This is a genomic window from Nannocystis sp. RBIL2 (genome assembly GCF_026626745.1).
Lineage (GTDB): Bacteria > Myxococcota_A > Polyangia > Nannocystales > Nannocystaceae > Nannocystis.
In genome coordinates this window covers 2,445,686-2,676,371 of the sequence record NZ_JAPNJW010000001.1, presented here as the reverse complement: position 1 = coordinate 2,676,371, position 230,686 = coordinate 2,445,686, and the positions used below count along the sequence as shown (strand labels likewise).

The 230,686-nt window shown below is 71.7% G+C and carries 187 protein-coding genes and 1 pseudogene (2 of these 188 cut by a window edge); 92 read left to right on the top strand and 96 right to left on the bottom strand.

What is annotated here, in order from left to right:
- A protein-coding gene (locus OV090_RS10415) for a hypothetical protein (RefSeq protein ID WP_267703430.1) crosses the window boundary here: on the bottom strand, positions 1-731 show its 5' end (the start). It extends 4,465 nt beyond the left edge of the window; the window shows 731 of its 5,196 coding nt (coding positions 1-731); its start codon is at positions 729-731; its stop codon lies beyond the left edge, outside the window.
- Between the two features lie 576 nt (positions 732-1,307).
- Positions 1,308-2,816, bottom strand: a complete 1,509-nt coding sequence (locus tag OV090_RS10410; RefSeq protein WP_267703429.1) for a hypothetical protein — start codon at positions 2,814-2,816, stop codon at positions 1,308-1,310.
- Positions 2,817-3,522: 706 nt separating this feature from the next.
- On the opposite strand from OV090_RS10410, the gene OV090_RS10405 reads away from it, so the two are divergent.
- Together OV090_RS10405 and OV090_RS10400 are read left to right on the top strand one after the other, a co-directional pair.
- On the top strand, positions 3,523-4,545 hold the full coding sequence (locus OV090_RS10405; protein WP_267703428.1) for a PAAR domain-containing protein: 1,023 nt from the start codon (positions 3,523-3,525) through the stop codon (positions 4,543-4,545).
- Between the two features lie 10 nt (positions 4,546-4,555).
- Positions 4,556-5,671: an immunity protein Tsi6 family protein gene (locus OV090_RS10400; protein ID WP_267703427.1), complete on the top strand. Its 1,116-nt coding sequence runs from the start codon at positions 4,556-4,558 to the stop codon at positions 5,669-5,671.
- 10 nt (positions 5,672-5,681) lie between these two features.
- Here OV090_RS10400 and OV090_RS10395 read toward each other — a convergent pair whose 3' ends face one another.
- The 5 genes from OV090_RS10395 to OV090_RS10375 all read right to left on the bottom strand — a co-directional run bounded on the left by OV090_RS10395 (position 5,682) and on the right by OV090_RS10375 (position 11,648).
- Positions 5,682-6,482, bottom strand: coding sequence for a hypothetical protein (locus OV090_RS10395; protein WP_267703426.1), 801 nt, complete (start codon positions 6,480-6,482; stop codon positions 5,682-5,684).
- 2 nt (positions 6,483-6,484) lie between these two features.
- Positions 6,485-7,255: a hypothetical protein gene (locus OV090_RS10390; RefSeq protein WP_267703425.1), complete on the bottom strand. Its 771-nt coding sequence runs from the start codon at positions 7,253-7,255 to the stop codon at positions 6,485-6,487.
- A gap of 5 nt (positions 7,256-7,260) precedes the next feature.
- Positions 7,261-9,408, bottom strand: a complete 2,148-nt coding sequence (locus OV090_RS10385; protein WP_267703424.1) for a type VI secretion system tip protein VgrG — start codon at positions 9,406-9,408, stop codon at positions 7,261-7,263.
- A gap of 247 nt (positions 9,409-9,655) precedes the next feature.
- Positions 9,656-9,913: a hypothetical protein gene (locus OV090_RS10380; protein WP_267703423.1), complete on the bottom strand. Its 258-nt coding sequence runs from the start codon at positions 9,911-9,913 to the stop codon at positions 9,656-9,658.
- 142 nt (positions 9,914-10,055) lie between these two features.
- Positions 10,056-11,648: an IgGFc-binding protein gene (locus tag OV090_RS10375; RefSeq protein WP_267703422.1), complete on the bottom strand. Its 1,593-nt coding sequence runs from the start codon at positions 11,646-11,648 to the stop codon at positions 10,056-10,058.
- On the opposite strand from OV090_RS10375, the gene OV090_RS10370 reads away from it, so the two are divergent.
- Positions 11,614-11,910, top strand: a complete 297-nt coding sequence (locus tag OV090_RS10370) for a hypothetical protein (RefSeq protein WP_267703421.1) — start codon at positions 11,614-11,616, stop codon at positions 11,908-11,910. The genes OV090_RS10375 and OV090_RS10370 overlap by 35 nt on opposite strands.
- 335 nt (positions 11,911-12,245) lie before the next feature.
- On the opposite strand, the gene OV090_RS10365 is transcribed toward OV090_RS10370, so the two are convergent.
- Positions 12,246-14,714: a hypothetical protein gene (locus OV090_RS10365; RefSeq protein ID WP_267703420.1), complete on the bottom strand. Its 2,469-nt coding sequence runs from the start codon at positions 14,712-14,714 to the stop codon at positions 12,246-12,248.
- Positions 14,715-14,966: 252 nt separating this feature from the next.
- Between OV090_RS10365 and OV090_RS10360 the strand changes: the two genes are divergently transcribed.
- From OV090_RS10360 to OV090_RS10345, 4 genes are all read left to right on the top strand, one after another.
- The gene (locus OV090_RS10360) at positions 14,967-15,989 is read left to right on the top strand and encodes a PAAR domain-containing protein (RefSeq protein ID WP_267703419.1); all 1,023 of its coding nucleotides are present in this window, start codon (positions 14,967-14,969) and stop codon (positions 15,987-15,989) included.
- Positions 15,990-15,993: 4 nt separating this feature from the next.
- A complete protein-coding gene (locus OV090_RS10355) occupies positions 15,994-17,124 on the top strand; it encodes an immunity protein Tsi6 family protein (RefSeq protein ID WP_267703418.1) in 1,131 nt (376 codons plus the stop codon).
- A gap of 147 nt (positions 17,125-17,271) precedes the next feature.
- On the top strand, positions 17,272-18,405 hold the full coding sequence (locus tag OV090_RS10350; RefSeq protein ID WP_267703417.1) for a D-Ala-D-Ala carboxypeptidase family metallohydrolase: 1,134 nt from the start codon (positions 17,272-17,274) through the stop codon (positions 18,403-18,405).
- Entirely contained in the window at positions 18,405-18,773 is a 369-nt protein-coding gene (locus OV090_RS10345; RefSeq protein ID WP_267703416.1) for a hypothetical protein, read from the top strand. The genes OV090_RS10350 and OV090_RS10345 overlap by 1 nt, the downstream gene beginning before the upstream one ends.
- Before the next feature lie 106 nt (positions 18,774-18,879).
- On the opposite strand, the gene OV090_RS10340 is transcribed toward OV090_RS10345, so the two are convergent.
- From OV090_RS10340 to OV090_RS10330, 3 genes are all read right to left on the bottom strand, one after another.
- Complete coding sequence (locus OV090_RS10340; RefSeq protein ID WP_267703415.1) at positions 18,880-20,898, bottom strand: hypothetical protein; 2,019 nt, start codon at positions 20,896-20,898, stop codon at positions 18,880-18,882.
- A 272-nt stretch (positions 20,899-21,170) separates the two neighbouring features.
- Complete coding sequence (locus OV090_RS10335) at positions 21,171-21,557, bottom strand: hypothetical protein (protein ID WP_267703414.1); 387 nt, start codon at positions 21,555-21,557, stop codon at positions 21,171-21,173.
- Between the two features lie 30 nt (positions 21,558-21,587).
- Positions 21,588-22,130: a hypothetical protein gene (locus OV090_RS10330; RefSeq protein WP_267703413.1), complete on the bottom strand. Its 543-nt coding sequence runs from the start codon at positions 22,128-22,130 to the stop codon at positions 21,588-21,590.
- A gap of 439 nt (positions 22,131-22,569) precedes the next feature.
- Between OV090_RS10330 and OV090_RS10325 the strand changes: the two genes are divergently transcribed.
- Positions 22,570-23,040: a hypothetical protein gene (locus tag OV090_RS10325; protein WP_267703412.1), complete on the top strand. Its 471-nt coding sequence runs from the start codon at positions 22,570-22,572 to the stop codon at positions 23,038-23,040.
- A 281-nt stretch (positions 23,041-23,321) separates the two neighbouring features.
- Positions 23,322-23,963 carry a peroxiredoxin gene (locus tag OV090_RS10320; protein ID WP_267703411.1) on the top strand — a complete coding sequence of 214 codons (642 nt, stop codon included), beginning with the start codon at positions 23,322-23,324 and terminating at the stop codon, positions 23,961-23,963.
- 208 nt (positions 23,964-24,171) lie between these two features.
- Here OV090_RS10320 and OV090_RS10315 read toward each other — a convergent pair whose 3' ends face one another.
- Complete coding sequence (locus OV090_RS10315; RefSeq protein ID WP_267703410.1) at positions 24,172-24,756, bottom strand: TetR/AcrR family transcriptional regulator; 585 nt, start codon at positions 24,754-24,756, stop codon at positions 24,172-24,174.
- A 70-nt stretch (positions 24,757-24,826) separates the two neighbouring features.
- On the opposite strand from OV090_RS10315, the gene OV090_RS10310 reads away from it, so the two are divergent.
- The gene (locus OV090_RS10310; protein ID WP_267703409.1) at positions 24,827-25,162 is read left to right on the top strand and encodes a DUF6463 family protein; all 336 of its coding nucleotides are present in this window, start codon (positions 24,827-24,829) and stop codon (positions 25,160-25,162) included.
- A 240-nt stretch (positions 25,163-25,402) separates the two neighbouring features.
- Complete coding sequence (locus OV090_RS10305; RefSeq protein ID WP_267703408.1) at positions 25,403-25,747, top strand: thioredoxin family protein; 345 nt, start codon at positions 25,403-25,405, stop codon at positions 25,745-25,747.
- A gap of 847 nt (positions 25,748-26,594) precedes the next feature.
- On the opposite strand, the gene OV090_RS10300 is transcribed toward OV090_RS10305, so the two are convergent.
- Positions 26,595-27,146: a cysteine hydrolase family protein gene (locus OV090_RS10300; RefSeq protein ID WP_267703407.1), complete on the bottom strand. Its 552-nt coding sequence runs from the start codon at positions 27,144-27,146 to the stop codon at positions 26,595-26,597.
- 72 nt (positions 27,147-27,218) lie between these two features.
- Here OV090_RS10300 and OV090_RS50615 point away from each other — a divergent pair.
- From OV090_RS50615 to OV090_RS10270, 6 genes and pseudogenes are all read left to right on the top strand, one after another.
- Positions 27,219-27,662, top strand: a pseudogene (locus OV090_RS50615) (GlxA family transcriptional regulator); the annotation flags it as partial.
- 29 nt (positions 27,663-27,691) lie between these two features.
- Positions 27,692-28,171 (top strand): helix-turn-helix domain-containing protein, encoded by a 480-nt coding sequence (locus OV090_RS50610; protein ID WP_267703406.1) that lies wholly within the window; start codon positions 27,692-27,694, stop codon positions 28,169-28,171.
- A 210-nt stretch (positions 28,172-28,381) separates the two neighbouring features.
- Positions 28,382-29,443 (top strand): hypothetical protein, encoded by a 1,062-nt coding sequence (locus OV090_RS10285; protein WP_267703405.1) that lies wholly within the window; start codon positions 28,382-28,384, stop codon positions 29,441-29,443.
- The gene (locus tag OV090_RS10280; protein ID WP_267703404.1) at positions 29,440-31,770 is read left to right on the top strand and encodes a TonB-dependent receptor; all 2,331 of its coding nucleotides are present in this window, start codon (positions 29,440-29,442) and stop codon (positions 31,768-31,770) included. Before OV090_RS10285 ends, OV090_RS10280 begins: the two co-directional genes overlap by 4 nt.
- Before the next feature lie 83 nt (positions 31,771-31,853).
- Positions 31,854-32,321 carry a GNAT family N-acetyltransferase gene (locus tag OV090_RS10275; RefSeq protein WP_267703403.1) on the top strand — a complete coding sequence of 156 codons (468 nt, stop codon included), beginning with the start codon at positions 31,854-31,856 and terminating at the stop codon, positions 32,319-32,321.
- Between the two features lie 161 nt (positions 32,322-32,482).
- Complete coding sequence (locus OV090_RS10270) at positions 32,483-32,764, top strand: hypothetical protein (RefSeq protein WP_267703402.1); 282 nt, start codon at positions 32,483-32,485, stop codon at positions 32,762-32,764.
- 92 nt (positions 32,765-32,856) lie between these two features.
- Here OV090_RS10270 and OV090_RS10265 read toward each other — a convergent pair whose 3' ends face one another.
- The 5 genes from OV090_RS10265 to OV090_RS50605 all read right to left on the bottom strand — a co-directional run bounded on the left by OV090_RS10265 (position 32,857) and on the right by OV090_RS50605 (position 37,673).
- On the bottom strand, positions 32,857-33,174 hold the full coding sequence (locus OV090_RS10265; RefSeq protein ID WP_267703401.1) for a hypothetical protein: 318 nt from the start codon (positions 33,172-33,174) through the stop codon (positions 32,857-32,859).
- Positions 33,175-33,300: 126 nt separating this feature from the next.
- Complete coding sequence (locus OV090_RS10260) at positions 33,301-33,966, bottom strand: hypothetical protein (protein ID WP_267703400.1); 666 nt, start codon at positions 33,964-33,966, stop codon at positions 33,301-33,303.
- Positions 33,967-34,293: 327 nt separating this feature from the next.
- Entirely contained in the window at positions 34,294-36,771 is a 2,478-nt protein-coding gene (locus OV090_RS10255) for a bifunctional aminotransferase class I/II-fold pyridoxal phosphate-dependent enzyme/GNAT family N-acetyltransferase (protein WP_267703399.1), read from the bottom strand.
- Between the two features lie 256 nt (positions 36,772-37,027).
- Positions 37,028-37,312, bottom strand: coding sequence for a nitrogen fixation protein NifQ (locus OV090_RS10250; RefSeq protein ID WP_267703398.1), 285 nt, complete (start codon positions 37,310-37,312; stop codon positions 37,028-37,030).
- 61 nt (positions 37,313-37,373) lie between these two features.
- Positions 37,374-37,673 carry a hypothetical protein gene (locus OV090_RS50605; RefSeq protein WP_267703397.1) on the bottom strand — a complete coding sequence of 100 codons (300 nt, stop codon included), beginning with the start codon at positions 37,671-37,673 and terminating at the stop codon, positions 37,374-37,376.
- Positions 37,674-38,183: 510 nt separating this feature from the next.
- On the opposite strand from OV090_RS50605, the gene OV090_RS10240 reads away from it, so the two are divergent.
- Complete coding sequence (locus OV090_RS10240) at positions 38,184-39,569, top strand: hypothetical protein (protein WP_267703396.1); 1,386 nt, start codon at positions 38,184-38,186, stop codon at positions 39,567-39,569.
- A gap of 96 nt (positions 39,570-39,665) precedes the next feature.
- A complete protein-coding gene (locus OV090_RS10235) occupies positions 39,666-39,803 on the top strand; it encodes a hypothetical protein (RefSeq protein WP_267703395.1) in 138 nt (45 codons plus the stop codon).
- 365 nt (positions 39,804-40,168) lie between these two features.
- Here OV090_RS10235 and OV090_RS10230 read toward each other — a convergent pair whose 3' ends face one another.
- Entirely contained in the window at positions 40,169-42,313 is a 2,145-nt protein-coding gene (locus tag OV090_RS10230) for a G8 domain-containing protein (protein WP_267703394.1), read from the bottom strand.
- A gap of 25 nt (positions 42,314-42,338) precedes the next feature.
- Positions 42,339-44,120, bottom strand: coding sequence for a hypothetical protein (locus OV090_RS10225; protein ID WP_267703393.1), 1,782 nt, complete (start codon positions 44,118-44,120; stop codon positions 42,339-42,341).
- Positions 44,121-44,292: 172 nt separating this feature from the next.
- On the opposite strand from OV090_RS10225, the gene OV090_RS10220 reads away from it, so the two are divergent.
- Together OV090_RS10220 and OV090_RS10215 are read left to right on the top strand one after the other, a co-directional pair.
- Entirely contained in the window at positions 44,293-44,493 is a 201-nt protein-coding gene (locus OV090_RS10220; RefSeq protein WP_267703392.1) for a hypothetical protein, read from the top strand.
- Positions 44,494-44,886: 393 nt separating this feature from the next.
- Positions 44,887-46,065, top strand: coding sequence for a hypothetical protein (locus OV090_RS10215; protein ID WP_267703391.1), 1,179 nt, complete (start codon positions 44,887-44,889; stop codon positions 46,063-46,065).
- Positions 46,066-46,267: 202 nt separating this feature from the next.
- Here the strand turns inward: OV090_RS10215 and OV090_RS10210 are convergent, their stop codons facing one another.
- Positions 46,268-47,509 (bottom strand): sigma-70 family RNA polymerase sigma factor, encoded by a 1,242-nt coding sequence (locus OV090_RS10210; protein ID WP_267703390.1) that lies wholly within the window; start codon positions 47,507-47,509, stop codon positions 46,268-46,270.
- 557 nt (positions 47,510-48,066) lie between these two features.
- Between OV090_RS10210 and OV090_RS10205 the strand changes: the two genes are divergently transcribed.
- Genes OV090_RS10205 through OV090_RS10195 form a run of 3 tightly spaced genes read left to right on the top strand, consistent with a single transcriptional unit; the run spans position 48,067 to position 50,653 of the window.
- Complete coding sequence (locus OV090_RS10205; RefSeq protein ID WP_267703389.1) at positions 48,067-48,801, top strand: hypothetical protein; 735 nt, start codon at positions 48,067-48,069, stop codon at positions 48,799-48,801.
- A 41-nt stretch (positions 48,802-48,842) separates the two neighbouring features.
- Positions 48,843-49,949, top strand: a complete 1,107-nt coding sequence (locus OV090_RS10200) for a histidine kinase (RefSeq protein ID WP_267703388.1) — start codon at positions 48,843-48,845, stop codon at positions 49,947-49,949.
- Positions 49,946-50,653: a LytTR family DNA-binding domain-containing protein gene (locus OV090_RS10195; protein WP_267703387.1), complete on the top strand. Its 708-nt coding sequence runs from the start codon at positions 49,946-49,948 to the stop codon at positions 50,651-50,653. The genes OV090_RS10200 and OV090_RS10195 overlap by 4 nt, the downstream gene beginning before the upstream one ends.
- Positions 50,654-50,718: 65 nt before the next feature.
- Here the strand turns inward: OV090_RS10195 and OV090_RS10190 are convergent, their stop codons facing one another.
- A complete protein-coding gene (locus OV090_RS10190; protein WP_267703386.1) occupies positions 50,719-54,654 on the bottom strand; it encodes a serine/threonine-protein kinase in 3,936 nt (1,311 codons plus the stop codon).
- 479 nt (positions 54,655-55,133) lie between these two features.
- On the opposite strand from OV090_RS10190, the gene OV090_RS10185 reads away from it, so the two are divergent.
- Both OV090_RS10185 and OV090_RS10180 read left to right on the top strand, forming a co-directional pair.
- Entirely contained in the window at positions 55,134-56,072 is a 939-nt protein-coding gene (locus OV090_RS10185) for a hypothetical protein (RefSeq protein ID WP_267703385.1), read from the top strand.
- A 202-nt stretch (positions 56,073-56,274) separates the two neighbouring features.
- A complete protein-coding gene (locus tag OV090_RS10180) occupies positions 56,275-56,835 on the top strand; it encodes a hypothetical protein (protein ID WP_267703384.1) in 561 nt (186 codons plus the stop codon).
- A gap of 29 nt (positions 56,836-56,864) precedes the next feature.
- Here OV090_RS10180 and OV090_RS10175 read toward each other — a convergent pair whose 3' ends face one another.
- Positions 56,865-58,031 carry a PAS domain S-box protein gene (locus tag OV090_RS10175; RefSeq protein WP_267703383.1) on the bottom strand — a complete coding sequence of 389 codons (1,167 nt, stop codon included), beginning with the start codon at positions 58,029-58,031 and terminating at the stop codon, positions 56,865-56,867.
- Between the two features lie 731 nt (positions 58,032-58,762).
- On the opposite strand from OV090_RS10175, the gene OV090_RS10170 reads away from it, so the two are divergent.
- Complete coding sequence (locus OV090_RS10170; protein ID WP_267703382.1) at positions 58,763-59,518, top strand: hypothetical protein; 756 nt, start codon at positions 58,763-58,765, stop codon at positions 59,516-59,518.
- 12 nt (positions 59,519-59,530) lie between these two features.
- Here the strand turns inward: OV090_RS10170 and OV090_RS10165 are convergent, their stop codons facing one another.
- The 3 genes from OV090_RS10165 to OV090_RS50600 form a co-directional block, all read right to left on the bottom strand.
- Positions 59,531-59,968: a hypothetical protein gene (locus OV090_RS10165; protein ID WP_267703381.1), complete on the bottom strand. Its 438-nt coding sequence runs from the start codon at positions 59,966-59,968 to the stop codon at positions 59,531-59,533.
- Positions 59,969-60,171: 203 nt separating this feature from the next.
- On the bottom strand, positions 60,172-60,369 hold the full coding sequence (locus tag OV090_RS10160; RefSeq protein WP_267703380.1) for a ferredoxin: 198 nt from the start codon (positions 60,367-60,369) through the stop codon (positions 60,172-60,174).
- Positions 60,370-60,401: 32 nt separating this feature from the next.
- A complete protein-coding gene (locus OV090_RS50600; protein ID WP_346660361.1) occupies positions 60,402-61,601 on the bottom strand; it encodes a cytochrome P450 in 1,200 nt (399 codons plus the stop codon).
- A 146-nt stretch (positions 61,602-61,747) separates the two neighbouring features.
- Here OV090_RS50600 and OV090_RS10150 point away from each other — a divergent pair, with 146 nt between their 5' ends.
- From OV090_RS10150 to OV090_RS10140, 3 genes are all read left to right on the top strand, one after another.
- Positions 61,748-62,329, top strand: coding sequence for a TetR/AcrR family transcriptional regulator (locus OV090_RS10150; RefSeq protein WP_267703378.1), 582 nt, complete (start codon positions 61,748-61,750; stop codon positions 62,327-62,329).
- A gap of 53 nt (positions 62,330-62,382) precedes the next feature.
- The gene (locus tag OV090_RS10145) at positions 62,383-63,048 is read left to right on the top strand and encodes a DNA-binding protein (protein ID WP_267703377.1); all 666 of its coding nucleotides are present in this window, start codon (positions 62,383-62,385) and stop codon (positions 63,046-63,048) included.
- A gap of 172 nt (positions 63,049-63,220) precedes the next feature.
- Entirely contained in the window at positions 63,221-63,442 is a 222-nt protein-coding gene (locus OV090_RS10140) for a DUF1918 domain-containing protein (RefSeq protein WP_267703376.1), read from the top strand.
- On the opposite strand, the gene OV090_RS10135 is transcribed toward OV090_RS10140, so the two are convergent.
- Positions 63,417-63,884 carry an SRPBCC family protein gene (locus OV090_RS10135; RefSeq protein WP_267703375.1) on the bottom strand — a complete coding sequence of 156 codons (468 nt, stop codon included), beginning with the start codon at positions 63,882-63,884 and terminating at the stop codon, positions 63,417-63,419. The two genes, OV090_RS10140 and OV090_RS10135, sit on opposite strands and share 26 nt — an antisense overlap.
- Before the next feature lie 64 nt (positions 63,885-63,948).
- On the opposite strand from OV090_RS10135, the gene OV090_RS10130 reads away from it, so the two are divergent.
- Positions 63,949-65,430, top strand: a complete 1,482-nt coding sequence (locus tag OV090_RS10130; RefSeq protein ID WP_267703374.1) for an FAD-dependent oxidoreductase — start codon at positions 63,949-63,951, stop codon at positions 65,428-65,430.
- Between the two features lie 66 nt (positions 65,431-65,496).
- Here OV090_RS10130 and OV090_RS10125 read toward each other — a convergent pair whose 3' ends face one another.
- Positions 65,497-66,951, bottom strand: coding sequence for a carotenoid oxygenase family protein (locus OV090_RS10125; protein ID WP_267703373.1), 1,455 nt, complete (start codon positions 66,949-66,951; stop codon positions 65,497-65,499).
- A gap of 136 nt (positions 66,952-67,087) precedes the next feature.
- On the bottom strand, positions 67,088-68,560 hold the full coding sequence (locus OV090_RS10120) for an NAD(P)/FAD-dependent oxidoreductase (RefSeq protein ID WP_267703372.1): 1,473 nt from the start codon (positions 68,558-68,560) through the stop codon (positions 67,088-67,090).
- 80 nt (positions 68,561-68,640) lie between these two features.
- Between OV090_RS10120 and OV090_RS10115 the strand changes: the two genes are divergently transcribed.
- Together OV090_RS10115 and OV090_RS10110 are read left to right on the top strand one after the other, a co-directional pair.
- A complete protein-coding gene (locus tag OV090_RS10115) occupies positions 68,641-69,501 on the top strand; it encodes an SDR family NAD(P)-dependent oxidoreductase (protein WP_267703371.1) in 861 nt (286 codons plus the stop codon).
- Entirely contained in the window at positions 69,498-70,145 is a 648-nt protein-coding gene (locus tag OV090_RS10110; RefSeq protein ID WP_267703370.1) for a TetR/AcrR family transcriptional regulator, read from the top strand. The genes OV090_RS10115 and OV090_RS10110 overlap by 4 nt, the downstream gene beginning before the upstream one ends.
- 16 nt (positions 70,146-70,161) lie before the next feature.
- Here OV090_RS10110 and OV090_RS10105 read toward each other — a convergent pair whose 3' ends face one another.
- Both OV090_RS10105 and OV090_RS10100 read right to left on the bottom strand, forming a co-directional pair.
- Entirely contained in the window at positions 70,162-70,413 is a 252-nt protein-coding gene (locus OV090_RS10105) for a hypothetical protein (RefSeq protein WP_267703369.1), read from the bottom strand.
- Between the two features lie 81 nt (positions 70,414-70,494).
- Positions 70,495-70,707: a hypothetical protein gene (locus OV090_RS10100; RefSeq protein WP_267703368.1), complete on the bottom strand. Its 213-nt coding sequence runs from the start codon at positions 70,705-70,707 to the stop codon at positions 70,495-70,497.
- A gap of 221 nt (positions 70,708-70,928) precedes the next feature.
- On the opposite strand from OV090_RS10100, the gene OV090_RS10095 reads away from it, so the two are divergent.
- Positions 70,929-72,437, top strand: a complete 1,509-nt coding sequence (locus tag OV090_RS10095; protein ID WP_267703367.1) for a hypothetical protein — start codon at positions 70,929-70,931, stop codon at positions 72,435-72,437.
- 21 nt (positions 72,438-72,458) lie between these two features.
- Here the strand turns inward: OV090_RS10095 and OV090_RS10090 are convergent, their stop codons facing one another.
- The 3 genes from OV090_RS10090 to OV090_RS10080 form a co-directional block, all read right to left on the bottom strand.
- Positions 72,459-74,366: a thioester reductase domain-containing protein gene (locus tag OV090_RS10090; RefSeq protein ID WP_267703366.1), complete on the bottom strand. Its 1,908-nt coding sequence runs from the start codon at positions 74,364-74,366 to the stop codon at positions 72,459-72,461.
- Between the two features lie 626 nt (positions 74,367-74,992).
- Positions 74,993-76,357, bottom strand: a complete 1,365-nt coding sequence (locus OV090_RS10085; protein ID WP_267703365.1) for an amidase family protein — start codon at positions 76,355-76,357, stop codon at positions 74,993-74,995.
- 79 nt (positions 76,358-76,436) lie between these two features.
- Positions 76,437-77,408, bottom strand: coding sequence for a WYL domain-containing protein (locus tag OV090_RS10080; RefSeq protein WP_267703364.1), 972 nt, complete (start codon positions 77,406-77,408; stop codon positions 76,437-76,439).
- Positions 77,409-77,470: 62 nt separating this feature from the next.
- On the opposite strand from OV090_RS10080, the gene OV090_RS10075 reads away from it, so the two are divergent.
- On the top strand, positions 77,471-78,016 hold the full coding sequence (locus tag OV090_RS10075) for a dihydrofolate reductase family protein (RefSeq protein WP_267703363.1): 546 nt from the start codon (positions 77,471-77,473) through the stop codon (positions 78,014-78,016).
- Between the two features lie 91 nt (positions 78,017-78,107).
- Here the strand turns inward: OV090_RS10075 and OV090_RS10070 are convergent, their stop codons facing one another.
- Entirely contained in the window at positions 78,108-79,169 is a 1,062-nt protein-coding gene (locus tag OV090_RS10070) for an alpha/beta fold hydrolase (RefSeq protein ID WP_267703362.1), read from the bottom strand.
- A gap of 273 nt (positions 79,170-79,442) precedes the next feature.
- Between OV090_RS10070 and OV090_RS10065 the strand changes: the two genes are divergently transcribed.
- Positions 79,443-82,586, top strand: coding sequence for a response regulator (locus OV090_RS10065; protein WP_267703361.1), 3,144 nt, complete (start codon positions 79,443-79,445; stop codon positions 82,584-82,586).
- Between the two features lie 49 nt (positions 82,587-82,635).
- Here OV090_RS10065 and OV090_RS10060 read toward each other — a convergent pair whose 3' ends face one another.
- Positions 82,636-83,958 (bottom strand): hypothetical protein, encoded by a 1,323-nt coding sequence (locus tag OV090_RS10060; RefSeq protein WP_267703360.1) that lies wholly within the window; start codon positions 83,956-83,958, stop codon positions 82,636-82,638.
- A 125-nt stretch (positions 83,959-84,083) separates the two neighbouring features.
- Between OV090_RS10060 and OV090_RS10055 the strand changes: the two genes are divergently transcribed.
- The 3 genes from OV090_RS10055 (at position 84,084) to OV090_RS10045 (ending at position 86,723) form a co-directional block, all read left to right on the top strand.
- Positions 84,084-84,983: a LysR family transcriptional regulator gene (locus OV090_RS10055; RefSeq protein ID WP_267703359.1), complete on the top strand. Its 900-nt coding sequence runs from the start codon at positions 84,084-84,086 to the stop codon at positions 84,981-84,983.
- 452 nt (positions 84,984-85,435) lie between these two features.
- Positions 85,436-86,149 carry a hypothetical protein gene (locus OV090_RS10050; RefSeq protein WP_267703358.1) on the top strand — a complete coding sequence of 238 codons (714 nt, stop codon included), beginning with the start codon at positions 85,436-85,438 and terminating at the stop codon, positions 86,147-86,149.
- A gap of 349 nt (positions 86,150-86,498) precedes the next feature.
- The gene (locus OV090_RS10045; RefSeq protein ID WP_267703357.1) at positions 86,499-86,723 is read left to right on the top strand and encodes a hypothetical protein; all 225 of its coding nucleotides are present in this window, start codon (positions 86,499-86,501) and stop codon (positions 86,721-86,723) included.
- A gap of 6 nt (positions 86,724-86,729) precedes the next feature.
- On the opposite strand, the gene OV090_RS10040 is transcribed toward OV090_RS10045, so the two are convergent.
- The 3 genes from OV090_RS10040 to OV090_RS10030 all read right to left on the bottom strand — a co-directional run bounded on the left by OV090_RS10040 (position 86,730) and on the right by OV090_RS10030 (position 88,393).
- Positions 86,730-86,939: a hypothetical protein gene (locus tag OV090_RS10040; protein WP_267703356.1), complete on the bottom strand. Its 210-nt coding sequence runs from the start codon at positions 86,937-86,939 to the stop codon at positions 86,730-86,732.
- Between the two features lie 101 nt (positions 86,940-87,040).
- The gene (locus OV090_RS10035; RefSeq protein WP_267703355.1) at positions 87,041-87,289 is read right to left on the bottom strand and encodes a hypothetical protein; all 249 of its coding nucleotides are present in this window, start codon (positions 87,287-87,289) and stop codon (positions 87,041-87,043) included.
- Positions 87,290-87,523: 234 nt separating this feature from the next.
- Complete coding sequence (locus tag OV090_RS10030; protein WP_267703354.1) at positions 87,524-88,393, bottom strand: hypothetical protein; 870 nt, start codon at positions 88,391-88,393, stop codon at positions 87,524-87,526.
- Between the two features lie 489 nt (positions 88,394-88,882).
- Between OV090_RS10030 and OV090_RS10025 the strand changes: the two genes are divergently transcribed.
- Positions 88,883-90,202, top strand: a complete 1,320-nt coding sequence (locus OV090_RS10025) for a matrixin family metalloprotease (protein WP_267703353.1) — start codon at positions 88,883-88,885, stop codon at positions 90,200-90,202.
- Between the two features lie 109 nt (positions 90,203-90,311).
- Here the strand turns inward: OV090_RS10025 and OV090_RS10020 are convergent, their stop codons facing one another.
- Positions 90,312-92,741, bottom strand: coding sequence for a hypothetical protein (locus OV090_RS10020; RefSeq protein ID WP_267703352.1), 2,430 nt, complete (start codon positions 92,739-92,741; stop codon positions 90,312-90,314).
- A gap of 216 nt (positions 92,742-92,957) precedes the next feature.
- Here OV090_RS10020 and OV090_RS10015 point away from each other — a divergent pair, with 216 nt between their 5' ends.
- The 8 genes from OV090_RS10015 (at position 92,958) to OV090_RS09980 (ending at position 102,978) form a co-directional block, all read left to right on the top strand.
- Positions 92,958-93,230 carry a hypothetical protein gene (locus OV090_RS10015; protein WP_267703351.1) on the top strand — a complete coding sequence of 91 codons (273 nt, stop codon included), beginning with the start codon at positions 92,958-92,960 and terminating at the stop codon, positions 93,228-93,230.
- A 1,313-nt stretch (positions 93,231-94,543) separates the two neighbouring features.
- Positions 94,544-96,088, top strand: coding sequence for a prenyltransferase/squalene oxidase repeat-containing protein (locus OV090_RS10010; protein WP_267703350.1), 1,545 nt, complete (start codon positions 94,544-94,546; stop codon positions 96,086-96,088).
- 1 nt (position 96,089) lies between these two features.
- Positions 96,090-96,971, top strand: coding sequence for a terpene synthase family protein (locus OV090_RS10005; protein WP_267703349.1), 882 nt, complete (start codon positions 96,090-96,092; stop codon positions 96,969-96,971).
- Between the two features lies 1 nt (position 96,972).
- On the top strand, positions 96,973-98,364 hold the full coding sequence (locus OV090_RS10000; protein WP_267703348.1) for a cytochrome P450: 1,392 nt from the start codon (positions 96,973-96,975) through the stop codon (positions 98,362-98,364).
- Between the two features lie 154 nt (positions 98,365-98,518).
- Complete coding sequence (locus tag OV090_RS09995; RefSeq protein ID WP_267703347.1) at positions 98,519-100,015, top strand: ATP-binding protein; 1,497 nt, start codon at positions 98,519-98,521, stop codon at positions 100,013-100,015.
- A 2-nt stretch (positions 100,016-100,017) separates the two neighbouring features.
- Positions 100,018-100,455, top strand: a complete 438-nt coding sequence (locus tag OV090_RS09990) for a response regulator (RefSeq protein WP_276600388.1) — start codon at positions 100,018-100,020, stop codon at positions 100,453-100,455.
- Between the two features lie 117 nt (positions 100,456-100,572).
- Positions 100,573-101,751 carry a hybrid sensor histidine kinase/response regulator gene (locus tag OV090_RS09985; RefSeq protein ID WP_267703345.1) on the top strand — a complete coding sequence of 393 codons (1,179 nt, stop codon included), beginning with the start codon at positions 100,573-100,575 and terminating at the stop codon, positions 101,749-101,751.
- 21 nt (positions 101,752-101,772) lie between these two features.
- A complete protein-coding gene (locus OV090_RS09980; RefSeq protein WP_267703344.1) occupies positions 101,773-102,978 on the top strand; it encodes an ATP-binding protein in 1,206 nt (401 codons plus the stop codon).
- 136 nt (positions 102,979-103,114) lie between these two features.
- On the opposite strand, the gene OV090_RS09975 is transcribed toward OV090_RS09980, so the two are convergent.
- Together OV090_RS09975 and OV090_RS09970 are read right to left on the bottom strand one after the other, a co-directional pair.
- The gene (locus OV090_RS09975) at positions 103,115-103,693 is read right to left on the bottom strand and encodes an antibiotic biosynthesis monooxygenase (RefSeq protein WP_267703343.1); all 579 of its coding nucleotides are present in this window, start codon (positions 103,691-103,693) and stop codon (positions 103,115-103,117) included.
- Between the two features lie 16 nt (positions 103,694-103,709).
- Positions 103,710-104,087: a hypothetical protein gene (locus OV090_RS09970; RefSeq protein WP_267703342.1), complete on the bottom strand. Its 378-nt coding sequence runs from the start codon at positions 104,085-104,087 to the stop codon at positions 103,710-103,712.
- Positions 104,088-104,121: 34 nt separating this feature from the next.
- Here OV090_RS09970 and OV090_RS09965 point away from each other — a divergent pair, with 34 nt between their 5' ends.
- Positions 104,122-105,195, top strand: coding sequence for an AraC family transcriptional regulator (locus OV090_RS09965; protein ID WP_267703341.1), 1,074 nt, complete (start codon positions 104,122-104,124; stop codon positions 105,193-105,195).
- A 37-nt stretch (positions 105,196-105,232) separates the two neighbouring features.
- Here the strand turns inward: OV090_RS09965 and OV090_RS09960 are convergent, their stop codons facing one another.
- Entirely contained in the window at positions 105,233-106,171 is a 939-nt protein-coding gene (locus OV090_RS09960; protein ID WP_267703340.1) for a hypothetical protein, read from the bottom strand.
- A gap of 618 nt (positions 106,172-106,789) precedes the next feature.
- Between OV090_RS09960 and OV090_RS09955 the strand changes: the two genes are divergently transcribed.
- Together OV090_RS09955 and gntA are read left to right on the top strand one after the other, a co-directional pair.
- Positions 106,790-107,062, top strand: a complete 273-nt coding sequence (locus OV090_RS09955) for a hypothetical protein (protein ID WP_267703339.1) — start codon at positions 106,790-106,792, stop codon at positions 107,060-107,062.
- Positions 107,063-107,175: 113 nt separating this feature from the next.
- Entirely contained in the window at positions 107,176-108,681 is a 1,506-nt protein-coding gene (gene gntA / locus OV090_RS09950; RefSeq protein ID WP_267703338.1) for a guanitoxin biosynthesis heme-dependent pre-guanitoxin N-hydroxylase GntA, read from the top strand.
- Here the strand turns inward: gntA and OV090_RS09945 are convergent.
- From OV090_RS09945 to OV090_RS09925, 5 genes are all read right to left on the bottom strand, one after another.
- Positions 108,629-109,600: a hypothetical protein gene (locus OV090_RS09945; RefSeq protein ID WP_267703337.1), complete on the bottom strand. Its 972-nt coding sequence runs from the start codon at positions 109,598-109,600 to the stop codon at positions 108,629-108,631. The two genes, gntA and OV090_RS09945, sit on opposite strands and share 53 nt — an antisense overlap.
- 262 nt (positions 109,601-109,862) lie before the next feature.
- Positions 109,863-110,696 (bottom strand): aminoglycoside phosphotransferase family protein, encoded by an 834-nt coding sequence (locus OV090_RS09940; RefSeq protein ID WP_267703336.1) that lies wholly within the window; start codon positions 110,694-110,696, stop codon positions 109,863-109,865.
- 503 nt (positions 110,697-111,199) lie between these two features.
- On the bottom strand, positions 111,200-111,712 hold the full coding sequence (locus OV090_RS09935; protein ID WP_267703335.1) for a hypothetical protein: 513 nt from the start codon (positions 111,710-111,712) through the stop codon (positions 111,200-111,202).
- A 982-nt stretch (positions 111,713-112,694) separates the two neighbouring features.
- Positions 112,695-113,381, bottom strand: coding sequence for an HXXEE domain-containing protein (locus tag OV090_RS09930; protein WP_267703334.1), 687 nt, complete (start codon positions 113,379-113,381; stop codon positions 112,695-112,697).
- A gap of 271 nt (positions 113,382-113,652) precedes the next feature.
- Positions 113,653-117,594 carry a LamG-like jellyroll fold domain-containing protein gene (locus tag OV090_RS09925; protein ID WP_267703333.1) on the bottom strand — a complete coding sequence of 1,314 codons (3,942 nt, stop codon included), beginning with the start codon at positions 117,592-117,594 and terminating at the stop codon, positions 113,653-113,655.
- Between the two features lie 582 nt (positions 117,595-118,176).
- Here OV090_RS09925 and OV090_RS09920 point away from each other — a divergent pair.
- Together OV090_RS09920 and OV090_RS09915 are read left to right on the top strand one after the other, a co-directional pair.
- Positions 118,177-118,941 (top strand): hypothetical protein, encoded by a 765-nt coding sequence (locus tag OV090_RS09920; RefSeq protein WP_267703332.1) that lies wholly within the window; start codon positions 118,177-118,179, stop codon positions 118,939-118,941.
- A 51-nt stretch (positions 118,942-118,992) separates the two neighbouring features.
- On the top strand, positions 118,993-119,157 hold the full coding sequence (locus OV090_RS09915) for a hypothetical protein (RefSeq protein WP_267703331.1): 165 nt from the start codon (positions 118,993-118,995) through the stop codon (positions 119,155-119,157).
- A gap of 100 nt (positions 119,158-119,257) precedes the next feature.
- Here the strand turns inward: OV090_RS09915 and OV090_RS09910 are convergent, their stop codons facing one another.
- On the bottom strand, positions 119,258-121,120 hold the full coding sequence (locus OV090_RS09910) for an FG-GAP-like repeat-containing protein (protein ID WP_267703330.1): 1,863 nt from the start codon (positions 121,118-121,120) through the stop codon (positions 119,258-119,260).
- Between OV090_RS09910 and OV090_RS09905 the strand changes: the two genes are divergently transcribed.
- Positions 121,109-121,315: a hypothetical protein gene (locus OV090_RS09905; RefSeq protein WP_267703329.1), complete on the top strand. Its 207-nt coding sequence runs from the start codon at positions 121,109-121,111 to the stop codon at positions 121,313-121,315. The two genes, OV090_RS09910 and OV090_RS09905, sit on opposite strands and share 12 nt — an antisense overlap.
- Before the next feature lie 156 nt (positions 121,316-121,471).
- On the opposite strand, the gene OV090_RS09900 is transcribed toward OV090_RS09905, so the two are convergent.
- The gene (locus tag OV090_RS09900; RefSeq protein ID WP_267703328.1) at positions 121,472-123,310 is read right to left on the bottom strand and encodes a putative metal-binding motif-containing protein; all 1,839 of its coding nucleotides are present in this window, start codon (positions 123,308-123,310) and stop codon (positions 121,472-121,474) included.
- A gap of 295 nt (positions 123,311-123,605) precedes the next feature.
- On the opposite strand from OV090_RS09900, the gene OV090_RS09895 reads away from it, so the two are divergent.
- The 3 genes from OV090_RS09895 (at position 123,606) to OV090_RS09885 (ending at position 127,224) form a co-directional block, all read left to right on the top strand.
- On the top strand, positions 123,606-123,914 hold the full coding sequence (locus OV090_RS09895; RefSeq protein WP_267703327.1) for a hypothetical protein: 309 nt from the start codon (positions 123,606-123,608) through the stop codon (positions 123,912-123,914).
- A gap of 304 nt (positions 123,915-124,218) precedes the next feature.
- Positions 124,219-125,589, top strand: coding sequence for a hypothetical protein (locus tag OV090_RS09890; protein ID WP_267703326.1), 1,371 nt, complete (start codon positions 124,219-124,221; stop codon positions 125,587-125,589).
- A gap of 411 nt (positions 125,590-126,000) precedes the next feature.
- Positions 126,001-127,224 (top strand): BON domain-containing protein, encoded by a 1,224-nt coding sequence (locus OV090_RS09885; RefSeq protein ID WP_267703325.1) that lies wholly within the window; start codon positions 126,001-126,003, stop codon positions 127,222-127,224.
- A 314-nt stretch (positions 127,225-127,538) separates the two neighbouring features.
- Here the strand turns inward: OV090_RS09885 and OV090_RS09880 are convergent, their stop codons facing one another.
- On the bottom strand, positions 127,539-128,702 hold the full coding sequence (locus tag OV090_RS09880; protein WP_267703324.1) for a sigma-70 family RNA polymerase sigma factor: 1,164 nt from the start codon (positions 128,700-128,702) through the stop codon (positions 127,539-127,541).
- A 473-nt stretch (positions 128,703-129,175) separates the two neighbouring features.
- Between OV090_RS09880 and OV090_RS09875 the strand changes: the two genes are divergently transcribed.
- Positions 129,176-131,683, top strand: coding sequence for a hypothetical protein (locus tag OV090_RS09875; RefSeq protein ID WP_267703323.1), 2,508 nt, complete (start codon positions 129,176-129,178; stop codon positions 131,681-131,683).
- Positions 131,684-131,692: 9 nt separating this feature from the next.
- Here the strand turns inward: OV090_RS09875 and OV090_RS09870 are convergent, their stop codons facing one another.
- Complete coding sequence (locus OV090_RS09870; protein ID WP_267703322.1) at positions 131,693-132,472, bottom strand: hypothetical protein; 780 nt, start codon at positions 132,470-132,472, stop codon at positions 131,693-131,695.
- Positions 132,462-133,664 (bottom strand): hypothetical protein, encoded by a 1,203-nt coding sequence (locus tag OV090_RS09865; protein ID WP_267703321.1) that lies wholly within the window; start codon positions 133,662-133,664, stop codon positions 132,462-132,464. Before OV090_RS09865 ends, OV090_RS09870 begins: the two co-directional genes overlap by 11 nt.
- 197 nt (positions 133,665-133,861) lie before the next feature.
- Here OV090_RS09865 and OV090_RS09860 point away from each other — a divergent pair, with 197 nt between their 5' ends.
- Positions 133,862-134,416, top strand: coding sequence for a hypothetical protein (locus OV090_RS09860; RefSeq protein WP_267703320.1), 555 nt, complete (start codon positions 133,862-133,864; stop codon positions 134,414-134,416).
- Between the two features lie 76 nt (positions 134,417-134,492).
- Here OV090_RS09860 and OV090_RS09855 read toward each other — a convergent pair whose 3' ends face one another.
- The 7 genes from OV090_RS09855 to OV090_RS09825 form a co-directional block, all read right to left on the bottom strand.
- Positions 134,493-134,978, bottom strand: a complete 486-nt coding sequence (locus tag OV090_RS09855; protein ID WP_267703319.1) for a metallophosphoesterase family protein — start codon at positions 134,976-134,978, stop codon at positions 134,493-134,495.
- A gap of 342 nt (positions 134,979-135,320) precedes the next feature.
- Positions 135,321-135,875: a hypothetical protein gene (locus OV090_RS09850; RefSeq protein WP_267703318.1), complete on the bottom strand. Its 555-nt coding sequence runs from the start codon at positions 135,873-135,875 to the stop codon at positions 135,321-135,323.
- 33 nt (positions 135,876-135,908) lie between these two features.
- Positions 135,909-136,979, bottom strand: a complete 1,071-nt coding sequence (locus tag OV090_RS09845) for a sigma-70 family RNA polymerase sigma factor (protein ID WP_267703317.1) — start codon at positions 136,977-136,979, stop codon at positions 135,909-135,911.
- 39 nt (positions 136,980-137,018) lie between these two features.
- A complete protein-coding gene (locus OV090_RS09840) occupies positions 137,019-138,215 on the bottom strand; it encodes a hypothetical protein (protein WP_267703316.1) in 1,197 nt (398 codons plus the stop codon).
- Between the two features lie 126 nt (positions 138,216-138,341).
- Positions 138,342-138,818 (bottom strand): nuclear transport factor 2 family protein, encoded by a 477-nt coding sequence (locus tag OV090_RS09835; protein ID WP_267703315.1) that lies wholly within the window; start codon positions 138,816-138,818, stop codon positions 138,342-138,344.
- Positions 138,819-138,952: 134 nt separating this feature from the next.
- Positions 138,953-139,564, bottom strand: coding sequence for a hypothetical protein (locus tag OV090_RS09830; RefSeq protein WP_267703314.1), 612 nt, complete (start codon positions 139,562-139,564; stop codon positions 138,953-138,955).
- Complete coding sequence (locus tag OV090_RS09825; RefSeq protein WP_267703313.1) at positions 139,557-140,711, bottom strand: hypothetical protein; 1,155 nt, start codon at positions 140,709-140,711, stop codon at positions 139,557-139,559. Before OV090_RS09825 ends, OV090_RS09830 begins: the two co-directional genes overlap by 8 nt.
- Before the next feature lie 82 nt (positions 140,712-140,793).
- On the opposite strand from OV090_RS09825, the gene OV090_RS09820 reads away from it, so the two are divergent.
- Positions 140,794-141,330 (top strand): hypothetical protein, encoded by a 537-nt coding sequence (locus OV090_RS09820; RefSeq protein WP_267703312.1) that lies wholly within the window; start codon positions 140,794-140,796, stop codon positions 141,328-141,330.
- Between the two features lie 203 nt (positions 141,331-141,533).
- Positions 141,534-142,469, top strand: a complete 936-nt coding sequence (locus OV090_RS09815; protein WP_267703311.1) for an MBL fold metallo-hydrolase — start codon at positions 141,534-141,536, stop codon at positions 142,467-142,469.
- Between the two features lie 315 nt (positions 142,470-142,784).
- Here OV090_RS09815 and OV090_RS09810 read toward each other — a convergent pair whose 3' ends face one another.
- Complete coding sequence (locus tag OV090_RS09810) at positions 142,785-144,221, bottom strand: hypothetical protein (RefSeq protein WP_267703310.1); 1,437 nt, start codon at positions 144,219-144,221, stop codon at positions 142,785-142,787.
- Between the two features lie 1,198 nt (positions 144,222-145,419).
- On the bottom strand, positions 145,420-148,350 hold the full coding sequence (locus tag OV090_RS09805) for a serine/threonine-protein kinase (RefSeq protein ID WP_267703309.1): 2,931 nt from the start codon (positions 148,348-148,350) through the stop codon (positions 145,420-145,422).
- A gap of 164 nt (positions 148,351-148,514) precedes the next feature.
- Here OV090_RS09805 and OV090_RS09800 point away from each other — a divergent pair, with 164 nt between their 5' ends.
- Entirely contained in the window at positions 148,515-148,814 is a 300-nt protein-coding gene (locus OV090_RS09800; RefSeq protein ID WP_267703308.1) for a hypothetical protein, read from the top strand.
- A 219-nt stretch (positions 148,815-149,033) separates the two neighbouring features.
- The gene (locus tag OV090_RS09795) at positions 149,034-150,161 is read left to right on the top strand and encodes a PAS domain-containing protein (protein WP_267703307.1); all 1,128 of its coding nucleotides are present in this window, start codon (positions 149,034-149,036) and stop codon (positions 150,159-150,161) included.
- A gap of 95 nt (positions 150,162-150,256) precedes the next feature.
- Here the strand turns inward: OV090_RS09795 and OV090_RS09790 are convergent, their stop codons facing one another.
- Positions 150,257-151,315 carry a hypothetical protein gene (locus tag OV090_RS09790; protein WP_267703306.1) on the bottom strand — a complete coding sequence of 353 codons (1,059 nt, stop codon included), beginning with the start codon at positions 151,313-151,315 and terminating at the stop codon, positions 150,257-150,259.
- A 242-nt stretch (positions 151,316-151,557) separates the two neighbouring features.
- Between OV090_RS09790 and OV090_RS09785 the strand changes: the two genes are divergently transcribed.
- A complete protein-coding gene (locus OV090_RS09785) occupies positions 151,558-152,400 on the top strand; it encodes a hypothetical protein (RefSeq protein WP_267703305.1) in 843 nt (280 codons plus the stop codon).
- A gap of 19 nt (positions 152,401-152,419) precedes the next feature.
- The gene (locus OV090_RS09780) at positions 152,420-155,446 is read left to right on the top strand and encodes a tetratricopeptide repeat protein (protein ID WP_267703304.1); all 3,027 of its coding nucleotides are present in this window, start codon (positions 152,420-152,422) and stop codon (positions 155,444-155,446) included.
- Positions 155,447-155,638: 192 nt separating this feature from the next.
- Here the strand turns inward: OV090_RS09780 and OV090_RS09775 are convergent, their stop codons facing one another.
- From OV090_RS09775 to OV090_RS09755, 5 genes are all read right to left on the bottom strand, one after another.
- Complete coding sequence (locus OV090_RS09775) at positions 155,639-156,889, bottom strand: outer membrane beta-barrel protein (protein WP_267703303.1); 1,251 nt, start codon at positions 156,887-156,889, stop codon at positions 155,639-155,641.
- Between the two features lie 72 nt (positions 156,890-156,961).
- Positions 156,962-157,981 carry a glutamine synthetase GlnII gene (gene glnII, locus OV090_RS09770; protein WP_267703302.1) on the bottom strand — a complete coding sequence of 340 codons (1,020 nt, stop codon included), beginning with the start codon at positions 157,979-157,981 and terminating at the stop codon, positions 156,962-156,964.
- 46 nt (positions 157,982-158,027) lie between these two features.
- Positions 158,028-160,031 (bottom strand): glutaminase A, encoded by a 2,004-nt coding sequence (gene glsA, locus OV090_RS09765; protein ID WP_267703301.1) that lies wholly within the window; start codon positions 160,029-160,031, stop codon positions 158,028-158,030.
- Between the two features lie 23 nt (positions 160,032-160,054).
- The gene (locus OV090_RS09760; protein WP_267703300.1) at positions 160,055-160,387 is read right to left on the bottom strand and encodes a P-II family nitrogen regulator; all 333 of its coding nucleotides are present in this window, start codon (positions 160,385-160,387) and stop codon (positions 160,055-160,057) included.
- An 18-nt stretch (positions 160,388-160,405) separates the two neighbouring features.
- Positions 160,406-161,581 carry an ammonium transporter gene (locus tag OV090_RS09755; protein ID WP_346660387.1) on the bottom strand — a complete coding sequence of 392 codons (1,176 nt, stop codon included), beginning with the start codon at positions 161,579-161,581 and terminating at the stop codon, positions 160,406-160,408.
- A gap of 453 nt (positions 161,582-162,034) precedes the next feature.
- On the opposite strand from OV090_RS09755, the gene OV090_RS09750 reads away from it, so the two are divergent.
- Complete coding sequence (locus tag OV090_RS09750) at positions 162,035-163,744, top strand: ATP-binding protein (RefSeq protein WP_267703298.1); 1,710 nt, start codon at positions 162,035-162,037, stop codon at positions 163,742-163,744.
- 15 nt (positions 163,745-163,759) lie between these two features.
- The gene (locus tag OV090_RS09745; RefSeq protein WP_267703297.1) at positions 163,760-164,464 is read left to right on the top strand and encodes a response regulator transcription factor; all 705 of its coding nucleotides are present in this window, start codon (positions 163,760-163,762) and stop codon (positions 164,462-164,464) included.
- 151 nt (positions 164,465-164,615) lie between these two features.
- Here OV090_RS09745 and OV090_RS09740 read toward each other — a convergent pair whose 3' ends face one another.
- The 9 genes from OV090_RS09740 to OV090_RS09700 all read right to left on the bottom strand — a co-directional run bounded on the left by OV090_RS09740 (position 164,616) and on the right by OV090_RS09700 (position 170,690).
- The gene (locus OV090_RS09740; RefSeq protein ID WP_267703296.1) at positions 164,616-165,350 is read right to left on the bottom strand and encodes a hypothetical protein; all 735 of its coding nucleotides are present in this window, start codon (positions 165,348-165,350) and stop codon (positions 164,616-164,618) included.
- A gap of 357 nt (positions 165,351-165,707) precedes the next feature.
- Positions 165,708-166,085, bottom strand: a complete 378-nt coding sequence (locus tag OV090_RS09735; protein WP_267703295.1) for a VOC family protein — start codon at positions 166,083-166,085, stop codon at positions 165,708-165,710.
- Between the two features lie 70 nt (positions 166,086-166,155).
- The gene (locus OV090_RS09730; protein ID WP_267703294.1) at positions 166,156-166,380 is read right to left on the bottom strand and encodes a hypothetical protein; all 225 of its coding nucleotides are present in this window, start codon (positions 166,378-166,380) and stop codon (positions 166,156-166,158) included.
- Positions 166,381-166,787: 407 nt separating this feature from the next.
- Complete coding sequence (locus OV090_RS09725) at positions 166,788-167,324, bottom strand: hypothetical protein (protein ID WP_267703292.1); 537 nt, start codon at positions 167,322-167,324, stop codon at positions 166,788-166,790.
- Positions 167,321-168,607 carry an IS66 family transposase gene (locus tag OV090_RS50595; RefSeq protein WP_267703291.1) on the bottom strand — a complete coding sequence of 429 codons (1,287 nt, stop codon included), beginning with the start codon at positions 168,605-168,607 and terminating at the stop codon, positions 167,321-167,323. The genes OV090_RS09725 and OV090_RS50595 overlap by 4 nt, the downstream gene beginning before the upstream one ends.
- Positions 168,604-169,083, bottom strand: a complete 480-nt coding sequence (locus tag OV090_RS09715; RefSeq protein ID WP_267703290.1) for a hypothetical protein — start codon at positions 169,081-169,083, stop codon at positions 168,604-168,606. Before OV090_RS09715 ends, OV090_RS50595 begins: the two co-directional genes overlap by 4 nt.
- 30 nt (positions 169,084-169,113) lie before the next feature.
- Complete coding sequence (gene tnpB, locus OV090_RS09710) at positions 169,114-169,455, bottom strand: IS66 family insertion sequence element accessory protein TnpB (protein WP_267703289.1); 342 nt, start codon at positions 169,453-169,455, stop codon at positions 169,114-169,116.
- Positions 169,452-169,766, bottom strand: a complete 315-nt coding sequence (locus tag OV090_RS09705; RefSeq protein WP_267703288.1) for a hypothetical protein — start codon at positions 169,764-169,766, stop codon at positions 169,452-169,454. Before OV090_RS09705 ends, tnpB begins: the two co-directional genes overlap by 4 nt.
- A 90-nt stretch (positions 169,767-169,856) precedes the next feature.
- On the bottom strand, positions 169,857-170,690 hold the full coding sequence (locus OV090_RS09700; RefSeq protein WP_267703286.1) for an SDR family NAD(P)-dependent oxidoreductase: 834 nt from the start codon (positions 170,688-170,690) through the stop codon (positions 169,857-169,859).
- Positions 170,691-170,979: 289 nt separating this feature from the next.
- Between OV090_RS09700 and OV090_RS09695 the strand changes: the two genes are divergently transcribed.
- Together OV090_RS09695 and OV090_RS09690 are read left to right on the top strand one after the other, a co-directional pair.
- Complete coding sequence (locus OV090_RS09695) at positions 170,980-171,525, top strand: DUF2239 family protein (RefSeq protein ID WP_267703284.1); 546 nt, start codon at positions 170,980-170,982, stop codon at positions 171,523-171,525.
- On the top strand, positions 171,522-171,908 hold the full coding sequence (locus tag OV090_RS09690; protein WP_267703283.1) for a GIY-YIG nuclease family protein: 387 nt from the start codon (positions 171,522-171,524) through the stop codon (positions 171,906-171,908). Before OV090_RS09695 ends, OV090_RS09690 begins: the two co-directional genes overlap by 4 nt.
- Before the next feature lie 10 nt (positions 171,909-171,918).
- On the opposite strand, the gene OV090_RS09685 is transcribed toward OV090_RS09690, so the two are convergent.
- The 4 genes from OV090_RS09685 to OV090_RS50590 form a co-directional block, all read right to left on the bottom strand.
- Positions 171,919-172,284, bottom strand: coding sequence for a hypothetical protein (locus OV090_RS09685; protein WP_267703280.1), 366 nt, complete (start codon positions 172,282-172,284; stop codon positions 171,919-171,921).
- A gap of 128 nt (positions 172,285-172,412) precedes the next feature.
- On the bottom strand, positions 172,413-172,751 hold the full coding sequence (locus OV090_RS09680) for a hypothetical protein (protein ID WP_267703279.1): 339 nt from the start codon (positions 172,749-172,751) through the stop codon (positions 172,413-172,415).
- Between the two features lie 47 nt (positions 172,752-172,798).
- A complete protein-coding gene (locus OV090_RS09675) occupies positions 172,799-174,013 on the bottom strand; it encodes an FAD-dependent monooxygenase (protein ID WP_267703278.1) in 1,215 nt (404 codons plus the stop codon).
- Between the two features lie 87 nt (positions 174,014-174,100).
- Complete coding sequence (locus tag OV090_RS50590; RefSeq protein ID WP_267703277.1) at positions 174,101-175,003, bottom strand: AraC family transcriptional regulator; 903 nt, start codon at positions 175,001-175,003, stop codon at positions 174,101-174,103.
- 121 nt (positions 175,004-175,124) lie between these two features.
- Here OV090_RS50590 and OV090_RS09665 point away from each other — a divergent pair, with 121 nt between their 5' ends.
- Entirely contained in the window at positions 175,125-175,604 is a 480-nt protein-coding gene (locus OV090_RS09665; protein ID WP_267703276.1) for a GNAT family N-acetyltransferase, read from the top strand.
- Positions 175,605-175,630: 26 nt separating this feature from the next.
- On the opposite strand, the gene OV090_RS09660 is transcribed toward OV090_RS09665, so the two are convergent.
- Complete coding sequence (locus tag OV090_RS09660; RefSeq protein ID WP_267703275.1) at positions 175,631-176,305, bottom strand: hypothetical protein; 675 nt, start codon at positions 176,303-176,305, stop codon at positions 175,631-175,633.
- A 563-nt stretch (positions 176,306-176,868) separates the two neighbouring features.
- Between OV090_RS09660 and OV090_RS09655 the strand changes: the two genes are divergently transcribed.
- The 5 genes from OV090_RS09655 (at position 176,869) to OV090_RS09635 (ending at position 183,732) form a co-directional block, all read left to right on the top strand.
- Positions 176,869-177,579 (top strand): ABC transporter ATP-binding protein, encoded by a 711-nt coding sequence (locus OV090_RS09655; protein ID WP_267703273.1) that lies wholly within the window; start codon positions 176,869-176,871, stop codon positions 177,577-177,579.
- On the top strand, positions 177,560-180,007 hold the full coding sequence (locus OV090_RS09650) for an ABC transporter permease (protein WP_267703271.1): 2,448 nt from the start codon (positions 177,560-177,562) through the stop codon (positions 180,005-180,007). The genes OV090_RS09655 and OV090_RS09650 overlap by 20 nt, the downstream gene beginning before the upstream one ends.
- A 309-nt stretch (positions 180,008-180,316) precedes the next feature.
- On the top strand, positions 180,317-182,176 hold the full coding sequence (locus OV090_RS09645; RefSeq protein ID WP_267703268.1) for a hypothetical protein: 1,860 nt from the start codon (positions 180,317-180,319) through the stop codon (positions 182,174-182,176).
- Positions 182,177-182,318: 142 nt separating this feature from the next.
- Entirely contained in the window at positions 182,319-183,248 is a 930-nt protein-coding gene (locus OV090_RS09640; RefSeq protein ID WP_267703267.1) for a 2-hydroxyacid dehydrogenase, read from the top strand.
- A 4-nt stretch (positions 183,249-183,252) separates the two neighbouring features.
- Entirely contained in the window at positions 183,253-183,732 is a 480-nt protein-coding gene (locus OV090_RS09635) for an SRPBCC family protein (protein ID WP_267703266.1), read from the top strand.
- A gap of 25 nt (positions 183,733-183,757) precedes the next feature.
- Here OV090_RS09635 and OV090_RS09630 read toward each other — a convergent pair whose 3' ends face one another.
- Entirely contained in the window at positions 183,758-184,894 is a 1,137-nt protein-coding gene (locus tag OV090_RS09630; protein WP_267703265.1) for a DUF6183 family protein, read from the bottom strand.
- A 166-nt stretch (positions 184,895-185,060) separates the two neighbouring features.
- Here OV090_RS09630 and OV090_RS09625 point away from each other — a divergent pair, with 166 nt between their 5' ends.
- A complete protein-coding gene (locus OV090_RS09625; RefSeq protein ID WP_267703263.1) occupies positions 185,061-186,113 on the top strand; it encodes an ATP-binding protein in 1,053 nt (350 codons plus the stop codon).
- A 46-nt stretch (positions 186,114-186,159) separates the two neighbouring features.
- Here the strand turns inward: OV090_RS09625 and OV090_RS09620 are convergent, their stop codons facing one another.
- Positions 186,160-187,443 carry a cytochrome P450 gene (locus OV090_RS09620; protein ID WP_267703261.1) on the bottom strand — a complete coding sequence of 428 codons (1,284 nt, stop codon included), beginning with the start codon at positions 187,441-187,443 and terminating at the stop codon, positions 186,160-186,162.
- A 221-nt stretch (positions 187,444-187,664) separates the two neighbouring features.
- The gene (locus OV090_RS09615) at positions 187,665-188,921 is read right to left on the bottom strand and encodes a citrate synthase family protein (protein ID WP_267703260.1); all 1,257 of its coding nucleotides are present in this window, start codon (positions 188,919-188,921) and stop codon (positions 187,665-187,667) included.
- Positions 188,922-189,017: 96 nt separating this feature from the next.
- Between OV090_RS09615 and OV090_RS09610 the strand changes: the two genes are divergently transcribed.
- Positions 189,018-190,112 (top strand): citrate synthase, encoded by a 1,095-nt coding sequence (locus OV090_RS09610; RefSeq protein ID WP_267703259.1) that lies wholly within the window; start codon positions 189,018-189,020, stop codon positions 190,110-190,112.
- Between the two features lie 126 nt (positions 190,113-190,238).
- A complete protein-coding gene (locus OV090_RS09605) occupies positions 190,239-190,907 on the top strand; it encodes a hypothetical protein (protein WP_267703257.1) in 669 nt (222 codons plus the stop codon).
- 78 nt (positions 190,908-190,985) lie between these two features.
- Here the strand turns inward: OV090_RS09605 and OV090_RS09600 are convergent, their stop codons facing one another.
- The 3 genes from OV090_RS09600 to OV090_RS09590 all read right to left on the bottom strand — a co-directional run bounded on the left by OV090_RS09600 (position 190,986) and on the right by OV090_RS09590 (position 194,975).
- Positions 190,986-192,284 carry a hypothetical protein gene (locus OV090_RS09600; RefSeq protein ID WP_267703256.1) on the bottom strand — a complete coding sequence of 433 codons (1,299 nt, stop codon included), beginning with the start codon at positions 192,282-192,284 and terminating at the stop codon, positions 190,986-190,988.
- A gap of 66 nt (positions 192,285-192,350) precedes the next feature.
- The gene (locus tag OV090_RS09595; RefSeq protein WP_267703255.1) at positions 192,351-193,595 is read right to left on the bottom strand and encodes a hypothetical protein; all 1,245 of its coding nucleotides are present in this window, start codon (positions 193,593-193,595) and stop codon (positions 192,351-192,353) included.
- 264 nt (positions 193,596-193,859) lie between these two features.
- Positions 193,860-194,975: an ADYC domain-containing protein gene (locus OV090_RS09590; protein WP_267703254.1), complete on the bottom strand. Its 1,116-nt coding sequence runs from the start codon at positions 194,973-194,975 to the stop codon at positions 193,860-193,862.
- Positions 194,976-195,247: 272 nt separating this feature from the next.
- On the opposite strand from OV090_RS09590, the gene OV090_RS09585 reads away from it, so the two are divergent.
- Complete coding sequence (locus OV090_RS09585; protein WP_267703253.1) at positions 195,248-198,313, top strand: serine/threonine-protein kinase; 3,066 nt, start codon at positions 195,248-195,250, stop codon at positions 198,311-198,313.
- A 139-nt stretch (positions 198,314-198,452) separates the two neighbouring features.
- Here the strand turns inward: OV090_RS09585 and OV090_RS09580 are convergent, their stop codons facing one another.
- Both OV090_RS09580 and OV090_RS09575 read right to left on the bottom strand, forming a co-directional pair.
- On the bottom strand, positions 198,453-199,016 hold the full coding sequence (locus OV090_RS09580) for a hypothetical protein (RefSeq protein WP_267703252.1): 564 nt from the start codon (positions 199,014-199,016) through the stop codon (positions 198,453-198,455).
- Positions 199,013-199,540: a hypothetical protein gene (locus OV090_RS09575; protein WP_267703251.1), complete on the bottom strand. Its 528-nt coding sequence runs from the start codon at positions 199,538-199,540 to the stop codon at positions 199,013-199,015. Before OV090_RS09575 ends, OV090_RS09580 begins: the two co-directional genes overlap by 4 nt.
- Positions 199,541-199,668: 128 nt before the next feature.
- On the opposite strand from OV090_RS09575, the gene OV090_RS09570 reads away from it, so the two are divergent.
- The 4 genes from OV090_RS09570 to OV090_RS09555 all read left to right on the top strand — a co-directional run bounded on the left by OV090_RS09570 (position 199,669) and on the right by OV090_RS09555 (position 204,127).
- On the top strand, positions 199,669-200,928 hold the full coding sequence (locus OV090_RS09570) for a hypothetical protein (protein ID WP_267703250.1): 1,260 nt from the start codon (positions 199,669-199,671) through the stop codon (positions 200,926-200,928).
- A complete protein-coding gene (locus tag OV090_RS09565; protein ID WP_267703249.1) occupies positions 200,925-201,485 on the top strand; it encodes a sigma-70 family RNA polymerase sigma factor in 561 nt (186 codons plus the stop codon). The genes OV090_RS09570 and OV090_RS09565 overlap by 4 nt, the downstream gene beginning before the upstream one ends.
- The gene (locus OV090_RS09560) at positions 201,478-202,473 is read left to right on the top strand and encodes a FecR family protein (RefSeq protein WP_267703248.1); all 996 of its coding nucleotides are present in this window, start codon (positions 201,478-201,480) and stop codon (positions 202,471-202,473) included. Before OV090_RS09565 ends, OV090_RS09560 begins: the two co-directional genes overlap by 8 nt.
- Before the next feature lie 199 nt (positions 202,474-202,672).
- Complete coding sequence (locus OV090_RS09555; protein ID WP_267703247.1) at positions 202,673-204,127, top strand: VCBS repeat-containing protein; 1,455 nt, start codon at positions 202,673-202,675, stop codon at positions 204,125-204,127.
- Between the two features lie 12 nt (positions 204,128-204,139).
- Here the strand turns inward: OV090_RS09555 and OV090_RS09550 are convergent, their stop codons facing one another.
- Positions 204,140-205,141: a 2-oxoglutarate and iron-dependent oxygenase domain-containing protein gene (locus OV090_RS09550; RefSeq protein WP_267703246.1), complete on the bottom strand. Its 1,002-nt coding sequence runs from the start codon at positions 205,139-205,141 to the stop codon at positions 204,140-204,142.
- Positions 205,138-206,427: a PAS domain-containing protein gene (locus OV090_RS09545; RefSeq protein WP_267703245.1), complete on the bottom strand. Its 1,290-nt coding sequence runs from the start codon at positions 206,425-206,427 to the stop codon at positions 205,138-205,140. Before OV090_RS09545 ends, OV090_RS09550 begins: the two co-directional genes overlap by 4 nt.
- A gap of 749 nt (positions 206,428-207,176) precedes the next feature.
- On the opposite strand from OV090_RS09545, the gene OV090_RS09540 reads away from it, so the two are divergent.
- Both OV090_RS09540 and OV090_RS09535 read left to right on the top strand, forming a co-directional pair.
- Entirely contained in the window at positions 207,177-210,140 is a 2,964-nt protein-coding gene (locus OV090_RS09540) for a carboxypeptidase regulatory-like domain-containing protein (RefSeq protein ID WP_267703244.1), read from the top strand.
- Between the two features lie 154 nt (positions 210,141-210,294).
- Entirely contained in the window at positions 210,295-211,023 is a 729-nt protein-coding gene (locus tag OV090_RS09535; RefSeq protein WP_267703243.1) for a hypothetical protein, read from the top strand.
- A 21-nt stretch (positions 211,024-211,044) separates the two neighbouring features.
- On the opposite strand, the gene OV090_RS09530 is transcribed toward OV090_RS09535, so the two are convergent.
- The 3 genes from OV090_RS09530 to OV090_RS09520 form a co-directional block, all read right to left on the bottom strand.
- The gene (locus tag OV090_RS09530; protein WP_267703242.1) at positions 211,045-212,430 is read right to left on the bottom strand and encodes a DUF4157 domain-containing protein; all 1,386 of its coding nucleotides are present in this window, start codon (positions 212,428-212,430) and stop codon (positions 211,045-211,047) included.
- 591 nt (positions 212,431-213,021) lie between these two features.
- On the bottom strand, positions 213,022-213,936 hold the full coding sequence (locus OV090_RS09525; RefSeq protein ID WP_267703241.1) for a hypothetical protein: 915 nt from the start codon (positions 213,934-213,936) through the stop codon (positions 213,022-213,024).
- A 71-nt stretch (positions 213,937-214,007) separates the two neighbouring features.
- Positions 214,008-214,619: a hypothetical protein gene (locus tag OV090_RS09520; protein WP_267703240.1), complete on the bottom strand. Its 612-nt coding sequence runs from the start codon at positions 214,617-214,619 to the stop codon at positions 214,008-214,010.
- A 516-nt stretch (positions 214,620-215,135) separates the two neighbouring features.
- Between OV090_RS09520 and OV090_RS09515 the strand changes: the two genes are divergently transcribed.
- The 4 genes from OV090_RS09515 to OV090_RS09500 all read left to right on the top strand — a co-directional run bounded on the left by OV090_RS09515 (position 215,136) and on the right by OV090_RS09500 (position 226,568).
- On the top strand, positions 215,136-216,134 hold the full coding sequence (locus tag OV090_RS09515) for a hypothetical protein (RefSeq protein WP_267703239.1): 999 nt from the start codon (positions 215,136-215,138) through the stop codon (positions 216,132-216,134).
- Positions 216,135-217,209: 1,075 nt separating this feature from the next.
- On the top strand, positions 217,210-221,886 hold the full coding sequence (locus tag OV090_RS09510) for a type I polyketide synthase (protein WP_267703238.1): 4,677 nt from the start codon (positions 217,210-217,212) through the stop codon (positions 221,884-221,886).
- Between the two features lie 242 nt (positions 221,887-222,128).
- Positions 222,129-225,614, top strand: a complete 3,486-nt coding sequence (locus tag OV090_RS09505; protein ID WP_267703237.1) for an amino acid adenylation domain-containing protein — start codon at positions 222,129-222,131, stop codon at positions 225,612-225,614.
- Between the two features lie 18 nt (positions 225,615-225,632).
- Positions 225,633-226,568, top strand: a complete 936-nt coding sequence (locus tag OV090_RS09500) for a thioesterase domain-containing protein (RefSeq protein ID WP_267703236.1) — start codon at positions 225,633-225,635, stop codon at positions 226,566-226,568.
- A gap of 104 nt (positions 226,569-226,672) precedes the next feature.
- Here the strand turns inward: OV090_RS09500 and OV090_RS09495 are convergent, their stop codons facing one another.
- Complete coding sequence (locus tag OV090_RS09495) at positions 226,673-227,377, bottom strand: hypothetical protein (protein ID WP_267703235.1); 705 nt, start codon at positions 227,375-227,377, stop codon at positions 226,673-226,675.
- Between the two features lie 372 nt (positions 227,378-227,749).
- Here OV090_RS09495 and OV090_RS09490 point away from each other — a divergent pair, with 372 nt between their 5' ends.
- The 3 genes in view from OV090_RS09490 to OV090_RS09480 are tightly spaced (at most 8 nt apart) and all read left to right on the top strand, a layout consistent with a single transcriptional unit that may run on beyond the window.
- Positions 227,750-228,160 (top strand): hypothetical protein, encoded by a 411-nt coding sequence (locus OV090_RS09490; RefSeq protein WP_267703234.1) that lies wholly within the window; start codon positions 227,750-227,752, stop codon positions 228,158-228,160.
- An 8-nt stretch (positions 228,161-228,168) separates the two neighbouring features.
- Complete coding sequence (locus tag OV090_RS09485; RefSeq protein ID WP_267703233.1) at positions 228,169-229,299, top strand: hypothetical protein; 1,131 nt, start codon at positions 228,169-228,171, stop codon at positions 229,297-229,299.
- Positions 229,299-230,686, top strand: the 5' portion of a protein-coding gene (locus OV090_RS09480; protein WP_267703232.1) for an AAA family ATPase. It continues 325 nt past the right edge of the window; 1,388 of the gene's 1,713 nt are visible here — the first part of the coding sequence; the start codon lies at positions 229,299-229,301; its stop codon lies beyond the right edge, outside the window. Before OV090_RS09485 ends, OV090_RS09480 begins: the two co-directional genes overlap by 1 nt.

Here is a 230,686-nt window from a genome sequence, read left to right as displayed (position 1 = left end):
TAGTCGAGGGTCGCGGCGACGTGCGGCGCGCCGTTCCACTTGTACGAGATCGAGAGCTTGTCGATGTCGACGCTGCTCGGCGGGCTGCCGGTGTTGAGCAGCTCGCCGATCGTCGCGCCGGCGGCGATCATCGCCGCGGCGGCGACGAACTGGCCGACCTGATCGGGGATGACCTCGGCCGGGTCGACGATCGCGGTGAGCACCGGTCCGAACGCCAGGGCCCCGGCGAGCGCGTCGCTCTGCCAGGTCAAGGTGCCGTCCGGCAGGCTGAGGGCGCCGCTGGCCTCGGTCTGGCCGCTGCGCGCGTCGTAGACCCAGCGCAGCAAGATCTCCCAGTAATCGGGCCCGGTCGGCGGCGGCAGCGGCGGCCCGCCCGACGGCAGCTCGACGGCCGCGGCCTTCCAGGCGACCAGCGCCTCGGCCTCGGTCGGGATGGCGTCGGCGAGGCTCACCACCGTCGGGCTGTCCCACTTCACGCGCAGGCGCACGCGGTAGTCGGTCGGCGGCGGCTTGGTGGTGGTCGTCTCGCGGCCGGGGTCCGGCGCGCCGTCGGGGCCGGGCACGAGCAGCCGCGTGGACACGCCCGGGCCCGGTATCACCGGCCCGGGGGGCGGCGGCGCGGTGGTGTCGACCGCGTAGATCTCGGCGCAGCGGTACGGCGGCCGGTTGGGGTCGTTGATCGCTGCGTTGCGGCCCGTCTCGCTGTCCGGGCTCCACTTGCGGTTCCACACCGGCGCCTCGCCGGCCGCGAAGACCAGCGACTGCGGCCACGGCAGCGCCAGGCGGCGAGCGCCGACGAGCCGCGCCGGCGGGCTGCCCTCGGGCGGCGAGGTGAAGCCGACCGACTCGGCGAGCGGCCGGTGAACTCGAGCGCGAGCGGCCGCGCGTCGGGCTCGTGCAGGCCCTCGCCGACGGTCGAGCTGCCGGCGTAGGGGTAGAGCACGCGGATCGGGACGTTCTGATCCCACTCGTACTGGACCTGCACGACCCGCGGGGTCTCGTTCGCGACCTGCGGCTGCGGCGGCGGATCGTTGGCGCCGGTCGGCACCGGGACCTCGACCTCGGCGTCCGCGCCCTGCGGGACGGTGACGTCGGTGCCGGCGATGGTGGCGGGGTTCGGCGCCGCGGGTCGTTCGGCGTCCGCGTGGAACGGGGTGGCGAGGAAGGTCTCGACGACCGCGGTCGGCGTGGCGGGGCCGCTGCCGACCACGGTGACCCGCGCCGGCGAGGTGTTGACGTCGGTGCTCTGGTGCCCGATCGCGAGCGGTCCGTTCGGCACGACGTCGATCCGCACCCGCCGGACGCCGTCATTGTTCGAGGCGACGAGGTCGGTCGAGTTCTGGCCTTCGGCCAGGGGCGGCAAGTCGATCGACGCGACCCCGCTGCGGTGTGAACGGCGCGCCGCCGGTGCCGAGGCGCCAGTCCGCGGTGCCGCTGCGCAGCTGCAGGGAGACCGTCGCCAGCAGCGCCCGCGGGCCGCGGAGGTGCAGCACGTTGCGGAAGGTTTCGACGCCGATCGTCGCGTCGATCACCGGGCCGATGCCGGTCGGGCCGCCCGCCTGCAGCGGGAAGGTGACATAGACTTCGACGAGCTCGGTCTGATCGGCAGGCACGGCGCTCGGCGGGGTCGCGGTGTTGACCGCAGTGCTGGGATCGCCGACCCGTAATCGGTATTGCAACTGCTCCTCGGTCGGCGCATCGAACCACGGCGTGATCGGCTCGTTGCCCTCGTCGCCGTTCGGGAGCTTCCACCACACGCCGACCACCGCGAGGTCGGTGTGCCCGGGGATCAGCTCGCCGGCGCCGACGTCGAACTCGGCGCGGATGCGCCGCCTGGCCCCGCCGGGACCGAGCGTCATTGCGTATTCCCGCCGGGTCCCCGGCGGCGGGATCGTGGTCTCGGCGACTTCGACCTCGGTGCCGCCCGCCTGCTCCTCGCGGATCGTCAGCCGGCTGTTGTAGACGTCGTCGAAGTCCTGCCCGAACTCGATGCGGATCTCGCCCTGCAGGCCGCCCGGGTCGCCGATGATGAAGTCGCGGGCGCTGACCGAGAGGCTGTGGACGAGCGGGGTGCTGGGCGGGAAATAGAAGGTCGTCTCGCGGAACGCGAGGCCCTGCCACGTCTCGTCGTGGCCGCGAGCCTCGATCTCCGCCGGCGTGAAGGTGCTGCTGAGGTCGATGACGAACTGATCGAGCGTCATCCCGAAGTCGGAGTCGGCGATCAGGAAGCTCGTCGGCCGCGCGGTCAGACGAATGATGGCACCGGTCGGGGCGGTCGGATCGAGCGGGTCCGGTGAATCGACGACCTGGACCTGGGTGCCGCCGGGCCCGCCGCCGCTGATCCGCACGACCCCGCGCGCGACCAAATACACGCGATCCGCGGGCGCCGGGGGCGGAGGCTTGATCTCCTGGAGCGTGAGCGGCGTGACGCCGGTCCCGCCGACCGGCTGCGCCGGCTTCACGCCGGGGATCTGGACCTCGACGTCCCACACCTGGATGTCGATTGTCCACAGCGTCGGCTCGCCCTCCTGCTCGCCCGCCGGCGGGGCCCCAGGGCGCCGGATCGCCAGCCGGAACGGCAATCCGTGGGTGAGCCCCGGGAGCCGCAGCTTCCACTTGTCGGTGTCGAGGTCGAACACGTCCGCGAGCGCCTGCAGGGTGCCCTCGTGGAGGAAGTAGTCGTCGCTGGTGGTGGACCGGTGGTCCAAGATCGTGAGGACGCCGATCTGCTCGACGATACCATCGGGGATCTGCAACGCGACCCCCGTGGTTTGCGGCAACAGATCGAGGATGCTGATCCCACGACGGACGGCCATGCTGCGAGATTAGAGGCCATCGATTCGCCTCGTAATAGGGAATCCACGTACGTCGATATCGTCCGATTCGCTCGCGGACCGGCAAAACGCCGGCTCGATGGCCGAGAACGATCATCGATTCCAACATTAACGGACCGGCCCGAGGGCTTCGATCCGACCCGCGTTTAATTGTGAACACCGCGGATCCGCGCCCCGGAGATCTCTCGCCGTTCGCCGCCGCGCCGATCCGCGCAGTGTCGCTATTTTGTGGCACAAAGGACATGTTATTCGGTGCATGCACGAATGGACATAGGCTCGGTCCGGCGTCGCGTGAATCGGCGGAGCATCGGGCTGCTGCTCCTTCCGCGGGCGACAGGGAAGAGCGGAGCGGCGGCGATGACGTCGTCGACGAGGGCCTCCCGGTCTCGTCAGGGATCGCGCCGATGTCCGCCTGCCGCCGCGGAGCCGCCGGTCGCGCTCCGGTCGCTTCGCGGGCCGCGGCGCCGCGCGGTCGTGAACGCGCGCGGCCGGGCAGGGCCACACTGACGGCCATCCACGTCGCGCGCGCCGCGTCGGGCCCGCTCGCGCGCTCACCGAAGCGGACGTCGTGGACGCCCCGGCTCACGTCGCGCACCACGCCGGTTCTCCTGCGCCGGACCAGGCGCGCGCGTCTCTGCTAGAGTGCCTCCGCCGCCCGCGCGAGCGCGGGGAACGAGGATCGCGGAGCATGCCCGACGCCGCACGTATTGGTGATATGCACAGCTGTCCCAAGGTGGAGCCCGGGCCCGTGCCGCACGTCGGCGGGCCGATCCTCAGCGGCAGCGCCAACGTCATCATCGGCTTCTCGCCCGCGGCGCGGGTCGGAGACAGCATCGTCTGCTTCCCGGTCGGCCCGGCCGACAGCGTCCAGGACGGCTCGCCGACGGTGCTCATCAACTTCCGCGACGCCGCGCGCAAGACCGACCCGTCCTCGCACGGCGGCCAGATCACGGCCGGCTGCCCCTCCGTCATCGTCGGCGGCTCGCCGCAGAGCATGGCGATGTTCACGGCCGCCCAGCGCGCCACGCCCTTTTGCGAGGAGTGCGAGCGGCGGCGGCGGGAGATGGAGGACCGCGACGACTCGGCCGAAGTCGAGACCGACACGGTCACCCTCGTCGACGAGGAGCCGCCGGTGGGCGCGCTCATCGGCGCCGCGCTGACGTTGACGGACGGCCTGACGCCGCAGGAGCTGGCCAGTCAGCTCGACGAGGGCGACGGCCTCGACGACCTCCGCCACTCCGCCCGCTACGCCGTCGCCTATCAGTTCTACGCCGCGCACACCGGCGACAAGGTCAAGCCGAGCCGGATCTGGTCGCACATCGGCGGGATCGACATCTCGCAGCCGGTCGAGGTCGTCGACATCGCCGGCAGCACCCTCTACCAGCGCGGCCTGCCCGGCGCCGGGACCGGCCAGTACTTCTCGCTCGCGCCCGACGTCCCGCCCGAGGAGCTCGGCGTGTCGGAGCTGGTGTACGCGCTGCAGGACGGCAAGCCGACGCCGCCGCCTGTCCCGCGGGACAGGCGCGTGATCGCGTTCGACGACGACGCGCCCGCGCTCGGCCTCAAGAGCACCGCGGCGGCGATCACCGACACCTGGTCGATGCCGGCGCTTGTCGACGACCCCGGCCAGTTCGTCGCCTGCGAGGGCGGCGGGACCCAGCTCATGGTCCCCAAGGTCTTCCACGCCGGCGCCAGCCTCGTGCTGCCGTAGGAGGCTCGCCATGGCCGACACCATGCGGATCTTGTCGCGCGACGCCTTCGCCGAGGTGCTCCGCGAGGCCCGGCAGCGCACTAGCGAGCTCGACCCGTCGCGCTGGCCGCTGCTGCGCCACGTCGACGCGCAGCTCGAGTACATGGCGCGCACGACGGCCGACGGCCGCGTGCCGTACCCGGAGGAGCGCGCGCGCACGACCCTTGGCCCGCTCGCCGCCCGCGAGCTCGAGCAGGTCGACCCCGAGTACGCCGACCAGCTCGAGGAGCTCGACTACACCTTCCATCGTTACTCGCTGCTGCCGAAGGGCCCGCCGCTCGTGCGCCGCGGCATCTTGCAGGTGTGGACCGGCCGCGACGCGTTCCGCAAGCTGATCCTCGAGCACGGGGTGCCGCGCACCGTCGGCACCGCGGACGCCGACTTCGTGGTCCACGCCGACGCTTCCGGCTCGCCGCAATTCCAGATCGTGTGGGACGGGGTCTCGGCCCACGTGCGCGCCCACGATCCGCAGCAGATCACGATCGACGGCACGCCCGGGTGGTACGGCGAGCTGGCGAATCGCGGCTGGATCAAGGCCGGCGCGACCACCTTCCGCTTCCTCGTCGAGGACCGCACCCCGCCGCGCTCCCCGGTCACGCCCACGCCCGCGAGCTCGGCCGCCTTCGAAGCGCTGCGGCCCCGGCGCGACGCCGGCGACCTGTACGCGGTGATCGACGCCGCTCGCTCCGATCGCGCGATCGTCCTGCTCGAGGAGAGCGTCGACGCCCACGCGTCGCTGTACGACGGCGAGCCGGGCCGCGCCCTCGACGACGTCGCGCCGTACCTCGTCCAGTTCCGCCGCGACTCCGGGCTGCTGGAGCGCCTGGTCCACGAGGGCTGGGGCGACGCGTGGGGCATCTTCCTGCAGAGCGGCGCCGGCTTCGAGGCAGTGCGCCGGCACCTGCGCCGATTCCTCGTCGTCAAGGGCGAGGGCGAGCCGCGCCGGCTGTTCTTCCGCTTCTACGACCCGAGAGTCATGCGCACCACCGTCGAGGTCTTCACGCCCGAGCAGCGCGCCGAGCTGCTGCAGGACCTCGAGGTCCTCCTCTACGAGGGCGAGGACGGCCAGCTCCGCGAGCTGCGCTGACGCGCCGCGCTCACTTCGGCAGGTTCGTGCACTCGGGGACCTTGAACACCACCTTCGTGTTCTCGAAGTTGGTGCGGCGATTCTCGTACGTGTGCGTGTAGTAGTTGATGACCTGGGTGAGCGTGTCGACCACCGCCCCGGTGGCGCCCTTGTCGGCGCGATCGTTGAGCTTCTTGTGTCGCCAGTACCCCATCGCCGACAGCATCCCGCCCTTGGGCTCGAGCGTCTGCTCGACGTTCGCCACGATGTCGAGCCCGTTCCCGGGGTAGCGGGCGTTCATCTCGTTCTGGACGTCCCGATAGACGCCCTTGCCGGTGATCTGGATGTACCCGCGGCCGCGGTACTTGTAGCCGTCGCCGCTCTCGATGTTGCCGTTGCCGTTGCGGTCGGCGTAGGCTCGGTTGCCGATCGCCTCCGGATCGGCGCCGTGCTCGGCGGTCTTGCCGTACAGCGTCGCCTCCTCCGGGTTCTTGCGGAAGTACGAGAAGCTCTTCTTCAGCTGCGCCTCGCTGTAGTGCAGGTCCTCCGACAGGGCGTTGATCGAGGTCCCGACCTCCTGCAGGATCTGGGCGAAGAAGTGGGCCTTGCGCAGGCAGCGGTTGAGCTCGAACTTCTCGAACGCGCTGTTGAAGGCGTTCGTCACCCCGGTGATCTTGGTGGCGGAGGCGGTGGTGAAGATCGCCTTCATCTGCTCCTCCGTCACCTTCGCGCAGCAGCGCGGGCAGTCGCCCACGCACGCGCCGACCGCCGAATCGACGGAGCTCGCCCCGGACTTGGCGTTGAGATCGGTCAGTCCCTGGCGGTGCGCCATGCTCAGCTCCTCCTCGGCAGGTCACCCAGCACGTGTTTGAGCCAGGTGATCGCCTTCTTCTCGAGCCGGACCGGCCACCTCGCCGGCTCCGGGACCATGCCGTCGCGGATGGTGTTGGCGATCCACGGATAGAGCGGGTCGTCGGCGCAGCCGTGGCCGAAGGCGAACATCAGCACGCTCATCAGCGCCTCGCCGCGGGCGCTCGGCGACTTGAGGTTGCGGGCCGTCTCGACGCCCTCCTCGATCAGGTTCGTCAACGCCGGCTCGCCGACGTAGGCGGCCTTCTCCGGGTACACCGCCGCGAACTGGCGCGCCATCTCGGCGACGATCTGCGCCGGCGGGTACTCCAGCGGCTGCTCCGCGAATTGCAGGATCCGCCGCAGCGCCGCGAACGTGTAGTCGTCGTCCGGCCCGGCCACTTGCCGGCGGTAGTCCGTCACCCGCGCGTGGATTTGTTCGGCCCGCTGCATCTGCGGCGCGTCGGGATCGGCGGTCAGCAGCTCGTGGAACCACGGGTACTGCGGATCGCTGTCGAAGCGGCTGCCGAACAGCAGCATCAGCTCGAGGTACATGCGCACCGGGCCGCGCAGACTGAAGCCGTGGCGCTCGGCCGCGGCCATGCCCGTGCGCACGACCACGAGCATCTGCTCCTCGCCGAGCGTCTTGAACAGCGGCGGCGAGAAGGCGGCCAGGTGTTCGACCATCTCGGCCTCGAAGGCGCGGCGCGGCGGCTCGCGGAAGCGGGCCAGTTGGTCCTTGCCGATCGTCAGCATCGCGTCTACTTCGACCCGCGCTCGGACTCGATCGCGTGCTGGGGCTCGGCGTCCTTGGCGTCGGCCGCGGTCCGCGGATCGGCCGCGGCCGCGCGGACCGGCGAGCCGGCGCTGTTGATATAGACCATGCTGCCCTTGATGTAGATCCCGCCGGCGTCGATGGTGATGAACCCGCCCGGGCCCTGGATGGTCAGGGCGTCGCCGGCGTCGAGGACGATCTTGCTGGCCTTGAAGTGGATCTCGTCGCCGGCCTCGACTGCGAGGCGGCCGGCGATCCGGGCCTGCTCGTTGCCGCCGACGATCCGCGACACCGAATCGTCGACCTTCTCGAGCAGGCTCTTGCGCACGTGCGCGTGGCTGTCGCCGTCGATCAGCTCGAGCTTGTCGCTGCGGACGTGCATGTCGACGCGGCCGGGGGCGTCGATGCCGCCCACGAGCAGCTGGACGTCGCCGCCGAGGTGCGCCGTGGTGTGGCGGTGAACCTTGAGGTGGTGGTCGTGGTAGAGCTGGACGAAGCTGTCGCCGGCCTTGCCCTGCTCGTCGTTGCCGACGGTCACGTGCGAGTGGCGGAACACCGTCGAGAACGCGTCGTTGTTGACGCGCACGTCGATGTTGCGCTCCGCGTGCAGGAAGATCTGCTCGCCGTTCTTCTTGTCCTCGAAGCGCAGCTCGTTGTAGCCGCCGCCGCCGATCGAGCTGTCCGACTTGATCGTGCTGCGCGTCTTGTGCTCCGGCAGCGTGTACGGCGTCTCGTTCATGCCGTGGTAGATGCGCCCAGTGATGATCGGCCGGTCGGGGTCGCCCTCGATGAAGTCGACCAGCACCTCGTGGCCGATGCGCGGCAGGAACATCGCGCCCCAGCCGTGCCCGGCCCACGCCTGGCTGACGCGGACCCAGCAGGTGCTGCGCTCGTCGTGCTCGCCCTCGCGGTCCCAGTGGAACTGCACGCGGACGCGGCCGTGCTCGTCGGTGTGGATCTCCTCGCCCGCGGGGCCGACGACGGTCGCGGTCTGCACCCCGCGCACCGCCGGCCTCGGCGTGGTGCGGGCCGGCCGGAACGGCACCTTCAGCTCGGTCGCGGTGAAGCTGTTATGATAGGACATCTCCCCCGAGGCGTCCTCTTGCAGCGCCTGCGGCTGCTCGCCCTTGTGCTCGACGCGGACCAGGCGATATTCGCCGTTGAGCTCCTCGTGCGGATGACCGACCAGGGTCATCACCGCCCCGGCGAACAGGCGCGGGCAGTCGCTCGTGCCGACGGCCTGCCTGCGGGTGGCCTGGTGCGCCTCGAGGCGGATCCGCGCCATCGTCTGGCCCTGGTGCGGCCCGGCGCGGCCCGGGTCCTGATATTCGCCGGGGAAGTCGTATTGCTCGAGCTCGGGGCTGTACTTCGCGGCCTCCTTGACCTCCATCGATTGGTCGGGCCGGTGGAGGTTGAGGTCGCGCAGGGTGACCTTGCCGGTCCGCACGCGGCTGCCGATCTGCAGCTCCTTCACGTGCTCGCGGTCCTGGACGAGGTTGTTGGGCCGGTTGAACCACACCGTGGAGGTGCCGGGGATCGGGTCGTGCGCGCCGACGTGATCCGCCATCACCCACACGTGCCGGCTCTGCTCGTGCTCGTAGAAGTAGAAGATGCCGTCCTCTTCGAGCAGCCGGCTGACGAACGCGAGGTCGCTCTCGCGGTATTGCACGCAGTAGTTCCGCGGCGCGTACGTCCCGGTCAGCGAGAAGCGGAACCAGTCGCGCGGCAGGCCGGCCTTCGTCAGCACCTCGGTGACGATCTGCTGCGTCGTCTTGTCCTGGAAGATCCGGCAGTCGTGGCGGTGGTGCAGGCGGTGCGCCCAGGGCTCGACGATCAGCTCGTAGCGCTGCAGATAGCGGGTCGCGCCGATGTACTCCGCCTCGCATACGATGCCGTGGACCACGCGGTCGACGTCGAGGCCCTGGATCGTCAGCAGCGCCGGCTGGCCGACGAACGTCTCGGGATCGATCTCCGCCGCGCTGGCGACCTCGACGGCGAAGCGGAACTGCTCGGAGATGCCTTCCTGCCCGGTGAATCGCACAACGTGCAGCGGCAGGTCGGCCACGTCCAGGGTGAACACGGACAGGTCTCCGAGCGACCCGGAGCCGGAGGAGACGAGATCGGGCTGGTTCATGAGAATTGCCGAGTCGACCGTTTCCGACCATGCTTTGCACGCGGGTGGTGCTGCGTCAACGCGTCTTTGCGCGCATCGCAGATCGTGACGCGCGAGCGACGGAGCGGGTCGCGAACTCGAGTCGCAGCGACTGCGGCACGCACCGATGCGTGGGTACGGAGGGGCAATCGCGGGCGCTCGCGGGCCGCGCCGCGACGTGGACTTCGCACGAGGTCGCGGCGGCGACGGATGCGGCGTTGGCCGCCCGTCACGAGGAGCCGGGCGGCCGCAGCGCGAACAGCTCGACGCGGCCGCAGTCCGGGCAGCGATAGGCGTCGATCGCCAGCACTTCGTCGGCAGCGAAGCGGATCCCGCCGGGCGAGGCGAGGCGTTCGCTCCACGACTTCTTCACCGTGGTCGGCGCTCCCGGATGCCAGACGGAGACCATGACCTGACCGGAGAGCTCGGGCACGAAGCCGAGTTCCATCGCCACGTTGCAGCGGATGCAGGACGGCGGGCTGTTCATGCCGTGATTGGACCAGCGCCGCGTCCGCGTGTCGAGCGCGATCGCCGGCGCGGATCGGCGCGAGGCTGCGAGGTGGTGTCCGCTCCTCGCGGCGCAGACCGGGGCGCCACCGACGAGGCCCCGGCGCGCGCACGAGGGCCCGTCACTGCGGGTTGATCTGCTTCTGGTCGAGGCCGCCCGGGTAGGCGTACGAGTCGTACTGGTCGTAGCCGATCACGACCACGCCGAAGTCCTCGTCGCTCTCGAGCACGTGGACGCCGTCTTCGCTGGGCACGCGCGCGACCTCCCACTCGGACGGCATGTCGGCGGGGCCGACCTTGGTAAACAGGTTCTGCGCCACCGGCTGGCCGTCGAGCATGATGGTGGCACCTGCCTTTTTGGTCAGGACGATGCGGTCGTAGAGCCACGCGCTCGGGACCAGGATCACGTAGTTCTTGCGGAACTGGGCCACCGGCACGCCCTGCGCCATCGCCGGGTCGCCGGCCTGCTGCGCCGGGACGTTGGTGTTGAACGACGACGACATGTACTGCATCAAATAGATCGGCTTGTCGGCGGTCACCACGAAGTCGCCCGGGTTGGCGACCGTGCCGCCGACGGTCATCGTCATCAGCTGGCCCTTGGTCATCGTGAAGTCGTTGTTGGCGATGCCGGTGACCTCGGCGTGGCGGTCGATGTGGACCTTGGTGTTGTCCTCGGCGGCGAACAGGTGCCAGTACGACGGCTCGGGCGTGCCGTTGTTGCGGACCGGGAAGCGGCTGGCGACGTAGCTGGTGCCCCAGGTCTGCAGGCCGTACACCTGCTCCTCGAGGTGGTCGCAGCAGCACGAGCCGTCGTTGGGCACGTTGGCGCACCAGTGGGTCGAGAACACCGCGATCGGCTTGTCCGAGGTGATGAACGTGCCCGACAGCATGGCGACCGACGACTCGATCTGGATCACGTCGGCCTCGTTCATCACCGGCAAGGTGTAGTTCTGGTTGGCGACCATCGCCTGGATCGGGCCGCCGGCGACGGTGTTGACGGTCGGCGTGATCTGGACGGTGGTGGCGTCCTGGGCGGCGACGATGTTGAGCTGGGCGTTGCCGAAGCTGCTCTCGCCCCAGCCGATGACGTAGTAGTATTCGTCGTACACCGTCACGGGCAGCAGCAGCGAGGCGTCGCTGGTGAACGAGGTCTCGCCGTTGATCGGCTGGAACTGGTAGGCGATGATCGGCACGTCGCTGATGATCTTGTAGGCGCCGCGCGCGTTGAGGTTGGTGTAGTTGACGTGGCGATCGGGGAGGTTGAACTGGTAGAGGTTGTTCGGCCCGACCTGGGTCTGCTGGATCGTCATCCACGCGTTGCCGTTGTGGACCTGCACCTGAACGTCGGCGGTGAAGTCGGGGTCGACGTTCGAGACGACCACCGCGTAGGGCTGAGAGTCGAACGACTCGACCGGGTCGTTGTTGGCGTCGACCGCGTAGTACTCGCAGCCGACCGACGACAGGGCGTCCTGCGCCTTGGCACACAGCGACTTGCAGGCCCCGAACTCGCACACCTCCTTGGCGCCGCACGGCGTCGGTCCGTCCCACGCCTGGCCGTCGTCGGAGCAGGTCTGGTAGTTGGTGTTGTCGAGGCACTGCACGGCGCCCGGGTTACACAGCATGTTCGGCCCGGTGGTGGTGGTGGTCGTGGTGCTGCTGGTGCTCAGGGTCTCCGCGGCGGTGGTGCTGTCGGTCGTCGTCGTCGTCGAGGTCACCGGCGAGGTGTCGGTGGTCGCGGTGCTGGTCGTCGACGTCGGGGTGGTTTCGGTCCCGGTGTCGCTGTTGCTGTTGCTGCCCGAGCCGGTGTCGGTGGTCGTCGGCGCCGTGGTCGCCGTCGATGTGGTGGAGCTCGTCTGGGTGACGCCGCCGGTGAGCGTCACCGTGCCGGCGGTCGAACCATCGCTGGCAGTGACAGCGGTGCCGCTGTCGCCACACGCGAACGTGAACGCGAGAAGGCCAAGGAGACAGGAATTGTGACCACGATGCATGCTTTCGCCCCGATTCGCTCGACTGTACAGGAGAACGGCGAAGGCCGCGTGCCGAGGGCCCGCGGCCGCTCCGAGGGGATCCACTCGATTCGCCGATTCGGCTCAGGGGCCGGCGTCGGGACGCGTCCTAGAATGAGGGCGGTGGTTTTATGCGCTGCGGCGGGCCTGGACGAGGACGAGCTTCTCTGGCTCCTTCAGCTCGGGCGAGCCCGGAGGAGCGACGTGGGGCTCTGTTTGCGGACCCGGCCGCGAGGCCGTCGGCCAGAGCGCCGCCGCCCGGAGCCAGGGAAGACCTATTCATGGCAGGAGCTCGAGCTCCGCGGTTCAGCAGGCGACCGCTGCCAGCACGCCGAACAGGATGACGAGCGCGAGGCCGAGGTTGACGACGAGCAGCTTCTTTCGCAGCGACCACCCGCGGATGCTGGCCATCAGCGACATGGCCCGGGGGACAGGTGCTTGGTGATGGAACAGGACGGTCTCCCCGGTGGTGGGCAGCATCATCGTCGACTCGGGGGCCGGGCGCGCCGGTTCGACGATTTCGGACGGATCTGGCGGCCGGCGCCAGATCCGGGTGGCGTCGGGGTCGCTCGCCGGGGCCGGCAGCGGCAGATCGTCGGCGCGGAGCACCTGGGTCGCGTCGGCGAAGGCGGGCACGGGGATCCGGTCGGTCGGCGGATCGACGTGGCGGCCGCGGGCGTCGGCGAAGGCCGGCACCGGCAATTGCTCGGTCGGCGGATCGCCGGGGCCGCGCCGCGCGAAGGCGGGTACTGGCAATTCCTCGGTATGCTGATCGGTAGGGGCGCGGGCGATGACCGTCGAATCGCCGAGGTCCGATGAATGGAGAGAGCCGGCGTCGTCGCGCCGGCTCGCGCCGGGCAGACCTCGCACCGAGCGGCGCGGGGTGATCTCGGTCCTGTCGGCTGCGGGCACCGGCGGGACCGGCGGGTGCGCGCCGGTGCGGGCGCGCTCGGCTGCCACGATCGTGCTCTGCGCGAGTATCTCGGTGCGGTCGCCAGGCGCGGGAGACCCGGGCGGCGCGAGGGTCGGATAGGAGCGAGAGGGAGGGGCGCCGGGCGGTCGCGGGCGCGAGAGCGAGGACGCGGAGGCCTGGGCTTGCGCGGACGAGAGAGTGGGGTGCGAGCGGGAGGGCGAGGCCGAACCGGGGGTGCGCGCGCGGCTGAGGGAGGACGACGAGGCGGAAGCCTGAGCTTGCGCGGACGCGAGGGTGGGGTGCGAGCGGGAGGGCGAGGCCGAGCCGGGGAGGCGCTCGTGATTCGACGAGGACGACGCCGATGCGGGCGCCGGCGGAACGGTCGGATGAGAGCGCGAGGGAGAGGCCCCCGGGGCTCGCGGGCGCGAGGTCAGCGAGGAGGACGAGGGAGAGGCATCGACGGGAGGGACCGTCGGATGTGCGCGCGACGGCGAGGTCGAACCTCGCAGGCTCGAACCGGGCGACGAATCGCCGGCGAGGGTCGGGTAGGAGCGCGAGGGAGAGGACGAGCCTGCCAGGCGCGAGCCGGACGAGGCGGGCGATGCGAGCGACGAGGACGACGCGGCGGAGGACGAATCACCGGCGAGGGTCGGGTAGGAGCGCGAGGGAGAGGAGGAGCCTGCGAGGCGCGAGCCGGACGAGGCGGGCGATGCGAGCGACGAGGACGACGACGCGGAGGACGGATCGCCGGCGAGGGTGGGATAGGAGCGCGAGGGAGAGGAGGAGCCTGCCAGGCGCGAGCCGGACGAGGCGGGTGACGCGAGCGACGAGGACGACGCGGCGGAGAACGAGTCCGCGCCGGATGTCCCTGCGGACAGGTTCATGAGGCTCGCCGGGGGCGACGCCTGAGATGGCCTTTCGGACATGTCGGCGGCGCGCGCGAGGGGCGGCGTCGGCGGTCTGGATGTCCCCGAGGACAGGTTGATCCCGCCCGGGAGGAGCGGCGGCCCGTCCATCGCGGCGGCCTCGGCCTCGGCGGCGCGGCGGGCCGCGGCGGTCTCCGGGGCCTCGGGCGCCCGGACCCCGGCGGCCCCGGCCTCGGCCTCGGCGGCGGCGTGCGCCGCGGCTCGCTTCGCCGCGGTGGACTTGTCGTCGGCGTCGAGCAGCGCGCGCAGGGCGGCCCGCAGGGCGGCCGGATCGGCGTGGCGCTGGTCCGGGTCGGTGGCGGTGGCGCGAGCCACCAGCGCCTCGACCTCGCGGTTCGCGTCGGCCGGGGCGCTCCATCGCGGCAGCGGCCCGGCGGGGGCGCGCTGGCCTGCCAGCAATTCGTAGAGCATCACGCCGATTGCATAGACGTCGCAGCGCGGGCCGGCGGCCGCGGGCAGCTCGGGCGCGCGGTAGGGCGAATCGGCGGCGTGACCGGGGCCCAGCTCGGCGAGCCCGAAGTCCAGCACCTTCACGTCCCCGCGCGCAGTGATCACGCAGCGCGCCGGGGTCAGCGCCCGGTGGGCCGCGCCGGCGGCCGTGTGGGCGCGCTCGACGATCTCCGCGACCCGCTCGCACAGGGTCAGCGCGCGCCGCCACGGGGTCGGGCCCTGCTCGACCTGGCGATCGAAGCCGCGGGCCATCTGCAGGTCGGTCACGCAGTACGGCGGCGTCGGCGCGGTGCGAGTGACGCCGCGCGGTAGGACCAGGCCGGGGATCTTGGCCGCGGTCGCCGCGATGATCAGCCGGGCGAACGCGGCCCAGGGGTCGGCCTGGGCGAGCGACGGATCGAACAAGGTGAGCTCGACCTCGCGTCCGGCCTGGTGATCGACGGCCACGAACACCTGCGCAGGGCCCTCGGCGCGCAGCGGGGTCATGAGCTCATAGCGACCGCGGACACGGTCGCCCACGCGCGGCGAGAAGGGAGCGGTCACGGAGGAAGCTCGCATCATGCCCGCGGCGGTCCGCCTCTGTCCATTGTTATCCGGCGAAACCGCGCCGCGCGATATCGTCATTCACACATCTGCCGACCCATGGATCGCATGATGGCAATGACAGACGATCCGCCACGATAGCGCTGCGCGCCGCGCGTCGGCGGTTTTTGTTACCGTGCGGACGCTCCTGGACGTATGCCCGACGCCGCCCGCATCAGCGACTTTCACGTGTGCCCGAAGGTCGAGCCCGGTCCAGTGCCGCACGTCGGCGGCCCGATCTTCAGCGGCAGCGCCAACGTGATCGTCGGCTTCCTGCCGGCCGCGCGCAAGGGCGACAGCGTGGTGTGCTTCCCGGTGGGCCCGAGCGATCGCATCAAGCAGGGCTCGGCGACCGTCCTCATCAATCACCGTCAGGCGGCGCGCCGCACCGATCCGGCGGTCCACATCGGCGGCGACCGGATCGTCGGCGGCTGCCCCTCGGTGGTGATCGGCGACTCGACGCAGAGCTTCGTGTTCCGCGCGGCGGCGAAGATCGGCACGCCCTTTTGTGAGGAGTGCGAGCGCAAGCGGCTGGAGTACGACACCCACGACGACTCGGCGGTGCCCGACGAGCCCGACCTCGAGACCGCGACGCTCGACGACGAGGCGTCGCCGCCGGGCGGGCTCCCGGGGCGCGACGCCTTCGCCGACCTCGACCTGTCCAAGCACGAGCTCGCCGGCCAGCCGGACGAGGACGACGGCCTGGGCGAGGCGCGGGCGCAGGCCCGCTACGCCGTCGCCTATCAGTTCTACGCCGCCCACGCGACCGGACCGATCAAGCCGAGCGACATCCTCTCGCACATCAAGGGCATCGATCTCGGAAAGCCTGTCGTCGTGCGCTCGTTCGCCGGTCACACGATGCACCAGAGATCGATCCCCGGCGCCGGCGTCGGCCAGTACTTCACGCTCGACCCGTCGATCACGCCGGAGCAGGTCGGCTGCTCGCCGATCAGCTACGGCTTCGTCGACGGCAAGCCGGGCCCGCCGCCGCTGGTCCGCGAGCCGCGTGAGGTCGAGTTCGGCGACCCGGCGCTCGGCCTGCAGAGCACCGCGGCGCCGATCGTCGACGACTGGTCGCTCAAGGACCCGCGCAAGGACACGCTGCTGGCGGTGTACTGCGCGGGCGGGGCGACGCAGGTGATGATCCCGCGCAAGTTCCACCCGCCGGCGGAGGGCTGAGGGCGTGCCCGGCCTGATGCGCATCACGTCGCGCGACGCCTTCGCCGAGGTGCTCGCCGAGGCCCGCGCGCGCACCCGGGCCTACGATCCGTCGCGCTGGCCGGCGCTGCGGCAGATCGAGGGCCAGCTCGAGTTCATGGCCCGCGAGACGGCCCGCGGCCGCGTGCCGCACCCCGACGATCGCGGGCGCACCAACCTCGGCCCGCTCGCAGTCCGCGACTTCGCCGAGCTCGACCCCGAATACGCCGACTGGTTGGCGGAGCTCGACTACACGTTCGCCCGCTATCACGTGCTCGCGAGCGGCCCGCCGCGGCGACGTCGCGGCGTGTTGCAGGTGTGGTCGGGGCGCGAGAGCTTCCGCAAGATCGTGCTCGACCCCGGGATCGGGCGGACCGTCGGTACTGCCGACGCCGAGGTCGTGGTTCACCCCGATCGCGCCGGCAGCCCGCAGTTCCACGTCGTGTGGGACGGCGTCTGCGCGCACGTGCAGGCGATCGATCCGCACCGCATCGTCGTCGGCGGCGAGCCGTGCTGGATCGGCGAGATGGCCAATCGCGGGTGGATGCAGGCCGGTCGCACGATCTACCGCTTCCTCGTCGAGGACTTCACGCCGGCGCCGGCGCCGGTGCATCCCGGAGAGGCGGCGCTCGCCGCTCTCGCGCAGCTCCGCGGCCTGCGTGATGCCGGCACCCTGTACGCGATCGTCGACGCCGCCCGCGCCGATCGGCCGATCGAGCTGATCGAGGAGAGCGTCGACCCTTACGCCTCGCTCTACGACGGCGAGCAGGGGCGCGCCTTCGACGACGTCGCGCCGTACCTGATCCGCTTCGAGCGCGACTCCGGTCTGCTCGAGCGGATCGTCGGCGAGGGCTGGGGCGAGGCGTGGGGCATCTTCGTCGTCAGCGGGGCCGACTTCGAGGTCGTGCGTCGCCAGCTGCGCCGTTTCCTGAGGATCGACCTCGCGGGCGAGGCGCACCCGGTCTTCTTTCGCTTCTACGATCCGCGAGCGCTGCAAACGGTCGCGCCGGTGCTCACCGCCGACCAGCGGGCCGACCTGCTGCGCCACCTCGACGCCATGCTGTACGAGTCGCCGCACGAGTTGGTCGCGCTCACCCACGACCCGCGCGGCGGGTGAGGCAGGAGCGGGCCTGCGTCGGGCGATCCGCGGGCGCCGGATTGATCTCTCGCGGCGAGGACTGTTACGGTCGCGAGCGGAGCGGGTGGCAGGGCGATGAGCGGAACAGGGGACACAGGGCTGACCGCGCCGCGGTTCACACGGGCGATGCTGGACCCGAACCCCGCGGGGCCGCTCGGCAGCTTCACCGGCAAGGCAGTCTCGCCGGAGCCGATCCAGGGCGAGACGAACCGCTTCTCCAAGAAGATGGAGAACGCCGGTACGGCCGCGGATCAGCAGCTCGGCGACAAGCCGGCGGGCGGCGACTGTGCGACCTGTCCGCCGCGGCTCCGCCTCGAGCACCGCAGCCAGTACACGGCCAAGACCCGCTATTCGGAGAAGGAGTGGGTCGTCGCCGCCAAGTTCATCTTCCTCGTCGGCAAGGACGTGAGCACGAAGTTTCGCACCCTGAGCGTCCGCGTGGCCGAGCCCGAAGGCGCGTCGGCGACCTGGGAGGTCAAGCCGATCGGCGATCACAGCGGCAAGATCGCCAAGCCCACCGGCACCGGCAACCGCTTCGACTACACGCCCGAGGTCACCAATGCGCAGCGGCCGATCACTGCCTCGCGCAAGCCGAACCCGCCGGTCCAGTACAGCATCAAGGCCACGATCTCCCACGAGGGCAAGTCGCACGAGATCACGGAGATCGTGACGCAGGACGAGCGCGACATCATCCGCCAGGAGTACGTCGACCAGCGCATGTGGCGTCGCGGCTTCACGTTGCACGTCCCCTACCGCACGCGGATCAAGGAGACCACGCGCGCCGACCTGCGCGGCAACTACCAGCTGATCCTCGACTCGGCGATGACGGAGCTGCTGACCGCGACCGAGGCGGCGTACGGCGCGAGCGTCTACGTGTCGAGCGGCTGGCGCAACCCGCGGCGCAACCTCGCCGCCGGCAGCGAGGTGCCCAACAGCAACCACCAGCACGGCGGCGCGCTCGACATGCAGCCGGTGGGCGCGAAGCAGATGACGGGCGCGACCCGGCGGTCGGCCTACCTCCGCCTCTACAACGCGGCGCGCTCGGTGCGGTCCCGCGTGGTCCTGCTCGAGAAGGGCCCCAAGGCGGTCTACCCGTCGAGCGCGGCGGTGCCCGAGCCGACGCCGAAGACGCCGGACAACAACGAGGACGGCATCCCCGACGCGGCGACCTCGGGCGGCTCGAAGGTCGAGTCGCTGTTCGACATCGCCAGCCACGTGCACATCGACCGCGCAGCCCCCGACGAGGCGGACGACGACTGATGCTGAAGCTCGACCCGGATCAGCGCAGCGAGATCGGTGCCGCCGCCCGCGACGCGTCGGAGCGGCGGATCTTCGCCCTCCTGCGCGAGCACTATGGACCGACTCAGGTGTGGCCGGGCGATCCGCAGGGGCTCGAGGTCGTGCGCGCGGCGACGGTGAAAGCCGCCGGCTACGAGATGACCGCGGAGCGCGACATTTTTAAAATTGCCGCGCTCATGCTGAGCTTCAGCGACGACTTCGACACCCGCGAACTCTGGGCCCGCGAGATCGTGGCCGCGCGCGAGGGGAACGCGCCGATCGCCGAGCTGCTGTATCAGGCGGGCATCGCCGAGGTGCGGCGCTACGAGGACGCGGCGGGGCAATCGTAGCAGCGCGAGAGCGAATGATGCGCTGTGCTGCCGGGTCGATGCGCCCGTGACAATCGCGGCACCACGACCATAAATCGCAGGCGACGCGCTCGTGGCCCATCACGGCTCAGCGCTGGCGTGCGAACAGCGCGAGCTGCGGCCGGGCGGATAGCGGGGCCAGGAAGCCGTCGACGACGGCGAGCGTCGTCGTCGCTGCTCCGCCCTCGTCGTCGGTGTACTCGACCTCGAGCCGCTCGCCGGTGTCGTCCGTGACGAACCGACAGCGGGCGTCGCGGAGCTGTCCGGCCGCGGTCACCGTCTTGCACACCTCGCCGCGCATCAGCAGGACCTCGCGGCCCGGGGCCAGGCGGACGTCGAAGCGCTGTCGATCGACCAGCCGCGCCATGGGCGAATCGACGTCGTAGAAGTGGTCGGCGTCGAGGAAGGCGAGCTGCAGCCACAGCTCGCGCAGCGGGCGGCGGGCGATCCACGCGCCCTCCGGGGTCGGCGACAGCTCGTAGCTCCCCTCGTCCGGGCCGCCGTCGATCTGCAGCCGCCGTCCGCCGGACGAGAAGGTCCACTGCTCGGGCGGCATCCGCTCGTCCGCATGCACCCTCGACCACGTGCCCGTCAGCGCCGCGGTGCGGCGCTTCAGCTCGGCCGGGGGCATGGGCGTCGGTCTGGGAAACGGCTCGCGCACCACGTCCATCCAGTCGGGGAACCGCGCCAACCGGGACGGGCACGCGCGCGCGGCCTCGAAGAACTCCGGCGTGGTGAGGGCGCACAGGCGCTGCTCCAGCGGTTCCGCCGAGCACGACGCGATCACGTCGGAGCTGGCCTGCAGATAGTGGAGCCTGGCCACCAGCTCGGTCGGCGCCCCGGCGAACGCGAGCGCCGGGACGGTCTCCTCCCACGCCCGATCGGCGATGCGCTGGCACTGACCCTCGGGGGTGAACGGGCCGGCCCGGCGGTCCCGATGCACCGCCCTGCGCTCGGCGAGGTCGTCGGCGTACTGCTCGGCGACGATGAGCTCGCCCATCATGACCGCCTTGAAGCCGAAGGGATCCGTGATGCCCTTGCAGACCACCCGCGGCGGCACCAGCTCCGCGTGCACGTCGCACGTCGCGGGCTCGGGTTGCCAGCGCTGATCGTGCGTCGATCTCCAGCGCACTGCGGTCCCGTCGGCGTCGCGCACGAACGCGCTGTTGCCGTCGCACAGCAGCATCGAGCCGTCGGCGCGGCGCCAGCCGCCCGCGACCTGGTACACCTCGCCGCCGCGCACCACTGCGTTGAAAGACGACCAGCTGGAAGGTTTCTTGCCGGGCCCGCTCCGCAGCAGCAGGACGCACGGCGCGAGCAGCTCGAATGGTTCCCGCTCCCCGTCGAGGCGGATTCGCTCGGCGCCCTCCACGAGGCCGCCGTCGATCAGGTGACCCTGGAGCGCGGCGGCGATCTGCGCCAGATCTTCGCCGAGCGTCAGCGGCGAGGGGCGCGTCGCGGGCACGCGCAGCTCGGCGACAGGAGCCTCCGGGGGAATGTCCGCCCAGATCGGCGTCAGCGTCCCGGATTGAAAGCAGACGTCGACCCCGGGCCGCGCCGCGAACTGGGCGCACATCAGAAAGCCGACCGGTCCCCAGGTGTGTTCGGGCTCGCCGTAGATTGTTCGCACTTGTTGCAGGGCGGCGCCGACACCCACGCCCTCCGCAGTCTTCGGGACGGGGCCGACGATCCGCAGCGAGGTGACGCGCATCTCGACCGGATTGACGTCGGCCACGATCTGCGGCTGGCCGTCTTGTTCGAGCGTCCGGGTCCCGCCCATGCGGAAGGTGATCGGGCTGGGCTTGCCGTCCTGGACGAAGGAGGCGCTGCCCTGCGGGTGATCGCCGTGGAGGCCCAATTCGCCGAGCTGCTGGTCGCGCATGCCGAGGCGGAGCGGCCCCACGCCATGCTCGTCGATCTCGTGCGGCCCGCGCTCGCGCGCCGCAACTGGTGGGGGCTGCGAGTCCTTCGGCGGCGACGCGGGCGGCGGCGCGGGTTCCTGCGCGATCGCGGGCGGCGGCGCGACGGTCGACGGGCGCTCTTCGGACGGAGCAGGGCCGTCGCAAGCGGCGGACAGGAGGAGCGCGGAGAGAGCGACGCGAAGCATCGGGCCGCCCGAGCTTCGCCGATTTTCTCGCAAAAACCGAGAAGGCTCCCCGACACCGGCGCGGCCCCGCTGCGCGACGGCCGGGCCTCTATTTTGCCGACCCCGTGACGGGCGGGCGCGAGGGCCCGCGACGAGCGGAAGTTCGCGGCTGGCTGGCGCTCGCGCTGTCACCCATGCCGATCTCGTTCGCCCGCCCCACGCAGTCGGGCGCGGTCAGCCGTCGCCCTTGTTCGACGCCACTCGAGGTGAGCTCGGACGAGCAGCGTCTCGCCTCAACCGCCGCAAGTGTTGAAGTTCATGTCGACGTAGTAGAGGCAACAGCCCCATGCCGGTCCGAGGCACGTCTGGACGGACAGGCTCAGGGCCGCCGCGTAGGCGGCCTCCTCGTAGGTGTTGCCGCAACCGTCGGCGCAGAGGTTGTTCGAGAGGATCGAGGGCGTACCGTCGATCGCGTTGGTGCACAGGCCCGCGTGCGCCCGGGCCCAGAAGATGCAATCTCGGGTCGACGCGGATTCATGGGCCGGCTCGACTTCGGGTGAGCCGCTCTCGTTCGTCGCCTGAATCGTGGGAGGGCGGCCGGCGTCGCCGGGCGGTTCGGTTGCGGGCGCGCCCGTGAGGGTTTGGAGCGCCCCATAAAGGATCGACGGTGCGATGTTCATCGTCGTTCTCCGGTGCGCCGTGGGCGGGCGCTAGTAGCAAAGGCAGTAGTACGGCGTGATGCCCTCTTCGGCCCCACCCCAGCCGACGTAGCATTTGTCGGCCCAGTTGGGACGAAAGTTGTATCCGCCGCGGCGCCCGCCGCCGTGAGCGTCCGCGGCGCAGACGAAGAAGGCCTCGCCGTTGCCGCCGTATCCGGAGATCACCGCGGTCAGACCGGCCGCTTTGCAGGAGTTGTCGCAAGACGCGATCGTCGCCTGCACCCATTGGGGGGACTGAAGGCTCGGCTCGGGCGTTGCCGTGAGGTTCTGCGGGTTTGCGCCGCTCAGCGCGGTGTAGCTGAACGCCAGGGCTTGCAAGCATGAGATCGACATCGAGGCCCCATTTCTCTGCGGGTGAGGGCGGCGGATCGTCGCCGACGACGTTGCGAAATGCGCGGTGAGCATGATTGTGGCTCCGCATGCACGCAAGGCGATCAAACGATTTTTGATCTCGTGCGCCGCTCGCCCGCCCTCCCTGGTCGGCGTCGAGGTGACGGACGACGCGGCACGTCCGCCGGCGGCTTCGTCCCCCATGCGCGGGCGGGCGCGAGCGGCGGCGGACCGCGTGTTGCGAGGCGGAGGAGACGCGTCCGCGGCCGTCAGAGCGACGAATACGTCGATCGGGAATTCGAGTGCCGCTCGCTGGATTACGCCGCGGCTACTGCGCTGTCTTTCGTCCGGCGTGACGAATCGGAGCACCTCGGAGTCCCGCACGCGATAGACCGGACGTCGAAGCGCTGGCAGCAATGGTGTGACTCTGTTCGACAAGGCAGATGCCCGGAGGTGTCGGTCGCTTCCGCGTGGTGCTCGCAGCACATCCAGCTCCCCGGAGAGAGTCGCAGCCCTGCCCACAGCGGGGAGGAGGTCGCGCAGTCGAGGCGGCTTCGCTTGCCGGGGCGCGCGGTGAAATGCTTGCGAGAAGGCCAGGAATTTGCTTGAATCTCGAGATATGCGCCCGATTCACCTTACCTTGATGCTCGCGCTCACTCTCGCCTGCGGCAAAGACGACGACCCCGACGACCTCCCCGACGCTCTCGAGGGCTCGTTCCACGCCACGTGCAACTGGGACGGCACCTGCGATCCCGACATCCGCTACTTCCGCTTCGAGGGCGAGGACTACGACCTCCGGCTGGCGTTCGCCAGCGACATCCTCGTGGACGCCGACCTGGCCTCGCTGCGCCAGCACCTGCTGCTCGGCGAGGCAGAGTTCGCCGACGGCGTGATCCCGGAGTCGAGCGACGCGGTCGTGTGCGGCCAGGAGGTCCCGAGCGCCCACCTCGAAGACTTCAGCGACGGCCGTCTGCGCGGGAGCATCGAGGGGAGCGTGCGCCGCTGCCGCGTGGTGGAGGGCGACATCCTCGACGACACGGGCGTCGAGCCGTACCCGTTCGTGATCCACTTCGACCTCGGCTTCGACCCGAACGAGGAGCCGCCGAAGCCGTGACCCGACGCGCGGCGCGACTCGCCCGGGCGCCGCGCGGACGACGTGGAAACGCGGGCGGGTCGGACGACGATCGCGCGGGTGCTCTGCATCACCTGCGCGTCGTTCGAGGCGCTGGCAGCAGCCTCCATAAGGCTTGAAATTTCAAGGACCTCCGGCGAGACGCGACGCTCGCTTGGCGAGCGCGCGACTCGCAGCGCGCGCCGAGGCGATCGCGTCGGCGCGGCTTGACAGCGTGTCTACTTTGACGAAGTCTAGCGCAGCATAGTGAACGGAGAGACACCATGACACTTCGTCTCGGCGACACTGCCCCGAACTTCCAGGCGGACACCACCCACGGCCCGATCGACTTCTACGCGTGGAAGGGCGACAGCTGGGCCATCCTGTTCTCGCACCCGAAGGACTTCACGCCGGTGTGCACCACCGAGCTCGGCTACACCGCGAAGCTGAAGCCCGAGTTCGAGCGCCGCGGCGTGAAGGTGCTCGGCCTGTCGGTCGACCCGGTCGAGTCCCACCACCGCTGGGAGAAGGACATCGAGGAGACGCAGGGCACCGCGGTCAACTTCCCGGTGATCGGCGACGCCGACCGCAAGGTCAGCGAGCTGTACGGGCTCATCCACCCCAACGCGAGCGACACGCTGACGGTGCGCTCGGTGTACGTGATCGGCCCCGACAACAAGGTCAAGCTGTCGATCACCTACCCGGCGTCGACGGGCCGCAACTTCGACGAGATCTTGCGCGTCATCGATTCGCTGCAGCTGACGGCGCAGCACAAGGTGGCGACGCCGGTGAACTGGCGCGACGGCCAGGACGTGATCATCGTGCCGTCGGTCAGCGACGACGAGGCGCGCGAGCGGTTCCCCGACGGCTGGAAGACCGTGAAGCCGTACCTGCGCCTGGTTCCGCAGCCGGGCAACAAGGGCTGAGCCGGATTCGTTCGCCGCGCGCGGCAAGGCGTCGCCGCGGCGAACAGGTCGGCGGGTGCCGCGTGCATCCGGTCGAGCCAAAAATCGTGCGAGCGACTGTCCGTGAGTCGCTCGCGGCGAACAGGTCGGCGGGTGCCGCGTGCATCCGGTCGAGCCAAAAATCTTGCGAGCGACTCTTCGTGAGTCGCTCGCGGCGAGCCGTCGCGCGTCAGCGTGAGCTCGCGGGCAGCAGCGTCGCGGCGAAGTGCCGCACCAGGGCGCGGAAGGCCGCGTCGGTCGGCGCGACCTCGGGGGCGGCGCGCAGCAGCAGGCCCGTGCCGAGGTAGGTCGCCATCGCGGTGGCGGCCCACTGCCGCGCGCGCGCCGGGGGCTCGCCGAGCTCGCGGTAGGCCTGCACGAGGAACTCGAGGCGACGCGCGGTCACGCGGGCGACCACGCCGGCGATCTCCGGTTCGCTGGCGGCCGCGAGCGTCTGCTCGGCGCGCAGGTGCTCCGGCCGCTCCCAGGCGATCGCCACCAGCCGGCGCAGCCGCTCGGCCGGGTCGTCGACCCCCGCGAGCGCGGCGATCGGGTCGTCGACCGCGACCGCCTCCCAGCGGGCCAGCGCCGCCGCGACCAGCTCGCGCCGGTCCTTGAAGTGCCAGTAGAAGCTGCCCTTGGTGACCCCGAGCGCGCGCGCGAGCGGCTCGACGGCGACCCCGGCGAGGCCGCGCTCGCCCAGCGCCGCGAGCGCGGCGTCAGCCCAGTCCTCGCGGGTCACGAGACGGCGTCCCCGGGTGGCGCGCTTCGTCACGGCTTGACAATACGCCTGGGTATGGGACATACGCAAGCGTATGGGACATACGCGAGCGTATGGAGTCGGGGTGGGGACGCTGCTGTTGTGGAGCGGGATCCTCCACGAGGCAGTCGGGCTCGCGCTCGGCGGCGGGGTTGCCCTGGCGATCGTGCGCGACGGCTACGTCGGCGCGGTCGAGGTCGACCGCGACCGCGAGGTGGTGTTCTGGTTCCTGGTCGCCGGCGTCCTGATGATGATCGGCGGGCGGGCGCTGGCGTTCCTCGAGCGCGAGCGCCCGCTGCCGCGCGAGTTCGGCTGGTGGCTGCTCGCGCTGGCGCTGCTCGGCGGCCTGGCGATCCCCGTCTCGGGCTTCTGGCTGGTGCTGCCGATGGCCGCGCTGGTGTTCGCGCGGTCGCGCCGTTGACCTGTCCCGTGGGACAGCAGCGGAGCGGCCCGCTGCGCACCGATGGGCCCGCCGCGTCGGCTGCGCTGGCGCGCCGCGGGCGGCTCGGCCGGACCCGATGCGATTCGGGCCGCGCGGGCGGGCGTCGCGGAGCGGTCGGCAGCGGGGCCATGCGGCCGCCTCTCGTCCTCGCGGTCGATGCGCACTGGTATCCCGCGCCGTCGCGGCCACACTCCCGGCAGGACGGCTTTTTTAAGAAAAATGTCATTCGCGCCCGAGTACCTCGATCCCGATCACGCGCCCACGCGCGAGCAGCTGGACCAGCGGAAGGGCCTCGTGCTCGTCGAGTTCGGCACCGCCTGGTGCGGCTACTGCCAGGCCGCGGCGCCCGGCGTGAAGGCCTTGCTGGCGCGGCACCCCGAGGTCGAACACGTGAAGGTCGAAGACGGCCCGGGGCGGGCGCTGGGGCGCTCGTTCCGGGTCAAGTTGTGGCCGAACTTCGTGTGGATGCGCGACGGCGCGGTGGTTCGCCAGCTGGCGCGGCCCGCCAGAGCCGAGCTGGACGCCTCGTTTCACGAGCTCGTCGAGGCGGGTCCGGCTCGCTGACGGCGCGGCTCTGCGGCGCGACGACGAGCGAGAACTAGCGAGCGACGCGTGAGTGCTCGCGGCCGGCCACGAGACGCTCGCCGAGCTAGCAGGGGCTCGCGGCTTGACGCGTCATCGGCGATTGCGCACCGTTTCGCATGCATTACGGTCTTCGGCTTATCTTCGTACTGGCAATGGTGAATCTGGCGACCGCCTGCCCCGACCAGGGCGGCGATTGTCGCCGGGCTCGGCGTCGACGAGGCGCTGGCGCTGTTCTCGGGCCACCGCGGCGAGCTGGCGGTCGACGACGGTCGCAGCTACGCGATCGACGTCGAGCAATTCATCGACGACCCCGCGGTGCTCGACTACGACGCCGACGTCGCCCTGCTGCTGCGCCGCGTCCGGCCCGGTTGACGGGCGTCGCCCGGAAGAGGGCTCTGCATCGGCGATGGTCGTCGCAGGGTCCTCGATCGGCGGACGCGGACCTCGTCGTGGCGCAGCGAGAGGTCGTCTCGAGGACGTCGTCTGCGATTGCTGCTATCGCACGATCGTCGCGGTGGTGACGCCGCGGCTGGCGGCATCACCGCGGGCGCAAAATGCCAGGAAACATTGTACAGTCCGCCCGTGACCCCAGTTGAGCGAATTCGCCAGCAGTTCCAGGACGCGCTCGCAGACCTCGAGACGGGCGACGTCCTCGAGCGCTTGAAGCAGAAGCTTCCCTCTCTTTCGCTCCGGGAGCTCGGCGAGCTCCTCCAGAGCCCGATGGCCAGCTCAATCGCGAGTGTGCCGGCGCGCGAGCTCCTGGGCTCGCCCGCGAAACCGCGGGCCAAGGCGTGAACGAGCGCCGCGGGCGGGGCTCGCAGGGCGCTCAGCGCTCGGCCAGGAAGACGTCGGTGGCGACGAGGGTCGCGTAGGCGAAGCCGAGGGCGGACATGAAGGCGGCGTGGACGTGGGCCGCCGGGACGCGGACCCCGCCGAACTCGAGGTCGCGCGAGGCGCATGCGTCGTGGATCAGGGTCACGGCGTAGCCGTGGTCGGCCGCGGCGCGCGTGGCGGCGTCGATGCACATGTGGCTCATGGCGCCGGCGATCACGAGCTCGCGGACGTCGTGACGGTCGAGGATCTCCTTGAGGTTGGTCTCGCGGAAGGAGTTGATCTGGTGCTTGAGCACGACCTCTTCACCGGGCGCCGGATGGACGGAGGCGTGGAACTTGGCGCCGTCGCTGTTGGGGACGAAGAAGGGGGCGCCTGGGGCGGGGTTCTCGTGGCGGACGTGGACGACGAGGTCACCGGCAGCGCGAGCCGCAGCGAGGAGGCGCGCCGCGTTGGCGGCGGCCGCGTCGATGCCGACGAGGGTCCACTTGCCGCCGGGGAAGTAGTCGTTCTGGAGGTCGATGACGATCAGGGCGCGTCGAGGCATGGCGTGAGGCTAGGGGCCGCGCCACGGGTCCACGAGCGGCAAGAGTGACTTTCTTCGTGGCAAAACTGACACATGCCTGCCAGGCCGGAGTCGCAGCGCGTCGCCATCCTCGTGTACCCGGGCGCCCAGCTGTCGGCGGTGTACGGGCTGAGCGATCTGTTCGAGGTGGCGAACCGCTTCGCCGCGGAGCGCCCGGGCACCCGCGCCCGGGCCGAGGTCGTGCACTGGCGCCCGGAGGAGGGGCCGCCGCCGGCGCCGCCGCTCGCGGTCGTCATCGTCCCGCCGAGCCTCGAGGGCACGCCGGGCGAGAGCGCGGGCCCGACCTCGGCGTGGCTGGCCGCTCGCCACGGCGAGGGGACGCTGGTGTGCTCGGTGTGCGCGGGGGCGTTCTTGCTGGCGGAGGCCGGGCTGCTCGCGGAGCGGGTGGCGACGACCCACTGGGCGCTCGCGGGGCAGTTCGCGGCGCGCTTCCCCGAGATCGCGCTCGCCACGGACCGGCTGCTGGTCGAGGACGGCGACGTGATCACTGCAGGGGGGCTGATGGCGTGGACCGACCTCGGGCTGAAGCTGGTGGAGCGCCTGTTCGGCCCGGCGATCATGCTGACGGTCGCGCGTTACTCCTGGTCGACCCGGGCGGCCGCGAGCAGCGCTTCTACAGCGTGTTCTCGCCGGAGCTGGGCCACGGCGACGCTGCCATCCGCAAGGTCCAGCGCTGGCTGCAGGCGCGCAGCGCCGAGGCGATCGCGCTGCCGGCGATGGCGGCCTGCGCGGGGCTCGGCGAGCGGACGTTCCTGCGCCGCTTCGTCAAGGCGACGGGGCTGCGGCCGGCGCAGTACCTGCAACACCTCCGCGTCGGCAAGGCCCGCGACCTGCTGGAGCGCCTCGACCTGTCGATCGCAGAGGTGGCATGGAAGGTCGGCTACGGCGATCCCGGGGCGTTTCGCAAGATCTTCCAGCGGATCCTCGGCCTGTCGCCCGGTGAGTATCGCCGGCGCTTCGCGGTCGCATCGCGCCGGCGAGCTTGAGCGAAGCTTCCGTGCCGGCAGGAATCGATCGGCCCGGCGGCGGCCCCTCGACGTCTGGCCGGGCCGATGATCGAGGCTGTCCCATCGGACATGCCCCGAGCGCCAGGCGCGTCGCACACCACGCGACTGGACCTGACACACGCGCCCGCACGTCGCGCACGAGCACGCGCGCTGGCCTCGACCGGTCGCGTGCGCTACCTTGACGCCCGCATGCGGTCTGCCGGCTTCGGGGCCCTCACCGGTGTCCTTTCGTGCCTGGCGGGCGCCTGCATCCCCGTCGAGCCTGAATGGGTGGTCACCGACCCTCGCTTCCGCGGGGTCAAGGTCGAGGTCGTCGAGCCCGGCGGCTATGCGTCGCTGCTCCACGTCCCCGAGGGCAAGCGCCGCGCGACCCTGCTACCGCTCGACACCGTCGAGTTCACCTGGCACGTCACCGCCGCGGAGGACGAGCTGCCGCCGCCGATCTGGCTCGTCTGCGACAACAATTGCATCGACTCCGGCGTCAACAACGCCATCGCCCAGCTCGACTTCGTGGGGCTGAAAGACTGTCCCTCGCCGCTCCCGCTCTCGCCCCCCGAGACCTGTCGACTCGGCGAGGGCTGGCAGATCCGCGCCGGGCTGGCGGGGGCCTTCTCCTCCGGCGGCGACATCCCGTACCTCCTCCCGCTCATCGTCATCGGCAGCCGGCAGCCCGAGCTCGCGCCCGCGTCCTGCCTCGAACGCCTGAGCACGCAGCCGATCTCGCCGTCCGAATCGTGCCTGTTCAGCAGGACGCACGTGTACTTCGGCCCGGCCTGGGCCGTCCTCCCGTTCGGCGATCTGCCCGCGCTCCCGCAGGAGTTCCGCGAGCAGGAGGTCGACACCAACCCCGAGATCACCGCGTTCGCCGTCACCCGCGAGCGCAGCGGCACGCGCATCGAGCTCGTCGCCGACCCGGGCGCCGACGTCCCCGTGCGCCGCGGCGAGCGAATCTCCGTCGAGCCGATCTTCGCCGCCGGCTCCGCGCAATCGTATTACGTCATGACGAACGGGGAGGGGGGTGAGCCCGGGTCGGGCGAGCCGTCGCTGCGGAACGAGTCGCTCCAGTGGCGCGGCTGGTTCAGCGCCCCGATCGACGGTTACGAGCCGCACGCCGACGCCTGGCACACCGAGCTGCAGTGGACCGTCCCGCACGACGTCGTGCCGACCACGCTCTACGTGGATGTCAGGGACGGACGTGGCGGCGTCGACTTCGCCGAGCTGCGCTTCGTCGCCGACGGCTCCGCGCCATGATCTTCGGCCTGCTCGCCCCCCTCGCCGTCGCCGCCACGCTCGCGGCGCCCGCGGCCGTCGAACGGCCCGCTCGTGCCGTCGTACAGGGTCAGCTGCGCAGCGCCGGCGAGCGCGTCCCCCTCGCCGGCGCGCGCGTCGTCGCCAGCGCGCGCCGCGGCCGGCAGTGGCAGCGTTCGGCCGTCTCCGGCCCCGACGGTCGGTTCGTCCTCGCGGACCTTCCCAGCCAGGAATTCGACCTCGTCATCGTCGCCGCCGGTCACCAGCGCTTCGAGCAACCGACCTCCGCGAGCTTCTGGCGCCGTCGCAAGCCACCGGTGATCTACCTGCAACCCGCCGGCACCGGCGGCTATCGCACGATCGTCCAGCAGGAGCGCGTCACCCGGCCGAGCGCGACCAGCACGCGCCTCTCGCCCGAGGAGATCGGCAACCTCCCCGGCAGCCAGGGCGACCCATTGCGCGCCCTACAAAACCTGCCCGGCGTCGCCCGCGTCCCCGGCGGCCTCGGTCTGCTCATTCTCCGCGGCGCCGCCCCCAATCAATCGCAAGTCTTCTTCGGCGAGCACCCGCTGCCGCGCGCCTTCCACATCCCCGGCCTCGCCAGCGTCGTCCAGCCCGGCGTCCTCCAGGGCCTCGAATACGTGCCTGGCAACTTCTCCGCCCACTATGGCAACGCCGTCGGCGGCATCGTCCACCTGACCCCGCGCGTCGGCCGGCGCGACGGGGTGCACGGCCACGCCAAGCTCGACATCACCTCGGTCGGTGCCCTCGTCGAGGGGCCGTTCGGCAAGGGCGGCTCGATGCTCCTGGCCGCCCAGCGCGGCTACCTCGACCTCGCGCTCCAGGCATTGCCCAATGACGTCATCTCCGACTTCCTCGCTCCGCGCTACCACGATTACCAATTCATCATCGACCACCCGGCGGGCCGCGGCGGCACCATCACCGCCCGCCTGCTCGGCGCCCAGGACACCTTCAATGTCCCGGGCCTCGACGGCAAGTTCTTCCTGACGATGCAGAACAGCTTCCACCGCGTCGACCTCGCGTATCGCAAGCGCCTCGGCCGCTGGGACTTCCTGCTCGCGCCGGCCGTGCGCCTCGATCGCACCCTCTACGAGAGCGGCTCGCATCACCGCCGCGGCGACGTCGTCGGCCTTTTGCGCGCCGAGGCCAGCGTGCGCCCGGTGAGACCGCTCCACGTCACCCTCGGCCTCGACACCCAGCTCGATCGCTACACCACGCGTCTGCAATATTCCCCGTACATGCAGCCGCCGGTCGACGAGTCCGGCCGCGGCCTGTTGACCACCACCGGCCTGTACCTGTCCTCGCAGCTCGACGTCGGCCGCTTCGCGGTCATCGCCGGCGCGCGCCTCAACGCCTTCACCGGCGCCGAGAATCACGCGTTCGCGTTCGACCCGCGCGTGCTGCTGCGCTACACGCCGCACCCGCGCGTACGAATCCAGCTGGCCGCCGGCCTCTACTCGCAGCCGAGCCTGAACCGCTCCCTGATCTCCGCCGGCCTGGTGTCGAGCTGGGAGGGCACCCCGACCAGCAGCTTTTTGTACTCGGGGCTCATCCTCCCCGGGGCGACCCGGTTCCTCGATCCGCAGCTCGAGTTCGCGCCCACCGGCCGACTCGGCGCCATGCGAGCCACCCAGTACAGCGCCAACCTCCACCTCGACCTCACCGATTCGCTCGACCTCGAGGCGACTTTCTTCTATCGCCAGATCCGCGACAACCTCCCGCCCCCTTCGTACGACCCTGCGGCGGAGGACCCCGCCAACCCGTCCGTGACCGGGCCTCAAGTGTTCGCCAGCGGCTCGGCCACCCACGGCGTCGAGGTCATGCTGCGCCACGACCTCACCGCGCGGCTCTACGGCTGGCTGGCGTATACGTGGATGCACTCGACCGCCAGCACCACCTTCGCCGCTCGCATCGACCGCACCCCGGCCGACTTCGATCAGCGGCACAACCTCGTCATGCTCGTCGGCTACAGGCTCCCGCGCCGCTGGTCGATCGCCACTCGCTTCCGCCTCGTCACCGGGCTGCCCTACACTCCTTTCGTCGGCGGCGTGGAGGGAGCGGACGGCTCCGTGGTGCCCCTCACGGGCGCGACCAACAGCGCCCGCATGCCCGTGTTTCACCAGCTCGACCTGCGCGTCGATCGCACGTGGATCTTGCACCGCTGCATCGTCTCCGCCTACCTCGACGTGATGAACGTCTATAACCGCCAGAACGCCGAGGGCGTGCTCTACTCGGCCACCTACGCCGGCACGCGCGCGGTCGTCGGCCTGCCGATCTTGCCGGTCCTCGGCCTGAAGGTCGGCTTCTGATCGACCGCCGCGACGCGTCTTCGCTGGCGTGCAGAATCGTCCGCGGCGAGCCGCGAGGCTGGGCTATGTTCCTCGCGCCTGCCATGAACATTCGCCTTTACACTCCGGCCGACCGCGAAGCTTGTCTCGAGCTCCTGCGCAGCAACACCCCCGAGCACTTCTCGCCCGCCGAGGAGGCCGAGATGGGGCGCTTCCTCGACACGCTGCCGGGGCCGTATTTCGTGGTCGAGGACGGCGGACGAATCATCGCGTCCGGCGGGATCGCGGCCGAGCGGGACGGGATCACGGCGACGCTGTGCTGGGGCATGGTCGACGCGAGCCGCCAGCGGAGCGGGGTCGGCACGAAGCTGCTGGCCCACCGCCTCGAGTCGTTCCTCGCCGAGCACCCGCAGATCCGCCGCATCCAGACGCACACGTCGCAGAAGGTGCAGGCCTTCTACGCGAAGCACGGGTTTTCCGTCGTCGAGGTCAGGCCGCACGGGTTCGGGCCCGACCTCGATCACGTGCACATGATGCGCGACAGGGCCTCCTCGGGTGATTCAATAAAATGAACTCGTCGGCCCGGCGTGGCGCGTCCGGCGAAGCGGGCGGACGAAGGTCGTCCGCCCGCCCTCGTCCGTCCGCAGCCATCACGCCCGCATCGTCGCCCAGCTCGCGGTCGACGTCGGGGATGGCCCCGCGATCCCGGAGGTGCAGTGCCGGTCGGGGCCTGATGATCGCCGGCGGCGTGGCGCTCGCGTGCAGCCTCTCGCTCGCCGGTGTGGCCACCTATACGGGTGCCGGTCTGCTCGAGACACGCCGCGAAGCGCGTGCGCTTCACGACATGGTCGATGGCTATGCAACCGACCAGCAGCTCGCCCAGGACGCCGCGCTGTGGCGGGACTATCAGCGGCAGGAGGCGCAGACCCTCGGGTTCGCGGTCGCCAGCGGCACGATGATGGTGGTCGGCGCCGTGTTGCTGGGCGTCGGCGGTCGTCGGCATGCTTGGGCATGAGCGGCCCGGAACTGACCGACTCGGGCCAGCGGGTCGAGTTCCGGTGGGCGCTTAACCAAGTACGAGATCACGACTGTCCCGGATGCGATCCATTACCGCGTCCCCTGCAGGGCGATGATCTCCGGCATGGTCGTGGCCGACTTGCCGGACTGGTTGGCCTTGCGCCCGATGCAGTGCTCGCGCACGGCCTTGGCGCCGGCGTCGACCGAGGGGTAGTCGTGCTTGGCGGTGAGCGAGGCGAGCTGGTAGGCGGGCCGTCGCTGCGGCCCGATCCGCCCGCCCTGGCGCAGGGTCTTGAGGTAGACGGCGGTCGGTTGATCGACCGTGCCCGCCGGGCTGTCTCTGGCGGCCGATGTGACGAACGAGTGGGACGCGGCGCTGGCGCTCGCGTGGCTGGTCTCTTCGACCACGGTCGCTCGGTCCTGCAAAAAAAGGTAGGAGTCGGCAGCTCGCGCCGCTCCACGGCTGCGGAGCCCGTGGCTGCGGCGTCGAGGGCGGGGCGGGATAGCGGCGTGCGACTCGCTTCTGCGCAAGCTTTATGAGTCTGTCTCTTCGGACAGGTATCCGGCTCGCTGCGCCCACCGCCCGAGCGTGTGCGTCTGCTTGCGTGAGCGCCAGCCACGCTGGGCGCGGGTGTCTCGCAGGCGCTCGCGCAGCAGGGTGCGGGCGGGGGCTCCCGCGCACACCAGGGCGCACGCGATCGCGTCGTGGGCGTGGTACGGCCGACCGCGGGCGTAGGCGTCGCGGGCCGCCTGGAGCACCACGTCGGTCGGGTAGTCCCCCGCGGCGGCCAGGAGCAGCCGCGCCAGCTTGCTCGTGCGCGAGGGGAAGAGGCCGTGGTCGACTGGGTCGCCGGGGCGCCCGAGCGCGAGCGGACGGAGCCGGGGGCGCCACCCGTCGTCGAGCGGGCAGAGCGGGCGCACGGGAGGGAACGGGCCGGCGAGGAGCTCGCACAGGGCTCGCGCAGTGGCGTCGTCGCCGAGGCGCGCGGCGAGGGCTCGCTCGAGGTTCGGGCCGGCCGCGGCAGCGCCGAGCAAGCACTGCGTCGCCGGGACGGCCTCCAGCAGGGCGGTCCACGGCCCGCCCGGGTCGATCTCGAGGACGACGTAGTCGGCGTCGCGCGGGCGCAGCGTGGCGAGCCTGGCGAGCATCGAGATGCCCGTCAGCCGCGGGAGTCTGGCGCGCCATGCCTCGAAGGACATTTAATAAGCATATCGGCCGCCGGCGGGGCGGTCGAGGCCGTAGAGCTCGGGCGAGGTCGTGATCGGCCGGACGGGGAGCGAGAGCTGCGCGCGAGGACTGCGCCCGGGAATCATCGCGGTGATGGCGAGTGTCGAGATGCGGCACGTGGTGAGGACATCGGCGCGAGCCGAGGTCGTGAGGCCGGCGCCCGCGCGGTCGAGTCGCCGGAGTCGCGCGTCCGCTCTTCGCCTTGCTCGGGATCGCAGGTCTCACCCGGAAGCTGCAGTCGCAAAGGACATGTCCCTTTGAACATGTCCTTTGCGTCTACGACGTTTGCCGTGATCGGCCTACGAGCGGCCGGCGCTGCGCAGGGCCGTCTGCGTCACGAACTCCTGCAGGCGGGTCGCCGCGAAGGCGTCGTCCGCTCGCACGAGCGCGAGCGCGGGCGAGGCCGTGGCGCCGAAGCGCGTCTTCTCCCGGTCGGCTCCCATGCCGAGGTGCAGGCGCTCGCAGCCGAGCTGGCCGGCGCGGCGGACCAACTGCCACAGCAATTGGCGATAGGGGTTGACCTCGCCGGTGAGGAAATCGTCGTAGTCGACGCCGCAGTACAGGGCGCGGTACTCGCGACCGGCCGGGCGCGTGGCGGCCCACGCGACCACTGGGCCGCCGCCCCGGCGCCGCAGCAGCACGAACTCCCACGAGCCGCTCTCGAGCTGCGCCCGCAGCAGCTCCGGCGGGAGGGGGAAGATGTTGATCCGCAGGTTCTTCGCCGCCATCCTGCGGTAGAGCGCGTACAGGTGGCCGAGCTCGTCGTCCGACGCGGCGCTGCGGCTGTCCCACACCTCGACCTCGAACAGGGGCGACTGCTCGTGGACGGCGCGGACGTGTCGCCGCCGACGGTGGCTCGGCAACGCGGCGATGAAGGCTGCCTCGCCGCGCCAGTCGAGCGACACGAGGTAGCGCTCGAGCAGCGGGACGGGTACGAAGCCCTGGCCGGTCAGCACGCGCACGAGCTCGGGGTCGTCGGCGAGATCGCGGAGGACCAGGGTGCTGCAGCCCTGCGCCTTCATCTCGGCGACGCCGGCCTCGGCGAGGGCGATCAGCGCGGCGGCGCGGCCCGGGCCGCGGGCGAGGAACATGTGCTCGCCCTCGGACGCCATGTTGCCCATCACCACCGCGCGCGAGGTGAACAGGTACGGATCGGCGACGCGCTCGCGCTCGAGCGCCGCGCTGACGGTCGCGCTCATGAACGTGTCGTCCTTCATCCACACCGTGGTGAACGGGGCCGCGGCGACGACCTCGTCGCCCTTGCGGACGAACACGTAGCGGAACGACCAGCGGTGCTCGCGGAGCGCGTGCTCGCCGTGGAACACGCGCTCGGCCGCCCGCATCGAGCGCGCGTCGATGTATGAAAGATCTCCGACGAGTGCGTCCCAGAGCTTCGCGTCGAGCCGATCGACGCTCGCGTGGGTCTCGACGGTGAGCGCGTCGGCCGGCGCGGCGTGTCGCTCGGGCAGCTGCTCGACCGCGGGGGCCAGTGGACGCGCGGCGCGGAGGAACGACGGGAGCACGCCCTCGAACTGCTCCGCGACCTCGTCGCGCGTCACGCCGACGGCGGCCAGCACCGCTGGCAGGTGCTCGGCGATCGCGTGGAACAGGGCGTCGACCTGCGCCGCGCCGTGGATCGCGGTGATGGCGATCCGCAGCCCGCCGCGGCTCGCGGGCACGGCCGGGAAGCCGGACACGTTGACGTGGAAGCCCTGGTCGCGCAGGCGCTCGGCCATCAGGTACACCGCCTCGACGCGGCCCAGGGCGATGAAGAAGATCGGCGCCTCGTTGGCGATGACGAGCGGGATCGCCAGAGTCCGGCACAGCGCGTTGGCCTGGGCGATCCGGTCGCGCAGCGCGGCCTGGAGCGTCGCCAGTTCGGGGCTCAGGTGGATCCGCGCCGAGGCGATGCTCGCCCCGAGGTCGCCCGGGCGCAGCGGCCCCGAGAACGAGAACGGGCCGCCGACCAGGCGCGCGGTCTCGAGGAGGCGGCGGTCCTGGACGACGACGACGCCACCGCCGGTGGCGAACGCCTTGGCGAGCGAGGTGACCAGGACGACGCGGTCGCCCAGCGGGAAGCGCGACAGCAAGTGCCCGCACCCGCGCTCGCCGGCCCAGCTCATTCCGTGGGCGTCGTCGATGAACAGCCGCACGTTGGGCGCGACGGCCAGCAGGTCGTGCAGGAAGCCGGCGGGCAAGAAGTCGCCGTACATCGAATAGACGCCGTCGCACGCGAACCACACGTGGTGGTGGGTGCGCGCGAGCCGGCCGACGATGTCGAGCGCCCGCTCGAGCTCGCCGTGCTTCACGACCACCTTGGCCGCGCCGCTGCGCGCGCATTGCAGGGTGATCGCGTCGTCGACCGAGCGGTGGACCTGGTGGTCGCAGACGATCGCGTCGTTCTCGGCCAGCAGCGCCGGCATCACGACGTGGTGGGCGATGCTGGTGCTCGGTAGCAGCAGCACCTGCGGCACGCCGAAGATGCGCGGCAGCAGGTCCTCCTCGAGCTCCGGGTAGAGCGGGCAGGACAGGTAGCCGCGGCTGAACGACGTCTGGGTGCCGTAGCGGCGGTAGGCCTCGACCCCGCCGTCGATCAGCCGGGGGTCGAACTCCAGGCCCAGGTACGAGCAGCTGCCGAACGACAGCAACCGCTTGCCGGCGACGCTGATGTGGCGGTCGTCGAATCGCGGGTCCTCCGCCGCCAGGAAATAGTGGCCGCGGTCGCGACCGTGGCTGTGAACCTGGAATATTGCCTCTCGAAAGCTAGATGCGTCCATCGATGGTGGCGTGATAGCAGAGCGCGAGCGCGCCGCACGGGGCAGATTTCCCCTGCCGGCCGCTGATGATTGGCCCGAGTGGTGCTTGCGGACGCCTCGCGCAGGTTTGAAGATTCGCGTGCCCGACGTTTGCGTCATGTCGATGCAGCGAGTGGTTCGTCGCGTCGCCGAGGGGTCGTCAGAGAGATCCGCACCCGCTTGGGCCGCGGCCGCGAGCAGCGGGACTCGCAGTCGTCGCCGCCGCGTCCGTTCACGCTCACGCGAGGCCGTGGCGCTTCAGGAGGCGCTTGAGCTGATCGCGGCTGCGGAGGCCGAGCTCGCGCCAGGCTCGCTCGCGCACGCCGCCGCAGCGGGCCAGCACGTGCACGACCTGGTCGCGCGACAGCTTGCGCGGATCGGTGTGGGCGGGCGGGGGCGGCGGTGCCGGCGGCGTGACCAGGCCGGGCGGCGTGATCAGGTGCGAGGCGGAGCTCGCCGCCACTGCGCGCCACAGCAGCTCGCGCAGCTCGCGGGCCTCGGTGGTGTATTCGTGGCGGGTCAACGCGAGCACGAAGCGGGGTGACCTCGTCGGGACCGTCGGGGACGATGCGGAGCTGACGTCGCTACACGAGGCCTACCGGGTCGACCGCCGAGAGCGCAGCGCAGCGCCCAATGGCGATCTCGCGGGCCCCGAGTGCGATCAGAGGGCCGCCCGAGAGCGCCATGTACGGGACCACGGCGGTCGAACGCGGGAAGCGACCGAGGGCGTTGGCGATCATCACGCTCGACGTGGCGTAGCCACCGGGCGTAGGGAGCACCACCGTGACCTCGTCCCCGCGGATTCTTTCGAGACGCGCGAGGAGGTAGTCCGCGATGCGCAGGTCGATGCGGCGATGCGCTCGACCTTGAGCGTCCGACGCCACACCCTGGGGCCCCACGCTGTTGATACGGCCCCCCTCGTGCGTGCCGCTGGACCACACAGGCCAGGGCGACGAGTCTGGACATGGCCAGGGCGAGGCCGTCGCCACGGCCCCCCAATGGCTCGACTTTGCGGCCGGATCCGCCGTGTTCGGGCGGACTGTTCGCCTCAGGGTGGCCTTCAGCAAACGCTGGAGCCGCAAGGCGTCGGGCGGCGTGCTCCGACCTCGATCTCACACGCGCGATTGGCCCGTTGTCTGCACACCCCACCGGGACGAGCAACACTATTGCGCAAAGAGCAACACCACGACATCCTCGGCGCATACGCGCGCGCCGAGCAAGACGAATCGCCGATCGTTGATGCGCGCGAAAGCCACCATCACGCTCGTTCTTGGCGATTGACATGTCGTGGATATTTCGCTTAGCTCCCGCACGGTGAGCTCTCCGCTTACCCTCAGCACCATCCAATCTCAGCTAGACGACGGTCACCCGTCGTGGTCATCAACAGGAGCACCATGAACGAAGCTACATTTGCCACTGGCGAGAACACCCAAATTCCCAACGTCGGCCTGTCCTGCAGCCCTGCACCGGTCGTCTTCCAAGACACTCTCTACCTGTTCCATCAGGGTTCCCGCGAGAATGGCCAGATCTGGTACATCCAGAGCACCGACGGGGGGAATAACTGGAGCTCGGATCAACGCCTCTCCAACCATGGCATTTCGTACAGCCCGTGTGGTGTCGTCTTCAACGGCACGCTGTACGTTTTCCACCATGGTTCTGGCGAGAACGGCCAGCTTTGGTACACCAAATCCGATGGAGCAGGATGGTCCGCCGACACTCTGATCTCCAACATCGGCATCACCGATAGCCCTTCGGCCGTCGTCTTCAGGGACACGCTCTACGTATTCCACCAGGGTAAGGGCGGTAACGGCCAGATCTGGTACACCACCAGCACGAATGGCTCCACGTGGGCCTCCGATCGGCAGATCCCCAATGTCGGGATGTCCGCCAGCCCGTCGGCAGTCGTCTTCAAGGACAAGCTCTATCTCTTCTACCAGGGCAGAGGCGACAGCGGTGAGCTGTGGTGTCAGACCTTCGACGGCTCGACCTGGTCCTCCGCCGTCAAGATGGCGAGCGTCGGCGTGAGCGCGTCTCCCTCGGCAGTCGTGTTCGGCGCCACCACACTCTACGTCTTCCACCGTGGTCCCCGCCAGACCGGTGAGCTCTGGTACACCTTCACCCACGACGGGTCGAGCTGGTACACCGACCAGATGATCAGCGGCGTCAGCGTCAGTTGGAGCCCGGGGGCAGTCGAGACCATGGCGCAGCTGGCCGTCTTCTACCAGGGCGGAGGCAACAACGGCCAGCTCTGGAAGTATGTCCACGAGGCGATGGAGATCGTCGGCGTGACCTACGATCTGGAAAACGCCCAGAGCACCGACCCAGAGCTCACCGAGATCTATACAACTACCCTCCGCAACGAATACCCTAAGCCGCAACACTTCTCGTTTTCGAGGAGGGAGACTACGACCGAGACCTCCTATTTTGAGAACAGCGAGTCTTCCAGCGTCTCCCTGCAGGTAGGGAAGGAGTTCAAGGCGCCGATCCCCAAGGTGAAGCGCAAGGCCGGCGCCTCGCTCGAGCTGGGCCTCTCGACCGAGACGACCCGGACGTACGGCGAGGAACAGTCCTACGAAAACGAGTACTCCTTCACTGTTGATGTGGACGTCGACGCGTACTCCGCGGTAAAGGTCACCTGCACCGTCGAGAAATGCACCCTCAACGTCCCCTACACGATGACGTTGCGCTCGAAGACTGGGAGCGAGATGACGTGTTCGGGGATGTGGCAGGGGCTCACGAGCTGGGACATGCAGCTCCATTACAAAGAAGTGCCTCTCTAAGCAGCCCGTCGATTCACGTCGCAAGACCCAGCGCCGCGCCGTCATGCTCTCCGGGCTCGGCGCGGAGGCGCGGGCGCTCCGGGAGCCCAATTGCAAGTGCAGGCACGCGGTAGCTACTTCTCAACGCTCCTCCGTCACGTCGTCACTGGCGCCGCACTCGAGGTGCTGGCAACCGTCAGCGTGCTGGCGATCGGCGGCTGGCTCGTCATCTCCCGCGAGCTGACGCTGGGCTAGCTCGTGGCCGCGTCGGTGCTGGTGTCCCAGATCGGGGCTGGGGTCCGCGGCCTCGGGCAGCAGCTCGACCCGGTGTATGAGGGCGTGGCTGCAGTCGCTACCCAGGGCAGGACACTCGACGCGCTCCTCGAGCCCCTCGGCGGCGAGGTCGGCGCAGGCATGCCGGCACCAGGGTCAGCGAGGCCAGCAGGCAGAACGTCATACAGAGGACCGCCCCGACTTCGCCGCCCGCCTCGACGCGGACGTGGCGAGCGCGGCCGCTGGCGTCACGGCCCTGGTATGCACGAGTGCCAGAACGGGCTGTCGTGGGCGAGGTCCGGGTCGTGGGCGATGGCCGCGCGGCGGCGGTCGATGATTCCGAGGGCTCAGCGCGGGACGAGCCAGGCGTCGAAGGGGGCGTAGTAGCTGCCGCCTTCGACCTCGTTGTCGGCGCGGTGGAGGTCGAAGTCCGGCGGCAGGTCGGGGTAGTCGGGGCTGGAGAAGCCGCGGACCTCCCAGATCGAGTGGCGATTGAAGGTCTGGCCGAAGTCGAACGGCAGCACGCCGGCCGGGATCACCGGATCGATGAAGCGCAGCCACACGCGCAGGCACTTGGTGTCGGCCGGGTCGTCCTCGTCGCCCTCGGCGCAGCTCTCGTGCAGCTGCGTCACCGCGACGTCGCGGTCGCCGGTGAAGGTGACGTTTTCGAAGATCGCCGGGCCCTCCTGGATGAACACGTAGGCGAGGACGCGGATGTCGTCGACGAGGCCGCCCTTCAAGCGGGCGGTGTCGTCGAACGGGATCGCCTTGACGCCGATCGACGCCATGCCGTTGTCGACCGCGACCACGTCGGCGAGCAGGAACGGGTTCTGATAGGCGCCCCACAGCACGCCGTAGGCGCCGTTCGACCAGAACGCGTTGGTCGCGTAGGGCGCCTGGGCCAGCTCGGTGTTGTGCCAGATCATCGCCCCGTGGCCGCGGTTGTGGTGGGCGACGTTGTCGTCGAACACGAAGCTGGTCGGGCGCCCCGAGCCGCCCTCCTGCCAGCCGAAGCCCGAGATGTCTTCGCCGCTGCCATTGTAGCCGACGCCGACGGCGACCGAGTCGCGCGCGCCGGAGCCCTCGCCGCCGGAGACTGCGACGCCGACCATGCGGTGGTCGACGCGGATGCAGCCGTCGACCCGCTCGGGGACGCCGACGCGGGCGGCGAGCACGTGGTCGAACACCACGTCGGCCGACGCCTTCTCGCGGTCGTCGCAGAAGGTGCCGCACCCGCCGTTGTCGTAGAACAGGCCGAAGCCCATGCCCTGGGTGTCGTAGCCGACGACGTCGGCGATCTCGATGCCGTTCGACTGCTCGACCATGATGAAGTGAAGGTCGCCGCCCCAGATCGCGGCGTGGCGCACGAACGAGCCGGCGGAGGCGTCCTTCTGCTGGTGGAACCAGATCGGCGCGCGGCGCAGCGGGAAGGCGTGGCCCTCGGGCAGCCCGGTGCAGGGGACGATCGGCCCGAGCCAGCGCAGCTCGACGCTGTCGATCTCGACGTGGCCCTGCTCGGCCACGAGGATGTGCGCGTGGGCGCTGTCGTCGGCGGAGCGGATGACGACGTTGCGCGACAGGTTGGCCGCCTCGCCGCGCCGCATGCAATCGGCGCAGCCGTCGTGCGGGTACTTCGGCGCCTCGGCGAGGGTGATGTCGTCGCCGTTGACGGCGGCGATGGTGCCCTCGTCGAAGTGCTCGATGATGCCTTCGCCCTCGCTGAGCGGCGCGCTCGGGGTGAGCACCACGCGGTCGCCGGCCTTCCAGCCGTCGGCGCCGTCGAGGCTGAAGCCGGGGTCGCCCGCGGCCGCGCCGTCGACCAGCTTGCCCCACGAGCGCTTCGCCGCGCCCGCGGCCCGCAGCGTCCCGGCGCCCATCACCCACAGGCCGATGTCGCCGTCGACGACGGTCATCGGCGTGTCGACCGAGTGCATGCCGTCGCCGCCGCCCGCGCTGGGGGTGCCGACGTATTCGGCGTCGTTCATGCCGGCGAAGATGATCTCGGCGGTCACGCCGTCGGGCACGCGATCGTCGGGCGTGCCGTAGTCGAGGGTGCCCTCGACGAGCAGGTTGCCGTGGAGGGTGAGGGTGGTCGAGACCTCGCGCGAGACGAACAGGGTGCCGCCCGCCTCGATGCGGATCGTCCGCGCCTCGGCGGGGCAATCGACGACGATGGTCTTGCCCGCCGGGATCACGACGTCGGTCTCGGCGTTCGGCGCAGTGCCGCCCCAGGTGTCGGGGGCGCAGAACGAGCAGGTGCCGCCGTCCTCGCAGGCGGTGGGGGTGACTGGATCGCCGGTGGGCTGGTCGGAGTCGCTGGTGCCCTCGGTGTCGGTGGCGGTGGCGGTATCGGTGGTGCCGCCATTCGTGGCAGTGTCGCCGGTGGTGCCGCCATTCGTGTCGGTGCCGGTGGTGCCGCCATTGCCACCACATGCGGCGGGGACCGCCGCGAGAGACAGCGCGATGCAGAGCGTGACAGGTGACCTGGCCATGGGTTCCTCCGTTCGAGCAAGCTAGCTAAGGACAAGCCGCGAGGTCGGTCGCGGCCTCGACCGGCGCGAGCGCGCGCAGCTCGGCGCGCTGTTCGGACGTGAGACCGTCGCACCCGTCGCGCCAGGCGTTGCCCAGCACGACGTGGTGATCGGAGGTGAGCGCGCCGCCGCCGGCGAGGAACTCCGCCTCGCGGGTCAGGAAGCGACGCAGCAGCGCGGCGCGGACGGGACCGGCGACGCGACGGAGGGGCACCGCGAGCAGCCGCACCGGCCCGCGATCGGTGCCGAAGTCGTCGGCGAGCGCGCCCTGGGATTCTTCGAGGCTGCCGACGAGGTGAAGGTAGGTGAGGGTCCAGGGCCCGGCGCCCGCCGAGTCCGCGACCGTGAGGACGTCGCGCCAATTGAGCGGACGATCGCCGGTGGTGTGGCCGCGCCCCGGGTTCACCGCCGCCTGCGCCGTCCACCACGAGAAGGCCTGGTGCATCGCATCGGGCAGGCCGCCCGCGAACGCCGCCTCGAAGAAGGCGAAGCCGACCTCGTAAGGGAAGGCGGGCCCGCCGTCGGGGAAGCCGTGGTCGGGGCCGTCGAAGCCGCCGTGGCGCCGCTGCCAGTCCCACAGCTTCACCGCGGCGTAGCGCAGCAACTCGACGCGGCTCGCGTGGTCGCCGGTGGTGATCAAGATCTCCGTACCGAGGTGCACCGCGGCGCTCGAGAACGCCTGCGCCGCCTCGAGGCTGCCGCCCTCGGCGAGCGCGGCCTCGGCGATGGCGAGCATGCCGTCGCCGCGGGTGAACCATGTGGCGTCGATCTTGCGCGGCAGCCAGCGCGACCAGGACGGCGTGGCGACGGGCAGGGCGATCGTCGAGGTGTCGAACGAGGCGGCGATGTCCCAGGCCGGCGCGTCGGGGAAGCCGTCGGGGAAGAGGGCCGCAGCGAGCGCGTCGTCTTCGGGGAGCACCGCGCCGTGCCCGGCCCCGGCGGCGCCGACCTTGGCTTCGCCGGGCTGGAACGGCGGGTCGAACGGATGCCCGATCGCGGCGACGGGGAGCGAGCGGACGTAGCTGGCGATGTCGGCGGCCTCTTCGGCGGTGAACAGGTGATGCTCGGCGCGGGCGATCACGCTGTGGTTGGAGAAGGCGAAGTAGGCCAGGTCGGCGCCGTCGTCGGCGTGGCAGCGGGCGCACGGCGGGCCGCCGTCGCGGCTCTCGGCGGTGAAGAACCGCTGGCCGCGAGCGATCGCGTCGGCGTCGGTGGAGGGCGCGGTCCAGGTGGCGGGATCGTCGGCGGGCAGGTCGGTCTCGAGGCGCTTCCCATTGACGACGAGCGCCAGGTCGAGCACGCGGAAGCCCGAGACGTCGCGGATCTCCCGGTCATAGCGGAACACGATGCGGTTCGCGCCCGCGTGCAGCGTGCCGTCGGGGAGCGCGAGCGAGGCGGTCGCGTGACCCCCCGAAGCGCGGGCGAGGCGATGCGCGGGCGCCCCGAGATCGATCGGCTCGCCGTCGCCGACGATGACGAAGGCGGCGCCCGCCTCGAGGACGTTGTGCACGGTCAGCGCGAGCTCGGCCGCGGACGCGCCGGCGAGGTCGTCGGGGACTTCGATGCTGACGGCGACCGCGGTGCCGGCCGGGCCGAGGATCTCGAGCGGCAGGGCGGTCGCCTCCGGGGTGCCGTCGCCGCCGGTGTCGCTGTCGCCGTCGCTGTCGCTGTCGCTGCTGCCGACGCTGTCGTCACCACCGTCGACGTCACTCGCACATCCGAACGCCAGGAGCAGGAGCGCGAGCGCCGGGCGAGCGAGCTGAACCACGGCTGCAGTGTAACAGCGGCCGTGCTCGCCTCGATATGGACAGCTCCCCCCAATAGCGGCGACGAAGACACGGCCTCGCGCCCGACGGATCCGCTCGCCGAGGCTTCGGGTCCGCAGGGACATGTACCGCTCCCGAGGGACATGTCCGGCAGCGCGTGCGTGGCGAGAATCGGTGATCCGCAGTTACGGCGTCGTGGTGAAATGGCAGCGACGCGGGCGCGAGAGCGAATACGCGATGCCTGCCGTCGGGGACGTCGAGCGGTTCGCGGCGTATGGCGGCATCGGGCTCACGATGAGGGAGAGGCCCGCGCGTGGCGGATGGAAAAATAGCGACGAGGTGATGGCGAACGTGTCGCCGAAACTCCTCGCATAGCGACGGCGCACGGTGGCCGTCACCGTGGGCCATCGGTCATGCGTGTTTCTCGCAAGCCGTCTCGCTCGAGGTCGGGGCAGCTGGCGACGTCGTGGACGTGATGTCTCATGAGACATGTTCCTAATGTAATGTCTGTTTGGACATGCTATATATAAGACGTATCGAATGGAGCGCCGGAGCTCCAGCGCGACGCACGGCGCTGCGAGGTTGTCTCCGGACCCGCTCTCGGCGCCGCTCGCCGCGGGCTCGCTGCGCACGCCAGAAGGCGGCGGGCTCGACCGCGTCGTTCGGGCGCAGGGCGCGTAATTTCCCACGCAACGGCCGTCTGGTGCGCGAGTCGCGTTTTGCTGCGACGAGCGGCGAGCTCCGTGGACGTGGTGTATCCTCCCCGCGATGTCGCCGCGTCTCTCGCTCTCGCTCCTCTTCTCGCTCACCGTCGCGTCTTGCGGAGGCGACCCGAACTCGACGGACGGCGCGACCTCGACGGGCAGCACGGGCGAGCCCGGCACGACGACCGGCGCGAACGAGCTGACGGCCGGCACCACCGACGCGCCGACCAGCGGCACCACCGGCGAGGCGCACGTCGTCCCCGAGTTCGGCGGGACCTTCGTCGTCATCGGCACCGCCGACGACGGCCTGCACGCGGTCCGCGACCTCGAGTTCAACCCGGCCGCGCCCGAGCAGCTGTGGACCTTCAACATGCTGAGCCACGGCGTCGTCATCTACTTCGAGCCCGGCACCCCGCAGCAGACCTCGGAGGAGCGCATCGACGCGTACGGGCAGCACTTCATGGCCTACGTCTCATCGGCCGCGTTCACCGACGACAACACGTTCGCCACCTGTCAGGAGTCGCGCAACGAGTGGAACGTCGGGCCGCAGGACCCGGACGACTTCATGGGCCCGGCGCTGTGGCCGGCCGACCTGGACATCTTCGCCAAGGTCGGCCAGGCGTTCCCGCCCGAGGGGATCGAGGGCAGCCACCTCGACATGCTGCACCAGAGCCCGCTGTGCATGGGCATCGCCCACGAGGCCGGCAACGCGTTCTGGGCCTTCGACGGCATGCACGGCAACATCGTGCGCTACGACTTCCAGGCCGATCACGGACCCGGCGGCGGCGACCACTCCGACGGCATCATCACCCGCTACACCGACGTCACGGTGACCCGGCTGGGCAACATCCCCGGGCACATGGAGCTCGATCACGCGACGGGGATGCTGTACGTCGCCGACACCGGCGCCGGCCGGCTGCTGCGCCTCGACACCGCCACCGGCACGAACACCGGCAAGCTCCCCGGCGACTGGGACGGCGCCGAGTACACGGGCGTCGAGGGTGCCGACGTGCAGGTGCTCGTCGAGGGTCTCGACGAGCCCTCGGGCCTCGCGCTGCACGACGGCCGGCTGCTGGTGTCCGAGCACGGGACCGGCGACATCATCGCGTTCGATCTCGAGGGCAAGGAGATCGATCGCATGTCCACGCCGGCCAAGCGCATCATGGGGATCACGATCGGTCCGGAGGGCGACCTGTGGTACGCCGACGCGGGCGCCAACGAGGTCGTCCGCGTCGCTCCGTGATGCTGGGCCGCGGCGCCCGAGAGTGGGCCTCTACATCGCGGCGGAGGTCGAGGTCGCTCCCGCGACGAGGCCACCTGCTTCACGTTCGCCATGCCGGCGCAGGGCCGACGATTCGCGAATCAGCGCACCGACCAAAAGCCGCGAGCCGGGCGCCCCCCGGTGGGGGCGGCCGGCTCGTGGTCGGGCTGGTCCGAGGAACTTCTTACATCAGCTGGCGGCGCTCGAACTCCGAGCGGAGCTTGCGCAGCGCCTGCTCCTGCAGCTGACGGATGCGCTCGCGCGAGAGCGAGTAGTTGGCGCCGATCTCCTTGAGGGTGAGCTCGGGCTCGCCGTCCAGGCCGACGCGCTTGCGGAGGATGTCGGCCTCCATCGGCGACAGCTTCTCGAACACCTCGAGCAGGGCGTCCTGCAGGAGGGCGGAGTCCATCAGCTCGTAGGGGGTGGCCTGGCTGGCGTCGACGAGGGTGTCGGCGAGGCTGCTCTCGCCGTCGCGGGTGGCCGGCAGCGAGAGGCTGAGCGGCTGGTCGATGAGCGACCAGCTCATCCGCTGGATGCGCTCCATGCTGATGCCGGTGGCCGAGGACAGCTCCTCGTCGGTGGGGGTGCGGCCGTACATGACCTCGTACTCGCGGCGGGCGCGGTTGACCTTCTTGCAGGCATCGATCATGTGGAGGGGCAGGCGGACGCTGCGGTCGGTGTCGACGATGGCGCGGGTGATGGCGTAGCGGATCCACCAGGCCGCGTAGGTGGCGAAGCGGCAGCCGCGGGTGGGGTCGAAGCGGTCGACGGCCTTCATCAGGCCCATGTTGCCGTCCTGGATGAGGTCCTGCAGCGGGATCGAGCTGCGGGCGAAGCGGCGGGCGATGGCGACGACGAGGCGGAGGTTCGAGCGCACGAAGGCGTTCTTGGCCAGCATCACCGCGTTGTGGGACTTGCGGGCGGCGGCGACGTAGCGGACGAAGGGGGCGCTGTCGCGGTAGGGCGGCTTCACCTTCATGTTGGTGGCGACGCCGCGGTCACCCTCGAGGCCGGTGAGGTCGGCGAGGATGGAGTCGGCGACGACGCTGTCGACGTCGGCGAACACCAGGCGATCGATGAGGGCGTTGCGCGCGGCGTTGAAGGCCTCCTCGTGGCTCTTCAGGACGCGGTCGCGGAGGGCCCGCGAGGTCTTCTCGACGGCCTCGAGCACGGCCGGCGCCACGGCCTCGGCCGACAGGCGCTCGGCGATCAGGGCGCAGATGGCCGAGACGAACGGCGGGTAGCTCAGGAAGGCGGCCCACATGGCCTTCTTCAGCTCGATCAGACGCGTGGCCGCGGCCATCTCCTCGTCCTTCCCCATCACCGTGACATCGGCGAGTTCGCGGAAGTACCGCGCGGTCGTCGCACCAGCGATCGGCGCATTGAACGAGCAATCATTCCCGGAAGTGGTGATTCGATTCAGCATTGTGGACCCCTCGTCTGACCTCAACTAGTTTCCCGATCCTGAGATAAAGAGGACGTCAGGAGAGCGGCCGTTGACCTCAAGAAAGCGTAAATATCGGTGTAAAACGCGGCATGTGCGCGGATTTTCGTCGACTTTGACCGACTCTGACCGATCGACGCCTAGTTTTGTGGAAACGAGAAGCCAGGGGAAGTGCTAGTTTTGCACCATAGATAGGTCTTCTGATGTGGACAGAGGGTCGAGACGGCGCATCGGCGGCGATCGGGGCGAACGTAGATTTCGCGCTGCTCGGGGAGAAGCGAGCCGGCATTCGTCGGAGCGACGGCGAATGACGGGAGTCGCGGGCCGGCAAATGCTCGCGGCGTTTCGCTCGCTCGTGTGACCGCGCTCGTCGTGAGGCTCGCGCTCCCACGAGGGTGCGCTGTCACGACTGGCGGCGATGGTTCGCCGCGCCGTTCATCGCCCCGCACGCGCCGTTCGTCGGACGCCGGCCGCCGCCTGTCCGGACGCTGCGGCGCCGCGCGGGGGCAGGGGCCTATCCTCGCTGCGAGACCAAGCCGATGCGCGAACTCTACCTGCCCCTCCTCACTCTCCACATCGGCGCCGGCGTGACGAGCCTGCTGACCCTCGTCCCGCCGCTGGTCGCCCGCAAGGGCGGCGCGCTGCACCGCCGGGTCGGCATGATCTTCGTCGCGGCCATGGCCATCACTGCAGTCTCGGGGCTCGTGATCGCGGGCCTGTGGATCGCGGTCCCGCTGGCAGTCAAGCCGCCGTCGTCGCCGCAGAGCCCCGAACAGGCGGCGGCGCAGATCGCAGGGATGCGCCAGTTCGGCTGCTTCCTCGCGTACCTCGGGGTGCTCATCCTGCAGGCGGTGACGAGCGGCATGCGGGCGGTCGCGGTCGGGCGCCGGCGGGCGGTCCACGGCGCGCTCGTCGATCGAGCGATGGCGGTGTTCGTGCTCGGCACCGGGGCCGCGCTGGCGATCGCGGGGATCTGCCAGGGGAGCGCGTTGATGATCATCTTCGGCGCGATCGGAAGTCACGGCGGATGGCACGACCTGCGTTACCACTCGCGACCGCAGACCGAGCGCCGGGCCTGGCTCGTGCGCCACCTCGAGAGCATGCTCGGGGCCGCCGTCGCCGCCTTGACCGCCTTCAGCGTGTTCAACGTAAGTCGCCTGTTCGGGGCCGGATTGCCGGCCGACCTCGCGTTTTTGCCGTGGGTGCTGCCGACGCTGATCGGTGTGCCCGCGGCCAGGGCGTGGAAGGCTCGTTACACCCGGGACGGGGCGTGACGAGCGAGCGGCGCGAGCCCTCGCTTGCTACCCTCTCGTGCATGCCGGCAGCCGGAAGCTCGTCGCTGCGGACCCGCCTGCGCGCGTGGGCGGACGACCTGCGCGAGGACGCGTGGATCGTCGCGTTCGTGCCGGTGGCCCTGACTGCGATGCTCGCCGCACTCGGCCGCTCGAGCTTCGCCGAGCTCGCGCGCACGTTCGCCTTCAACGCGACGATCATGGTCCTCGTCCAGCTGCTCGCCAGCGGGCTGTTCAACCTGGTGCTCGCGCCGCTGCTCCCCGGTCGCGGTCGGCCGCTGCGGTGGGTCGCCCGCGCCGGGGCCGTCGGCGTCGCGGTGGTGGTCGCGGCCGAGCTCTCGGTGCGTCTCTACGCCGCGCTCGGGTGGGTCGCCGACGTCGATGCCAGCCGCACTCGGGTGCTGCGGATCGCCGTCGTCGTCTCCGTGACCCTGTTCGTCACCGCGGCCGCGCTCGAGCGCATCCACGACCGCCGCCGCGCGCTCGAGCGCCGCGAGGAGGAGCTCCGCCGCGAGGCGCTGCGCGCCCAGCTGTCCGCGCTGCAGGCCCGCACCAACCCGCACTTCCTGTTCAACGCCCTCAACACGGTCGCCAGCCTGATCGAGGACGACCCCGCGCTCGCCGAGCAGGCGGTCGAGCGCCTCGCCGGCCTGTTCCGCTACAGCCTCGACGGGTCGCGCACGCTCGAGGTGCCGCTCCGCGACGAGCTCGCGGCGGTCCGCGACTATGTCGAGGTCGAGCGGCTGCGCTTCGGCGAGCGCCTGCGGGTCGAGTTCGCCGTCGATCCTGCGACCGAGTCGCTGCTGGTCCCGCCGCTCGTGCTGCAGCCGCTGGTCGAGAACGCGGTCGGCCACGGGGTCGCCGCGAGCCGGGCCGGCGCGACCGTGCGGATCGTCGCCGCCCGCGTCGACGGGTCGCTCGAGCTGCGGGTCGAGGACGACGCGGCCCGGCCCGCCGCGCCGCGAACGACTCGCCCCGGCAGCGGCACGGCCCTCGCCGATCTGCGCGAGCGGCTGCGGCTCGCCTACGGCGCGGCGGCGGGGCTCGAGGCCGGCCCCGGGGCGAGCGGCGGGTTTTCGGCCCGCCTGCGCCTGCCGGTGGCGCCCGCGCGCGGGGAGGGCCCGGCGTGAAGGTGCTGGTGGTCGACGACGAGGCGCCGGCGCGCCGCCGGCTGGTGCGGATGCTCGAGCGGATCGCGGACGTCGAGGTCGTCGGCGAGGCGGACGACGGGGCCTCGGCCCTGCGCCAGATCGTCGCGCTGCGCCCGGACGTGGTGCTGCTCGACATTCACATGCCGGAGCTCGACGGCATGGAGCTGGCCGAGACCACGGCCGAGCTGCCGGCGCTCGTCTTCGTCACCGCGCACCCGGACTACGCGGTGCGGGCGTTCGCGGTCGCGGCCCACGACTATCTGCTCAAGCCGGTGCAGCAGGCGCGGCTCGAGCAGGCGCTCGCGCGCGTCGCGGCCCGGGCGCGCCCCGCCGGACCCGCCGCGCCGGTCCGGATCTCCGCGCGCGCCGGCGACTCGGTGCGGCTGTTCGACCCGCGGTCGATCACCCGCTTCCACGCCTCCGACAAGTACACCGTGTTCCGCGTCGGTCCCGAAGAACATGTCCTCGACGACAGTTTGAACATGCTCGAGGAGCGGCTCGCCGGCCTCGATTTCCTGCGGGTGCACCGGAGCGAGCTCGTCAACCTCCGCGAGGCGCGGGCGCTGCACCAGCGCGACGGCGCGGCGGTGCTCGAGCTGTCCGACGGCCAGCGCGCCCAGGTCAGTCGGCGGGCGATCGCCGAGCTCAAGCGCCGGCTGGGCCTCCGCGACGGCGAGGCCTGAGCGGGGCTCGCCGCGGGCCCGCGAGCGACGCCAGGGCGGACCGCGGTGGAGCGTCGGCGGGGTGTTCAGGACACGCCCCACGCGTCGGCGAGCGTGCGGGCGCGGAGGCAGTACGGATTGCGGGACAGGTAGCTGTGCCGCCACGAGGGGTCGGCGATGTCGTCGGCGCGCAGGTCGATCTGGCGCAGGGTCTCGCGCAGTTCGGCGCGGGCGCGCTCGACGTGCGCGGCGGCGTGGAAGGCCTCGCTGGCGGCGAGGCGGAGCTCGATCTCGGGGTGGCCGGCTCCGCCGAGGCCGGGGAGCACGCCGAGGACCCGCTCGGCGACCGCGACGGCCTCGTCGGCCCGGTCGAGGGCGAGCAGGGCGCGCACGTGGACGGACGCGGTGTGCAACAACCACAGCGGCATGTCCGAAAAGACAGCCATGGCCGCGCGCGCGTGGGCCTCGGCGTCGCCCGGCTGCCCGCGCAGGAGCGAGACGCGGGCCACGATGCCCTGGGCGAGGACGCGGAAGTGCATGATGCCGCCGGTGTGCGCGAGCATCGGCGCGACCAGCTCCTCGGCCTCGGCCCAGGCGCTCGCGGCCGGGAATTCGCAGAGCACGCGCGCCAGCCGGTTGCGCCACAGCGCCGTGGTCACGACGTCCTGGCTCGTGGCCATCGCCGGCGCGAGCGCTCGCAGGCGGTCGCGGGCCCCCTCCGCGTCGCCGAGCTCCAGCCAGCCCCACTCGCGCGAGCCGAGCAGGCTGAGCTCGAGCCTGCTGTCGCCGGCCTCGCGGCACAGCACTGCGCCGGCGCCCCACGCCGCGAGCATGGTCCACGGGCGGGGCTGGCGGAAGAAGGCCAGGCCGCCGCGCACGTCCTGCAGGTAGCGGCGGCTGGCCGGGTGCGCGGGCTCGGCGAGGCGGACGCTCGCCTCGAGCCGGTGCAGCAGCGCCGCGAGCAGCGAAGCCGGCGCGGCCGCGCCGAGCAGCGACGACGTGACTGTGGCGACGGCCTCGACGTCGGCGGCGCGGGCGTCCTCGTCCGGCTCGGTCGCCAGCAGGCGGGCCACGAGCTCGCCGACCCGGGCCTCGTCGGCGCGGCCCATGGCGGCCAGGATCGCCGGGAGGATGGCGCGGCAGTAGCCGCGGCTGCCGGGCCGGAGCCGCGCCATCGCCTCCTCCGCCGTCTCGGCCAGGCCCTCGTGGCGGTCGAGCCAGAAGGCGGCGTAGCTGCTGACGCTGCACAGCTGCCCACGCAGCTCGCCGTCAGGGGCGCAGGCGAGGCCGTGGGCGACGTGGCGCAGCGCGCCGGCGTGGTCGCCGCGATCGATGCAGCCCTCCGCGGCGCGCACGTAGGAGGCGGCCGCGCGCTCCGGGTCGCCTCCGAGCTCCCAGTGCTCGGCGACGACTGCGTCGTGCTCACCGGCGGCCTCGAGGAACCCGGCCGCGAGCCGGTGTCCGGTCGTCAGGTCCTCGGCCGTCAACAGGCCGTAGGCGGCGTCGCGCACGAGCGCGTGGCGGAAGGCGAACTCCTGCTCGTCCGCGAGGCGGCTGGTCGTCGTCGGCTGGACGAGCTCGGCGTCGACCAGCGCGGACAGCCAGCCCGCGAGCTCGTCGGACCCGCCGGGCAGCCCGAGGACCACGCCCACGCCTCCGCGCCAGAACCGCTCGCCGAACACCGCGGCCGCTCGCACCGCCCGCCGGGCCCCGGCCGCGAGAGCCCCGATCCGAGCCTGCAGCATCGCCAGCACCGTCGACGGCTGCTCGTCGGACTTGCCGGCGGCGATCGAGCGGATCAGCTCCTCGAGGTACAGCGCGTTGCCGGCCGACCGCTCGACCGCGCGGGCGATGACCTCCGCCGCCACGCCGGGCCCGAGCGCGTGCTGGATCAGCCGCTCGCACGCGCGCTTGCTCAGCGCCTTGAGCGGGACCCGCTGCAGCGCGCGCGCCTGCCACAGCCGCGGGAACGCCTCGTCCACCTCGGGCCGGGCGAACGCGAGGACCAGCAGCGGCGCCTCTTGCAGGTCGCGCAGCGCCTCGTCGACCGCCGCCACCGTGGCGCCGTCGCTCCACTGCAGATCGTCGAGCACGAGGACGACCGGGGCCGCTTCGCACTCGGCGGCGAGCCAGTCGAGGAAGGCGCGGCTCAGGCAGCCACGCATGAGCTTCGGCTCCTGTCGCGCCGCTCGCAGCATCGCCGCGCCGTCGTCGGGGAACGGCACGCCGCACATCTCGCCGAGGAACAGCACGACGCGCTCCCGCTCGCCCGCGGGGACGTGCGCGCCGATGCGGGCGCGGAGCCGCTGCTGCTGCTCGGCGAGCGGCCCGCTGCCCTCGAGGTCGCACAGCCGGCGCAGCGCGTCGACCAGGAGCCCGTGGGGCCCGCCGGAGCGCATCGGGTCGCCGCGCCCGAACAGGAGCGTGACCGGCCGACCGCGCTGCGCCACGCGGCGCACGAACTCGTGCCGCAGGCGCGACTTGCCGACCCCCGGCGGCGCCATGAACAGCACCGCGCGCGCCTGCGAGTCGTCCTCGACGCCGGCCAGCTGCGCCTCGAGGGCGGCGAGCTCGGGCTCGCGGCCGACGCACGGCGTGGGCCTGCCGAGCAGCGGCCGCCCGGTGTCGACCGCTCGCTCCTCCGCGAGCAGCAGCGCGCCGTCGGGGCGCGGCGTCTGGCTGAACCGCCCCGCCAGCAGATCGGCGCTCAGGGCGTCGAGCAGGACCCCGGGCCCGGTGTCGACGAGCCGCAGATCGGCGCGCTGCAGCGTGTTCGCGGCCCGCTCGACGACCTCGCCGACGGCGGTGCGGCCGTCGAGGGCGCCGCGTCCGGTCGCCATCGCCACGGTCGCCGTCGGCCAGCGCTCCTTGATCAGCAGGGCCGCGCGGGCGGCCCGGGTGGCCTGGTCGGTGGCGCTCTCGGTCGGCGGCGCCACCACCACCAGCGCGCCGTCGCCGAGGACGTCGGCGGAGACGCCGAGGCCGTGGAGCGTGCGCAGCAGCGCGTCGCGCTCGTCGTCGGCCGCCGCGAGCTCCTGCGGGAGCAAGGTGGCCCCGCGGCTGTGGTCGTCGGTCGCCTCGCCGCGTCGGGGCGCGGCGAGCACGACGCTGCACAGGTTCTGCTCGCGCAGCGCGAAGGCGTGGACCTGGCGCGTGGCGAGGGTGTCCCCGAGGATAGGTTCCCGCAGCTCGCCGAGCGCCGCCAGCTCGGCGCGCAGCGCTTCGGCGTCGGGCAGGCGCTGGGCCGGCTCCTTGGCCAGCAGCCGCTCGACGAGCCGGACCAGCGGCGCGGGCAGGCCGGGCCGCCGCTCGGCCAGGGACGCGGGCGCCTCGAACAGGATCCGCACCAGCACCGCGGCGAGGTGATCGGCGGCGAACGGCGAGTGGCCGGTCAGGCACTCGTAGAAGATGCACCCCAGCGCGAACAGGTCGGCGGCCGGCGTCAGGTCGCGGGCCCCGCGGGCCTGCTCCGGCGCCATGTACTCCGGCGTCCCGATCACCCGCCCCGTCGCCGTCAGGACGTGCGACGCGGACAGGCGGCGCGCGATCCCGAAGTCGAGCAGCGTGGCCCGGCCGATCTCCGCGCCCACCAGGAACACGTTGCTCGGCTTGAGGTCGCGGTGGACCACGCCGCTCCCGTGCGCGCACGCCAGGGCGTCCGCGATCCGATCGACCAGCGCGACGCAGTCGGCCAGCGGCAGCCGGCCGCGCGCCAGGCGACCGCTCAGGTCCTCGCCCTCCAGCCACTCCATCGCCAGGAATCGCTGGCCCTCCGGGGTCTGCCCGTGATCGACGTAGCCGACGATCCCCGGGTGGCGCAGCTCCGCCAGCAGCCGGGCCTCGCGGGTGAACCGGGCCGCGTCGTCCGGGCCACCCACGCCGATCTGGAGCAGCTTGAGCGCGACATGTTCGCCGCTGGCGCGGTCGCGCGCGCGATACACCACTCCCATGCCGCCGCTGCCGGCCAGGCGGTCGATCTCGAAGCGATTGGCGAATAGCGTTCCGGCGCCGAGCTCGGGCATCTTCGACCTGTCGGGCGCAGCCGCGGCCCTGGGCGCCGCAGTCTACAGCACATCGCGCCGGCCGCCGAGCCGGAACCGCGCCCGCCTCCCGCGCCGACGGGCGCTGCGACCCCGGCACGCCCCATATCGCGGTCGAACGCTGCGTCTCGCTGCGCCGACGCCCGCGCGCGCCGCCAGGCAGCCCTGACGCCGGGGCTCGGGCCCGCCGGCGAGCTCGGATCGTCTGCACGCATTCGCACCGCCCGGGCCGAAACAATGTCCTTTCCGGTGCTCCGGCGCTCCTATGAATGGGGGCAGCTTCGGCGAGGGCTCCGGGCGCGCACTCTCGGTATGTACATAGCACCTGCCGGCGGGCAGGTCCGGGTCTCGGCGCCGCTCGGTCTGGGCGCGCTGCGCACGACGGCGATATACTCGCCCGGGTGCCCCGCCGTACGCCTCCCATCGCGTCGTCTCGTACCTGTCCTCGGGGACATCTGATTGTGCCGCTCCTGCTCGCGCTCGCCTGCGGTCCGCAGGCGCCCCAGACCACCGACGATCCCTCGACCACGGGCGAGCCCGCGAGCGGCACCACGACGACCGGGACGACGACGACGGGCCCTGCCACCACCTCGACGACGTCGACCGCCGGCACGACCGCTGTGCCGACCACCACCGACCCCAGCGACGGCAGCACCAGCGAGGGCGCGCAGTTCATCGTCCCGCCCGACGCTTGCGGCCTCGTCTCCGGCGGCGAGCTCGGGCTGCGCTGCAGCCAGCTGCCTTGCAGCGTGTGGGACCAGGACTGCCCGCGCGGCGAGAAGTGCGTGCCGTACTCCGGCGACGGCGACGACAACTGGGAGAGCGAGCGCTGCGTCCCGATCTTCCCCGAGCCCGGTCAGCCCGGCGAGCCGTGCACCGTCGAGGGCAGCATCGCCAGCGGCGTCGACACCTGCGACCGCGGCGTGGTGTGCTGGCACGTCGACGAGGACACCTTGCAGGGCACCTGCGTCGCCATGTGCGAGGGGCACCCCGACGAGCCGATCTGCGACGATCCGGCGACCGCCTGCGCGATCGCCAACGACGGCGTCCTGAGCCTGTGCCTGCCGGCCTGCGATCCGCTGGCGCCGGTCTGCGCGGCCGACGAGCTCTGCGCCGCCGTCGGCGTCGAGTTCACGTGTGTTCCGGACGCATCGGGGGACGAGGGGCAGCTGTTCGACCCCTGCGAGTTCCTCAATGCCTGCGATCCCGGCCTGTTCTGCGCCGACTCTCTGTCGGCCAGCGAGTGCGATCCGCAGGTCGTCGGCTGCTGCCTCGCGTACTGCGATCTCGACCTGCCGCCGAGCTGCCCCGGCGCGCTGCAGCAGTGCCTCCCGTGGTACGGGCCCGGCGAGGCGCCGCCCGGCAACGAGGACCTCGGCGCCTGCGTCCTGCCGCAGTGATGGCGCACCGCGAGGGTATGCGCCGAGCGGATGGCGCTGGTGGCAGAGTCGCGCGAGCCGCAATGCTCGATCGCGTCGCTTCCTTCTCGGCCCGCGATCGGTCACCCTGGTGCGCGTGACGGCTCCGCCTCGCGCTCTCCTGCTGCTCGTGCTGTGCGCGTGTGCGGGTCCGCGACAGCGCGCGCGAGTCGAACAGGCGGGCGTGTCCGTCACGACGGCGACGGCGCCGTGCGAGGTCGTGGGCGAGGAGGAATTCGAGTCGGTGAGGCAGCGCTGCGGCGGTCTCCTCGTATCGACGGAGGAGCGGACGCCGGCGCCCTCGCTTCGCCTCGAGATCGTGCCGGACCCGCTGGTGGTCCGCTCGGGTGCGCTCGCACGCTTCGCAGTGCGGGTCACGAACGCGGAGCCGCGGCCGGTCCGCCTCGTCTTGAACTGCCCGCTGCGGACGCGCGTGCGCGCTGCCGACGGCACCTCGAACCTGCCGCCCGAGGAGGAGGGCGAGCTGCTCTGTGCGATGACCGGTCTCGCCGTCGATCTGCGGCCCGGCGCCACGCTCCGGTTCGACGCGGAGGTCGAGACGCGGACCTGGGTGCGCATGGATCCCGGGCCGGACGCGAACGGCTGGACTCTGGGGCCGGACCCCGCGTGGGAGCCCGGCCCTGCGTTGCCGCCGGGGTCGTATGCGCTCGAGGTCGACCTGCCGAGCGTCGCCACTCGCGACGGCGCATTCATGACGGTCGGGGGCGCGCTCCGTCTCGAGTGATCGCCCGCGAGCAGGGCCGCCGCGATGATTCAGGCGTGGAGCTGGCGCTTCCCGAGCGCGAAGGCGATGCCCCGCTGGAGCGTGCCGCAGGTGACGAGGCGCTCGAAGTTCGCCTCGATCTGCACCAGGGTCTGCGCGATCTCTGGGCGGATCCCGGTGATGATCACCTCGGTACCCAGCAACCGCGCCGCGTGAGCGGTGCGGAGGATTGCGCCCGCGACCGCCGTGTCGACGACGAGCACGCCGGTGATGTCGAGGATGACGAATCGTGCCCGTGATTCTGAAACGCCGCGGAGGATGGCCTCCGTGATCTGCGTGGCACGCGCCGTATCGACGGTCCCGATGATCGGCATCACGAGTATCTCGTCCGTGACCGGGATCAGCGGCGTCGACAGCTCCTGGATCGCCCGCGCCTGGGCGATGAGCAGCTGTTGCCGCTGCGCTTCCTCGGCCTGGGCCCGCTTGTGCGCAGTGATGTCGGTGTTGAGCTCGAGCACCTCCTCGGCTCGGCCGTCTTTCCCGCGCTTGAGCACCCAGCGGCTGGCGACGACGATCTCCCGGCCGTCGGCGTGGGCGTGGGCGAGCTCGCCGTTCCAGTAGCCGGCCGCCAGCATTTGGCGGTCGATCGTCTCGGGCTCGGCGGGGAAGCGGGTCCGCAACAACTCGTGCGAGGCGCGTCCCATCGCTGCCGCGCTCTCGTGGCCATAGAGCCGCTCGGCGCCGCGATTCCAATACGTGATGGTGCCACCGATGGTGCGGGTGATGATCGCGTCGTGGGTGAGGTCGAGCAGCTCGGCCAGTCTGCGCAATTCGTCGGTCTGGCGGGCCAGCTCCTGCCTCGCCAGCTCGCGCTCGGTCACGTCGGCGCTGAGCCCGGCGACGCCGAGCAGCTCGCCCGAGGTGCTGCGCATCGGCTTGAGTTGAGTCTCTATGATCCTCCCGTTCTCGCGGGAGAGGGAGGTGTGGGCCTCGCCGGCGAGCGCCAGCTTGAGGGGCCCGATGTTTTCGGGCCGGTCGCGGTACATGTCCATGACGTCGATGCCGACGAGCTGCCCGGGTTTCATCCCGATCGCGTGGAGCGCTCCGCCCTCCGAGAGCTTCACGATGCCTCGGGCGTCCGTCGCCCAGGCCATGACATCGAGATTGTCGAACACCATGCGCACGATATCTTCATATTCACTCATGATCGCACCCATACGGCAACGCCGCGGTGATAGAGTCAGTACATGGAGCCCTTCACGTCAGGGTCGCATGGATCGGGCCGGGCTGGAAGCGCAGCGTGTCGAGTGCCGCTCGCAGCGGAGTTCATATCGGCAGACTCGGCCCCTGGACCGACTTTGCTTCGGGGGCTTGCACCCTCTCGGGACGCCTCGCTTTTGCATTTTCAAAGCTCCTGGTTCGATTCAATGTTCCACCAGGATCGCAACGTGGTTCGGCGCGCTGGGCAGAGACAACGACTCGCGCCTGTTTTCGGAGCTTCGGGTCCGATTCAATGTTCCACCCGGCGCCGGGGCGCAATGTCAGATGAACGCCTCGCGCCGGTCTCCGGAGCATTCGGGTCCGATTCAATGTTCCATCGGCAATGGCGGGGCATGGTCAGTTGACACGAGCCAAAGTCGGAGCGCCTCGTTCACATCGGGGCGAACCTGTCGTTGCAGCGAGGGAGCGCCCGCAACAATGTCGCACCCGTCGCGCGAATGCGCGGATGCATGCTGGGTCGACAGCTTCGGGAGTGGCAGGTGAAGGTTCGCGGCCCCAGGTGGGTGTGGTCGTGGGCCTCGCGGGAAGACCCAGTTGACGAGGCCGCGATCACGAAGCCTCCGACCCGCACCGACCGCTCGAGCATCGCCAGCGTCCGACGCCGGCCGCCCGGAAGATGCACCCGGGGTGACCATCCGGCAGCGCGACCGGGTAGCATGGCGGCGCCGTGTCCCGCACCGAAGGCCCGATCGCCGCGCCCGAAGCGTTGCTCACCACCCTCGCCGAATACCGCCAGCTCCACGCGCTGTTCGCCGGCCTCGACCCGCGTCACGACTGGGCGCGGCGCGTGGCAGGGCCGCCCGAGCTCGACCTCGACGCGGTCGCCCGGGTCGAGCGCGACCTCGAGGCCGAGCTGACCGACGCCCTGCTGGCCGTGTTCGCGTGCCAGGTGCCGCACCTCGAGGACCACTACGACATGACCCTGTCCCAGGTCGCCGCGCACGCCGAGGCCGCGTGGTCGCGCGGCTGTCCCCGCGACCAGGTGGCTGTGGCGCGCACGCAGGGCGTGTTCTACTGCGTCCCGCGGCGGCTGCGGCCGTGGGCGTCGACGGCGATCGCCGCGTGGGCCGACGGCACGCTCCTGCTGCCGCGCAGCCTCGAGAAGTGGATCGCCGACGAGCCGATGGATGGCCTTTGGGACATGTTGTGCGAGCTCGACCTGGTCGACCCGGACGCTCACGAGCCCGTGCCGGCGCACGCGCGGCCCGACGCCGCCCCGGCGCTGGTGCCCCGGCTGGTGCGGCCGGTCGCGGCGGCGGTCGCGGCGGCGCGGCGGGCCCTGCACCCGAAGTTCGGCGCCGGCCGGGTGCTGCAGGAGATCGGTGACGGCGAGGCGCGCAAGCTGGTGATCGACTTCGGCGCGCCGCACGGGGTGCGCACGCTGCTGGCCCGCTTCGTCAGCGAGCTGCCGCCGGGCCCGTGAGCGGCAGCCGGCTCATTGCTGGCCCTCGACCATGTGGCAGTTGCTGCACGAGAAGCCGTCGGGGGCGGTCTTCGGGTCGTAGACCGGCACCCCGAGCAGCTCGGCCATGTCCGGCCAGACCTCTTCGCTCATGAACTGAGCCCACCGCGCGTGCTCCGGATCTTCGAGGTATTCGAAGAAAGCCTCCTCGGTGGCGGGGATCCGGGGGATCTGCGGGCTCGGCATCGCATACGTGCCGTCGCTCGCGCCGTCGCCGTGGCAGGTGGCGCAGCTCATGGCCTCGAACCCGGCGTCGAAGCGGACGAAGGCCTCCTTCATCTGCGGCAGGACGACCTCGCTCATGAACGCGTGGCGCTGCGCGAAATCCATGTCCTCGTAGGCGATGGGCCCGTCCGGCTCGCTCTCGCAGGCGGCGACGAACAGACACGCGGCGATCGAGATGTGCTTCATGACCATGACAGCACGTCGAACGAGGGCCGGCGGGATCGACACGGTCCGAAATTTTCTCGGCGAAATTTTTAAATGGGGCGCTGCGGGCCGGCGCGCGCCCCGTTCAGGGCCGGGGTTCGTTGTCGCGCCGGTCCGCCCAGGTCAAGACGCACGCGCCCGGTCGCGCGCCCGAACTTCAGTTCGCGCGCGGGGCGGCCCGGGGGTCACGCACCCTCGTCCAGCGCGATCGCGGCGCCGGGGCACACGCAGGCCGCCTCGCGCACGGCGGCGTGCAGCTCGGTCGGGGGGGCAGCGTCGAGCAGGATCACGATGCCGTCGTCCCGCTGATCGAACACCCTGGGCGCGATCATCACGCACTGGCCGGCGCCGCAGCACTTGCTCTCGTCGATGAGTACTCGCATGTTCGTAGCTCCTCTCTGTCGATTCGCGGCGGTCACCAGGTGACCGGGAACTCGCGGATGCCGTAGACGGTGGTCTCGTCCTTGAAGGGCAGCTCGTCCACCGGGACTGCGGGCCGCAGCCCGGGGATCCGCCGGAACAGGGTGTCGATGACGATCTGCAGCTCGAGGCGGGCGAGGTTCTGACCGAGGCACTGGTGCGGGCCGAAGCCGAACGCGAGGTGGTTGCGCGAGCCGCGTTCGAGGTCGAGCTCGTCGGCGTTGCCGAACACTGCAGGGTCGCGGTTGGCAGTGTTGGCCAGCAGGAGCACGCCCTCGCCGGCGGCGATGCGCACGCCGCCGAGCTCCACGTCCTCCTTGGCGACGCGGCCGAGCGCATGCTCCGCGATCGTGAAGTAGCGCAGCAGCTCCTCGACCGCCGCCAACGTCTTCGACGGATCGCGCTGGAGGGCGGCCAGCTTGTCCGGCTGCTGCAGCAGCACCAGGGTGCTGAGCGAGATCATGTTCGCCGTGGTCTCGTGCCCGGCGAGCAGCAGGAGGAACGCCATCGACACCAGGTCTTCGTAATTGACGCCGCCGCTCTCGCGCTGCTTGGCGATCTGGCGGCCCAGCAGGTCGTCGGTGGGGTTTTGGGCCTTGTCCGCGACCAACCGGCCCAAATACATCATGAGCTCGCCGACCGCCCGCGCGATCTCCTCGGCCGGGGTCTTCTGATTCACGAGCGCCGAGGAGCGCGTCTGGAAGAACTCGTGATCGGCGTAGGGCACCCCGAGCAATTCGCAGATCACAAGCGATGGCACCGGCAGCGAGAACGCCTGCACCAGATCGACGGGCTTCGGACCGGCCAGCATGGCGTCGATGTGCTGGTCGACGATCTGCTGGATGCGCGACCCGAGCGCTTGAGTCCGCTGGACCGTGAATTCGCCGAGCACGGCGCGCCGCGCCTGCCCGTGCTCGGGCGGGTCCATCTCGAGCAGCAGCGGCTTGAGGTCGCTCGCGGGCGGGGGCTCGTGGGACAGCGAGGGGAAGCCGGGATCACGCCGGTTCGAGCTGAACCGCGGGTCGGACAGGATGGCCCGGATGTGCTCGTGCCGGGTCACGGCCCAAGCGATCCTGCCATTGGGCAGCTGCACCTTGGCGATGGGCTGCTCCTCGCGCAGCCGGCGATGCTCGGCGGGCGGCGCGTAAGGGCAGGTTCGTTTGATGGGGAGCGGCGAAAGGAGCTCGGCTGACATTGATCACACCTCGATCGGGCACGTACGCGGGCGGCGCCGTCCGCGACGGGGCCCAAACTAGCCGATCGGCTAGTGCCCTGCAAGCCGATCGGCCAGTGCGGGCCTTGTCGCGCGCGCGCCGATGGCCGAGCATCCGGGGAGGGCCGATGACCGCCAGCAGCGCCGCCAACGACACCCGATCGCGCCTGCTCGGCACCGCGCTGAAGCTGTTCAGCGAGCACGGCGTGGAGGGCACGTCGCTGCAGATGATCGCCGACGCGCTCGGCGTGACGAAGGCGGCGGTGTACTACTACTTCAAGACCAAGGACGAGATCGCCGAGGCCGTCGCCGCGCCCACGTTGCACGCGCTCGAGCAGGTCATCGAGGCGGCGCGGACCCGGCCGAGCCGCGGCGCGCAGGTCGATCACGTGCTGCGCGGCTTCGTCGAGCTCATCATCGGTCAGCGCCTGCTGCTCGGCGTGTACAACAGCGACCCAGGGATGCAGCGGGTCGTGAATCGGACGTTCCAGGAGCCGCGCGGCGAGGATCTGCGGACTCGAATGCGAGCAGTCCTCGCCGGCGACAATCCCGAACTCGATGACGCGATCACGTTCCACGTGGTGTTCACGGGGCTGGCGATGGCGGGCGGCGCCCCCGAATACGCGAGCCTCGACGACGACACCCTGCGCCATCACCTCCTCGCCGTCGGTCGGCGCCTGCTCGGTCGTCCGCGCGCGAGAGATCGGTAGAGCGCAGGGGGCGCGCTCGCGGGCCCGGCCGCGGCGTTGTATGAATCATCGCCATGCCGCACGCACGCTCGCTCCGCTCCCTGTTCGTTGGCCTGTGCCTGATCACCAGCCTCACCGCGTGCCGCGAACCGGAGGCGACCGACGCGTCGATCGCCGCCGCCCGCCAGCAGGAGGACGGCGCCCAGGTGACCGTGCGGGGCCACGTCTCGGTGGCGCCCGGCACCTTCGAGTCCGCGACGTTCGAGCGCGGCTTCGCCATCGCCGACGAGGGCGCGGGCATCTACGTGAAGATGGACGAGGCCGCGTCGGTGGCGCTCGGCGACGAGGTCGAGGTGACCGGGGAGCTGGGACAGATGGCGAAGCTGCGGGTCGTGACCGCCGAGCCGGCGGCCGTCGTGTCCCTCGGCAACAACGCGGCGGTCACCCCGGCCCCGATCGCCACCGGCGAGGTCGACGAGGACGTCGAGGGCCGCCTGGTGCGAGTCACCGGCGCGGTGACGCAGACGTTCGTCGACGACGCTCCCTACGGCTACAAGGTGTGGGTGGACGACGGGTCGGGGGAGATCCAGCTGTTCTTCCACGTGTCGGCCGGGTTCGACGCGGCGGCCCTGATGGCGCTCACCGCCGGCCAGTCGCTCGCGGTGACGGGCCTCGCGTTTCAATATGAAGATACCTACGAGGTCGCCCCGCGCTCGCCGGCCGACCTGGTGATCCAGTAGCGGCACGACGGGCTCGGCGTGCGACAGTGGGTCGCGCGGCACCCGAAATGTCGCGCCAAGATCGAGCGGAGCGGGCAATCCTGCGAGGATTGCTCGTTTCGTGGGCAGCCGCGGTCCGTGGATTTACCCCGTTGCGCCGGACTGTCCCCCGACGCAAAGCTGCTGAGCCCGCTTGACACGCCCGGACGAAAAACGCACGAAGGGCTTCGTCATGAGAGCACAGGTCGGAGATCGAATCCACGTGAATGCTCTGAATGCGGAAATGATCGGCGAGATCGTCGAAGTCCTCGGCCTCGAGGAGGCGCCCGCGTACCGGGTGAAATTCTCGAACGGGCACGAGGTGGTGATGACGCCGACCGCGGACACGCTCATCGAGCCGAGGCAGGGCGAGTAGCTTCGAGCAGGGCGACGAGGCTGCGTCGGCCCTGCTCCATCACCCGGTGGTGGCTGCGGGCCATCGCTCGCTTCACCGGCGGCAGGCGGCTCAGGGCGCGCAGGACGGGGCGGCCCAGGTCGACCTCCCACAGCATGACGACGCGGGTGCCCCCGTCGTGGGCCGCGAGCGTCCAGGTGCCGCGACCGATGAGGTCGCCGTCGGCCAGGAACTCGAGCCGCCAGGGTGGCTCGCGCACCACGACGCGCTGAAGGAATTCGAGGGTGAGGCCGAAGTCGCCGCGCACCCGACAATGGACGACGTCGCCGATGTCGTCGAGCTGTCGAGCTCGCTCGAAGCCCGGCCACCAGCGCGGGTACTGCGGTGAATCGGCGAGCACCGGCCAGAGCCTCGCGGGCGGCGCGAGGAAGGTCCAGTCGCTCCGGAGGTGAAACGCCGGCATGATCGGAGGCTAGCAGACGCGGTCGGTTTGACGGGTGCGGGGGGCGGTGCGAGGCTTGGCGCCGGTGTCTTCGACGCTCGAGTTCGATGTGGTGATCCTCGGCGGCGGCATCGCGGGCTTGACCTGCGCGGTCGGCCTGCTCGACGCCGGCCTGCGCCTCGCGGTGGTCGAGCGCGACGAGCTGCTCGGCGGCCGCGCGCGCAGCTGGACCGACCCGACCACCGGCGATCCGGTGCACGTCGGGCCGCACATCGTCACCGACTGCTACCCGAATTTCTTCCGCCTGCTGGAGCGGCTGGGCACGGCGGACCGGGTGGTGTGGGAGCCCGAGTCGCTGCTCTACACCATGTTCGACGGGGCCCGGGCGATCGAGCTGCGCCGCTCGTCGCTGCCGCCGCCGGTGCAGATGCTGGCGACCCTGCGCGCCGACCCTGCGCTCGGCCTGCTCGACCTGGCCTCGAACGGCGCGCCGGCCCGGGTGGCCCTCGGGCTCGACGAGCAGGAGGTGCTCCGGCTCGACGGCCTCGACGGCGGCGCCGCGCTGGACGCCCTCGGGGTGCGACCGGCCATGCAGCGCCGCTACTGGCAGTTCTCGGCGATGTCGATCCTGAACACGACGCTCGAGCGCGTCTCGGCCGGCTCGCTGCTCCGCACCTTTCATCACGCGATCACCCGCGACGCGGTGCGGGTCGGCTTCCCCGGCGTCGGCCTGGGCGACCTGTTCGCGCCCGGGGCCCGGGCGGCGCTCGAGGCGGCGGGCCACCCGGTGTGGACGGGCACGACCGCGGCGGAGATCCTCGGCACCGAGGCGCGGGCGACCGGGGTCCGCCTCGCCGACGGACGGATCCTCCGCGCGCGTCACGTGGTCAGCACGTTGCCGCCGGGCGACCTGGCGCCGCTGCTGCCCGAATCGTGGCAGGCGCGGGCGGGGCTCGACTCATTGCGGTGGTTCTCGCCGGTGCCGTACATCAGCGTGTACTTGTGGTTCGACCGGCGAATCACCGCCCGGCAGTTCTGGGCCCGCTCCTATCACCCGGACGATCTGAACTGCGACTTTTATGATTACGCCAACATCTATCCCGACTGGGGCGCGCGGCCGTCGCTCGTCGGCAGCAACATCATCGACGCCGCGCGCGTGGCCCACTGGAGCGACGCGGCGATCGTCGAGCGGACCCGCGAGGAATTGATGGAGAACCTGCCCGCGGCCAGGGCGGCGACGCTGCGCCACGCGACGGTGCACCGCATCCCGCTGGCGGTGCAGGCCCCGTTGCCCGGCTTCGAGGCCCGCAGGCCGCCTGCGCGCTCTCCCGTGGAGGGGCTGCTGCTGGCGGGCGACTGGACGCGCACCGGCCTGCCGTCGTCGATGGAGAGCGCCGCGGCGTCGGGCTGGCGCGCGGCCGAGCTGGTGGGGGCCGACGCGGGTCACCCACAGAGGCTGGTGCAGCCGCTGCCGTCGCGCGGCCGCCTGGCGCGGGTGTTGATGGCCGCGTCACGCGTCGCCCCGTGGCCGCCGCGGCTGCGCCGGGCGACGGCGCAGGGGCGCTGATCCATTCATGGGAGGCAGGCGGGCCTCGCAGTTTCGTTCGCGGCGACGGATGACCTGTCCCAAGGGTCATGCATGGCTCCACGTCGCGTGCGTGCCGCTGGCGATCCGCTCGGGCAGGCGGACGCGGGCGATCGGGCCGGCGGCGACGTCGTGGGCGGCGAAGATCTGGCACTCCGAGAGGTCGTGGACGGTGTCGCTGACGAAGGTGACGATCCAGGCGTCGCCCTCGCCGGCGCCGCCGGGGCGGGGGACGACCGCGACCTCGCTGGCGTAGACGCCGGGGTCGAAGCCGAAGTGGCGCTCGCGGCCGGTGCCGAGGTCGGTGTGCAGGATGCCGTCGAACAAGAACCACCCCGGCTTGCCGGTCATCGACCACACGTGGCGGTGACGCACGCCGGCGGCGCGCGGGTCGATGGTCGGGAACTCGGTCAGGGTCGGCGAGAGGTCCTCTTCGCGGCAGGCGCCGGTGGCGAGGTTCATCCGCCAGCGGCGCAGCGACGGCCGCAGGCTGGCGAGGTCGACCTGGCGCATGAGCCAGGCGTATTCGCCGTGCAGCTCGGGCTGCGGGCGCGGCATCGGGTCGCGCTGGGCGTAGCCGTCGAGCACGAGCTCGTCGCCGTCCTCGAAGGCGTTGGTGAAGTGGAGGACGTAGGTGGCGGCGGCCTCGAACCACCGCACCTCGTCGGTCCGGCCGCGCCGCGGCAGCACCGCGAAGCGCGAGGGCAGCGACGGGTCGTAGCGCGGGCGGTGGATCCCGCGGGGCAGGAGCGCGGGGTCCCAGAAGATCGGGAAGTCGTTGAACACGACGAAGCGCTCCGACAGGGCCATGTCGTGCGGCAGGCGCGGGCCGGGCAGCGGGATCGCCACGTCGTGGACGCGCTCGCCGCGGGCATCGACGACGCCGTAATGCAAGTAGGGCGCGGCCTTGCCGTAGCGGAAGTAGTGCAGCTCGCCGGTGCGCGCGCAGACCTTCGGGTGGGCCGAGATGCCGGTGTCCTGCGGGACCCACGATTCGGGGCCGAGCGGCTCCATGGTCTCGGCGTCGAAGGCGTAGGCGTCACCGCACTGGTAATGCGTCGAGAGGACGCGGCCGCGGTGGACGATCACATCGGTGCTCGAGGCGTCCTTCATGCCGCCGCGCGCGCCCCAGCCGGGGTGCCGCGACAGGCGCGGGTCCTCGGCGATGCCGGCGTACTGCGGGCCGCCGGCGGCGAGCTCCTGGGCGAGGGCGCGGGTCGGGACGACGCGGTTGCGGTAGCGAGCGCGGCCGCCGGCGAAGCGGATGGCGTGCAGCATGCCGTCGCCGTCGAACGGGTGGTAGCGCTCGAACGCGGGGACCAGCGGGTTCTCGGTGTTGCGCACGTAGAGGCCGGCGAGGTCGTCCGGGATGGCGCCGGCGACGACGTCGAGGTCGTCGGCGTCCCACTCGTTCAACTGGGGCCGCCAGGCGCCGGTGCGATAAGGATGCGCGTCGGCCTCCGGGAGGAGTGAGGTCCAGGTGCGGTGGATCGTGGCTTTCATGCGGCGTCCGGGGACATGATGCGCCGCGAGCGGCGAGTCCGGGAAGCCCCCTCGTCGCCCATGAGCTCGCCGCGCCGCGCGGCCGTGTCCGCGCCCCCCGGAGGCCTCCTCCGCGGACCGCGTCGGCGCTCGCGGCTCAGGCGCTCGCGCGCGGCGGGCTCGAGAAGCGCATCGCCCTGTCGGTGACGGGCCCGAGGCGCAGGGCGACGAGGTCGGACGGGTAGTTCATCCGCAGGCGCCACGGCGCCCGCGAGCCCTGCTTCGGCAGCGTCGCCAGCGAGCGGAGCACGTAGCCGGCGCCGAAGTCGAGCAGCGGCCGCTCGCTCATGCTCGAGTCGTCGTTGATCGGCACGCACTGGCGGTGGCCGCGGGCGTCCATGTGTTTGATCAAGCGGCAGACGTACTCGCCGGTCAGGTCGGCCTTGAGGGTCCAGGAGGCGTTGGTGTAGCCGATCGCGAAGGCGAAGTTGGGCACGCCCTCGAGCATCAGGCCCTTGTAGGTCTTGCGGGCGGAGATCGGGACCTCCTCGTCGTCGACGAACATGCGGATCCCGCCGAACAGCAGCAGGTTGAGGCCGGTGGCGGTGACGATGACGTCGGCCGGGAGGTCGGTCCCCGACTTGAGGCGCAGGCCCGTCTCGGTGAAGGTCTCGATCTCGTCGGTGACCACCGAGGCCTTGCCGCGGCGGATGGCTTTGAAAAAGTCGCCGTCGGGCGCGAGGCAGAGCCGCTGGTCCCACGGGTCGTAGCGCGGGGTGAAGTGAGTGTCGATGTCGTAACCGGCGGGGAGCTGGCGCTCGAGCGCCCGCCGCAGGAGGCGCTTGATGACCTGCGGGCGCCGGCGCGAGGTCTGATAGATGCCGAGCTGGAACAGGATGTTCTTCCACCGCACCGCGGCGGCGGCGGCGGCCTCGGGCAGCCAGCGCCGCAGGGTGTGGGCGACGGGGTCCTTCGTCGGCAGGCTGGAGATCCACGTCGGCGAGCGCTGCAGCATCGTCACGTGGCCGGCGGTCTCGGCCATGGCCGGGATCAACGTGACCGCGGTCGCGCCGCTGCCGATGACGACGACCTGCTTGCCGGCGTAGTCGAGGTCGGCCGGCCAGTGCTGCGGGTGGACGATGCGGCCGCCGAAGCGCTCGGCGCCGGCGAATTTCGGGGTGTAGCCCTCGTCGTAGCGGTAGTAGCCGGTGCAGCCGAGCAGGAAGTCGCAGGTGAGCTGCAGCGCCTCGCCGGTGTCGCCGCGGACGACGTCGACGGTCCAGCGCGCGTCGGCGGAGGAGTAACGCGCAGCGACGACGCGGTGATGGAAGCGGATCTTGCGATCGATGCCGTAGGCGGTCGCGGTGTCCCGCAGGTAGCGCAAGATCGAGGGGCCGTCGGCGATCGCCCGCGCCTCGTTCCACGGGCGGAAGCTGTAGCCGAGAGTGTGCATGTCGGAGTCGCTGCGCACGCCGGGGTAACGGAACAGATCCCAGGTGCCGCCGAGGTCGGCCCGCCCCTCGAGCAGGGCGAAGCGCTTGCCAGGACACCCGTGCTGCAAGTGGAAGGCGGCGCCGATGCCGGACAGGCCAGCGCCGATGATGAGCACGTCGAGGTGTTCGGGCGTCATGTGCGAGGGATTGTTCAACACCATGTCGAGTGTGTCAACACAGTGTTGACTGGCAGCGCAGATCGGGTCAAATTGCGGCCATGAGCACGTTTCACGGGAAAGTGGCGGCGGTGACGGGGGCGGGGTCGGGGATCGGGCGCGCGCTGGCGCTGGGGCTGGCGCGGCGCGGGGCCCGGCTGGCGCTGTCGGACGTCGACGAGGTCGGCCTGGCAGAGACCGCCCGGGTGGCGCGCACTCTCGGGGCCGAGGTCGACGCGGCGAAGCTCGACGTCGCCGACCGCGAGGCGGTGAAGGCGTACGCGACCGCGGTGGCGGGCCGCTTCGGGGTCGTGCACCAGCTGTACAACAACGCCGGGATCGCGTTCTCGCGGTCGGTGCTCGACTCGAGCTACGAGGATTACGAGCGGGTGTTCGCGGTCAACCTGTGGGGCGTCATCCACGGCACGAAGGAATTCTTGCCGCACCTGATCGCGTCGGGCGACGGGCACGTGGTCAACATCTCGAGCCTCAACGGCTTCATGGCGCAGGGCCAGATGAGCCACTACTGCACCACGAAGTTCGCGGTGCGCGGGTTCACGGAGTCGCTGCGGATCGAGATGCTGGCGGCGAAGTCGCCGGTGCGCGTCACGGTCGTGCATCCTGGCGGCGTGAAGACCAACATCGCCAGCGCCGCGCTCGCGCGGGCCCGGGCGGCCGGGCTCGCGGTGACCGGCGAGGATGAGGTCCGCGAGCGCGTGTACAACGAGAAGTTGCTGAAGCTCAGCCCCGACCTGGCGGCCGAGACGATCCTCGAAGGGGTGGCGCGCGACCAGCCGCGCGTGCTGGTCGGCAACGACGCGCGGGTGGTCGACGTGCTGGTGCGCGCGTTCCCGGTGGCGTATCAGCGCGCCGCAGTGGCGCTCGGTCGCCGGCTGACCGCGGCGGTGCGAGGCCGGCCATGACCGAGGGCAAGGACCGGCCCACGCGCGCCCGCCGGGCCCGTCGCCCGAGCGGCGACGACCGCGAGCAGGCGATCCTGGCCAGCTTCGAGGCGCTGCTCGAGCGGCGCGCGCTGCCGGAGATCTCGATCGACGACATCGCCCGCGGCGCAGGCATCTCGCGGCCGACGTTCTATTTCTACTTCCCGTCGAAGGACGCGGTGCTGCTGTCGCTGCTCGACAAGATGGTCGAGCAGGCGCGAGCCGAACGCGACGCGGCGCTGGCGAGCGCGGCCGGCGATCCGGCCCGCGCGTGGCGAGCGGCGATCGAGACGTACTACCGGATCTTCCGCGCCCACCGGGCGGTCAGCGTGGCGGCCGCGGACGCGCGGGTGACGAACCCGGAGGTCCGCGCGCTGTGGTCGCAGGTGATGACGGGGCTGGTGGAGGAGACCGCGGCGGCCATCGAGGGCGAGCGAGCGCGCGGGGCGGCCCGCAGCGGCGTGCCGGCGCGCGACCTGGCGGTGGCGCTGAACTGGATGAACGAGCGAGTGCTGCACGCCGGCTTCGCCGGCCACGCGCCGACGATCGACGAGTCGCAGGTGGTGGACGTGCTGCTGGCGATCTGGCTGGCGGCGATCTACGGCGGCGGGGTGCCGACGAGTTAGGGGATCGCCGCGCGGCTCACATCATGGCGAAGTCGAGCAGCATGCCCTTGAGGGCCTCGTATTCGCCCATCTGCGACAGGTCGTGCTCGGTCAGGTTGAACACGCCGACGGGCGCGCCGTCGCGGTCGAGGATGACGACGTCGCGGTAGGTGACCTCCCACTGGGCCCAGGCGTCGACGTCGGCGGTGTCCTGCAACAGCGGGATGATCCGACCGGCGACGATCTGCGGCAGGCCGGACTCGTAGCCGACGCCGTTGACGCCGAGCAAAGCGATGCGCAGGTCGGGGTACTCGCCGTCGAGCTCGGTCTGCAGGTCGTTCAGGTAGCCGAACTGGCTACGGCAGTAACCTCAAGTCGCGTGGGCGAAGTACCAGCCGGACACCGACCCGGCGTAGTCGCTCGGGCCGCGCGGCTGCTCGTGCGTCGCCGAGTTCGGGTTGACGTCGACGAGCCGCCAGTCGGGCGCGAGGCCGTCGGGGCCGGCAGTGGCGGTGTTCGGGTCGTCGCCGGCGCAGCCCGTGAGCGCGAGGGCGAGGAGAGAGCGCGAGGTTCTCGGGTTCACGGCCCGAGGCTACCACTGTTCGTGGGCGCGGGGGGGGATGTACGGCCCGGGGCGCGCTCGGCGATGATGTGGCCTTTGGGACATGTCGTGAGGGACTCGTCGTGCTTTGCGATCGAGGCGATGGCCGCAGGCGTCCGCGCCTGCGGGCTCGCGCCGTTCGCTGCTGGCCGGGGCCGTCAAAGTGGAATTTCGCGGCGATTCCTGCGAGCGTGGTCGCTGACATGCCGAGGCGAGGCGCCAGCAAGCCGACAGGTGCGAGCGAGCTGCCGCTCGTCGAGCAGGCCATCGCGTGGGTCGCGCAGCATGGTTGGCCGTGGGACGCCCGCCAGCGCTTCGCCGGTGCAGGGCCGGCGCCCGTACCTGCGGCAGCGCTGGCGACGTTGAGCCTGCCGGGGGGTCGGCCGCTGCCGCCGTCGTTTCGCCGCTGGCTCGAGTGCGACGGGCGCTACGTGGGCGTGCTCGGGCGCGGTCGCAAGGCCCAGCTCGTCGCGCGGCCCTTCCGCGAATTCGTAAGCGAGTGGAAGCCGCGCCGCAGCAAGGCCTGGAACACTCTGGCCACGCTGCTGCCCGGAGACGTGGTGCCGCTGCTCGAGGAGGACGGCACGCTCGTGGCGCTCTACCTCGGCGTCGCCGATGAAAAGGGCGAGTTCCCGATCCTCGAGGTCTCTGCCGACTTCATGACGACGGTCTCGCTGTCGCACCCGAGCTTCGACGTCTGGATCGCCGAGCGCGTCGGCGCACGCGAGCGCAAGCTCGGCGCGTACGCGATGTTCGACGACCCGGTCCACGGCTCCGCGCTGCGGGCCCAGGCGTCGCGCAACCTCGGCGGCTGGAAGTGGCTGTCGTCGGAGCTCGACGGCGAGCGCGTCAGCGTGGAGGACGGGCGCGCGGCGATCGAGGCGCTGCCGGTCGATTCGCCGGCGCGTCGGCTGCTCGAACAGGCAGGGGCAGTGGCCGACCGCATCGAGGCGTCGCAGAGGCGGCCGAAGGAGGTCCTGACGGCCGAGGAGCGGGCGCGGTACGAATCGTGGCGCGGGGATTCCCACCCCGCGATCGCGCAGGAGATCGCCAGCCTGGACAAGTGCGAGCAGCTCGGCCTCGACGTGGTGTGGCAGATCCGCAGCTTCCTCGCCATGGCCGCGCGCGAGCGGGGCCAGCCGTCTGGTAGTTCGCCGAGCGTTTCTCCTGTGTCTCCTGTCGAGCGCGAGCAGGTCGCTGCGCCCCGGTTGTTCGCCGACTCCAACCTCCAGCTCGCGGTGCTCTCCGGCCTGCTCGCTGCCCGCCTGATCCCGCAGCTGGACGAGGAGCGCCTGCCAGTCGCCCGCGAGGAGGACGAGGCCGACTGGGATGACCCCGACGCCGAGCGCAGCATCTACGCGGTCAACCATGACGTCGTGGACGCGCTCCTCGCCGTCGAGCTGCCCGCGGCCGTGCTGGCGCGCGTCGAGGCGCTGACCTGGCCCGACGAGCACCTCTCGCGGTGGATCTTCCCGCAGTGGAGCGGCGAGGAGGACGATTTTAAAATTGGCGACCTGTCCGGCCTCGAGCAGTGCCCGGCGCTGCGCAGCCTCGACCTGAGCTGCAGTCGCAGCGTCGATCTGTCGCCGCTCCGCCGATTGCCGGATCTCGTCAAAGTCACGATCCTCTGGCGCGAGGGCGGGGCGCGGCACCGGCAGACTGCCGCGATTCTCCGCTCGCTGCGGGCGCGCGGGGTCGAGGTCGAGGCCTGATCGCCGACGGCGTCTTTGCGCTCAGCGGGCCGCGGCGGCGGCGCGGACCGAGGGCAGGCGATCGGCGGCGAGCCAGCGGCGGAGGTACTTCGCCATCAGCAGGCGATCGATCACCGGGAACTCGAGGTCGCTGCCGGCCAGCGCTGCCAGGGCATTGGACGTATCGTAGGTCGGCGTGTCCTCGTGGAGCTCCCAGCGGGTGAACTCACCCTTGTACACCCGCTCGGACAGCATCGGCAGCAGGGGGCACACGGGATTGTCGCGGGTGTGACAGTCGCGGAGCGTGTGCTCGAGCCATTGACGGTAGGGCAGGCGCGACAGGCGGTAGCCGAAGCTGGCGATCATCGAGAAAAAATCGTTCATGTCGATCGACAGCCCCGGGTCGGGCGGCACCAGGTGGTGGGCGCGATTCTGCTGATCGGCCTGGCTGGCGATATGCAAGATCGCCTGGCTGACGTAGTCCACCGGCACGAGCTCCATGCGCTGGCGCGGCAGGTCGGGGAATGCCCCGATCTGGATCGCCCCGCGGACCAGGCGGCCGATGAAGTCCTCGGGGTTGCCGGCCCCGGACCGGCTATGGCCCGCGAGGAAGCCGGGGCGGTACACCGTCACCGGCAGCCCGGCGCGCGCGGCCTCCCACACCATGGCCTCTGCGACCCACTTGCTCGCCGCGTAACCGAGGTCGAACGACAGGTACTGCAAATAGTCGTCGAGGTCGTCGCTCTCGTGGACCCGCGGGGCGCCGCCGAAGAACCCGCTCGGGCCGAACACGCGGATCGACGACACGTGATGGACCGGCTTCGGCACGCCGGTGGCCGCGAGGCGGAGCACGTCGGCGGTGCCGCCGACGTTGGTCGCCCGGTGGCTCAGGTATGGCTCGACGAAGTTGAGGTGATCGCCGGCGTGGAACACCGCGTCGATCGTGTAGGCCAGCGCTTCGAAGCTGGGGGCGTCGAGCCCGAAGCGCGGCCGCCCGAGGTCGCCGGGGACGACGTGGATCCGCCGCGCGAAGGATTCTTGCCACAGGCCGTAGCGGCTGAGCGCCTGGCGCAGGCGGAGCAGGCCGACCTGGCGGTTGGTCGTGCGCACCAGACAATGCACGCGGGCGGTGGTCGAGATGAGCAGCTCGCGCAGCAGGAAGGACCCGAGGAAGCCGGTCGCGCCGGTGAGGAACACTTCGCCGGAGCGCCACGCGTCGGCGGGCGGGCGCTCGCGCGCTGCAGTGCCGTCGATCAGGGTCAGGAGGTCCGCCGGCAGGCACGAGTCGGTCAGCCAGTGCTCCGGCCCCGTGCCGCTCAGGGCCTCTTCGCCGAGCTGCGCCCGCTGGACCACCATCGCGCAGGCGCGCAGCGTGCGGGCCTCGTAGAGCGCGTGGACGGGGAACTGCACGCGATAGGCGTCGGCGATTCGCAGCACCAGGTGGGCGGCCCGCGAGGAGTCACCGCCGAGGTCGAAGAAATCGTCGTCCGGCAGCACCACCGCGACCCCGAGGGTCTCGGCCCACAGCGCCGCCAGCTGGGCCGTGAGCGGGTCGTAGGTGGCGGCGATGAGCGGCGCCGAGCTGAACACGCCCGACTGCGGCTGGCCGTCGACGAGGGCGTCGCGGTCGACCTCGCCGCCCGGGCCCTGCGGCAAGGCGTCGAGGAGGACGAAGCGCGAGGGGATCGGGCAGCCGGGCAGCTTGTCGCGCAGCCGCTCGAGCAACGCGTCCGGGCGGAAATCGGCGGGGGCGCACGGCACCAGGTGGGCGACGAGGATCTTGTCGCCGTGGGCGCCCTCGTGGACGGTCACCGCCGCGTCGGAGAGCAAGCCGCTGGCCAGCAGCACCGCCTCGATCGCCGCCAGAGCGCCGTGGATGTCGTCGTCCTCGGCGCGGTCGGAGGGCGAACACCAGGCAGCATCGATGAGAGAATCGCTCGACCGCGTCATCCCGTCCTCCTGCTCCCCCGGAGCGCCAGGCCCGGATGGGCCGTGAGAGTTTGTGCAATGAACGTCCAGGCGCCGCGCGAGGCGGCGGTGGCGGCGCTGGCTTCAGCGCTGACTATGATTATACACAGCGGCACCCTTAAAGGTAGAGACAATTTTCGTCGCGAGCACAAAGGCATGGCCTGCCACCGCCGCCCCGGGTGTAGGTGCGCAGCTCGCGGGGCATGAATCGGGCGGAACAAACATAACGTCGTCCTTTTCGACATTGGCCACACCCGCGCACCAATCCTGTCACAGGCCGCGACCGAGACCTCGTACGCGGGAGGCGAGGCCGATGGACCCCATTTCTGAAGTCCAAGGGCGATCCATCATACCGGTGATTCTCGTCGAGGCGGGGCGGCCGCTGCGCATTGCGGCCTCGCCTCGCAGAACATGATTCGCCGGCGCTGCTCTCGCAGTCATCGTGACGTACCGAGGGCTACAGCGGAGGGCGCGCCGCGAATCGAGCGGGCGCTCGCGGCGCCGAACGTGAATCAGGCGCGCCCCGCGAACTCGGGGTTCGTCGGGGCGAACGTCGCCGTCATGTTTTTTTATCTTTTAATGAGATGTCCCGCGGGACATATGCACAATCAGCGCGGCACCGCGGCGAGGCCCGCTTGCTCGAGCAGGCCCGCGAAGGCGATCGTCGTCAGGTCGGCGAACAAGTCGCCGATCACCTGCGCGCCGGTCGGCAGGCCCTCGCGCGTGAGGCCCAGCGGGACCGCGGTGGCCGGCAAGCCGGGGAAGGTGGCGACGCCCGGCCACGCCATCTGCGGGCCGTACGGCGCCTCGGCCCCGTCGATGACGAGCCGGCGCGTCGCCCAGTCCGGCCGGTCGTCGTGGGGGAACGCGGCGACGCCGAACGGCGGGGTGAGCACGACGTCGACGGCGGTGAACAGCGCCCGCCAGCGCCGGACCAGCCGCACCTGGGCGTCCTTGAGCGCCATCCAGGCGTGCGCGTCGATCGGCGCGGCGTTCGGGGCCCCGCGCGACAGGATGGTCAGGAGCATGTCGCGGAAGTGGCCGTGCGCCTGGCCGAGGTCGGGCAGCGCGTCGTGGTGGCGCAGCACCGTGGCGCCGGCGCGGGCGAGCGCCTCGGCGAGCGCGCCGATCGGCTCGCGCACGCCGGCGTCGGTGCCCGCGGCCGGGTGCGTGTCGAGCACGAGCACCCGGTGCTCCGCGAGGGTGCGACGGCGCGGCGGCGGCAAGGCCAGGCGGTACGCCGAATCGTGGTCCGGCCCGGCGATCGCAGCGAGCGCGAGGGCGAGGTCGGCGGCGCTGCGCGCCAGCGGTCCGACCACCGCGAGCTCGGGCTCGGCCCCGTCGGTGCCCGGGAACGCGTGCCCGGCCATCGATACGAGGCCGTAGGTCGGCTTGTGGCCGAACACGCCGCACAGGTGCGCGGGCACGCGGATCGATCCGCCGATGTCGGACCCGAGCTCGAGCGGCACCATGCCGGCGGCCAGCGCCGCCGCGGCGCCGCCCGACGAGCCGCCCGGCGTGCGCGAGGGATCGCGGGGGTGGAGGGTGCGCCCGTAGACCGGATTGACTGCCTGCCAGTCGCCGAGGCCGACCGGCACATTGGTCTTGCCGAGGATGATCGCGCCGGCCGCCTTGAGCCGCGCCACCGCGACCGAGTCGGCCTCGATCGGCCGCTGCGCGAAGTCGGCGAAGCCCCATGTGGTCGGCAGCCCGGCGACGTCGTTGGACTCCTTGACCGTCATCGGCACGCCGGCGAGCGGCAGGCCCTGCTTCGCCGCGCCCGCGGCGTCGAACGCCCGCGCCGTCGCGCGCGCCCGATCGAAGTCGCGGACCACCACCGCGTGGATCGATCCGTCCCGCGCCTCGATGCGGGCGATCGCCGCCTCGCAGGCCGCGAGCGCCGTGATCGTGCCGTCGGCGACGGCCCGCGCAGTCTGTCCCGCGGTCGCCTGATCGATGTCGAAATTCTTCATGCGTGCTGACCTCCCGAAGGGCGGCGAGGGTATCAAGCCGCCCGCGCGCTCGCACGTCGGCGCAGCGAAGCGCGCCGCGTCAGGCGCAGGGCAGCGCGTTGCGGCGGGCCATCTCGAGGCCGACGAGGTGCATGCGCTGGCGCAGCTCCGGCGGCTCCAGCACCTCGACGCCGCCGCCTAAGCCGGTGAGCTGGTCGGCGGCGACCTCCTCGCTCTCGAGCAGCAGGTCGAGCGCGCGCCAGCCCTCGGCGTCGGGCGGGCCGGCCTCGGCGAGCATGCGGCGGACTGCGTCGTGCGGGACCACCCGCGGGAGCGACTTCTGGGCGTAGGGCGACAGGCGGACGCGGCAGCGATAGACGAGCAGCGACTGGTCGAACGCGGCCGACGACGCGGCCCACCACGCCGCGAGGTCGAAGTCGTCGGGCCGCGCGAAGGTCTCGGCGAGCGGCTCGGCGTGGTCGATGCGGCCGACGCGGTAGGTGCGGACATCGCCGCGCGAGCGCGCGATCAGGTACCAGGTGCCGGCCTTGAGCACGAGCCCGAGCGGGTCGACGCGGCGGCTGTGCGGGCGGCCGCCGTGGCGCAGCTCGAGCTTGCGGCCCTCCCACACCGCGGTGGCGACTGCGGGCAGCGCGGCGAGCGGCTCGGGCCTGGCGAACCACGCCGGCGCGTCGAGCAGGAAGCGCTGGCGGATCCGCCCGGCGCGGTCGCGCAGCTCCGCGGGCAGGGTGGCGTCGACCTTGGCGCGCGCCGACAGGGCGACCGCGCCGAGGCCGAGGTCGGCGACCGCCTGCGGGGCGCCCGACAGGAACAGCGCGCTCGCCTCCTCGGCCGTGAGGCCGTCGAGCCGCGTGCGCCAGCCCTCGACCAGGCGGATGCCGCCGTGCGGGCCCGGCTCGGTCCACAGCGGGAAGCCGGCGGCCACCAGCGCGGCGACGTCGCGGTAGAGGGTGCGTACCGAGACCTCGAGCGCCTCGGCGAGCTCCGCCGCGGTGGCCCGCTGGCGCCGCTGGAGCACGAGGAGCAACGCGAGGAGCCGGCTCGACCGCATGCGCGCATCATGCCGGAAAATTGCTGACAGGTCCTGTCAGGGTCTGCTGTCAGCCTCGACGCATGATCCGAACCCAATACTTCGTGGCGGCCAGCCTCGACGGCTTCATCGCCGACGCGGCCGGCGACCTGCAATGGCTGTTTCAGTTCAACGACGTGGAGGGCGTCGAGGCCCACTACAAGGCCTTCCTCGCCGGGGTCGGCGCGCTGGCGATGGGCGCGGCGACCTACGAGTTCATCCTCGGCGAGAAGCTCGCGGCGTGGCCGTACATCGGGATCCCGACCTGGGTGTTCACCCACCGCGAGCTGCCCGGCTTCGCCGGCGCCGACATCCGCTTCACCGCCGACGACGTCGGCGCTGTCCACGAGCAGATGGTCGGCGCCGCCGGGGGCAAGCACATCTGGCTGGTCGGCGGCGGCAACCTGGTGGCGCAGTTCGCCCGCCGCGACTTGCTCGACGAGATCTGGCTCGGCGTGATCCCGGTGGTGCTCGGCGCCGGCGCGCCGCTGCTGCCCGCGGCGCTGCCCGGGACGCTCGAGCTCACCGCGGTGACCCGCTTCCCGCGCGGGATGGTCGAGCTGCGCTACGCGGTGCCGAAGTCGCGCTGAAGACGCCTATGTACATAGGCCCGCCGCCCGGCGCGCGCGCTGCGATCGAAGTTCACGCGCGTGATTCGCCGGGCGGCTCGCCGCGCGCGGCCTAGTCGCCGAGCGTCGCTCTGAGCCAGGCGTCGATCTGGGCCCAGCCGGCCTCGCGGTTGAGGTGGAGGTTGAGGTCGTGGCCGATGTCGGGCAGGACCTCGACGGTGACGTCGGGCGAGCTGCTGTAGAAGGCGGCCTCCGCGGCGGCGACGTCGGCGGAGGCGAGGATGTCGTACTGGCCGAGCTGCGACAGCACGGGGACCTCGACCTGGTCGACGAGCGAGAGGCCGTTGATGCCCTCCGGGTCGCCGATGGCGAGGGCCGTCATCATGTCGAGGACGTCGAGCATCAGCCCGCGCGGCAGGCCCGACACCATGTTGGCATTGTCGTAGTCGATCACGTCCGGGTCGGAGGTCGGCGGGTAGTAGAACAGCAGCTCGCGGACCGGCGGCGGGATGACCACGTAGGGCTGCTGCAGTGGCTCGGCGAAGGCCGCGGGATCGATGGGGATGATGCGCGGGGCGTGGGCCCAGCCGGTCGCCACCAGCGCGTCGGCGACGGGGCCGTAGCTGCCGAGAGTGTAGACCGAGGTGATGGTGCCCATCGAGTGACCGACGAGGGCGATCTTGTCGAACACCGGGTCCCAACAGGGGCCGACGGAGCGCACTTGCGCGAGGACCTGGTCCAGAGCGCTGGCGCTCTCCGCGAGGTCGGCGAGATCGCCGGGCGGAGCGCTCGACGCGCCGGCTCCGAGCATGTCGAGAGCGAGGACCGCGTAGCAACGCTCGGTCATGTAGTCGGCGTATGAGTAACGCTCGCCGTTGATCTGTGGGCCGTCCCAGTACTCGTGGTCGTATGTCCCCCCGTGCAGGAGCACCTGCAGTGTCCTGGGCTCGAGCAGCCCGCACGCGCCACCGAGCTTCATGGACAAATGCCCGGCGACCGTGTAGTCCTGGTCATCGGACAGCGTGACCACGAAGTCGACACGCTTCTCGATCGTGATGCTGGGTGACAGCAATCCGGCTTCGGCAGAGGTGCTCCCCAGGAGACCCGTCGCCGCCGCCGCCACTGTCGCTACCGCTGCAATCTTGCGCGTCCACGTCCGCTTGCGATCTGTCATCACTCCGTCCCTCCGATCATTCGTCACGGCCGCGCGGGTCGGCGCCGACGCAGACGAGCGCCTGGTGCCGGAAACTCGCGCGTTCCGGCCGCAATACCGCCGGATCACCGTACCAAGCCGGCGGCGCCGCCGCCAAGACAATTCGTCGGTCTCTCGCCGCGACATTCACGCGTGCTGGGGTGAATGTGGGCACAGGGGGCAAGAGGGGTCCGCCCCGCGCCCCTGTGCCGGCATGTCGGATGCCTCGACATGAATGATCATACCCTCCGCGCCATGACGGCGCCGCGCGCCGAGGAGCTGCAGCGACGGATCGTGCAGAGCGCCCAGGTGCTCGTGGTCGCCTGCCTGGTCGCGGCCGTCGGCAACACGGGCATCACGATCTTCCTCGCCCACGTGTGGCAGCTCGACGGCATCATCGCGGTGCTGCTGAGCCTGGTCACCGCGTACGCGCGTGTGGTGATTCCTCGCGCGCGGGCGGGGGATCTCGAGGGCGCCGTCCGCATTGCCATTCGTGTGATGACCGTCGCGGTCATCGTGTGCTCGATGCTCATGGCCGGGACCGCGGGCAGCCTGGCGCTCACCGGCTTCATCACGGCGCTGGCGCTGGCCCCCGGGGTGCTGTCCTTCCGCGAGGTCAACCGGACGATGCTGGCGGTCACGCTGATCGGCATCGCGCTGATCGCCGCCGACGCGATGGCGCCGCCGTTCCAGGCCGTCTTCCCGCTGTTCCAGACGTGGCTGTACATCATGACGTCGGCCGGGATGGTCGGCCTGTTCCTGCTCGTCGTCCGCGACTTCGAGCAGTACCCGCTGACCACCAAGCTGCAGGTCGCGTTCCTGTTCGTGGCGCTCGGCGGGGTCGGGCTGCACGTCGGCCTCGGCGGGATGGGGATGCGCGAGGACCTCGAGGCCCGCACCGCGGCGCAGCTGGGGCACGTGGCGACCGCGGCGGCCGAGCTGGTCGACGACGCGCTCGCCGACGCGCGCGCGCTCGCGGCCAGCGACGCCCGCCAGGCCGACCTCGTGACCGCGGGTGCGGATGCGGACGGCCGTGGTCGCGCGGAGGCGGCCGTGGCCGCGCTCGTGGGGCGCGAGTTCAGCCCGGCTGTCGGCGCGGCGCTGGTGGGCGGCGACGGCGAGGTGTGGGCGTCTGCCGGCGACGTCGGCCCGGCCCGCTTCGAGCCCGGTGACGGCGTGCAGGCGTGGCTGGGCGCCGACGCGGTCGAGGTAGCGACGCCGGTGCTCGCGCGCGACGGCACGCGGGCGGCGACGCTGCGGGTCCGCTACGCCACCGGGGCCCTGGGCGAGGCCCTCGGCGAGGTCGCGGCGGTGGTCGGCGAGGATGTCGGCGTGCTGGTGTTCGGGGCCGACGGCGAGCCGCTGCTGCGGGCCGGGGCCGACGCGGCGACCCGCTCGGTGGCCAGCGCGCGCGAGCAGCCCGACGACCTGCAGATCCAGCTGCGACCGCCGGGGCCGGGCGGCCTCCAGGTCGCCGCGACGATCGAGACTGCGACCCTGCTGGCGCCGATCGCCGCGCGCGACCGCGACGCGACGCTGATCGCCATGTTGATCGCCGCGCTGGTCACCGGCGTGGCGTTCGGGGTCGGCAGCGTGCTGTCGCGGCCGATCCTCGGGCTCACCGCCGCGGTGACGCGGATGCGCGGCGGCGACCTGACCGCGCGCGCCGACGAGGGCTCCCACGACGAGATCGGCGAGCTGACGCGGGCCTTCAACGCGATGGTGGCCCAGCTCGGCGAGCTCATCGAGGGCCTGCACGCCCGCACCGCCGAGCTGCACGTCGAGATCTCGACCCGCAAGCAGCGCGAGCTGGAGCTGCAGCGGCTCAACGAGGAGCTGTCGTCCGCCCGCGACCGCGCGCTCGAGGCCAGCCGGGCCAAGAGCACGTTCCTGGCCAACATGAGCCACGAGCTGCGGACGCCGCTCAACGCGATCATCGGCTACACCGAGCTGCTGCAAGACGACGCGTCGGCGGCGGGCGAGCGCGAGGTGGTGCGCGACCTGGCGAAGATCCACGGGGCCGCGACGCACCTGCTGTCCGTCATCAGCGACATCCTCGACCTGTCGAAGATCGAGGCCGGCAAGATGGACGCGCACATCGAGCCGGTGGTGTTCGCCGAGCTGGCCGCCGAGGTGACCGTCGCGCTGGCACCGCTGGCCCACAAGAACGGCAGCGCGTTCGTCCTCGACGTCGACCCCGGCGTCGGCGTGCTGCAGACCGACCGCACCTGGCTGCGGCAGATCCTCTACAACCTCCTCAGCAACGCGGCCAAGTTCACCAGCCGCGGCCGGATCGACCTGCAGGCGGTGCGCACGGTCGACGTCGACGCGGGGCTCGACGAGCTCCGCGTCGTCGTCCGCGACACCGGCATCGGCATCCCCCCCGACAAGATCGGCGCGCTGTTCGAACCCTTCACCCAGGCCGACGACTCGACCACGCGGCGCTTCGGCGGCACCGGCCTCGGCCTGGCGATCACGCGCCGCTTCTGTCGCATGCTCGGCGGCGACATCACGGTCGAGAGCGTGCTGGGGCAGGGCTCGAGCTTCACGGTGACGCTGCCGGCCCGCCGGTTCGTGCCCGCGGTGTTCGAGCGGCCCGACGAATGGAGCGAGCTGGCCGAGGTCGGCCCGCCGCCCGAGGGCGCGTCGACGGTGCTTGTGGTCGACGACGAGGCGGTGGTCCAGGAGCTGATGGCCCGCTTCCTCGCGCGCGAGGGCTACCGCGTGATCGGGGCGCGCAGCGGCGCCGAGGCGCTGCGGCTGGCCCGCGAGGTCTCACCCGACGTGATCACGCTCGACGTGATCATGCCGGGCATGGACGGCTGGGCGGTGCTCACCGCGCTCAAGCGCGACCCGGAGCTCGCCGAGGTGCCGGTGGTGGTGATGACGATCGTCAGCGACCGCGACGTCGGCTTCTCGCTCGGCGCCTCGGACTACTTGCTCAAGCCGATCGACCGCGACCGCCTGCTGGCCACTCTGGCCCGCTACCGCAAGCCGAGCCTGCCGGCGTCGGTGCTGGTGGTCGACGACGAGCCCGACATCCGCGAGCTGCTGCGCCGGCTGGCCGAGCGGGCCCAGTGGTCGGTGCGCGAGGCCGCCAACGGCCGCGAGGCGATCGGCGCCCTCCGCAGCGCCGTGCCCGACGTGGTGCTGCTCGACCTGATGATGCCCGAGGTCGACGGCTTCGAGGTGATCCAGACGATGCGCGCCGAGCCGGATTGGCGCGACATCCCCGTCATCGTCATCACCGCCTGCGAGCTGACCGCGAGCGAGTCCGAGTTCCTGCACGCGGGCGTGCATCGGGTGCTGCGCAAGGGCAGCTACTCGCAGGCGGCGCTGCTGAACGAAGTCCGCGCGCTGCTCGAGACGGCCGCGACGCGGCGTGGCGACGTCGCGTAGCGGCGCGGATGCGAGGTTCGCGGGTCGGGCGAATGCGGCGACCGTCGATTCACAGGTCGGGGACGATGAACACGCCGGCCAGGCACATCTCGTTGCTCGTGCCCCAGCCCGGCAGCACCGGATCCTTGGCGCCGCGGGTGTCGTAATCGCAGGTGATGCGCAGCTTCGAATCTTGAGTCAGCTGGATCGGCTGCTCGTAGAAGTAATAGAGCTGCCAGTTGAAGTCCCACCGCTGCACGTCGGCGACGCACTGGGGACCGGCGTCGCCCTCGACCAGCTCGACCCGCTGCTTGCGCCCGTATTGATGCATGTGCGGCAACACGCCGAGCAGCTGGCCCGACTCGGCGCCGAGGTACTTGAGGAAGTTGCCGGGCTCGAAGTCGAAGCTGAACTTGACCGACGGCTCGCCGGGCGCGAGCTCGATCGGGTCCTCGGTGGCGAGGCTGTTGAGGAGGTCGTCGGGCAGGAAGAAGTGACCCTCGCGCTCGACGCTGTCGGCCCAGCGGACGTTGAACTTCGTCTTGTCCTCGGTGCCGGCCAGCGCCTCCTCGGTGAGGTTGTAGTGGACCTGGACGATCATCCAGTCGTCCTTGGCGATCCGGTAACCGGTGCCCTCGGGCAATTCGCTGATGCCCTGACCGGGGGCCCACGACACGGGGATCCCGCGCGGCTGCACGCCTTCGCCGGCGGCGCCGAAGCACGGCCAGCCGTCGCGGTCGGGCGATTCGGCGTCGAGGGCCTCCATGATGTCCCTGTTCTTCACGCCGCCGGCCCCGGGGGCCTCCGGATCGACGGTGATGACGAGGACGTGGTGGATCATCTCCGGCACGCCGGGCTCGACGCTGTAGCCGGTGAGGAAGCGGTCGGCGGTCAGGCCGGTGTCGACGCGGAAGCAGCGGTACTCGTCGAAGGCCGCCAGGTCGGTGCCCTCGGCCTCCGGGACGAAGCTCGGGGTCTCGTAGGTGACCGCGTCGGTGAGCACCTCGACCTCCGGCACTGCCAGGTCGGTGCGCGGCTCGCCCTCGGGCGCGCCCGCGTCGGACCACGCGCGGATCGCCTCGATCTCCGCCGGCGCGAGCGCGCGCGAGCCCTCGAAGGTGCCGCACGAGCCGTCGTCGGTGACCAGCCACGGCGGCATCGTCCGCGCCTCGACGGCCGCCGCCGACGCGCCGGCCCACTGCTTGGCTTCGGCATAATCGTCGAGCGCGAACGGCCCGATCCCGCCGGCCTGATGACAGGTGACGCAGCGGGAATAAAAGATCGGCGCGACGTCCTGCCAGTAGGTGACGCTCGCGTCCTCGCCGGCGGTGCCGGTCGTCGAATCGTCGCCGTCGCCGCCGCTGCAGGCGACCACGAGAACGAACAATGGCATGCCCCACAGGGCTGCGCCGGCGCCCCGACCTCTCACGCGTGGATTCATTTGCGTACTCCGACCCGGAGCATGGCCGCCGGGTTGCTTCGCAGCGATGGGCATTTCTGCTAAACCGTTTTGCGCTCATGGAAACCAACCCGCCGACCTGGGACGACCTGCGCGTACTGCTCGCGGTGCACCGCCACGGCAGCTTCCTCTCCGCCGGGCGCGAGCTCGGCACGTCGACCTCGACAGTGGCGCGCCGGATCGAGGCGCTCGAGTCTGCGCTCGGGAGCACCCTGGTGCACCGCAGCAGCGCGGGCACGTCGATCGAGCCGGACGCGCTGCGGCTGGTGGCGCTGGCCGAGGAGCTCGAGCACGGGCTCGAGGCGGTGCGCCGCGACTCGGGCGGGCAGGCCTCGCGCCTGGCCGGGACGGTGCGGCTGTCGGTCGGCGACGGCTTCGTGCGCGCGGTGACCCAGGGCCTGGCGGATTTCCGGCGCAAGCACCCCGAGACCTGCATCGAGCTGATGTCCGAGTCGCGCCTGGCCGACCTGGCGCGGCGAGAGGCCGACATCGGGCTGCGCACGACTCGGACCGAGTCGCAGGTGCTCATCGAGCGCCGCCTCGGGGTGCTGCGCCTCGGGCTCTACGCGTCGCAGTCGTACGTCGAGCGCCGGCTGCGGAGCGCCCGCCTGCGCCCCGGTGACTTCGAGCGCCACGACTTCGTCGGCCACAGCGGGCCGGCGGCGCGCCAGAAGGTCGGCGAGGACTGGCTGGTCGCCCGCGGCGCGAAGCACTTCCCGTTCCGCTCGAACTCGATGCTCGCCATCGTCGAGGCGACCGAGCGCGGCCAGGGGATCACGATGCTGGCCGAGGTGGTCGGCCGAGAGCTCGACCGCGTGGTCCGGATCGAGGTCGACGAGCCGCCGCCGTCGGTGACCGTGTGGCTGGTGTATCACCGCGAGCTGCGCCAGGTGCGGCGGATCCGCGCAGTCGTGGCCGCCCTCGAAGAGCTGTTCCACCAGCGCGTCGGCACCGGCTGAGGCCGGGCTGGCGCGGTGCTAAGAATGCATGGCCCGTCCGTGACGGGCGACTCGAGGATGCGGTGCATCTATTTCGATGGTCGCGTCATTTCGGCCCGTGTCGGCGTTTTGATGCATATGTCTCTCGGGACATGTCAAAACGAGCCGAGCACGCGTATCGCCGGCCCCAGGCCGTGAGCCGCGCGAATTCGGCGGGGGCCGTCGCCGTCGCTCGCCAGCGAGCGACGGCGCTGCGTCCGGACGCTCGTCGCCCTGGACGGACGCGGCCGGAGTCGAGCGCCCGCAGCGTCTGCAGGGATTTCGCGGCTGGCGCGGTGACTGCGCAGCTGGGGCGGGCGCGCCCGGTTGCGCGGCGTAGGGGTTCCCCTTGCTCCCGTTGGTTGCGCCGGCGCGATCTTCGTCAAGCCTCGGACGAGGAGCATTCGGAGCGAGTTATGCTGCATCTCGGCGAAATGAACTTGTTGGAGTACGACCCCGACGTATTCCGCCGTCTGAACGACTTCTCCAGCGCGCGGGACCAGCTGGAGCGCCGGGTGCAGGACGTCACGCGGCTGGGAAATGTCATCACCGAGTACGGCCTGGAGGGCAGCGTCGGGATCAATCTGATCCACAAGCACTTCGAGCTGGCCGACGACGAATTGGTCCTGCGCGAGTTCGAGGGCGACGCGGCGTTCATGCGACCGAAGCGCGCCCGCGAGTGCCGGGGCCACCTGCCGTACCTGTGGAAGTTCGACCGGGGAGCGAGCGGCAAGGGCTGGTACCCGCTGGAATTCGTGCAGCCGCTGCCCGAGCATCACATCGACGCGCGCGCGGAGATCGAGACGATCCGGGCTGCGGTCGAGTTCCTCGACGCGCTCGCCGACCGCCTGGAAGAGCTCGAGCTGGCCGACCTGTTCGGGATCGTCAGCCTGGCCTCTCGCCGGCCGTTCGAGCTCGACAGCGAGAGCACGTTGCTCGAGACGACGGACGAGGTGGGTCGCGTGCTGACGCTGCGAAGAACCCCGCGGGACGCGCTCGAGACGATGGACACGACCAAGACTCTGTGGGTCTTCAGCTCGGGACGAGACCGCCGCATGACCGCGGGGACGCAGTGCGTGAGCCACTGCATCAGCCATTGCCATGGCCACGTCGTGCAGCGCCCGGACGCCGCGTCGGGTTCGCTTTAGATAAAAGTGATGGCAGGGCAGCGACGAGGCGCTCCGAGAGGTGTGCCTCGTTGCACTTTCAGGCGCTCGCGCGCGGCTCGACCTCCCGGGCAGGAGCGAGGGGTTCAGGCGTCTCGTGGACGAGGCAGCCTGGCAGGCGCGCGGGGAGGCCGAGTGCGGGTGGCAGTGCCGCGGTCACTGCGGCGGCCACTGCATCCGCCACGGCTGAGCGCGCGCTGTCGCTGCGGCGACCCGCGCGAGGATCTTCCAAGGGCGATCGTCATGGCCTGTGCCACGCGGCACGTGTCAATCTCTCGAGCGTTGCCGGCGCCGAAGCGTATCCCACCTTTCATTGCAGGAGGGAAGAGACGTGCATCCTGCCGACCGGCTGAAAGAATTCAAGTCCAGGGCCAAGACGATGGGGGCCGCGCAGCGCAGCGCGGCGCTGACCAGCGAGGATTTCAAGCGCCTCGTGGAGGAGGTGGCCTGTTCGGACCCGTCAGCCACGGATTGCGAGGCTCACTGCGTGGGGCACTGCGAGACCCATTGCTACGGTCACACGCCCCCCTGGGCGGCAGAGCTGCGCGGTCGGTGAAATCGGTCAGTCCGGGTGCGCGAGACAGTGGGCCTCGCAGTGGGTCACGCAGTGGGCGTCGCAGTGCACCTCGCAGGCGGCGGCTGCCCGCGGGCTGAAGGTCGCCCGATCGACGAGGCGCGCGAATTCCTCGCTCGCCAGCGCCGCGCGCCGCTGCTCGCACGGAAGCGCCTTGGCGCTGCGCTTGAATCGTTGCAGTCGTTGTCTCGGGTCCACGGACAATACCTCCTCGCAGCAAGGTGATGTGCAGTCGCGCGCTGTGCGGCCTCGGAGTGCGCTCGCGCGGCCGCGAACGGACGTCGGCGACGCCGCGGGCGTCATTTCCCGGCGTCGCCGGTCGCGCCTCGGGTGCGCGAGCGGTCGGGGTGCGAGCCGCAGTGATTGCCGCAGTGGTTGCCGCAGTGATTGCAGCAGTGCCCCTCGCAGAGGACGGCGAACCTGGCCGAGCAAGTCGCCGCTTCGATGAGGCGCGCGAATTCCTCGCTCTGCAGCGCGGCGATGCGCTCTTTCGGACCCATCGCCTTGGCGTTCCGCTTGTACTCTCGCAATCGCTCGGCCGGATCCATGCGACGTCTCCTCGCTCCGAGCGAAGGTGGGCCACGCCCGCACTGCGGGCAATTCGAGGCCACCTCGCCGATGCGTCGGGTCACGCCCGCAGGCGGCGATGGGCGCGCTGCTCGTGATTGCGCAGGCGCGGCGAGAGCCGAGGAGCGCGCCGGGGCGACGACCGCGGCGCGCGTGGTCGGCGAGGTGGCTCGATCGCCGCATCGTCGCGGCCTCGTGCGCGAGCTCCGGTCGCCTCACTCGGGGATGATGATTGCGATGAGCTTGTCGCAGTACACCGCGTTGAACGAGCCCGAGATTGCGCCCGCGATCGTCCCGACCAGGCGCGGCGGATCGGCGGGGTCGAACGCGTCCCAGTTGCCCGCGAGCGCGGTGACCGTGACGTCCGGATCGGCGAGGCCGACCTGCATGCCCTTGTCGTAGATCCAGGCGAACGACTCCCAGGTGCCGGGCCACCCGCCCTCTGCGAGCGACTTGTCCGTCCAGACCCAGTTGTCCATCACCGGCCCGGAGCTGCCGGTCACGTTGGCGAGCTCGGCCGCAGCGTCCGCGCCCGGCGAGAGCAGGACGAGGCGCGGGCTGAACGGGTCGCCGGTCCCGATCCAGCCGAAGTAGGCGCGCTGGGACGTGAACTGGCCGAACTCCGTGGGCCCCTGGACCAGGGTGCCGGCCGGAGCGTCGAGGGTGCAGCCGACCAGCGCGTCGGTCGGCGGGAGGTCCTGCTTGGGGCCTGTGGTGGTGCCGTCGCTCGGGTCGAGGGTGGTGCTGACATCGGTGCCCGAGACGCCCTCCGTCGTGGTCGTGCCGGTCGTGCCGGTCGTGCCGGCCGTGTCGCTCGTCGCGCTGGTGGCCGTGCTCGTCGTGTCGGCGGTCGCGCTGACGGGCATGTCGGTGGAGCTCGTCGGGTCGGTCTCGCTGGTGGTCGTGCCGGGCGCGGCCGTGGTCGGCGTGACCGTGGTCGGCGTGGCTGTGTCCGGCGGGCTCTCGCTGGTCCCCGGAGCGGTGGCGCTGTCCTGGGGCTGGTCGCCGACGATGACCGAGGGGACGCAGGCCGGCAGCAGGAGGGTGGAGAGGGTGAGGAGCGCGGGACGGGGGGAAAAAGGCAAGGGGAGACCTCTGTTGCGGCTCGTGCCCGCCCGCCGCCGCTTCCGTCACCCCGTGCGATTTTTTCACCGGAACCGGGTTCGTCGCCATGCCTGGGGCTCCGAGGGGAGGGTCTAGCGACCTCGATCCGCAGGGGCCGCGAGTCCAGGCGACGCTCCGATGATTCGCCGCGCGAGGCAATGACGTCACTGGCACATCGATGGCGGCCTGCTCTGCGCACATAAGCTCGCGGCGGACGGGCAGGGGTCGCACGCGCTGCCTCGGAGGTTTCATCGCGGGCTCGCGGTTTCACGGCCTGCAGGCGCCGGTCGTGCGGTTTGCCACGGGATTCGTGGATCGGGCGCAGGCGCGATTGCAGGGCCTCTTTATGACAAATCGAGCTTGTCCGGCGATCGCGGCGCTGATCCGGGCCGCGTCGACGCGCCGCATATTCGTCGGACTCGGTCCCCGGCGATGCCGGGGCTTTTTTACAGGACTAAGGAGAATTACCCATGGTTTCATCGATCCACGGTCGTTTCGCGCGGCGTGGCCTCACGGCTCTGGCGTGCATCGGTTTCACGGTCTCGTGTGTGGAGGGCGAGGAGCTGCCCGCGCAGGACGACGACACCGGCGCCGACGCCGACCCGTTCGTCGCCGACCTCGCCGACGCGCCCGACCCCGAGCCGGCCGTCGGCGATCGCGGCGAGAAGGTCGCGCGCGCCCACGCCTACCTCAAGCAGTACGGCTATTTCCCCAACGCAGCGCTGGAGCGCCTGCCGGGCTGGAAGCCGGTGCTCGACCACGAGCCGGAGGACCCGGAGGAGTTCGACGAGGTGCTCGAGGAGGCCGTCTCGCGGTTCCAGGCCGCGCACGGGCTCGTCGTCGACGGCACCCTGAACGCCGAGACCCAGCGGCTGATGGCCGCTCCGCGCTGTGGGATCCCCGATTATTACGTGCAGCCGCGCCCGATCAAGGGCACCTCGCAGTTCGCCCCCTCCGGCTCCACCTGGGGCTCCAACTCGGTGAACTACCGCTTCCGCAACTTCAGCCCCGACCTGTCGCAGGACGACATCCGCGCCGTGATCGCGGAGGCGTTCGCCCGCTGGGGCGCGGCGACCAACCTGCTGTTTTACGAGAACAACAGCGCCGACATCGAGATCAGCTTCGGCGCCGGCAATCACGGCGACAACTGGCCGTTCGACGGCGCCGGCGGCGTGCTCGCCCACGCGTGGCCGCCGGGGAGCGGGATCCTCGGCGACGTCCACTTCGACGAGGACGAGACCTGGACGCTCGGCGGCGGCGACGGCGTCATCGACCTGCGCTCGGTCGCCCTCCACGAGATCGGCCACGCGCTGGGCCTCGATCACTCGGACGATCCGGACGCGGTGATGTTCGCGTTCTACGACGAGCCGAAGCCCAACCTCCGCTACGACGACCTCGTCGGGATCCAGTCGCTCTACGGTCATCGCCTCACCCTGTCGTATTCGGCGTGGGGACCGATCCCCGGCAAGCACTGCATCTCGGTCGCCGAGCACGCCGATCCGTACGCCTGGGACGACAACTACTTCTGCTCGGACAAGGACATCGGCGCGCAGTGGTCGATGTCTGGCCCGATTCCGGGCATGCGTTGCACCCAGATCGTCGAGCCGGCCGACCCGCACGCCTGGAACGACAATTATCTGTGCGTGCCGACCAACAGCAAGTGGATCTTCAATTGGCGGTACGACGGGCCGGACCGCGGCAATCGTTGTGTGCAGTGGCACGAGTACGCCGATCCCGACACGTGGGACGACAACTTCCTCTGCGGCACCGCGCTGCCCTGGCCCTGGTGAGCGAGGGACCGGCGATCGGTCGGTGAACCGTGAGCCGCGACCCGAGGCGGTGGTGTGGAATCACCACCGCCTCGGTTACGACGGCCGTGCGCGTCGCTACCTCGCGGCCTCACGTGCGCGCGGCGAACCAGTCGAGGCACTCGCGGCGCGTCGCCTTCTGCGTCTTCGACAGCGACTTGCCGTTGTCGAGGCTGCCCTTGCTCACCTCGGCGAGGAAGGCCGGGACGTGGGCTTCGGACCACGCGTGATAGAGCGGCCACAGCCACTTGCTGCTCAGCCGCGGCAGGCCGTAATAGCCGGGGACCGCCTGCTGGGCGCGCGTCCAGGCGATGAGCGCGGGGGCCAGCTTGCGGCCGTCGAGCGACGCGAGCGCGCGGCCGAGTGACTCCCACTTCGCGGCCGCTCCGCGCGGCTTGCCGAAGTTCGACCAGTCATTCCTCATCAACGGCTGGTAGGCGTGCAACACCGTGGCGAGCGCCTCGCCGTCGCAGCCCGCGCGGCGCACCGCATCGAACAGGTCGCGCAATGGATCGTAGTCGCCGACCTTGGCGGCGAACTCGGCCGCCAGCGAGGTCCAGCGGACGCTGTCCAGGCCCTGCAGCACCGCGGCCTCGTCGAGCGGGTCGGCGCGGACGAGCTGCCCCAGCCAGTCGAGCAGCGGCCGCCGCTCCTGCGCGGGCTTCTTGTCGACCGCGCAGCCGGTGCCGAAGAACGCGAGCTCGTGCGAGTCGCGGAGCACGCTCTCGAGCAATGAGGCGTCGCGGCGCTCGGTCCAGCGATCGAGGACGACGAGCGCGCGCGCGGCGAAGGCGAGGCGGTCGCCGAGGTCGATGCCGTCGGTCTCGGCGACCTGCCACAGCGCCGCGCTGTGAGCGACTGCGTCGCGCAGCAGCACGTACGCGAACGGGCGGCCCGCGGCGGCCTGCGGCGTGGCCGGGAACTCGCGCCACGGCTGCGCGAACCAGGCGGCCGCGGCCCGCTCGCGCTCGTCGGCGGTGCGCGCCGGATCGAGGAACCACGGCGGATCGAAGCCCGCCGGGATGGTGCCTGGCGCCGCCGGGGCGAGCTGCGCCCGCAACCGGCGGATCGGCTCGCCGTGGTGATCGATCTGCCACGACAGCCCGGCCGCGATCGACAGCTCGCGCGCGGCCTCGTAGTCGGCGAGGGCGCCCGCGAGGTCGCCCGACGCCTCTCGCACCTTCGCGCGGGCGGCGTACTCCTCGGCCTGAAACCCGCGCCCGCTCGCAGTGCCCTCCGCGCGCGCGCGCTCGAGGTCTTGCTCGATCCGCGGCGCCGCGGTCGCCAACGCGTTGCCGCTCAACGCGGCCGCGCGGGCGACCAGCCGCGCCTTCTCGTCCGCCGTCGGGGGCCTCACGACCTTGCGGTCCTTGCACGGATCGCCGCCCTCGGCGCGCGCGACCAGCCCCTTGGCCACCCGCGCCAGCGCGACGCCGCGGCGATCGGTGACGTCGCCCGCCCAGAACATGCAGCGGCCGACCATGCTCGGATCGGTCGGCGCGTCGAGAGCGGCGGCGCGGTGCCAGTCCTCCTCGGCGGCGTCGAGGTCGGCGGCGCCTGTACATGCATCGAGGTAGAGGCGGCACTCCCAGCGCGCGCGCAGCGACTCCGGCAGCGCGACGTGATACGGCACGACGAGGTCGAGCAGCCGCTTCGCCTCGGCGTAGGCGCGGTGGTACAGCAGCTTCATGCCGAGGTTCTGGGCGACGCCGAGGGCGACCTCGTGGATCGCTCCGTCGCCGTCCTGCAGGAGGGCGGGCAGTGCCTTGTCGACGAGCGCGTAGCAGGTGAGGTGATTCGAGAGGCTGAGCTGCGGCAGCACGTCGGCGATCCGCGACGCGACCGCGAGGCGCTCGGCGGCGCTCTCGGAGGTCGCGAACGGGACGACGCGCTTGATCGCGCCGTGCGGGGAGGTGCTGCGCATCCACTCGGACTCGGGCGTGACGGGTGAGCGCGCGGTGACGGCTCGGGCGATCGCGGCGGGGGCCTTGCGCTTGCGAAAGTCACGCGAATAGAGGCCGCGATCGGGGCCGAAGCGGCCGTCGACGTCGTAGAGGCGGCGGAGGAGCAGGATGGCCTCCTCGGGCGCGCCGGGGACGAGCGCCTCGGCGATCGCCTCGAGACCCTCGAGCCAATCCGGATCTGTCTCGAGCTCGTGGAACCGCGACCAACCGTTGGAGCCGCCGCTCGGATGCGACGTCAGCGTGGCGACGAGCGACGGCAAGGCGGCGCGCTCGGCCGCGGACTGGCTCTGACCCCAGACGTCGGCGCACAGCCGCAGGTAGGCGCTGGCGCGGCGCCGGACGTGCCCAGGGCCGTCGGGCGCCTGCACGTCGACGAGGACGTGCGGGCCGTCGAGCCTGGTCGCGAAGCCGGGCACGATCCGGTCCCCCGCGAGCAGGTGCCGCGCGTAAGCGGCGAGCGCCCGCCCGAGCCCGATCTCGAGCGGCGTGCGCGAGGAATGCTCGGGGTTCGCAGGGGCTTCCGCTGGGGCGGCGACGGGTCGCTTCGTCTTGGGCATGCGCGCGGCGAGGGTACTCGATCACGATCGCCGGTGAGTGTGCGAGATTGCGACTGTCGGGCGATGGATCGTTCAATTTCCGCGGGGCAGCCGGCGTCTTCGGGCGCTCCATCGGGCGAGACCGACTACGACGATTGGAAGGGAGCGTCCCGCGGCGCTCGTGTTCGCGGTCGCCGGGGCCCCGGGGTTTCGCTCGCCGGCGAGGCGCGGCTCGACGTGGTGATGCTGCGCGCCGAACCGCTGAGCGGGGAGATCCTCGGGTACGCGCCCGACGACGGCTTCACCTCGGTGGCGGCGCTGCCCGGCGTCGGCGTCACCGCGTACGACCGTGTCGCCGACGGCGACATCGACGACGATGTCGTGGCCCATGTCGTGGCCCACGCGACACCGACGGTTCGGAGCAACTCCAGACCTGGTCGCAGCGACCTGTCGCCGACGTCGACGGCGATGGGGTGGCGCCTTCGCGGGAGTGGTGGAAGCTCCACGTGATCTACATCGACGCGCCCTGCATCCAGACATCGTGGCCGATAGCGGGGCTTCGGTGTGGGTCTTGCGGACAAAACCGTGACCTCCGGAGCGGGGTGAGCGATGCCCGGCGATCCCGCGAACGCGCCCGCGCCCGCGGACGCCGGCGTCGGTCGAGGCCCGCCGGCGCCGGACTTCGATCGGACCGCCGGCGCGCCGATGCAGACCCTGCTTCCACTTTCGCAGCGACCGACCGTCCCTGCGACGATCGACCGCACCCCGGCGGCCTGATGAATGCGGGGAGCGGCGGTCGCCGTGCGGCGGCTTCGAGATCTCTCAGCCACTGTGCACAAACCGTCGCGTCTCGCGGCACCGTCCGGCTCCAGGACACGCGCTTCCCCGCGTCGACCGCGGCGCAGGGGTTGTTCCGCGTCCCGGGGACGTGTCCATGCAGCGAACGGCCCGATCCTTCACGGGATGGACCGGCCGATGGCGACGCGGCAGTGCCGACGGGAATTGCGCACAGGGCAATGATCGAATGATAGGCCGCAATAAACGCTGTACCATCGCGCCGCCTCGGGCGTGAGGCGAAGCGCGAGCGCCTCGCCGGTGCGGCCGACCTGCCGTGGCGGCAGGTCGACCGGCGTGACTGGCAGGGCTCGACAAAGCTTCCTTCGGATCGACCCGAGTCGGCATCAGGTTCCGCTCGATGCCCGGCGATTCACTCTACAAGGCCTTCACGGGCGGCCTGGCGATTCGACCTCGCCGACGTGGATCGGGCCGTCCCCGTCTCCGCCGACGCGGTCCCGCGGTTGGCTTCATGAATGACGCGTCCCAGCGTCTGCCGTCGCGGGTCGAGGGCCCGCCGGGCGAGCCGGGACGAGGAATCGCCGGCAGGCGGCGCGGAGCATACGAAACGTCATTTGAACAATGTTCATAGGACATGGTTCGCGTCTGCGACGAGTGACCTGCGATTCTCACCGACGCCGCGGCGTCGGCGCCTTAAATCATGACACGACGAAAAATGTCGCCGGGGCGTGATCCGTGGCGACATTTGGATCACTATTAAAAGTGTTGCGACGGTGGAGCCCGGGTCGTGAGACTCGCAGCTCCGCTGCGCTGGAGTGAAGCTTGGCCGTTAGACGCTTCGATCGACAAACTTTGGACTCGACTGGCAGCTCCGGCGAATCATGTCAGTACTTGACTGTCCCAAACCACCCATGCGATAGGACCATCACGTGACAATCAACGCGCGGAGTCCTCGCGGCAGCGCCATTCGGCATGAATCTCCTTCCGCCGAAGGCACCGGCGAGGCTTTACAATCATCATCGCGACCGGTGCATCCCCTGGGTGAGCGGGTGGCCGCGTGTGTGGGCCTGGCGGTGGATCATTGCATCTCGCTGCAGCGGCCCGACGGATCGTGGGAGGTGGCGCCGGACGGGCGGATCTTCGAGACCGCGCTGGCCGGGTACGCCCTGGCCCACACGCCCGGTCGGCTCGATCGCCGGGCGGTCGCGCGGGCGCGGGCGTGGGTCGAATCGGCGGCGCCGCAGGAGCACCACCCGGTGTCCTTTCTATTGGAGGACACGTTGCGGCGGATCATCGTCGGCGCCGGCGGGGCGGTCGACCTGACCGCGCCCGAGCTCGACGCGCCGGTGCTGGCCAGCCGGACCATGCTGCTGCACACCCTGGCGCTGCACGCCGGGCTCGAGGTGCGGGCCCGCCGGTCCGAGGACGAATTGCGGGAGCTCGTCGCGCGGGAGTACGAGCGCTGCACCCGGGCCAAGCACAAGCAGTGGAGCAAGGTCGAGCTGATCGCGCTGCACATCCTGCTGCAGGCGCGGGCCGGGCGGCAGACCGCGGTCGAGGCGGCGGGCTTCGATTTGGTGCACGTGCAGGCGCCGCGCTCCGGGTTCTTCTTCAACCCGATCAGCACCGCCCTGGCCTACATCGCCCTGTGCATCGCGGCGCCGACGTCGGACCCGTGGTTCGTGCTCAGGTCGCAATTGCTCGAGCATCAACAGGCCGACGGCAGCTGGCGCTTTTGTACCAGCGACGTCTGGGACACCTCGCTGATCGTCCGCGCCTTCGCCGGGCAGCCCGCATTCGTGCAGACTGCGCTGCAGCCGGCGCTCGACTTCCTGCAGGCGACGCAGAACGTCGACGGCGGCTGGCCCTTCCGCTCGGGCGTCGAGTCCGACAATGACACCACCGGCGCGGTGGTGCTGGCGCTGCGCGGCACCATGCAGGGGGAGCGCACGAAGGATCGCGCGCTCGCTTATCTCGCGCGGGTGCAGATGGACAACGGCCTGTGGCGCACCTGGCAATTCCGCGACGACCCGCCCGTGGAGGACGTCGTCGCGCACGTGCTGTCGGCGCTCGACGCCTATCGCGGGCGGCACCGGATCTCCGTGGGCGCGGCGCGGCAGTGGCTGGCGGCCGAGGTCGAGCGGCGCGGCGTGTGGGCGGCGAGCTGGTACCGCGGCGAGCCGTACGCGGTGGCGGAGATCGGGCGCGCGCTCGGGCCGGACCACCCGCTCGTGCGTCACGGCGTCGACGCGCTGGCGGCCCGGCAGAACGAGGACGGCGGCTGGTCGCCGGAGGCCGGTGGCGCGAGCACTGCCAGCGCGACCGGCCTGGCGTTGCAGGCGATCGTCGATCGTCACCCCGCGCGGGTCGATCGGGCCCTGCAATACCTGGTCGACGGCCAGCGGGCCGACGGCACCTGGCCTGGCCATCCGGACATGTTCGGTCCGCGGCCGCTGCTCAGCCACTTCACCACCCACACCCAGGCCTTCGTGGTCGGCGGGATCCGGGCGGCGCTGCGCCGCAACTGGCCCTGGTCGCCGTGCATCGCCGCGGTCCCGGAAGGAGCGGCCTGACATGAGCCGGATCGCCGCCGCAGTCGACCAGGTGCTGCTGCATCGCATCACCACCTGGGCCGCCGACATCGAGGACTTCGCGGTGCATCACGCGGCCGACGGGCTCTACGTCGCCGAGGCCTGCGTCGACCCCGAGGTCGACGGCCGCGAGGAGGTGTTCGCCATCGCCCTGGTCAGCGCCTTCTGGTTCTGGTTCGACGATCGCAGCGACAAGTTCCTGCGCGCCGAGCAGACGCCGGTCGACTGGGACACCCTGATCGCCTACGGCGAAGACGAGCCGCCGGCTGTCCTCGGGGACACGTCGGAGGTGCGCTTCTTCCAGCGCCTGTGCGACCTGCTCTGGCCGCTCGCCGGGCACCCCGACGAGCACCGGTGGTTCCGCGTCGGCTCGGCCAAGGTGTTCCGGGCGATGTACGCCGAGGAGCGGATGTCGCGCGACGCCGAGGCGCGCTCGCTGGTCGAGTGCATCGAGACCGGCGCGCACAGCACCACCTTGCCGAGCATCCTCACCGCGGCCTATCTGGTGCGGCGGCTCGACCGGCCGCGGCGGCACGACGACCCGCGGATCGTCAACGTCGAGCGCTACCTCTACCTGTCGCAGCGCCTGCTCAACGACCTCGTGAGCGCCGAGAAGGAGCGCCGCGAGGGCCACGCCGGGCGGGTGTCGAACGCGGTCCTCCTGCTCGAGCACGACCTCTCGCCGGCGCAGGCGCGCGCCTTCGTCGAGGCGCAGCGGCAGGGCTACGAGCGGCTGCTGCAGCAGGACCTCGATCGCCTGGGGACGCGCGACCCGTTCGCGGCCACGCTGTCCCGTCTCGTCCGTTGCATTCATCGTTGGTACGCCACAGGGCCGCTCCGCTTCGAGACCGGCCCAGCGAGGTGATATGAATACACTCTTACATCCACGAACGGAGCAGGCGCTCCGGTTGCCCGGGCCTGCCGGCTATCCGCTGGTCGGCGCGCTCCCTGCCATCCTGCGCGACGGCGTCTTCGAGTACGTCGAGCGCTGCTGGCGGGAGTACGGTGATTTCTTCCAGATCCCCACCGGCGGCCGCAGCAGCATCATCTTCACCGCCCACCCGGACGCGATCGAGCGGATCCTCCACGGCAGGGTCGACAATTACTACAAGGGCAAGGGCTACGACCCGATCCGTCCGCTCCTCGGCAACGGCCTCGTCACCAGCACCGGCGACTTCTGGGTCCGCCAGCGCAAGCTGACCCAGCCGGCGTTCCACATGGACAACCTGCGGCGAATGGTGCCGGTGATGGCGCGCTGCGTCGACGACATGATGGTCGAGTGGGAGGCGCGGCGGCGCGGCGGCGCGGCGCTCGACCTGCACGCCGAGATCATGCACCTCACGCAGCGGATCGTCGGGTTTACCCTCTTCGGCATGGACCTGAGCGATCGCGAGGCGGCCTCCTCGCGGGCGGTCACCGAGAGCCTGGAGATCGCCGGCCAGCGGATGAACCGCGGCGCGATGGCGCTGCCGCTGTCGGTGCCGACCCCGGCCAATCTGCGCTTTCGTCGGGCGCTGCGCACCCTCGATGGAATCGTCTACGACATCATCGGGCACGCGCGGAAGGCGGGGCCCGAGGCTCAGCCGACGCTGCTGCGTTTGCTGATGGAGGCGCGCGGCGACGGCCCCGGCGACGGCATGAGCGACCAGCAGCTGCGCGACGAGATCGTCACCCAGTACGTCGCCGGCCACGAGACGACTGCGCTGATCCTCACCTGGACGTTCTGGTTCCTCGGCCAGCATCCGGACGTGTACGCGAAGGTGCGCGAAGAGATTGCGGGGCTCGGGCTCACGGGAGCGCCCACCATCGAGGACCTCGATCGTCTCACCTACACGCGAATGGTCTTCGACGAGGTCATGCGGCTGCGGCCGCCGATCTGGGCGCAGACCCGGGTCTCGCGCGAGGACGACGTCCTGTTCGCGCGCCGGATCCCCGCGGGCAGCTTCATCATGTTCTCGGCCTATTTCTGCCACCACCATCCCGCGTTTTGGGACGAGCCGACGGCGTTCCGGCCCGAGCGCTTCACGCCCGAGCGGGTGCGGGCTCGTCACCGGTATGCACACATCCCATTCAGTGCGGGGCCGCGCGCGTGCATCGGCAAGCGTTACGCGCTTTACGAGCTGAGCACGGCGCTGGCGCTGATCCTGACGCGATTCCGAATCGACGTGCTGCCGGGGCAGGACGTAGGGATCCGACCGACCGCGACGGTTCACCCCGATCGCCCGATATACGCGCACTTGCGCGGCACAGGCCGCTGATCGTCCGGGCGGGCGCGCCGGCCGGCCGGACGGGCATTCGCTGGTTCGCAACCGCGCCGTGCGCCGCGACTCACCGCACTCGACTGCGCCTGTCCGGCGCTTCTCGGGCCCGCGGAACGCTGGTATAGAGGACAGCACGTAAGGAGAGGATTAGTTGCCTCACTTTCCCGCGCTGTTTGCCCTCGCCCACGAGCCCTTCATTTGCGTCGACAGCGAGGGCCGGATCGTCGCGGTCAATCAGCCCGCGGCGCAATTGCTCGAGAGCACCAGCGCCAAGCTGGTCGGCCACGCTTTCGCCGATCAGGTCCATCCCGAGGATCGAGAGCGGGTCGCGACCGGGGTGGTGAGGGCCGGCGAGGACGGGACGGTGGTCGAGCAGGCGTGCCGCCTGCGTTGCGCCGGCGCCAGCTATCGCGCGGCGGTGCTGCGGTACGGCCGCGAGCCGTCGCTCGGGCAGATCGTGATCGCAGTCCGCGAGCTCACCGACCTCGACGAGCTGCGGCAGCAGCGGGACGACGCCCGGCGCCGGCTCGCGGCGGTGTTCGAGACCATGCACGACATCGTCTTTACCACCGACGAGCACGGCGTGCTCAACGGCGTGAATCGGGTCCCGCCGGGCCTCACCGTGGCCGACACGATCGGCACGCCGATGCTCGCGTTCGCGGCCCCCGAGGAGCAGGAGCCGATGCGCGCCCGCTACGACGAGGTGCGTGAGACCGGCAAGCTGGTCTCGTACGAGACGGTGGCCATGTACCCCGACGGCCGCAAAGAGAACTACTCGAGCCGTCTCGGCCCGATCATGGACGGCGACCGCTCGATCGGCGTCGTCCTGATCACGCGCAACATCACCCAGGAGCGGCAGGCCGAGGAGGCCAAGCGCTACGCGGAGCAGCAGCTGCGCGACTACATGCAGCAGCTCGAGCGCAGCAACCGCGAGCTCGAGCGGTTCGCCTCGGTCGCCTCGCACGACCTGCAGGAGCCGCTGCGCAAGATCCAGGCGTTCGCCGACCGCCTGCGCGACAAGTTCGAGGCGGAGCTGGCCGAGACCGGCCGCGACTACCTCGAGCGGATCCGCAACGCCGCCAAGCGGATGCAGGACCTCATCAACGACCTGCTGATGTTCTCGCGGATCTCCGCCAAGGAGCAGGCCTACGCGAAGATCAACCTGACCAAGATCGCCAAGAGCGTGCTGTCCGACCTCGAGGTGCGCATCGAGGAGAACGAGGCCGAGGTCAAGCTCGGCGAGCTGCCGACGATCGAGGCCGACCCGGTGCACATGCGCCAGCTGCTGCAGAACCTGATCGGCAACGCCTTGAAGTTCACGCGGCCCGACGTGAAGCCGGTGGTCGAGGTGACTGCCGAGCCGGCGTCGGCGGCCGATCGCGGCCCCGACGACCCCGAGATGGTGAAGATCCACGTGCGCGACAACGGCATCGGCATCGAGCCGCGCCACCACGATCGCATCTTCAGCATCTTCGAGCGCCTCCACGGCCGCGGCAAGTACGAGGGCACCGGCGTCGGTCTGGCGGTGTGCCGCAAGATCGTCGAGCAGCACCGCGGCTACATCAAGGTCGCCAGCGTGCCGGGGGAGGGGACGACCTTCACGATCCTGCTGCCGGTCCGGCAGCCTGAAAGGAGCCAGCGGACGTGAGAATGCGACGACCGATCAGCATCCTCGTCGCCGACGACGACCCCGAGGACCGCATGCTCGCCGAGGAGGCGCTCCGCGAGAGCCGCCTCGTCAACGACATCCGCTTCGTCGACGACGGCGAGGACTTGCTCGAATACCTGCAAGGGCGCGGCAAGTACAGCGGCGCCGACAACCCGCGGCCCGACATGATCCTGCTCGACCTCAACATGCCGCGGATGGACGGCCGCGAGGCGCTCAAGGTGATCAAGGGCGACCCGGAGCTGCGCCGGATCCCCGTGGTCGTGTTGACCACGTCCAAGGCCGAGGAGGACATCTACCGCACTTACGATCTCGGCGTGAACTCGTTCATCATCAAGCCGGTGACGTTCGATTCGCTCGTCGACATCATGAAGGTATTGGGCGCGTACTGGTTCCAGATCGTCGAGATTCCCCCGCCGTAGCGGCCCCGCCGCCGCGAGCGGACGATCGACCGGTGGGGGCGGCCCCACCCGGCTGACGGAGCTGTTCGCGCCCCGCAATCGGCGGAGCGGGGGTAGTCTGGGGACGAGGCGGCGATCATGAGGCGACGAATTTCGGTGCTGCTCGTCGAGGACGACGAGGACGACTTCATCATGACGCAGGCGCTGCTCTCGGAAATCGACGAACCGGAATGTGCCCTCACCTGGGCGCAGACCTTCGAGGAGGGGCTGCAGCGCCTCGTCGAGGGCTCGTTCGACGTGTGCCTCCTCGATTACGCGCTGGGCGAGCGGACCGGGATGGAGCTGCTGGCGCAGAGCGCCACCGCCGGCGTCGAGGTGCCGATCATCTTCCTCACCGCGCAGGACCAGCGCCGGCTCGACGTCGAGGCCACGCGCCTGGGCGCCGCCGACTACCTGGTGAAGTCCCGGATCCGCGCCGACCTGCTCGAGCGGTCGATCCGCTACGCGCTCGAGTGGTCGCGGTCGCTGTCGGCCCTGCGCCTGTTGAACCGCGAGCTCGAGTTGACGCGCGATCAGGCCGTCCGCGCCAACCGGGCCAAGAACGACCTCCTCACCGCGGTGAGCCAGGCCTACCGCGAATCGCTCGGGACCATCGTCACCTGCAACGACGCCATCGAGGCGCGGATCGCCGGGCGCGACGCGATCGCGGAGGGCTACGCCCGCGAGGTCCGCGACGCCTGTCGCACCCTCGAGCGGCTGTTGACGGACGTCCTCGACATGAGCGCGAGCACCAGCGGGAGCGAGGCGCCGGTGATCCAGCCGCGGCGCCTGGCGCTGGCGCCGTTCGTCCAAGAGGTCGTGGCGGCGATCCGTCCGCTGGTCGGGCACAACGACAACACCCTCGAGGTCAGCGTCGCCGACGACGTCGGCGCCATCGAGACCGACCCGGCGCACCTGCGACGGGTCCTGCTCACGCTGCTCGCCAATACCTGCAAGTTCGCGCGTCGCGGCCGCATTCAGCTGACGGTCGCGCGCCGCTCGCAGGACGGGATCGAGGGCGTCGAGCTGGCGATCCGCCCCAGCGGCCTGTGGATGACGCCGGCGCAGCTCGAGCTGCTGTTCGCCAGCATCCCCCAGGCCGACGCTGGGGTGGCGCCGCGGGGCGGCTGGACGGAGTCGGGGATCGCGGCCAGCCGGCGGGTCTGTCGCGGGCTCGGCGGCGAGCTGTTCGTCGAGACGGAGGGCGTGCGCCGGACGGTGCTGCGCGTGTGGGTCCCGGACCTGAGCGCGGCCGAAGGCGAGAGTCGGCCCTCGTGACGGGGCCGCGGAGGTTCATGCGTGGACACATCGGTCTCGGTGCTGCTCGTCGAAGATGATCGGGACGACTACCTGCTGACCTCGGAGCTGCTCGAGGAGCTGGGGGAGGGGACCTACGACCTGCGATGGGTCGATTGTTACGAGGACGGCGTCGAGGCGCTGCTGTCCGGCGGGCCCGACCTGTGCCTGCTCGACTATCGCCTCGGCGAGAAGACCGGCCTCGAGCTGCTGCGCGAGGTGGTCGCGCGCGGCTGCACGATCCCGATCGTCCTGCTGACCGGGCAGTCCGACCGCTCGCTCGACGTCGAGGCGATGAAGGCCGGCGCGGTCGATTACCTGGTCAAGGGCGAGTTCGGCCCGCGCCAGCTCGAGCGATCGATCCGCTACGCGGTCGAGCGCAACCGCTCGGTCAAGGCGCTGCGCGAGCTCAACGCCGAGCTGCAGCACGCGCGCAATCAGGCGACCGCGGCCAGCCACGCCAAGAGCATGTTCCTGGCCAGCGTCAGCCACGAATTCCGCACCCCGCTGAACGCCATCCTCGGCTACAGCGAGATCCTCCACGAGGAGCTGGCCGCGCTCGACGTCCCCGGGCTCGCCGACGACGTGCGGCGGATCCACACCGCCGGCACCCACCTGTTGACGCTCGTCAGCGACATCCTCGACCTCAGCAAGATCGAGGCGGGCAAGCTCGACCTGGCGATGCGGGCCTTCGACCTCGAGGCGCTGGTCGTCGAGATCAACGAGGCGATCCGCCCGCTCGTCGGCCGCAACGACAACACCTACCGCTGCCGCTGCAGCGGCGTGGGCGAGATGGTGTCCGACGCGACGCGCCTGCGCCAGGTGCTGCTCAACCTGCTCGGCAACGCCTGCAAGTTCACCACGCGCGGGAGCATCGAGCTGCTGGTCGAGCGGCGACCCGGGCGCGCCCGCGACTTCGACACCGCCGGCGAGGACGAGCTGCTGCCCGGCGTCGATTGCGTCGAGTTCACGATCCGCGACACCGGGATCGGCATGACCCCGGCGCAGATGCAGCGCCTGTTCGCCGGCTTCTCGCAGGTCGACGCCGACGTCACGCGCCGCTACGGCGGTACCGGATTGGGCCTGTCGATCAGCCGTCGCCTGTGTCGCATGATGGGCGGCGAGATCTTCGTCGACAGCGAGTTCGGGGCCGGTTCGACGGTCCGCGTGCGCCTGCCGGCCCGCATCGGCGCCGCCGGGTCCGCCTGACGGGCGGATCCTCGCCAACACCGTCACCGCGGTCCCGGCGAACTAGCTGGCCGTCAGGACATGTCCTCGCGGCCATCATGACCGAGCGTCGCGGGCGCCCGCGCGATCGCGGGCGCCAGGCGGATCGTTGCGCCGCTCAATAGGACGGGGTCGCCGCCGTGGCCTTGGCGATCGCGGTGTCCCACGCGAGCGGCAGCTCCGCGCGCGTCACCTCCCACGAGGTGACGGTGCCGGTGGTGCTGAACTCCTGGGTCCGCTGCATGCCGGCGACGTGCTCGTCCGAGGCGACGAAGTTCATCATCGCGGTCTGATCGCGCCACACCGCCAGAGTTCGCGCAGTGCCGCACTTCATCGAGGTCCCGGTGGAGAAGCCGACCAGGCCCGGGTTCTGCGTCAGCACCGGGATCATCGCCCCCACGGTCGCGCGGAACTCCTCCGCCGTCTCGGGCCGGAGCACCAGTACCGTGGTGCTGGCGATGTATTTGTCCTGCAGCGGCTCGAGCAGGCCGCCTTTCGCGGCGTCGTAGCCGGGCCCGGCGAAGTCGGTGACCTGGAGGTCGTCGTCGACGCACGCCGCTGCGCCGGTGCCGGTCGAATCGTCGCCGTGGGTGGTGCCGGAGCCGTCGCTGCCGGCTTCGCTGGCGCTCCCGGGCTCGCTGCAGGCCGCGAGCGCGAGGCCGAGGGTGATGAATCGTAGGGGGTTGCGAATAGACATGGTCATGTTCCTGAGATCAGCGGAGGATTGCGAAGTGCAGCTCGGCGAAGTCGCGCCCGAGCCGCGGTGAATGGAAGTCGGTGCGCCGGGACGTGCTGGTGAGCGCGACGTCGGCCCCCACCGGCGGTGCGTCGCCCAGGACCACGGCCCAGCGCAGCGCGTCGTCACTGCCGCGGACGGCCAGGTAGACGTAGGAGCCGGCCACCAGCCGCTCCTCGACGCGCCCCGCGAGCGGGAGCGGCTCGCTCGGGGCGCCGGGGCCGACGAACGGGGCGGGCGCGCTCGCGGGCGGCCGCTGCGGCGGGCCGGCATCGGCGACGCCGCAGCCGGCGAGGGCGAGCGACAGCGCGAGGACGCGCGAGGGACGGCCGGCGGGTGGATCGGTCGTGGGCATGCTGTTACCGTAGTTCGGCGCGGCTTACAGAGCGATGACCGACCGCGTCAAAGACTTGACCGAGTCCGACAAGCCGGCGGTGCTGCCGCGGCCGCCGCCGGCGTTCGACGTGCCGCTCAACACTGCAGTGTGCCCGCCGCTGATCGGCGCGGCCCTGGCCGGGGTCGACGTCGACGCGCTGCTCGCCGAGCTGGGCATCGATCGCCAGACCGCCGACGACGCCGACGCCAGCCTGCCGCCGGCGCTGCGGGTCGCGCTGTGGCGCGAATCGTTGCAGCGCAGCCGCGACCCGGCATTGGCGCTGCACGCCGCCGAGGTCATCCCGTTCGGCCACTTCGACGTCGTCGATTACGTGGCCACCGAGGCGCCCACCCTGGGCGAGGGCATCGCGGCGCTGGCCCGCTACTTCCGCATCGTCCGCCCCGACTTTCGCGTGCGCTTCGAGGAGGACGACGACGAGGGCCGCCTCTACCTCGAGCTGCCGCCGAGCTTCGGGCTCGTCGCGTCGTACACCACCGAGTTCACGCTCGCCTGCATCTTCACGCGCTTCCGCGGGATCGTCGGCGACGGCTTCGCGGCCAGCGAGATGTGCTTCTGCTACCCCGCGCCGGGCCACCTGGACGAGTACCGGCGGGTGTTCGCGTGCCCGCTGCGCTTCGACGCCGACGAGACCCTGATCCGCTTCCCGCGCGCAGTGCTGGCGATGCCGCAGCCGCGCGCCGACGCCCGCCTGCGCCTCGTGCTCGAGCGGGCCGCGGCGGCGGTGCTCGCTCGTCTGCCGCCCGCCAGCGACATGACCCAGCAAGTGCGGCAGGCGCTGAGCGAGGAGCTGCGCGGCGGCACGCCGACCTGCGAGCAGATCGCCCGCCGCCTGGCGATCGGGGTGCGCACCCTGAACCGCCGCCTGCAGAGCGAGGGCACGAGCTTTCAACAGTTACTCGCAGAGCTGCGCTGCGAGCTCGCGCGCGGGTATCTCGGCGACCGCCGGCTGTCGATCTCCGAGGTCGCCTATTTGTTGGGGTTCTCCGAGCCGAGCGCGTTCCACCGCGCATTCAAGCGCTGGACCGGCCATTCGCCGCAGGCCTGGCGCCGGCGCGGGACGCATTGATCCGAGTCGGCGTCGGCGCGATCGACCGGACGCCGTATCACGGTCGAGGAAGACCGCAGAGGCCGAGCTTCTCGAGGCCGGGCGGGGCCGTGCCCAGGTCGAACCAGGGGAGGCACTGCAGGTCCTGGCCGGGGCAGTCGGTCGGTTCCAGAGTGTGGTCGCAGTACGGCAGGCAGCAGCCGAGCGCCGCGGGGTCGCACTCGCCGGCGAACTCGGGGCTCTGGCAGACGAGGCCCGGGTCGCAGGCGTTGGCGTATTCGCAGGGGTCGAAGGCCTGGCCCTCCTCGCCGCTGGCGTCGAGGACGCACAGGAAGCCGGCGATGTCGATCGGGTTGGGGAGGCAGAGGTCGCCGCCCGGGCAGTCCTGCTTCAGCGGGTTGCAGGTCGGGAGGCACAGGGTGAGGACGCCGTCGGAACCGATCGTGCAGGTGGTCTGCGGGACCTCGCAGGCCGGCGAATCGGGCGAGCCCACGCACATGGCGACGCAGGTGCCCACGCCGTCGACGACGTCCCAGCACATCTGGCCGACGTCGCAGGTGTCCTCGCCGCTGGCGGGGGAGCCGAACACCGTGCAGGGCTCGCCGACGTCGTCGGGGTCGGGGACGACGTCGACGCACTTCAAGCTATCCCACCAGTTGTCGCCGTCGCCGGACCACGGCATGCACTTCTGGCCTTCGGGACAGTCCTGCACCCACTGGTCGCACCAATCATCATTCGCGCCGCCGCCGTCCGGGGGGAGGATGAAGCCGTTGGAGGTGTTGCCGGTCGTGCCGGGGTCGGGCGCCGCAGTGGTCGAGGTGACGGGGTCCTGCGCGCCGGTGGTCGGCTCCGCGGAGGTCGAGCCGCTGGCGTCGGGGAGGGGCATCGCGGTGGTCTCGGTGGTCTGGCCGCCGGCGCTGGCCTCGGAGTCGCCGAGCGGACGCTCGGTGCAGGCGGTCACGACGAGGAGGGCGATCGAGAGGTTGCGGATCGACATGTCTTGAAGGACCTGTGCGAAGGGCCAGGAGAGGAGAGGGCAGAGATCGGGCCTCTGGAAACTACCATATCACCCTCTTAAAACTGTCATTGATTTAAAATGATGTAAAACGATGTTATCTATGCCTCGGGCATGGTCGTAATCGCGCATTTACAGCTCCAAACACGCAGGACGAGGCGCCTCGCGGCAGAGCCGGGATGCGGGTCGAGTGCGCGCGCTGTGCGCGATTGGCTCCGTGCGGTCTGTCAGCGCAAAGGGAACACCGCGAACGCGGCCCGCACGGCCGGTTTCGCCGCGGATGACGCCGTTAGCCGGAAGGCCGGCGCACGCAACTGCACAAACAATGGTGCCAGGACAAGCGCCCCGGACGCAGCGCGAGCGAGGTCCGAGGGCAATGGCAGCAGGCTCAAGGGGCAGATTCACGAACACACGATCGATTGCAGGCCCTCCGAGCGCCCGGTCCACCGGGGCTCCCCGTCGTGATCGGGGAGCGCGCTCGTTCGGCGCAGCGCCACCCGGCGCGTCGCGCCGGCCACTGCCGACATTCGGCGTCGCGCGACTCCTCGCCCGATGCCAGTCACGCCACCCGAGCCGTCGCGCTCGACGAGAGGAATCACCATGCAGTTCAAGACACCCGTCCTCATGACCCTGGCTTTCACCTTCGTCTCGGCCGTCGGCTGCGCCCAGACCAAGCTCGACCGCAAGGAGTCGGCCGAAAATGGGATGGAGCGCCAGGAGGAGCGCATCGACCGGCGGCAGGAGAACATCGACGAGAAGCAGGCCGACCCGGACAACAGCGCGAACAAGGAAGAGCGCCTCGAGAACCGCGAGGACCGCCTGGAGGAGCGCGAGGAGCTGCTCAAGGCCAACGACGGCAAGCCGAACAACTAGTGCTGAGCTGCGGCAGCGGCGGAGGTGCGGCGATCGCCGCGCCCCGCCGCTCCGTGCCATTTTTATCAGCCCGGCGCTCGGGCCTCGCGGCCGAGCCCGCGACGAGGACGACCATGTCTGACTTCCACCCGGGCCACGACGCTGCGAATTCGTGCGCGCCCGAACCGACCGGCTCCAGCGCGCCCGACGCGGACGCGCCCGAGAGGCCGGCCCGCTTCTACCGCCCCGACCCGAACCATCCCGAGCGACTGTTGCGGATCGCCGGCGACGACGACGTCGACCAGGCCGATCTCACCGCGACGGCGATGCACGGGGCCTTCCGCGCGTTCGTGCTCGACCCGCATTACCCGTGCGTCGGGGCGCGCAGCGCGGTCCACAACAACAGCTACCGCCTCGGGGTCTACGACGCGCTCGGCAGCCCGGCGGCGACCGCCGCTCTGGCGCGCGACCTGGCGTCGTTCACCCGCGACATCGACCAGATCGACGGCCCCTTCGCCACCTTCGTCGCGCTGTTCACCGGGCCCCAGGACCTCGACGAGCAAGCCTTCGAGCGCGCGCTGTGGTCCCAGCTGCAGGCGCTGCACGAGGCCGACGCGGCGCCGTGGGATTCGTCGGTCAGCAGCGACCCCGACGACCCTCACTTCTCGTTCAGCTACGCCGGCACGGCCCACTTCATCGTCGGCCTGCACCCCGGCAGCGCTCGCCTGAGCCGCCAGTTCCCGTGGCCCGCGCTGGTGTTCAACCCGCACGCGCAGTTCGAGCGCCTGCGCGAGACCGGCAAGTACGAGCGGATGCAGGCGGTGGTGCGCGACAAGGAGCGCGCGCTGCAGGGCGACATCAACCCGGCCCTCGACGACTTCGGCGGCGACAGCGAGGCCCGCCAGTACAGCGGACGCCAGGTCGAGCCGGACTGGCACGCGCCGTTCCACCCGCGCGGCAGCGAGGCGGAGGACGAGCCGCAGGCGCCGACGAGCGGCTGTCCGTATCATGCGCGGGTGACCGCGACCCATGTCGTCGAGCCGCGCCCCGGCGTGCGCTATCGGATCCCCAAACAGTCGGGTGTGGCCTTCCAGATCGCGCGCGGCCAGCTGCTGCGGATCATCGATCCCGAGGGCCGGCAGGTGTGCGACCTCTACAGCCTGACCCGCGGCGAGCTGCGCGAGCACCTCAGCTCCGGCCGCAGCATCGATTACGCCGACAAGCTGTATCTGACGACCGGCGACGTGCTCTACAGCAACCGCGAGCGGCCGATGTGGACGATCGGGCGCGACGACGTCGGCCGGCACGACCTGGTGCTGACGCCCTGCAGCCCCGAGATGTACCGCAGGCTGCGCGGCGACGACGGCACCCACCCGAGCTGCTACGAGAACCTGCGCGGGCCGCTGGCGGCGTTCGGGGTCGAGGCCGACAGCATCGGCTCGACCTTCAACATCTTCATGGACGTCCGCTTCGACCCGACGACCGGCAAGATGACGATAGCGCCGCCGCCCAGCGCGGCCGGCGATTGCATCGAGCTGCGCGCCGAGATGGACATGATCGTCGGCCTGACCGCCTGCTCGAGCGAGGTCACGAACGCGGGCAGCCTGAAGCCGATCGACTTCGAGCTGGTCGCGGAGTGACGTCGCAGGGCACGGGCGCGGGCTGCTCGCCGAACATGGCGATCAGCTCGCGCTCGGCGGCGTCGGCCAGGACGTCGCGGCCCATCCGGCTCTCCTCGCCGAAGAAGGCGTTGGAGGTGCGGGTGTCGAACACGTGGGTGGCGAGCAAGGCGAACGCGCTCTCCTCGTCGGTCACGTCCTCGGAGGTCATGACCCGGCGCCCCGGATCGTCGTGGTCCTCGCGCTCGAAGCGGCCCTCCCACCGATCGCCCAGCGCGCGGCTGAAGTACTGCGAGGCGAGGTTGCCGGTGCGATCCATGTGACCGGCGCCGACGACCACGCGCAGCTGCGTCCACTGCTCGGGGGTCATGTCGGCGACCCACGCGGAGAAGGTGGCGTGGGTGGTGTGCAGCTGGTCGCGCGCGGCGTCGGCGATGTTGGCGCGGATGTCGTCCATCTGCCCCCGCAGGAAGGCGACGAGCGTCGGGCCGGTGACACCGTTGGCCGACAGGACCTCGGCGATGAACCGCCGCGAGGCGTCAAGCAGCCGGCGCTGACGCTCGAGCTGGGTGCGGTCGAGCCCGGCCTCGGCGATCGCCTCGACCACGGGGTCGGTGCGCCGGCTCAGCTCCTGCAACTGACCGCGCGCGTCCTCGTCGAGGCTGCCGCCCTCGTCGCCGAGGATGGTCTGGAGCGCCAGCGGCACGTGGCAGATCGCCTTGAGCTGGTGGTAGAGCCGCGTCCGCGCCGGGCCGACGCTCCGGCGCCCGTCGATCCGCAAGTACAGGGTGTCGTCGACCTGGGCCACCGAAGGACCCAGCTCGGCGAGCACGGCCCGCTGGCGCGCAGCGTAGGCCTCGAGGAAGGCGTCGTTGAGCTGGGCGATCGGGTCGCTCGGATCGAGCGCGGTCGGATAGGTCAGGCGCGGCGGCTGCGGCATGCGATCGCCTGATTCATGGCACGGTTCGCTGCGCCTGCATCCGGCAGCGAGAGGTGTCGTCGGGGCGCACGCGGGCGGGGACCGGCCTTACGCTCGAGGCCGCCGGGGCGCACAGGCCGCGTCGGCAGCGAGCTCGGCGAATCGGAGGATCCGCTGCGACAGGGCGCAGCGATCTCGGCGCATTCGAGAGCTCGGCGGTCGGAGGTGCTGCCTCACGTATCATGCAGCGAGCTCGGCGATTCGAAGTCCGAGCGTTCGCCGATCATCGCGCGCGGGCAGCGAGCTCGGCGATTCGCAGGTCGATCTCGGGCGCGTCGCCGTCGGCGAGGATCCACGCGGCCGACAGGCCCGACCAGGCGAGCAGCCAGTCGAGCAGGCGCGCGCGCGCGATGCCCGAGCGCTGCGTGACGAGCTCGAGCCGGCGATGAAACACCCGCTCTTGAACGGCCAGCGGCGGGCCGCCGGCCATGTCGGGGTTGGCGAAGACGACGGCGTAGTCGAAGGCCGGCTCGCCGAGGAGGTGCTTGGGGTCGATCGCCAGCCAGCCGCGCGCGCCGAAGTCGAGCACGTTGTCGTGGTGGAGGTCGCCGTGGAGCGGCCGCACGTCGCGGAGGTCGGCCAGCAGCCGCGAGGCCGTGGCGAAGGCCTCGCGCAGCAGACCGCCGTGGCGGCGCGCGCCGGGCCCCAGGGCGGAGAACCACGTGGGGAGATCGACGAGGCCGGCGGGGATGGGGGTCGGGCGCGGCCGGTGAAGCGCGGCGATCGCGTCGCACAGGGCGATCGTGGCCTCGTCGTCACGACCGCTGCGCGCGAGCTCGGTGAGCGAGCGGGTGCCGGTGGCCCGCTCGAGCAGCAGCGCGGTGTCGTCGGCCGCGAGCAGCCGCGCCGCGCCGTCGCCGGCCCACCAGCGCAGCAGGATGTGGCCGTGGCGCTCGTCGGGGTCGGTCGCGACCTTGAGCATCGCCAGCTCGTCGCCGCGCCGCACGGGGAGCAGGCGGGCCGCGCGAGTGACGATCGGCGCGCCGTCGGGGACGAGGCCCCAGCGCGCCAGATACGCCGCGAACAGGTCGGGTTCGGTCGGGTCGCTCGCAGGCACGGGCGGATGATAGCCGGCGCGGCCTCCAATGCGGCGAGCGTGCCGCCGGCGGCGACGGCGAGCGAGGCATGCGTATCCCCTCGGAGGCGACGTCGACGGCGCCACCGATTGCGGGCACGCCGAGCGCCGGCATGGCCGCGCCAGGCGCGGCCATGCCGGTCGCAGTTGGGCACGTAGCGCCCCCGATTGCGGGCACGCCGAGCGCCGGCGTTGCCGCGCCAGGCGCGGCCATGCCGGTCGCAGAGGGTATCGTGGCGCCGTCGATTGTGGGCACGCCGAGCGCCGGCATTGCCGCCTCGAGCGCGGCGATGCCGGTAGCGAATGAACCCGTGGCGCCGCCGATTGCGGGCACGCCGAGCGCCGGCATCGCAGCGCCAGACGCGGCGATGCCGGTAGCGAAGGGACCCGTGGCGTCCCCCGATCGTGGGCAACGCCGAGCGCCGGCATTGCCGCGCTTGGGCGCGGCAATGCCGGTCGCAGGTGGACTTGTCAGCTCAGTGCGCTCAGGCCTCGTTCAGGTCGAGCTGGAGGCAGGTCTGCGTGTCGATGAAGATCGCCTCGTCCTCGTCGAACCCCTGGTCGTCGTTGTCCCAGCCCCCCTGGCCCCAGCCCGGGCCCCAGGGGCCGATGCCCTGGCCCCAGCCCGGGCCCCAGTCGCCGCCCCAGCGGCTCTTGAGCGCGGGCGCGCAGAACATCGCGCCGTCGCCGTCGCACTGGCTGCGGCAGGTGCCGGAGTCGTCGCCGGCGAGGCTGTCGCAGCTCGCCAGGCAGCTCGGGCCGCTCAGGGTGTCACAATCGTAGGCGCGATTGTCCTGGCCGGTCTGGACGAAGATCTGGGTCTGGACGCAGACCGCGAGCAGGAGGTCCTGGCCGAAGCCACAGTTGTCCTGGTCGCCCCAGCACCACTCGGCCGGCTCGGCCGGGATTGCGAGGGGACGAGCCTCCGACGGGGAGGCCGCGATGAGCGGCAGGGCGAACGCCAGGGCGGGGCACAGCAGCAGAATCTTGCGCAACATGGGGAGTTCCTTTCTTGTCTTCTCTCGGAGCGACGCCGGCTCTCTCCGGCGTCGACTGCCGGAATATTCGCTGGACCCCGAAGCCTCGCAATGAAGAACTGTGGTGAATCGCATCGTCCGGGGCGCGCCCGATCGGGCAAAGCTGCGACAGGATGCCTCGTTCGCCGCGAATTCGCGGTTCTGCCAGCGACGCGACGGGCCCGGCGTCGGCGGCGTCGGCGGCCGATCTGGCCCTGATTTCACCGCTTCGTCGACGCCGCCCGCCGCGCTGTGGATTGCTCATAGCCGGCGCCCGGCGACGGCGACGGCGACGCCCGTCCGGCGACTCTCATAATTGCCTATGATCATTCATATTGCGGCGCGACCGCGGCGGTCTCGCGGAGGGGGCCGCGCATTCACCCGCCCGAACCCCGCCAGGGCCGCCATTTTGCGGTATGCACATATCTTCGCATCCCACACGTCGGCCGAACTGCCACATCGTTCGCGCGGGCTCCAGACGGCGCCCGCATCGGCTCCCCGCGGCGCGAGGCCGGGCCGACGACGCGAATGGCAAAACGCTCGCGGCGAGCGACGCGGCGGCGAATCGGACGACGTCGGCGCTCCCTGAGGGAGATCCGCCCGGCGCCGAGAATGGCGTCGCCAGGAGCCGCCGCGGCGCGGCCGGGCCGCGATCGTCACTGGCAATTCGCGGTCACGGTCGCGTCGCTCTCGCACCGCGAGCCACGGCGCCCGCACGACGACGGGCGGGCGAACCTCCCGCCGCGATCCGGCTCGTGCTCAGGAGGGCGTCGCGGCCGCGGTGGAAGCCCGGGCGCTGCGTCTGCCGACCCGCGAGCACGCGGCCGGTCGCCGTCGGCCGAGCACGGGGGGCCCGAGCGGGGCTCGCCTTCGCCAGTCACCGGGCCTCGCCGAGCCTCATGCCATTCGAATGGGTCGCACGATATCGGGCGCTGCGATGAATCGCCCCTCGCGGACAATGACCCTATCCCTTGCGGCTCGCCCACAGTCCGATCGCCAGCGGCAGGAGCCCGTTGAGCACGTTTATCGCCAGCATCGCCTCGCGCGACAAGAGGCCGCGGGCGACCAGCAGCAGCGAGGCCATCAGCGTCGCGTGGGCGAGCAAGCCGGTGACGACGACCCACACGCACTGGGCAGGCCGGACCACGCCCGCGCGGACGACGGTCCGCAGCATCCACAGGGTGAGCGGCAGGAACAGCACCACGCTGGTGAGCAGGCCGGGGCGGTAGGCCGGCGGGGACAGCGAGCCGGCGATGTGGAGCAGGCCGTTGACGAGCGGGATGCCCCACGCGCACGCGGCCACCAGCGGGTTGCGGCGGCGAAACACCACCGCGGTGACGAACGCGATCTGGCAGCCGCCGACGTTGACCGCGCACATGGTCGCCTCGTCGGCCGGGCAGTGAGCGAGGTCGCCGGCGTAGCCGAGCGTGGCGCACAGGTCGGCGAGGAACGCGTAGCGCCGGCCGAGCAGGTCGATCCCGTGCTCCTCGAATTGATGCAGGAGGTACATCGGCCACAACAGCGGCAGCACCCACGCCGGATCGCGCCAGCGCGGCGGGGCCGCGGCGGGGCGCGGGAGCGCCAGCCAGACGATCAGCGCGAGGGCGAGCGCGAGCCCGAGGAAGGGCCAGTCGCGGAGGAGGTCGTCCATGCGTCGAGCTTCCCACACTCTGCGGGCGCATGGCCGCGCGGCTCCGTCGCTGCGAGTCTGCGAGCAGCCCCTCGACGGGCTTGACGGCTTCGCGTAGCGACGCGATCGCCGCGACCGCGACGTGCGTCGGAGCGAGTCGTGCGCGACGTGCACGGCGCGCGGTTCATGCGTCCTCCCCGCAGCGTTGACTCGCGCGACCTGACGTACTGCGAATGCGACAGGCGGCCCGTCGTCGCCGCGACGGGCCGCCTGTCGCTACCTGCGCTGTGGTTCAGCCGACTTGCTGCTGGACGTCGTCGACGTTGCCGTAGACCGCCTCGGCGACGTCGATGACGCCAGAGACCACCGCGAGGCCGACGGTGACGGCCTTCAGGCGACCGGACTTGTCGCTGTCGTCGTACTTCTCGGACAGGCGCATCAGCGAGCTGCTCACCCACGAGCCGCAGCGCAGCGAGAAGGTGACGATCTGGCTGTCGCCCTGCAGGTTGCCGGTGCCGAGCGCGACCGCGGAGAGCGTGGTGGTCGCCAGGCCGAGCAGGCCGAAGGCCACGAGGTCGAAGGGGCGCCACAGGTCGTCGACCTTGTAGGTGACGTACGCGGACAACACCGTCCACGCGCCGGTGACGATCTCGAGGCCCGCGTTGGCCCCGGAGTAGGGCCGGACCTTCTGCGGCAGGCTGGGCAGCCGCGCGAGGGTGAGGACGCCGCGCAGCGAGGTGCAGATCCCGCCGGTGGCGGCCAGGATCGCCGAGAACTGTTTGGCGGCCTTGCCGGCCAGCTCGAGCGCGGTCTTGGTCGTGAGGACGATCGAGTTGACGAGCCCGAGCGCCATCGAGGCCCACAAGATCCGCCGCGCGTCGCGGTTCGACTGCGGCTGCCCGCTCTTCGGCTGCACCCCCGACTTGGGCGTGATCGTCGGCGACACGTTGCTCTTGCCCTGGGCCTTGTTCGTCGACTTCTCGGTCAGCACGCCGACGATCGCGCCGACCAGCGCGACGACCCGCATGACCGTGAAGGAGCGGCCGCCGAGGATGGTCGCCTCGATCGCGTCGGTCAGCACCGGCACCTTGATGCGGGCGCGGAACTGCTTGCCCGCGAGGTCGAAGGCGTCCACGCCGCGGGTGACCACGCCGTCGAACAGGACGTCGAGCAGCGAGGACGAGCCGTCGGCGAGCGCGCCGTTTTGGGCGAGGAGCTGCGAGAGCGGCGTGCCGAGCACGGTGCTCACCTGGGTGAGGTCGGGCAGCTTGCCGGTGAGGCCGCTCGCGGTGTTCAGCACGGCCGCATCGGGCGCGCCGAGGCCGGAGGTCACGTCGTCGGCGAGGTCGAACACCGCGTCGACCGACTCGAGCGCGTCCGAGAATTTTTCCAGCAGGTACTCGAGCGGCTCGAGCACGGGGCGCGCGGCGTCGATGTCGAGGCCGAACAGGTCGCCGACCGAGCGCTGGCCGACGGCCTGCTCGACGCCCTTGCGCAGCGCGTCGGCCAGCTGGGCCTTGTACTCGCCGAGCTGCGGGGTCTTGGCGCGCAGCTGCTGGAACGAGTCGTCGAGCAGGGCGTGGACCTCGTCGGAGGCGGCGAGGAAGTCGTCCCACATGAACAGGTAGGCCAAAAACTCGAGGATCTCGCGGATCTCGGCGGCGATCCGCTTGACCAGCGCCTCCATGGCGGCGAACGCCTCCTCGACCCCGTTGACGACCACGCGCCAGGCCGCCTCGGCGCCGTCGACGATGGTGGTGCCGATGATCTCGATCCACTGCATGCCGGTGTCGGTGAGCTGGGAGACTTCGACGGCCAGAGTCTCGGCGCTGTCGACCAGCGCGGTGATCGCCTGCGTGCCGGCGCGGCGGGACGCGCCCTCGACCTTCTTGCGCAAGGCGTCGAGCTCGTTCACGCCGCGCACGATCAGCCCGGCGGCCGACTTCGCGGCCCGCTCGGCGCCCGCGATCACGCCGCTGCCGGTGGCGAGGATCTTGTTGCCGAGCGCCGCGGGATCGAGGGCGCCGAGGGTGGCGTTCCAGCCGCCCTCGATGGCGTCGGTGGTGTCGTACCAGGCGTCTTCGAGGCCGCCGGTGGTGCCTTCCCAGAGGTCCTGGGCGGCGCCGGCGCCCGCGTTCACGCCGTCCTGGACGGCGTCGGCGCCCGCGTTCAAGCCGTCCTGGACGGCGTCGGCGCCCGCGTTCACGCCATCCTCGATGGCACCGGCGCCCGCATTGACGCCGTCCTCGATCGCGTCGCCGAGGTCACCGAAGAAGCCGCGGGGCGTGGGCTTGAGGTTCGGCTTGGTCTGCGGGGTGATCTGGGCCGGGGCCGGGGCCTGTGCGGCCGCGGGGAACTGGGTCGCGAGCCGGCGGAAGGCGTCGGTCAGGGCGTTGGCATCTTCGCTGCTGGTGCCCGCGGGCAGCGGGTTGCGGCGGCCGGGGCCGGGGTTCGTCAGATCGCCGCTGGAGATCGTGCGCAGGCGCTGCTGCACCGGGGCGTCGGGGCGAATGGCGGTCCACACGCCGCCGGCGGCCCCGGCGACGCGGACGCGGATCGTCGGGCAGCCGAGGTCGTCGGCGAGGAAGCGCAGGCGCACCTTGCCGGCGCCGTTCAGCGGCACCACCTGGGTCTCGTCGGCCTTCCACGGCTTCAGCTCGCCCTTCTCGGTCGGGCCGACGAAGGCGGACAGCGGGCGGTCGATGCGGACCTCGAGCGACCGGTCGCTCGCGCCGTCGCCGGCGGGCGTGGTGACCTCGACCGTGGCGTCGTACACGAGGGTGGTGCCGTAGAGCTGCTTGGTCTGGCTGCCGCCGAGGCCGAGCATCTTGTTCGACATCTTCGGGCCCGCCACCGTCTCGCGCACGAGCTTGCCGCGCGTCCGCAGGCGGTACGGGGCCCCGGTGGTGGCCGGCAGCGGCGGGCCGTTCGTGTCCGCGAGCGTCACGCCGCTGGGGGCGTGACCCCACCCGCTGCGCGGGCCGTAGTCGTGGAACAGGCCCTCGGTCACGGAGTCGAGGCGGTAACAGGCGAGCAGCCCGTCCTCGTCGCCGCACACGCGGGTCAGCCAGTGCTGCGCCAGGCGCTCGGGCCGGACGCCACGCCAGATCCGGACCTCCGCCAGGCCGCCGCGCAGGCGCGCCAAACCGGGCGCAGCCCCGCCGAGGCTGCACTGCGACGTGACCGGGCTGCTCAGCAGGGTTCGCAGCGCGGTGAACTGCGCCGGCTTCGTCGGGTCGAGGGTCGTCTTCCCCTTCGCGCGCGGCGTGCCCTGGAAGTACACCTGGCTGTCGATCCCAAGGCCCGTGTCGTCGACCCGCGTGGTCGCGGCGATGTGCGTCCACTGGCCCTTCTTGACCAGGCCCTTGGCGCTGCACAGACGGGTCGCCGTGTCGCCCACGACCAGCATCAGCGCGATCTCGCCGTCCTTGCCGCCGGCGGCCAGCACCAGCCGCCGCGAGCCGGCGCCGAGCTGGACGAGCGCGCCGGGCTGCGCCTCGTCGGTGTCGAGGCGGACCCACGCCTCGAGCGTCAGCTTGCCGTTCATACCGGTCACGGGGGACAGGTTGGTGACCGCGGTGTCCTTGGCGAAGTTGAAGTAGGCGGCCGGGCCGTCGGCGAGCGGGGCGGGGTGCCGAACGGTCGCCAGGGCGCTGGCGCCGGAGAGGTGGCGCTTGTTGACGCCGAGGTCCTCGCTCGTGTGGCGCTTGCCGCCGGCGTCGGCGACGGTCTGCTCGAGCGGGTAATAGGCCCACAGTTGCGGGGAGCCGAGCGGCGGCGGGTCCCACGAGAGGTTGGTCGGCTTCGGGTGCTTCCACACCACGAGCTGGGCCAGCTCGCCTGCGAAGCCGCCGAGCGCGAGGGTGCGCGGCTCCTTGCCGGGCGCGGGCAAGGGGCCCTCGGCGTAGGCCATGCCGTTGACGCGGATCCAGCCCTTGCCCTCGGGGCCGATGCCGGCGCGCACCTGCACCCAGCGATCGCGCGGCAGGCCGCCCGGGATGGTCAGCTCGGGGCCCGACTTGCCCGTGATGACGGAGAAGCGCAGGACGTCGGCGCGGTCGCCGGTGCCGAGCACGATCCGCGTCTTGGCCCCGGCGAGCTCGACGATCGTCTGCGAGGCGGCGTCGCCGGTGCGGCGGATCCATAGCTGCAGCAGCAGGCCCTCCGGGAGGCCGCCGTCGATCGACGGGGACACGAGCTTGGCCGCTTGAGTGAATGCGAGGACCTTGGACATGACAAACTCCGTCCGGGCAGGAAATGCATCGAGGCGCCAAAAGGGGCATCAGCGCCCCCGGTCGCCGCAGCCCGGTCGATGAGATGAGCGTAGGGAACCCGGTCGACAGGTGCTGGCCGCAGATGGCCATCGCCTGCCCAGGTCGCGGGCAGGGGGCGTGCGGGGCCGCGCAGGTCGGCGGCTCGGGCGCGCGAGCGCGCGAGTTGTCGCCGACGCTCGCATGCCGGGCCGCAACGAGGCCGGTCTGCCCGAGTCACATGTCCTTCAGGGCAGGTCGGACTTGTCGACGAGAACCGTGGACAGCACGGGGAGCAGCTCGAGCCGGTGCGCATCGAGGACGGATCGCCGCGGGACCTCCGAGAATGTGACAGCTCGCGGGTAACTGATGCTCCGCGTGGCCACGTGAATCTGGCGGCGCCGTGGCGAGCGCTGCACGACCTGCTTTCGACCAGCTTCCCGCCGGCGCTCGCTGCGGGGATGCCCGTGTAGGCCGCGGGCCGACCCGGTTCACTGCGGGTGGTGTGCGTTCACGCGGCGTCGCCGTCGTTGATCCTCCGAGCGGCTCCGCGGCGCTAACCGGGCATGCATATCTTGACGATCTTCGCGGCTGTCTGTCTGTCGCTGCTCGCCGTGGCTGCTCCGGCGCACGCGCAGGGCCCGAATTATTCGGTCACTGCGCACGCGGTCACCGGCGGGACGCCGGGCGCCGGCGCCTCGTATCTCGGGCCGCTGATGGGTCAGACCTCCGTCGACGCGCAGCACGATCCGGCCGGCGTCACCTGGGCTCACTATTACACGCAGATCCTCTACTCCGACGCCGGCGCGTTCGCGTGGACCGACCTCGGCTCGCTGTCCAGCCACGTCTCCGCCGAGGCCCAGCGGGTCGACGCGACCAACTTCCCCGGCGCGGTCTCGGCCAACACCACCAATCGCTTCCAGGACCGCTTCGTCGTCGCCTCGGACACCTTGCCGAAGAACACGCCGGTGACGCTGACCTTCCGCGCGGCGCTGTCGGTCGAGTGGGACGGCTCGGGGCTTTACGACGGCCGCGCCGCCTGTAACGTGCAGGTCGGCGCGAGCTCGGCGACGCCGAAGTGGAGCGCCGCCTGGAACAAGGCGGAGGTGGAGGCCGAGAGCCTGCTGGTGGTCGTCAAGACCACGGTCGGCGCGACCCTGTGGATCTCCGGCCGCCTCGACACGAGCGCGTACGCCTCTTTCATGGCGCCGGGGCCGCTGTACGGCGGCGAGATGGCGATCGACGCCAGCTGTCAGACGCCGCTCGTCGATGCCACGCCCGGGGTGCATCTCGTCACCGAGTCGGGCTTCGACTACGCGACGCTGCAGTGAGTGGTGTCGGAAAGAGGTCTAGTATTCGTGAATCTCGGGTATCGTCGAGGGATGCAACAGACCACGCGTGAGCCGGCAGCACCGAGCATCGACGAGACCCGCACCGAGGAGCAGCGCGCAGCGGAGGACGCCACGCCCGCCACGCGCCGCCTTCGCCTGAAGACCGGCATCAAGGCCGGGGACGGCGAACAGGCCGGCAACGAGCACTCCTCGTGAGGCGTGCCGCGGCGCGGGGAGCTGGAGCGCCCCCGCGCCGGATTTGCGCGAGATCGGCGGCATTGTCGGTGCGGGAATGACGGCGGCTCGTGGCGCGGGCTCAGCGGCGAGGGCGGCGGAGCAGCAGCACCGCGGTGAGCACCGCGAGCCAGCCGGAGCCGCGGTCGCCGTCGCTGGCGCAGCCGCAGCCGCTGCTGTCGGTCATGCCGGAGCCGGTGGCGCCGGCCGATGATTCGTCGCCGCCGCTGCTCGCGTCCGACGTGCCGGCGTCGGAGGTGGCGCCGGTGGTGGGAGCCTCGCCGGTGGTCGGCGTCTCGCCGGTGGTCCCGGGCGTCCCGGTGGTGGTGCCGTCATTGCCGGTCGTCGCCGTGGTGTCGCCGTCGCTGGTATCGCCGTCGGTGGTGTCGCTGTCGGAGGTCGTGCTCGGGCGCTCGCCGGCCTCATACGATTGATCGGCGGCGCAGGCGGTGTTGCCATTGGCGTCCTCTGCACATACGCGGAACACGACGACGCCGCGCGCGGGCGGCAGGACGACGCGGAACAGATCGCCGCCCATGAAGTCGGCGTCGACGGTGGTGGCGGCGCCGTCGGGGTCGATCACTGCGTAGGCGCGGGCGAGCCGCGGGCCCTCGTCGGTGACGGTGCGGTCGCTGACCGCGAAGCGGACCACCGGCGCGTCGTCGAATTCGACCGGGCCGGCGACCTCCTCGACCGCGATCAGCTTCGGCGGCTGGGCGTCGACCGGGTCGTCGTCGCCCGCGAGGTAGACCTCGTCGGAGCTGCTGCACTCGCCCTGACCGGTGACGAGGTCGAGGCGGCCGTCGTCGTCGAGGTCGCCGAATTCCGCCCACAGGCTGCAATCGGTCGGTCCCGGGAACACCCCGGCCATGGCCGAGAAGTGGCCGGCGCCGTCGTTGACCAGGTAGCGCTCGGGGCTGCTCAGCGAGACGACGACCGCGTCGAAGTCGCCGTCATCGTCGATGTCGGCGCAGACCACCCCGTTGTCGTCGTCGCCGGCGCCGTTGCCGGTCACGCGCGCCATGGTCTCGTCGGTGAAGCCGCCGGCGCCGTCGTTGATCAGCAATTGTTCGTTGTAGCCGCCGCCGATGTTGTCGATCCAGACGTCGAGGTCACCGTCGCCGTCGACGTCGCAGACGGCCGGGTTGTAGTGAAAGCCGGAGTTGCCGGGCGGGGGGAATTCGGCCGCGGTGAACTGACCGGTGCCGTCGTTGATCCACAGGTTGCCGCCGCCGGCCGCGTGGGGATTGACGAGCAGGTCGAGGTCGAAGTCGCGGTCGACGTCGAGGAGGTCGAAGTCGTCGACGTCCTCGCCCGCGAGCTGGTCCGGGAATGCGCCCGGGACCTCCTCGAAGGCGCCGGTGCCGTCGTTGCGGTACAGCCGGACGAACTGGGTCGCGCCGGCCTGCGAGTAGCCGTCGCCGGCGAGGATGTCGAGGTCGCCGTCGCCGTCGACGTCGCCCATGCGCGCCGCTGCGCCCTGCGGGAACGAGTCGCCGGGCAGGCGCATCGCGGCCTCGTCGGTGAACACGCCCATACCGTCGTTGATGAAGAGGACGTGCGGCCCGCCGGCGCCGTCGGGGGCGTAGAGATCGGGGTCGCCGTCGCCGTCGACGTCGCCGACGGCGACCTGGCGGACGTTGCCGACGTAGTCGCCGACAGCCGCGGCCGACTCGTTGCTGAACTCGGCCATGCCGTTGTTGAGGTAGACGACCAGCGGCTGCGGCTTGTCGGCGCCGGCGAAGAAGTCGGCGTAATTGGCGAGCAGGATGTCGAGGTCGCCGTCGCCGTCGAGGTCGGTGACGCGGAGGTGATTGGTCCAGCAGCCCTGACCCTGGCAGGCCTGCGGATCGAGGGCGTCGGGGACGAGGTCGTAGGCCGACGCCGGGGAGGTCGAGAGGAGGATGGCGAGGGTCGCGGCGAACGGGATGGTATGGCGATTCAAGGTAATGCCTCCGGTGTTTCGCAGGTGCGGCCGCAGTGGAACACGAATCATCGGCCGACCGGCGCAGCACAGGGGACGTCGCCGCGCGGCACGGATAATAAAGCTCACGGCGCGCTCGCTGTCAGCGCAGCGCTGTCGGCCGTCGACATCGCCCCTGAGGTCGACGAGGCCCACCTGCGCAACCCGAGCCAATGAGCGCGGCGGCGTCGCTTGCGGCGGAATGTCGCCGGACTCGTAGCAAAGGGCGCTGGTGGTATTCGGCGCGGGAGGCACCGATTCAGGCGTCACCGGAGGCGTAAGCGCGGTGTCATGGAAGGCGCGGAAGCAGGCGGGTACTCTCGCGCCCGCCCGTCAGAGCTCGAACGCTCCGCGATCCCACGTCCCCTGCGGCGGCCGCAGCTGCTGGGCCACGTCGGTGGTGACGACGCCGTAGGCGGGCAGGCCGAACACGTTGAGGCCGGTGTCGACGCCCTGGCCGTCCGCCTTGAGGTGGAGGTCGCCGTTCATCGCGTCGACGAACACCGAGGCCGGCGTGGCCGCGCCACTGACGTCGTCGCCGGCGCTCAGCAGCGGGGCAGGGTGGATCGTGTTGTCGGCGAAGCCGAAGGCCAGGTTGCCCTCGCTGCTGGTGATCTCGACGCCGACGTCGCCCGCATGGACCGCAGTCTGCCCGCCGCCCGCGCTGAAGAAGATGTTGTTGGTCAGCTTCCAGCGCATCATCACCGCGGGGTCGCCGGAGCCGCGGATCGCCTCGCTGGCGCCGATCACGGTGTTGTTGGTGAGGGTGAACGACATGTCGTCGCTGCCGCAGCTGTAGAAGTCGATCGCGCTGCCGCCGGAGCCGGCCGTCTCGATCACGTTGTTGCGCATCAGCAGCGACACCGGGGCCGGGAAGCACGAGCCGTAGCCGCCGACGGCGTCGGTGGCGAAGCCGCCGCCGTCCTGGCAGATCCGGTTGGCGTCGAGCACCCCCTGGCCGGCGTGCAGCGCGTGGTTGCCGTACTCGACCGCGCTGACGACGAAGGTCTGCGGCGCGTCCGAGCGCACGTAGATGTCGTTGCAGCGCAGCACCGAGACGCCGCCGGAGCAGGCGCTGGCGACGATGCCGTAGAGGTTCAATGTGTTGATGTCGCCGCCGGAGGTGGCGACGATCTCGACGTAGTTGCGCACCAGAGTGCCGGCGCCGACGAAGTGGTGCGGGTAGCTCCAGGCGTCGGCGTGCAGCGGGTTGGCGATCATGCGGAAGCCGCCGAACACCGCGCCGTTGTGATCGAGGTTGAGCCGGCCGTAGAAGGTCGCGGGGTGGAGGTCCGGGTCCCAGGTGGTGAAGGTGCCGTCGAAGCCGCCCTTGATCGTCAGCTCCTTGCCGACGTAGACCTCGGCCGAGGCGTACTGGCCCTCGGCGACGCGCAGGGTGCTGCCGGCCGGGGCGGCGCCGACGGCGTGACACAGGGTCCGCCAGGCGGTCTCGGGGGTGGTGCCGTCGTTGGCGTCGTCGCCGGTCTGGGCGCTGACGTGAAACACCGGGCCGGGCTCGGCGATCGGGCACGGCAGGCTCTGGGCCGGCGGGAATTGCTGGCGGCAGCCGGACACGAGCGGCTGCTCGTCCGGGATGGTCAGCTCGATGCACACGCCCGCGCCCGCGCTGCAGCTGCCCGGGCCGCACACGCCCGGGCCGTCGGCGACGCCGTCGCAGTCGTTGTCGAGGCCGTCGCACACCTCGGGCCCCGGCGCGACGCAATCGACGCAGCCGACGCCGTCGACGCACAGGTGCCCGCATTCCTCCATCGACGGGACCTCGCCCTCGCAGCTGATGGCGATGTTGCCCTCGCAGACGACGCCGTCGACGCACGCCTCGCCGGTGGTCGTGCTCTCGCCCGTGGTCGTGCTCTCGCCGGTCGTCGAGGTCGAGGTCGCGTCGCTCGAGCTGCTCGAGCCGTCGCCGGTGGTCGTCGAGGTCGAGGTCGGCTCGACGGTCCCGGTGGTGCCAGTGGTGCCGGTGATCGAGTCGGTCCCGCCAGTGTCGGTGGTCGTCGGGATCGAGGCCGTCGTGCCGGTGCTGCTGCTCGTCTCGCCGGTGCTCGTCGAGGAGGTCTCCGACGCCGTGCCGACGGTGCTGGTCAGGTCGTCGCCGCAAGCGGCGAGGAGAGTGACGAAGAACGATCCGAGGGAGGCGACGAAAGTGCGCATGCGATCGCAGATCTTACCGCGCCAGGCCGCCGCCGGCGCGTGGGGTGGCAGAGCGACACCGCTCGCAGCGAACACGACGGCCGGAAGAGCCGACCCGGACCGCGAACCGGCGAGGGTGCGTGCGCGAGCCCTCAGCATCACGCCGGCGGGCTTTCCGGCGCGCGCCGCCCCAGAGAAAATAGTTCGGACTTTTTTGGATCGGAACAGGACGGTCGGCGCTCTTCACCCGCGAGCCCGGCTGGCCGGTCGTCCCGGACGAAGCCGGACCGGGGCGCTACCCACCGGACGACACGACATGAAGAAGTTTGCATTTCTCGCCCTCGCTGCTGCCACCGCCTGCCTCCTGTCCCTGACCTCGATGTCGCAGGACGCTCAGGCCGGTGACGCCTGCGTCCGCAAGGAGTTCAAGACCCAGCTGATCAAGGACGCCTGCACCAAGGGCGGCCAGGACGAGGCCAAGAAGGTCATGAAGAAATTCCTGGCCACGGCCAAGGCCAAGAACCCTGCGATCAAGGATTGCAAGTCCTGCCACACCACGCTGAGCCCCGACTTCAAGCTCACGAACGACGCCCTGATGCAGTTTCAGATGGCCGGCGGGAAGTGAGCGCCGCGCTCGGCCGATAGCCGAGGTCCGCGGATACCGTGTTCCAGATTCACGTGAACGGCTTTCATGCAGAATGTCGTGTGAATGCGCTTCGATGACTGGGCGGGCGAGGCTGTCTGACCATTGCCACCTCCCGCCCCACGAAGACACCGGCATGATGGCCAACCTCTCGATCGTGGACGAGGCGTGACAGCGGGGCGCGCGAATTTCGCTCGGTCCGGATGCCGATCGACAGGAGGTCATGGGCTCGAAGACGTGGATCGGTCGGGGCGCGTGGATTATTTTAAAAAGAGAAGAACCTCGCATGTCGGCCTCGCTTCGCTCGCTCGTCGCGCTGTGTCTGCTGGTGTCGTGCGGCGAGCCGGGGGAGCCGTCCGCCGAGCCGGGGGGTCTGTGCGCCGACGACGACGAGTGCGCGGACGGCAGCGCCTGCGTGTCGTCGAGCTGCGTCGACGCGAGGCCGGTGCAGGTGCCCGACGATCTGCCGTGGATCACGCTGCCCCTGCACGCGGTGCGCGTCAGCGACGACGATGGCATGTGGCAGTGCCCGATCTCCCCGGACGAGGTGGCGCGGTGGGTCGACGAGGCGAACCGCATTTATGAGGTCGCGCGGATCCGGTTCGACTTCACTGCCGACGCCGACGGGCCCGACTGGACCGACGTGCGGAGCACGCTGCTCAACCGCATGGTGGGCAACGCGGATCTCGCGTGGCTGGAGGAGATCGCCGCCGGCGACGCGATCGCGCGCGAGCGTCCGGACAAGGTCACTGTGATCTTCCGTCACGGTCCCGGTCCGCTGCCGACCGGTGGCGGCTTCTCGTGGACCGACTACTGGTTCGCGGCCCTGCCGGGGTTCGAGGCCACCTGGCTGTGCGGCCATCAGAACATCCTCCTGTTCGCCCACGAGCTCGGGCATTACCTCGGCCTCGCGCACACCCACGCGCGAGAGTACGCCGACCTCGCGGCTGCGGAGGCGGACTACGCCGGCGACCCGACGATCTTCGACGGCGACGGCATCCGCGACACGCCGCCCGATCCGTTCGTCCGCGACCTGACTCAGTGCGATCCCGCGGCCATCCATCGCCGCCTGGCAGGCGACGAACTGCCGCTGCCGCGCGACGACGTCATGTCGTATTACGACAGCCCGGCGATGACCCTGTCACCGACGCAGGCGATGCGCGTGCGGCAGGGGGCGCTCGTGCGTACGGGGCAGGACCTGCGGCTGCTGCTGCCGGGCGAGCTGCTCCCGCCGATCGAGGGGGAGGTGCTCGTCGAGGCGGCGCGGGCTCACTTCGGCGCCGTGGAGGCGCAGACCGACATGCGCCGCGAGCTCGGCAACTGGAGCGGCGATGCCCAGCTGTTCTGGCGCGGCGTGCTGGCGGCGCGTCTGACGCTGACGTTGCCGGTGGCGGAGGCGGGGAGGTATCGCGTGTTCGCTACCCTGACCGTCGGGCCGACGCACGGCATTCACCGGCTCGCCATCAACGACGAATCGATCGGCGGGGCGATCGATCTGTATGCATCGAGGGTCGGCCACGACCCGCCGCGCGATCTCGGCGTGCATGCGCTGCATGCGGGCGACAATCACATCACCGTCGACGCGGTCGGGCTCGGGCCGCGAGCGCCCTTCGCCGGCTTTGGGCTCGACTATTTGTTGCTCGAGCGGGTGCCGTGAAAAACGCCTGGGTCGCTGCGGTGATTCGTCGGTGAATCTCGGGGGCGGAGGGACACACCTGTCGTCTGGCGGGGACTCGCCGGCGTGGCGGCGCGAGAATCCGAGGTCGGGTCGCCCGCGACGTCGATTCTGGCGGCGCGGCCGCCGGGTGTGCGGGTCTCGGTCCAGCTCGCTCCTGCCGCCATTTGCCGGGAGACGTCGAGTTCGAGGCGTTGCGGGACCGTTGCGACGAGGGTGATTCCCAGCGGCGGTTGCTGCGCACAATCGATGAGCAGGCGCCGCGAATACGCGTGGGGCTGCTTATATGCGGTTCGGGTAGCTCGGAGCCGCGCTCCCCCCATGCTCTGCGCGCCGAGGCGACCCGCGTGGTCGCCCATTCACGTCCAACCGAATCGAGAAGGAGAGGTTTTCATGCGACAGGATGATCGTCGTCACATGCAAGAGGAGCAGAACTACGGCCGCCGGACCCGGCAGTCGCACGAGCACGAGGGCCGCGAGCGCGGCGAAGAGATGCGCGGGATGTCGGGCCGCGACGAGCGCCTCACCCGCCGTCGCTACGATGACGAGGGCGCGGAGTTCGAGGAGCAGCGCGGCGGAGAATTCATGCATCAGGGCGGCTACGGCCGCTATGAAGGCCAGGGGTCACAGTTCGGCGGTCAGGGCCAGTACCGCGAGCATGGGCAGTACGGCGGTCAGTACGGGCAGCAGTACGGTCAAGGCCAGTACGGCCAGCAGGGCTACGGCGGGCAGTACGGGATGGGACAGCACGGCGGGCACGGCCAGGGCCAGATGGGGATGGGCCAGTACGGCGGCCAGGGCCAGTACGGCGGCCAGTTCGGCGGGCAGGGCGGCTACGCCGGGCAGGGCGGCTACGGCGGCCAGTACGGCCATCAGGGCATGGGCGGCCAGTACGGCCATCAGGGCATGGGCGGCCAGTACGGCGGGCAGGGCGGCTACGGCGGCCAATACGGCCAGCAGGGCATGGGCGGCCAGCAATACGGCCAGCAGGGCCAATACGGGCAGGGCCAGTACGGGCAGGGCCAGTACGGGCAGGGCCAGTACGGGCAGGGCCAGTACGGGCAGGGCCAGTACGGGCAGGGCCAGTACGGGCAGGGCTCGCGCATGGGCCAGCGCTACGAGGGCGGGTTCGGCGGCGAGGGCTACCGCGAGGGCGGCTTCCAGGAGGACATGCCGCGCCGGCGGAGCTTCGGCGAGGAGGGCCGCGGCATGAGCGGCATGGGCGGCAGGATGTCACAGGAGCGCGGGCGCTTCGCCGGCCGCGGGCCGAAGGGCTACCGCCGGTCCGACGATCGCATCACCGAGGAGATCTGCGAGGCCCTGACGCGCAACCCGTCGGTCGACGCCAGCGAGATCGAGGTGAAGGTGCAACAGGGCATCGTGACCCTGAGCGGCACCGTCGACGACCGCGAGGTCAAGCGCCTGATCGAGGATCTCAGCGAGGACATCTCGGGCGTCCGCGAGGTCCAGAACCAGATCCGCGTCAGCCATGGCCAGCAGACGACGGGCCAGACGCAGGGCGAGCAGGGCCAGACCGGCCGCACGCAGGGCGAGCAGGGCCAGACCGGCCGCAGCCAGAGCACGACCACGACCGGCTCGCGCACGCGCGAGGCGTGAGCCCGTGAGCGCCGGCGCGTACGCCCAATGAGGCGTGCGCCGGCGCCCGGCGGCAGGGAGCTGCCGGACGGGAGAGGTGGACGCGGCCGCTGTGGCCGCGCCTGCCTCAATTATGTGCATGTCCTGTGGGACATGTGACACGTCACGGCGATGATTGGAGGCATGTCCCTGGGGACATGTGACACGTCATGGTGATGATCGGAGGCATGTCCTCGGGGACATGGAAGCCGTCACGCCGACGGCGATCGGAGGCATGTCTTCGAGGACATGTCTGCCGAGCGTCGGGCCGGCGCCGTCCGCGGCACGTTCGGGCCTCAGGCCGCGACGAGCTGACGGCGCAGGCGGGCGCGGGCGCGGGACAGCCGGACCGAGACGTTGCGCTCGGTGATCCCGAGGGTCTCGGCGATCTGGGCGTACGAGTGCCCCGAGAGGTGCAGCGCCATCACCGACTCGAGGTTGTCGGGCAGATCGGTCAGGGCTTGCTCGATGCGGGTCCGCTGGTCCGCGCGCAGCATCGCCGACTCGATGCACGCGGCCGGGTCGGCCACGCTCGCCGGGTCGACCGCCGCATCGACGTCCTTGCGCCGGCGGACGTGGCGGAAGCAACAGTAGCGGGCGACCCGGTAGGCGAAGGTCTTGAGCGACGACTCGCCGCGGAACATCGGCAGCGCTCGCCACAGCGCGAGGGCGATGTCCTGCTCGAGATCGGCGCGCTCGGCGGGGCTGCGGCTGTAGCTGGCCGCCATCTGCGACAGGCCGGGGCCGTGCTCGGCCACGGTGCCGGCCCAGCGCCCGCGGCGGGCTCGCTCGTCGTCGTTCTCGCCGGTGCCGGCTGCCAGCGGCCGCGGATGGGCCGCCGGCGCGGCGCCGCTGGCCCGGTAGCCGAAGTTGCTCGCGGAGGCGAGCCGCTCGTCGATGCCCCACAGCTGGCCGGCGAGCGTGCGCACGACCTCGGCCGGCGCGCCCTCCTCGGTCAGGGTGCGGCGCACCGCCTCGACGTCGACCCCGAGCCCGGCCAGCCGCTCGCGGTCGCCGGCCGGCAGCGCCTCGACCAGACCGATCCACACGAACACCTGGTCGCGGATGGCGGTGAGCGGGGCGCGCCCTTCGGAGACCCCGAGCAACAGCTCGCGCCAGCCGCTGCGGGCCGGCTCGGCCGGGTCGACCGGCCAGTCGGCGGCCTCGATGCTGGCACGGCGGAGCTCGGAGGTGAGGGTGCGTGTCTGCTGGATCACCTTCACCAGCGGCCGCGACAGCCCGGTGAGCTGGAGCGGGCGCGACGGCGAGGCGCCGAAGGCCGGGCGCGACAGGAGCAGCTGCGGCAGGGCTCGCATCAGCCACCGCGCCGCCCTCAGCGCCAGCGCCCACAGGCGCATCGTCGGCATCACCAGCAAGGTGAGCAGACCCATGCCGTAGACCAGGTACACGAGGGCCTCGGCCAGCAAGGTGTAGGGGTCTGTGGCCAGCAGATGGGTCATCGCGGAGCTCGAGTGTCGCTCGCCAACAGAACCCTACACGACCGCGACGAATTTTTTCGCGAGGGCTCGCCGGCGGGGCAGAGGTAGGGCGCTGGGGGCGAAATCGCGCGGGTCGGGCGAGCCGGGGCGCGCACGTGGTGCGAGGCTGGCGGACACGCGGGCGAGCCTGGGTTTGCGCCGGCGGGTGGGGTCGACGGCTGCGTGGCGGCGGCGGGGTCGTGACATTCGCGGAGGCGGGCCGCGCTCGCCGGGCGGGGGATCGCGTATGTGCAATCGGTTCCGGCGGGCCCGCTCGCCGACGTCCGCCCGGGGCGTCGCGCAATTTTAAAAAGATGTCTCTCGGGACATCTTTGGATTCGTCGGCGCAATCCTCGGCTGCCGCGCGCGCCGGCGCGCCTGCGTTCGTCGGGCCAACACCGCCGCGAATTTCTCTATCATCGGCGAGCGCGCGCGTCTGCGTCGACTCCCTGCGAATGGCCACCGACGCCGAGATCCTCGTCACCTGCACCCACGCCGAGTGCGCGCTCAAAGTGCGCTCGCCGCTGCTCGATCTGGCCACGGTGATCTTGCTGTACCCGCACGACGGGATCCCCGGCTACGAGGCGGCCAGGGCCGACAAGCGGGTGGTGCAGTGTCCGGCGTGCACGCGGGCCGGGCGCGACGGGATGCTGATCTACGTCGACGATCACCTGCGCCAGGCCCCGCCCGACATGCGCACGGCGGTGCCGGTCGTGTTCGACGCGGTGGTGTCGGTGTGGAAGCGGGCGCTCGAGCGGCTGACGGTCGGCGGTCAGGCGGCCGAGTATCAGCCGGCGAAGACGGGGCCCGCGGTGGCGCACCGGCTGAACGTGCGGCCCTACGACGGCCACCTGCTGCGCCCCGGCAACAGCGACCTGACGCGGCAGTACGGCGACGCGGAGCCGGGCGTGGTCGCCAGGTCGATGCACGTCCGCCAGCTCAAGCGCGACCTGCTGTACCTGGCGTACTATGGCAACCGCGAGCGCAACGTCGGCGCCGAGTACGGCGGGGTCCACGTGTTCGAGGCGACCCTGGTCGGCGCGATCCTGGCGCTCAAGTTCGACATCTCGTTCTTCTACGGCGTGCCGACCACGACCGACCTGAGCCAGACGATGGTCAGCGACGCGGAGCTGCGCGAGACCACCCTCGAGACGTTCGCCAAGCCGATCTACTTCGACCCGAAGCTGCCCGACAACCCGATCCGGGCGATCGCCGAGGCTCTGGTGTATCCGCTGGCCGAGCGGCTGCGGGCGCTCGCCGCGGCGCACGCCGCGTACGACCGCGGGCTCGCGCTGCTGGGGCAGGCCGGGGCCGAGGGGCAGGCGGCCAAGAAGGCGGCGCAGCTGCGGGCGCAGGCGTTGACGGCGCTGCGACAGGGCATGCGGCAGCTGCCCCAGGAGGTGCCGGCGCTCGATCTCGCGGCGCTGCAGACCTCGAAGGCCGAGCGGAAGGCGCGGAGCCTCGCCGAAGTGATCGCGCATCCGCAGTTCAAGGACGTCCCGCGCGAGAAGCCCGACCACGATCCGTGGGTCGACTTCGTCCGCGACCTCGAGCTGGTGATCTCGTGCGACGCGGCGCCGGAGGCCCGGCGCGTGGCCGCGCTGGCGCAGGTGCTCACCGACCTCGCGGGCGACGACAAGCTGCGCAAGCAGTTCCAGGCCCCGATCGATCGCTACCAGCAATACGCCGCTGTGATCGCGGCGGCGACCCCGGAGCAGCTCGCGGACCTGCGCCGGATCGTCGGCGGCCTGCCCGAGACGTTCACGCCCTACCGCGAGGCGCTGCACCGCAACGCGATCGTCGATCACGCGACCGCCTTCTACATCCTGGCGATGCTGTCGGAGGTGCCGATCGGCTCGGCCCGCGGCAAGGTCACCAAGCAGCCGGGGCGCAAGCTGGTCTATCACTTCCCGCCGAACATCGAGGGCGAGCCCAAGGACCTCGACGCGTACGCAGATCTGGTGATCGAGGCGTGCAAGGACGGCGGGGTGTTCGTGGTCCCGCCGTTCATCATGCTCGAGCGGCAGAAGAACGAGTCGGGCTACCGGGCCACCGACGCGGTCGGCGACCTGGCGACCAGCAAGGACGAGAAGGCCCGGCGGGTGCCGATCAACGGCATCGATTGGAGCAACTGGGGCCGCAAGGGCGGCTCGGTGACCAAGTACGCCTATTCGGAGCTGTTCACGAACAGCGTCGGCCGGGTCCAGGCCGAGCACCCGGGCTACCTCGGGCCGCTCGTGCACTCGCGCGGGGTCGGCGGCGGCCAGGTGACGCTGCCGACGATCCTCGCCGGCGTGAGCCCGGCCGGCCGTGGCAAGCAGGTCGACGGCTACGAATGGGTGGCCGGGATCCCCGTGCCCAGCGACGGCAAGATGCCGACGCCGGGCAACTGGATGGGCGCCGAGAGCTCGTGCGCGCGGGCGCGGGACCTGCTGGTGTCGAAGTTCACGCCGAATCAGGCGAGCGACGCGCCGGCCCGCAATTGCACGTACGGCAAGGTGCCGGGCGGCAAGCGCTACGAGTGCGCCAGGTGCCTCGAGCGCTTCCAGCTGAGCTCCGAGCAGCCGCTGCTGGCGGCGAACGCGGGCGACGCGTCCTATCATTGCACCGCGCCGGCGTCGCGCTGGCCGGAGCTGTTCGGCGCGCCGCTGGCGGTCGACTCGGAGCTCGGGCGATCGGAGTACCCGTGCTCGTGGCTGCGCGCAGTGATGCGCTACGCGGGCGGGGGCGAGCGGGCCGACGCGCGGCTGTTCAAGACGGCGCGGGAGATCGTGGCAGTGGGCAAGGCGGCGGCCGGGACGACGTCGGGCGGCGCGCCCGAGGCCGGCGAAGCAGAGGCCGAGGCAGAGGCGCCGCCGGACGCGAAGGGCAAGCCGGGCAAGAAGAGCAAGAAGCCGAAGAAGAAGTCGGCGCCGCTGCTGGCGATGGAGGCCGCGTTCGCGCGGGTGCGCAAGCAGCTTTAAAAAAATGAGTCAGCGGCCGGGGGCGGGGTCGGGCTTGTCGACGCCGTCGACCCGGACGTTGCCCCGGGCCTGCTTCCAGCGGTCGACGCGGACGGTGCGGAGGAACCAGCCGTCGCGGTACTCGAGGTCGAGGTCGAGGTAGAGCTCGCCCTCGTTGACGAATCGCATGGGGATCGTCGCGCAGGTCTCGTTGGTGGCAGTGCAATAATGCACGTCGTGCCGCCATTCCGTGCGGCACTCGAACAGCAGATCGGGGCGGCCGTCGAGGTCGAGGTCGGGGAGGCGCACGCCGACGAGGCCGAGGCCCGCGGGCAGCGGATCGGGTCCCCGCAGGCCGCAGGCCTCGTGCGGGCGCGCGACGTCGTCGCCGCCGGGGCGCGTCTCGGTGTCCATCACTGTGATCCAGCCGCGATCGGTGCGCTGCAGGACGTACCAGCCGTAGCCGCGCTCGGGCGCCTCGGTCGGGTCGAATCGCCGCACCAGCAGGAATTGCTGCATCGGCCGGGCCGCGTCGCACTTGCACTGCGGGGTCTTGCACAGCTTGGGGCAGGCGGCGTCGATGGCGGCCTGCTCGTCCTTGCCGATGGCGAGGTTCGGGGCCGGATCGCCGGGGACGGTGAGCTTGTTGGGCGCGGGCGGGCCGGCGGGCGTCGTCGGAGCGGGCGGCGCGTCCTGCTTGGCAGGCGCGACCTCGGGGGCGGGCGCGACGGGCTCGGCCTGCGGTGCGGCGACCGGGGTGGCCGGGCTGCACGCGGCGAGCAGCAGGCCGACGAGGGCGCTAGTCCGCACGGGCACCGTCCTCCGCGAGCGCGCCCCAGCCGTCGTCGTCGTCGCCGAGCTCGTCGCTGGTTTCATCATCGTCGTCGTCGTCGTCATCGTCGTCGTCGTCGCGGGCGTGGAACTCGTCCTCGAGGTCGTGGGGCGGCTCGCCGCCGGCCGCGAGCGGGAAGACGCCGCGCGGCTGGTAGAGGTCGTGGAACAGCACGGGCGCGCCGTCGGCGAGGCGGAGCACGATGTCGCCGGGCGGCATCATCGGCTCGGCGAGCAGGCCGTGCTCGTCGGTCTCGCCGAAGCGCGTCTCGCCGGCGACTGTGAGCTCGTAGGCGAGGTGCGGCAGCGGCTCGCCCCACTCGTCGAGGACGCGGATCTCGAGCACGTGACGCACGGGCGCGGGCACGTCGGCGACGGGCAGCGGGAGCTGGCGCGCGATCGGGTAGAGGCCGGCGCCCGCGGGCTCGCGCGCGAGGTCGTAGCGATCGGCCGCGGGGAGCGCGAGCAACTGCGTCCAGGGCCGGCCGTCGTACGCCGGATCGACGGCCCACTCGAGGTCTCCGGCATAGGGCCGCAAGGCGTCGAGGCTGGTGCCGCCGAGCTCCAACCAGTAGACGAGCTCGGCCTTGGCGACCTCGAACACCGCGCCGAGGGTCTGCTCGCCGATGACGCCGTCCTCGTAGATGTCGGCGCGGAAGGCCCGGTTGTAGGTGCGCTGGAAGGCCTCGACCGCGCGCGCGGTGGCGGCGTCGGCGGCGTCGGAGATGGACTGCACGGCGGTGTCCCAGCCGCACACGCGGTGCAGGTAATCGAGGTAGGCCTGGGTGTCCTGCACGCGCCCGTGCGCGCTCGCGAGAGCGACCCACGCCGACTGCTCGTCGCGCAGAAAGTGGAGCAGGGCGCGGGCCCGCAGCGCGGCGAACTCCGGCGGTTCCTCGGCCTCGCGGTGACCGACGACGAGCCCGCCGTGATCGAGGTGCTGCTGCAGGTGACGCAGCCAGGCGACCACGGGCGCCCACGGGTGATGCGGCCCGACCCGCGGCAGCAGGAGGACGCTGCGCGCGAGGTAAGCGGTCCACGCCGGTTCGGAGGTGTGGACCCGGGGCCGATGGACGACGAGGAGGCTGTGCTCGCCGGTGGTCAGGCCGGTGCGAGCGATGGTGCCGTCGGCGCGCAGGTCGACATGCACGATCGGTCGCTCGGGCGGCATGGCTGCGGATCTTGAGAAGCGGAGGGCTCCGCTGTCAAGGGCCGCAGCTCGGCGGGCGCGGACGCGCGGCGAGGAGTCGCGGTGTATTGTCGACAGCGGCGGCCTCGCTCGGCGTCCGCGAGCGAATGGCGCCCGCAGGCGCGGAGCGCGAGGGGCGCGGCGAGGCCGGTGATTCGAATGGATGTATGGTGGCGCGGATGTTCGACGAGGCGGCCGAGATCCAGCTGGTCCCCGGCGGAGCGACGATTCGCGTGCTGCGATCGTGGGCCCCGGGCGCGAGCGAGGGGCGGCGAATCGCGGCGAGCGAGGCGGCCGCGATCGCCGAGGTGCTGCTGTCCGGATCGGCGGCGTCGTTCGGGTTCCGCGAGCTGGTGCAGCGGCTGCTGCAGGTGGGTAACCGCGACCCACGGCCGGCGCTGGCGCGGCTGCTGATGGACGAGTTCGTGACGATCGCGGTGGCCGACACGCGCGGGCTGTGGCTCGGGCCGGGCGTGAGGCCGCGCGAGGACCGACCGACGCCGGGACCCGAGCTGCCGCGGCGCGAGCCGGGATGGGTGGCGGTGTCGGTGGTCGACGCGGACGAGCCGGGACGCTCGTTCGCGGGGGCGCAGTTCCGCCTGCGCCTGCCCGACAACTCGCTGCGGTCCGATGCGCTCGATGATGCGGGCGGGGTGCGCGTCGAAGACGTGACGTCGGGGCGCTGCTGGTTCGAGCTGACCGACGTGCCGCGCACGCCCGGCGCGCCGGGCTGATCGCGAGCGGCGTGCGCTTTTATTTTTAATAGGAGATGTCTCTCGGGTCAGATCGGTGAAATCGTAGGCCGCGAGGTCAGCCGGGGGTGGGGACGAGGTCGACGAGTTCGACGGTGGGCGCGCCGGCGCCGAGGTGCAGGCGCGCGAGGCAGATCGGCAGCTTGAATCGACGCGGGCCGGCCGAGCCGGGGTTGAGGTAGAGGACGGCGTGGTCGTGGGATTGTTTGGGCTTGTGCGAATGGCCCGAGATCACCACGTCGATGCCGGCCTGTTGCGGGTCGACTGCGAGGTCGGCGAGGTCGTGGAGCACGTGGAGCCGGGCGCCGCCGAGGCGCACGTCGGCGGTCTCCGGCAAGCTGCGGCCCCAGCGGTCGAGGTCGTTGTTGCCGCGCACGAGGGTGACTGGCGCGATCGCGGCGAGCGCGTCGAACACCGCCCGCCCGCCGACATCGCCGGCGTGGACGATGTGGTCGGCCCCGGCCAGCGCTGCGAGGGCCTCGGGACGGACGAGGCCGTGGGTGTCGGAGATGACGCCGACGACGACCGGCTTGGGAGAGGCCATGGGCCGCGGATCTAGCACGGTTCGACGGTTGCTGGAGTGCGACGGCGTACTCGGCTCGGGCGCTGGCAGCGAGCTCGGCCGTCGCCGACGGCGTGGTTGCTGCGAGGGCGACAGTGGCGGGCCGACGGCGAGACGCTAGCGAGGCTGCTGCGAGGCGTCGAGCGAGTTCGTGAAAGGAGCGCTCCCCGCCGGAGCGTGCGCGGAGCGTACAGCTTGACAGGCAGCGGCGCCGCCCTCGGCGCCGCTGCATTCACCGCCGGCCTGACTGCCGGTCGAACAGGTGGGCTCGGGGTTCTGGTCGCCGCCCCGGTCCCCCCCTCGGCGGTATCACCCCGACTATCGTCATTCGCACTGGTCGGCCCCGTAGTCGCACCAGTTGAGCGGCTCGGCCAGGCAGACGTGGGCGCAACCGTTGCAGTCGAAGTCGCCGCCGAACGACAGCCCGAGCTGGCTGCAGAACGGCCGCTCAGGTTCGTCGCATTCGCTGTCGACCCCGCCGATCTCGCCGCTCGGCGTGCACGGTTTGTAGCACTCGCCGGCCTGGGTCGCCTCCTGGCAGCCCCAATCGTCGCACACGAAGTCGCCGGGCTCGCACTCGCGCTCGTACGACGGATCGGCGGTCGTGCTGCCGGTCCCGGTCGTCTCACCGGTCGACGCGTCCGTGCCGCTCCCGTCCGTGCTCGCGTCGGTGCTGCTCGCGTCGGTGCTGCTCGCGTCGGTGCTGCTCTCGGTCGTCGCCTCGGAGGTGGCGTCGCCGTCGGTGGCCGTCCCGTCGGCGTCGCCGGACGAGCCGTCGGTCGGGTTGCCGCCGATCTTGTGATCGAGGAGGCAGGCCGGGGCCGAGACGAGGGTGAGGAGCGCCAGGGTCGATAATGAAAAGCGGGTGAGTGAGTCCATGTCCACCACTTGCCCGGCTCGTCCGTCCGTCCGTCACCGGGTGCAGCGATAAATTTCGTGGCGGCGGGCGATCGACGACGCGGGGTATCCGGCGAGCAGTTCGCGCGCCGCCGCCTCGGCCGCCTCGACTTGACCCTGGCGGCACAGCGCGGCGATCCGCGCGGCCTCGCGGGCGTCCGCGAGCGCGCCGCGCGGGAACTCGCGCGCGTGCTCGGCGAGCAGCTCGAGCGCCCGCGGCGGGTCGGCGGCGGCGAGCCGAGCCTGGTCGAGCAGCGCGACCTCGCGGGCGAGCGCGTCGGGCCCGGGCGCCGGCGCGGCCGCGGGGGCCGGCGTTGCCGCGATGACCGGCGCCGGCGTCGGGTCCGGCAGGGTCGGGGCCGGAGCGGGCGCGCTGCGGACGAGCGCGACGACCAGCGCGCCGCCGGCGGCGACCAGCGTCGTCGCAAAGCCCGCCCGCGCCGTGAGCCACGCGCCGAGGCCGGCGCTCGCGGCCGGCTTGCCCAGCAGCGGTAGTACGATCGCCCACGTCCGCTGCTCGGCCTCCGGCGGCGGCGCGTCGCGCTCGCGCGCGGCGGCGACGCGGGCGGCGAGCTCCAGCGGCTCGACGAGCGCTTGCAGCTGGTTCCGCGCGAGGCGCAGCCGCGAGTACACGGTGTTGAGCGGCTGCCCGAGCTCGGCCGCGACCTCGGGCCCGCTCATGCCGAGCAGCTCGACCATCTCGAACACGACGCGGGTGCCGGGGCTGAGGCGGCCGAGCAGGTGATCGAGCTGGTGAGCGGCGTCGAGGCGCTGCTGCGGCGACTCGGGCGGCGGGGGTAGGACCCGCACCGCCTCGACCCTGCGGGCCCGCCGCGACGCGCCGCGCCGGTAGTGGGCGGCGACCCTGCGGGTGACGCCGTACAGCCACGCCCGCGGCGAGACCTCGTAATGCAGCTGATCGAAGCGGCGGTAGGCGGTCAGAAACACCTCCTGGACCGCGTCGTCGACCGCCTCGGCGGCGACCCCGAAGCGCCGCGCCGACGCCCACACGAACTCGAACTCGCGCCGGTAGATCGCGCGGAATTCGCGGGTGCGCTGCGGGTCGGTGTGTCGGGTCGCGGACATGCTCCTCCGGATAGATTGCCCGGCTCGCGCGGCGATCCGTCACCGCGGATCGCCGAGCCGCACCTCGACCCCGACGAGCAGCCGGCCGCTCACCGGCGCGGGTGCGAACAGCCGGACGGCCGGGCCCGGATCGGCCACCTGAAAGTCCGGACCGACGATCGTCCCGGCCAGCTGCAGGGCCCCCGTCAGGCTCCAGCGCGCGCCGAGCCGCACCGCGGCGCCGGCGCCGGCGACCACGGCGAGCCACAGGCCGGTGGTCGTGCGCGCGTCGGGTACGCCGCGCGCGCCTCCGCGCATCCCGCCGAGCTCGAGCCCGCCGCACACCGGCACCTCGACTCGCCCCCGCCCCAACCGCGCGCAGCCCTGGATCGCCGCGGCCGCCAGCGAGGCCCGCAGCTCGCCCTGGGCGCGGTCGGCGGTCCGCGGGGCGAGCCAGACGCCCTGGACCTCCAGCCGCGCTCGCCGCCACAACAGGCCCGCCGCCAGGCCGACCGCGCCGGTCATCCCGGGCAGGGCGCCGTACTCCGGCCCGCCCTGGACGCGCACGAAGCCCCCGAGCGCGCGCCGCCGCGCCGGCTCGGCTCGCGGCGGTGCCGGCTCCACGGGCTCCAGCGCGCGCTCCTCGACGGTCTTTGGCACCGACACCGGCGCGTCCGCCGGTCCGGGCTCCCAGTCGGCCACCGGCGGGTCGTTCTGCGCGGGCGGTTCGGGGGGCGTGACCTCCTCGACCGCCTCCCCGGGGCTCGTCGGCGCGCCGGCGGGCTCGCCCGCGCCCGCCGGCTCCCCGCTCGCCGGGGTCGCGCTCGGGGGCTTGCCGTGCGGCCGGGCGCCCGCGGGCCCCGGCACCGCCGGCGCGGGCGCGTTCGCCTGCCCGACCAGCGGGTCCCCGGGCGCCCGGGCGGCGACCGCGGACGCGGCGAGCACTGCGGTCGCGTCGGTCAGCGCGGCGCAGGTCGCCGCGGCCAGCGTCCGCCGCTCCTCGGGCCCGCCCGCGCGCAGGCGCAGCGTCAGGCGGTACAGCGGCGGGGTCGCGTGGACCGTGACGACGCCGTCGACGCCGAGCTCGCCGGGCCGCAGCGATCGACCGAGCCGCGTCTCGATTCCCCGCAGCAGCGCGCCGCGATCCGGACACGACGCCGGGGAGCGCCACTGGATCGCGGCGCCGCTTGCGGGTGGCAACGGCTCGGGCACCTGGGCGGCGGCCAGCAAGCCCGCGAAGATCGAGCGCAGCGGCATGACGGGGCACGTGACGGTACCACGCCCGCCGCACAACGAAGCGGCCCTCGCGGGCGAGACGACCTCGCTCGATGCGGCTCAGGGGTCGGGAGTCCGAAGCGCCCCATGACCGCGCGACGGCCGACGCTAGCCGGCCAATCCCCCATGCGCGCAGGCGCGGGCGATCGCAGCGGTGTCCCAGTAGAACGGGTGGACCTCGGCGATCCGCCCCTCGACGACGGTGATTGTCTGCAGGATCGGGAAGTCGAGCTCGCGGCCGGTGGCACGCGCACGCGCGTGGACGTGGGTCCTCACCACCACCGGGTTCTCCGTCGCCAGGAACTCCTGACTGAGCATGTCGAACACCTCCCACGTCTCGCTCATCACGAGGAAGAACCGCTCCAGACCCTCGTGGCCCCGCCAGATGCCGCCGTATGGCAGCCCCTCGGCCTGAAACAGCACGACGTCGGGGGCGAAGAACGGCGCGAGCGTGGCGAAGTCGGCCTTGCCGGGGCCGCCAGCGGCCAGATAGCGGGATTCGGCCGCGTACATGCCCTTCAGCACGGCCACTGGCGCGCTCCGCTCGCAGTCGGGGAGCGCCTCTTGGCGGTCGGGGTCATTCATGGACGCGAGCGTGCCTCATGAAGCGCCGGGTTGCTGGCCGGTTTCGGACGCGGCAGCGCTTTCATGCGTGCCGCTATCCTGGCTCCGCGTCGCGCAGGCAGAGCGACGCGCGACGCGGGAGGAGCGCCGGAGTCCTATGATTTCTTCGCGCGCTTCTTCGCCGGCGGTTTCTTGCTCTCGCCGGTCGGCGTGTTCGCCTCCGTCAGTCGGGCGCGCTCTCCCTTGGCGGTGCGCGCGTACATCTTGCGCAGCGACGGCTCGGTCTCCGCCTTGGCCACGACCTCGAGGGCCCACACTGCGTGCTCGCCGGTGAGGCTCAGCGCGGCGGCCGTCGCCGCGCTGCGGACGAACAGGTCGGGATCGGTCAGGGCGCGGGTCAGGTGCTCGCGCAGCTCGGGCGAGAGGACGTCGTACGCGAGCAGGCACAGCCGGCGCAGCCACGGCAAGGCCTCGCGGGGGCTCGGCGCGGCCGCGGCTGCCTGCAGCAGGTCCGCGTACGGCACGGTCTCCAGCGCTTGCGTGAGCTCGTCGAGCGTCTCGGCGTGGATGATGGCGCAGCGCTCGCCGAGGACGTGGGCCTCGCACAGGGTCACGCTCGAGCCGGCCGGGTGGCGCCAGGTCTGGAGGCGGTAGCCGAGGTGCGTGCGCGGCTCGAGGCCGGCGTGGGCGTAGCCGAGAGCGCGCAGGCGGGCGTCGAGCTCGGCGCGCGGGAGCGTGGGGTTGGGCATCATGCGCAAGTCAGGCATCGTCCTGCTCCTCCTCGGCGTCGCGGATGCTGTCGTAGAGGTCGACGGGCTCGCCGTGCTCGTCCACCTGCGGCGGCGCGATGCCCTCGGCCAGCACCGTGGTGATCTGGGCCCGCAGCTCGGCGCTGGCGGTCGTGCTGCCCAGCTCCTCGAGCAAGAACTGCCAGTTGTACTGCAGCGCGGCGTTGGCCACTGCGATCTGATCGGCCTCGTGGCGGAGGATCGCGGCGCGGGCGATCCGGGCCGCCTCGACGATGTCGTCGGAGACGACGGCGAGGACTGCGCTGACCAGCGCATCGCGCTGGCGGAGGTCGGTCTCGCCGGCGAGCGTGGCCTCGAACCAGGCGGCGTCGAGGAACAGGAAGCCGTGCAGCGCGGCGGCGACGTCGAGGGGCAGATCCGCGGGGAACGGCGCGTCGACGATCTTGTTGAGCTCGGCGATGACCTCGGACGCGAAGTCGCTCGGGCGGTAGGTGACCTCCCAGACGTAGCGGCCCTCGGTGTGCATCTCGATGGCGAGGTGGGCCCGCGAGAACCAGGCGCGACGGGTGAAGCGCGGCACGGACTCGGCGATCTGCTCGCGGATCTCCCGCAGGGCCACGATCTCCTGGCTGGCCGACAGCGCTCCGGCGTCGCGCAGCGGGTCGTCGGCGAAGGCGCTGCCCCAGGCGTGCGGCGTGACGACGGGGCTGAAGTTGAAGTGGCGGTCGAGCTCGTGCGGACCGGCGGGCTCGAGCTCGCCGGAGTAGGGGCTGGGCACGCGCAGGAAGCTGGCCTCGCCCATGAACGCGCGCACGGTCTTCGCCTCGGCGAGGTCGAGCGGCGGGGTGTTCGGGCCGAACTCCGTCAGCGCTTGCTCAATCGCCGCTCGCGTGGCCGGCAGGGGCACGAACAGCGCCGCGGGCAGGGCGGGATCGGGGGTGTACCAGAGCCGGCCGGGGTCCGCGGGATCGAGGTAGAACGAGGGGGTGAACTCGCGGCCGTGAGCGCCGCGCTGCACCGGCCCGGTCGCCCACAGTCGCAGCGGCCGCGCGCGCGCCTGACAGGCGTCCCACAACGCGGGCGACCACAAGACGCCGAGCGTCCAGTTGTCGGCGTAGCGCTCGCGCAGCGCCTCGCCGGCCTCCTGGGATGCGTCGTCGTCCACGGCGCGGACGCCCAGATCGGCGACGGCCTCGGCGAGCTCGCGCAGCGGGGCGAGCGGGCCGACGAGCCATTCGGCGGGCGGGGTGGCCCTTCTGGCGATCGCGGCGGGCTTCTCGGCGCGGGTCGCAGTGGTCGTGGGCTTCTTCGCGGCGGCCTTGGCCGGGGCAGGCGTTTTGTTCGTCTGCTTCGCGGTCTTCTTCGACGCAGGCTTCTTGTTCGTCGGCTTCGCCTGCTTCTTCGCGACGGGCTTGGCCGACTTCGTGCTCGTCGTCTTCGCCTGCTTCGCCGTGGTCGTCGCAGGCTTCTTCGTCGCTTTTGCCTGCTGCTTCGCGGCGGACGTCGTCGACGCAGGCTTTTTGTTCGTCGGCTTCTTGGCGGCGGGCTTGGCCGGCTTCGCGCCGGCCGGCTTCGCCGAGGCCTTGGTGGTCGCAGGCTTCTTGCTCGCCTTTGCCGGCTTCTTCGCGGCGGCCTTGGCCGGCGCAGGCTTCGTCGTTTTCGCCTGCTTGGCCGGCGCGGGCTTCGTGCCGGTCTTCTTCGCCGTCTTCTTCTTCGCCGTCATCCTCGCCGCCCTTCGTCGACCGCGCCTCGCGGGGCCGGCGATTTTTACCACGGGCGCCTAGGCATTCTGGCGTGATAACCACGCCCGACTGTGTATCGCTTTGACCTCAGTGAGGTAGGTACCCCCGTTCCTGGGCGTGACGGAGGGCAGGGAGGCATCGCGGATGACGCGGAGCAAGCTCCGCGGGGTCGGCCGGAGCCCGGAGCGCCTTCGCTCGGTCGGGGGGGCCCCCCGGCGTGGGTCGTCCTCGTCTATGCTGGGGGGGTGAATCGACGGACCCGCGCGCGCTGGCTCGTCCTCGCCCTGGCGGTGGGCGTGCCGCTCGCGTTGCTGGCGAGCTCCTTCCGGGCGGACCCGTTGCCGGCGCCGCCCGAGCTCGTCGGCGAGCTGCCGCGCGCGTCGCCGCCGGCCGAGATGGCGCTGGTCCACCTGCCGACGGGGCTGACGCGGCGCAGCGCGGGCTTTGCCTACCGCGGCGGGGCGTTCTCCGATCGCCGCGAGTTCACGATGAGCGCGGCGCTGGTTCGTCACCCGCGCGGCGACGTCCTGATCGACACGGGCTTCGGTCGCGACATCGATGCGCACTTCGGGCAGATGCCGCTCTACTTCCGGGCCACGACCCGCTACGAGGCCGCGACGCCGGCGGCCGATCAGCTCGACGCGGCCGGCTACGCGCGCGAGCGCCTGCGCGGCATTCTTCTGACTCACGCGCACTGGGATCACGTCAGCGGCGTGCCCGACTTCCCCGGGACGCCGGTGCTCGTCCCCGCGGAGGAGCGGGCGTTCGTCGCCGAGGGCGGCTCGCTCACCGCGGTGGCGCGGGGGTTCGCGGAGGTCCGGTACGAGGCATACCGCTTCGACGGCGGGCCCTACCTCGGCTTCCCCGCGAGCCACGATCTGTACGGCGACGGCGCGATCGTGGTGGTGCCGGCCTTCGGGCACACGCCCGGGTCGGTGATCGTGTTCGTCACGCTGCCGGGGGAGCGCCGCTACGCTTTCCTCGGCGATCTGGTGTGGCAGCTCGAGGGCATCACCGAGCGGGCCGAGCGGGCCTGGCTGCTGCGCGTGCTGGCCGACGCGGACGCCGAGGGAGTGCGCGAGAACCTGCTGCGGGTCGCCGCGATCGCGGCGCGCTTTCCCGAAATAGTGCTCTTGCCGGCGCACGACGCCCGCAGCTTCGCGGCGCTGCCGCGGCTGTGAGCGCGGACAGCAATGACTGTTTTTGTCGGCGAGACGGTCGGCCGGGACCGGCGGATTGTCCGTCTTGCGAGGAGCGGCGAGGGAATGGCAAGACGCCGCCTCGCAGCGAGCCTCGCACGGTAGACAGTGGTGCGGATTGGAGGATTTAACGAAGTCGAGATTCGCCGCGCGAAGGGTGAATGTTGCGTGGGCTCGATTTTCGGTGAATCGATTACATATGTGATTCCCGGCGAGCGCGGCGCGACAGGGCGAGCTGATGGATGAATCGAGGGGGCTGCCGAGCTGCGCGCGCTCGCCCGCCGAGGACGCGACGCGTCAATGGATGCAGGGCTGCGGGGCGCGGAGCGTCAGGGCCGGCTGGTACAGCGGCGCTCCCGGCAGCGATTCGACGAAGCCGAGGATGTTGAGATCGGCGGCGAGGTCGGGGCTCTTCAACAATTGGCCGTGGTAGCGCAGCTCGAGCGCGGACCGGCGCTGGTGCCGGCGCGCGGCCTCGAAGCGGCGGCGGAATTCGTCCGAGCTGTAGACGCCGGGGGCGAGGACGGGCTCGCGCTTCTTGCCGCGCGGCAACGCGGGCTCGACCCGGAGCACGTGGACGAACGGATCGTGGCGCGTCAGCCGGATCTGGCGCGGCACGATCAGGCTGTTCCACCGGGCGTCGTCGACGCGCAGGTTGCTGAGCATGGCGAAGCTGTAGCGGTACTTCAGGCCGAGGTAGGGCGAGGAGCCGAGCGCCAGCAGCAGGGCGATCGTGGCGACGGCGAAGCTGCGGTGATGCGGTCCGCCGGGCAGGCGCAGGCGCGACCGCCTCGGCGCGAACGACCACGAGCCGGCGGCGTCGCGCAGGCCCACGGCCGCGAGGCACGCGGCGAGCAGCAGGACGGCCTGGAAGACGGCGAAGATCGACCAGTTGTTGGGCCCGCGGTAGAGGGCGTGGGAGATCGACAGCAGGACCAGGCCGGCGAGCGCGAGCCACAGGCCGCGCCGCCGCAGCGTGACGGCCAGAGCGGCGACGTCGCGCTCGGGCACGAAGCCGAGGGCCGCGCCGAGGAGCAGGGTGTTGAAGGCGGCGGGCCCGATGTGGCCGAGGCCGGCGACCAGGGCGAGGGTCCACAGCAGGCCGAGGCGCGGATAGAACCACAGCAGCGGGACGGCCAGGGCCTCGAGGGCGACGAGGGTCCACGGCGCGGGCGTGGGCGCGGGGACGGCCCAGAACTCGCTCAACCGCCCGGCCAGGTCGGCGCACGAGGTTGCAGGGGCGAGGAAGTCGGTGTTGAGCTTGTGCAGGGCCGCGAACCCGAGCGCGGCGGTGACGCAGATTCGTAGGACCCACCGCTGACCGGCCGATTCGGCGGGGCGGCCGCGATCACCGATATGTCCTTCGGACCAGGTGACGCATGCGCTGGCGACTGCGAGCAGCGGGAGCAGGGCGAACAGGGCGTACTCGTCGACGACCTTGACCATGGGCCCGGCCGCGCCCGCGGGCACGGCGTAGCAGAGCCACGACCAGGCGGCGGCGAGCGGGACGAGCAGGGCGAGGCGGGGGCCGAGCGCGACCAGCAGGAGGCCGCCCAGGCCGGCGAGGTGAAAGCCGAGGGGCCGCGCGCCGAGGTAGTCGAGCAGCGTCGCGGAGCGCAGGCCCTGCAGCCAGTGGAGGACCATCGCCACGCCGGCGGTCCGCCACGCGAGGCGCGTGCCGGCGGCCCCGAGCGGGGCGACGGCGCGCGCGAACATGCGGGATGGAGCGCTCATGACGGGCGTGCGCCGGTCGGAGCGAGGTACGGCGAATAGCGAGCCACGACTGTGCGGCCAGGCTGGCATGCGCGGCGTGCACTGCCAAGTTACGGCGGGGCAAGGGTCGATGAAATGTCGAGACTCGTGGAGACAGGCGATCGGCGCCGAGTTCGCGGTGCGAACCTGGCGCCGTGACGCATTCGTAATACTCTCCCAAAAAGACAGAAGAGCGCCGTCGTGGCCGGCGCCGGCGGAGGGGACGATCAGGATCGCGGCGGCGTCCCGATCGTGCCGGACCTGAGGCGAATGATCGGACTGGGCGGAGCCGTGACGGATTCGCCGCACTCGCGTGACGCCGATGCTCCATGAGGTTCGCCGCACCGGCCGGCGGGTCTCGGGCAATGCAGGGACTCGCCCGCCGCGGCATCAGGGCAATGCTCGTGTGTACCGGTGGGCGACCGCTCAGCTCGTGCGGATAGCGACGCCGATGCCTTGCGGGGCGGCCGTCGAGCTCGCTTCGCGGCTCTGCCGGGATCGCGCGGTCGGGCGCGTGCGCTCGGAGAGGGCCGGGTGTCGCCCGGCGAGGAAGGGCGACGGACGTCCTTGGCGGTGGAACAGACGCGGTCAGGCGCAGCTCGAGGGACGCCGCGCGAGGCTCGGGCGGTGGCGACGGACGTCCTTGGCAGCGGAAGAGACGCTGTCAGGTGCAGCTCGAGGGACGCCGCGCGAGGCTCGGGCGGCGGCGACGGACGTCCTTGGCGGTGGAACAGACGCTGGCGTGCGCAGCTCGAGGGGCGGCGTGCGTCGCCCGGGCGAGGTGATGTCGGAGGGCCGTGGGGGGAGCTCGGTGAAGTAGACGATTGCGAGCGTTCCTGGGGCGTAGCGGGTACGTGGCTCGAGATCGTTGCTTGTCGACGATGCGGACGAGACCGTGAGGTGGTGAGTTCGGCGGAAACCGACGCATGCAAACGTTCGTCGAGAGGAGGCCCGGGGAGCGCCGCGGTCGCCCTCAGGCGATGAACGAGGCCGTGCCCGGTGGAAACAGACGATTGCGAGCGGCGCTGTCGGGCGGAGGCTCGAGGAGCGCGGCGAGGCGCTGTCGAGGCCGGCGGGCGTGAGAGCGAATGGACATGCCCCAATGAACATGCTTTTTGAAACATGTTGATAGGGACATGCCCTTTAGGGCATGTCCTGAATGACACGCGATACTCGCCGCTCACGGGGCCGGGTGGCGGGCCAGCCACTCGTTCAGGTCGGCGCGGGCGGCTTCGGTGCCGGGGGCCGTGGGGTAGGTCGTGGCGGCCTGTTCGGCCAGGGCGCGGGCGCGGGTGCGGTCGCTGCCCGCGTCCCACAGGGCGCGGGCGACAGCGAAGCGGGCCTCGGCGAGCTCCTCGGGCTGGACCTGCGCGGCCTCGCGGATCGCCAGCGCCCGCTCGAGCTCGGGGACCGCCTCGGCGGGGCGGCCGAGGCCGATCAGGGCGTCGCCGCGGCCGAGCAGGGTGTGGGCGATGCTCGCGTGGTCGGAGCCCAAGACCTGCTCCTGGCTGGCGAGGGCGCGGGCGAACAGCTTCAGCGCGTCCTCGTGGGCGCCGGTGGCGGTGAGGAGCTGGCCGAGGGCGGCCACGCTCGAGACGGTCGACGGGTGGTGCGGGCCGAGGCGGCGCTCGTAGATCGCCAGGGCGCGCTTCAGCAGGCGCCCCGACTCGGCGAGGTCGCCGGTGTCGTAGCGGACGGTGGCGAGGTTGTGCAGGGTGTCGGCGACCAGCGGGTGGTGGGGGCCGAGCGCCCGCTCCTGGATCGCCAGGGCCCGCAGGAACAGCCGCGCGGCCTCGTCGAAGACGCCGCTGGCCTCGTACACGAGGGCGAGGTTGCACAGCGAGGTGGCGACCGAGGCGTGCTCGCGGCCGAAGGTGGCCTCGCGGATCGCCAGGGCGCGGGTGAGGGCGGCGATCGCCGGGTCGTAGGTGCCGAGGGCCTCGTGGACCAGAGCGATGTTGTTGAGGGTGGTCGCGACCTGCGGGTGGTCCTCGCCGAGGACCTGTTCGTAGATCGCCAGAGAGCGGGCGTAGAGGCGCGCGGCCTCGTCGATCGCGCCGGTGGCGTAGCGCACGCTGGCGAGGTTGTTGACGCTGTCGGCGACGCGCGGGTGCTGCTCGCCGAGGGCGGCCTCGCGGGCGCCGAGGACGCGGGCGTAGAGGTCGACGGCCGCGCCGAGCTCGCCGCCGACGTACTGGACGCCAGCGAGGTTGCTGTCGAGGTCGGCCTGCTCGAGCGGGTGGGCGCCGGCCAGCAGGGCGAGCTGGGTCCGCGCCGACTCGGCCCACACCTTGCCCTCGGCCAGCCGCGAGCCGCGGTAGCCGACCACGAACACCAGCTCGGTGCTGGCCTGGAGGGCGAGGCGGGCCGAGCGGGCCTCGCGGGCGGCCGCCAGGGCGCGCAGGAGGCCGGCCTCGGCCTCGGCGTAGGCGCCGGTGTGCTCGGCCAGACCGGCGGCGCGCAGCTCGGCCTGGGCGACCAGGGCCGGCCAGCCGACGACCCGGGCGGCGTGCAGGGCCTCGCGCGCGACCGGCAGGCCCTCGGCGTAGCGCCCGGCGGCCGCGAGCGAGCCGGCCCGGGCCAGCCGGGCGCGCACCGCGGAGATCTGCGCGCGCTGGTCGAAGCGCAAGAGCGGCCGCTCGCGCAGGTAGGTCGGGTCGGCGCACAGCTCGGGGGTGGCGAGCGCTGCGGCGGCGCTGGTGGCCTCGGTGAGGCTGGCCGCGTCGACGCGCCGCAGCTCGCCGACGAGCGCGACGAAGTTGCCGCGGGCCTCGGCGAGGCAGTCGACGGCACGGGCGTACTGCTCGCCGTCCCAGGTGGCGCCTTGGCGGTGGGCGCGGCAGGCGGCGTCGGCGACCGCGTGCCACGAGGCGGCCCAGCGATCGAGCCACGGCGCGGCGCGGGCGAAGGTCGCGGCGGCGTGGGCGGCTCCGGTGGCGAGGAAGGCCTGCTCGAGCGCGGCGTGGGCGGGCTCGTCCCAGTCGGCGAACACCGCCGAGGCGGTGGCCTCGCAGGCGGCGAGCGTGCGCCGCTCGGCGACCTGGGCCGCGCCGACGCCGGCCGAGAGCAGCGCGAGCGCGCCGGCGACGATTGCGAAGGTCCGGCGCCGGCGGGTCGGGTCGGCGCGCAGGGCCTGCAGCAGGGCCCGGGTGTCGGCGAAGCGGGCCGCCTGGTCGCGCGAGAGGCCGCGCTCCAGGACCCTGCGCAGCCACTGCGGCGCGCGGGCCCGCGGCGGCGGGGTGACGACGCCGGCGGTGACGCTGGCCATCAGGGTCGGCAGGGTGTCGCCGGCGAACGGCCGCTGGCCGTAGAGCGCCTCCCAGGCGGTGGCGCACAGGGCGAACTGGTCGGAGCGGGCGTCGACCGGCTCGCCCAAGAACTGCTCCGGCGCCATGAAGGCCGGCGTGCCCATGATCGCCCCGGTGTGGGTGAGCGCGGTCGAGGGGCCCGCGCCCGCGAGCTCGCCGGAAGGCGCCGCCGAGGCCTCGGCGCGGGCGAGCCCGAAGTCCATCACGCGCACGCGGCCGTCGCCGTCGACCATGATGTTGTCGGGCTTGATGTCGCGGTGGACCAGGCCCTTCGCGTGGGCCGCGGCGAGGCCCTCGCCGGCGGCGATCACGACCGCGAGGATCTCCCGCCACGGGCGCGGCGCGGCCGTGAGCCAGGCGCCGAGCGTCTGGCCGTCGACGAACTCCATCGCGAGGTAGACGCGATCCTCGAAGGTGCCGACGTCGTGGATCTTCACCACGTTGGGGTGGTCGAGCCGGGCCAGCGCCTGGGCCTCGCGCAGCAGCCGGACCTGCGCCGCCGAGGGATCGCCGGCGGCCGTGTGCTTGAGCAGCTTGACCGCGACCTTGCGGTCGAGCAGGTCGTCGTAGCAGGCGTACACCACGCCCATGGCCCCGCGGCCGACCTGGCCCAGCACGGTGAAGCGGCCGATCCGCAGCGGCCCGCCGCGCCCGGGGAACAGGGCCCGCTTGACGATCTCCTTGTCGACCCGCGTGCCCGCGCCCGGCGGCGGCGCGCGCAGCTCGACCTCGCCCGAGTCGGTGTTCGTCGTCTGACCGGTCGCGGCGAGGGTCGCCCCCAGGCTCTCGTCCTCGCCGGTCATAAGGGCGGAGGATCAGTGTCGGACGCGCCGGGGTCAATTGCGTGGAATCGCCATCGGAGCGCGGGCGATTTCGCGGCCTCCTGCGTGCAGGCGCGCCGAAGCCCTGGCGCGGGCGCGGGGGTCCCCGCGCGCCGCGCGTCGGGGGGTCGCAGTACAGTGACCGCGTGAACGGATACCTGCAGGCCTTCGCCGGCGCGGCCGACCAGCTGCGCGACGTGACGTTCTTGCGGCTGCTCCTGCCGGTGCTGCTGGTGGTCGGCGTGGCGCTGACGATCCGCTGGGGCGTGCGCGGGGTGACCTTGCGCCGCACTGTCCTGTTCGGCCGCGCCGCGAGCGGTCGCCTCCTCCACGGCGAGGTCGAGGGCGGCGCCGCGGTCTTCGTCGGCGTCCTCCACTTCGTGTGTGCCGGGGGGATGCTCGCCACCCTCGGCCCGCTGTCGTTTTACCTGTGGTGGCCGCGCTGACCGGGATGTCCGAAGAGACAGGGACGCAACCGCGCTGGCGACATGTCCGATCGGCCAGGCGGTGACGCGGGCGATTGTGAGCTGTCTGCATCCGGAGAGCCGATGATTTCGCCGCGCCTGGCCGGCTCGGCGCAGCATGTGGGGAAATCGGCGCACACGGTCTGAACGGAGTCCGCACGCCGTCCGCGCCGGTCGGCACATGATAGATAAGGACCGACGATGGACGACCGGAGCAAGCGCGGCCCGCACGTGGTGATCGAGGTGGACGAGGCGCTGCGGGTGACTGGCTGGAGTCGCCGCGCCGAGCAGGTGTTCGCGGCGGCGGAGGCGGAGGTGCTGGGGCGCGGGCTCGGCGACGTCGTGCCGCTCGTCGCCGGCGACTGGGCCGCGCTGCTGGCGGAAGACCGCGAGACGCCGGAGGTCGAGGCGGTGCGGCGCGGCGGCGAGGTGCTGCATTTCCAGGCGTGGTGGCAACTCGAGCGCGACGCCGACGGGCGCGCGGCGGGGGCGACGATCCACGGCCACGACGTCACCGCCCGAATCGGCCGCTACCGCCGCGCCGCGCTGGCCGAGAAGATGTTCGAGGCGGTGATCGAGAGCCTCGACGTCTCGGTGTGGGCGCTCGACAAGGCCGGCAACTACCTGTTCCAGGACGGCAAGGGCATGCAGGCGGTCGGGCTGTCGCCGCAGCACTTCGTCGGCCGCAACATCTTCGAGGCGTTCCCGGACCACCCGGGGCACGGCGTGGTCCGGCGGGCCTTGGCCGGCGAGGCCTACCGCGGCGAGGAGGTCGAGGTGCTCGGGGTGCCGTGGCGCAACTGGTACCTGCCGGTCGCCGACCCCGGCGACACCGACGCGGCGATGGTCGGCATCTCGTTCGACCTCCGCGAGTCCCTCCGCCGCGAGGCCGAGCTGCAGGGCAAGCTCGACCTGATCGAGAAGCAGCAGGAGGTGATCCGCGAGCTCTCGACGCCGATCATCGAGGTGTGGGAGGGCATCATCACGGTGCCGATCCTCGGCCTCGTCGACAGCGTGCGCACCGCCGAGATCATGGACGAGCTGCTGCAGGCCGTCGGCCGCCTGCGCGCCCGCTTCGCCATCCTCGACCTCACCGGCGTCGAGGTCGTCGACACCGGCACCGCCAGCCACCTGATCGCGATGATCCGGGCGATCGGCCTGCTCGGCGCCGAGGGCGTGCTGACCGGCATCCACCCGCGGATCGCCCAGACCATGGTGGCGATCGGCGTCGACCTGTCGCACGTGACGGTCCACGCCCGCCTGCGCGACGCGCTGCAGCACTGCATCGCCCGGCTCGGCGAGCAGAAGGCCGCGCGCGCGGCGAAGTAAGATGTCCGCAGGGACATGTACGTGCATTGGCGGGGACGCGGCCCCGCCGGTGATGTGCGTGCATTGGCGGGACGCGCGCGCGGCCCCGCCGAGGCTCACGGCAGCTCGGCGGCCAGCTTGGGGTACGCGTCGGCGGAGGGAGCGCCGAGGACCAGGCGATCGACGTGGACCGCCTCGCTGTTGCGCCAGCCGAGCAGCGTCACCAGGCCTTTCGGGCTGAATTGCGCGGTGGCCGGCAGCACCGTGATGTCGTCGGGATGGGCGGCGTTGCGCAGCTCGGCGACGTAGTCGTCACCCTGGCTGTAGATCAGCACGTCGAGGGTGTTCTCGACGCCGCGGTCGAGCGGGAGGGGGGCCTCGGCGTGCTCCTGCCACTGGGCCTCGGCGATGCGGGTGCGGAACACCACCTGCTCGTCGGCGGTGAGGAGCCCCAGCGCCATCGCGCCGGTCTCGAACGCGGCGTCGGCCGGCAGGCGGGACGTGATCTCGAACATGTCCTCGTCGGGGATCCCGACCATCGGCGGCGTCAGCCGCAGGCGCACGCACAGCAGGGCGTCGCCGTACTCCTGCTTGGACCAGGTCGGGCTGTAGTTGTCCCACCAGTCCATGGTCATCGGGTGCGGGCCGAAGTTCAGGGCGCCGCCGGCCAGCGTCGGCGCGGCCCAGGTGCCGCCCCAGTGGGCGTCGTACTGCGCCTGGGCGTCGAACTCCTCGACGTAGGGCGGGACCGCGAACAGCTCGTCGGGACAGCCGACGAAGCAATTCAGCAGGGGACCCTCGCTGTCCGGACCGCACGGATCCACGCCGGTCTCGCCGGTCTCGCCGTCGGTGGTGTCGGTGGCGCCCGTGGACGTGCTCGTGCCGTCCTCCGTCGTCTCGCCGGTGCTGGTGCTGGTGCTGGTGCTGGTGCTGCTGGTCGCCGTCTCGTTGCTCGTCGAGGTGAGGGGCGAGGTGCTGTCCGTGCCGGTGTCGGCCGTCGAGGTCGAGGTCGGGACCGTGGTGTCGGCGGTCGTCGTCGAGTCGTCGCCCGCGGTCGTCCCGGTCGGCTGGTTGCCCGTGGGGTCACCGACGGTGCTGCCCGACTCGGAGGTCGCGGGGTCGGTCGCACCGGGGATCTGGGCGTCATCGCCGCAAGCGGCGGCTGCGAGCAGCATGAGGCAAAGGAGAGAGTCGGGACGGGCCGTCTTTCGGGAAGATGTGAGGGACATGTTCGCTTCTCCGGGTACGAGGCCCGGGTCCGACAGGGAGACGGGGACCGACCTGACGATTTGCGGGTTTTTTTCGAACGCCGTCGCGCGCCGACGGAAGGCCAGGACGTCCACACGCGTCGATCCGGGATACCCTGACCCATTTGTCGCGCCCGGGGCTCGCGGTTTGTCGCTTAGGATCCGCGCCCATGCGCCTCTCCACGCGCTTGCTGTCGCTGCTCGGCGGAGCGCGGGGCTGTGATGCGGAGGCAGTCGAGCGGCTGCTCGGCGGGGCGATCGACGACGCGACCCGCCGCTGGCCCGGCGTCAGCCTCGACCCGGAGGCCTTCGTGGCCTGGGTCGCCGCGCGGGTGCCCGCGGGCAGCGAGCCGGTCGAGGAGGCCCTGGCGAAGCTGCGGCTCGCGGAGCTGTTCCTGGCGTGCGCGTGCGCGGCCGGGTCCGCGGCGGCGATCGCAGGGTTCGACGCCGAGTTCATCGCCCGCGACCGACGCACCTCGGACGACGAGAAGCAGCTCCTCCGCCAGAAGCTGTTCCTGGCCCACGGCGACACGCCGCCCCGGATCGCCCGCTACGGCGGTCGCGGCGAGCTCGGCGGCTGGGTGCGGACCGTGGCGGCGCGGGTCGCGATCGACAGCGCCCGGCCGGCCCGCGAGCAGCCGACGGACGACGACCTGCTCGACGCCCTCAGCGTCGATCCGGGGCACAGCCCGGAATTGGCGCAGCTCAAGCAGGACGCGCGCCAGATCGTGCAAACCGCGCTGAACGGGGCGATCACCGGATTGCCGGCGCGCGACCGCATGCTCTTGCTCCAGTACCACCTCGACGGCGTCGGGGTGGTCGAGCTCGGGCGTCTCTTCAACGTGGCGCCCTCGACCATCAGCCGCAATCTGGCCCGGATCCGCGGCCTCTTGCTGGCGCAGGTGCGGCGGTCGTTGATGAGCCACCACAAGCTGTGGGGCGACGAGCTCGAGCGCTTACTCGAGTTCGCCCAGAGCCAGCTCAGCGTCGGTGGCGTCATCGACCGGACCTGAGCGGCGCGGGGCAGGCCCGGTGGACACGCCTGGCGCGGCGCCCTATCTCTTGCCGGCGATGGTCTGCCCCGAGGAGAACACCATCACCGAGTTCGTGGCCGGGATGCTGTCCCGGGAGGAGAGCGCCCGCGTCGAGGCGCACGCGGCCGCGTGCCCGGCGTGTCGCAGGTTGTTGTCCGCGCTCGCCCGCAGCCCCTCGCGCGCCGCTTCGGCTTCCTTCACGGGCCCCGACGAAGACGTCGCGTCGCAGCGATCGCTGGCGCGGGGCGCCCTCGTGGGCCGCTACGTCGTGCTCGAGACTCTGGGGGTCGGCGGCGCGGGCGTCGTCTATGCCGCGTACGATCCGGAGCTGAACCGCAAGGTCGCGCTGAAGCTCCTGCGCAGCCCGGCGTTCGAGCGCTCGCACGAGCAGCGCGGCCGGTTGATGCGCGAGGCGCAGGCGCTGGCGCGGCTGTCCCATCCCAACGTGGTCGCGGTGTACGACGTCGGCACGTTCGGCTCCAGCGTGTTCATCGCCATGGAGCTGATCGAGGGGATGACGCTGGCCGCCTGGCTGGCGCAGCGCAAGCACTCGTGGCGTGTGATCGTGGAAATTTTTAAAAAGGTCGGGCAGGGGCTGGCGGCGGCCCACGCGGAGGGGCTGATCCACCGCGACTTCAAGCCGGCCAACGTGCTCGTCGGTCGCGACGGGCGGGTCTGCGTGGTCGACTTCGGCCTCGTCCGTTCGAGCGCCGCGCGCACCGAGGCGGAGGTCTCGATCGCCGCGGAGGTCGTCGAGCCGTTCGACGAGATCACCCAGGCGGGGGCGTTCCTCGGGACACCTGCCTATATGGCGCCCGAGCAGTTCGAGAACAGCGTGGTCGATGCGAGCGCCGATCAATTCAGCTTCTGCGTCGGGTTGTTCGCGGCGCTGTATCAGCGGCGGCCGTACTCGATCAACACGCGCGAGGTCATCCGCGCCGAGGCGCAGCGGGGCAAGCTCCCGAATGTGGAGGGCGGCCCGGCGGTGCCTGCGTTCGTCCGACGGGTGTTGGAGCGCGGGCTTCGCCTGGCTCCGGAGGAGCGCTTTTCGTCGATGGCGGAGCTGCTCGCCGCGCTGTCGCGAGATCCGCGGCAGACCTGGCGGCGAATGGCCTTCGCGGGGCTCGGGGTCGGCGCGCTCGGGGTGTCGATATTTGCGGCGGCGCAATTCGCCGGCGAGCCGGCGCCGCTGTGTCAGGGGAGCGCGGCGAAGTTCGCCCAGGTCTGGAGCGACGAGGCGCGCGAGACGATCCACGCGAGGTTCGTGGCGACCGGCATGGCCCACGCCGAGGACATCTGGGACACGGTGTCGCGCACTCTGGACGCGTACGGGCGCGGGTGGTCGGCGATGCACTCCGACGCGTGCGAGGCGACGCGCGTCCGCGGCGAGCAGTCCGATGAATTGCTGTCGCTGCGGATGCTGTGCCTGGATCGTCGATTGACGGAGGTGCGCACGTTGACGGCCCTGCTCGGCGCAGTGGATGCCGACGGGGTCACCAAGGCTGTCGACGCGGCCTTCGGCCTCACGAGCGTGGCGGCCTGCGCGAACCTCGAGGCGCTGCGCATGCCCGTGCGGGCCCCGGAAGGCGGCGAACAGGCCGTGGAGGCGCGCGCGATCGAGACGATGCTGGCGCAGGCGAAATTCCTGGCGTCGCTCGGGCGCCACGAGGCAGGGCTCGCAGAGGCCGCGCGGGCGGTCGAGCGGGCCCGGGCGCTCGCACACCCGCCGACCGAGGCGGAGGCGCTCGAGACTCTGGGGGCCATCCAGCTGGAGGCGGTCGATCCGAAGGCGGCGGAGTCCTCGCTGCGCGCGGCGTATGCGACGGCCCACGCGGGGCGGCACGATCGAATCGCCGCGCGCGCGGCCATCGCTCTGGTGTTCGTGGTCGGTTCGCAGCTGTTCCAGGCCGAGGCGGGCCGCGAGTGGGCGTTTCATGCGCGGGCCGCCCTCGAGCGGTGGGGCGCAGATCCGGAGCTCGAAGGATCGCTGCACGCGAACTTCGGCAGCCTGCTCTACAACGCCGGCGACTTCACCGCGGCGCGGGCAGAGTTCGCGGAGTCGCTGGCGGTCCGGGAGCAGGCGCTCGGAGCGGAGCACCGCCAGACCGCGCAGTCGCTCGAGCTCGTAGCGATTGCTGCCAGCGCGCAGGGCAACGCCGAGGCGGCGCGCGCTCACCTGGGCCGCGCCACGGAGCTGTCGCGGAAGTTGTTCGGCGCGAAGCATCCGGCCTACGGGGCGATCCTCGTGCGGACGGGCAACCAGCTGCTGCTCGAGGACAGGGCGGCCGAGGCCGAGGCGCTGTTCGCCGAGGCGCTGGCGCTCGTGGAGGCGGCGCGCGGCAAGGACCATCCGCAGGTGGCGGTCATCCTGCTGAACACGAGCGGCGCGCTGCGCAAGCTGGGGAAGGGGCGCGCAGCGCTCGATGCGGCGAGGCGAGCGCTCCGCAGCTTCGAGGCCACCGAGGGGGCGCGCCCGCTGGTGGCCGACGCATTGTCGGCGATCGGGCGCGCCGAGAGCGATCTCGGCGACCTCGACGCAGCGCTGGCCGCCCATCGCTCGGCGCTGGCGATCTACGAGGAAGTGTTCGGCGCGGAGCACGAGCAGGTCGGCAACGTGCTGGAGAACCTCGGCGACGTGCTCCTGCGCCGAAACGACGTCGCGGCGGCGCTGGACCACTACGAGCGGGCGCTGGCCCTGCGCGAGAAGGCCCTCGGCGCCGAATTCATCGACAACGCGTTCGCGCTCGCAGGCATCGGCGAGGCACACGTGATGCGCGGCGAGGCGGCGACTGCGATAGCTCCGCTCGAGCGCGCGCAGGCGTTGCTGGAGAAGCACCAGATCTTCCCGTCGCTGCTCGCACGGGTACACTTCCTGCTCGCGCGGGCCCTGTGGGATGCCGGCCGGAGCCAGGAGCAGGCGCTGGGCCTGGCCGCTCGCGCTCAGGAAGGCTTTCGCTCGCTCGCCACGCCGATCGGCGACGCGGATGCGACGCGCGTCGCCGATTGGCTGGCGAGTCACGACTGAGTGTGAGAGGCTTTCGCGGGTCCGCCCATCGTGAGGCACTGAAGCGACGATGGCTCGTCATTCCAGCTCGCGAGGGCGAGCCACGCCCCATGTCCGCAGCGGCGAGTCGACGGTAACCCCGCCGCACAGCAGCAGCGGCCCGACTTCGCCTCCGGACACCCGCGGCCGAGCTCTGGGCGAAAGGCGCTCGCGTCAACGTCGCCACGCCGCGAGGCTGCGCTCGATGTACGCGACGAAGCCGAAGATCAAGCTGTGCTGCTGGACCGCGAGGCCCTCGGCGTCGTCGGCGGTCGCCGCATGGCGGTAGAAGAACCCGCCCTCGCCCAGCGCGCGGTCGTAGCGATACTCGACGCGGAGCAAAAGGGCCCCGAAGAGATGCACGTCGTTCGTATAGGTTCCGCCGACGAGCCACCGATCGAGCGCCGGCCCGCCGAACATGCGACCCCGGTGGTCCCAGAAGAACTCTGAACGCGCCGCCATGCCCCAACGGGCGCGCCGGCCTGCGAGCACGTGCCAACGCAGCGACGCCATCCCGTTGGCCCACGCGGCCACCGGCTGTCCTCCGAGCCATGTCAACCGCTCGCGGCCGTAGTCGCCGACCAGCGCGAAGCCCCAGCGCTCGCGCTGGTATACGACCTGGCTGTCGATCAGCACCCGCCACGCCGACACCCGCAGGTCGACGCCCTCCGGTCCGGCGTACACGTTCTGAACTAGCGTCCAACCTCGCGCCGGCGTGACGACCAGGTTGACGAGTCCGCTCGGGGCCCGGTTCGCGTCGGCCAGCGTGCCATAGCCATTGACCACCCACAGATTTACGCCGGCGCGGGCCCCGAGCGGGACGAGCGCTCGCAGCCCCGTGAGGACGAAGGGCACCGATGAATAGCCCCACGTGATCGACGCGTGCCAGTTGTCCTTGGTCCAAAAGCTCCCGAAGTGGGTCGGCGCGGGCATCAGCCCGGCGGCGATCTCGACGCCCGAGCGCAGCCGGACGCCGCCCCACGCGCGGCCGATGTGCTTCCATGTCTCGGGACCGGCGTAATGGCTGGTGTCACCGCCGGGCGTCGGGTCGGCGGCATACACCGCGGCCGCCGCGGCCCCCGCCTGGATCGCCACCTCGAGCATCCACGGAGACGCGCCCGGATCCTTGCGTACGTAGCCGACGAGCAAGTTCGGGCTGAACTCCCCCGTGCGCGCCGTCACCGGCGTGCCGCGAAAGATATGATTGGCGGGGAAGTTGCTGTTCACGACATATTGCGAGTCGACGAACCCGCCCACCACCCACGCCGGCGACGGCGCGCGCGACCATTTCGGCGGTACGGGCGGCACGGACGCGGCCGGCGCCGCGGGAGCCGGGCTGTCGCCGTCCGCCGGCGACCACGGCCCGAGCTTCGGAGGCGCGGCCCGGTCGCCGACACCGGCGGACGGCGACGCGAACACCGACACGAGGACCATTATCGCCATCCACATGTGTCACCCCCTCATCCTCGCTGCGCTCGCTGTCGAGCCACTCGTCGGTCAGGCGGCCTTGGGCGCAGCCGCGGCGCCGCAGACCGTCTCGACGATCAGACGGGTGACCACATACGGATCGCAATTGGCGTTCGGACGCCGGTCCTCGATGTAGCCTCGCTTATCACGCGCGACCTGCCAGGGGATCCGGACCGACGCGCCGCGATCGGACACCCCGAACGAGAAGGTGTCCCAGCGTTGGGTCTCGTGCCGCCCGGTCAGCCGGTCCTCGATCCCGTGCCCATAGTTGCCGACGTGCTCCGCCGCGCGCTCGCGCAGCGCCTCGCAGGCGGCGACGCAGGCGTCGTACGACTCGCGCATCGCCTTGCTCGAGTAATTGGTGTGACAACCGGCCCCGTTCCAGTCGCCGCGGACGGGCTTCGGGTCGAAGGTCGCGTCGCATCTGAACTGCTCGGCGATCCGGCACAGCAGCCAGCGCGCGAGGATCAGGTGGTCGGCGGCCGCGAGCGGGCCCAGTGGGCCGACCTGGAACTCCCACTGCCCGGGCATCACCTCCGCGTTGATCCCCGAGACCCCGAGCCCAGCCGTGAGGCAGGCCGACAGGTGCGCCTCGACGATCTCGCGCCCGAACACCTGGCTGCCGCCGACGCCGCAGTAATAGGGCCCCTGGGGCGCCGGGTAGCCATTGGTCGGGAAGCCGAGCGGCGTGCCGTCAGGCTTGAGGAAGGTGTACTCCTGCTCGAGCCCGAACAGGCTCTCGTGTTCGGCGTACTTCTCGGCCGGCCCGCGCAACAGCGCCCGCGTGTTGGTCGGGTGTGGCGTCATGTCGGTCAGGAACACCTCGCAAAGCACCAGCTTGTGGTCGCCGCCGCGGATCGGGTCGAGGACGACGCAGACCGGCTGCAGAACGCAGTCCGACGCGTGGCCCGCTGCCTGGTTGGTCGACGAGCCGTCGAAGCCCCAGATCGGCGGCTCCTCGCCGACCGCGAGGATCTTCGTCTTCGATCGCATCAGCGGCGTGGGTTTGGTGCCGTCGAGCCAGATGTATTCAGCCTTGTAATTGCCCATCGTCAAGAGCTCCTTGTTCGTTGTGGCCGCAAACCGGCGGCCGCGGTCACGAGTCCGACAGCCGATTGCAGTAGATCGCCGGGGCCGGCTCGAACTCCGGTTCGACGTGCGCGGCGAGGGCGGGGCGCTCGAGCAGCGCGACCACCTCGCTGTGGCGGTGGCGGCGGGCGTCGTCCAGCGGCGAGCCGCCCCAGCGGTCCTTCGGGCTCACGCGCACGCCCTGGTCGAGCAGCAGCTTGACCACGTGCGCGTGCCCCTCGGCGGCCGCGAGGTGCAGCGGCGTCCGCCGGTCGTAGTCGGCGCCGTCGAGGTCGACGCCACGGGCGATCATCCGCTGGATAGCCTTGACCTCGCCGAGCGCCGCCGCCCAGATGAGCTCATTGGTCAGGCCCGACTCGTTGTGCTCCGCCATCTCGGCGGGGTCGCCAGGCGGGCTGAACTCGACCCCCGATCGCACGCCCCCGTGCCGCTCCAGCACCGCGACCACGCCCGCGTGGCCCTGCATGTAGGCGTCGTCGAGCGGCGTCGTGCCCCAGCGGTCGCGCGGGTTCACGTCGGTGCCGCGGCCGACGAACCACTCGACGATCGCCACCTGGCCCTCGGCCGCCGCGAGGTGCAGCGGCGTCCGCCGGTCGTAGTCAGCGCGGTCGATCCCCGTGCCGCGGACCACGAGCCGCTGGATCGCCCCCAGGTCGCCCTTGCTCGCGGCCCAGATCAGCTCGTTGACGCTCTCGGCCCGGGCCTGGACCCGGCTGATCCGCGGATCCTTCTTCTCGGTGTGGCCGGTGAGGGTGTCGTAATTGTGGAAGTTGAAGGTCGCGACCAGGCGGCGGCAGAACTCGATGCCGCGCACGCTGTTACCGAGCTTGTCGAGCCGCGGCGACCAGGTGCAGATCCCCATCACGTTCGGGACCACGATCATCAGCGCCCCGGCGACCCCGCTCTTGGCCGGCAGGCCGATCGTGAAGGCGAACTCGCCGGAATAGTCGTACATCCCGCACGAGTACATCAGCGACAGGCAGTGCTGCACCGTCTTGGTCTCGAACACTCGCTCGCCGCTGATCGGGCAGATCCCGCCATTGGCCAGCGTCGCCGCGACGGCCGCCATCTGCTCCGCGTTGACCTCGATCGAGCAGCACTGGAAGTAGAACTCAAGCGTCTCGAGCAGGTCGGTGCTGACCGGGAACGCCTGCTTCTCGCGCATGAAGTAGCCGAGAGCGAAGTTGCGGTCGGCGGTCGTCCGCTCGGACAGGTACACCGAATTGTTGAACTTGACCTTGGCCCCGCCGCTGAGGCGCCGCCAGGTGTCCATCACCAGGTCGAAGCGGTCGGCGACGTTGACCTCGCCGTCGCGCTTGAGCAGCGAGCAGCACATGATCGCGCCGGCGTTGATCATCGGGTTGTGCGGCCGGCCGTCGTGGTTCAGCGTCAGCTCGTTGAAGCCGCGGCCGCTCGGCTCGCGCCCGACGTGGCGGTGGACGACCTGCTCGCCGTGGAGCTGCAAGGCGATGGAGTAGTTGATCGGCTTGCAGGTCGACTGCACGCTGAAGTCTGTCTTCGCGTCGCCGAGCGACAGCCGCTGGCCGTCGACCGTACAAAGGGACACCGCGAACTGATCGGGGTTCACCCGCGCGAGCTGGGGGATGTACGAGGCGACCTTCCCCTCGGTGTTCGGCAGCGTCGATTCGTAGATGTCGCCGATGTCGCCGCAGAACTCGTCGAAGTCGCGGATCACCATGTTTCCCTGGAGCGCGCGCTCGGCCAATAGAATGCTCGGGCGGATGATCTCGCAGAAGGCGCGATAATCGAGCCGGTCGTTGGGTCCGATCTCGGCGAGGAGCTTGCGCGTCTCCTTGAAGCGGTAGTCGTCGAGCGAAAGGCCCTCGCGGGCGATCGCCTCCTCGAGGTCGCTGCGAAAGATGTAGCTCTTGTTCTCGCTGTCGAGCGAGGTGAGGAGCCGGTACTCGCGGGCGTCCCGCTCTTCGCGGCGGTCCTCGCGGCCCTGCCGGCCCTTGTTACCGTTCATGTTGCTCGTGGTGGTGCTGCTCATGCCGTGACTCCGTGGAAAAATGCCTACAGGGCGTCGATGCCGCGCTCGCCGTTGCGGACCCGGACGACCTCCTCGAGCGGCAGGACGAAGATCTTCCCGTCGCCTTGCTCGTCGCGTACGTTCTCGATGATGGTCCGTATCACCAGCTCGACCTCGCTCGACGGCACCACCAACTCGACGCGGATCTTCGGCGTGAGGTCGGGGACGAACTCGACGCCGCGGTAGAGCTCGGCGTCGCGGAATCGACCGTGTCCGGTGACCCGCGAGACCGTCATGTGCGCGACCTCGACGCCGAGGAGCCCCTCGCGGACCTCGTCGAGCCGCTCGTTGGAGATGACCGCAACCACCATCTTCATGCTCGCCCCGCCTCATCGTCAGTTGGGATTGAGGAACCCATAGCCGTGCTCGCCGTGCATGCTGTGATCGATGCCGACGCGCTCCTGCTCGGCGCTGGCGCGGATCCCGACCGTCCGATCGACGAAGACCAGCAGCGCCAGCGTCCCCACCGCCGACACGCCGACGCTCAGCAGGACGCCCTTGAGCTGGTACCAGAACTGGATCGCCACCCCGTGCTCGGGGACCTCGCGCAGGAAGAAGGTGAGCCCGAGCGCCCCGATGATCCCCGCCATCCCGTGGATCCCGAACACGTCGAGGGTGTCGTCATAGCCGAGCCGCGCCTTGAGCAGGATCGCCAGATAGCAAGCCAGCGAGGCGAACGCGCCGAGCAGCAGCGCGCCGGTCGGCAGCACGTCGCCGGCCGCCGGCGTGATCGCCACCAGCCCGGCCAGGATTCCCGACACCATGCCGAGGCTCGTCGCCTTGCGGTGGATCACCATCTCGATCAACATCCACGCCAGCGCGCCGCTCGCCGCCGCGATCTGCGTCACCGTCAACGCCTGCGCCGTCTTGAGGCCGCTCGACACCGACGAGCCGGCGTTGAAGCCGAACCAACCGACCCAGAGCAGCCCCGCCCCGACCAGCGTGAGCACCATGTTGTTCGGGTGCATCGCGGTCCGCGGGTAGCCGCGGCGCGCCCCGAGGTAAAATGCGCACACCAGCGCCGCGACCCCGGCCGAGATGTGGATCACCGTGCCGCCGGCGAAGTCGATCGCCTCACCGCACAGGAATCCTCCGCCCCAGATGATGTGTGCGAGCGGGTTGTAGATCAGCAGGCTCCACAGCGCGATGAAGAGGCAGTAGCCGCGGAACGACACCCGCTCGGCGAAGGCCCCGGCGATCAGCGCGGGCGTGATGATCGCGAACTTGCCCTGGAACATCGCATACACGTACTCCGGGATCGCGTAATCGCTCATGATCGCGGCGTCGATGCCCGACAGCATGAACTTGTCCCAATCCCACCCGACCACCCCGCCGATGGTCGCCCCGAACGCCATCGAATAGCCGCAGATCGTCCACAGGACACCGATGATCGCCATCGCCATGAACGAATGGAGCATCGTCCCCAGCACGTTCTTGGTCCGCACGAGGCCGCCGTAGAACATCGCCAGGCCGGGCACCATCAGCAGGACGAGCGCCGTCGAGGTCAACATCCACGCGGTCGTCCCCGTATCGAGCGCGACCGCCTCGCCCGCGCGGGCGAGCCCGGGCGCGAGCGCCAGCGCGACGGCGACGACCGCGGCCGCACCGGGTGACGCACCTCGTTGTTTCGCTCGTGTCATCATTTCCTGTCTCCTGCAGCCCCCACGCGCGATGAATGCCGGACCGCGCGGCCGCCTTGCGACGCCGGCGGCGCCCCCGCGTCGACCCGTCGTCCGTGCGGACTTGCGAGGATGTGCGGCGCGTCGCACGAGGCGCCCCGACGAGGCGAAACTCGCCGGTTCTGCGGTCCTCGTCCGCCACGAACAGCTTGACCGAGCCTTCGCACCCCGCGATTGGGGGAAAGCCTCAATCAGCGGGGAGCGAACCGCTGCTAATTCGATGGGCGTATGGCGACTTCCGCCTCCGGAGCGCGCAGAGGCGCGCAGACCTCGAGTGGATGGGCCGTGACGGAAAGAGACACCGTCCTGGCCCTGCTCGTCCGCGAGGCGTCGCTGACCCGGCGGCTCGGACACGGCTACGTCCTGGCGCTGGCGCTCGTCGCCCTGCTCTGCCTCGCCGGCCTCGTGCTGATCCACGGCGTCGTCCAGCGGCACGTCGCCGATGCGACGCTCATCAACGTCGCCGGTCGCCAGCGCATGTTGAGCCAGAAGGTCAGCAAGCTGGCGCTCGAGATCGATCGGGCCCGCGCGGCCGCCTCGCCGCGCGAGGCCGCGGCCGCCGGCGCCGAGCTGGCGACCGCACTCGCGGAGTGGCGCGACGCCCACGAGAGCCTGCGTGACCGCCCGAACGCGCGCTTCCCCGGCCCGAACAGCGACGTCGTGGCCCGCCTCGTCGAGGCCGCCGAGGTCCACCTCCTCGCCATCACCGAGGCCGGCGCACGCCTCGAGCGCGCCGCGGCCGGAGCGGTCCCTTCACCCACCGACGCCGGCGCGGTAGCGACGATCCTCGCGCACGAGCGCGATTTCCTCCCGGCGATGGAGGCGATCGTCGAGGCGCACGAGCGCGAGTCGCTCGCCGGCGTCGAGTCGATCCGCGACATCGAGACCGCCCTCGTCGCCACCTGCCTCGTCACCCTCATCCTCGAGGCCCTGCTGATCTTCCGGCCGGCGCTCCGCCTGCTGTCTCAGACCCAACGCCGCCTCCGCACGGCCCTCGTCGCCCTCGCCACCAGCGAACGCTCGAAGTCCGCGCTGCTCGAGGCGGTCCCCGACGTCGTCCTTCAGCTCGATCGGCGGCGGGTCTGTCGACTCGTCCACGTGCCCGCCTGCAGCGACCTGCCAGCGCTCGCCGGACCGGCCGAGAACCGCCCCCTGGATGTCCTCTTCCCGCCAGCCGCAGCCCGCGAGATCGAGGCCGCGATCACCCGCACTCGCGCCCGAGAGCCCACCCAGCGCTTCGAGCTCACGCTCCCGGGTCGCCACGGCGAGCGGCGGCACGAGGCCCGGGTCGCCCTCGCGGGTCTCGACGACGTGCTCGTCCTCATCCGCGACGTCACCGAGCAGCGGGCGCTGGAGCGCGAGGTCGTCGCCGCTGTCGGCGACGAGCGCAGGCGGCTCGGGCGCGACCTTCACGACGGCCTCTGTCAGCACCTCGCCGGGCTGTCGCTCCTCGTCGGCTCGCTGGCCCACCGCACCGGCTCGGAGGACGCGGCTCCGATCGACGCCGCGACGCTCGATCAGGTCGGCGAACTGATCGAGCGCGCCCTCCGCGAGAGCAAGCAGGTCGCCCGCGCCCTCCATCCGATCGCCCTCGAGGTCGGCGGGATCGCGGGCGCTCTCGACGACCTCGCCCGCTCGATCGAGGCCCTCTACCGCGTCCCTTGCCGCGCAGAGGTCGATCTCCGGGGCGCGCAACCCTCGATACCGACCGCCACCGAGCTGTTCCGAATCGCTCAGGAGGCGGCGAGCAATGCCGCCCGTCACAGCGACGCCACGAGAATCCAGATCCGCCTCGTCGGCGACGACGATCAGCTCCTCCTGACGGTCGCTGACGACGGAGTCGGGATGGGCCGCAGACCTGCGAGCGCCCAGGGCTGCGGGATGGGCCTGCGGATCATGGAGCACCGCGCCAACGTGCTCGGGGCGCGACTACGGATCGACGGCAACACGGCCGGCGGCACCACCGTCTGCTGCGAGCTGTCGCTCACCGTCTGACACGAGACAGCCACGATGACGACCCACACCCAGCGGATCTTCCTCATCGACGATCACCCGGTGTTCCGCCACGGACTCCGCCAGCTGCTCGAGGCCGAGAGCGGCCTCGCGGTCTGCGGCGAAGCCGAGGACGCACCGGGCGCCCTCGAGTCGCTGCGAGCCCACGACCTCCCCGACCTCGCGCTCGTCGACGTGTCGCTGCCCGGCAGCGGCGGCATCGACCTCGTGCGACGCCTGCGGGTCCTCCACCCGACGCTCCGCTGCCTGGTGGTGTCGATGCACGACGAGCACCTTTACGCCGAGCGTGCTGTCCGCGCCGGCGCGGTCGGCTACATCACCAAGGCGCTCAAGCCGAAAGCGATGATTGCGGAGATCCGCAAGGCGTTGCGCGGCGAGTTGGCCTTCAGCGAGGGCACCGCGACCGCCCTGCTCCGCTCGGCGTACGGCGGCGAGCGCCGGCAGTCGCGCTATGCCAACCTCAGCGACCGCGAGCTCGAGGTCTTCGAGCTGATCGGTCGCGGGATGAAGGCCGGCGCGATCAGCCAGGCCCTCTGCATCAGCACGAAGACAGTCGAGCGTCATCAGGCTGGCATCAAGCAGAAGCTGGGGGTCGCGCATAGCAGCGAATTGCGGCGGATCGCGGCGATCTGGCTCAGTGAGAGCAGCACCCCGCGGCCTCAGCACGACCCCGCACACGCCACCGACGCAGTGCTTCCCTGAGGGCCAGGTGTGCTGACGCGACGATGGAATGGGTGGCGATGAACTGCGCGCCGACGCCTTCGTCGGCGACGCGCGTCGGTGATTGGCTGGCGAAGCACGATTGACGTCGCGCGCCGGTCCGACGATTCGTCGGACCGGCGCACGCTTGCGATCACTCGAACTTGCAGCAGGTGGCCATCTTGTCGAAGATCGCGTCGCCCTCGGCGCACACGTTGTCGGCCGGGCACTGGGCGACCTCGACGCCGTCCACGCTGCAGACGCAGGTCTCGGCGTCGCAGAAGATCTCCTGCGTCGGCATGTCGGGGCAGAACGTGCTCACGCCGCAGCCCTCGTCGCCCTCGTCGCTCACGCCCACGGTGCATGGGTCGCCGACGCCTGCGCAGACTTCCACCGCCTCGAGCTCGGCCGCGCACGGCTCCTCTTCGCCATCGAGCTCGGCGCAGGTCAGCTGGGCGATGCACTGGACGAAGGTGAGGTTGAGCGGCACGCACTCGGGCTCGAGCCCCTGGAACTCGCTGGCGCAGTCCTGGGCGCACTCGGCGAGGGGGACGTCGCCTCCGCCCTCGCACTCGAAAATGAGCTGGCAGGCGGCCTCGCAGGCGCTCTGGTGCTCGGGGTCGACGGGGCCGGTGGTTTCGCTGCCGGTGTCGTCGCTGGTGGTGGCGACCGTCGGCTCGTCGCTGTCGGTGGTCGCGCCGTCCTCGGTGGCGCTCGACGTCGGCGACTCGTCGGTGGTCGACGCGTCGGTGGTGGCGGCGTCGGTGGTGGAGGCGTCGGTGGTCGAGGCCGAAGCGGTGCCGCTGTCGGTGTCGCCCGGCTTGGGGTCACAGGCGCCGGTGAGGAACAGGAAGGTAAGGGTAAGGAAAGAGAGAGTAGAGCGCAGCATGACGTTATCCGTGGGAGGGGCGAGCCGTCGGGGTCCGTTCCACCGCGGCGCCGCTCCGGCCGTGGAGTCGCCGCTGTCGGGAGAAAAATTGCCGGCTCGCTGCAAGTCGTCGCGGCGCGCTGGCGAGGCGATCGCGCACTCGGGCAGCGCCGCTCCCGCGGGCGCGGCCCGCAGGCGATGACGGTGCGACACGACGGCGAGAGCAGACGGGCAAAGCGGCGCGCGCGGCCGGCGCCGGGCGCGTCGGGTGCGCTCGCGGCGGGCCGCGGCTCAGGCGTCGACGCGCGTCATCAGCTCGAGGAAGTGGCCGTTCGGGTCGGCGACGTCGACGCTGTGGCCTGCGCGGCGGGCCGCGGCTCAGGCGTCGACGCGCGTCATCAGCTCGAGGAAGTGGCCGTTCGGGTCGGCGAAGTACACGCGGCGGCCGTCGCGGTCGTAGTGGCTGATCTGATTGTCGAAGCCGCCGTGCGGGCTCGAGGCGAACGGCAGGCCGGCCGCGCGGACGCGGGCGAAGATCGCGTCGAACTCGGCGTCGTCGACGAGGAACGCGTAGTGGTGGGACTCGAAGCCGCCCTCGTCGTCGCCGAAGTCGAGCGTCAGCGAATCATTGACGCGCACCGCGGCGAACGGGCCGACCTCGCCGTCGTAGGGCACGCCGAAGAGCTCGGCGAAGAACTTGGCGGACGCGACCTTGTCGTGGGCCGGCACGATCGTGTGATTGAGGGTGATCGCCATCGTCGCTCAGCGTAGCGCGCGAGGCCCGAGGTGTCAGGCGCTCACGGTCGAGGCCGGTGGCGGTCCGTGGTCATTCGTTCATCTGGTAATTTGCGCGCATGAGCCATTCGAACAGCGACTCGGGGATGAGCCGGCGGGCCCGCGGGACCCACACTGCGTCGGTGCCGAGGCGGTAGCGCAGCCGCGGCCGGCGAGCGCCGAGGATCTGCAGCAGCAGCTCGGCGAAGCGGAGCGGGTCGTAACCGTGCGGCGAACCGCGTCGTGACGAGCTCGGCCTCGAGGCGCTACCAGGCATCTCGGAGGTTCGAGGATGGACGACAACGAGAACTTGGACGTCGTGACGAGCTCGGCCTCGAGGCGCTACCAGGCATCTCGGAGGTTCGAGGTGCTGTGCCTCGGCCGGCGGCAACTCGGGGGCCGGCGGTTGCCGCCCGATCACGCGAGCCTCGGGCTGCTCGCGGATCTGGTGACTCACGCGGAAGTCCACCACGTCCTCGTCGTCGGAGCTTTCCGCGACAACGAAGTCACTCCTTCCCACCCGCTCGTGCTGACCGTCGCGCCCACAGTCACGCGGTTGTGGAGCGGCGGACTCGCCCGCGGCGGGGCGCAGCGTCCGGGCACGCCACCGGCTCGCTGCGGAGCTCCGGGCTGGCACTCGACCTCGAGTGGCAGACCCTCGAGCTGACGCACGCGCCCTGATGCTCACGCGGCGAGGCGCCGCAGCCCCTCGTACATCGGGCCGGACACGAAGTGCCACATGCCATCCTGCGCTGCTTGACCTGGCCACGGCGCGAGCGTCGGGTTCGGCGAGACCAGCAGCGCGCCGCCGCGATGGTCGAGGCGTAGACCGCCCAGCATGCTCTTGGTCGACCGCAGGTTGGCGTGCGTCACCCGCAGGCTGCCGTCGGCGGTCTGGCCGAGCACCGCGCCCGCGGCGTCGCGCAGCTCGACGCCGTGCTCGAACAGATCGATGCGGATCGCGGTCCGCCGGATGTAGGTCGCCCCGGGCACCATGAGCCAGACGACGATCAGCCCCCCCATGACAAAGAAGAGCGTCCGCGCGAGCGCTTGGAACGCGTTCAGGAGGCCGCCCGTATCAGCCATGAACGCCTGCCAGAACGGCGCGCCGACGGTCGCGGGGACCACTGTCCCGATCGCTACGACCATCCCGACGCGCCTCCAGTCGGTCTCCAGGATCGTCTCCGTGGCGATTGCGAACCCTGTGTGCGTCGTGGTCACCGTCCTCGAGTAGCACACGATCTGCGTCGCGGTCCCCGCAGGCGCGGTGGTCGACGTCGCGCCTCGCACCGCCGTACGCACCCGACCGCGCCGCGCCGCGGGATCACGCGGTCATCATGTCGACGTGGCCGGGAAGTCGCGGGTGCGCCGTCAGCCCCTGTCCCGCACCACCGAGTCGCGCAGACGGACGACAGAACAGGTGCAGGCTCGGCGAGCGTTATCGAGCGGAGGACGTTGGCGACGAGACGCTGCTGAGTGTCCTCTTGCTGGAAGGTCTGCTGCCAGAAGGCCGGGGCGAGCTCGAGGATGCGGTTCATGGGCCAGGAGGGGAGCAGGCAGAGGAGGTCACGCAGGTAGGCCCAGGGCTCGATGCCGTGGAGCTGGCAACTGGCCAGGAGCGAGACGAAGACGGTGTTGACGCGCGCGCCCTCGTCACTGCCGAGGAAGAGCCAGTTTTTCCGGCCGACGACCTCGCGCCGAAGGTGGCGCTCGGAGATGTTATTGTCGAGTGGCAGGCGGCCGTCTTCGAGGAAACGCCGGAGCGCATGTTCCTGGTTGGATGCGTACCCGAGCGCTCTAGCGATCGGCGTGCCGCCGAGGACGCGGGCGCTCTGCTCGACGCACCACGCGAAGAAGGCGTCGACGAGCGGCCTCGATTTCTGGCTGCGGACCTGTTCTCGCTTCTTGCGGGGCGCGTCCTTGATCGTTCGTTCGACCTTGTACATCGCCCGTATCAGCGACAGGGCGTGTTGGGCCCGTTCGGGATCGGAGCTGAGCGCCTTGCAGAAGTACCGGCGCAGGTGACACCAGCAGCCGACCTCGACGATGTCACCAGGCGCGTACAGGTGATCGAAGACGGAGGCGGCGTCCGCGACGAGGTAGCCCTTGTACCCGGCCAGCAGGCGGTCGACGGCCTCGCTGTCGTGTTTGTGGGAGTAGCGGTAGAGGACGTGGCGCTCGGGCGCGACGAGCACCCAGAAGTGCGCGCGCTGGCACTGCTCCGCGGCCTGCACGAGGACGCCGGTGGCGTCGGTGCAGAGGTACGGCTGGACGAAGGCGTCCCGGAGCATCGCCTCGACCAGCGGCTCGGCGAGGTCCGCGAGCTGCTCGTGCCAGCCACAGATCGTCGAGCGCGAGATGTCGAGGCCGTCGCGCGCGTAGATGCTCTCGAGACGATGCACGGGGAGATGGTCTTGCCAGCGATGGACGATCGTGATGGCGAGCATCCCCGGCCCGGCGAGGCCGCGCTCGATCGGCCGCTCCGGCGGCTCGGCGATCTTCACCGGCGATTCGTCGATGATGTCCCCGCCAGCGACGCGGGACGGCGCTCGAGGACCTCGCTGACCTCCTGGCCGATCCGCTCGTAGGCGTCGAGACCCTCGCGCAGCACCTCGGGCGGCAGCACCTCGATCTCGACCCGCGGCAGGTGCTCCGGGAGCGGTCTACGGCCCGCGGGCCGCCGCCGCCGCTCGGGACGCCCCTGGACTGGATCTGCCTCTTCGGTCATGTCCGGCGCCGGCGCATCGGCCTGATCCGTCTCGCCCTGGCCCAGGAGCATGTCGAGCACGTCGAGCGCGAGCTGCGGCGTCTCGTCCTCGAAGCGCTCGGCCTTCTTGCCGACGAGGATCCCGCGCTCGAGCATCGCGCATTTCTCGAGCGTCTCGAGGTAGAGCTTGCGATAGTGGTCGCGCTCGGCGCTCAGTTGTTCGACCAGCGTCTTCGTCTCGCAGTCGCCGGGTCCGTGCGTGGCGCCGAGCACACCCGCTTCTTAGCGATCCGAGCCTCCACGTCAAGAGCGATTTCGCTCGCCGCGACATCGGGGCGTAGCGACGCCGTACAGCAGCTCGCCCAGGGCGGCGCGATCGATCCGCACCGATCTGTCCTCGGGGGCATCCGATTTCGGGAGCCGAAACAGCGCCCGGTGCAGGCGCTTGTACAGCAGGCAGTACCCATTCCGGTCCCACCACAGCACCTTGAGCTGGTTCGACCGTCGGTTCGTGAAGACGAACATCGCTCCGCTTTGCGGATCCTCGCCGAGGATCTGCTGCGCCTCGAGGGCGAGCATGTCGAAGCTGCGCCGCATGTCCTGCGGCTGCGTGCATACGAAGATCCGCACCGACGACGGGATCATCGGCGCCCCTCCAGCGCATCGAGCACGCGCGCGAGCGCCTCGGACTCGACGCGCCCCCGGACCCGGATCCGAATCCTGCCGACGTCGAGCTCGATCACCGCGACCTCTGAGCTCGCCGGCGCGGTTAGCTGCTCCGTCACCTCGACGAAGCTCACCGGCGCTGGCCCGGCCGCGCCGACGCTCGCCAGCTTCGACTTCCACCAAGTCAACGTCCGCGGGTTGACGCCGGCCCTGGCCGCATAGTCCTTGCACGACAGCCCGCTCGAAGCCCACGCCGTCACGTGGGCCTGCCATCGCTCCTGCGTCGTCATAGGCCCCATTTCCTGCGCCACAGCTCCACCCGTTCCCGGATGGTCCGCGGCCTGAAGTCCAGCCGCACCGTGTCCCCGGACTCGGTGACCTCAAAGCAGAAGGAATCTGAAATTACCAGGCTGAACCTGCCTCGCCTCGGCGCTTCCGGCCTCAAGACCAGGGCCCCCCGCTCGTTCGCGTTCTCCTCGTCGTTCATCCTCGAGCCTCCGAAGCGCTTGGTAGCGCCCCGAGCCTGGAGGCGTCACGACGCGGTAGACTGGACGCTTACGCGGGTCGGGGCCGGATTGCTCGGCGCGGGCCATGATGTCGATCGCGCGGTCGCGGGCGGCGGCGTACGCGGGCAGGCCGCCGGTCGCCCGCTCGCGCGCGGCAGTGCCGGCCGTCTTGAAGTCGCCCGGCTCGATCAGCGACACGTGGATGCCGAACCGGCGCACCTCCTGGCGCAGGCCCTCGCTGAGGCCCTCGATGGCGAACTTGCTGGCCGAGTCGTGGGCGTGGAACGGCACGCCGACGAGCCCGGCGAGCGAGGAGACGTTGACGATCCGGCCGCCGCCCTGGGCGCGCATCACCGGCAGGACTGCCCGCACCATCCGCGCCATGCCGAAGAAGTTGGTGTCGAACTGGGCCTTCGCCTCGTCGATCGCGGTCTCCTCGACGGCGCCCGCGAGGGTGTAGCCGGCGTTGTTGACGAGGACGTCGATCCGCCCGGCGCGCTGCATCACCGCGTCGACGCAGGCTGCTACCGAGGCGTCGCTGCGCACGTCGAGCGGCAGCATTTCCGCGCCGCCCAGCGTGTCGTCGCCGGCGGCGCGCCGACTGGTGCCGAACACGCGATAGGGCCCGCGCGCGGCCAAGAGCCGCGCGGCGGCCTCGCCGAACCCGGACGACGCGCCGGTGATGAGGACGACTGTTCCCTCGCGCATATGCGGCCTCCTGAAGCCTGGCGGAAGTTAGCGCGAGGCCGCCGTACGCGAGGCTCGGGGTCGCGTGCGGCGAAGTGAGCTTTCGAGAGCGAGCGATGGGCAGGCTGCGAGTGACTCGGGACATGTCCTCTCGGACATGTCGTGATGTCCCCGGAGCGTCGTCCTCTGCGAGCACTGTTCGGGGTCACGGCTGGGCGCTCGCCCCGCCGTCGACGCGATGGCGCTACTCGCGCGGCAAATTTCACCCGGGGAATATTGACCGAGAATATTTCCCGGGTATTATCCCCGCGTGACCTCGGAGCGCACCTACACCGCCTTTACCGGCGTTCGCCGGCTCGCCTCCGGCAGCGCCCGGGAGGTGCTGCGGCGCCTCGGCGAGGTCGGCCCGTGCGACGGGCCCGTCCTCGTGTTCGACGACGCCAGCGGGCACCAGGTCGAGCTCGACGCCAGGCTGGCCGCCGAGGAGCCGCCGGTGCGCGCCGGTCCGGGTCGCCCGAAGCTCGGCGTCGTCTCGCGCGAGGTCTCGCTGCTGCCGCGGCACTGGGAATGGCTCGAGCGGCAGCCGAGCGGGATCTCGGCGGCGCTGCGCCGCCTCGTCGAGGAGGCGATCCGGCGCGACCCGGACGAGGAGCGGACCCGGCTGGCGCGAGAAGCCGCGCACCGGGTGATGACCGCGCTCGCCGGCGATCTTCCCCATTACGAGGAGGCCGCGCGCGCCCTGTTCGCGCGCGACTCGAAGCGCTTCGCGCAGCAGATCCGCCGCTGGCCCGCGGACATCCGCGAGCACCTGGCGCGCATGGTCGAGGGCGCGTTCCCCAAAGGAGACGAACCATGAGCTCTTCCACGCCGACCCGGACCCGCGCCGAGCAGAAGCGAGAGTACCGCGAGCAGCCGCGGCGCGCCGGCATCTATGTCATTCGCAACACCGTCAGCGGCAAGCTGCTGCTCGGCAGCAGCATGAACCTGCACGGTCCGCTGAATCGCCACCGCTTCGCGCTGGCGATCGGAGCCCATCCGATTCGCGCGCTGCAGGAGGACTGGCGGCGCCTCGGGCCCGAGGCGTTCGAATTCACGATCGCCGAGGTGGTGACGCCGCAGGACGAGGAGGCGGGTCCGCACGAGGACGAGCTGTGGCTGCTGGAGCAGGTGTGGATCGAGCGGACCTCGCCGTTCGGTGAGGCCGGCTACAATGTCCACACCCGGATCCGCGACGCCTGAGCGGGCGAGGTCACTCGTCGTCCTCGTCCTCCGGCGGGTCGTCGTCGCTCTCGATCGGCGCTGCTGCGGGCCGGATCTCGGCGGCGCCGAAGCTCTCGGTCAGCACCCCGCCGACGAACACGCGCAGGTGCGTGAACAGGCCGCCGCACAGCAGCACGTGGGTGCACGACAGGCTGCATTCTTTGCAACCGTCGTACACGAGCCAGCCGAGCTGTCCGTAGGTCTCGGCGTCCCGGTAATCGCGGGTCGGCATCACGAAGACTGCGCCCCCGTCCGTGGCCGCGTGGGGGCATGGGTCCCAGTCGTACGAATCGAGCTCGTCGTATCCGAGCCCCCGCAGCTCCGCCTCGAACGCCGAACGACTCGAGTCATTCATGGCGCGAGAGCGTATCGGCGCCGCGGGGCGCCGTCAACGCGCGTGAAGGCGCGACGGGCGGCTCGGTCACGCCGAGACGATGTCGAGCTCCGTCCAGAGGCCGTCGCTCGGAGGGGCCGGCACCGGCGTCATTCGTCGTCGTCGACCGGCGCTGCTGCAGGCCGGATCTCGTCGTCGTCGAAGCGCTCGGTCAGCACCCCGCCGGCGAATACGCGCAGGTGCGTGAACATTCCCCCGCAGTTCAAGGTCCGGGTGCAAGCTTCGCAGCAGTCCCGGCAACCCTCGTATACGAGCCAGCCGAGCTGTCCATAGGTCGCGGCATCCTTGCATTCGCGGGTCGGCATCACGAAGACCGCGCACTCGTCCGCGTCCTGGTGGACGCAGGGATCCGAGTCGAACGAATCGAGCTGGCCGTATCCGAGCCGCCGCAGCTCCGCCTCGAACGCCGATCGACTCGAGTCATTCATGGCATGAGAGCGTATCGGCCCCGCGGGGGGCCGTCAATCCTCGCGCGTCACGCCGCGACGATGTCGAGCTCCGTCAGGGCGCCGGGGCGGAGCAGCCGTCGCAGGACCGGCGCGACCGGGCTGTTGCTCAGGCGAATGATCGTGGCGCGGATGATCCGCTGCAGCTCGCCGGCCGGCGTGAACAGCTGCCGCATCGTCGCCGCGGTCTGCTGCAGGCTGGCGGTGAACGGGCGCAGCTTCGCCTCCCACTCGCTCAGCGCGCGGGGCAGGTCGTGGGGGTGCTGCGCGAGCAGGTTGCCGAGCAGCTCGGCGCCCGCCATCCCGGTGGAAGCGCCCATCCCCGAGTACAGGGTCAGGCACCACGCAGCGTCGCCGAGCAGCACGACGCGGCCCTCGTGCCAGCGATCCATGCAGACTTGGTTGACCGAATCGAACAGGCGCTCGTCCGCCGCGGCGTAATCGTCGAACAGCTGGCGCAGCACCGGTCCGGTGGGCTCCGGGGCGAACGCCGCGCGCACCGAATCGATCGCCGGGCGGCGGAACTGCCCGGCGACGTCGTCCACGCGGTACGAGAACAGCACGGTGGGGTTGTGATTCACGAACGGGAACACCCACGCCGAGCGCCCGGCCTCGGCGAGGACGAGGCCGTCGCTGGTCCTGTGGCCCTCGATGGGCCTTTGGAGCACGCAGGCGCCGATCATGTAATTCATCGGCCGGAGGAATTGTTCGTGCGGGCCGAAGACCAGCCGGCGGACGGTCGAGCGCATGCCGTCCGCGCCGACCACGAGGTCGAAGCGCTCGGTCGCGGTCGCGCCGGTCGCGGCGTCGAGCATCGTCACGTCGACGCCGCGCTCGTCCTGGGCGATCGCCACGGGGCTGGTGGCGAAGCGGACCTCGACGTCCGCCGGCAGCGCCGAGTAGAGCGCGTTCTCCACGTCGCCGCGCAGCACCAGCCGCGGCCCGCCGGGCAGGTCGGGCAGGCCCATGCCCTTGCGTTTGCGACCGCTGCGATCGATCTCGAACGTCTGGACCGGCGGGCCCAGACGATTGCCCACTGCCTCGAGCACGCCGAGCCGGCTCGCGGACGCCACGCCCGTGCCGAACAGGGCCACCGCGTAGCCGCCGCGGCGCCGTCCCGGGGCGCGCTCGATGATCACAGGTTGCCAGCCGAGCCGGTGCAGCCGCAGGGCCGTGGCGATGCCGCTGATCCCGAGCCCGACCACCAGGACGCGCGGGCGGCGTGTCGTTGCGCTGTTCGTCATGGCCCGAGGGTAGCGACCGACCGCGGCCCCGGTAGAGCGCGGCTTGGCGGAGAAATCGGCGCGGATTGGGGTCGCCGGCGGGGCCTGTCACTGCGCGGCGCGGCGTCGCTCTCGCCAGCCGCGCGGCGTCATGTCGTGGGCGCGACGAAACACGCGAATGAAGTGGGTGACATCGGCGTAGCCCACCGCATTGGCGATAGCCTCGACGCTCTCGTCGGTGTCGCGCAGGCGCCGGCGCGCCTCCGACATGCGGTGCTCTCGCAGCCAGTCGCTGACCGTCAGCCCCGTCTCCTGGCGGATCGCGTTGGCCAGGTGCGACGGCGTGCGGCCCACCGCCGAGGCCACGTCCTTCAGCGAGAGGGGCTCCAGGCAGTGCGCCTCGATGAAGGCGAGGGCGTCGCGCACGATCCCACCGACCAGCGGCGAGGCAGTGGGCGCGTGCTCCTGCAGCTCACGCACGAGCTCCGCGAGCAGCAGGACGAGCCACGCGTGCGCGGCGTGCTCCGCGGCCCACTTGCGCTCGCGCAGCTCCGCGTCCATCTCGCTCACCAAATGCTCGATTCGCCGCAATCGGGCCGGATCGGGGCGCAGGCGCAGCAATCCGCGGATCAGCAGGCTGCGCGCCGGAACGGGCCCGGCCTCGCCGCGGATGCGCGGCTGTCCCGGCCCCAGCGGCGGCCCGAGGGCGCGGAGCAGCAGCGGATCGACGCTGACGATCCAGCCCGCGAGATCGCCGATCTCGAGCGGCTGGTGCTCCACGCCTTCCGGGACGAGGTGGACGTCGCCGGCGCGCAGATCGACCGTCTCGAGGTGTCGCCCTCGGCCGCTGCCCGCCGTGAACACGAAGATCGTGAAGAAGGTCGAGACGAGCGGACCGGTCGGCGGCGGCGGTCCGCTCGGGACGCGGGTGACGTGGAGGCGCATGTCGCCCGCGCCCATCCCGTCGAGGGTGATGACCTGCGGAGGCCGCCGCGGGGGAGGGCGAGGCACGGAGCGACGAGTGTTACCCGATGTCGCGCCGCGACGGAAATGGCGGGAGACGAGCGGGCGCGGACTCGTGCGGCGCGCGCCGGGTTGGCGCCGTCCCGGCCGCGCTGATACCGTGAGCGAGATGAAGATCGTTCGGCTCGGGGCGCACGAGGGGGAGCGGCTGCGAGCGGTGCGCCTGGCGGCGCTGGGCGACGCGCCCGACGCTTTCGGCGGCACCCTGGCCGAGGCGGCCGTCCGTCCCGCAGACGACTGGCGGCGGCAGCTCGTCGAGTTGGCGACCTTCGTCGCGGTCGTCGAGGGAGGCGACGCCGGCATGGTCCGCGCGGCGCGCCACGAGGTCGAGCCCGACACCGGCGAGCTCCTGTCGATGTGGGTCGCGCCGGCTGCCCGCGGGCGCGGCGTGGGCGATGCGCTGGTCGATGCAGTCGTCGCCTGGGCCCGCGCGGAGGGACTGCGCCGGCTCGTGCTCGACGTCGGTGACGCCAACGCCGCGGCGATCGCCCTCTACGCCCGCAACGGGTTCGTGCCGACCGGCGTCACCGGGTCGCTGCCCCCGCCGCGTACGCACGTTCGCGAGCACCAGCGCGCCCGTCCAATTTGAACCGGAGCGGTGGATCCGCGGGCCGATCAGAAGTTGCAGTCCGGACCCAGCCACTCCGACGACGCGCGCACGCCGTCCGGCGGGAGGCCGCACAGGTCCCATTCGCTGTTCTGGCCGTCGATCCACTGGTAATAACAATACTTGCCGAACTCTCCCATCGCGCCCGGGAACACCTTCTCCGCGTGCCAGCCCTGGTCGGGCTCGGGGCAATCGCCGGAGAAGGTCATGATGCCGGTCCAGCCCGGGCACTGCGCTTGCCCGCCTTTCTCCGCGGCGATCGTCTGCAGCGCCGCCAGATCGGCGCAGGGGCCGTCCTCGGTGTCCTCGTCGCCGGTCGTGCTGCTCGTGGTGCTCTCCGTCGTGTCCGTCGTGTCACCGGTCCCGCTGGTGCCGGTGGTGTCGGCGGTGGTGTCGACCGGATCTCCGGTCCCGCTGGTGCCCGTGGTGCTTGCCGGGTCGCTCGTGCTGCCGGTCGCCGTCGGGCCGCCGGTCGGGTCCTCCGGTGCGTCGGGGTCGCCGGTCCCGCTGGTGCTGTCCGGTTCGCTCGTGGTGGGGCTGCCGCTGGCGGTGGAGCCCTCGCTGTCGGGGCTGGCCTCGGACGCGCTCGAGTCGCCGTCCGCCTCGCCGCATGCAGTGATGATCGCGGCGCATCCCAGGCCCGCCATGATGATTCGCGCGATCCCCTGATAAACAAATGTCATGACCGATTCTCCTTCGTAGCTCTCCGCAGATTCGCTGCGCCACCCTCCGGCCTACTGGCATCGACGCGGCGCGAGCGTCGGTCTCGGGTCTTCCAAGTTCCATGCCATCCTCGATGCTCGCGTCCGGGCGGTCGCGGGGCGCAGGCGGACGCGTGCCTGGTGGTGTGGGCGCCCGCCGCTCGTCGGCGCGGGCTGGCACCGTGCCGGCACGAGCTGGCACAGTGCCCGACGAGGAAGCTGTCCGTGGCGATCGATTTCGGCTTGGCTGGATCGTCGAGGTCATGTTCGCGCTCCCGCCCTGGCCGGGCCGGCCGCGAAAAAAAGCGACGTCGGCCTGTAGGGTCCGGGGCCGCCGCGACACTGCAGCAGAGAGCCCCCGCCCCGGGCCCCGACCCGTTCCCCGCCCACTCCTCCGTGGACCTCCCCCGCATGCGTCACAGGTCGCCCGGTCGTCACGAGAGCGCGGTCCTTGCGGCCCTCGGCACGTGGGCGACGCGCGTCGGGACCCCGGGGAGGCGGGCCGACCGGAGCGGGCCCGAATCACCTCAGGGGAGCAGGTCGTCATGATAGGGTCGAACGCGCCGATCATCCGGCTCGAGGGCGTCAAGAAGGTGTTTCACACCGACGAGGTCGAGACCCACGCGGTCGCGGACGTCGAGTTCGAGATCCCGCGCGGGCAGTACGTGTGCATCGCCGGACCGTCGGGCTCCGGCAAGACGACCCTGCTGTCGCTGATCGGCCTGCTCGACACGCCGACGGCCGGGACCTATCTGCTGGGCGACCGACGGGTGTCGAGCCTGTCCGCGGTGCAGCGCGCCCGCGTGCGCAACGAGCAGATCGGCTTCGTGTTCCAGAGCTTCAACCTGATCGGCGACCTGACCGTCGCCGAGAACATCGAGCTGCCGCTGACCTACCGGGGCATGCCGGCGGGCGAGCGGCGCCGACGGGTCGAGTCCGCGCTCGCGCGGGTCGGCATGGCCCACCGCGCGCGCCACCTGCCGGCTCAGCTTTCGGGCGGCCAGCAGCAGCGCGTCGCGGTCGCCCGCGCGGTGGCCGGCGAGCCGCTGCTGCTGCTGGCCGACGAGCCGACCGGCAACCTCGACTCGTGCAACGGCGACGCAGTGATGGGGCTGCTGCACGAGCTGCACCGGTCCGGCACGACGATCGTGATGGTCACCCACAACCCCGAGTACGCCCGCCAGGCACAGCGGACGATCCACCTGTTCGACGGCCGAATCGTCGAGGAGAGCCACCATGCGCAGCCTGTTCCATGACGTGCGATTCGCGCTGCGGATGCTGGTCAAGACCCCGGGCTACACGCTCGTGTCGGTCCTGATGCTGGCATTCGCGATCGGCGCGAACACTGCGATCTTCAGCGCGATCAACCTGATGCTGCTGCGGCCGCTGCCGTACGACGAGCCGGAGGAGCTGGTCGTCGTGTTGGAGAACCGGCCGGAGTTCGAGCGGATGGCGGTGCCGTACCAGAACTTCCTCGACTACCGCGCGCGCAACAGCACGCTCTCGGGGCTCGGCACGACCGGCTACGACCTGGTGAGCACGACCGGCGCCGGCGACGGGGAGGTGGAGAAGCTGCTGGTCGAGATGCAGTCGCACGATTACCTGGCGATGCTGGGGGTCGAGCCGATCCTCGGGCGCCTCTTCCTGCCCGAAGAGGACCTGCCGCACGGGCCGCGCTCGCTGCTGCTCAGCCACGCGTACTGGACCCGCCGCTTCGCCGCCGACCCGGCGATCGTCGGCCGCGAGCTGATCCTCGACGGCAAGCCGTGGACGGTCGTCGGCGTGCTGCCGCCCGAGCACCGGGCGTTCTTCCCGTTCCACGCGGCCGTCCCGATCGGCACCCGCGCCGACGAGACCCTGTTCAAGGACCGCGCCGCTCGCAGCCAGTCGTACACGGTCGGCCGCATGAAGCCGGGCACCACTCTGGCGCAGGTCCAGGCCGACTTCGAGGCGATCGGCGAGGGCCTGCAGCGCGACTACCCGGAGCTGTTCGGCGCCAGCCGGCCGCAGGTACTGCCGTTCCAGAGCGAGCTGGTCCGCGACTACCGCACGACGCTGCTGCTGCTGGTCGGCGCGGTCGGCTGCGTGCTCCTGATCGCCGCCGCCAACGTGGCCAACTTGACGCTCGAGCGGGCGATGGCACGCCGACGCGAGCTGAGCATCCGCGCGGCGCTGGGCGCCGGTCGCATGCGGCTGGTCGGGCAGATGCTGGTCGAGAGCGTCCTGCTCGCGCTGGTCGCCGGCGGGCTCGGGCTGCTGGTCGCGGTGTGGGGCGTCGACCTGATCCGCGTCTCGATGCCGTTCGACTTCATCTTCGCGCTGAACGGGGCGATCGAGATCGATCGCCAGGTGCTGGCCTTCACTCTGGTGGTAGCGCTCGGCACGGGGATCCTGTTCGGGGTGGCGCCGGCGTTGTTCGCGTCGCGCGAGGAGCTGGCGCAGGTGCTCAAGAACGCCGACCACCACGCGTCGGCCGGCAGCCAGCACCTGCGCGCGCGCGACCTGCTGGTGGTCGTCGAGGTCGCGCTGGCGCTGGTGCTGTCGGTCGGCGCCGTGCTGGCGACGCGCAGCCTGAGCGCGATCCAGCGATCCGACCCGGGGTTCGACCCAAACAACGTGGTCGGCGCCATGGTCTCGCTGTCGCCGGAGCGTTACAAGACGCCCGCCGACATCCGCCAGGTCTTCGACGAGGTCCAGCGCCGCGTGGCCGCGATCCCGGGGATCTCTCAGGTGTCCCTGTGCTCGGGGCTGCCGGGCTACATCGGCAGCGAATACGACACCGTCTATCCGTTCGGCGTCAGCCGCACGCCGGACAACGCGAAGATGGCGACGCTGCACCGCGTCGACGTCGGCTTCCTCGAGCTGGTCCGGATCCCGCTGCTGGCGGGGCGCACGTTCGGGCCGCAGGACGCGACCGGTCCGACGGTCGTCGTCATCGACAAGCAGCTCGCCGAAAAATTCTTCCCGGGGGAGGACCCGGTCGGCAAGCACCTGCAGGACCGATTGAGCGGGCAGCCGAGCGTGGAGGTCATCGGGGTCGTCGGTCACATCAAGCAGGAGGGCCTCGACACGCCCGATCGCACGCCGTACCAGATGTATTATTCGTACCAGCAGCTGCCCGTCCAGTCGCTGGGCGTCGGCCTCCTGATGTACATGCTCATCCGCGGGGACAGCGACCCGCAGCCGCTGGCCCCGCAGATCCGCGAGGCGATCGCCTCGGTCGACGGGCACGATCCGACGATCGGCGTCGAACCACTGGCGCGCGGGCTGGAGCGGTCGATGAAGCCGCGTCAGCTGGCGGCGAAGCTGCTGGCGATGTTCGCCGGGGTCGCGCTGCTGCTCGCGGCGATCGGGATGTACGCGGTGATGGCCAGCGCGGTGGCGCAGCGGACCCGCGAGCTCGGCGTACGCATGGCGCTCGGCGCCCCGCCGCGGGCGGTGGTCGCATTGGTGGTCCGCCAGGGGATGACGCTGGTCGGCGTCGGCCTGGGGGTCGGCGCGATCGTGGCGCTCGGGGCGACCCACCTGGCGACGGCGCTGCTGACCGACGAGGTCGCCGCGACCGATCCGCTGACGTACGTCGCGGTGGCGCTGGGCCTGGCGCTGGTCGGGCTGCTGGCGACGTATATCCCGGCGCGCCGAGCTGCGCGCATCGACCCGATGCTGGCGCTCCGCCACGATTGACGCTGCCGAAGGAGCGCGTCGCAGCCGGAATGGCGCGGCGCGTGCGGAGCACGGGAGCGGGCAGTCGTCGGAGAACCGGCGGCCACCGAATCATCGCAATCTCGCGCTGGCCAGGCCGCATCGATGTCGTGGTAACGCCGCGCTGGCGGCTTGTCAGGAGTCCGGCGTGCTACGCTCGGGGGGGCCGGCGTGAAGTTCTTGTCCGCAGCCCGCTCCCCGAAAGCGCCTCGACTCTGGGCCTCCTGGGCCCTGGGGTGCTGGATGTCGCTCGGGGGCTCCGGATGCGCCGCGGGCGGGCGCGGCCCTGTGTTGCAGATCGCGATCGCGGGCGCGCCGGCGCTGCATGGCCCCGTCGAGGCGCTCTCGCCGGGCAGGCTGTGGGTCGGGCGGATCTGGGGGACTCTCAGCTGCATCACCACCACGGCCGGGCGCACGGGCTGCTGGGGCAGCGAGGTGCCGACGCCGCTGACCGGCCTGGCGACGTTGCCCGCGAGCGCGCGCACGGGCTGCCTCGCCGCGGAGCCATGGGCGCCGAGCTGCGCGGTCGTCGACGCGAGCGCGGCGCGCGGGACGGAGGTCCGCGCGCTCGACGACAATCCGAAGTCCGATGTGTGCGCGTTGCTCGTCGGCGGCGGGGTGCATTGCTGGGGCAGCGACGGCCGGTCCTCGCGTGTGCGAGGGATCCGCGGGGCGGTCGAGGTCGCGGCGAGCGGCAGCATCGGCTGCGCGCGCCTGCGCGACGGCGCGGTGAAGTGCTGGCATCGCGGCGCGGCGGCCCGCCTGCGCGCCGATGTCGAGGCGGCAGTCGACCTCGCCGTCGGCTCCGGGACCGCCTGCGCGGCCCTGCGTTCGGGCGGCGTGTCGTGCTGGCAGAGCGGGAGCGCCGCGTGGCCGGTCGCGGACCTGCAGGGAGCCGTCGCCGTCGCAGTCGGCGAGGCGATGGGCTGCGCCCGCCTGGCCGACGGCGGAGTCGCTTGCTGGGATCCTTCGGCGAGGTCGGCCGCGCGGCGGGTCCCGGGCGCGGCCGGCATCGTCGAGCTGAAGATGGCCGACGAGTATGCGTGCGGGCGCGACCGCGACGACGGCGTGTGGTGTTGGGGAGACAACCATCGCTTCGGGCTCGGCGATCCGGAGTCGTCGTCGTTCCTGACCCGGCCGCTGCGTGTGCCAGGGATCCCTCCGGCAGTCGATGTGCAGCTCGGTCGGGCCGACGCATGCGCACGCACCGAGGCCGGCGAGCTGTGGTGCTGGGGCGAGTCGCTGTCCGGGGTCGAGGCAGAGCGGCCTGTGCCGGTCCGCCTCGGCGAGGGGGTGCAGCGCGTGATGTTCGGCGTCGACGGGCTCTACGCCGAGCTCGCTGACGGGCTCCACCACCTCCGCGCTCGCGGGTCGGACGGGTTCGCGCGGCTGCCGGAGCTGGCCGAGACGTCGGCGCTCGCGGTCAGCGAGGGGTGGGGCTGTGCGATCCAGCGAGGCACGCTGCGATGCTTCTACCGCACCCTGCCCGTCGACGCGGTGGCGCCGGCGTGGCTCGCGGGGGTTCGCCGAATATCGCTGCCGGCTGTCGTTTCTCTCGGCGGTTACGGACCTCGTGGCTGCGTGGCGCTCGCGGACGGACGCGCGATGTGCTGGGGCGAGCGCTTCGACGGGCAAGGTGACGCTGTGGCCATCGATGCGACCGTGAGAGTCGCCGGTCTGCCGCCGGTCGATGCCGTCGCGGTCGGCGGCGGGTTCGCGTGCGCGCGGACTGCCACGGGCGAGCTGTGGTGCTGGGGCGATGCGAGCGAGGGCCGTCGCGGCGGTGCAGCGGCCAGCGGGCCGCGGCGCATCGATGCGTTGCCGCCGGTGGTGCAGGTCGCCGCCGGAGAGGCTCATGCTTGTGCCCGGACCGAGGCCGGCGAGCTGTGGTGCTGGGGTCGCAACCATCGCGGTCAGCTCGGCCGCGGGGCGAGCTCGCCGTGGTCTGCCGAACCGGCCCCGGTGCAGGACCTCGCGCAGGTCACCACCGTGGCGCTGGCGCGCGAGACGAGCTGCGCCGTGGTCGCCGACGGCGGGGTGCATTGCTGGGGAGACAACCCCGGGCGCCATGCGAGCCCGCGCGGCCTGCTGCGCTCGGATGACGCAGTGCCGGTCGATCCCTCGCGGGTGACGTGGATCGACGCGGAGTGACGATGGCTCGTCCCTTGAAGCACTGGCGAGACCGGCGACACGGTCGGTCGAGGCGCGATGAGGACGAATGGCGGCGCCGGGTCCGCCGTGCGCCGATCGTGGACGCGCTCGCGGCCGGCGTTCGCTAGACTCTGGCCCGGCCATGGCGATCGAGATTCTGCAGACCCGCCCGCTCCTCGCGTCGTGCGAACGCGCGCTGGTCCAGCGCTACACGGTGCACAGGCTGCACGAACAGGCGGATCCGGAGGCGTGGCTCGCGACCCATGGCGCGCGCATTCGGGCCCACGCCGGCTCGGGCGTGCAGGCGTCGCTGATGGCCAGGCTCCCTAACCTCGAGATCATCGCCGGCTTCGGTGTCGGCGTCGACAATATCGACATCGGCGCCGCCAGGGCCCGCAAGATCCGCGTCACCAACACGCCCGACGTGCTCAACGACGCGGTGGCCGAGTTGACCCTCGGCCTGATGATCTCGCTCGCTCGGCGGATCCCGCAAGGGGACCGGTACGTGCGCGCCGGCAAGTGGCCGGGCGGCAGCTTCGGCCTGTTCTCCGAGCTGAACGGCAAGACCGTCGGCATCGTGGGTCTCGGCCGGATCGGCAAGGAGATCGCCGCGCGCGCTCAGGCCATGAAGATGCGCGTCGTGTATCATGGCCGCCAGCAGCAGCCGGGCGTGCAGTACGTGTACTACGACGATCTCGAGGCCATGGCCCGCGACAGCGATTGGCTGGTGGTCATCGCGCCCGGCGGCAAGGGCACCGAGCGCATGGTCTCTCGCTCGGTGCTCGAAGCTCTCGGCCCCGAGGGCATGCTCGTCAACGTCGCGCGGGGCTCGCTGGTCGACGAGCCGGCCATGATCGCGCTGCTGCAGAGCGGCGGCCTCGGCGGCGCCGCGCTCGATGTCTTCGAGCACGAGCCGCAGGTGCCCGAGGCGCTGCTCGGCCTCGACAACGTCGTGCTCTCGCCCCATCAGGGCAGCGCCACGCGTCAGACCCGCGACGCCATGGGGGCGCTGCTGGTGGCCAACCTCGACCGGCACTTCGCCGGAGAGCCGCTGATCAGCGAGGTGGTGTAGTCCCATGCCGATCATCGAGCTCGTCACGCCGATCCGCGCCCCGATCGAGCGCTGCTTCGACCTCTCCCGCAGCGTCGAACTGCACCTCGCCAGCACGGGCGAGACCGGCGAGCGCGCGGTGGCAGGCGTCGTCCGCGGCCTCCTCGGCCCGGGCGACGAGGTCACCTGGCGCGCGCGTCACTTCGGCGTGTGGCAACAGCTGACCAGCAGGATCACCCAGTTCGAGCGTCCGCGTCGCTTCCGCGACTCGATGGTGCGCGGCGCGTTCGCCCGCTTCGACCACGACCATTTGTTCGAGGCCGACGCCGACGGCACGATCATGCGCGACCGCTTCGACTTCACGTCGCCGCTCGGCCCGCTCGGTCGACTCGCCGACGCGCTGGTCCTCACCCGCTACATGCGCGACCTCCTGGTCGAGCGCAACCGGGTGCTGCGGGAGATCGCCGAATCGGACCGGTGGCGCGAATTCCTCGCGAAGCGATGAACACGAACCTCTGCCGCTTTTATGATCAGTCGGTGTCGGTGCCCGCGAGCACCGCGAGCGAGCGACCGTCGACGCGGACCGTCGCCAGACCGAGGTCGGTGACGACATGATTAAACCACCGCGAGTCGCTGGCGAAGTGGGCGAAGCCGCCGATTCGCTCGACTGCGCGGGCCTCGGCCTCGATCGCCTCCAGCGGCGCGTCGGCGGGCGCGTCGACCAAGCCGCCGAGCGAGCGCCAGGCGTGAAGGCGGCCGTACGCGCCGCTGATGCCGACGTTGTAGTCGCCGCCGTTGGCCGCGAATGCGAGGAGCAATGTGAACACCTGCTCGGCGGACAGCGGCCGGACGTCGACCCGCGTCGCGCCGGCGAGGACCCCGAGCGGCAGCGCTCGCAGCAGCGCCGGACACGGGCCCTGCACTGCGCGATCGAAGCGGAACATCCGCGCCTTGACGCGGCCGTTGGACACCGCGCAATGGCTGGAGAACACGCTGGCGATCCGTCGTCCCTCGTCGGGCTGGCCGATCGCGACGACCTCGGGGAGCGTCGACGCCGGCGCGATCGTCGGGCCGGTCGGCGCCGACCAACCCCAGCAGCTCATGCTGCCGACGCGGTAGGTCGCCGCCACGGCCTCGCTCCCGACCTCGAGCGCGAGTCGGTGCATCGGCAACGATCCGAGCGGATGATCGCAGGCGACGAGCGCACGGGCGAGCGCGTCGATCGCCGGTCCGGCGAGCGCGGCCCCGCGGATCACCAGCTCCTGCGCCCAGCAGGCCATCAGCGAGAGGAGGTCGTCCGGCAGGCCGAGCGTGTCGATCGCGTGGGCGAGCGTCGCCGGCCCGTGGCGCGACGCCAGCGCGCCGGCCCGGAGCCGGGCGCCGGCGTCCGGGTGCTGCCCGGTGCGCGTGGGCGACCCGAGCTTGTCGTGCCGGCGCAGCGTCGCGACGGCGCGCACTGCCGCGGCGTCCCCGGGGACGAGGACGAGGGCCTGCAGCGCCACGTCGAGGTACGTCGGCCGCTGGCGCGCGAGGACCTCGACGAGCTCTTCGAGCAGCTCGAGCTCGCCGTCGGCGACCGCCCGCTGCAGCCGCGCGAGCCACGAGACCCAGGTCTGCGGGTCGCCGGCGAGCTGCGCCAATGTCTCTGCCTCGGCGGTGCGGCTCACCGCGCGAGCATACCCGCAGCGCCGCGCGTCAGCGACGGCTCGCGGCGCTTCGCCCGGGGACGCTCGACCTCGCGCCGGGCGTCGCCCATGCGAAGGCGGGCAGAGCCGGTGCGCCCGCACATCACGCGCAATGTCGGGCGGCGAGGTCCTGCGCTAACGTCGGCGCATGGCGAGCGAGTACACGGCGGACAACATCGAGGTCGTCGCGTGGCCCGCGGCGGCGCGCAAGCGACCCGGCATGTACATCGGTGCGACCGACGACGGCGCGGGACCGCTGCACCTGTTGCTGGCGATCGTCGCCAACGCGATCGACCAGATCCTGCTCGCCCGCTGCGCTCACGTCGACGTCCGGGTCGACGCTGACGACTTCGTCACGGTCACCGACGACGGCCCGGGGATCCCGGCGCGCTCGCTGGTCGAGCTGCTCGAGCAGCCGTCGAAGCCCCCGACTGGCGACGAGGACCGCCTGCACGTCCGCTTCGGATTCCGTGGCCCAGGCCTGCCGATCGTCAACGCGCTCTGCGATCCGTTCGAGGTCGAGACCGTCCACGCCGGCGAGCAGGCGACCGTGGCGTACGCTGCCGGCCTGCGGCGCGACTCCCTGCGAGTGAGCGCCGCGTCGCGGCCGTCCGGCACGCGCGTCCGGTTTCGTCCCGATCCGCAGATCTTTCAGGGCACGCGCGTGCCGCGAGTCGAACTGACGCAGCGCCTCGAAGACGTCGCGTACCTGCTGCCCGCGAGGGCGCTGTCGTGGAGCTTCGCGGGTGAGGGCGCGACGGGCCTGGTGGCACGGGTCCGCGCCGAGGCCCGCGGCGCGCTCGGCGAGGTCGCGCACCACCGGAGCGACTGCACGACCGAAGATGGGCCGACCGTCGTCGAGGTCGCCCTCGCCTGGCGCACCTCACCGTACGGACAGCCGGCGCAGATCCACAGCTTCGTCAATCTCCAGCGCAAGGCGGACGGCCCGCACGTCAGCGGTCTGCTGGCGGGCGTCCGCGAATTTTTGAAGATCCGCGACGACCGCGGCCTCGAGGGGCTCGTGGCTGCGGTCGCAGCGCTGCACTCCGACGCCCGGTACGTCATCCAAACGAAGTTGAAGGTCGCCAACCCGGCGTTGCGCACTGCAGTGACGGAGGCGACGCTGACCGCCCTGCATCATTGGGCCGAGCGCTTCCCCGAGGATGCGGGCGCGCTGCGCCGCCGCGTGAAGAGGCGGTGACGGTACTCGGACCGCGCACTCGAGAATGGCAGGACCGCGGGCTCGGCTAGGTGGGTCCGGTCGATGGCGCCGAGGCGCCGGCGAAGCTGCGTGGCTCGGCTGTCGGCGCGTCCCAGGCGACCTCGAGCGCGACGAGGCCGCGGAACATCACGACCTGGCGGAACTTCAGCGGCTCGTCGCCGGCGAGGCGCAGGCCCGGCAGGCGCGAGGCGAGCACGGAGAGCCCCACGCGCCCCTGCAGGCGCGCCAGCGCGGCGCCGAGGCAAAAGTGCACGCCGCGACCGAAGCCGAGGTGCTCGCCGACGTCGGGGCGCTCGGGGTCGAAGCGCAGCGGGTCCGCGATCACGCGCTCGTCGTGATTGGCGGACCCGAGGGCCAGGAACACCCGCGCGTCGGCCGGGATCGTGACGTCGCCGAGCTTCACCTCGACCCGGGCCACGCGGGTCGTCCCCGGGACCGGGCAGTCGCGGCGCAGGGTCTCCTCGACCACCGCGGCGGCGAGCGACGGATCGCGCACCAGCGCCGCGAGCCGATCCGGATGCAGGAGCAGCAGCCGCACTGCGTTGCCGAGCAGGTCGGTGGTCGTCTTGTGGCCCGCGAACACGAAGGTGGTCGCATGGGTGACCGCCTTGATCACGTCGAGCTGACCGCCGGGGTCCGTCGCGGCCTGAATGATGGTCGTCAGCAGGTCGGTCGAGGGCTCGCTCGCTCGCGCGGTGACGAGGCCCGCGAGGTGATGCTGCATCGCCACCACGCTCTCGGCCGCTCGTACCCACTCGTCGGTGGGCAGCTGACCGCCCATGAACAGGCGCGCGGCGTCGTCTGCCCATTGCCCGAACTTGCTGGCGTCGGCCTGCGAGACGCCGAGGATGCCGGCGATCACCGCCACCGGCAGCGGGCCGCAGAAGCGCGACATGAGCTCGGCCCGGCCGTCGGCGACGAAGGCGTCGACGAGCTCGTTGGCCAGCGCGACGACGGTGCCCTCCAGCGCGGCGATCCGGTCGGCGGTGAAGGCTGCGTTCAGCTTGCGCCGCACCGCGGTGTGCTCCGGCGGGTCGAGCTGGACGATCGAGCCGGTCCGCGGAAAACCCTTTCGCATCACCGCCATCACCTCGGGCGGCGGCTCCTTGACGCTCGTGGTGGCGACCCGCGAGGAGAAGCGGTCGGTGTCGCGGAGGATCGCCGCGACGTCGGCGTGCCGGGTGACCACCCACATGCCCAGGTCTTCGCAGTAGAAGATCGGCTCCTCGGCGCGCGCCCGTGCGTACCGCGAGTAAGGGTCTTGCTGCACTTCGGGCGAGAAGAACGAGAAGGCGGGGCGCTCGGTCATCGCCGTCGAAGCGTACTCGCGCGGCGACTGCCGCTTCAAGGGCGTGCGTGCCGACGGTGCGGCGGAGCGTCGGGCGTATCCGCCCCTGGAGCGGTCGACGTCGCGGCGAATCAGCGGCGTGCAATGACCGAACGGGTCGAATCCAGAATTCGTGCACTGTCATCGATTCGGGGTTTCGCGACGACCGGCGCGACTGTCGATAGTCGCGCCGGTCGCAACATTTACGGGCCGACGTAGCGGGCGCGCGGGCGCAGGAGGAAGCCGGCGGCGCGCTGTTCGAAGGCGTGGGCCAGCCAGCCGGCGGCGCGGCCGACGGCGAAGATGGCGACGGTGGTGCGCGGAGGCAGGCCGAGCGCGGCGCCGAGGGCTACCAGGCCGACGTCGAAGTTGGCGGGGTCGCGGCCGGCGTCGCGCATGGCGGCGACGATCGCCAGGAGCGTGCGGACCTTCGGGTTGCGCGGGGCGTGCTCGGCGGCGGCGGCCAGCAGGGCGGCGGCGCGTGGGTCGCCGTCGGGGTAGAGCGGGTGGCCGAAGCCCGGGACCTCCTCGCCGCGGCGGGCTCGCTCCTGCACGACTGCGCGCGCGTGCTCGGGCTTGCCGACCTCGGTGACGAGCGCCTCGACGCGGTCGGCCATGCCGCCGTGGCGCGGGCCGGACAGGGTGGCCAGGCCGGCGCTGACGCAGGCGTACAGGTCGGCGCCGGCGGAGGCGGCGACGCGCACCGCGAAGGCGGAGGCGTTGAGCTCGTGGTCGGCGGACAGGACCAGGGCGCGGTCCATCACCCGGCGAGCGCGCGGACCGGCGGGGGCGCCGAGCGAGACCAAGAGGGCGCCGGCGACGTCGGGCTCGGCGAGCGCGGGGCGGACGTGGTCGACCGCGAGGCCCGCCCCGGCCAGCGCGGCCATGCGCACGAGCAGGGCGCGGGCGCGGACGAGCTCGGGGCCGGGGGCGGGGTTGTAGCGGTCGGGGTCGGCGGCGCCGAGGGCCGGCACTGCGAGCGCGAGGGCCACGAGCGGCGGGGCGCCGTCGGGCAGCAAGGCGGTGAGCGAGGGCAGGCGCAGGCCGAGGCCCGGGGCCAGCCACTGCGGGGCCTGCTCGGGCAACGCGCCCGACCACAGCAGCTCGGCGACCGCCTCGAACGAGCTCGACGCCGCCAGCTCGACGGCAGGGCGGCCGCGGTAGCGCGGGCCGGAGGCGTCGATCGCCGTCAGCGCCGACTCGAGCACCGGCTCGCCCCAGCGCAGCGCGCCGGCGGCCACCGGGCCGTGGCCCGAGCGGGCGTCGCTGCGGGCCTTGAGCCGCTCGAGGTCCTCGCGGCTGTACCGGCGCTCGCGCCCGGGCCCGCCCGGCTCGCTGCGCACGAGGCCGCGGCTGGCGTAGGCGTAGAGGGTGGCCCGCTTGACGCCGAGCAGCGCGGCGGCCTCCTTGCCGCTCAAGAAGACTGGGTCCTCGTCGTGCGCGTCGGGGCCTTCGGTCATGGTGTCGCCATGGGTGATATCAAGCGAATGATGGATTGTCGAATCAACGTTGATCAACGTCATCCGCCGGCCCAAGCTCGTGGCCAGGAGGAACGCATGGATACGACGGTGACGAGGAGCGGTCTGGACGGCGTGGTGGTGGCGGACACGCGGCTCAGCGAGGTCGACGGCGAGCGCGGACGGCTGGTCTTGGCCGGCCACGACATCGAGCGCCTGGCCGGCGGGACCTCGTTCGAGGCGCTCGCGGGGCTGCTGTGGACCGGCGCGCTGCCGCAGGCCGCCGCGGCCGATGCGACCCGCCAGGCGCTGGCCGAGGGCAGGGTGCGGGCGTTCGCGCGGCTGCACGCCGACGAGCTGGGGCGCTTCGCCGACGGCATGGACGCGCTGCGGGCCGCGATGGCCCGCCTGAGCGCCGACGACGGCTTCGACGCGCCGGCCAACCTCACCGGCGCGGTGGCGGTGTTCGCCGCGGCGTGGGCCCGCGTACGCGCGGGCGGGCAGCCGCTCGCGCCCGACCCCGCGCTGCCCCACGCCGCCGACTACCTGCGCATGCTCACCGGCGAGGCGCCCGATCCGGCGCGCGTGGCGGCCCTGGAGGCCTATCTGGTGACCGTGGCCGACCACGGGATGAACGCGTCGACGTTCGCCGCGCGCGTGGTGGCGTCGACCGGCTCGGACGCGGTGTCGGCGATCGTGGCGGCGATCGGGGCGCTGAAGGGGCCGCTCCACGGCGGCGCGCCGGGGCCGGTGCTCGACATGCTCGACGCGATCGGCGAGCCGGCCGGCGCGGCGCGGTGGATCGAGGCGGAGCTGGCTGCAGGCCGGCGCATCATGGGAATGGGCCACCGGATCTACCGCGTCCGCGATCCGCGAGCGGCGGTGCTCGAGGCGGCGCTGGCCCGGCTCGAGCAAGCAGGGGTGTCGAACGGCCGCCTGGCGCTGGCCCGCGCGGTCGAGCGCGCGGCCGAGGGAGCCCTGCGCGCGAAGTACCCCGATCGCCCGCTGGCCGCGAACGTCGAGTTTTATACGGCGGTGCTGCTCGACGCGGTCGGCCTCGATCGCGCCGCGTTCTCGCCGACGTTCGCCGCCGGTCGCGTCGCCGGCTGGTGCGCCCACGTGCTCGAGCAATCCGCGACGGGCCGGCTCATCCGCCCGGCGTCCCGCTACGTCGGGCCGGCGCCGCTGCAGTGATCGCGGATTGCTGCGACGAGCACCGCAGGGCGGATGACGATCACGAGGCGCACGTCGCCTCGTGCTCGCGCGAGGCGGCTCGTGGGGCGGCGCTCGATCGCGTAGGATGGCGCGAGAGGAGCACTGATGACCGACACGCAGAAGCCGAAGCTCGGACGATCCTGGCAGGCCGAAGAAGTCACGATCGAGGAGATCCGCGCGCTGACCGAGGGCTTCGCCGACGCGGCGCCGCTGTTCGAGGACGACATGGTCGACGGGGCGGTCTACGACATCGTGGTGGTCGACGGCGATCTCGACGTCGACGGCGATCTCGACACGTTCAAGCACGGCCTGATGGGCCTCGTGGTCCGCGGCTCGCTCCGCGTCGAGGGGCTCTACGAGGACACGGACGATCCGGCCTGCGGGGTGTTCGTCCTCGGGGACATGACGGCCAGGCGAGTGATCACGACCGGCACTCTCGGCGTCGCGGGCACGCTCACGGCGACCGAGGCCCTCATCGGTTTTTATAACGACTACGGCGCGACGATCGGCAAGGACGTCGTGACGCCGCTGTTCCACCCCGAGAACCATCATTTCAATATTCGCGGCAGCCTCGAGGCGAAGGCGGTCGTCGGCCACGGGGCGGAGTACCGGGTGCCCGCGGCTCTCAAGGCTCGGGTCCAGGCGCTGGTGCCGAAGAACCTGCGCGAGGTCCTGGTCGACGAGGTTCTGCGCGGCGAAGAGGACGACGAGATCGAGCTCGACGACACGAAGCTGCGCCAGCGGGTGGCGAAAGGCCTGCCGTTCCTGCGCTGATTCTACGTTTGGTCAAAAGCTGCCCGGCTGGCGAGCAGCCGGGCCCGCGTCGCTCGGTTCGAGCGTGACGCGGCCGGCTCAATCCTGCCAGTAGAACAGCAGGTCGTGGACGCACAGCGGGCCGCGGCGGCCGAAGAAGTACACGTGGAGGCCGGTGACCTCGTCGGTGGCGGGGGCGGGGTCGATGACGCGGAAGCCGGCCGCGACCAGGGCGTCGCGGGCGCGGCGGTCGTCGTCTTCGAAGGAGGCGAACGGCCCGAGCGCGCTGATCGAGACGGTGCCACCAGTAAAGGCGATGTCGGAATAGGTGCCCTCGCCTTGATTGTGCAATTCGCCGGCGGAGCGCGCGGGCTGGGGCGCGAGGGCGGCGGCCGCGAGGGCAGCGTGGGCCTGCGCGAGCAGGGCGGACTCGTCCGGCGGGGTGAACGGCAGGACGGCGGCCTCGAGCAGCCAGCGCGGATCGGTCTGCCGCTGGCCGGGGACGTACGCGGTGGCGATGGCCCGGCGCACGTCGTCGGGCGGCACCCGCGGGCCGCCGAGCGAACGCCAGGCGTCAGCGACGTCGCGGCCGCGGCCGCGGAGGACGCACAGCGCCCACAGGCACGCGCCCGCCGGGCCGCGCGGGCACTCATCCCCGGTCCAGGCGGTCGCGGCGGGGCCGTGCGCGGCGACGACTGCCCACAAGACCTCGTCGGGGAGCGGCGAGCCGATGAGCAGCAGGTGCGCCTGGTGAGCGACGATGACTTCGGCGTCGGCGAGGGCCGGGATGATGTCACCACCTGACCTGTCGAGCAGGCGCACGCCGAGCAGCCGGTGTGCCCATGCTTCGGCGGAGAAGGCGAGGGCGGGCAGGTCGGCGGCCCCGAGCGCGGCGAGCACTGAGTCGAGGCCGACCGTGGCGATCAGGACGTCGACGGCTGCCTCGCCAGCGAGCCGCCGGTGCGTCCAGGGATCGGCGGCGAGCTCGGCGAGCTGCGGCGCGGCCGAGGCGTCGCGCAGGCGCGCGCGGGCGAGCAAGATCGCCGGCGCCATGTCGTAGCCGACCTCGGGCTCGCGAGCGGCGCGCAACCACTGGAGCAGCTCGCCGGCGTGTGGGCCGAGCTCGGCGTCGCCGAGGGCCTCGAGGATCGCGCGGCGCACCTCGGCGACGTCCTTCACGTCGCGGATCCGGGCGATCAGGCGAGGCACGCCCGCGGACGGGACGCGGCCCCGGAGGGCGAGGGCGCACGGCTGGCGCCGCCACCAGGTCTCGCGCGGATCGCAGACGAGCTCGAGCAAATCGTCGGCGCGCAGCCGGGCCAGCCGCGCGACGAGCTCGGGCGAGAAATCAGGGGCAGGGATGTGCCCGACGAGCCGGCGGCGAGCGAGGTTCCACATGCGGCGAGAGTTTCTGTTGAGTCGCAAGCTCAGCGGCGTTCATGGCCGAGCTCAGGCGGCGTTTTTTTAAGAACCTGTGCGTTCGGACAGTGGGCGTAATTGTAGCGGAGCGATCACCGTACGCGTCGTCAGCACCGCCCAGCGCGTTCGCTCCTGCTTCGGATCCTGGATCGTGGCGACCACCCAAAGCTCGCCGCGGTCGAGCGCCAGCACCTGTTGCGGCACCAGCGGTTCGGGGCCCGGGGGCGGCGGCTCCGGGGCGCCGGGCAGGGCGGCGACCGGCTTGCCGGGGGCGTCGACCGGCGCGAGAGGGACTGGCTCCCAGGGGGCCGAGCCCTGGCGCCGGCGGTGCAGGCCGCGATCGTTGACGAGCCACAGAGTCCCGTCGGGGGCCTCGGCCAGCGAGGTGATGCAGCCGCCTCCCGGCTGGGGGAACGGCTGCCATGTCCCTTGGGACATGCGCTCGAGGGCAGGTTGCTCGGCGACCAGGCAGCGGTACGCGTACAGCCCCGCGGGATCGCGGCCGACCACGAAGGCCGGGGCCTGGCCGAGCTCCGGGTCGCTCCGCTCCGGCGGGGGCGGCATGGCGGTCCACTTGCGGGCTCCGGGCGTCCAGCGATGGATCGCCGGCGTGAACGCGGAGGCGATGCCGACCACGATCACCGAGCCGTCGCCGAAGGTGAGCAGCCGATCGGCGACGAGTCCTTTCGGCAGCGCCGGCCACGGCGGCGGGGGGCCGTCGTCGAGGCGGTCGATCGACGCCTGCTGCGACGAGGCGAGGTCGCCGCCGAGCGTCGGGTCGTCGACGTGCCCGCGCAGGCCGAGGAGCGCGCCGTCCTGCGTGACCGCGAAGTCGCTGTAGTACGCGAGCATCGGCGGGGCGCCGGCGAGCGGGGCGTCGACCCACGCGCGATTGCGCCAGCGTTTGACCCCGTAGGTCATGCCGGTGCGCGTGACGCTGGCCACGGCGCTGAGGAAGGCGTGGTCGGGCCAGCGGCCGCCCACTGCCATCACCCACTCGTCCGGCCAGCCGCGTCGCCACTCGGTCTCACTGTGCAGCGGGGCGTCGCCGAGCGCGAGCGCGAGCACGCCGCGGCCGTACACCGCGACGCTGCCGCCCGCCAGCGGACGGACCGCGAGCGCTTCGTCGGACACTGCGGCGAGCTGCAGCGTGCGGCTCGAGTGTTCCCTGTCCGAAGGGACAGGCTCAAGCTCGCTGGGAGGCGGCTCCGAGATGTCCTCGGGGACAGGTTGTAGCGGGGTGCAGGCGCCGGCGAGCGAGCAGGCGAGGGCGAGCCGGCGAGCGAGCATGGCCGACGCTACCACGGAGCGGAGCGCGGGGTCGCCCGGACGAGAGAATGCGCGGCGGAGCCGGGAGCGCCTTGCATCGAAACATGGATGCGAGGAGGTCTCTCGGTCGAGAGGATGCGCGGCAGAGCCGGGAGCGCCTTGCATCGAACATGGATGCGAGCACCATCGCGTGATCGCGAGGATGCGCGGCGAGCCGGGAAGGCCGATTCGCCGCGCATCGTTTTTATGAATATGCCAGACCGCTCGCAGGAGCTGCGACTGGGCTCAGTTGTTGACCTTGACCCCGAGCACGCCGAACTCGGCGACCTTGGCCGCGGTGTTGCAGTGGGGCAGGGAGGACCAGCCGGGCAGGTTCGCCACCGGGTTGAGGTACCGGCGATGGACGCCGGTGGCGAGCGCGCCGCCGCGGCAGCTGGCGCCGGTCGCGGTGTAGGCGCCCTCGATCTGCCAGGCCGGATCGGAGGTCCAGGTGAACAGGCCGCCGATCGGGTCGTGCGGCGAGATCAGCTTGCCGGGCTGGGTGCGCGGCTCGCCACCATGCCACGCCATCCACATGCGCAACATCGCCGTGCGCTGGCTGGCCTGGAGGTTGCGGTACAGCCCCGGCTCGTAGAAGACGTTGAGCCGGTACTGAGCCTTCGACACCGCGCCGTTGAGGCAGCCGTTGATGAAGGTGCCCGGGGCGAGGTCGATCGTCGGGCCGCCGACGACGGTGTAGCCGAGCGAGACCTCGTGGTTCAGGACCGAGCTGAAGCGATACGCCGCGCCGAGCGTGCCGCCCTCATTGTCGTCGGGGCACGTGTGGTACCACCCGGAGCCCTTCGTCGTCTCCGGATAGACCTCGTCGTCATAGGGCTCGACGTCGGTGACGAACACGTAGCGGCACATGGTCATCTCGGGCAGGTACTGGCCCGGCTCGCACTCGGCGTCCTGGATCTTCAGCCGGCCGGTGAACGCCGGCTCGCTCGGGTCGTGCGGCGTGACGAGGAGGTTGAACACTGCGCCCTCGACCCACTCGCCGTCGATCCAGCCGAACGTGCCGAGCTTGAGCTTGAGCTGGCCGTCTTCCTTGACGTCGATCTCGGTGATCGTGCGCGGGATTTCGTCGTGGAGCCCAGTGCCGCCGGTGATCCGGATGTCCGCGCTGTAGTTGGCGGCGTCGGAGTTGAGCGCCTCCTTGAGGTTCGACATCGGATGGTCGCCGATCAACGAGGTGTTGCCGATCACCGGCGGGGGGCAGGAGGAGCCCTCACAGCGGAAAGCGGTGCCGGCGCCGAAGTCGTCGAAGTCGTCGAGGTCGCCCGCGCGCGGCTCGTCGCAGCCGACGGCGAGGGAGAGGGTGGAAGCCAGGAGGAAGCAGGAGTTCTTCAGCTTGTTCATGGTAGTGCCCGAACTACACCCGGCAGGTGATCGCCGGCCGGCGATCAATTGGCCCCGGACGAAAGTTTCTCTCTCCCCGGCCGGAAACCGCGGCAAAGCGCCTCTGGGTCGCGTTTTGGCCGCTCCATCGGCGAGCGGCTCAGGACCGTCGTCCGGCGCGGACCGCGGGCGTCCCCGTCGCGCGGACGTGTGACCTGATCGAGCGTCGGCACGACGGGCCGGGCGTCATGTGGCCATCATTATCAGCCACACTGTCGCGGTCGATCGTTGCGATGGCGAACCTCGAGACAGACGCGGACACGGAAGAGGCCGGGGGTCCGCCCACGCCGGAGCCTGCCCTCGGCGACAGCGACACCATCCCGCGGGCGCTGGCGGGGCCGCCGCAGAGCGACGACCCGATCGACAAGCAGCTGGTCAAGCGGGCCCTGTTCCCGCGCCGCACGACGCCGGTGCAGATCGGGCGGTTCCAGATCCTGAGCCTCGTCGGTCGCGGCGGGATGGGGGTGGTCTACGCGGCCTACGACGACCTCCTCGATCGCAAGGTCGCGGTCAAGGTGCTGCTCGGCGAGGCGGTGCGCGACCTGGCGCTGTCGCGCGGCCGACTGATGCGCGAGGCCCAGGCGATGGCCCGCCTGCAGCACCCCAACATCGTCACGGTCCACGAGGTCGGCCAGAGCGACGACCAGGTGTTCGTGGCGATGGAATTCGTGCGCGGCACGACCCTCGACGCGTGGGTCCGCGAGGACCGGCCGTGGCGCGAGGTCGTGGCGACGTTCGTCCGCGCCGGCCGCGGGCTCGAGGCGGCCCACCGCGCCGGCCTCATCCACCGCGACTTCAAGCCGGCCAACGTGATGGTGGGCGACGACGGCGCGGTCAAGGTGCTGGACTTCGGGCTCGCGCGCGCGGCCGACGACGGCACGCAGATGGCCATCGACCTGCCGCGCCACGTGAACCAGGCCGACTCGCACCTGGCCCCGCTGACGCGCACCGGGGTGGTCCTCGGCACGCCGGCGTACATGTCGCCCGAGGCCCATGGCGGCGAGCCGTCGACGGCGGCCAGCGATCAGTTCAGCTTCTGCGTGTCGCTGTATCAGTGCCTCTACAAGCAGCCGCCGTTCGACACGACGTCGATGGCGACGCTGCTCGCCGATCTGCGGCGCGGCAAGGTCGCGCCGCCGCCCGCGAGCACGCCGGTGCCGGCGCGGCTGTTCCGCGCGCTCCGCCGCGGCCTGGCGAGCGCGCCGGAGGAGCGCTTCCCGTCGATGGCGGCGCTGCTCGCCGAGCTCGAGCACGACCCCGGGGCGACCCGGCGCCGCGTGGCGGCGCTCGGGCTGACGGCCGTGGTGACCGCGACTGCGGCGTTCTTCGCGGCGGCGCGCGTGCCCGCGGTGCAGCGCTGCCCCGACGCGCAGGCCGAGCTCGCGGGTGTGTGGGACGCGACGCGGGCGGCGGCGGTCCGCGACGCGCTCAAGGCGATCGGCACGCCGGCGGCCGCGGACGCGCTGGCCGGGGTGCTGCCGCGGATCGACCGCTACGCGGCGTCCTGGGTCGAGATGCGCAACGAGGCCTGCGCGGCCCACGACGAGGCGCGCCAGTCGTCGCAGCTGTTCGACCTGCGCACCGCGTGCCTCGATCAGCGCCGCGCCGGGCTCGACGCGCTGGTGGCCGCCCTGACGCAGGTCGACGCGGCGGGGCTCGGCGGCGCGGTGCAGGCCGCCGCCGCGCTGCCGCCGCTGTCCCGCTGCGCCGAGGTGGATGCGCTCGTCGCCGACATCCCGCCGCCCGAAGAAGCGCACCTGCGCGTGGCCGTGCAGGCCCACCGCGAGGCCCTCGCGCGCGCCCAGGCCCGCGAGGACGCCGGGCAGTACGCGCTCGGCGAGGTGCTGGTCGAGGATGTCCTGAAGGACAGCTCGGCGCTGGCCTACGAGCCGCTGCGCGCGGAGGCGCTGCTGCACCGCGGCAGCCTGGCGATGGAGGCCGGCCGCCACGCCCAGGCCGAGGCCGCCTTCGGCGAGGCGATGCTGGCGGCGCTGGGGTGCGGTCACGCGGCGGTGGCCGCCCAGTCGAGCTCGAAGCTGGCGTACTTGCGGGCGATCCCGCTGAGCCGCCCGCAGGACGCGCGCGCCGACGTGCCGCTGGCGACCGCGCTCAACCACCGCGTCGAGGCCGACGTCGACCTGTACGCCGAGTTCCTCAACAACATGGGCGCGGTGACCGCGGTCAGCGGCGACCGCGAGGCGACGCGAGACTACTGGGAGCGGGCGGCCGCGCTGCGCGAGGCGCACGGCCGCGGCGAGACCCTCAAGGGCCTGGAGACGCTGGCCAACCTCGGCTGGCTGGCGCGGGCGCAGCACCGCGCCGAGGACATGGCGGCGCTGTACGGCCGCGCGGTCGCGGTCTCGGAGGGGCTGCTCGGGCCGCGCCACTCCAGCCACATGCGCTACGCGTGGATGCTCGCCGACAGCCAGTGGCGCCTCGGCCGGCCGCGCCAGGCCCTGGCGGCCATGCGGTCGATCGAGCAGCGCTTCGACGGCCTCGACAACGCCTACGTGCGCAGCATGATCCTCCATGGGATGGCGCAGATGGAGCTCGAAGAGGGCCTGCTGCCGGCCGCGCAGGCGCACCTCGACCGCGCGCTGGCGGAGGCGCCCGCGACGTCGATGCAGGTCGACGTGGTGCTGAGCGAGCGCGTGCGCCTGTTCGCGCTGCTGGGCGACGCCGAGGCGATGCAGCGCGAGTACGACCGCGGCCTGGCGCGGCTGCCCGCGCCGCCGCAGGTCAGCGACGACAAGTACCAGTGGCTGCTCTCGGCCCGCGGCCGGGGCCTCGAAGCACTCGGACGGTCGGCCGAGGCCCTGGAGCCGCTCGAGCAGCTGCACGCGGCGCTGGTGGCCGCCGAGCTCCCGATCGAGGCCGCCCCGACCGCGGTGAGCCTGGCCGAGATCCAGCTGAAGCTCGGGCGCCTCGACGAGGCCGAGAGCAGCCTGCAAGGCGCGCGCGCCGATCTCGAGCGGCTCACCCCGCCGAACAACCTGGTGCTCGCCCGAGCCAACCTGGTGCTCGCCGAGCTGTCGCTGCAGCGCGGGCGCTTCCAGGAGGCGGCCGAGTTCGCCGGCGCTGCGCTGACCGTCTACGAGGCGGTCGCCGAGCCCGACCACCTGCCGGCCCTGCGCGCCCGCTTCGCCCGCGCCCGGGCGCTCACGGGCGATGCCCCAAAGGTGCCGGCGGAGGCGCGGCTTCTGGTCGACGCGGCGATCGCCGGCTGGCGCGGCAAGTCGCGCGAGGCGGAGTTGCGCCGCGCGACCGAGTGGCTGGCGGCGCACGGCGCAGCGCCGTGAGTGATGTCATGTCTTCAAGGACATGTCGTTTTGGACATGGTCGGATGAACATAGCTACCGCGGGTCGCGCCGACCCGTCCTGGGTGCGACATGTTCATTCATGCATGTCCATGACGACATGCTCATGAGGACATGTGATTCAGCAGGTCGGCGCCAGGAAGCCGCCGTTCAGCTCGGGGCCGCCGAGGGTCGGGTCGGCGATGCCGGAGCCGAAGCCGTGGAGCACGCCGGTGACGCAGTCGGCGGCGACCTGGGTCAGCTCGAGGTGGCCGGTGAAGAACGGCTCGTCGCCGATCGTGCCGGTCTTGCCGCCGTTGCCGCCGTCCATAACCGTCATGGTGCCGATCACCTCCGGGTGGGCGTCGAGCTCGATCGTCCCCGCGACCGCCAGCTCGGAGGGGATCTCGACCGTGAATACCCAGCCAGTGCGCTCGCAGTCGCCGGCCAGTTCGACGTTGGCGGCTCGCGTGCCGCACTCGAGGCCGAACGAGGTCCAGGTGATCACGAGGTCGCCGGTCTCGAGCCACTCGGCGTGGGCGACCGCGATCTGCGGATCGGCGGCGACCGGCGGCGCTTCGCAGGCGGCGGTGTCGAGCGGCGTCTGGGCCGGGCCGTCGATGCACTGCGGCGGGTCGCAGGCGAGCGCGAGCGACAGGCCGCAGGCGGCGGCGAGCAATTGAGTAAAAAACGTACGGGCGATCATGGTGCGCACCTCGGGGCCCGGAAGCCGCCGTCGAAGGGTCCGTGCTGATCGACGAGGCCGACGATCCGGCCGGTCACGCAGGTGTCGGTGACTGCGAACAGCTCGACGCTCGCCAGCTCGAGCTCGCCGCCGCCGCCGTGGACGCGGGCGTCGGGCGTCTCGAACTCGACGTAGACCGGGGTCCGCAGCGGATAGGTGCCGGGCGCGGATTGCTCGGCCGGGACTCCGAGAGTGAGGCCGCGGTCGTCGTCGCTGGCGCAATAGCCGTGCTGCGAGGCCGGCTCGCCGCACGCGAGCGGGCGCGTCGACATCGTCAACACCAGGCCGTCGAAGCGCTCGCTGGCCCGCGCGATCGCCAGACCCTCGATCGGCGCGACGCCGGGCGGGAGCTCGGGGCAGGCCTCGAGGTCTTCGGCGCTCTGGTTGCCGGGCAAGGCAGGCACGGGGGTACAAAGGAGGTCGTCGCAGGCCGGGGCGACGAGCGCGACGGCGAGCACGAGGAGGATCGGGGGTGCGTGTATCATGCCCTGAATCAGTCCTCACGGGCCGCGGAGTTTCCTGCGCGGGCCCGCCGGGCCGGCGAGAAAAAATAAATGACGCGGCGAGGAAACTTCGCGGGGGCTCGGGCATGAAGTAAGCGGACCGCGTTCTCGTGCTCCTGCTCCTCGCCACCCTCCTCGGCCCGCCGATGCCGCCCCAGACCAGCGTCGAGCTGCGCGTGACGTCCGTCGACGACGGGGCGGCGAAGCTGCTCGAGCAGGCGCTGGTGCAGCGCCTCGGGGCGCGCCTGCTCGAGGACGGGTACCGCGTGGTGCCGGCGGGGCGAGCGGCGGGGGTGCGGGTGTGGGTGCACCTCGAGGCGACGGGGGCGACGATCGAGACGCGCGGGGCGACGCAGCGGATCGAGACGGTGCCGGCCGGAGATCCAGCGCTGGTGAGCCTGGAGATCCAGCAACTGACGACGGCGCTGGTCGACGAGGTGCAACCGGGCCCCGCGGAGCCCGAGCCTGCGGTGGCGCTGGAGGTGACGGGCGCGCGGGCGGACCCGGAGCTGCGCGAGCGACTGCAGCGCGGGCTGCTCGGCCGCGGCTTCGCGCTGACGCGCCGACCGGGGGCCGACGATCGCCGGCTGTGCGTCGCGGTGGCGGAGTCGGGCGAGGCCCGCGTGCACGTGATTGCCGGCGGCAGCAGCTGCACGGACAATGGTTCGGCGATTGAGGTGCCGGCAGGCGAAACGGTCGGGCGCGGCCGCGAGTTGCTGCTGGCCGGCGCGGCGGCGGCCCTGGACGCGGTGGTGCCCGAACCGGTGGCGTGGCAGGGCTCGCCGGCGACGAAGGGGGTGCCGGAGTCGGCGAGCATGTCGATGACGTCGCCCCCGGACGAATCACTCGAGTCGGTCGAGCGCAACGCGCCGGTGTTCACGATCGCGGCCCACGGCGGGCTGCTGGCGCGCACCGGCGGGCCCGTCGACGGCCTGGCAGGACTGGGCGTGCGGTTCGGTCGACGGCGCGGCCTCGGTGGGGTGATCGATTGCATCGTCGTGCCGTCGCGCGCCGAGCACTTGCGCGTGGTCGAGGCCGTGCCGACTGCGGCGGTCGACTGGCGGATCGGCGTCGGCGGCAGCGGCGTGGTCGCGCTCGGTCTGTTCGCCGGCGTTCACCTGCACCACTTCGCGCAGACGGGCGGCGCTCGCCAGACCCGCGTCGGCGCCAGCGCCGGCGCGACTGTGCGGGTGGGCTGGCTCGGCCGCCGCGGCGCGCTGCTGTTCGCGGGGCTGCGCGCCGGCTGGTCGGGCGGTCGGTGGGTCCACGCCTACGACACGGAGGTCAGCTGGCGGCGCGCCGGCCTGGTGCTGGGGCTCGAGGTCGGCGCCGGCTGGGACATCGCCCTGCGTCGCGGAGGCCGGCGATGAGCGGTCGGGCCGCGGTCTCGAAGGTCCACGGGATCGACGCGGTCGGTGGCGACGGCGACGTCGCGGCCCTGCTCGACCGGCTGTACCGCCGGCACCACCGCGCGGTCTACCAGCTGGCGCTGCGCTACGGCCTCGGCAACGAGGCGTGGGCCGAGGACGTGGTGCAGGACGTGTTCCTCACCCTGTTCGATCGACTGCCGACGCTCGCCGACGTCGAGCAGCTCGACGGCTGGCTGTACCGCGTGACGACCAATCGTTGCCTGCGCAAGCTGCGGCGCGACAGCTTCTTGAATCGTCCGCTGGTGCGGTGGTTGCTCGCGCGCGACCGCGTGGCCGAGGCCTCGCCGGAGCAGCAGGTGTTCGCGCGCCGCGACCTCGAGCGGGCCCGCTCGGCCCTGGCGGCCCTGCCGGCGCGCGAGCGGGTGGTCGTCGGCATGTGTCACCTCGACGGCAAGTCGCAGCGCGAGGTGTGCGAGACCCTCGGCCTGTCGAAGGGCTACGTGTCGAAGCTGCTGGCGCGGGCGCTCGCGCGGCTGGAGGAGGCGCTCGATGACTGACCGCGAGGCCGGAGTGATTGCGAAGATCCGCGCGGTCGACGAGGCGCTGGGGCGGCGCGACATGTCGCCGGTGGCCAGCGAGCGGGTGCGGCAGACGCTGGCGCGCCACGCCCAGGCGCGGTCGCTGCGGGCGAGGCTGCGCTGGTGGCCGGCGCTCGCGTTCGCGGCCGGGGCGGCGTTGATGGCGGTGCTGCTGCTCGAGCGACGCGAGGGCGGCGAGCGCGGGGCGGTGGCGCGGCGCGAGGCAGAGGCGCCGCCGATCGCAAGCCAGGAGGTGGTCCTGCCGCCCGAGCCGCGCTGCGATCCGCTGGGGACGGGCGCGCTCCGCCTGGCGAGCGACGGCTGTCTCGCGGGCGACGGCGTGCGCGTGAGCGCGTGGGCGCCGGCGACGCTCGAGCGGGCCGGCGATCGCGTGACCGTGCAGGACGGCGAGGTGATGTTCGAGGTCGAGCCGCGGCCCGGACGGCCGCTGCACGTGCTCGCGGGGGTGATCGACATCGAGGTGGTCGGGACGCGCTTCATCGTCCGCCAGCGCGACGGGGCCGGGAGGGTCTCGCTGCTCGAGGGTCGGCTGCGCGTGCGCGGAGCCGACGGCTCGGTGGTCGCGCTGGCGGCGGGCGAGGAGTTCGCGTGGCCGGCTCTGCCGCAGGTGCCTGCGCCTCCGCCGTCGCGGCGTCGCCCGGCGAGCGCGGCGCCGCCGAGCGCCGACGCGGGCCTGGCCGAGCTGCTCGCCGAGGTCGCGGAATTGCGCCGGGAGGGCCGCTATCCGGCTGCAGTCGCGCGTCTTCGGGCGGCCGACGCCCGGGCCTGGTCGTCGCGCTCGCGCCAGCTGGTGTCGTTCGAGATCGGCACGCTGCTCGAGCGCCAGCTCGGAGACACTGCCGCCGCCTGCGCTCACTGGCGAGAGCACCGCGAGCGCTTCCCCGGCGGGTCACGCGACGAGATCGTCGCCCGCTCGCTGGCGAAGCTGGGCTGTGCGGCGGAGTGAGGCAATGACATGTTTTTATAAACATGCTCGAAAGAGCATGGCCTTGAGGTCATGTCATTCGAGAGCGGCGTGCGGCGGCGAGCGTGCGGAGTTCGACTCTCATGCTCGAGATGGCCGCGGACCGGACGATCCGTCTGTCTTTTTAAAAGGTGAGTCCGCGCCGCTTGTCGGGGCCTGCCGGCCGGGCAAGACTGAAGCGATGACAACGATGCAACCTGCGATGCGCCATGTCGGCTGGGTCTTCCTCGGGCTGTGCGCCTGCCCGCCCCCCGACGACGGCGAGCCCACCACGAGCACGAGCAGCACGAGCACGAGCACGAGCGGCGAGGACACGAGCACGAGCACGAGCACGAGCGGTGACACGAGCACGAGCACGAGCGGCGACACCAGTACGAGCACGAGTAGTGACACGAGCACGAGCACGACGAGCACGAGCAGTGACACGAGCACGACGAGCACGAGCGGTGACACGAGCACGAGCACGAGCGGGGACACGAGCACGAGCACGGGCGAGGACACGACCACGGGTGGCGAGCCCGCGTGCGTCCAGAGCTTCGTGGCTCCCGACATCGAGACCTGCTACGCCCCGGCCGTGCCGTACGTGCAGGTGCCCGGGACGGCAGTGCTGCTCGCCGGCGACGTCGATCAGGACGGGCACGTCGACGTGATCGCGCCGGGGGCGGTCGGCGGGATCGCGGTGCTCCTGGGCGACGGCGCGGGCGGGCTCGCGGCGCCGGTGATCACGCCGGTCGATGCGCCGACCAGCGCGGCCCTCGGCGACTTCGACGCCGACGGGCTGCCTGACCTCGTGGTCAGCTTCGCCGGCGCGGCGCCGCGGATCGACCTGCTCCTCGGCGACGGCGCGGGCGGGTTCGTGGTCGAGACGTCGTTCGCGAGCGGGCCCACGGTCGGGAATCATCTGGCGGCCGGCGACTTCGACGGCGACGGCGACCTCGACGCGGTGGCCATTCACCAGGGCGTCAGCAACATCACCCCCAAGCGCCTGAGCACGATCACGAACGTCGCCTCGAGCAGCTGGACCTACGCGGTCCAGCCGCTGACGATGTTCGTCGGCGACGTCATCTACAGCTCGTGGACGCCGTACCTGGGGATCGGCGACTTCGACGGCGAGCACCTCGACGTGATCGTCGCCACCGATCGCACGGTCGAGCAGCCGCACCGGCTGCGGGCCGACGGGCTCGGCGGGTTCACTTATCTGGGCAAGCTGGTGCCGAACAACTGGCTGCTCGGGGCGATGCCGATCGTGCCGCTCGACGTCGACGGCGACGGGGACAACGACATCATCGCCGCCGACAAGGCGGGCTGGGCGGGACTGCTCTACGTGGAGAACCTCGGCGGCGGGTGGGCGGCCCCGAAGAGCAGCTCGTTGCCGGGGCCCGGCAAGCAGCAGCTCGCGGTCGGCTCGCTGATCCACGAGCCGCGGCCCGACCTGGTGTACACCGGCAACCAGGGCGAGACTCTGGTGCGCACGATCGAGGAGGACGGCGACATCGTCGCGCCCTCGGTGTCGCAGTTCGGCATCGGCTACGCCCGCGGCTTCGTGCTCGCCGACCTGAACGAGGACGGGCGGTCGGACTACGTCCAGGTCAGCGTCGGGATGCCGTACACGCTGTCGGTGCGGGTGTCGCTGTAGGCCTGGAGCGGGTCACACGTTGAGGTTCTTGGCCTTGGTCATCTTCATGAACAGGTGCTCGCCGGAGGTGGTGCGGGCGTACTTCGGCGGGTTGTCGGGGCTGCAGCAGCTCGCCAGGGGGATGACCTCGGCGTCGTAATTGGGCTGATGGAAGAACACCAGCGATTGCCGGCGAGTGTCGCCATTGGCGTCGGGCGGCGGATTGATGACGCGGTGCATGGTCGAGCGCCAGCGGTCATTGGTCCACTGGGCCATGAGGTCGCCGACGTTCATCACGAACGCGTCGGTGGGCACGCGCACGGCCGCCCAGGTGCCGTCCTCGCGCTGGACCTCGAGGCCGCCAGGGGCGTCCGTCATGCTGAGCAGCGTCAGGCTGCCGTAGTCGGTGTGGGCGCCGGCGCGGAGCTGGCCGGGCTGCGCCGGGGTCGACTGGTGCGGGTAATTGAGGGCGCGCAGGCAGCTGATGTTGCGATCGACCTTGTCGTCGAAGAACTCGCGCGGGAGCGCCAGCGCGGTCGCGAACACGCGCATGAGTCGCCAGGCGACGCGGTCCATCTGGCGGTAGAACTCGGTCCAGGCGGCCGCGAATTCGGGCACCTCGGCCGGCCAGGTCGGGTCGGGCATGTACATGCGACCGAGCTGCGAGGTGAAGTAGGGCTCGTCGCCGCGGTCGATGCGGCCGACGGTGTACGTCTCCTTGAAGTCAGGCACCGTCTCCTGGTCGAGCGAATAGGACAGGCCCTCCGCGCCGAGGCCGCGGTAGCCGACGAAGCCGCCGGGCCGGGCGGCGTAGCGGTCGCGCACGGCCAGGTCGAGGTCGAAGAAGGCGCGGGAGCTGCGGTGCGCCGCGTCGATCACGTCCTGCGGGACGCCGTGGCCGACGACGACCACGAACCCGAGGTCACGACAGGCGCGGTCGAACGCCGCTGCGACCTCGGCCGCGCCGGCGGCGTCGCCGTCGCCGAACGGGCCGATGTCGATGACGGGAATCTCTGCAGGAATGACGCTGCTCATTGTTCGTACCCCCCTGCCGCGACGCGGCGGTTGCCGGCCTTGCGCTCGCGGATTCGCGTGAGCGCGTGGCCGATCCCGTGCTGTAAGGTCTGACGGACGGTGAGCTGGCGCAGCGGAGCGTCGAGGTCGGCCAGCATCTTGGCGACCTCCGGCGAGATGCCGGTCACCACCGCCTCGGTGCCGAGCATGCGCATGGCCCGGACCGTCTGCAGCAAGGCGTCGACGATCTCGGGCTCGATCTGGCGCACGCCGGTGAGGTCGAGGATGACCGCCTGGGCGCGGGTCGCGGTGATCCGATCGAGCACCGCGCCGGCGATCTGCTGATTGCGCTCCTGGTCGATGGCGCCGATCAGCGGCACCGCGAGCACGCCGTCGGCGATCGGAATGATCGGGGTCGACAGCTCGAGCAGCGCCGAACGCTGGGCCCGGATGACCTCCTCCTGCAGGCGGAGGTGCTCGCTCTCGGCCCGGCGCATGTCGGTGACGTCGGTGGCGACCGTGCCGACTGCCTCGATCTCGCCGGCGTCGTTGCGGATCGGGAACATGTGGGTGAGGAACATCCTGGTGCTGCCCTCCCACGGCACGGTCTGCTCGAGCACCAGAGTCTTGCCGCTGCGGAACACCTGCGCGGTGGTTTCTTGCATCGCCTCGGCCGCGCCCGGCGGCAGGATCTCCGGGACCCGCTTGCCGAGCACGTCGTTCGGCGTGCGCCCGACCTGGCGCGCGGCCTCGTGGCTGACCAGGACGTACTTGTTGTTGATGTCGGTGGCCAGGATCGCCAGCGGCGCGTTCTCGACGATCGCCTGCAGGATCGATTTGGTCGCCCTCAGCCGCTCCTCGGCGCGCCGTTGCTGCGTCAGATCGGTCGAAATCCCGCCCTGCGCGATCAGCTGGCCGGCGGCGTCGAGCACCGGGAACTTGTACGAGCGGAAGAAGTGCATCCCGTCCTCCTGCGGCAGCAGCTCCTCCTGCGTGAAGGTCGTGAGCTTCTCGATGACCTCGCGATCGGCGATCCGAAAGGCCTCGTAGACCTCTTTCGGGAACACGTCCGAATCGCGGCGGCCGAGCACGGCCTCGCGCGACAGATGCGTCAATTGCTCGTAGGTGTTGTTGATATGGGTGAAGATGCCGGTCGCGTCCCGTAGGTAGATCACCGAGTCGACGTGATCGATCGTGGTCTGGAGCAGGCGCCCCAAGCGGTCGAGGTCGGCGTCCTGCTCGGCGATCCGGCGGCGAAGAGCAGCGTTCTCCGCCTGTAGGCGGGCGATCTCGGCGTTCTCAGGCATCGGCTTGGCCCACGACTTGAACACACGCCGCCGATCCAGGGAGGATGCATTTGCCCCCGGGCATGCGAGATAGCTTGAGGTCTCGGGACCCCAGTGTGCGCGGCTGAACAGGTGTGAATGTCGCTGTCTGCTCACCTCGGATCACGCACTCGAGGTCGTGATCACCGAGCCATGCTTTGTGTCGATTGGACCGACGGGCCTCTCTCCGTGGTTTCGCGCGACCGCAGGCCCTCGCGACGAATCGGCGCGTGTCCGGGGATCCATGAGTGCATTCGCCGAGTCGGCGCCGCGGTCTGCATCGGAGCGCTGGTGCGGGCGATCGCCGGCTCGGCGCGGCGAACCCAGCGGTCGCGCACGGCGGTGCAGCGGCTCGCGGCCCGCCGCGGGCGGGGGTCCGTGCATCATGGGCGTCGGCTGCGCATTGTCGGCTGCGAATGTGCAGGGTAGACGGCGATTCGCCAATCATCGGTATCGGCGCCGGGGCCGGCGACTCGCAATCACGGCGGTCGGCACGGCGTTTCCGACATGTGTGAATCCTATCATCGGTCGCCTGCGCGTCTCCGCGCGACGGCTGGGAGCCGCGCAGAGGCGGGCTAGGAGCTGCTCCGAGGCGGCGGAGGGCGCGCGCAGGCTGCTCGGGCGCAGTCGGGCGGGGCGTCGCGGGGGCGCGGGCGTGTTACGATGACGCTTTGCGCGGCAGGCCGGGGCTGGACAAACGTGCAAGCCCGGCGCTCCGAGGATCTTTCAAAATGACCCAAACGACACGGAAGTTCGTGATCGCGGCGGCGATCGGGGTGATTGCGCTGCTCTTGTGGTGGTGGTCGGCGGGGCGGCGAGGCGAGTCGACGGCGGGGCCGGAGGACGCAGCAGGGGCGAGCGGCGGGCCGGCGATTGCGATCGGCCCGCTCGTCGACGAGGCGAGGCTGGCGCGCTTCGACCCGCGCCGCGCCGACCGCTCGGCGATCTCGGGGCGGGTGCACGAGGCGGATGGCCGCGGGATCGCCGGCGCGACGGTATGCGCCGGCAGCTCGGCGCCGGGGCTGAGCAGCGAGGAGCAGGCGGCCCGCGCCTGCACGACCAGCGCGGGCGACGGCAGCTACCGCATCGAGGGACTGTTGCCGGTGCGGCAATTCGTCCACGCGAGCGCGCCGGGGCACGTGCCGGGGCAGTATCGCGCGGGCCCGGGCCGGCGGGCGAGCACTCTGGTGACGCTGCGCGCGGGCCAGGAGACGACGGGGATCGACGTGCTGCTGGCGGCCGGCGGGGTCGAGCTCAAGGGGGTGGTGCGCGACCTCAGCGGCGGCGAGCTCGAGGGGGCGCAGGTGTCGTCGGGCTTCGCTCACGCGCGCTCGAGCGCCGACGGGACGTTCACCCTGTGGGTGGCGCCGGGCTCGGCGTACATCGAGGCGCACGCCGACGGCTACGCGCGGGGCTGGATGATGGGCGTGGCGCCGGGGATGACGTTCGAGATCGCGTTGACGCCCGAGTCGGTGCTGGTCGGTCGAGTGGTGCGCGCGGAGGACGGGGCGCCGGTGGCCGGCGCGAGCGTGTACGCGGAGAAGCACCTCGACACGTTCATGCAGGCGGTCACCGACGCCGACGGCAATTTCCGCATCGTCGGCCTGAAGCCGGGGGCCTACGGGCTCGAGGCGTTCCACGACGAGGCCTACGGGACGGGGCCCGAGAGCGCGGTGCTCGGGCTCGGCGAGACGTCGGAGCCGATCGTGATCAAGGCGCACCCGGCGTTCCTGGTCGAAGGGACAGTCGTGATCGCGGGCGGCGAATCGTGTGAAAGCGGCTGGGTGCGCCTGGTCGACAAGGCGGTCGGGGCGCGCGCCGGCCAGGTCGAGGCCGACGGGCTGGTGCGGATCCGCGGGGTCCTGCCGGGGACGTACGAAGCGCAGGTCGAGTGCGACACGTACATCGCCGAGCCTTCGTACGAGCCGGTGGCGGTGGTCGACGCGGCGATCCGCGGGCTGCGCTGGCAGGTCCAGCGAGGTCAGGCGATCCGCGGCCGGGTGCTGCTGTCCGGAGGGACAGGTGCGCGCGGGTTCCACGTCGGCGCCGAGCCGCAGGCCGACGCGGCGGCGGCGCGCGCCCGGACGACCCGGGCGTGGTCGGAGCAGACGACGGAGGACGGCCGGTTCGAATTGCTCGGGCTGCTGCCGGGGCGCTATCGCGTGAGCGCGTCGTCGGACGACCACCCGCGGCTGGAGCCGCCGCTGGAGGTCGAATTGCCCGAAGGACAGGACCTCGAGGACATCCTGGTGACCGTGCCGGCGACCGGCGAGCTGCGCGGGACGGTCAAGGACAGCGAGGGCCTGGCGGTGAAGGGGGTCGAGGTGATGCTGCGCGGCGGGCAAAACGAGCTGCCGACCACGCGCACGCTCGACGACGGCAGCTTCCGCCTGGCGCACGTGCCGGCGGGCGAGTACCGGGTGCAGGCGGTGAGCGCGTCGGTGCCGCTGCAGGCGCCGGGGACCACCGACGACGATGTGCAGGGGACTGCGGTGACTGTCGCCACCGGCGAGGTGCGCGAGGTGCAATTGGTGGTGGAATCACAGCACGGGCGGATCGTGGGGCGCGTGGTCGACTCCGCCGGCGGGCCGCTGTCGGACGCGTTCGTCGAGGCGACGCGCGAGAGCGACAGCGCGGCGGCCGGGGCCGGCGACGCGCTCCGGGACTCGCGCTGGTCGATGTGGGGCGGCGAGACGCGCAAGCTGACCGACCAGGACGGCCGCTTCGAACTGTCGCGGCTGGGCGACGGCAACTACACGCTGGTGGCCCAGCGCCGCGGCGGCGGCGAGGGCTCGGTCGAGCACGTGAAGACGGGCAGCGAGGTGGAGATCAAGATCGCGGACGCCGGATCGGTGTCCGGGATGGTGCGGATCCAGGGCGGCGGGACGCCGCAAGAGTTCGAGGTGACGCTGCACGAGCCGAGCACGGGCTGGCGAACCGGCGACAAGTTCTTTCGGACAGGTGGTGTATTCCGCTTCCCCGAGGTGCCGCGCGGCAGCTACAGGGTGATCGTCGAGGCGGCGGAGGGCTCGAGCTCGACCAAGACGAGCGTGAGCGAGGGCGGACGCGCGGAGGTTCAGGTCGAGCTGCTGCCGCTGCTGACGGTGCGCGGGCGAGTGCTCGACGCGCGCTCGGGCGAGCCGGTGCCGGGGATGGAGGTCCGGATCCGGGCGCGCGGGCTGGTGCAGTTTTTCACGATGTCCGACCAGACGCCGAAGGGCCAGACGTCCGACGAGCAGGGCCGCTTCGAGGTCGAGAAGGTGCCGGCCGGCGGGGCCGAGGCGGTGGTGCTGCCGAAAGATTGGGTGGACAACGGCTACGGCTGGACGACCATCGCGCTGCAGGTGCCGAGCACGGGGGCGACGTCGGTGGAATTGCCGCCGCTGCGGATCGCCAAGCAGCGCGTCAAACAGGGCGAAGCGCCCGGCGATCTGGGTCTGCGCGTGCGCCCGCCGGAGCCCGAGACGGAGCCGGGCGAGGCGAAGCTGATCGTGGCGTCGATCCGCCCCGGCGGGCCGGCGATGCGCGCAGGGCTGCAGATCGGGGACGAGATCGTGAGCGTCGACGGGCAGGACGTGACGGGGCCGAATGGGTACCTGTTCCACGAATTGTCGGCGGTGCCGGCGGGGACGACGGTGAAGGTGGGGCTCGGGCGCGGAGCGACGATCGAGGTGGTGGCCGACGCGGTGAAGTGAGGAGGATGCGGGGGTACGAGCGACGCCAATGACCGCGACCCGGCGCCGGAGTACACTCTCGATCACTATGGCACGGCGATCGACGAATCCCTCGTGTGGGCTGCTACTGCTGCTCGCGTGCGCCGCCCCCCCGACCGCGACGGAGGGCGAAAGGATGTCGATCGCGCCGCCGCAGGTGATGTACGGCGTGCCGTCGAAAGCGGAGGGCGATGTGCGCCTCGAGGTGTCGACCGAGGCCTGGTCGTTGCGGCTCGGCGGCTCCACGCTCACGCGTCCGCTGGATCCGGCCCAAGCGGCTCCGCTGTTCCACCTCGCCTTGCGGCTGACAGGCCGCGAAGAACAGCGCGTCGGCATCGTCGGCGCCGGGGAGGCCAGGACCTGGGCCGTCCTCGCGCCGACCCGCGGGGACTGGCCGGGAGGCTCGCTCGCGTTCAGCGAGTTTGTGGTCACCGATCCCGCCGGTCGTTCCGCGGGACTCCCGCTGCGACCCCGCACGCCCCCCTATGCCTGGGAGGTCGAGGGGTGGGGCGGATGCGTGGACGCGGTGCTCACTCTCGAGGCCGAGCGGGCCGAGATCCTCTGGTCCATCACGGAGACCGAGCTCGGGCGCCGCGAGCTGTTGCGCGTATTGAGGCCAGGTGACGAGGCGCAGGAGGCACTCGCGGCGACGGCGGGCGTCCGTGAGGTCGTGTTCGGGAGAGCGCCGCGCGCGAACGGGATCCGCGACTTCGTCCGTCGTTCGGCGCCGGACCTCGCAATGAAGCCTCCCCGATGCCCGGTCGCCGGACTGTACGTGGACCCGGACACGCGCTGGAGCGACACGGTGGCGGCGATCGATGCGCTGTCGGACTCCGGGTTCCCGGCAGTGTGTATGTTGCGCTGAGCGCGAGCCGGCTTTTGGGGCTCACTCGAGCGTGCCCGTCCATTTGAGGGTCTTCGGACCGCACGGCAAAAATGCTGTGTCCGAGCCGGGGATGAGCGCATTCGTCATGCAGGTGTTGGCCCGGATGTATCCCCGCTTCTCGCGCCCGAAGAACACCCGCCCGATCTCGCGCTGGAACTTCTCCCCGTTCGGGCCCTTCGCCGCGTCGCAGCCCAGAAGGTCGATGGTCGCGCCATTCACGAACAGCGGCCCCAGCGCGCCCGTGGTCTGCTGCTCGAGGAATTCCAGCGTCACGAAATTTTCGCCGAATTGGAAGCCGGTCTGACTCTTATTCGTGGTACTGAACCCGTGGCCGTAGATGGCGAGCTCGCGAATGAAGCCTTCGTCCTGGGCCAACTGTCCGCTCAAGACCTGGTTGCGCCGCTCCTGCATCAGGAGGACGAGGATCTCCTTGAAAGAACCGACATGCTTGCCCTTGGAGTACCAACCTTCGGCTTCTCGCTGATCCAGCGTATTCCTGGCGAGCTCCGCGTCGTTACGGAGCCGGTTGTCCGCGAACCCGAGGCTGTAGCCCTGTCCTGCCAGCGAGAGCGCCATGAGCTCGACCCGGCGCTCGAACTCTGACAGTTCGACGGCGCCGGTCTCCAGCGCTTCGCGTCGGGCCGGCTCCACGCCCCGAGTCCCGTCCGGACGGCGGAAAGGCGCGTACAAGGCCCGGCTGACGCGGCTCTTCAGTCGCTTGGAGCCGCCTTCGTCCTCGTAGTCCGGTGCGGCCTCAAGAGCCGACTCGCGCTCGACGAGCGCCGCCTTCACGGCGGGGAAACGGTTGATGATTCCGGCCCTCTCTGCGACTGCTCGTGCGAACTCCTCGTGGGAATCGAATTCGAAGAGCGCGTTGGCTTCTTCCATGTATCTTACGACGAACCTCGTCACGGGGTCCGGTGCTGCGAGCTTGAGGAAGTACGTCGGAATTTTGGTGATCTCGTCGGAGCCGATCTTCAATCGACACTGGGGGAAATAGTGCCCGGCGCGCTGTTGCTGAGCGACATGGACCATCTCGTGAGAGACCAGGCGCGAGCCTTCAAGGGTTCGCGGCGCAAATTCTCCGCGCGCGAAGTAGATGTCCGGCCCGACGGTGACGGCTTGGCTGTGCAGTCGGCGGGCGAGGGCGTCGGCCCGTCCGTCCGCATGAACTCGGATCTCCCCCACCTTCCCGCCTGCGACCGTATTCAAGGTCCGGGCGACTGGTGCGGGGAGTTTGCGCTCGGGATCGATGGGGCCGGAGTTCCAGGCAGCGGTACGGTCTGGGTCCAGATCGTTTTCTTCGGGCCGTCGCAGCTCGTGAGCGAACGAGGTCCCAACGGATTCCGCTTGTCTCTCCAGTTCGGCGCGTCTCCGATCGAACATCGCTTGACTGGATCGATTTGGAGACGGCCTGACGGCTTTGGACGCGGCTGCGGGAACGCGTGGGGCGTAGCTGAGTTTGTACATTAGTCTCCAGCTTTCAGGATTATCCGCAGAATCGGACGCCGTCAAGCTTGACCGCGCAAGTCGGCCGGCCGGTACGCCGAGATTCGCTCTCTTCCGGGGCGCACAGAGCGTTCATGCTCGCGCACTCAGGCGCTGATGCGGATTCAACTTCGCGTGATGCACTGCGTGAACCGCGGCACCGACGCAGCGGCGATAGGGACGAAGGTGAGCGACGGCGGTCGGAAAATTTACTCTTTCAGCCGCTCGGGACGGCAGTAGCGAGGAGTCCGCGCCGGCGCCTCGGCGAGCCTGGGAGCGTTCGCTCGTCGACGTAGCTTGATACTGCGATGGCGCGAGCGGTGTGCGGCGTCTTGTCGACGCGGGATAGATTGTCGGCGTCGCCTCGGGCGCCCTGCTCGGACTGCGGGTCGCGGAGCTCAGGTGTCCTTCGAGACATGCGAGGAGCCGCGGCGCCTCGAACTGCAGTGACGATCGATGAACGACATGTCTTAAAGGACATATCGTCTATCACGGGTAGCGATCGAGCCGAGCGAGCTCCGCGAGGATGTCGCTCCGCAGGGCATCGGAGGCGGCCCGCCAGCGCTCCAGCAGGTCGGCGCGGGCTGGCTCGCGGCGGAGGCGGTGGAGGGCGTACGCCAGGGCCCAGACGATGCCCTTGCGGTCGTCCTTGCGCTTCAGCGAGCCGGCGAGGCGCTCGATCAGCGCGAGGGCGGCCGGCGGATCGAAGCGCGCGAGCTCGCTCGCCCGGAATGCTGCAGATCGGCGATCGCCGTGCGCGAGGTCGTGGGCGAGGGCGCGTTCGACCAGGGCGAGCTTCGCGGCGCGAAACTCGGCCTGCGTCACCGCGGGGCTGGTCGCCGGCGGTCTGGCGGTGAGGGCCGCGAGGCCGCCGCCGTGTGCCAGGTGAGCGAACTCGTCGGCGGTCAACCAGTCGACGTCGTCGACGAGCAGCAGCGGGGTGTCGACGAGGCGAGCGTCAGCCTCGGTGACGAGCCGGACGGCGATCCGCGTGGCCGGGCGGCGCAGGCGGGCGACGAAGGCGTCGTCGTCGCGCGAGGCCGCGAGCCAGTCCCAGAAGGCCTCCTCGTCGGCGCCAGGGCCGATCGCAAACGAGGCAGGCAGGAGCTCCTCCGCGGTCCACCACAGCTCGAGAGTGCGACCGTGAAAGGCGAGCAGCTCGGCGTCCTGCGGGTCCTGGTCGTCGAGGTGCGGGGAGAAGTCGCCGAGCGGCGCCGGGGGCCCGCCCGCGCCCGACCACGCCCACGCGAGCGCCCCGGCCTTCGCGTCCGCGAGCGCCTCGGCGAACTCGACGGCCGGCTCGGCGGCGTTCGGCGCGGTCGGCCGGACGACGCGCACGAGCAACGGCGGGAGCGTCGGGGCCGCGGCGGGGAAGAAATAGAAGCGTTGGTGGGCGATGCCCATGCGCCACGGTGCCACGATCGCACCCGCGGCGACAAGCGCGGGCGTTCGGACGCGCCGCCCGGAACGCGAGGTTATTCGTCGTCGTACTCGTCGTCGTCGGCCGTCCACAAATAGCCGGACTCGCTGACGACCACGGCGTCGCGCATGGACTCGCCCGGCCCGAGCATGCGGGGCTGGCCGCTGCCGCTCCATGGCGGCACGTCGAGGCCGTCGCGCCGGATCTGCAAGCGCTGTCGCGCCCCGTCGCGCTCGAACTCCAGCGCGAGCAGATCGTCGGAGCATTCGGCTGCCAGCAATCTCGTGCCGAGCAGGCTCGCCTTGACGCTGCGGAACCGCCGGCCGGCCGCTTCGAGCTCGGCCCGCTCGGCCTCGAAGAACTCCTCGCGGACGAGGTCGCCGTCGAGGGTGGCCCAGCTCGCCGCGGCCCACAGGGTGACCACGAGCCAGCGGGGCTCGGGCGGCTGCCCACCCGCGAGGCGGAGACCGAAGAAGCCCGGGCCGCCCATGCCGTAGGTGCCGAGGTGCGTCTCGACTGCGACGACCTCGGCGCCGACGGGGTCGAAGCCGCCGTCGCGGAACAGCCGCGGCGGGCGGATCTTCGTCGGCAGCCCCAGCGGGTACTCGTCCGGGTCCGCGGTCTCGTCGCCCTCGACGCAGTCGAAGATGCTCTTCTCGGTGGTCATGGTCGAGCCCGGGCCATGGTGGCGGGGACGCTGCGCGGATGCAAGCCACCGGGCGCGCGAGTCGGTCGTATCGAACGGTCTTCGCCGCGAGGCGCGGTCGACGGGACATCGCCGTGGGCGTGGGCGAGCTTGCGGATGGGTCCTCGTCGAGCAGGCCGACATCGCTCGGAGCGGTTGATCGTGATCGCCTCTGCGCGCGCCGGCGCGTCGTCGCGGCGGAGACATTGCCGCGAAGGTTTGCTCGCTGGGACTTGAATGGCGAGAGGACCGACGGGGACGACGGTAAAGGTGGAGCTCGGGCGCGGGGCGACGGTCGAGGTGGTGGCCCTCGCGGTGAAGTGCGGCGGCGCGAGCCTCGCCGACCTCGGCGCGCAGCGGTGCTGGAGCGACGCGCGGGGGGCGGGCGCCGTTCCCGAGCTCGCGTCGGGTGCCCGCGGCGTCGGTGCGACTGGCATTCGCAAATCTGCGAGGGCGCCGGGGCGCCACCGCCCTGCGCCTCGGGCGAAGATCGGTCGCATGACGAGGGCAACGAGGTGGTGCGCGCGGAGCCTGGTCCTCGGCCTGGTGGCCGCGTGCGGCGGGAGCGGCGGAGCGGGCAGCACGACCGACGCGGACCCGTCGACGTCGAGCGCATCGACCGGCGGCGGCAGCGAGACGACGGACGTCGAGCCGACCCGCGGAACCTCTGCGACGTCGAGCCCCGCCGGCGCCCAGCTCCTGTATCGCCAGGACTTCGAGGCCGAGGGCTGGGAGGAAGAATTCACGGGCCGCCCGACGTGGGAGGGTCACGTCGCGGTGGTCACCCACGAGCCGCACGGCGGCTCGCGGTCGTTGCGAGGCAACCAGTTCGCCAGCGTGACCGACCCGATCACCGGGTTGCCCGGCATCGGCAATGCGCTGCTGGATTGGCGCGGCGCGGGGCACGACATCGCCGAGCGCACGCCGCACCAGATGTACTTCTCGTACTGGTTCCGCCACGACGACTTCACGTACGCCGCGGGCAACGAGGGCAAGCTGTTCTACTTCGTCGACGCCAACGGCTGCCAGCTCGACGCGTACTTCGGGGGGCAGCTGCACAGCCGAGATCTCGCGATCGCGTACAACAACGGGTGTCAGTCGAATCAATGGGCCCATTGCACCGGCGCGGATGACGTGTGCGAGGCGTGTCGCGCGGACGGGACCTGCGACAATTGGGGCTACTCGGCGCTGTGGCTGCAGCACCCGGCGGTGAGCCCGGGCCCCGGGAGCTGGCGACGGTTCGAGTACTTCATCGATTACGACGAGCGCTACTTCACGGTCTGGGTCGACGGCCACGTCGTGGCCGACGACGAGCGCTTCGTGGACGGTCGGATCCCGTACGGGCCGGAGCGCGAGTTCCACTGGACCGGCTTCCAGCTGTTTTACGCGTCGACGGGCGACGAGCGGGACTACGCCGAATGCGTCGACGGCGAAGGGGTGTGCGCCGGCTGGCAGATCGACGACCTGGAGGTCTGGGACGGCCTGCCGCCGCGGTGACCGCGAGGCCGTGGCGAGGGTCGGTCGGGTACGGGAACCCGGGACAGCGGCTGCGAGGGACTGCTCGACATGCCATGAATCGTCGCTCGTCGGCGACTTGACGGCGAAGGGTCGGGCTCGAGCGTCGCTTGCTCCCGGGGTTGGAGCCGTCGGCCGCGCACCCGCCTCGTCCTCGGCGACGGCGTCGCCCGGCGTGCTCGGCCGGCCGTCGCGGTGGGCGGCGCTGCCCACCTCTTCACTCGCCGAGGGCTTTGCCTGGCGCGCGACCCTGCTCGGCGGCTCGCCGAGCTCGCGGGGCGAAGGAACAAGCCGCCAGCGCTCTGCGCTCACTGTCAGATGGGCGAGGCGGTCACCGCCCGCGGACGGGTGACCGTGTCTCGCTCACCCCACGGAAGAGGAGACCGGCGAAGACAAAAACACCACAGTGGAGCGATCCTGGAATCGACGGCGGTGCGCTCTCGATCTTTGTCGAGGGAGGCTCGTCGCGTCTCTCATGCGAGGTCGTGGGGGTCGCTGCGCATGGACCGAGCATTGCCGCGAACACGGCGGGCCTCGAATTTCTCGGCTGGGCGAGGGAGTTCCGGCGCGCCGCTGCGGACCCGGCTGCGCCGTCCGCGAGCCAGAGCGGGCTTCAGGGACTCGACGAGCCTGCAGGTGCGTTCGCTGTTCTCGAGCCCGCAATTGATCGTCGACCGGCGAGCACTTCATCGAGGCCGCCGGCGCACGTCTGCGCCGGCGTCGTCCTCCTCTCGCCAGAATGACGCGACGGCGCCGACGGTTCATCGCATGAGTCAATTTGTCAGAGAGCTCTTCAGGCCCTTCAGCGATCGTTTGCGGGGCCACGGCAGGGCCGGGTCCCGTGCGACGTCAGGGTCGGGCCGCGGGCGGCAGGACCGATCGAAGTCCGATGGTCCTCGCGCGCGGGGCCGCGTAGATCGATCAGGGCGCGGGCCGCAGGGTCGGCCCGGCGGGGCGAGAGCGATCGGCGCGATTCCTCGCTGCGTGAATCCTTGCGTCGATCGGATCGGCGTATCCGTGATGGACGGCGCTGCTGTGATTGTTCGGGAGGTGGTCGGTGCGATCGGCTGACGAGGTGCGGCGGTGGTTGACGGGCGCGGTCGCGGAGATCCTCGGGGCGCCGTCGCGGCGGATCGACGCGCGGGCGAGCTTTCGCAGCCACGGGCTCGATTCGGCGGCGGCGGCGGTGCTGGTGGCGCGGCTGGCGGCGTGGATCGGCCGTTCCGTGCCATTGACTGCGCTGTGGGAGCACCCGAGCGTCGTCGAGCTGGCGGCGCACCTGGCCGGCGAGGCGCGGCCGGAGGCCCAGGCGATGCGCGTGGCGGCGAGCGACGAACCGGTGGCGATCGTCGGCCTGGCGTGCCGCTTCCCCGGCGGGACGAGCTCGCCGGCCGCGCTGTGGCGATTGTTGAGCGACGAGGTCGACGCGATCGCACCGATCCCGCCGCACCGCCTCGACCTCGAGGCGCTGGCGCGGCTCGAGGCGGCGACCGGCGAGAGCACTGCCCGCGAGGGCGGTTTCCTCGCCGAGGTGGATGGGTTCGACCCGCTGTTCTTCGGCATGTCGCCGCGCGAGGCTGCGGTCTGCGATCCGCAGCAGCGGGTGGTGCTCGAGCTGGCCTGGGAGGCGCTCGAGGACGCGGGAGTGGCTCCGGGCTCGCGGGTCGGTTCGCCGACGGGGGTGTTCGTCGGGGCGCTGTGGTACGACTTCGCGCTGCTGCTGGCGCGCGCGGGGCTGACTGCGATCGAGCAGCACACCGCGACGGGCCTGAGCCACGCGGTCATCGCCAATCGGGTTTCGTACGCGCTCGGGCTCGAGGGGCCGAGCATGGCGGTCGACACTGCGTGCTCGGCGTCGCTGGTGGCGGTGCATCTGGCGTGCGAGAGCCTGCGCCGTGGCGAGTCGACTCTGGCGCTGGCGGGCGGGGTCAACCTGATCCTGGCGCCCGACAGCATGGTGCAGATGGCGAGGTTCGGGGCGCGCAGCCCGACGGGGCGCTGCCGCAGCTTCGATGCGGCCGGCGACGGCTACGTGCGCGCCGAGGGGGCGGGGCTGGTGGTGCTGGAGCCGCTCGCGCGGGCGCTGGCGGCGGGGCGGCGGATCTACGGGCTCGTGCGCGGCAGCGCGGTCAACAACGACGGGCGCAGCAACGGGCTGACCGCCCCGAGCCCGCGGGCGCAGCGGGCGGTGCTGGCGGCCGCGTGCGCGCGCGCCGGGGTGGAGCCGGCGTCGATCGATTACGTGGAGGCCCACGGGACCGGGACGCGGCTCGGCGACCCGATCGAGGCGTCGGCGCTGGCAGCGGTGTACGGGCCGGGACGCGCGCGGCCGCTGCGGATCGGCTCGATCAAGACGAACATCGGCCACACCGAGGCCGCCGCGGGGATCGCCGGGCTGATGAAGACGGCGCTGGCGCTGCACCACGCGGCGCTGCCGGCGAACCTGCACTTTCGGACAGGCAACCCGGACATCGACTTCGCGGCGCTGAAGCTGGCGGTGCAAGACCGCGGCGAGCCGTGGCCCACGCGCGAGGGGCCGGCGCGCGCCGGGGTGAGCTCGTTCGGGTTCGGCGGGACCAATGCGCACGCGGTGCTCGAGGCGGCGCCGCGGCCGGAGTCGATCGTGGCGCTGGCAGCCGGCAGCGAGGCAGAGCTGCGGGCGCTGGCGGTCGAGGCGGCGGCGCGGCTGGCGGTCGAAGACCCGAGCGAGGTGTCCGCGCAGCCGAGCGGTGGGCCGTTTCGGCTGGCGATCGCGGGGCGCGGGGCTGCGCTGCGCGACGGCCTGGCGGCGTTCGGGCGCGGCGAGGCGGCGCCGGGGCTGGTGACCGGAGTGGCCGCGTCGCGGCGGCCGGTGCTGGTGTTCTCGGGGCAGGGCGGGCAGTGGCTCGGGATGGGTCGCGCGCTCTCGGCGAGCTCGCCGGCGGCGCGGGCGGTGCTGCTGGCGTGCGAGCGCGAGGTCGCGGCGCAGGTGGGGTGGTCGCTGCTGGACGAGCTGTGGGCGCCGCAGCAGGCGTCGCGGCTGCGTGAGGCGGACGTGGTGCAGCCGCTGCTGTTCGCGGTGCAGGTGGCGATCGCGGCGGCCTGGCGGGCGCACGGCGTGGTGCCGGCGGCGATCGTCGGTCACAGCGCGGGCGAGGTGGCGGCGGCCCACGTGGCCGGCGCGCTCGACCTCGCCGATGCGGTGCGCGTGATCTGCCTGCGCGGGCGGTTGACGCGGCGGATCGCCGGGCTCGGCGGGGTGATGCTGATCGAGCGGCCCGCGGCCGAGGTGGCGGCGCAGATCGTCGAGTCCGCGGGGGTCACGATCGCGGCCCACAACAGCCCGCAGGCGACCGTGGTGTCGGGCGCTCGCGCGGCGCTCGAGCGGCTGGCGGAAGAGTGCCGGAAGGCGGAGATCCCGTGCGCGCTGGTCGAGGCGGCCTACGCGGCCCACGGACCGCAGGTCGAGCCGCTGCTCGACGAGCTGGTGGCCGGGCTGGGGGGCATCGTCGCCATGCCGACGCAGGTGCCGCTGGTGTCGACGGTCACCGGGGCGGCGATCGACGGCCGCGCGCTCGGCGCGAGCTACTGGGCCCGCAACCTGCGGGCGCCGGTGGCGTTCGCGGCGGCGATCGACGGGCTGGTGCGCGGCGGGGCCGACCTGTTCCTCGAGGCAGGTCCGCACCCGGTGCTGGCGCCGGCGCTGCAGCAGTGCCTGGCGCACGCGGGGCGCGAGGGGCACGCGATCGCGTCGATGCGCCGCGAGGGGCCGGGGGCGGGCGAGCTGGCGGCGGCGGCGGCGGCGTTGTGGACGCTCGGGGTGCGGATCGCCGCGATCGACGGGCCGGGCGAGGAGGCAGGGCGGCTGCCGGTGGAGGCGCGAGAGGCAGTCGCGGGGCCGCGGCTGGTGCCGGTGGAGGCGCAAGAGGCAGTCGCGGGGACGCGGCTGGTGCCGGTGGAGGCGCGAGAGGCAGTCGCGGGGCCGCGGCTGGTGCCGGTCGAGGGCGCGGCGGCGCGGCGTCGGGGCGCGGTCCGGGTTTTCGAGGAGCCGGGTGACGAGGCGGCGGGGCTGCGGCTGTTGCCGGTCTCGGCGCACACCCGCGAGGCGCTGCGCGAGCGGGTGGCCGGGTTGGTGGCGGCGCTGACGGAGCCGGCGGCGCCGGGCCTGGACGACCTGTGCCACACGGCGGCGCTGGGGCGCGAGCACCTGGCGCACCGGGTCGCGGTGGTCGCCGAGACGACGGATGGGCTGCGCGAGCGCCTGGCGGGCGCGCTGGCGAGCGGGGCCGACGCGGGCGGGCCGGCCCTGCGCTCGCCGCGGGTGGCTCTGGTGTTCCCTGGGCAGGGCGGGGCGTGGGCGGGCATGGGCCGCGAGCTGCTGGCGGGCGAGCCGGCGTTTCGCCGGGCGCTGTACGCCTGCGACGCGGCGATCGGGCGCCACGCCGGCTTCTCGGTGGCGGAGGCGCTGGCCCGCGGCGAGGCGCCGGAGGACGCGGCGCGCGTGCAGCCGCTGCTGTTCGCGGTGCAGGTGGCGCTGGCGCGCACGTGGGCGGCCTACGGGGTCGAGCCGGCGGCGGTCGTCGGTCACAGCATGGGCGAGGTCGCGGCGGCGCACGTGGCCGGGGCGCTGACCCTCGACGACGCGGCGCGCCTGATCTCCCGCCGCAGCCGCCTCATCGGCTCGCTCGCGGGGCGCGGGACGATGGCGCTGGTCGACGCGACGCCGGCGGCGCTCGAACTCGCGCTGGCCCGCCACGCCGGGCGCGTCAGCGTGGCGGCCCGCAACGGCCCGCGCAGCTTCCTGCTGGCCGGCGAGGCCGCGGCGCTGACTGCGATCGTGGGCGAGTTCCAGGCGACCGGGGCGTTCGCGCGCCTCACCGGTCTGCCGTTCCCGATCCACTGCGCGCTGTCGCGCCCGATCGCGGGCGCGCTCGCCCACGACCTCGCCGGCGTCGCGCCGCAGCGCGGGCACATCCCGATCTACTCGACCCTGCTCGGGCGCCGGATCGACGGCGCCGAGATGGACGCCGACTACTGGCTGCGCCACGCGCTCGAGCCGGTGCGCTTCCACGAGCAGACGCGCGCGCTGCTCGACGACGGCGTGGACGTGCTGCTCGAGGTCGGCCCGCACCCGGTGCTGGCGCACGCGTGCGAGCAGACGATCGCCGAGCACGGGGCGCCGGCGCGGGTGCTGTCGTCGCTGCGCCGCGGCGGCGGCCGGGCGCACCTGCTCGAGGTGCTGGCGCGGCTGTACCAGCGCGGGCTGGCGGTCGCGTGGCCGGCAGTGTTGCCGCGCGCGGGGTCGATCGTGTCGCTGCCGACCTACCCGTTCCAGCGCCGGCGGCTGTGGCCCGCGGCGCTGGCGGGCGGTGAGACCGATGTCGGGCCGGCGCGCGCGGAGGCGTCGGGGCAGTCCGAGCTGGTGGCGCTGGCGGAGGCGCTGGCGAGAGAGCCGTCGGCGCCGCGGATCGAGCAGTTCGTGCAGCGGGTGGCAGGCGAGCTGCTGGCGCTGGCCCCGGGGGCGCTGTCGCCGACGCTGTCGCTGCGGCGGCTGGGGCTCGACTCGCTGGGGGCGATGCGGCTGGGCAATCGAGTGCGCGAGGCGCTGCGGGTCGAGGCGCCGGCGCCCTTGTTCCTCGAGGACCGCAGCGTGGCCGCGCTGGCGCTGGCGCTCGCGGAGCTGGCGGCGCAGGGCCGCGGGCGAGTGGCGTCGGCGGGCGAGCTGGCGGCGGCGATGGAGGAGGAGGGGCTGTGAGCGCGACGAGGCGGAGCGATGAATCGGTGGCGCGTGAGGTCGGAGAGAGGTCTGCGAGCGCGGTGATGTCGGGCGGGGAATCGCTGGAGCGTGGGGGCGGAGAGAGGCCTGCGAGTACGGTGATTCGGAGCGGTGCATCGTTGGAGGGAGAGAAGCCAGTGAGCACAGCGATTCGGAGCGGTGAATCGGTGGAGCGCGAGGACGGAAGGCCTGGGAGCTTGGCGAGGCTGAGCGGTGAATCGATGGCGCGCGAGGCCGTGAGCGCGGCGATGCTGGTCGGTGGATTGGTGGAGCGCGGGGTCCGGCTGTGGGCCGAGGGCGAGCAGCTGCGGCTGCGCGCCGAGCCGGGGGTGGTGACGCCCGCTGACCGCGAGGCGCTGCGCGCCGCCAAGGCCGAGGTGCTGGCGCTGCTGGCCGGGCGGGCTGCCACGCCGATGTCGAGCGTGCAGCGCAGGTTGTGGTTTCTGACGCGCTTCGACAGCACGCGGCCGGCTTATCTGGTGACTCAGGCGTATGCGCTGCGCGGGCCGGTCGAGGCCGACGCGCTGGCGCGGGCGCTGGCGCTGGTGGTGGCCCGGCACGAGGCGCTGCGGGCGACCTTCGCGGAGCTCGACGGTTACCCGGTGCAGCTCGTGCTGCCCGCGTGGTCGCCCCTGCTGATGAGGCTGAGCCTGGATTCTACCGCCGACGACGCGGCGATCGCCGAGGCGGCCCGCGATGCGCTGTGCCGGCCGTTCGCGCTCGATCGGGAGCCGCCGGTGCGCGCGTGCCTGATCGCCTGCGGGGCGGAGCGAGCGATCTTCGTGCTGGCGTTCCACCACCTGGTGATCGACGGGGCTTCGCTGGCGCTGCTGGCCGCCGAGCTCGGGCCGCTGTACGCCGCCGAGCTCGCGGGCGCGGAGGCGAGGGGGCCGGCGCCGGCGCTCGGCCACGCGGACTTCGTGGCGTGGGAGCGGCGGGTCCACGCGGCCGCGGATTCGCTCGAGTTCTGGCGCGCGCGGCTGGCCGAGCTGCCGGTGGTCGAGCTGCCGCAAGAGCGGCCGCGGCCGCCGCTGCAGAGCTACCGCGGGCGCCAGCTCGGGTTCAACCTGCCCGGCGAGGTCGAGCACGCGCTGCAGCGGGCGGCGGCCGACGCCGGCGTGACCCGCTTCGCGGCGCTGCTGGCAGTGTTCCTGGTGACGCTGCAGCGGCTGTGCCGGACGCGCGATCTGGTGGTCGGCACGCCGCACGCGAACCGCGACGACCGCGGGATCGAGGGGCTGATCGGCTGCCTGGTCAGCACCGTGGTGTTGCGCGTCGAGGTGGCGCGCGGGCTGTCGTTCCGCGAGCTGTTGCGCCGCGTCGACGCCTGCTGCCGCGAGGCGTTCGCCCACAAGGACGTGGGCTTCGAGCGGCTGGTCGAGCTGTCGGGACAGCCGCGCGACCCGGCCCGCACGCCGCTGTTCTCGGTGTTCTTCGGCGCGCAAGGGCCCGCCGAGCCGCCGGCGCTGCCGGGCGCGGTCGTGGAGGCGTGGCCGTTCGATCCGGAGGTCGCGACCTTCGACCTCGAGTGCCAGTTCGTCACCGGCCCGGGCGGCACCCGCGGGACGCTGACGTACACGACGGACCTGTTCGAGGCGGCGTTCGCCAGCCGCTTCGTCGAGGCGTTCGTGCAGCTGGCGGCGGGCCTGGCGGCCGCGCCGGTGGCGGCGATCGAGGCGGCGCCGATGCTCGACGAGCTGCGCGCGCGCGAGGTGGTGCTGGCCTACAACCGCACCGCGGCGCCGTTCCCCCGCGAATCGACGTTGTCGGCGCTGATCCGCGAGCAGGCCGCGCGCACGCCGGAGGCGCCGGCAGTGACGCATGCGGGGCGGACGTGGCGCTATCGCGAGCTCGCGGCCAGGGTCGAGGCGATCGCGGCGGGGCTGCGCGAGCGCGGGGTCGGCCCGGGGCAGATCGTGGCGGTGCTCGGCGAGCGCTCGGCGGAGCTGCTGGGGGCGCTGCTCGGGGTGCTCGCGGCCGGGGCGGCTTATCTGCCGCTCGACCCCGCGTTCCCGGAGGACAGGCTGCGCTTCATGATCGAGGACAGCGGGGCGACGCTGGTCATTCGAGACGTCGAGACGCGGGCGGTGCCGGGCTCGTCGCGGAGCGTGACGATCGAGGCGCTCTCCTCGGGTGCGTCGAATCGACACGGACACGAATCGAGCGGCACGAATCGCCATGGGCGTGAATCTCCGGAGCATCATGAATGCCTCGATCCCGCGGATCGGCATGGTCATGAATCCATCGTCGCGGTCGCGGAGCCCGCGAATCATCACAGCGGCCCCGAGGACCCCGCGTACGTGCTTTACACCTCGGGCTCGACGGGCACGCCGAAAGGAGTGGTGGTCCGCCACCGCAACCTGGTCAGCTGCCTGTCGGCGATGGCGCGCGGGCCGGGGATCGCCGGCGACGACGTGCTGCTGTCGGTCACGACCTGGGGCTTCGATATCGCGGCGCTCGAGCTGTTCCTGCCGCTGACGCACGGGGCCCGGCTGGTGCTGGCCGACACGGCGGCGCTGGCCGACGGGGCGCAGCTGCAGGCGCTGCTGGCCGCGGAGGCGGTCACCGTGATGCAGGCGACGCCGGCGACGTGGTCGCTGCTGGTGGCGTCCGGGTGGCGAGGCGACCGCGAGCTGCGGGCGCTGTGCGGCGGGGAGCACCCGCCGCGCGGGCTCGTCGACTGGCTGGCGTCACATTGCGCCGAGCTGTGGAACATGTACGGGCCGACCGAGACGACCATCTGGTCGACGCGCGCCCGCCTGAGGCCGGGCGAGCCGATCACTCTCGGCCGACCGATCGAGAACACTCAGGTGTTCGTGCTCGACCCCGAGGGCCAGCCGCTCGGGCCGGGCGCGCCGGGCGAGCTGTGGATCGCCGGCGAGGGCGTGGCCGCCGGCTACCTCGGCCGCCCGGAGTTGACCGCGGCGCGCTTCGTCGACCACAACCCCGCGGGGCTGTTGCCTGCGCCGATCCGCTGCTACCGCACCGGCGACCTGGTGCGCCTGCGCGACGACGGTCAGCTCGAGTTCCTCGGGCGCCTCGACGATCAGGTGAAGATCCGCGGCCACCGCATCGAGATCGGGGAGATCGAGCACGCGCTCTCGCGCCACCCTGCGGTGCGCGAGGCGGCGGTGGCGGCCCGCCCGGGGCCCGACGGGGAGCGACAGCTGGTGGCGTTCGTGTGCGCTGCGAGCGGTCAGGTGGTGCGGACCGCCGAGCTGCTCGAGTCGCTGCGCCGCAGCCTGCCCGCGTACATGCTGCCGGCGCGGGTGGTGGTGCTGCCGGAGCTGCCGCGCACGCCGAACGGCAAGCTGCACCGCCAGGCGCTGCTGACTGCACGGATCGCCCAGGTCGAGTCGGAGGTCCGCTACGCGCCGCCGGCGGACGCGATCGAGGCGGCGGTGGCGGAGCTGTTCGCGGAGCTGCTGCCGGGCCGCGCGCCCGGCCGCGACGACGACTTCTTCGCGCTCGGCGGGCACTCGCTGCTGGCTGCGCGCCTGTTGTTCGCGGTCAAGCAGCGCCACGAGGTCGCGCTGACGATGACCGCACTGTTTCAGGCGCCGACGGTCGCAGGCCTGGCGAGCGCCATCAAGCTGGCGCGGCTGCGGGCCGCGGCCGCGAGCGGAGATCTCGATGCGCTGACGGCGATGCTCGCCGGGCTGCGCGAGGAGGAGGCGCACGAGCTGCTCGCGCGCCTCGATGCGTGAGGACGAAAAGAGACGAGCATGGACCAGTCATTGTCGAACACCAAACAGGACCTGCTGCGCGCGCTGATCAAGAACCGCGAGCAGACGACCGCGCGCGCCGCGGCCGAGGTGCCCTCCAACATCGTGCAGTTCAAGAAAGGGGCGCCCGGCGGGCCGTCGCTGTTCTTCTTCCCGGCGACCGACGGCGGGGCGTCGTACTTCCGCTACCTGGCGCCGCACCTGCCGGAGTCGGTGTCGCTGTACGGCTGCCAGGCCCCGGGCTTCGACGAGGAGCGCGAGCCGTTCGGCTCGGTCGAGGAGATCGCGGCGTACAACCTCCGCCACATCCGCGCGATCCAGCCGCACGGGCCGTATTACATCGGCGGCTTCTGCATGGGCGGCCTGCCGTCGTACGAGGTGGCCTGCCAGCTGCAAGCCCAGGGTGAGGAGGTGGCGCTGCTGCTCAACGTGATGCCGGTGTTCCTGCGCCCGTGGGCCTGCCTGCCCGGCACCGACGCGCTGCAGCTGCGCGCGATCGAGGACCACCTCTTCATCTTCGAGCGCATGCTGGGGATCCACGTGGTGCTGCCGATGGACCAGATCCGGGCGCTGCCCGAGCCGGACCGCTACTCGTTCGTGACGGCCTTCATGCGCGAGGCAGGCTTCCTCAAGAGCCCGGCAGAGGAGCACCTGTTCATGCACCGCATGAAGATGTACGAGGCGGGCCTGCGAGCGATGCTCGGCTACAAGCCGGCCCGCACGTTCCAGGGCGAGATCGAGGTGATCGTGGTCGGCAAACCCGACCGCGGCGAGATCGAGCTCGACCTCAATACGTCGTACACGTGCGCGCTGCGCAGCACGCCGCCCGAGCAGGTCAAGTATCACCCGCTCGATGCCGACTCGGCGGCGATGTTCAGCGGCAGCGAACCCGACAGCGGACTCATCGCACGCCGCATGGGCGAGTTCCTGCGGTGAGGATCAGACGATTCGCGGCCGGTGGCGAGGTCGCGGCCGGCTGCGAATCGTGGGATGGTGGGTGCGTGGCGAACGGGTGATCGTAGTGCGGCGCAGGCATCGAGCTATTCATGGCGATTCGGGGGACCGAGGCGCAGCTCGATGGTCACCTCGGCGTACTGCGGCGCCGTCTTGAAGGTGGCCTGTTGCAGAACACCTCGGATGCAGCGCCACAAGTTCGACGAAGGGGGCGAGGTGACCGGCGCGACGGATTCGACCGCGGCGCCGCGGACGGTCAGCTTGGCGGTGACCTGTACGGTGGCGAGGAGGCCGTGATCGAGGGCGCTCGCGTGGCACTGCCGGAGCTGCGGGCGCAGCGGATCGACGGCCACACGAATGTCGATCGTGCCGAGGCCGTGGGTGCCGCTGACTCGCTCGACGTCGATTGCAGGTAGGGGCCGAGATTTTTTTCGGGGGGTGCGGCGCGTGGATTTCTTCAGAGCGGCAGGAGGACTCGGCGTGGCGGTCGGGGCGGCCGGCTGCGGGAGAGGGGCAGGGATGACGACGTCGCCGGTCCGCGGTTGCGGCGGGTCGATCGGCGGTCGGGGTGCGACCTCCACGGGCGGTGCAGGTGAAGGCGGGTCCGGCAGACTCGTGTGATTTTGCACGGTCACCACCTCGGTCACGAACAGACCGGGTCGGGCGGCTCCCGCCACATACGCAGTAGCCCCGAAGACCCCGATCATGAACAGCGTACCCACGAGCCGGCCTGGCCGGAACTTCGAGCCCGAAGCCGAGTTCGTTCGCACCGACACCGGCGGGATCGGCACGAACGCTACGGCGGGCTCTCGCGGCTCCGCGAGCCCCGGGATGCTGCCCTCGCGCCATAGGCGCCGCGAGGCGTGGGGCCCGTCCTCTCTGTGTCGTTCAGGACCGAAGGTCATCGTCTCCTCGCCGCGGCACGGCGGATCTGTAGTGGCGGCTGGAGGCGGATCCGGTGCGTCGCTACGGTCCGCCGGCGAAATAAATCCGCGACTCACCCCGGACGATGGTATACCGCGCGGCGTGGGAGAGCACGTCCGATGTTCTCCTGCGAAAGGCGGAGTGTCGTGACGACATCGCGGCGCCAGTACGGCGAGATCGGCGCCGCGTCGAGGTGGCGCGCGAGAAGGCGGACGCGGGCGGCGTGGATCCTCGTTTGCGTGGCGCCGGGCCTGCTGGTTCAGGCGCTCGAGAGCCGCGGCGCCGCCGTGGGCGACGCGTGGCGGGTAGAGATCGGCGAGCCTTGCGTGGTCGAGATCGCCGCCTCGGTGAAGTGTCATGATTCTTCCTGCGGCTCGAGCGGGGGCGCCCACAGCGTCTCGTCCGCAGAGCTCGCGGGCGTGGTCGTGATGCTGGACATCGTGCCGGACACGGGAGCTCCGGCGAGCTCACTTCCACAGCTGCCGTTCCGGATCGGGCAAGAGTTCGTTTCGCCGATCAGCGGTTGGATCAGCCTCGACTCCGACTCTCAGGACCGCGCGAAGGCCGAGATTCAGGAGAAGGGTGCGTCGAGGTGCAACAACATCGAGTTGGCCGGTATGAGCATCGTAAACGTGACGTCCGGTGAATAGGTATCAGCATGGCCGAGCAGACCAACCCCTTCGATAAATCAGCCCAGGAAGGCAGCCGGTTCGGCTTCGTCGCCGATCTGGCCTTCGTGCTGTGCTTCGTGTGGCTCGTGCTGTGGCGGGCCGAGCTCTTTGGCGCCGACGTGGATTCGGTGTGGGCGGGCGGCTGGCCGGCGCTGATCCTCGGCGGGCTGGTGGCGGCGGCCTTCGCCATCGGCCTGGCCAGGCGGCGCTCGACCGGTTTTCTCCCGGTGGTCCTGCGCTGGGGTCTTCTGATCGCCTGCCTGATCTTGCCGGCCTGGATCGCGCTGTCGCTGGCCGACCTGCGGCCGGAGCTGACGATGCAGACGGCCTCCGAAGAATTGCGATCGAGCGCACGAGAGGCGCAGGCGACGGCCGGCTCGCCGGAGGCGCTGCGCGAGGCGCAGGCGGCCGAGGAGACTGCGAAGACGCTCGAGACCCTCGGCCGGGCGCTGAAGGCCGCGGAAGAGCGCGGCATCGAGGTGCCGCACCGCGACCTCGGCGCGCTCGGGTTCGATCCGGCGGCGGTCGCCGCGTTGCCGCCGAAGACGAAGAAGACGCTCGAAAAGGCCGCCGGCATCGCCGAGGTGCAGGCCGGAAAGGCGCCAGCGCCGTCCGGTTTCTCCGAGCTGATGCGAGAGTTCGGGCTCGACAATCCGCTGGTTCAGAAAGCCCTGCTCGGCCTGGCCGCGGCGACGCTGGGGCCCCTCCTCGGTCTGTCGCCGGCGCTGGTCGAGGCGGTGCTCGCAGCGCTGCTGATCGACGGCGACCTCACGTTCGAGAACATCTTGCAGGTATCCGTGGCGCTGGCGATGTCGACGACGAAGACCGGCAAGCTGTCGGCGCCCAAGTTCAAGAAGAACATCAAGCTGGTGCGCCAGGGCGCGGCCGTGATCGAGAAGATCCACGGGGCGCTCGAGAAGCGCGGGGTCGGTGATTCGGAGGGCATGAGAGCGCTCAAGGAGGCGGGGACATCGCCCAAGCCGGAGCCGCAGTCCCCTGCCTGCAAAAAGCAGATCAAGGCGAGCAAAGGCGGCGGCGCAAGGAACAAGGACGCGCTGGCTCGAGCCTGTCCTGAACTCTCGCCGCAGCAGATCGATGAAATCGTCGGAGGTCCCTGATGCGCTCGCGCGTGCTGCAATACTTCGGGCTCGGCAAGGCGGAGCGCGCCGGCGACAAGGCTACGCCGCTGCTCGACGAGGAGGACGACCCGGCGCTGATGATGACCGGCGACGCTCTGACGCAGGCGATCCTCGAGAACATCCGCCTGCGGCGGTCGGTCCTCGTCACCGGGCCGCGTGGGTGCGGCAAGAGCTATTGTGCGGAGCAGGCGATCAAGCTGGCCAAGGCCCAGGGGATCATCGGCGGCTCGCGCTTCCTGCAAGGCAACCGGGAGATCCCGCGCGACGCGCTGAGCGAGGACATGCTCATCGTCGACGACGGCGCGCAGGTCAAGCTGCTCAAGGCGCTGGCGTTGCGCCCGCTCGAGGAGAGCGGCTCGGTGCCGCGCGAGGGTTTTCCGGATTGGCCGGGGATCCCGCGCGGCGCGGGGATCGACGACCCGACGCAGCTATGGACCAACCGCGACTGGATGGTGCTGTTCCTCGACGAGATCAACCGCTTCGGCGACGGCTTCCTCGACAGCCTGCTCGCGCTGCTCGAGGAGCGGAAGATCGTGCGCCGCGGCCAGGATTACTACGTGCCGATCGTGGTGGTCGCCACCGCCAACCCGCCCGGCTACGACGTCACGGCCAAGAAGCTCAGCCCGCCGCTGCAGGCGCGGATCACCCGCTCGTTCCGCGTGTCGCAGCCCGACATCGAGGTGCTGGTCCACGGCATCATGCCGTCGAAGATCCAGGACTTCGCGCGCGCCTACACTCAATCGGGCGCGCCCGCGGTGTCGCAGGAGATCCGCTACCTCGCGGCCGGGGCGACGCTGTGCCTGTGGGGCGACCCGGGGGCCGACTCGAAGGGCCGCTTCTTCCTCACCCGCGCGACGCGCTCTCATTTGACGCGGCTGATGGCGGCGAGCGATTCGCTCGCCCGTGACATGCGCGAGCTGGCGACGTTGATCGACTTCGGGCCCGACGCGCGCGCGGTGACCGATTGGATCGGCTGCGCGATGGCCCGCGCGGCCACGCAAGGGGCGACGAGCGTGGCGCCGATCCACCTCGAAGAGACAGCGGTCCACGTGCTGAGCCACAAGGTCCGCGAGAAGTTCAACGAGGGCGCCAACCCGAACCTCGGGATCCGGCGCGACCGGCTGATCCTCAACATCGTGCAGCGCATCACGCGGACGCCGGGCTTCGCGGCCAGCCTCGGTCACGACGCGCGAGCGAAGGCGGCGCCGACGGCCTCGCCTGCGGTCCACGCCTTCGCGCCGACGCAGCTGGCGGAGCCGCAGCTGGCGGAGATCGTGGCCGACTACGTCCACGCCCGCGTGTTCGTGGCGACGCTGGTGCGCGGCTATCCACACTACCGCAATACGCTGCTGCCGACGGCCGAGCA

Excerpts from the sequence above, each read along its gene's own strand:
- OV090_RS10380 (WP_267703423.1), bottom strand. The coding sequence starts at position 9,913 with ATGAACAGCCCGCCGTCCTGCATCCGCTGCAACGTGGCGATGGAACTC.
- OV090_RS09680 (WP_267703279.1), bottom strand. The coding sequence starts at position 172,751 with ATGAATGACTCGAGTCGATCGGCGTTCGAGGCGGAGCTGCGGCGGCTC.
- OV090_RS09655 (WP_267703273.1), top strand. The coding sequence starts at position 176,869 with ATGATAGGGTCGAACGCGCCGATCATCCGGCTCGAGGGCGTCAAGAAG.
- OV090_RS10395 (WP_267703426.1), bottom strand. The coding sequence starts at position 6,482 with ATGGCGCACCGCCAGGGACTGACCGATCTCAACGCCAAGTCCGGGGCG.
- OV090_RS09850 (WP_267703318.1), bottom strand. The coding sequence starts at position 135,875 with ATGGACTCACTCACCCGCTTTTCATTATCGACCCTGGCGCTCCTCACC.
- OV090_RS09890 (WP_267703326.1), top strand. The coding sequence starts at position 124,219 with ATGTCGGCCTCGCTTCGCTCGCTCGTCGCGCTGTGTCTGCTGGTGTCG.
- OV090_RS09735 (WP_267703295.1), bottom strand. The coding sequence starts at position 166,085 with ATGGCGATCACCCTCAATCACACGATCGTGCCGGCCCACGACAAGGTC.
- OV090_RS09535 (WP_267703243.1), top strand. The coding sequence starts at position 210,295 with ATGTCGATCGCGCCGCCGCAGGTGATGTACGGCGTGCCGTCGAAAGCG.
- OV090_RS10110 (WP_267703370.1), top strand. The coding sequence starts at position 69,498 with ATGACCGAGGGCAAGGACCGGCCCACGCGCGCCCGCCGGGCCCGTCGC.
- OV090_RS10205 (WP_267703389.1), top strand. The coding sequence starts at position 48,067 with ATGCGCGAACTCTACCTGCCCCTCCTCACTCTCCACATCGGCGCCGGC.
- OV090_RS10405 (WP_267703428.1), top strand. The coding sequence starts at position 3,523 with ATGCCCGACGCCGCACGTATTGGTGATATGCACAGCTGTCCCAAGGTG.
- OV090_RS10020 (WP_267703352.1), bottom strand. The coding sequence starts at position 92,741 with ATGCCCAAGACGAAGCGACCCGTCGCCGCCCCAGCGGAAGCCCCTGCG.
- OV090_RS10025 (WP_267703353.1), top strand. The coding sequence starts at position 88,883 with ATGGTTTCATCGATCCACGGTCGTTTCGCGCGGCGTGGCCTCACGGCT.
- gntA (WP_267703338.1), top strand. The coding sequence starts at position 107,176 with ATGTCTGACTTCCACCCGGGCCACGACGCTGCGAATTCGTGCGCGCCC.
- OV090_RS10085 (WP_267703365.1), bottom strand. The coding sequence starts at position 76,357 with ATGAAGAATTTCGACATCGATCAGGCGACCGCGGGACAGACTGCGCGG.
- OV090_RS10260 (WP_267703400.1), bottom strand. The coding sequence starts at position 33,966 with ATGTCCTTCGAGGCATGGCGCGCCAGACTCCCGCGGCTGACGGGCATC.
- OV090_RS10390 (WP_267703425.1), bottom strand. The coding sequence starts at position 7,255 with ATGCTGACGATCGGCAAGGACCAACTGGCCCGCTTCCGCGAGCCGCCG.
- OV090_RS10190 (WP_267703386.1), bottom strand. The coding sequence starts at position 54,654 with ATGCCCGAGCTCGGCGCCGGAACGCTATTCGCCAATCGCTTCGAGATC.
- OV090_RS09565 (WP_267703249.1), top strand. The coding sequence starts at position 200,925 with ATGAGCGGTCGGGCCGCGGTCTCGAAGGTCCACGGGATCGACGCGGTC.
- OV090_RS10255 (WP_267703399.1), bottom strand. The coding sequence starts at position 36,771 with ATGGACGCATCTAGCTTTCGAGAGGCAATATTCCAGGTTCACAGCCAC.
- OV090_RS09760 (WP_267703300.1), bottom strand. The coding sequence starts at position 160,387 with ATGAAGATGGTGGTTGCGGTCATCTCCAACGAGCGGCTCGACGAGGTC.
- OV090_RS10275 (WP_267703403.1), top strand. The coding sequence starts at position 31,854 with ATGAACATTCGCCTTTACACTCCGGCCGACCGCGAAGCTTGTCTCGAG.
- OV090_RS10060 (WP_267703360.1), bottom strand. The coding sequence starts at position 83,958 with ATGCCATTGTTCGTTCTCGTGGTCGCCTGCAGCGGCGGCGACGGCGAC.
- OV090_RS09605 (WP_267703257.1), top strand. The coding sequence starts at position 190,239 with ATGACCGACACGCAGAAGCCGAAGCTCGGACGATCCTGGCAGGCCGAA.
- OV090_RS10365 (WP_267703420.1), bottom strand. The coding sequence starts at position 14,714 with ATGACCCCGCTGCGCGCCGAGGGCCCTGCGCAGGTGTTCGTGGCCGTC.
- OV090_RS09860 (WP_267703320.1), top strand. The coding sequence starts at position 133,862 with ATGTTCGACGAGGCGGCCGAGATCCAGCTGGTCCCCGGCGGAGCGACG.
- OV090_RS09690 (WP_267703283.1), top strand. The coding sequence starts at position 171,522 with ATGAGCTCTTCCACGCCGACCCGGACCCGCGCCGAGCAGAAGCGAGAG.
- OV090_RS50600 (WP_346660361.1), bottom strand. The coding sequence starts at position 61,601 with ATGTCAGCCGAGCTCCTTTCGCCGCTCCCCATCAAACGAACCTGCCCT.
- OV090_RS10125 (WP_267703373.1), bottom strand. The coding sequence starts at position 66,951 with ATGAAAGCCACGATCCACCGCACCTGGACCTCACTCCTCCCGGAGGCC.
- OV090_RS10080 (WP_267703364.1), bottom strand. The coding sequence starts at position 77,408 with ATGCGGTCGAGCCGGCTCCTCGCGTTGCTCCTCGTGCTCCAGCGGCGC.
- OV090_RS10005 (WP_267703349.1), top strand. The coding sequence starts at position 96,090 with ATGAGCCGGATCGCCGCCGCAGTCGACCAGGTGCTGCTGCATCGCATC.
- OV090_RS10200 (WP_267703388.1), top strand. The coding sequence starts at position 48,843 with ATGCCGGCAGCCGGAAGCTCGTCGCTGCGGACCCGCCTGCGCGCGTGG.
- OV090_RS09625 (WP_267703263.1), top strand. The coding sequence starts at position 185,061 with ATGGCGAGCGAGTACACGGCGGACAACATCGAGGTCGTCGCGTGGCCC.
- OV090_RS09865 (WP_267703321.1), bottom strand. The coding sequence starts at position 133,664 with ATGCCGCCCGAGCGACCGATCGTGCATGTCGACCTGCGCGCCGACGGC.
- OV090_RS09485 (WP_267703233.1), top strand. The coding sequence starts at position 228,169 with ATGGCCGAGCAGACCAACCCCTTCGATAAATCAGCCCAGGAAGGCAGC.
- OV090_RS10175 (WP_267703383.1), bottom strand. The coding sequence starts at position 58,031 with ATGGGTGCGATCATGAGTGAATATGAAGATATCGTGCGCATGGTGTTC.
- OV090_RS09935 (WP_267703335.1), bottom strand. The coding sequence starts at position 111,712 with ATGTTGCGCAAGATTCTGCTGCTGTGCCCCGCCCTGGCGTTCGCCCTG.
- OV090_RS09685 (WP_267703280.1), bottom strand. The coding sequence starts at position 172,284 with ATGAATGACTCGAGTCGTTCGGCGTTCGAGGCGGAGCTGCGGGGGCTC.
- OV090_RS09560 (WP_267703248.1), top strand. The coding sequence starts at position 201,478 with ATGACTGACCGCGAGGCCGGAGTGATTGCGAAGATCCGCGCGGTCGAC.
- OV090_RS09925 (WP_267703333.1), bottom strand. The coding sequence starts at position 117,594 with ATGTCCAAGGTCCTCGCATTCACTCAAGCGGCCAAGCTCGTGTCCCCG.
- OV090_RS09675 (WP_267703278.1), bottom strand. The coding sequence starts at position 174,013 with ATGACGAACAGCGCAACGACACGCCGCCCGCGCGTCCTGGTGGTCGGG.
- OV090_RS10000 (WP_267703348.1), top strand. The coding sequence starts at position 96,973 with ATGAATACACTCTTACATCCACGAACGGAGCAGGCGCTCCGGTTGCCC.
- OV090_RS09730 (WP_267703294.1), bottom strand. The coding sequence starts at position 166,380 with ATGCCTGGTAGCGCCTCGAGGCCGAGCTCGTCACGACGCGGTTCGCCG.
- OV090_RS09875 (WP_267703323.1), top strand. The coding sequence starts at position 129,176 with ATGGCCACCGACGCCGAGATCCTCGTCACCTGCACCCACGCCGAGTGC.
- OV090_RS09600 (WP_267703256.1), bottom strand. The coding sequence starts at position 192,284 with ATGTGGAACCTCGCTCGCCGCCGGCTCGTCGGGCACATCCCTGCCCCT.
- glsA (WP_267703301.1), bottom strand. The coding sequence starts at position 160,031 with ATGAGCAGCACCACCACGAGCAACATGAACGGTAACAAGGGCCGGCAG.
- OV090_RS09590 (WP_267703254.1), bottom strand. The coding sequence starts at position 194,975 with ATGAACAAGCTGAAGAACTCCTGCTTCCTCCTGGCTTCCACCCTCTCC.
- OV090_RS10115 (WP_267703371.1), top strand. The coding sequence starts at position 68,641 with ATGAGCACGTTTCACGGGAAAGTGGCGGCGGTGACGGGGGCGGGGTCG.
- OV090_RS09505 (WP_267703237.1), top strand. The coding sequence starts at position 222,129 with ATGGCGCGCGAGGCCGTGAGCGCGGCGATGCTGGTCGGTGGATTGGTG.
- OV090_RS10325 (WP_267703412.1), top strand. The coding sequence starts at position 22,570 with ATGCTCGCGCTCACTCTCGCCTGCGGCAAAGACGACGACCCCGACGAC.
- tnpB (WP_267703289.1), bottom strand. The coding sequence starts at position 169,455 with ATGATCCCGTCGTCGGTGCGGATCTTCGTATGCACGCAGCCGCAGGAC.
- OV090_RS09515 (WP_267703239.1), top strand. The coding sequence starts at position 215,136 with ATGACGAGGGCAACGAGGTGGTGCGCGCGGAGCCTGGTCCTCGGCCTG.
- OV090_RS10055 (WP_267703359.1), top strand. The coding sequence starts at position 84,084 with ATGGAAACCAACCCGCCGACCTGGGACGACCTGCGCGTACTGCTCGCG.
- OV090_RS10135 (WP_267703375.1), bottom strand. The coding sequence starts at position 63,884 with ATGCCGGCGTTTCACCTCCGGAGCGACTGGACCTTCCTCGCGCCGCCC.
- OV090_RS10075 (WP_267703363.1), top strand. The coding sequence starts at position 77,471 with ATGATCCGAACCCAATACTTCGTGGCGGCCAGCCTCGACGGCTTCATC.
- OV090_RS10120 (WP_267703372.1), bottom strand. The coding sequence starts at position 68,560 with ATGACGCCCGAACACCTCGACGTGCTCATCATCGGCGCTGGCCTGTCC.
- OV090_RS09580 (WP_267703252.1), bottom strand. The coding sequence starts at position 199,016 with ATGATCGCCCGTACGTTTTTTACTCAATTGCTCGCCGCCGCCTGCGGC.
- OV090_RS09650 (WP_267703271.1), top strand. The coding sequence starts at position 177,560 with ATGCGCAGCCTGTTCCATGACGTGCGATTCGCGCTGCGGATGCTGGTC.
- OV090_RS10210 (WP_267703390.1), bottom strand. The coding sequence starts at position 47,509 with ATGCTGAATCGAATCACCACTTCCGGGAATGATTGCTCGTTCAATGCG.
- OV090_RS10285 (WP_267703405.1), top strand. The coding sequence starts at position 28,382 with ATGCGGTCTGCCGGCTTCGGGGCCCTCACCGGTGTCCTTTCGTGCCTG.
- OV090_RS09585 (WP_267703253.1), top strand. The coding sequence starts at position 195,248 with ATGGCGAACCTCGAGACAGACGCGGACACGGAAGAGGCCGGGGGTCCG.
- OV090_RS09740 (WP_267703296.1), bottom strand. The coding sequence starts at position 165,350 with ATGCTGCGCTCTACTCTCTCTTTCCTTACCCTTACCTTCCTGTTCCTC.
- OV090_RS09700 (WP_267703286.1), bottom strand. The coding sequence starts at position 170,690 with ATGCGCGAGGGAACAGTCGTCCTCATCACCGGCGCGTCGTCCGGGTTC.
- OV090_RS09520 (WP_267703240.1), bottom strand. The coding sequence starts at position 214,619 with ATGACCACCGAGAAGAGCATCTTCGACTGCGTCGAGGGCGACGAGACC.
- OV090_RS09640 (WP_267703267.1), top strand. The coding sequence starts at position 182,319 with ATGGCGATCGAGATTCTGCAGACCCGCCCGCTCCTCGCGTCGTGCGAA.
- OV090_RS09900 (WP_267703328.1), bottom strand. The coding sequence starts at position 123,310 with ATGCGCACTTTCGTCGCCTCCCTCGGATCGTTCTTCGTCACTCTCCTC.
- OV090_RS09905 (WP_267703329.1), top strand. The coding sequence starts at position 121,109 with ATGGCGATTCAAGGTAATGCCTCCGGTGTTTCGCAGGTGCGGCCGCAG.
- OV090_RS09845 (WP_267703317.1), bottom strand. The coding sequence starts at position 136,979 with ATGTCCGCGACCCGACACACCGACCCGCAGCGCACCCGCGAATTCCGC.
- OV090_RS10065 (WP_267703361.1), top strand. The coding sequence starts at position 79,443 with ATGACGGCGCCGCGCGCCGAGGAGCTGCAGCGACGGATCGTGCAGAGC.
- OV090_RS09835 (WP_267703315.1), bottom strand. The coding sequence starts at position 138,818 with ATGAATGACCCCGACCGCCAAGAGGCGCTCCCCGACTGCGAGCGGAGC.
- OV090_RS09795 (WP_267703307.1), top strand. The coding sequence starts at position 149,034 with ATGGACGACCGGAGCAAGCGCGGCCCGCACGTGGTGATCGAGGTGGAC.
- glnII (WP_267703302.1), bottom strand. The coding sequence starts at position 157,981 with ATGGGCAATTACAAGGCTGAATACATCTGGCTCGACGGCACCAAACCC.
- OV090_RS10320 (WP_267703411.1), top strand. The coding sequence starts at position 23,322 with ATGACACTTCGTCTCGGCGACACTGCCCCGAACTTCCAGGCGGACACC.
- OV090_RS09855 (WP_267703319.1), bottom strand. The coding sequence starts at position 134,978 with ATGGCCTCTCCCAAGCCGGTCGTCGTCGGCGTCATCTCCGACACCCAC.
- OV090_RS09930 (WP_267703334.1), bottom strand. The coding sequence starts at position 113,381 with ATGGACGACCTCCTCCGCGACTGGCCCTTCCTCGGGCTCGCGCTCGCC.
- OV090_RS09635 (WP_267703266.1), top strand. The coding sequence starts at position 183,253 with ATGCCGATCATCGAGCTCGTCACGCCGATCCGCGCCCCGATCGAGCGC.
- OV090_RS09965 (WP_267703341.1), top strand. The coding sequence starts at position 104,122 with ATGACCGACCGCGTCAAAGACTTGACCGAGTCCGACAAGCCGGCGGTG.
- OV090_RS09550 (WP_267703246.1), bottom strand. The coding sequence starts at position 205,141 with ATGAGCAGCGTCATTCCTGCAGAGATTCCCGTCATCGACATCGGCCCG.
- OV090_RS09530 (WP_267703242.1), bottom strand. The coding sequence starts at position 212,430 with ATGTTCGATCGGAGACGCGCCGAACTGGAGAGACAAGCGGAATCCGTT.
- OV090_RS10345 (WP_267703416.1), top strand. The coding sequence starts at position 18,405 with ATGCTGAAGCTCGACCCGGATCAGCGCAGCGAGATCGGTGCCGCCGCC.
- OV090_RS10070 (WP_267703362.1), bottom strand. The coding sequence starts at position 79,169 with ATGACAGATCGCAAGCGGACGTGGACGCGCAAGATTGCAGCGGTAGCG.
- OV090_RS10280 (WP_267703404.1), top strand. The coding sequence starts at position 29,440 with ATGATCTTCGGCCTGCTCGCCCCCCTCGCCGTCGCCGCCACGCTCGCG.
- OV090_RS09915 (WP_267703331.1), top strand. The coding sequence starts at position 118,993 with ATGCAACAGACCACGCGTGAGCCGGCAGCACCGAGCATCGACGAGACC.
- OV090_RS10090 (WP_267703366.1), bottom strand. The coding sequence starts at position 74,366 with ATGACGCGGTCGAGCGATTCTCTCATCGATGCTGCCTGGTGTTCGCCC.
- OV090_RS09830 (WP_267703314.1), bottom strand. The coding sequence starts at position 139,564 with ATGCCTGACTTGCGCATGATGCCCAACCCCACGCTCCCGCGCGCCGAG.
- OV090_RS10145 (WP_267703377.1), top strand. The coding sequence starts at position 62,383 with ATGCCGCACGCACGCTCGCTCCGCTCCCTGTTCGTTGGCCTGTGCCTG.
- OV090_RS09790 (WP_267703306.1), bottom strand. The coding sequence starts at position 151,315 with ATGCTGCTCGCAGCCGCCGCTTGCGGCGATGACGCCCAGATCCCCGGT.
- OV090_RS09895 (WP_267703327.1), top strand. The coding sequence starts at position 123,606 with ATGAAGAAGTTTGCATTTCTCGCCCTCGCTGCTGCCACCGCCTGCCTC.
- OV090_RS10330 (WP_267703413.1), bottom strand. The coding sequence starts at position 22,130 with ATGGGGGACGAAGCCGCCGGCGGACGTGCCGCGTCGTCCGTCACCTCG.
- OV090_RS10215 (WP_267703391.1), top strand. The coding sequence starts at position 44,887 with ATGTCGCCGCGTCTCTCGCTCTCGCTCCTCTTCTCGCTCACCGTCGCG.
- OV090_RS10410 (WP_267703429.1), bottom strand. The coding sequence starts at position 2,816 with ATGGCCGTCCGTCGTGGGATCAGCATCCTCGATCTGTTGCCGCAAACC.
- OV090_RS10350 (WP_267703417.1), top strand. The coding sequence starts at position 17,272 with ATGCTGGACCCGAACCCCGCGGGGCCGCTCGGCAGCTTCACCGGCAAG.
- OV090_RS10240 (WP_267703396.1), top strand. The coding sequence starts at position 38,184 with ATGAACGAAGCTACATTTGCCACTGGCGAGAACACCCAAATTCCCAAC.
- OV090_RS09615 (WP_267703260.1), bottom strand. The coding sequence starts at position 188,921 with ATGACCGAAGGCCCCGACGCGCACGACGAGGACCCAGTCTTCTTGAGC.
- OV090_RS09785 (WP_267703305.1), top strand. The coding sequence starts at position 151,558 with ATGCGCCTCTCCACGCGCTTGCTGTCGCTGCTCGGCGGAGCGCGGGGC.
- OV090_RS10150 (WP_267703378.1), top strand. The coding sequence starts at position 61,748 with ATGACCGCCAGCAGCGCCGCCAACGACACCCGATCGCGCCTGCTCGGC.
- OV090_RS09990 (WP_276600388.1), top strand. The coding sequence starts at position 100,018 with ATGCGACGACCGATCAGCATCCTCGTCGCCGACGACGACCCCGAGGAC.
- OV090_RS09920 (WP_267703332.1), top strand. The coding sequence starts at position 118,177 with ATGCATATCTTGACGATCTTCGCGGCTGTCTGTCTGTCGCTGCTCGCC.
- OV090_RS09880 (WP_267703324.1), bottom strand. The coding sequence starts at position 128,702 with ATGACCCATCTGCTGGCCACAGACCCCTACACCTTGCTGGCCGAGGCC.
- OV090_RS10300 (WP_267703407.1), bottom strand. The coding sequence starts at position 27,146 with ATGCCTCGACGCGCCCTGATCGTCATCGACCTCCAGAACGACTACTTC.
- OV090_RS09745 (WP_267703297.1), top strand. The coding sequence starts at position 163,760 with ATGACGACCCACACCCAGCGGATCTTCCTCATCGACGATCACCCGGTG.
- OV090_RS09805 (WP_267703309.1), bottom strand. The coding sequence starts at position 148,350 with ATGACCGGCGAGGACGAGAGCCTGGGGGCGACCCTCGCCGCGACCGGT.
- OV090_RS10400 (WP_267703427.1), top strand. The coding sequence starts at position 4,556 with ATGGCCGACACCATGCGGATCTTGTCGCGCGACGCCTTCGCCGAGGTG.
- OV090_RS09705 (WP_267703288.1), bottom strand. The coding sequence starts at position 169,766 with ATGACGACGCAGGAGCGATGGCAGGCCCACGTGACGGCGTGGGCTTCG.
- OV090_RS09540 (WP_267703244.1), top strand. The coding sequence starts at position 207,177 with ATGACCCAAACGACACGGAAGTTCGTGATCGCGGCGGCGATCGGGGTG.
- OV090_RS10095 (WP_267703367.1), top strand. The coding sequence starts at position 70,929 with ATGCCGAGGCGAGGCGCCAGCAAGCCGACAGGTGCGAGCGAGCTGCCG.
- OV090_RS09665 (WP_267703276.1), top strand. The coding sequence starts at position 175,125 with ATGAAGATCGTTCGGCTCGGGGCGCACGAGGGGGAGCGGCTGCGAGCG.
- OV090_RS09660 (WP_267703275.1), bottom strand. The coding sequence starts at position 176,305 with ATGACATTTGTTTATCAGGGGATCGCGCGAATCATCATGGCGGGCCTG.
- OV090_RS09545 (WP_267703245.1), bottom strand. The coding sequence starts at position 206,427 with ATGCCTGAGAACGCCGAGATCGCCCGCCTACAGGCGGAGAACGCTGCT.
- OV090_RS09945 (WP_267703337.1), bottom strand. The coding sequence starts at position 109,600 with ATGCCGCAGCCGCCGCGCCTGACCTATCCGACCGCGCTCGATCCGAGC.
- OV090_RS10035 (WP_267703355.1), bottom strand. The coding sequence starts at position 87,289 with ATGGATCCGGCCGAGCGATTGCGAGAGTACAAGCGGAACGCCAAGGCG.
- OV090_RS09840 (WP_267703316.1), bottom strand. The coding sequence starts at position 138,215 with ATGCCGCTGCGCTCGATCTTCGCGGGCTTGCTGGCCGCCGCCCAGGTG.
- OV090_RS09610 (WP_267703259.1), top strand. The coding sequence starts at position 189,018 with ATGGATACGACGGTGACGAGGAGCGGTCTGGACGGCGTGGTGGTGGCG.
- OV090_RS09810 (WP_267703310.1), bottom strand. The coding sequence starts at position 144,221 with ATGAGCGCTCCATCCCGCATGTTCGCGCGCGCCGTCGCCCCGCTCGGG.
- OV090_RS10335 (WP_267703414.1), bottom strand. The coding sequence starts at position 21,557 with ATGAACATCGCACCGTCGATCCTTTATGGGGCGCTCCAAACCCTCACG.
- OV090_RS09500 (WP_267703236.1), top strand. The coding sequence starts at position 225,633 with ATGGACCAGTCATTGTCGAACACCAAACAGGACCTGCTGCGCGCGCTG.
- OV090_RS09575 (WP_267703251.1), bottom strand. The coding sequence starts at position 199,540 with ATGATACACGCACCCCCGATCCTCCTCGTGCTCGCCGTCGCGCTCGTC.
- OV090_RS09975 (WP_267703343.1), bottom strand. The coding sequence starts at position 103,693 with ATGTCTATTCGCAACCCCCTACGATTCATCACCCTCGGCCTCGCGCTC.
- OV090_RS09595 (WP_267703255.1), bottom strand. The coding sequence starts at position 193,595 with ATGCTCGCTCGCCGGCTCGCCCTCGCCTGCTCGCTCGCCGGCGCCTGC.
- OV090_RS10230 (WP_267703394.1), bottom strand. The coding sequence starts at position 42,313 with ATGGCCAGGTCACCTGTCACGCTCTGCATCGCGCTGTCTCTCGCGGCG.
- OV090_RS10340 (WP_267703415.1), bottom strand. The coding sequence starts at position 20,898 with ATGCTTCGCGTCGCTCTCTCCGCGCTCCTCCTGTCCGCCGCTTGCGAC.
- OV090_RS10360 (WP_267703419.1), top strand. The coding sequence starts at position 14,967 with ATGCCCGACGCCGCCCGCATCAGCGACTTTCACGTGTGCCCGAAGGTC.
- OV090_RS09755 (WP_346660387.1), bottom strand. The coding sequence starts at position 161,581 with ATGTTGACCTCGACGGCGCTCGTCCTGCTGATGGTGCCCGGCCTGGCG.
- OV090_RS09985 (WP_267703345.1), top strand. The coding sequence starts at position 100,573 with ATGAGGCGACGAATTTCGGTGCTGCTCGTCGAGGACGACGAGGACGAC.
- OV090_RS09555 (WP_267703247.1), top strand. The coding sequence starts at position 202,673 with ATGACAACGATGCAACCTGCGATGCGCCATGTCGGCTGGGTCTTCCTC.
- OV090_RS10305 (WP_267703408.1), top strand. The coding sequence starts at position 25,403 with ATGTCATTCGCGCCCGAGTACCTCGATCCCGATCACGCGCCCACGCGC.
- OV090_RS09955 (WP_267703339.1), top strand. The coding sequence starts at position 106,790 with ATGCAGTTCAAGACACCCGTCCTCATGACCCTGGCTTTCACCTTCGTC.
- OV090_RS09620 (WP_267703261.1), bottom strand. The coding sequence starts at position 187,443 with ATGACCGAGCGCCCCGCCTTCTCGTTCTTCTCGCCCGAAGTGCAGCAA.
- OV090_RS09885 (WP_267703325.1), top strand. The coding sequence starts at position 126,001 with ATGCGACAGGATGATCGTCGTCACATGCAAGAGGAGCAGAACTACGGC.
- OV090_RS09960 (WP_267703340.1), bottom strand. The coding sequence starts at position 106,171 with ATGTCGATCCGCAACCTCTCGATCGCCCTCCTCGTCGTGACCGCCTGC.
- OV090_RS10165 (WP_267703381.1), bottom strand. The coding sequence starts at position 59,968 with ATGAAGCACATCTCGATCGCCGCGTGTCTGTTCGTCGCCGCCTGCGAG.
- OV090_RS10160 (WP_267703380.1), bottom strand. The coding sequence starts at position 60,369 with ATGCGAGTACTCATCGACGAGAGCAAGTGCTGCGGCGCCGGCCAGTGC.
- OV090_RS10050 (WP_267703358.1), top strand. The coding sequence starts at position 85,436 with ATGAACTTGTTGGAGTACGACCCCGACGTATTCCGCCGTCTGAACGAC.
- OV090_RS10270 (WP_267703402.1), top strand. The coding sequence starts at position 32,483 with ATGATCGCCGGCGGCGTGGCGCTCGCGTGCAGCCTCTCGCTCGCCGGT.
- OV090_RS09970 (WP_267703342.1), bottom strand. The coding sequence starts at position 104,087 with ATGCCCACGACCGATCCACCCGCCGGCCGTCCCTCGCGCGTCCTCGCG.
- OV090_RS10385 (WP_267703424.1), bottom strand. The coding sequence starts at position 9,408 with ATGAACCAGCCCGATCTCGTCTCCTCCGGCTCCGGGTCGCTCGGAGAC.
- OV090_RS09525 (WP_267703241.1), bottom strand. The coding sequence starts at position 213,936 with ATGGGCATCGCCCACCAACGCTTCTATTTCTTCCCCGCCGCGGCCCCG.